This is a genomic window from Bowmanella yangjiangensis (assembly GCF_018531185.1).
GTDB classification, from domain to species: Bacteria; Pseudomonadota; Gammaproteobacteria; order Enterobacterales; family Alteromonadaceae; genus Bowmanella; species Bowmanella yangjiangensis.
In genome coordinates this window covers 1784083-2014768 of the sequence record NZ_JAHDJU010000001.1, presented here as the reverse complement: position 1 = coordinate 2014768, position 230686 = coordinate 1784083, and the positions used below count along the sequence as shown (strand labels likewise).

Here is a 230686-nt window from a genome sequence, read left to right as displayed (position 1 = left end):
TCGGTATCAAGCCCACCGAAAGTCTCGAAGCTTTGGCGAACCTGGGCATTACCCTGATGTTATTTACCATCGGCTTAAAACTTAACGTTAAAGACTTACTTAAACGAGAAGTGTGGCTGGGCACCGGTGTGCATATGTTGGTGTGGTCAGGTTTTTTGGCCAGTTTCGCTATGCTACTGGCAAGCATTTCGCTGGCTTATTTTGCGGTATTAGACTGGCAGACAGCAGCATTACTAGGATTTGCGTTAAGTTTTTCCAGTACGGTATGTATTGTGAAGTTGCTCGAAGAAGCTGGCGAAATGAAAACCCGCCATGGCAAACTCGCTATTGGTGTACTGGTTATGCAGGATATCCTGGCCGTGCTATTTTTGGTGCTCGCCACCGGCAAAACACCCTCAATTTATGCCCTCGGCTTATTGGGTTTATTCCTCGTCAAGCCACTACTTAAACGCATAGTGCAATTATCCGGTCACGGTGAGTTGCTGCCCTTAACCGGTTTTTTCCTGGCCTTGGGGGGCTATGAACTATTTAACCTGGTTGGTATCAAGGGCGATTTAGGTGCGCTAGTGATGGGCATTTTGATGAGTAATCATGTTAAAGCCTCAGAAATGAATAAGGCACTGATGAGCTTTAAGGATTTGTTCCTGATTGGCTTCTTCCTGTCTATTGGCTTTACCGCCCTGCCCGATTTACAAATGGTTGGTCTGGCACTGCTTCTCTGCTTGTTGCTGCCAATCAAATTTATCATGTTCTTTTTCCTGTTTACCGGCCTGCGCCTGCGGGGGCGAACGGCGTATCTAGCAGGCCTGGCGCTCAGCAATTTCAGTGAATTTGGCCTCATTGTAGTGGCGCTTTGTGTGGATGCAGCCTGGATGAGTAAAGAATGGTTGGTGATCCTGGCGCTGGCCGTGTCCTTCTCCTTTATTCTGACCAGCGTTATTTATCGTTATTCACATGCTGGCTACAGCCGCTATCAACAACTGATTAAACGTTATGAAAAATCCCGACGCCTGGCGGAAGACATCTATCAGCAACCCCAGCATGCCAAAGTATTGGTTGTTGGTATGGGACGGGTTGGTAAGGGCGCATTTTTGGCGCTGCGTGATGTGCTGGGAAATCAGGTATGGGGTATGGATGCGGACCGTGATCGGATTGAACGGCAAAAAGGTCTGAATCTGCAGGTTATCTTAGGTGACGGTGAAGACGCGGATTTGTGGGACAACATGGACTTATCCAGTATTGAACTTATCTTACTGGCTCTTCCTTCCACGGAAGATATACGTCATATCCATGATCAACTGCGTAAGGCCGGTTATAAAGCGCAACTGGCAGCCATCGCCCGTTACGAGGACGAAAGATTAGAACTGTTGCACTATGGCATTGATCATGTATTTAACTTCTACACTGAGGCTGGTACAGGCTTTGCTGAAGAAAGCTTAATATTGCTGGGCAAGCAGGCGTGAGTTGCAATGCCAACTCACTGTTGTCTACAGCCTGGTAATAAATGCCCAGCTTTGAGTTACCTTTTTCTCGTTGGCGTCCTGGAGTTGTAACACCAGGCGCCACTGCATCTGAGGTTCGCTGCAACTTCCTAAAAAGCTGACTGCACGAACTGTTTGCCCCTCTGCCTGCTCAACAATGACAGGTATTTTACCCATATACATGTTGATACCTTCTATATAACCGCTTAGCAGACGGCTGCCTTCAGGCAACTGCAGTGTTATCGCTAGCGGTTCTTCAATGGGGACAGGACGAGGAAAAACGCTGATTTGGCCGACACGCCCGGCAATTTCAAAACGGCAGTCACTATGGTGCAACTCACATGTGCCATTTTGTGGTGTAACTGCCTCAGGCTGATTCAACCAATAAGCACCTAGTAATATACCGGACAAGGCCGCGCCACTAAGTATCAGGTTGAGATAATTCTGTTTTAACACCTTGACCTCGTCCAAACACGAAGGGCGGCAAGTTTGAATCATTGACCAGGATCAATCAAGCGGTGTTTAGGCTATCTTTTAAGGCCCAAAAACCTTATTATTCCCGCTCGAAGGCCCGCCAAATATAAGTTGTGGATCAAACCTTTATAGGAATCTTTGAGACAGAACTTTTACTGGCGGTTTCGGGTTTTTTACCTAATGTTTAACGGGTAATAAAACATACCAACAGCAGCGGAAGAACCAAGACGATGAGTGAAACCAGTCGAGCACATCCCGAATACAATTATAAAGTAGTGCGACAATTCGCCGTCATGACGGTGATTTGGGGAATTGTCGGCATGACCGTGGGCGTATTAATCGCCTCTCAACTAATCTGGCCAGAGATGAATTTTAATACTCCCTGGCTAACCTACTCGCGATTAAGACCACTGCATACCAATGCAGTAATCTTCGCATTTGGTGGCTGCGCATTGTTCGCCACTTCTTACTATGTCGTACAACGCACCTGCCAGGTGAAGTTGTTTAGTGACAAATTAGCCTCTTTCACCTTCTGGGGTTGGCAAGCCGTGATCGTTGCGGCCGCAATCAGCCTGCCGCTGGGTTTGACTTCTTCCAAGGAATACGCGGAATTGGAGTGGCCCATCGACATTCTGATTACCTTGGTGTGGGTGGCATATGCGATTAACTTCTTCGGCACCTTGGTGATTCGTAAGACCTCGCATATATACGTAGCAAACTGGTTCTTCGGTGCATTTATTCTGACCGTTGCAATCCTGCACATCGCCAACAGTATGGCTGTGCCGGTATCCTTCACCAAGTCATATAGCCTGTATGCTGGTGCGGTGGATGCTATGGTGCAATGGTGGTATGGACATAACGCAGTAGGTTTCTTCCTGACCGCGGGCTTCCTGGGGATGATGTATTACTTCGTACCTAAGCAGGCTGGCCGTCCGGTGTATTCATACCGTTTGTCTGTTGTGCACTTCTGGGCACTGATCTCCCTATATATCTGGGCTGGCCCGCACCACTTGCACTACACTGCCCTGCCTGACTGGGCGCAGTCTGTTGGTATGGTAATGTCAGTGATCCTGTTTGTTCCCAGCTGGGGCGGTATGATCAACGGTATCATGACCCTGTCCGGCGCGTGGCACAAACTGCGAACTGACCCCGTCTTGCGTTTCCTGATCGTTTCTCTGTCTTTCTATGGCATGTCAACCTTCGAAGGTCCGATGATGGCTATTAAGACGGTAAACGCCCTGTCTCACTACACTGACTGGACTGTAGGTCACGTACACTCAGGTGCTTTGGGTTGGGTTGCGATGGTATCCATTGGCTCTATCTATCACTTGATTCCGATTTTGTTCGGTCAACCTAAGATGTACTCAACCAAATTGGTTAACGTGCATTTCTGGCTGGCAACTATCGGCGTAGTGCTTTACATCGTAGCTATGTGGATCTCTGGTGTTATGCAAGGTCTGATGTGGCGTGCAGTGAACACAGACGGAACGCTAACCTATACCTTCATTGAGAGTATTGAAGCTTCCAAGCCATTCTACTTTGTTCGTTTCCTGGGTGGTGTATTCGTTGTCGCGGGTATGCTGATTATGGCCTACAACTGCTATCGCACCATTAAGGCGCCTAAAGGCAGTCTGCAAGCTGAAGCACAACCAGCATAAGGAAACGCAGTATTATGAAAAACGTACATGAGTTAGTAGAAAAAAATACCGGCCTGATGGTGGTTATGATTCTGATCGTAATCAGCTTCGGTGCCCTGGTTGAAATCAGCCCGTTGATGTTCCAGCGTCAGACCACAGAGCCAGTAGAAGGTCTTAAGCCTTACACTGCACTGCAGTTGGAAGGACGTGACATCTACATCCGTGAAGGTTGTGTTGGTTGTCATAGCCAGATGATTCGTCCATTCCGTTCAGAAACCGAGCGCTATGGTCACTACTCTGTTGCGGGTGAAACCGTGTGGGAACACCCCTTCCTGTGGGGCTCAAAGCGTACCGGTCCTGACTTGGCGCGCGTTGGCGGACGATACAGTGACGAATGGCACCGTGTTCACCTGATGGACCCACGTGCTGTGGTACCAGAGTCCAACATGCCCGCTTTCCCGTGGCTGGCGGAAAACACTCTGGACGGTGAGCTCACCGCTAAGAAAATGGAAGTCTTCCGCGATTTTGGCGTGCCTTACACAGATGAAGATATTGCTGGTGCTCAGGCTGCCGTAAAAGGCAAGACCGAAATGGAAGCCTTGATTGCTTACCTGCAATCGTTAGGCACGGCACTGAAATAACATGGACCAGATAACCGTCAATATCATCTGGACTTTGGCCATATTAGTTATATTTATTGCCATTGTGCTGTGGGCCTACAGTAAACGTGCCCAAAAAGGCTTCGAAGAGGCGGCAAACCTGGTGTTTGACGACGACAAGCCATCAGCCGAGGCAAACAAAAAGCGGGAGTCATCTAACAATGAGTAGCTTTTGGAGTATCTGGATCTCCGTCATTACTTTGGGGTCCATTCTGGGGTGTTTCCTTTTACTGCGCTGGTGCCTTAAAAATAAGACCGGTGTAAAAGAAGGTGACGAAATGCACCACGAGTTTGACGGTATTGTTGAAATCAACAACCCGTTACCTCGCTGGTGGACCATTATGTTCTATGCCACCATCATCTGGGGCTTTGTCTACCTGGCACTGTACCCTGGTTTAGGTAACTTTAAAGGCCTGTTGGGCTGGGAAAGTTCGAACCAGGATATTCGTAGCCTGGCTGAGTCAAAAGCAGCCCATGAGGAAGATTTGGCTAATGGCAGCCTGAACGAGTACAGCCGAGCTGTCGCGGCGGCAGAAGAGCGCTTCGGCCCCATCTTTGCAGCTTACGCTCAGCGTAGCGTTGAAGATTTGGCTACCGATCAGGAAGCCCTGAAAGTTGGCCAGCGTTTGTTCCTGCAAAACTGTTCACAGTGCCATGGTTCAGATGCCCGCGGCCAGCGTGGCTTCCCGAATCTGACCGATAATGACTGGTTGTATGGCGGCAGCCCTGCGCAGATCAAAGAAACCATTGTGCAAGGTCGCCATGCTGCGATGCCTGCCTGGGGTGATTCTTTGGGTGAGCAAGGTGTGAAGGAAGTCGTAGCATATGCCCTTTCTTTAAGTGGTCGTAAGGTTGACCCTGTGCTAGCAGATGCCGGTCAGGCTAAGTACGCTATGTGTGCTGCCTGTCACGGTCAGGATGGTAAAGGCAATTACGCTTTTGGTGCGCCTAACCTGACTGACGACATTTGGTTGTATGGTGGTACCGAAATGGCTGTTACTGAGACAGTAATGCATGGCCGTAACGGTGTGATGCCTGCCTGGAAAGACATTCTGGGCGAGAACAAGATCCACCTGGTCACTGCTTATGTCTACAGCTTGTCCCATGACAAGTAAGCTCCGCCTTATTATCTAAGCTAAGCCCCGCTATTGCGGGGCTTTTTTGTATTTTAAAGGCAGATCTTTTTAATCCTGGCAGGTAAAATGCCGCTTTTATTGACCTGGCGCATGAAGGTTCAATGAACCCTAAGTAGAATGCCCGCGTGAATTTGTAACTAATCCAACCAACTAGAGACGTTATGAGTCAAACCCCTCCCCCTTGGTATAAACAGTTTTGGCCATGGTTTTTAATTGCCATCCCCGTTACTTCAATAATCCTTAGCACAAAGATGCTGATGTTGGCGCTTGGCGGCAACGACAGCATGGTAATAGATGACTATTACAAGGAAGGTAAAGGTATCAATATGAATCTGGATAAAATCCAGCATGCCAGAGATCTGGGTATTGATATTCGCTTGCAGTTCAGTGATAAGAGCGTTCAGTTGGAATTTGCTGCGGGTAAACCAGAATCTGGCGCGGCTCTAACCATGTACTTCCAGCATCCGACGCTGGCTGATAAGGACTTTCAGTTACTGCTAACTCAGAATGCCTCTGGGGTGTTCAGCGGCGCGCTGACAGAGCCTATGCAGGGTAAGTGGAAAGTCACATTAGAGCCATTTGATAAGAGCTGGCGCGTATACCAGGATATTGGTTTACCACAATCTTCTCCCATTGTTTTTCGTCCTTAATTAAATAGGTAACGTCATTGATCTGTTTTCATTGTCACCAAGAGGTAACGGAACAAGGGCGTTACCAAGCGTTAGTCTTAGGCGAACAACAAGCAATGTGTTGCCCTGGTTGCCAGGCTGTTGCAGAGGCAATCGTTGCCAATGGTCTGGAAGATTATTATAAGTTTCGCACCGAGCCTGCTGAGCGGGCAGATGGGATGCAGTCTGACATCCTTGAGAAGCTGAAACTTTTCGACCAACCAGAATTGCAGGAAGAATTTGTTCTGGTCAAAGGCAAGGACAGTCAGGTTCAGCTAAGCCTTGATGGCATCAGTTGCGCGGCTTGTGCCTGGCTTATTGAGAAGAAGCTGGCCAAACTGCCTGGCATTAAACAAATTGCGGTTAATGTGAGTGCCAGACGTGCACTGGTAAGCTGGTACCCAGATCAACTTGCTTTGAGTGGTATCCTGGCCGCCATTGAAAACATTGGTTATCACGCACAGCCCTTCCACCCCAAACAGCAGGAAGAGCAATTTAAAAAGACCGAACAATCCTACTTAAAACGTATTGGTCTGTCTGGTTTGATGACCATGCAAGTGATGATGATCGCCATCGCCTTATACTTTGGTTTGTTTGGCAATCTGGATGATGACATTCGCCAGTTTATGCATTGGGTGAGCCTGACCCTATCGGTACCGGTAGTATTGTATTCCGGCGCTATCTTTTACCAAGGGGCATGGCGTGCACTGCGCTCTGGTTCGGTAAATATGGATGTACCCATATCTGTGGCTATTTGGGCCCTGTTTATTGCCAGCGCCAAGGCCACTATCATCGCCGAGGGCGAAGTTTTCTTCGAATCGGTCTGTATGTTTATTTTTCTGCTGCTTATCAGCCGATTCCTCGAGCATAAGTCCAGACACAAAGCCGCCCAGATTTCGGCGAACATGAGTAAGTACATTCCCGTCACCGCCACCCTGCTTGAAAATGGGCAAGCCACGGACATACTGGCAAAACTGCTTAGGGTAGACCAACTAGTATTAGTCAAAGCCGGCGAAACCATTCCCGTGGATGGCGTGGTGATTGAGGGCAGCAGCCACGTCGATGAATCCATGTTGACCGGCGAGTTTGAACCGGTAAACAAAAAAGCCGGTGACGAAGTATTTGGCGGCGCGCTAAATCAAAGCGGTAGTTTAACCATTAAAGTGTTAAGGCCACTTAAAGAAGCCATGGTCAGCCAAATCCTGCGTTTACAAGACGAAGCCTTGCTCAATAAGCCAGCCATAGCCCAATTGGCAGACAGAATTTCCAGCTATTTTGTAGTGGCTGTGTTGGTTGTATCTGCCCTGACCTTTTGGTACTGGCACGCTCAGGGTAATGTGGACGCCTTCTGGATCACAGCCTCAGTGCTGGTAGCCACCTGCCCCTGTGCATTAGGTTTGGCCACACCTTCTGCTTTAACCTGCGCGATGGCAAGACTTAACCGGCAAGGTATCTTGCTCAAGCGGGCCGATTTGCTTGAGTCTCTCACTGGGATCAATATGCTGGCTTTTGATAAAACGGGCACACTGACCGAAGGAAAATTCAGCATTCAGCAAGTGGTGAATCTGTCGACCTTGCCTGAACATCAAGTTCTTGAGATTGCCGCGGCACTAGAAAAGCATTCAGAGCATCCGTTAGCTAAAGCTTTCAATGCTTATCAGGTAGAGCCTGCCACTCAGGTCGAGATTATCGCCGGATTAGGGCTCTGCGGAGACGTCAACGGCGTACATTATCAGTTAGGCAGTTCGCACCTGATTAAACATGAGATTCCTACAGCCTTACAGGAATGCAATGTGTTATTGGCTGACAAGCAGCAAGTATTAGCGGGATTCGTGCTAACTGACCAAGTACGAAGTGATGCCCTGAACATGCTTAGTGACCTGAAAGGATATGAGCGCTGTATTATTAGTGGTGACAGTCAGCACAATGTTGAAAAGATTGCCGCACAGCTGCAGATAACCAAGATGTACAGTCAGTGTCGACCGGAACAGAAACTAAAAACGGTGAAAACCCTGCAAGAACAGGGGCACCAAGTGTTAATGGTCGGAGATGGCATCAATGACACACCGGTCTTGGCAGCCGCCCAGGTATCAGTTGCCGTTGGTGGAGCGACAGACTTAGCAAAAAATGCCGCCGATATTATATTGATCAACCCGACCCTGACGTTGCTGCCAGAATTGTTCAAAATGGCTCAGCGCACCAAGCAGAAGATTATGCAAAACATGGGGTGGGCCTTAGGATACAATGTATTGGTGCTGCCTCTTGCGGTATCTGGCTATCTGACCCCCTGGTTGGGCGTGATAGGCATGTCGCTTAGCTCAATTATCGTAGTGGCCAATTCGGTGCGACTACTCAAAGCGGAGTCATAATGGGCATTCTGTATATCCTAATTCCTCTGGCCATTGTGATTGTGACTGTGGCTATCCTGATTTTCTTTTGGGCAGTAAAAGCCGGTCAGTTTGAAGATCTGGAACGTCAGGGACACAATATTTTGTTCGACGACGACAAAGAACAGAAAAATAAGGCAAATCAGTCGCGTGACTGAACTAAATCTACTGTCAGCCTTATTGTTGGGATTGGCTGGTAGCGTTCATTGTGTCGCCATGTGCGGTGGAATTGTTGGGGCGTTAAGCTTTTCCATTCCGCCTAAAAAACGCCCGCTTCCCTACGAACTTGGCTATCACTTCGGCCGTTTATTTAGTTATACCTGCGCAGGGGCCATCACTGGTGGACTCGGGATGCTTTTTTCCCATCAAGTCGCAGGGGGCATTCATTTACTGACAACTCTCAGTGCGCTTTTTTTGTTGGCCATGGCTTTGTATATTGGGAATTGGTGGCGTGGTTTGTCATGGTTGGAAAAACAAGGTGCCCGATTATGGAAACCATTGGCGCCTTTATCTAAGCGCTTTATTCCATTTAAACACCCTGTCGCTGCTATCCCCTACGGTATGATTTGGGGCTGGCTACCCTGTGGCTTGGTATACTCTACTCTCACCTGGAGCATGGCCAGTGGCTCCTCTTTAACCGGCGCCCTGACCATGTTCACCTTTGGGCTTGGAACATTACCTGCTCTTTTAACACTTGGGCGCTTCAGTCAACACATAAGACCACTTTTGAATCATCCGCGTAGCCGGCTGGTAATTTCCATTGTTCTCGCGGCATTTGCGGCTTGGTTGCTCCTATCGCCATTGATTATCAAAGCTATAGGCTAACCCGCCGTAAATTCGAATTCGCTTTAACCAAGTGCAAAAAATGCTAAGCTAGCAGCCTGTTTGCATGTTAAGCCGTGTCTACTATGAATCAACACCGCGAATGTACTATTAGTTGTCAAAATTGCAGTATTAGTCAGCTCTGTCTGCCCTTTACCCTGAACGACAACGAACTGGATAAATTGGACAACATTATTCAGCGTAAACGCCCCTTTCAGAAGAACGAGCGTTTGTTTCAATCAGGGGACAAGCTGAATAGCTTGTATGCTGTGCGTTCCGGATCATTTAAAAGCTTTGTTTTGGCGCCTGACGGTGAAGAACAAATAACAGCCTTTCACCTGCCTGGTGACATTATCGGTTTTGATGCAATTCATCACCAAGTGCACAAGAGTTTTGCCCAAGCGTTAGAAACTTCTATGGTCTGTGAAATCCCCTTCCAAACTATGGAAGTATTGTCAGGGGATCTGCCGCGCTTGCGTCAGCAAGTGATGCGTCTGATGAGCCACGAAATTCAGGCGGATCAGGATATGTTTATGTTGCTGAATAAGCGCACTGCTAATCAGCGGTTGGCACATTTCCTCGCGCATTTGGGGGAGCGATACCATGATCGTGGTTTCTCCGGTAGTCAGTTTAGACTGAGCATGACCCGCGCTGAAATTGGCAATTATCTGGGGCTAACCGTAGAAACCATCAGCCGCCTGCTAACCAAGTTCCAGAAACAAGGCTTAATTCAGGTGGATGGAAAATTCATTACCTTGGTTGACCCTAAGCAGTTAAGAGAACACCAGGAAAATGCACAGTTGTCGGTTAACAGTTAGATAGACTGGCTTTGATCTGGCACAAAGGGTAATAAGGTTAGCTAAACTAGACTTAAGCTAGTCGGAGTAAATGCGAAGAGGCAATGATGAACTACAAAAAATTGTTGGTAGTGATTGACCCAACCACCGAGCAGCAAAAAGCCCTAAAGCGAGCTCTGCTAATTGCGGAGAAAACTGGGGCCAGCATTACGGCCTTTTTGTCTATTTACGATTTCTCGTACGAAATGACCACAATGTTATCGGTTGACGAGCGTGAAACCATGCGCCAGGCCGTGGTGGACGACAGAACCGAATGGCTGACCGAATTACTCAGTAAACAAGTCAATAATGCCGCTCTGGCGTTAGATGCCAAGGTGGTGTGGCACAACAGACCTTTCGAAAGCATTATTTATGAGACCATTGAGCATGGCTATGACCTGATAGTTAAAGGCACTCATGAGCATGGTGGTCTTAAATCGGTCATATTCACCCCAACCGACTGGCATTTGATGCGCAAAGCACCCGTACCTGTGCTTTTGGTGAAAGAACATGCCTGGCCTGAGCAAGGTCAGATTATTGCGGCGGTTAATGTGGGTACAGCAGATGAAGAGCATAGTTCGCTGAACCAGAAAGTGACCCATACCGCATTGGCTTTTGCCCGCACACTCAATGGCCAGGTCAACCTGGTTAATTCCTACCCCGGTACGCCAGTGAATATTGCCATCGAAATACCAGAGTTTGATCCGGGCAGTTTTAATGAATCGGTGCGCAATCATCACACCGAGGCGATGAAGACCTTCGCCAGCAATCATGGTATTGCGCCCCAGCACTGCTTCGTAAAAGAAGGCTTGCCTGAGGATGTGATACCCACAGTTGCTGCTGACGTAGATGCAGAATTAGTGGTTATTGGCACTGTTGGTCGTCATGGTATATCTGCAGCGTTGATAGGCAATACCGCTGAGCATGTTATCGATATGCTCGATTGTGATGTATTGGCGGTTAAACCTGACGGTTTTATCAGTCCGTTACAAAAATGAAGATAGTAAGGGCCGCCAGTTTGGCGGCTTTTTTTACCCTGATTATTCAGACCCACCGCTAAGCTATTCCCTCCTCCAGACACAGAAAATATGTAACTTGTGGTCAAGCTAGGTATAATCCCGCCCTCATTGCAGAGGTGGCCTATGACCCGATTAGACGAACTGAGCGCAAAGCAAAAATACAGCTTCAACAAACTCCAAAAACGCTTGCGGCGCTGTGCCGGAAAAGCCATTGACGATTTCAATATGATTGAAGATGGCGACAAAGTGATGGTGTGCCTGTCTGGCGGTAAAGATAGCTATGCAATGTTGGATATTTTGCGTTACTTACAAAAAGTGGCGCCCATTCATTTTGATCTGGTAGCAGTAAACCTGGATCAGAAGCAGCCAGGCTTTCCTGCGCATGTATTGCCTGAGTATCTGGACAGCCAAGGCGTTGACTACAAGATAGTCAATGAAGATACCTACAGCATAGTGAAAGAGAAGATCCCAGAAGGTAAAACTACCTGCTCACTGTGTTCTAGGTTACGTCGCGGTATTCTTTATCGTACGGCGACCGAGTTGGGGGCAACTAAAATTGCGCTCGGCCATCATCGCGATGACATGCTGGAAACCCTGTTTCTGAATATGTTTTATGGTGGCAAATTGAAATCTATGCCGCCGAAGTTGGTAAGTGACGACGGCAAACAAATGGTGATCAGGCCATTGGCTTACTGTGCAGAAAAGGATCTAACACGCTATGCCGATATGATGGTCTTCCCCATCATTCCCTGTAATTTATGTGGTTCGCAGGAAAATCTGCAGCGCAAGGTCATTAAGCAAATGCTGCAGCAGTGGGACAAACAACATCCGGGCCGCATTGAAAACATGGCTCGCGCGCTGCAAAGTGTTACGCCTTCGCATCTAGCCGATCCTAACCTGTTTGATTTTGTCGGTCTTAAAACTCAGGATAAGCCTTATGAAGGCGGGGATATTGGCTTTGACGAGCCTGAAATAGAACTTCAGCGCAATAGGGATGAAGAGCAGTTAGTACAGATTGTACAGTTGAACTGATTTGGTTGGGGAGGATCCCCTCCCCGACGCTTGTCTACTTAGTAATTGCTGTGATGCGATAAGGTTTGGTTGGAAACTCAATTCGCTGAGATTTATTCAGCCACTGCTCATCCAGGCTTAGCTCCCCATTTTCTATACGAAGAGACGGCTCAAGCATACCGCCGACACGCACCGAACCTTCAGTCTGTGGAGGAAAATGCAACACAATTCCTTTGACTGAGGGCATCATAAAAGACAAGAAGCTGCCCATACTGTCAAAAAACTCTGTGTATTGTTCGTTGACCGCCTTTAATTCAGACAGATCATAGCTGGATTTCAAATACGCAGGCTTAGTTTCAAGCTGAACCGACATATCACACTGATTGACCGGCTCGCGGAGTTCAAAACGGGCCACTGCCTTAGCCAGACTCAAGGCTTTCTCGGATGGCACGGTAAAGCGCTGTTCTGGCGTTATTTCAATAGCAATATCTTGTTTTTGGGTATGCAGATAAGCCGACTCAAGATGACACATCTGTTTGGTTTGATGGTGCATAAACCCAAAGGCAAACTGCAAGGCGGACAACTCGTCCTTGTCCAGCTTACGGGTATGGCTATATAGGGTGGAATAATCCAGTTCCAAAGGCTCAGCTAACGCAGGCAATGTAGCGGATATGGCCAGCAGGCCAGCAATCATTACTCTCATGAAGTTAAATATTTCCTGTTTGTGCGAATCATATGCAGTAATTCATCGATGTAATCTTGACCACGCTCTGAGTAACTCATCAACCCCTCAACCAGATATTCAGCGGTGACAGATTGCTGATTACGGCGCAAACTGGCGCGGATCCCGCGCAGCTCGCTGTAAGCATAATGGCTATTAATGTTAGCCAGATAAGCCTTAACGGCGTGCGACAAATCCTTGAATTTTGCTACTTCGTGACCGGCATCGTCATCCCGTTGTTTCGGCACAAAACCACAACCTTTACGAAAGCACCACATGCCAAAAAAATTAAACCCCTGCCTGGCAAAACGCGACGTCCCCCAGGCGGATTCATTGGCGGCCTGAACTAAGACTAGCTCGACAGGAACAATATCTACGCGACGCAACAAACGATTAATGCCATCAACATCATGGGGCAAAGCGTCCAACTTATAACTTTGGCTGAGTTTTGTTAGCTTGTTCTTTTGATAGCGGCTCAGAGGCTGCCCATCGATCATTTTCTGACGTATTGCCTGCAATAAGTTGCGATCATTGAGAATGATTTGATTGTGATATTCCACCGCCGGGCGAAGATAGTCGAAAAATGCCTGTTTTTTTTCATCCACATTAGTGTAGAGATCAAAATCAGGTACAGGCTGATGCAATTGTTCGGGGGCAGGAATAAGGGCTTCAGGCTCGCGCTGTAAAAAAGGGTAAAGCAACGCAAAGCTCACAAGGGCAAAAAACACGCCTTGTATTAGCTTACCTTTATCAGGCATGAAAGATCGATTCGCCATTTTGAGATGCTCCATCTTGTCCCGTCAAGCGGACAGCAACGCCGAATATATCCCTGTATAGCACGCCTTTCATGTTGTAGTAAAAAGGTCCAACCCAAATAAATGCAATGCCGAAGGTGGCAATAACTAATACAAACAGCAATGCAAAAAGCAAATAAAGCAAGACAAACTGTTGCCACTTAAAGCTGACAACGCGAATCGACACAAAAATTGCGCGCATCGGCGTCAGGCCTTTCTCTACAACTAACGGCAAGGTAAAACTGCAAGCAATCATTAAGAATAAGCCGGGCACAATAAATAACAGTAAGCCCAACTCTACTAACAAGCTAACCAGCAATGCACTTAGTGAGAGGATCAAGGCCTTGGGCAAGAAATGAAACAAATGCGAGGGACGGGATTGCCCTCCTACCGCATGATTGATGCCCATCATCATCAGTCCGGTGATCAGAGGAGCCGTTAACAAGGTCAGCAGAATTTCTGTCATCAACTGAACATTTGGCGCCATTAAATCCAGACCTTTAAATTGCGCTAAGTTAGCCAGTATCAACACTGCCAGTAAGGCCAAAGAAAACACCAGCAACATGGCCTGTACCATGACCCACTTGGTTTTCTGTGTTAGCGCCCAAGCTTCATTTATCAAGCCTTTAAGATCCAGGGCAAAATCGCCAGCCATGGCCTTTTGCAGGCTACCCCCAAGTATCAGTGTTTTCTTGTCTTCCAAGCGTCTTAACCTTTAATTCAGAAAAACCTGGCTATGATACCAGTTGTTCGCATGTTGGGGCGAAGGGCTTCGAAGAATCATCGCCTGTTTGTACGAATTTTCATCACTCAAAAGCGCAACAAGCATTGTTTAGCCAGCCACCACCAAACGCACAGCCAGCAAAATCAACAAGATGCCCATTATGCGATCAAACCAGTAGCCTTTACTTTGCAAAAAGGTTCTGACCGCACCGGAGCCCAAGAGGAAGGACAACGCCACAAACCACAGACCAGTGGCTATCGCCAGATACAGGCCATAAACCAGCTTAACTTGCAGAGGTGTCGTCACAGAGATAACCACAGCGAAAAGAGATAAGAAAAACAGGGTGGCTTTGGGATTCAATCCATTGGTAATAAAGCCAATAACAAAAGCCTTTTTATCTGACAAGTGACCTGACTTTGCCTGTGCTTCAGCAGCTTTCCCGCTGTGGCTTGTCATTGCCCTTATACCTATATAGGCAAGATAGGCAGCAGCCGCATAACTAAGCGCAGTGAATAACCAGGGAGTGGTTTGGATTAGTAGACCAATACCAAGTAAGGAATAAGCAACGTGCAAGAGAATGGCGAGGCCTATGCCGACACTGGTGAATATAGCGGTACGTCTGCCGTAGCTAACACTATGTTTTAAAACTATCGCGAAATCTGGCCCTGGACTGGCTACTGCGAGTAAATGCACAGTGGCGATGGTGATGAACTCCAACCAATAAGGTTGTAACTGCTCTAACATGGTATATCGCTCTTACATTTGGCCGGCCAATAATGCTGACACATAGTCTGGTACTAACTGCGTTGCTCTTCCCTGACGCTTCTCAGCGAACCGACTGGGACTGGATTCTAAATTCAGTTCAACGGTGTGCGCCCCGGCGTGAATTGCTTCTTCTACAAAGCCTGCTGCGGGGTAAACATTACCTGAGGTACCAATGGAAATAAAAAGATCAGCGTTCCAAATAGCATCCATTATTTGTTCCATAAACAACGGCATCTCACCAAACCATACTATATGTGGGCGCAAGGGTTGGGCCGGTCGGCAGCAGCTACAGCGATCATCACCATTAAAGGTGCGATGCATGTCAACTATTTGCTGACTATGAGTACACCTGGCTTTCAACAGTTCGCCATGCATGGCTAGTAGATTTTGACTGCCAGCCTGCTGATGAAGATTATCAACATTCTGAGTAATTAGTAAAAACTGGCCCTTACAGCTTTTTTCCAGGTTAACTAAAGCATGGTGAGCCGCGTTGGGTAACACATCACCCGTTAACAACTGTTGACGTCTGGCATTATAAAACGCGTAGACTAACTCAGGATTTGCCGCGAATGCTTCTGGGGTGGCGACGTCTTCTACCCGATGGTTTTCCCATAAGCCATCATTATCGCGAAATGTCTTTAAACCGGACTCAGCGGAAATCCCAGCGCCGGTAAGGACGACAATATTTTTGTACTTCATACTGCGTGACGTTGTGTTGACTCTCTGACCACCAATTCCGGTTCAAAGTGCTGGTGTACTGTCTCTACTTTGCCTTTTCCAGCACGCTGCAACATGATTTGTGATATCAGTAGGCTGGCCGCCTTCTTGGCTATCAGGTTGGTAGGTTGGGCGGCAGTGGTTAACTTTGGCCAGGTCTGACGTGAGAACGGGCTGTCTTCGAATCCGGCAATAGATAACTGTTCAGGAACCGACACATTAGATAAGCGGGAAGCAAATAGCGCACCGGCTGCAATTTCATCGTTACAGGCGAAAATGGCGGTTGGCGGTTTATCCAGCGCTAATAAATGTTTCGCGCCTTTAACCCCTGATTCAAAGGAGTACTGTCCGTCATATATGTAATCAGGCACAATCTGAATTCCCGCGTCTTCGAGGGCGGCTCGATAACCGTTAAGGCGCTCGTCGGTGGAACGGTGTCCTTTGTCACCGCTGATAAATGCAATATCACGGTGGCCCAGCTCAAGCAAATGTTTGGTAATTTGATACGCCGCCTCATGGTCATGAACAAAAATACAAGGGGTGGCCTCGGGTTTATGTCCTGAGCCAGAGATAATGCGCACAAATTGAATGTCCATTTCAGCCAGTGTGCTCATGACCTCTGGCATTTCCGACAAGGGCGGTGAAATGACCAAGCCAGCTAACTGTGATTTGGTCACCATGTTTTTTAGTTCTTCGCATATTGTCGGTGAACTAGCATTACAAGGGTGAATGATCAGCTCGTAGCCCTTGTCACGACACTCGGCCAGAATACCATTCTGCATATCAATGACGTAATAGGCATTCGGGTTATCGTATACATAGCCCATAGTGTAAGAGCGAGTACCGGCCAAATTCCTGGCGGCTAGATTCGGCTCATATTTCAACTCGCGAATGGCAGCCGAAACCTTTTCCACCGTATCTGCGCGAACAGACGCTTCCTTGTTAATAACTCTGGAAACCGTTTTTATTGATACGCCGGCCAATTGGGCGACATCTTTAATTGTTGATTTCATTTGGTTTCTCTCGGCTCGATTGGCCGTTAGTAAACATGATGTATGCAATAAATGCCAGTGCTTTGCTGCCCTTATATAGGGATCTCTCGCACCGTTGCCCCAAATTACTAAATAGTTAACTTAAGATAACTACCTTATTACTTTTTTTTCTAATGAATTTCACAATATAAATGATTTATCACGTCGCCTGCCTGCCCGTCACTTTGTATTTACATTGAGAAGCCCCCACTTGTAACCACATTGTAAAAAACTGGTTGCTATGCTCAAAATTCTCATGTAGCTTTAGTTGATGACAACGCTGTCATCCGGTTGTAACAGCGATTGTCATTTTAAATAAAAACAAATGACAACGTTGTCATTTATACAATTCAGCTTCATGAGAGGGCATCATGACATCAACCAAACTCAATAAGATCACGCAAGGGCTTAAGCTGGCTCTGGTCGTGGGCGCTACTATCAGTTCTCAGCAACTGATCGCGCAGGAAGCCACCGCAGGCGCGGATGAAAATCTGGAAGTTATTCAGGTTAAAGGACTTAAAGCATCAAGTGTTGCATCTATCAATGCAAAACGCTTTGCCGGTTCTCAGCTTGACGGAATCAGTGCAACAGACATCGGTAAACTACCTGACGTGACAATTTCAGACTCACTTCAGCGTATTTCTGGTGTACAGATTGAACGTGTAGCTGGTGAGGGCGGTCCTGTTCAGATTCGTGGTTTGCCTCAAATTGATACCACCTTTAACGGTGAAGTCTTCTTGAGCGCTACTACTATCGATTCATCAGGCGCAGATTTTAGTGACCTTCCTTCTCAGTTGTTCTCTGGCGTTGACGTTTACAAGTCAAGCGAATCCAAATTGAGTGGCGCGGGCATCTCTGGTTCCATCAACCTGAAGAGCAGACGTCCATTTGATATGGAAGAAGGTTACACCTTTAACGTCGGTGCTGAAGCTTCCAGAGGTTCAATTACTAAAGAAACTGACCCGCTTTTGAATGGTTTGGTTGCCTATAACAACGGCAAGTTTGGCGTGCTGTTTTCTGCAGTCAAGTCAGACTCTAACCTGGCTACTGACTACAATGGTTACTTCGATACATCAGAAAATGGTGGTATCGGTGCTACCAATAACAACTATACTTGGGGTGCAAACGGTTCTGGCGAATCACGTCGTCACGTAGTACCTCAAGGTTTCTCTGCCTTTAATAAGACTGAGCAGCGCAAGCGTACTGCTTTCCAGTTATCAGCACAGGCAGATCTGGGTGAAGGCTTCGAATTAACATTTGATGCGTTCTATACAGACCAGGACCGTTTCAATAACCGTAGCGGTTTCTCGCACAACAACCGTTGGTACACCTTTAACGATTACGCTTACGCAACAAGCGATGGCTGGACTGGCGACACCTTTACTGATGCTGACGGCAATACCTGGGAAGGTGTCAACAAGTACGACCTGAAATCCTGGCGTATGCAATCATTTACCCAGGTAAACAACAACTACGAAACATCCGAAAACTACAGCTTAGATCTGAAATATGATCACGGCGGTGCGTTAACCGGTAACTTCCGTATGACCCAAGCCAAAGCCACTGCCAGCATGCGCCATGGTTATGGTGAAGGCGATATCATGAGTATCGATAAGGGCTCTTTGGTAACCGGCCCAGGTCAGTTTGCGCCAGCAGAATACTGTGTAAACGGTGAAGATATTGTTGGTTCAGCAGGTGGCTGTTATGCCTATTTCTCTCCTGGTGGTATTCAGGATAGTTTTATCCTTACTGTTGACCAGTCTGGTGAGCATCCAAACTTCAGCGGCTTTGACCAAATGGTTAATGGTGGTCAGGGCGTAATGTCCGTTGCTGATTACATGAAGTCCATTGATTCTTACCATATCGGTGCGTTCTCTTCTGAGGGCAACACGGATAAAGAAGGTGAAATTGATACCTACAGCACCAAGTGGAACTACAAGCTGGAGAATGATTTCATCACCAGTATTGATGTCGGTGCACGCTTCATGCAGCGTTCTGTTGACGTAGATACCTTTGACTACATGTCTACCTACGGTGGTGGTTGTGATATCGCACAATGGAAGGCGGTTGACCAATATTACAGCACAACTGGTAACTTCGACTGTACCGGCGTACAAGGTACCGGTGAGTACCTGACCGCAGAAGGCGTTGGCCTTGACGGTACCGTTCACGGTCAGGCTGGTGATTGGGTACCTTACACCCTATTGCCACCGACTCGTCTGGATCACCATACCACAGTATCCTGGCAGACCAACTTTGGTAATGTCGGCGGTATCCCAGGTGTTTGGGTAATCGACCCAAGCAACTTCAAGGATCCAAAGGCTTACCATGAGCGTGTATTCGGCAACGTAGTGCGTGTTGAAAAGCCTGGTGACTCTTATGATGTAGAACTGGAAGAAGTCAGCTACTTCGTTCAGGGTAACTTCGCATTTGGTGATTTCACCGGTAACTTGGGTATGAAGGTTGTTGAAACCGACCTGTTTGTACGTCAAAACGTGACTGGTCCTTCCCTGCCGCACAGTGGTACTGCAGCTGACGAAGGCGACGAAGTGTATGAGCGTAGCTACACCGATTACCTGCCCTCTTTCAACTTAGCTTATGCTGCTACTGATGATGTGATTTTGCGTGCAGCTTGGGCGAAGAACATGCAGGCCTTGAATCTGTCTGCATGGGGCGGCGGTAAGACTGTTGGTAAGACCATCGACGGTAGCTGTGACTGCTTGCGTGTAAGAAACGGTACTCTGACTGGTAACCCTAGCCTGAATCCATGGCGCTCGGAGAACCTGTCTTTCAGTGCTGAATGGTATGCAGGTTCTGCGTCAATGGCTTATGCGTCACTGTTCAAGATTGATATCGAGAGCTTCACGCAAGGCGGTACAGTGATGATCGATGAGCCGGATGATGACGGTGTACGTCGTGGTCCATGGCCTTTCTCTACTCAGGTTCAAGGTAACGGTGGTTACGTAAGAGGTATGGAACTGGGTGGTAAGCTTGCCATGAGCGACATCACTGATGCAGACTTCCTGTCAAACTTCGGCTTGGATGTTAACTATACTTACAGTGACAGTAAACAGGATGATAAAGGTGTAACCGGCGAAGATCTGCCATTCATTGGTATGTCTAAGAACACTTACAACCTGGTATTGTGGTACGAGCAAGAAGAGTTCTCCGTGCGTTTAGCTTATAACTCACGTAGTCCTCGCTTGGTTACTGCAGGTAACGCAGGTACAGGTGGTCAAGCGCTTTATCAAGATGATTATGCGCAGTTAGACTTCAACGCAACGTACAACTTCAATGAAAACATCAGCTTCTATGTGAACGGTGCAAACCTGACTGAAGAGTTCCAGCAAACTTACTTGGAATTCCCAGACCAGAAAGCGTTCCAGAACGTTTATGAAGCACGTTGGACCATTGGTACACGTATGACCTTCTAATTGGAAAGTCAGTAAAAAAGCCGCCCTTAGTGGCGGCTTTTTTTATACACTCCCCCATGAATATAATGTCAGCTGGCAGAGTCTTGGATAGTCTAGATGAAAGTAACTCAACCCTTCATTCAAAAGATCGTTATTGTTGGTGGTGGCACCGCTGGTTGGATGGCGGCCGCAACGTTGGGAAACATTTTTAAAGATTCAAAAGATGTTGAAATTGAGCTCGTAGAATCTGATGAAATCGGCATCATCGGCGTAGGTGAAGCTACCATTCCTCCCCTGATCACCATATTGGAAAAGCTGGGCATTGACCTAGTGGATTTTATCCAGAATACCCAAGCTACTTTTAAACTGGGTATTGAATTTGCTGACTGGAAAGCTTTACAACACAGTTACTTCCATCCATTTGGGACCTTGGGTGCGTCTATTGATGGGCATGATTTTTACCAATGTTGGTTTAGAACCACACAGACGGACAATACCAGCGAACTTATGGATCATTCGCCGGAAGCCCAGTTAGCAAAGCTAAATCGTTTTTTTGTCCCACACCAGTGCATCAATACCCCGTTAGCAAAAACAAAGTTTGCTTTGCATCTGGACTCCGCACTTGCAGGTCAATATCTTCGCCGCTTTGCTGAAGAGCGCGGAGTTAAACGAACTGTGGGTACAGTGGAGCATGCTATCAGCCCAAACAAACAAATTATTAGTCACATTACATTAAGTGACGGTCGTAAAATTTCTGCTGACTTTTTTATCGATTGTACTGGCTTTAAAGGGGTACTGATTGAGCAAAGCTTGAATGCAGGCTACGAAGATTGGTCTGATTTTCTGCCATGCAACAAAGCCGTCACGGTTCAAACAGAAAACACTGATACGATAAGACCTTATACGCTGGCAACGGCAAGAGAAGCTGGCTGGACCTGGAATATCCCCCTTCAACATAGAACCGGTAATGGCTATGTTTACTGCGATAAATTTATCAGTGATGAACAGGCGATGGATACACTTTTTGGTTGTATTGAGGGTAAGCCCATCAATCAACCTCGAGTGATCCCCTTCTCCACCGGTTTGCGCAAACAACCATGGAAAGGAAACTGCCTGTCTTTGGGACTGGCACAGGGATTTTTGGAGCCACTGGAATCAACCGCCATTCACTTGGTATCACGGTCACTACAATTATTTGTTCGTATGTTTCCGACCAAAACGCCTAATGGTCTGTTAATTGATGAGTTTAATCGAAGACTTAAGCAGGATTACGAAGAGATAAGGGATTTTCTGATTTTGCACTATTGCACAACAGAGCGCACTGATACTGAATTTTGGCGCTGGTGTCAGCAGATGCCGTTACCAGAATCCTTAAAGAATAAAATTGATTTTTTCTCCTTGTCAGGGGGCATCATTCCCAGTGTGGAAGAGCTATTCCAACCGACCAGTTGGTATTCGGTATTTGACGGTATGGGAGTGCGCCCACAATGCGCTAATCCGACGGTCAATGCGTTGGATGCAGATAAACTGGCCTTGAGTTTGCGCGCCGGCAGTAATGCTATTCGCGATGCCGCGTTAAAACAGCCAGAACATAAGCATTTTATTCGTGAGTATTGTCAGGCTGAAGCGCCAGACAAGTTGATGTAAGCAGGTATCATATGAATCAAACTCACCATGTCAGAACAATAGCTATTGTTGGTGGCGGGACTGCTGGTTGGATGGCAGCCGCTGCATTTAGTCAGCATTTTAAAAACATGGGCGTGTCTATTACGCTGGTTGAATCATCTCAGATAGGTACAGTTGGTGTTGGGGAGGCGACTATCCCGACCTTGAGGCGCTTTTATCAAAAGCTGGGATTCAGCGATCTAGATGTTTTAAAGGCATCAGCGGGCACTTGTAAGCTGGGAATTGAGTTTAGGGATTGGTACCAAGAAGGCACTGCATTTATTCACCCCTTTGGGCTTTTTGGTCTAGGTACAAAAGAGGTACCTTTTCACAATTATTGGCTACGGGCGAAGCAAGCAGGCGAAGTACCGCCCTTAGAAAAGTTCTCGCTGGGCGTACAGCTAGCTACCCATGATAAGTTTACGTTGCCTGCCGCCAAGCCGAATAACCAGCTTGAGATCTTTGACTGGGCACTGCATTTCGATGCCGCCTTATTTGCTAAATTGATGCGCCAGTACGCTCAAGAGCATGGTGTACAACTTATTGATAAAGAAATAACGCTGGTTAATTTGGATGAAAATAAATCGCGTATTGATTCAGTGCAGTTTGACGATAATTCGACGTTGGCGGCCGATCTCTTTATCGATTGCTCTGGATTTACGTCTCTACTGTTAGGCCAGGCCCTGGGCGTTGGTTATCAGGATTGGAGTGAATGGCTTCTATGCGATAGTGCTGTGGCCGTACAAAGTGAAATTGTTGGACAACCGCCATCTCGCACATTAGCCACCGCCAGGGATGCCGGTTGGCAGTGGACAATTCCACTTCAGCATCGCCAGGGTAATGGGTACGTTTATTGTAGTCGTTTTATTGACTCAGAGAGTGCCAAACAAACCCTTATAGACAACATAGAAGGCAAACTTCTACACGAACCCCGACGGTTTAATTTCGTACCAGGTAGACGTGCTAAAGCCTGGCAAGGCAACTGTATTGCCATAGGGCTGTCATCAGGCTTTTTAGAGCCATTGGAGTCCACCAGTATTGCACTGGTTGAAACTGCCATTGAAAAAGTGCTACTGACTTTCCGTACAAAGGAGTTCAACGACGACGATGTGCAGCGCTTTAATGAAGTAACGGCATTGGAATATGAACGCGTGCGAGACTTCATTATCTTGCATTACAAAGCCAATCAACGGACTGGCTTACCTTTGTGGGATTTCTGTCGGAATATGGCGTTGCCTGATATGTTGCGGGATAAGCTCGACAGATATCTTTCAACTGGAGAAGTCATTACCTATCCCTGGGAAATATTCGGTCGCGATAGCTGGTTGGCCATTTTTAACGGGTTTAAATTGTACCCACAGCGCTATCACGCAAGGGCAGACAATATGCCGATGGATTATTTACGAGAACACCTTAGCTTCATGCAGAAGCAGGTGGCCGGTTGGGTCGACAACGCACCGTCGCATGGCGAGTTTCTTAAGACCTATTGTCAGTATGATGGATAGTAAAAAGGGAAGTTCTCACTTCCCTTTTATACTCATAAGGCACTATTCGCTCTCTTTGGGCGGCACTGCTTTGCAATGTCTGTCAATGAAAGCCTGATGGCTTATTACCTGAGAGGCAGCGCCCTGAATAGAGTTTTTCATTTGCTGTAAGTTTTTTATCAGCATTTCTGAACTAGCGACTGTCGCCCTAATATCGACGCTATCTGGGACTACGCCAAAAGCGTTGTACATGGTCAACCAACTAGATGGCTCAAAAGATTCAGTTTCATGCTCAATTAAATGGCCACAACTCTGATACAAGCCAAGCTTATGCTTCAAACTGTCTGGAATATCGGCGTTGCGACATTGCAACCAAAACGGTGAGTCATCGCGCTCTGAGAGCTTGTAATGCAAAATCAGGAAATCACGAATATGTTCCATCTCGCTATTGTGAAGACGGTTAACCTCAGCAATATTGAATTGGTTAAACGAAGCATCGGGAAAGAACGTAAGTAACTTCGCTATGGCCGTTTGAATCAAAGAAATACTGGTAGATTCCAATGGCTCTAAAAAGCCTGACGCCAGCCCCAACGCGAAGCAGTTTTTATTCCAGATGTTTTTACGTCGGCCCGGCGTAAAACGGAAATGTCGTGGTGCATTGATTACCCGGCCCTCAATATTAGCAAGCAACAATTGCTCTGCGTCGTCATTTGACTCAAAGCGACTGGCATAGATATAACCATTGCCCATTCTGTGCTGCAAAGGAATACGCCATTGCCAGCCATTTTCTCTTGCAATGGAACGAGTATAGGGCGTTGGCTCGCCAACCAGCTCACTTTGAACAGCCACTGCGGCGTCACAAAAAAGCCACTGACTCCAATCTTCATACCCTGTATTTAGTGCCTGCTCAATCAGTAATCCTTTGAAGCCAGTGCAGTCGATAAAAAATTGTCCTTCAATTATCTGTCCATCTTTAAGCTGCAGAGATTGAATGAAGCCATCCTCAGGATTTAAATTTACTTCCTCGACCTCGCCATCAATCCACTTAACTCCCAGCTTCATACTGAAAGTTTTTAAATATGCAGCATATAGACTGGCATCAAAATGATAGGCATAGGAGTAGTCAGCTAGTGGTGATGGCGGATTGGGATGAGGCTGAGCAAACTTATTCTGTCTGGCTAGTTGTATTGGAAAACTGTAATCCGTGAGATCAAGCTGTGTCCCTTGGGTATTCAGATGGTGTATATAGTGATGAAAAGCAACATGTTGCATTTCCATACCGTAATCTGCGAAGGGATGAAAAAACGTCCCACCTACCCTGTTCCAGTTTTCAAATTGGATCCCCAATTTAAAACTAGCCTGTGTCGCCTTAATTAGTTCAACTTCATCAATACCCAAGTTTCGGTTGAAATCAACAATACCGGGTATCGTTGCCTCTCCCACTCCCACGGTACCAATTTGGGATGATTCAACTAAGGTTATAGTCGCCTGTCTACCTTCAAAGAACTTGGCTAGGCTGGCTGCCGCCATCCAGCCAGCAGTGCCGCCACCGACGATCACTATGTTTTTAATATTATTCATACTTACACAATTGATTAGTTCTGTTGGAATACCCGGACTGCTAATCCGGGCCATGATATACAACTGTATAGTTGATGAAATCCGGCCACGTGAGCCGGACCAATAAATGTAGGGTTAAAAGCAAGTTTCACTAAACAAATGAATATGGCAAACACTGCGTTTAATTCTCTGTAGCATCTAATTTACCGCAAAGCTGGCGTTTCTTCTGTTCCATGTGCCACCAAGTAGAAAAATGTGATCAACCCTTTCTATCTCAGTTAACATACAGTGACAGCGCTGTCATTGTAAAGTGTAAACACGGGCCTAAGCACCATACCTTTGATTTAACACAACTACATGCTTTCTGCGATGTATGCCTTCATTCCTCTTACCAGATCTTGATTGCGCGCACCCAGGGCAAGTTTGTGTGCCTCTTCTAAATGAGGCATCGGGTCTTTACCGCCAAAAACATAGTGTTCATATAGCGCTTTCCAAGCTTCCTTTTCTCGTTGGGGTAATCGACCTATAGCAAGAATGCCATGCAGCATGGAAGCAAAGGGTACCGCATTCCTTTCAGCCAATTCACGCCACCAGAAATTTACTAGCATATTAACCGGCGCTAAGGATTGCACGGCGTGCCACCAAAGACTTGGAATATATATAGCGTCACCGGCTGCAAGCTCGGCCGTTTTAGCACTTGCCAGCGCATCTTTGAATTTTGGATAGCGGGTAAAGTCCGGATTAGCTAAGTCAACCATGCTGATGGACTGTCCGGCCGGGTTGAAGTCTAGGGGGCCAATATATAGGTTGCTCACTTGTTCGGGGGGAATAAGGTAAACCTACGCTTACCTTTGACAACACAGGCCAGATTGTCAGGCTCATCGTAATGAGCGGCGATGGATACCCGATTTCCCAACCAGATCTTTTGCTGTGCCTGTGATTCATCAAATCCCTGCATGTCGCTTGTATAAAACAGCCGACCTCTGTCTTCTGCTCGCCCTCTCATTAAAGTTACTATAGCTTTCGAGTTGGCTAATCCCTGCAAATAAATTAATAGATCAGTGTTATTCGTCCCCACTGAAGGCCAATGGGATACCAAATTTCTAATCACTAATGGTCGTTCCCGACCTTCGAGTAACAACCTAAGACAGCTTATGGTTGAACTTTCCATAGTTTCAATACTATCCATTGTTTCCTTTTCCCTGAGCTAGGCTGATGACATTTGCCTCCATCAGACCTAAAAATCAAATTCCATTAAAATTCATTGTCTATTAGCTAGTCGCACCTGGAATCCAAACAAAACATTTGCAAGACAATACATCTTTGTTAACATAAATGACAGCGTTGTCATAAACAAAAAATATACAGCCTGAGTCGGGTTGAATAGCAACATAAAGGATTGTCTCTTGTCTGGATTTAAACTATCTCAAATTGCCATTGGTCTCTCTATGCTTGGTGGAATTGCAACCGCACAAGCATCCACGTTGAACCAAGCACAGCTAAACAATCTTGCTCAAGATCTGCATGTTAGTTACCAGGTTATTGACAATGTGAATGCTCAAGGTTGCGATAATAAAATTGGCGGCGGTAAGTGCTTTGATGCCCGCATTAGTTTGAAGGCGTCACAAGATTTCTCCTCAGCAAACTGGCAGCTTTACTTTAGCCATACGACCCCTATTCAAAAGGATAGCAGTGAGCTATTTGATATCACCCATGTCAATGGTGACTTGCATATCATCAAGCCTTCAGCTGCATTCAACGGTTTCAAAGCCGGTCAGGTTTACGATATTCCTTTTAAAGGCACTTTCTGGCACGCATCGGCTTCCGATCAGATGCCCAACTACTTTGTGGTAGCCGATGGCTTAAAACCAGCCATTATTGAAAGCACCAGGGAAGTCAAAGACCAGGATAGTCAGCTTACCTACAATCAACATGTGGCTCCGCTTAGCAAACCTGAGCAGTATCGACGTAGCCAGGAGGATAGCTTGCCCTTGGCTGACGCCCAGTGGCTTTACAGCCATTATGAGGATATCAATTCTGCTCAGTCTCCTGCGCACGCCGCAAGGATTATCCCTGCCATCAGTGCCGTACAATTAGACGGTGCAAGTGTTGACCTAAGCGGTGGTATCGCGGTTAAGCAATCCGACGTCATTGCGCATGCATTAGAATATCTTGATGCTCGTGGTATTACCGTTAATCAAAATGGTGTTGCGGTTAGTTTTGTCGATGATCAAAGTCTTGCTACCGATGCTTACCATCTTAAGGTTAGCGACAAGGGTATTCAGGTGACCTCAGCCAGTGGCAGCGGCCGCTATTACGCCTTAATCACCCTGGCTACCCTGGCACAGGATGCTAAGGTTCCCAGTGGCCAATATCAGGATCAGCCCAGATACCCGTTCCGCGGAATGCACCTTGATGTCTCACGCAACTTCCACAGTAAGGACATGGTACTGAGACTGTTGGACCAAATGGCCAGCGTTAAGCTTAACAAATTGCATTTCCACCTGGCAGATGATGAAGGCTGGCGCTTGGAAATTCCTGGGTTACCAGAGCTTACGGAGATCGGCGCCTATCGCTGTTACGACCCAACAGAAACACAGTGTCTGCAGCCCCAATTAGGTGCGGGACCTAACCGGGATGCACCGGGTAATGGCTATTACAGTGTGGCCGATTACCAGGAAATATTGGCTTATGCTAAAGCTCGTCATATCGAAGTCATTCCTTCATTAGATATGCCCGGCCATTCCCGCGCCGCAACTCGCTCCATGATGGCCAGATACAATAAATTTATGCAGCAGGAAAAGCCTGAACTGGCCAATGAATATTTACTCACCGACTTACAAGACACCACAGTCTATTCATCGGTGCAGTTTTACAATGACAACACTATCAACCCCTGCTTGCCTTCTTCTTATCGCTTCGTCAGCAAGGTGCTGAATGAAATTAACAAGATGCATCAGGACGCAGGAATGCCTCTCAATCGCTACCATATTGGTGCCGATGAGACCGCAGGTGCGTGGAAAGAGTCCCCGGCCTGTGCTGATATCATCGCTGAAAACAATATGGATGATCCTGAGCAGTTAACGGCCTATTTCGTAGAAAAGGTGACCAAGATTGTTAATGCCATGGGGATCACCGCAGGCGCCTGGAGCGATGGCTTAAGCCATGTTGAGCAGGAAAAACTGGCACCACGTATTCAAGCTAACATATGGGATGCGCTGTTCTGGCAAGGTCACAACCGCGCGCAGGATTTCGCTAACCGCGGCTGGGACGTGGTGCTGTCCATTCCTGACGCCTTATATTTTGACTTTCCTTATGCACTGGATCCGCTAGAGCCAGGTTATTACTGGGCCTCACGCAATACCGACAGCTTTAAGGTGTTCCGTTTTATGCCGGATAACTTACCTGCCCATGCAGAGTTTTGGCCAAATCGAATGGGTACCCCTTTCACTGCCAAAGACGACTCACCTCTCAAACCTGGTGCCAGTTTCTTAGGCATGCAAGGACAGCTTTGGAGTGAAACGGTAAGAGACGACAATCGTACCGAATTTATGATTTATCCGCGCCTGCATGCCATGGCCGAACGCGCATGGCACAAAGCAGATTGGGAATTGGCCTATGAAGCAGGACGAGAGTACGGCCCCGCTACTGATTACTTTGGTAGCGCACAGGAAACCGGCTTACGCAAGGATTGGGCTGGCTTCAGTCAGGCATTGGTAAGCAAATACCTTCCGGCGATGGTCGACAAAGTGATGTTCCGGTTGCCCCCTCCGGGTGCCAAAGTGGTTGAGGGAACTTTGTATGCCAATACCTTGTGGCCGGGGTTACAAATTGAGTATCGCCAAGTTAACGGTGTGTGGACGGTCTATCAAGGGCCGGTCAAAGTTCAGGGTAAAGTGGAACTGCGCTCTCGCTTACCAGGTATGCAACGCAGTAGTCGCATCACACTGGTGAATTAAAGATGAAAAAACTTTACCAAATGATTACAAAACAAAATGACAACGCTGTCATTTCTTTGATAGGCTACGGTTTCGCTGGTCAACCTGTAATGGGCATGACCTGTTCCGATTTGTTAGAAGGTAATGTGTAAATGAAGAGGCTGGAAAATCTCTACCTCGGTATTGACGGTGGTGGCAGTAAATGCAAAGTGCTGCTAACAGATGAACAGGGACAGGCACTCGGTACAGGTATCTCTGGTCCGGCCAACCCAAATCAGGGGCTGGACTTAGCCATTAATTCCATTATGGATGCCACTGAACAAGCCCTGCATGCGGCAGGCCTAGCTTCAAGTACGGTTGACCAACTTATTGTAGGCGCAGGATTGGCCGGTGTTAACCTGCCCAAATATCGCGTGATGCTGGAGCAGTGGGACCACCCTTTTGCTCAGTTCCACATTACCACCGACTTGCAAATAGCTTGCATGGGGGCGCATAACGGCATGGATGGAGCTGTTATTATCGCCGGTACCGGTTCAATAGGTATGGTTAATGTTAACGGCCATACCCACGAATTTGGCGGCTACGGGTTTAGTGTCGGCGATCAAGGTAGCGGCGCCTGGATGGGCATTACCGCTATCAAGCAGACCTTGCAAGCCCTGGATGGCTTGTTACCAAATAGTGAACTATCACAGCGCGTATTAGATTTCACCCAATGCAAAAATGCCCAAGAGTTGGCACAGCAAATGGCGAATCTTAAGCCATCCGCTTATGCCAAGCTGGCGCCATTGGTTATTGAACAGGCCGCGGTTAAAGACACCCTGGCGCTGGATATCGTATTAAACGGGGCGGATTACATCAGCCGTTTAGCGCGAAAACTGTTAACCTACAACCCGCCCAGATTGTCGATGATCGGCGGTCTGGCACCACGCATCCAACCTTGGCTGGACGAAGATGTTCGCGAACGGGTCGAGCCCGCCAAGCAGCCTCCGGAAAACGGAGCAATTTTATTTGCCCAACAACAAGCCTTAGTAAGTGAGAAAGCTTAATGTCAACCAGTATCATGGCTCAAGAAGCCGCTGAAACCCCCAATCGAGTCAGAAGCCAGTTAGTGGATAACCAGGAGGCTTGCTATCAGCTAGGTCAACGTATCCGCTTGTTTGATCCTGCCTTTGTGTTGATGGTGGGACGTGGTTCATCAGATCACGCGGGCGTGTTTGCCAAATACCTGATTGAAATCGAAACAGGTACACCTGTTACCGCTTCCGCCCCCTCTGTGGCTAGTGTTTACGGTAAAGAACTGAAGCTTAAGCAAGCCCTGGTCATTGTTATTTCTCAGTCTGGCCGTAGCCCGGATATCCTGGCCCAGGCTAAAGCAGCCAAAAATGCCGGTGGTTTGGTGGTGGCTTTAGTTAATGACACCACCTCTCCTCTGGCTGAGCTGGTCGATTTCGTGTTGCCTTTAAATGCTGGTGCAGAAAAAGCCGTGGCAGCAACCAAGAGCTATTTGTGTACTCTGAGTGCCTTGTTGCAAATGGTGGCCTACTGGAAGCAGGATAAAGAGTTGATTGCCGCGCTGGAGCAACTGCCAGACGCCCTGCAACAAGCCATCGAAGCGCCTGTTCAGTTGACTGTGGATTTTGTCCGTGACCTGAAACACTGCGTTGTATTGGGTCGTGGTTTTGGTTACGCCATCGCACGTGAATTGGCACTGAAACTGAAAGAAGTATGCAGCGTGCATGCTGAAGCCTTCTCCAGTGCCGAATTCCTGCATGGTCCAGTCACTTTGGTACAGAAGAAACTGGCCGTGGTTGACCTGACTATTGAAGATGAGTCGGTAGAAGCCCACCGTCAACAAATCGAAGAAGTAGGTCGTCGCGGCGCCGTACTGTGCCATATGAACCAAACATCTAAGGATGTCCACCCTCGCCTGGCCCCATTAACCTTACTGCAACGTTTCTATTTAGATGTTGAACAGGTAGCCCAAGAATTGGGTTACGACCCGGACTCACCTGTTGGTCTGAATAAAGTAACGCAAACATTGTAAGAAGGGATATTCATGGCGGTAAGTTACTTAAGCAAATTATTTTTCGATGGTGAGCAGTTGCATCAGGATGCCTGTGTCACAGTAGAAAATGGCAAAGTGGTTTCGCTTGCTCCGCAGGCTGGGGCCGAAACTGTCGAAGTGGACGGCCTGCTGGCCCCCGGCTTTGTGGATGTGCAGGTTAATGGCGGTGGCGGTGTGTTATTTAACACCGACCAATCTGTTCAGGGCCTGACCACTATGTTGAAAGCCCATGCCCGCTTTGGTACTACCGCTATGTTACCTACGCTGATTACCGACGGCTTGGACATAATCCGTCGTGCCGCAGACGGCATGGCCGAAACGATTGCCGCCAATACGCCAGGCATTCATGGTATTCACTTTGAAGGCCCCCACCTGAGTAAACCTAAAAAGGGTATACACAGGGAGCAGTTTATCCGCCCTATCACTGATGCAGAACTTGAACAGTTTTGCCGCAATGATCTGGGTAAAGTGCTGGTCACCCTGGCACCGGAGAATGTGCCTGCAGACATTATCCGTGAACTGGTTCAACGTGGTGTTAAGGTCTGTTTGGGTCATTCCAATGCAGATGTAGATACCACCTTGGCGGCCATAGAAGCCGGTGCGGATGGATTTACCCACCTGTTTAACGCTATGTCAGCCATGACCAGTCGTGAACCAGGTATGGTAGGCGCCGCTTTGGCCAGCGACAGTTACTGTGGATTAATTCTGGATCACTACCACGTACATGCCATCAGTGCTAAAGCGGCCATTAAAGCTAAAGGTATTGAGCGCATTATGTTGGTTACTGACGCCATGGCGCATGTGGGTGCCGAGATGAATGAGTTGCCATTTTTTGACACCACCATTCGCCGCGACGGTGACATGCTGACCATACCCGGCGGCACTCTTGCAGGATCGGCATTGGATATGGCCAGTGCGGTACGTAATTGCCATCGTGATCTGGGCTTTACCATTAGCGACAGCATTCTGATGGCCTCATTGACGCCAGCTCGTTACCTTGGACTTGATAACAAAATTGGTAAGTTGCTCCCAGGTTACCAGGCAGATATGGTACTGCTGGATGAAAACCAGCATGTAAAACAAAACTGGATTGGCGGTCAGGCAATGCTCTGAGCCGCCGGCATCAACAAGTGTGCCGGTGCTTCGGCCTGGCGTTAATCAAAGTGAGAATAAGATGGATACCACAATGAGTAGCCGCGACCTGACCAAAAGCAATGCCATTCCCATGGCCATTGTCGCTGGTCTTTTCTTTATATTGGGCTTTGCAACCTGGCTAAACGGCTCGTTAATGCCGTATTTAAAACAAATTTTTGACCTGACTCCCTTTCAAGCAGCGTTAATTCTGGGCAACTTTTATATTGCCGTTACCTTTACAGCCATTCCCTCAGCCTGGGTTATTCGCAAGGTTGGTTATAAGAACGGCATGGCGCTGGCCATCGGCGGCATGTTATTAGCTGCCCTGCTATACATCCCGGCTGCTGAAACCCAAACCTTCGGCCTGTTCCTGTTTGCCCAGCTATGTATGGGTATTGCCCAAACGCTTCTGCAAACTGCAGTCAACCCCTATGTGGTGCGTTTAGGCCCTGAAGAGTCTGCCGCGGTGCGAGTCAGTATCATGGGTATTCTGAATAAGAGTGCCGGTGTCGTCGCCCCGCTGGTGTTCAGCGCGCTGATTGCCGCTCAATTTACCGGCCTGGTTGGTAAAGAACTGACCGCCGAAGAAGTCACCATGATGGCTGACAGCTTGATTCTGCCTTATCTGGGTATGGCTGCCTTCTTTGGTGTCATTGCCCTGGCTGTTAAGTTCTCCCCTATTCCAGAGCTGGAAGATGGTGATGAAGAGACTGGCGAACAAGGCACAGTAAAAGAAGCACTGCGCCACCCTCATCTGGTTCTGGGTGTGCTGTCGCTGTTTTTCTACGTCGCAGCCGAAGTTATTGCGGCTGATACTATCGGTGCCTACGCACTGTCTTTAGGGGTAGAAAACTACAGTGTCATGACCTCCTACACTATGGTGTGCATGGTGGTGGGTTATGTACTTGGGATCATCCTGATCCCACGGGTTATTTCCCAGCAAAAAGCACTAACCTTCTCGGCCGTACTGGGTATTCTGCTGTCTCTGACCATAGTATTTGGTAGTGCTGAATCAACTGCTCTTGCCGATGCCTTGCTGGTACCTTTTGGTGGTGCGCAGCTACCAAATTCCTTGTTGCTTATTGCTGTGCTGGGTTTGGCCAATGCCATTGTGTGGCCAGCCGTGTGGCCTATGGCACTATCAGGCTTAGGCAAGCTGACTAGCGTTGCATCTGGTTTACTGGTTATGGGTATTGCCGGAGGCGCTTTCGGCCCTATGTTCTGGGGTCTGCTGAGCGGCTCAGGTGATGCAGCCGGTCAGCAGTTTGGCTACATCGTACTCGTACCTTGCTATCTGTTTATTCTGTACTTCGCGGTAGCCGGTCACAAAAAACGTAGCTGGTAAGCAATTCAAATCAAAAGAGCGCGCTCTATATGGCGCGCTTTTTTGTATCAATGTTAAGAGGTGATTCAATGAAACGAGAATTGAGTCTGGATATTTTCAGGGGACTTACCCTGGCCGCCATGATTTTGGTCAATACCCCAGGAAGCTGGTCACATGTTTATGCGCCACTATTACATGCTAGTTGGCACGGCCTAACACCAACCGATCTCATTTTTCCATTCTTTTTGTTTATCGTCGGCGCGGCCATGTTTCATTCCATGGGACGCATTCCTAAGGGCCAAATCCCCTGGGTTAAGATCATTAAACGTACCTTGTTAATGTTCATAATTGGCTTTGCACTGAACATCTATCCCTTTACCGGCGACCCTGAAAACTGGCGCGTTATGGGGGTATTGCAACGCATTGCCCTTTGTTACTTTGTCGGCGCGCTGATTATCTTAAGCCTCAATACCCGCGGCATATGGCTGGCCAGCGCTGGCATATTGATTGGTTATTGGTTGCTTATGCAAATTAATGCCGATCCCTGGTCGCTGGAGCACAACCTGGTTCGCCAACTGGATATGGCAATTATTGGCGCTAACCACCTGTATCAGGGCTTTGGAATGGCTTTTGATCCAGAGGGGTTGCTAAGCTGCCTTCCTGCAACAGTGACGTTGTTGGCCGGTTACCTTACTTCCAGCATGTTATCCGGTTGTTCCACCAATCAGACTAAGATTAAGAACTTGCTCACCTGGGCCGCCATTGCCCTGCTAGCCGGTTTGTTGTGGCATCCTTTACAGCCCATCAATAAAGCCCTGTGGACGGGTTCGTACGTATTAGTAACAGCCGCATTTGCCTGGCTAACCCTGGCACTGATTGTGTACTGCCACGATATCCGCCAGTGGCAGAAAGGATTTCATTGGGCACAGGTTTACGGCAGCAACCCGCTGTTTATCTATGTGTTGTCCTGGTTATATGCCGCAACTCTTGGTCAGGTTATTCGCTTTGAAGTAGACGGCAAGACCATCAGTGCCTATCAGTGGACTTTCGAGTTTTTTAGCGGCTTTATGTCGCAGAAGAACGCATCCTTGCTGTTCGCCTTGATTGCGGTGGGCTTGCTTTACCTGCTGTCTGCCTGGCTGTATAAGCGAAAAATCTTTATCAAACTCTAATTTTTCAATTTACGCCCTGTCATCAGGGCGTTTTTTATTTCACATCCATTTCACGTATTCGGTCTTAAAGTGCGCCTAACTATTTAAGGAGTAGAGATATGCGTCACTTGGTAAAACGTGGAATGATAGTGTTGGTTGCTGGGCTAATTGTCTTAACCGTCATTTGGTACAGTTTTTTTAGATTGTCTCCCTATAACCTCACTGAACAACAGCGTCAGCAAGCATTTTTGCTAAACAACCCAACAGCCGTTTCATTAGAGATGCAACCTATTTCCACCACCGCCTGGGAATTCACCTATATCTCTTTTGATGGTGCGAAGGTGAATGGGCAGTTGCACTATCCTTCTGACCCTGCCGAGCTTACCGGCAAAATACCGGTAATGGTTGGTGTCCATGCCATGGGCAGAAGTCAGATTCGTTGGTGGCAAGATAGCTTCAATGGAAAACCATCCTTAACCCAAGTACATAAGCTAACTCGTATGGCGCTTGAAAAAGGTTATGCCGTTATCGCGATTGATGCCCGGGAACATGGTCAACGTAAAAATCCAGACTATCTTCTTAACGACATCATGTCTGATCTGCATATCTGGGGCGAACGACAAGGTTATGAAGCCATGATCCACGATACGGTTGTGGATCACAGAATGCTGCTTAATTGGATTAGTGCTCAACCGCAATTCGATACACAGCAAGTAAATGTCGCCGGTTACAGTATGGGTGCACAGGTCAGCTTGCTTTTAGCCGCAGTGGATAAACGCGTAAACAAAGTGTTGGCCATAGTCCCGCCCCATATAGACGATAAAACAGCCTTGGTATCTCCGCTGCAATGGCTCAGTGGCCTGAAAGATAATGCGGTTACCCTGATAAGTGCAGATAACGATGAATACGCCAGTCAGGACGACAACCAACGATTATTCGACCTTATCCCTTCAACGTCTAAACAGCACATTCGCCTAAATGCCGGGCATATTCTGCCAGAAGATTACCCCGAGCAGTTGCAGCACTGGTTTTAATCGCCTTCCAGCCACAAAGACAGCGTACCTGCCATGCCATTTCACAGCACTTTCACATACTGGCTGGAATGCTAAGCGTACTAACAAACAGGAGTATTCTTATGAAACCAATACATTTTGCCTTAATGATTTTAGGTTTGCTGCTGAGCAGCGGACTCTATGCTAAACCGCGGGTACTGATGGTGGTAAGCAGCCATGGTGAAATAAACGCCGCAGATGAAATTATCCAGCCTGGTTTTGAATTTGATGAGCTAGCTAAAGTCTATCTTGTATTTACTAGTCATGGTCTTGATGTTGATATCGCCAGTCCGGCAGGTGGCCAGCCGGTTGCAGATAAGTACGACCCAGGCAAAGCGTACAATCAGTCATTTTTAGCCGATCCTAAGGCCAAAACCCTGTTGACCCACAGTTTGAAGTTGGCCGAGCTAGACGCCCAAGATTATCAGGCCGTATTTATCGTGGGTGGTAAAGGACCGATGTTCGATTTGTGGCAGGATAGTAGCTTGCAAGGTCTGATCAGGGATATCTGGGAGAACAACGGAGTGGTTTCTGCCGTTTGCCATGGCCCGGCAGCGTTGGTTGATGTGAAGCTCTCGGATGGCAGCTACCTGGTTGCGGGTAGAAAGGTCAATGGTTTCACCAATCAGGAAGAGGCGGCATTTGGCAAAAAGTGGAAAAAAGACTTCGCCTTTTTGCTGGAAGATAAGTTAAAAGAGCGCGGCGCCTCCTTTGAACGCTCAGCCTTAATGTTGAGCCATGTCAGCGAAGACGACCGTTTAATCACAGGGCAAAACCCCTTCTCCACCGTCGATACCGCATTAGCCGTAGTGACCAAACTGGGTCTGGACATCAAGGTGGCGCCCAACTACACCGACGATAACAGTATTAGGCTGGTGCATGAGATTTTGCAGGGTAAGCTCTATAGCACAGAGCAACTGGCGCAAAATACTCAAGTGCAAGTAGAGCTGATCGGCATGTACGGTTATTATCTTGCCCTATTTGGTGAGCAGGAAAATGACAAGCACAACGCCATCCGAATTATGGAACTGGTGGGCCCGATAATGCAGCATCCGGTACTCGTTATGCAGCTTGCCAAAGAGTACCAGGCATTAGGTAAACACCAGGCTGCTCGCGACAGCTTGCAGGCATTTTTACAAAGCCATCCTGACGCAACCAAAGTACAAGAACTATTGGACCAACTGACATCCAAGCCGGTTGTCAGGTAGCGCCTTCACTTTAGGATACCGCCCTTGAAAATACTGATCGTGGAAGACAACCAGGATATTGCGGCCAATATCGCCGAATACCTGGCGGTGGAGAGCTGGCAACTGGACTTTGCCCACAACGGTCAGTTGGGGCTGCAACTTGCCCTTGAGCATTACTATGATTTGTTGATTCTGGATCTTATGCTGCCAGGTCTGGATGGCTGGCAGCTATGCTCTGAGCTCCGCCGTCAGGCCACTCGGCATATTCCAATCTTGATGTTAACCGCCAGAGACAGCCTGAGCGATAAGGTCAAAGGTTTTGAACTGGGTGCAGATGATTATCTGACTAAACCTTTCGCACTTGAGGAGCTTAAAATGCGTTGTCTGGCTCTGGCCAGACGCCATGAATCCAATCAAGCCCATCAACTCATCTTAGGTCCATTACTGATTGATAAGCGCTCCCAGCAAGTGTGGCGCCAGGGGCAGTTAATCGCGCTTAATCCTATTCCTTATCAAATTTTGCTAATCCTTGCCCAGGCGCACCCCAGAGTCGTCACCCGCAGCGAGCTGATTGAACGGATTTGGCAAGATGAGCCAACAGACTCTGATGCACTGCGCTCCCACATTTATCAATTACGTCAACGGCTGGATAAACCCTTCGAGCAACCGCTCTTGCACACCCAACACCAAATTGGTTTTAGCCTGGAGATCCCGCATGCAGCGGCATAGTGTAAAGTACCGTCTTCTGTTCAGCATCGGGCTTGTCACTTGTCTGACGGCTCTGCTGTTTGGCGTTGTCAGCTTTCTTTTTGCTTACCATGTCGAGGATAAATTTTTTGAACGGGTCCTGGATGATGAAGCGATGCGCTTAAACCAGCGCCCTGGGGCAGAGCCTCATCTACCCTTTATTACCTTATATTCTGATGCCCAGCAGCTGCCCAAAGCATTGCAATTGATTTTGCGAGCAGAGCCCGAGCGCAAAGAAATTGGTCTGGATGATGGCCGTCACTTTCACCTCAAGCAGTTAGATGATGGGCGCTTATTGCTTGCCGAAGTCAGCGATTATCTGGTTGTCAGAAGCATAAAGGGCGAAATGCTGACGTTTTTGCTGCTGTGCCTGTCGCTGGTGCTGGTGTTGTCAATTTCACTGGCCTTGTCTATTGCCAATAGATTACTCAAACCCCTATCCCGTCTGACCCAGACGATAGAAAATACCACAGAAGCAGGCTTACCAAAGGGCTTTGCCAACGCCTACCCCAATAACGAAATCGGCATAATGGCGCATGCATTGGATGCGCAAATGCAGCGAATCAATGCATTTATCCAGCGTGAGCAACAGTTTACCCGTGATATAAGCCATGAACTACGCACGCCGTTGACGGTTTTTGATGGCGCACTGACGTTGTTAAAAGAAACCGCCTTGCAACCAAGACAACAAGAACTGCTTAATCGCCTGGAAGACAATAAAATCAGGATGCAACAATGCCTAGCTGGGTTATTGGCGCTCGCCAGGGAAGAAAATCTGCAATATCAGAATGTACGACTGCAAAATGCACTGGAACACGCCTTACTCCCCTATCTTGACGCATTGGCTCAAGAAAGGCTGAGCCTGAAGATTGACCACAAATTTGAGGTCAGCATTCCCCCCGTTGTGTTAGACATTATTCTGTCAAACCTGATAAACAATGCCATCTCTCATGGTCACGGTGCTTTGGTAATTCATCAGGAGGATCAGAGCCTGTCTATTTTTAATCAGGGGCCGGCCATCAGCGGGGAGTTACAGCCCAACTTATTCGAACCAGGAATAAAGGGTGAGCAAAGCCAGGGCTTAGGTCTTGGTCTGTCTATCGTTAAGCGACTATGTGATCACTATCAGATCGCAATAAGCTGCCAATCTGACCATGAGGGTACCTGTTTTCGCCTGACCTTTGCCACCTTAACCGTCTGACATAAAGTGCGTGAAGCTTCACCTTTTCGCTGCTTTTTATTAAGCTGTGAAAAAGCTTCGTAAGGATAGAAAGTGCTGGATCTGGACACCACCACCCCTTTGATTTCATTGGGTATTTCCCTGGCAATTGGACTGCTTATCGGCGTAGAACGCGGTTGGCGTTTTCGCTTGCAAGCGGAAGGAACCAGAGTGGCAGGGCTGCGCACTTTCGGCCTTACCGGCATGCTCGGCGGTTGTGCCGGGCTGCTGAGTGATATTCTTGGCATGTCCGCTTTTGCGGTTATATTTATCGGCTTTGCTCTGGCTGTCAGTTTAGCCTATTGGGCTAGACGGGACGATAATCGCGACGCCAGCGTCACCAGTCTGGTCACCCTGCTGCTAACCTTGGTGCTGGGCGCGCTTGCTACGCTAAAAATGACCGAGTTAGCCGTATCTGCGGCCATAGTAACGGCGCTTCTGCTGCGCTATAAAGAGCTGTTACATGCCTGGTTAAAGCGATTGGAAGAGCGGGAACTGCAAGCCGTACTGCAGTTGTTACTCATTTCGCTGGTGTTACTGCCGGTGCTACCCAATCAGGGATACGGCCCCTGGCAGGTACTCAATCCTTATGAAATCTGGTTGATGGTGGTGCTGATAGCAGGCATCTCTTTTGTCGGCTACATCAGTATCAAGTTAGCCGGTGCCGATAAAGGCATTTTACTCACAGCGGTCACCACGGGGCTGGCGTCTTCAACCGCCCTCACCCTCAACTATTCAAGACTTAGCCAGAAACAGCCGTTGTTACAGGGGGCATTGGCGGTAGGCATACTATTGGCCTGCTGCACTATGTTTCCAAGGGTGCTTTTAGTGGCCTCCTTGATTAACCCTTCACTGTTCAGTCAACTTATATTACCCATAGCGGCCATGACCTTGGTCACCTTGTCTTTTGCACTGATCTTTTGGTTTAAGCGCAACCTCACGCCCCAGGCTGCCATCGAACATCTGGTCAATCCGCTGGAGCTCAAGTCCGCCATCGGCTTTGGTGTACTGCTAACTACCATCTTGCTGGTTGGCCGAGCGCTTACCGAATATTTTGGCGATAGCGGCATTTACTTGCTCGCCGTAGTTTCCGGTATTGCCGACGTAGATCCAGTAAACCTGACCTTATCCCGGATGAGTGTGGAGCAGATCCCGCTGTCTTCTGCGGTAACAGGTATTGTCCTCGCATGCAGCACCAATACCCTGGTTAAAGCCGGCATGAGCGTGTCGATTGCTGGTCAAGGTATGTTGTGGCGGGTGTTTATTCCTCTGCTTAGTGCCGCATTGGTTGGGCTGGGATTGTCGTTTTGGCAGGCCTAGCGGCTAAGGCACAGTGCCGCCACAGTACTTACAGAATTTAGCGTCATCATCGTGACCTTCTGCACCGCAATGTCTGCAAGCAAAGCGCGTAACATCGCGTCGATATTCCCTTGCTAATTCGGCACTGTATATGCCAGTAGGCACTGCAATAATGGCATAGCCGAGAATCATCACCATGGATGCCAGCATCTGTCCAAGCGGTGTTTGCGGTGAGATATCGCCATATCCTACCGTGGTTAAGGTCACCACCGCCCAGTACATGGATTGTGGAATGCTGGTAAAGCCATGTTCCGGTCCTTCAATCAGGTACATGGCAGCGCCAAAAATCACCACAAATACGCACACGGTATACAGAAATACCGCAATTTTAGCGCGGCTATTGCGCATCGCCCGGATCAAAGCATGTGCTTCCCCCAGGTATTCTCCCAATTTGAAAATTCTGAAGACGCGTAGCACCCTTAAACCGCGCACAACCAATAACGTCTGTGCACCGGTGAAAAACAGCGCTAGGAAGCTGGGTAAGATGGAAATTAAGTCCACAATACCAAAAAAACTGGTGGCATAACGAAGGGGCCGTCTGACACAAATCAAACGCAACAGATATTCAATGCTGAACAAGATGGTGAAAAACCACTCGGCGGCAAAAAGCCAAGTCTTGTAGTTAAGATTAATGGCTGCAACGCTGTCCAGCATCACCACCAGAATGCTGGCTGCTATTGCCAGGATCAGTGCAATATCAAACCATTTGCCAGCAGGTGTTTCCGCTTCGAAGATAATTTCATGCAGCGATTCACGCCAGGGAGCCAGGGGATCGCCCTGCATGTATTTTTTGACCGGCTTCACTCTGGTGGCATGATGTTTATTGTCTGGCTGCGGCATATCTGTCCTTATCAAACAACCACTTGGATACAACTCGGTGGTCTTTTACAAGCTTGACTGATTGGCTTGGCTTTGCAAAGTAAAAAGCGCCCGTAGGCGCTTTTTTAACGTGGCTGGCTAGGTCAGCGCTGTCGGTTTCGCTGACTATCTTTTCCCTTAGCATCTGTCGCTTGCGCTTTGCCCTTGTGCTTTTTCCACTTGGGTTGTGGTGGCAAACCGGTATGTTTGGTCAGTGCATGCTGGCCACCCTTAGCCGGTTTCTGCTTACGCTCATCGCCTGACTCTGGCGGAACCAAATGCTGAGGACCGCGACCAATAAGGTCTTCCCTGCCCATTTTCTTCAGCGCTTCACGAATTTGCGCAAAGTTCTTAGGGTCGTGATAGCGCAGCATGGCTTTGTGCAGACGTCGATGAATTTCACCTTTGGCCGAAAATACGGCTTCTGAATCCTTACTGACTTTTTTCAGCGAGTTCACACCACTGTGGTACATGGTCGTGGCACTGGCCATGGGTGAGGGATAGAAGTTCTGCACCTGGTCCAATCTGAAGCGGTTTTCCTTTAGCCAAATTGCCAGGGCCAGCATGTCTTCGTCAGTAGTACCCGGATGTGAAGCAATAAAATACGGGATCAAATATTGCTTTTTACCTGCTTCAGCAGAGTATTTATCAAACAACTCTTTAAAACGGTAATAGCTTCCCATGCCCGGCTTCATCATCTTTGACAGAGGACCGTCTTCGGTGTGCTCAGGGGCAATTTTCAGATAGCCTCCCACATGATGAAGGGCCAGCTCTTTCACATACTCCGGATCTTCTACCGCCAGATCGTAACGCACCCCGGAGGCAATCAGGATTTTCTTAATGCCCTTGAGGTTGCGCGCCCGTCGGTACAGATTAATGGTCGGCGCATGGTTAGTATCCATATGCGCGCAGATTGATGGATATACGCAAGACGGACGGCGGCAGGTTGCTTCGGCTTTGGGACTCTTACAACGCAATCTGTACATGTTGGCCGTGGGGCCGCCAAGATCGGAAATAATCCCGGTAAACCCAGGTACTCTGTCGCGGATTTCTTCGATTTCTCGAATAATAGAGTCTTCCGAACGGCTTTGAATGATCCGTCCTTCATGCTCAGTAATGGAGCAGAATGAACAACCACCGTAACAACCGCGCATGATATTGATAGAGAAACGGATCATGTCGTAGGCAGGAATTTTCGCATCGCCGTAAACCGGGTGTGGAACACGCTGGTAAGGCAGGTCAAATACCGCATCCATTTCTTCGGTTTCCAGCGGCATGGCAGGTGGATTGATCCAAATGTGCCGGTCACCATGGCGCTGCAGCAAGGCCCGCGCACAGCCGGGGTTAACCTCCTGATGCAGTACTCTGGACGCATGGGCATATAAGGACTTGTTGTCACGCACCACTTCAAAGGCCGGTAACTTAACGTATACCTTTTCCCAGGGCTTACGGCGGTTATCCGGCTGAATCACAATGGGCTTGGCCTCAACCTGCTGAATCACCACACCATCGTCGGTCACTTTTGCACTGGACTTTTGTGAATCACACTCAGGCTCCACCTGGTAAGGGCTGGGAATTGGGTCAATCTTTCCTGGTGTATCCAGATGGGTAGAGTCTACGCCCTGCCACTCAGGCAAGGCCTGCTTAACGATAATGGCCGTGCCTCGGACATCCTGTATATCGGCAATATTTTCACCGGCGGCCAAACGGTGCGTTACCTCAATTAAGGGGCGTTCAGCATTGCCGTACATCAGTAAATCGGCTTTGGCATCAAACAAAATGCTGCGGCGGACTTTTTCAGACCAGTAATCATAATGAGCAATACGACGCAGGCTGGCTTCAATGCCACCAATGATGATCGGCACATCTTTATACGCTTCGCGACAGCGCTGTGAATAGACGGTCACTGCCCGGTCTGGGCGTTTTCCGCCGACATTACCTGGCGTATAGGCATCATCATGGCGCAGCTTTTTATCCGCGGTATAGCGGTTAATCATCGAGTCCATGTTACCGGCCGTGACACCGAAATACAGATTCGGCTTACCCAGCGCCATAAAGGGCTCTTTGCTGGTCCAGTCCGGCTGCGCAATAATACCGACACGAAAACCATGTGACTCCAGCACCCTGCCAATGACCGCCATGCCAAAACTAGGGTGATCCACATAGGCATCCCCGGTAACCAGAATGATGTCGCAGCTATCCCAGCCAAGTTCATCCATTTCGGCCCGGCTCATGGGCAAAAACGGCGCAGTGCCATAGCAATGCGCCCAATATTTGGGGTAAGAGAACAGTGAACGTTCGGCTTTAATGGTGGCTTGAACTGACAAAGGGCACTACCGGTTGGAAAAAAGCGCGGCATTATACCGCAATTCACACAGTAAACTGTGGAATATTTAACCAATCAGGCTTTGTCTACTCTGATTCTTTTTGCTTCTCTGAGTCAGAACTTGGCAAGTCTTGAAGTGCCTCGGCCAAACTGGCGTAGAAGGCAATGACACCCGGTATAGGTTTAACCCCTGCTTTTGCTAAGGCGCGCAGCGGTTGGAATTGCAGGTCAGCAATCCATATCTGGGTGTTTTTGCGCTGGCACTGACTGATTAGTTTGTTCAATGCAGCTAGGCCCCCGGCATCCAATAAGGTGACGCCGTCCATATACAAAACAAAACCCTGACGGTCTTCGCATAAGGTTGACAATTCACCGAAGATCCGGTCTGCTGCAGCAAAAAACAGCGGCCCATTGATTTTAAATACCGACCAGCCTTGGGGAAGCGATTTGCCTATCAAGCGCTTGCTTTGGGTGATGTCGGTGATTTTGGTCATCTCAGCTATGTCTTTCACAAACAGCATGGCGGCCAACAAGATGCCGGCCGTAATAGCGATGACCATATCCAGTGCCACCGTCAGTAAGAAACAGGTCAGAAACACCCAAATATCCGTTCTCGGCGCGGTTCTAAGTAAGTGAACCGCCTTGTGTGCTTCACTCATATTCCAGGCAACCACTAACAACAGTGCGGCCATTGCTGACATGGGAACAAATGCCAGAATATCGCTAAACAGCATTAGCGCCGCTAATACCGTCAAGGCATGTAGCATGGCCGACATGGGAGAAACACCTCCCGCGCGCACGTTGGCAGCCGAACGAGCCAGTGCTGCAGTGGCGGTAATACCGCCAAAAAAGGGTACGACCAAGTTACCTATCCCCTGCCCCAGAAGCTCACTGTTTGCGCTGTGTCGCTGTCCAGTCATACCATCCAACACGACAGCGCACAGCAGCGACTCTATTGCCCCAAGCATGGCAATTGCAAAAGCCGCTGGGAGGAGATCTTTAACAAGTTGCCAGCTCAATGTCAGTCCGGGCTGCCCTTCTTCTACATACATCCAGGGCCACTGAAATGCAGGTAGTACCGAAGGGATCCCCATTCCCTGGCTGCCATCAGCCAAAATATACGAAAAACGGCTACCAATGGTATCTACCTCAAACCCTGCCTGAACCAATCCCCACGCGAGCAGACTGGCGGCGAGAAGTGCCGGAAGATGCCCTGGCACAGGGAGCCGCAAACGAGGCCATAGCAACATAATAAGTAAAGTCGTCGCGGCAACCGCCAGGCTCGGCCAATGTAAATCCGGCAAAGCCAAAATAAGCTGCGGTACTTTATACAGGAATTGGTCAGAGAGCTGCGCTATAGGTAAGCCAAAGACATCTTTTATCTGCAATATCGCTATAACCAGGGCGATTCCACAGGTAAAGCCAAGTACCACTGACTCTGGAATGTACTCGATAAATCGCCCCAACCTGAGCAAGGCCATCATGATCAGAATGAGCCCAGCACCCAACGTGGCAACGAGCAGTCCGGCTATACCGTATTGGCTGGTAATGGGAAAAAGTAAGACCACAAAGGCCGCCGTGGGACCTGAAATGCTAAGCCTTGAACCGCCACTTAAGGCAATCACAAAACCGGCAATAATTGCGGTATATAGTCCATGCTGAGGGGCAACTCCGCTGGCAATGGCAAGCGCCATGGCTAAAGGTATTGCAATAATGCCGACACTTATCCCAGCAAACAGGTCCTGTCGAAATTGCTCCTTGCCGTATTCACCGCTTAGACAGGTTTCCCGAAAGGCATGCCCGATACGTAATGAAAACAAGTGCGAACGGTGTGACACAACGGCTCCTAAGTTGGCTAACGAATGAAAACCTTTCTTTTGCTAGGGTAATGCTTTATCCAAACTTTTAATCACGACCATAGTCTGATGGTCGGTAGGCTCTGCGAAAATGCGAAAGCCTAAGGTTTTGCACAGTGTCAGCATGCCGGTATTGTCTGCCAGTACCAGTCCCCGCATTTGTGTCAACCCCCGGTTTGCGGCTATAGCCATCAGTTGCCTAAGCAAATAACGTCCAATGCCCTTTCGCTGCCAGGCATCGGCTATCGCAATGGCAAACTCACAGCTTTTCTGATCCGGTAATACGGCAAACCTTGCCACCGCAATTTCTTGCTCATGTTCTTGTTTCACCAGCCCTATAATAGCCACTTCTTGCTCAGGGTCAGGATGCGTGAATTGATAAAGCATAGAGGATGAGCACTCTTTGATATTGCCCATAAAACGAAAATGCTTACTTTGGTTTGAGAGGTGGTGAATAAAATCTCGCTCTAACATTACATCGTCAGGCCCAATGGGACGAAATTCAACCACCTGGCCATCGGCCAGGACTAAGCGGGAATACAGCAATGTCTGTTCATCTACAACCACCATCTCGACTCCACAGGGCTCCTTCACCCATCTTGTTCGATAAGCCCCTATTTATACAAGGGTTATTCGATGGTTAGGCATAAATATTCCGCCAATGGTTTGCCTCAAAGGCGAAATAACATCTACTGTTAATCAAAAAAGGAGTGAGCCTGGATGAATAAACGTTTTATTAGTGCCGCGGAGTTATTACAGGATTCTTTCAGGCTCGCCGCCAAAATATATGACAGCGGTCTGCGGCCACACTTTATCGTTGGTATCTGGCGAGGTGGCGCACCCATTGGTATTGCAGTTCAGGAGTTTTTTGATTTTAAGGGTGTTGAGACAGACCATATTTCTGTGCGCACATCATCATACCAACGCATAGGTGAACAAAGTAAGGAAATTCGCGTACACGGACTGCATTATCTGATCGAAAATGCCAATGCCGAAGACAGCCTGCTGATTGTCGACGATGTGTTTGATTCAGGGCGCAGTGTCGAAGCGTTACTGGCCCAGATCCGCAAACTGTCCCGCCGCAATGTGCCCCATGATATTCGTATCGCTTGTCCCTGGTATAAGCCAGCGAACAACAAAACCAACCTGGTACCTGACTTTCACGTGCATGAAAGCCATGAATGGCTGGTGTTTCCTCATGAAATCAGCGGGCTAAGCCCTCAAGAGCTCGCCGAAGGAAAATCTGATCTACTTGATATTCAGCACTTGTTAGTCCCCTAAGCAGCCTACATCCATAGTTGCAGGCACAAAAAAGGCCGACTTATGTCGGCCTTTTAACAAAACTAGCGCTTAGATACCGTGTTTCTCACCCAGATACAACCAGGTATCCACTACAGTGTCGGGGTTCAGCGAAACGCTATCAATACCCTGCTCTACCAGCCAGGCTGCTAAGTCTTCGTGATCTGATGGTCCCTGACCACAAATGCCTACGTATTTACCGCGCGCCTTGGCGGCTTTAATAGCCATTGCCAGCAACACCTTAACCGCTTCATTACGCTCATCAAACAGATGGGCAATCAAGCCTGAGTCTCTGTCCAGACCCAAAGTCAACTGTGTCAGGTCATTCGAGCCAATGGAGAATCCATCAAAGATATCCAGGAACTGATCGGCCAGCAACGCATTGGACGGCAGCTCACACATCATTATCACGCGTAGCCCGTTTTCACCTTGCTTCAAACCACGCTCGGCCAGTAGCCCAACAACTTTACGTCCTTCTTCCAGTGTGCGTACAAAAGGAATCATGACTTCAACATTGGTAAAGTCCATGTCATTACGTACGCGTTTGATGGCTTCACATTCCAGTGCGAAACATTCACGGAAATCTTCAGACACATAACGGCTGGCACCACGGAAGCCCAACATGGGGTTTTCTTCGTGTGGCTCGTACTGGAAGCCGCCCACTAGGTTAAAGTACTCGTTCGATTTAAAGTCTGACATACGAACGATGACTTTCTCTGGCGCAAAAGCTGCAGCTATGGTGGAAATACCTTCGACCAGCTTTTGAATGTAAAACTCACGAGGCGACTCATAGCCGGCCATCATCTCATCAATCTCGGCTTTCACTTCGTCCGGCTGCCCGGCATAGTTAAGCAGCGCTTTGGGGTGCACACCAATCATGCGATTGATGATAAATTCCAGGCGCGCCAGACCCACGCCAGCGTGTGGCAGGCGACCGAAATCAAAGGCGCGGTCCGGGTTGCCCACGTTCATCATAATCTTCAGCGGCAGGTCAGGCATGGCATCGATACGAGAAGTGACGACATCGAAGTCCAGCACATCACCGTAGATATAACCGGTATCGCCCTCGGCACAAGATACCGTGACCTTGTCACCGGTTTGAATGCTGTCTGTGGCATCACCACAACCTACTACAGCCGGGATCCCCAATTCACGCGCAATGATGGCAGCGTGACAGGTACGACCGCCACGGTTGGTCACAATGGCTGAGGCTTTTTTCATGATCGGCTCCCAATCCGGGTCCGTCATGTCTGTCACCAGCACATCGCCGGGCTGGATCTTGTCCATTTCATCAATGGAACTCAGTACTTTCGCCACACCGTTGCCAATCTTATGACCGATGGCACGACCTTCACAGACGATCTTGGCTTTGCCTTTCAGGTGAAAACGTTCGATAGTTTGCGCATCTTCACGGCTGCGTACTGTCTCAGGGCGAGCCTGAACTATGTAAAGCTTACCGTCGGTACCGTCTTTGGCCCATTCAATATCCATGGGACGCTGATAGTGTTTCTCAATGATCTGCGCCTGCTTGGCCAGCTCCATCACTTCGCTGTCCGACAGCGAGAAGCGGTGGCTGTCAGTAGCATCCACATCGACGATTTCAACCTGCTTGCCATGGCCTACATCCGCAGAGTAGATCATCTTCTTCAGCTTACTGCCGAGATTGCGGCGCACCACGGCGGGTTTGCCTTTGTTGAGCGTCGGCTTGTGTACGTAGAATTCATCAGGGTTTACCGCACCCTGCACCACCATTTCACCTAAGCCGTAAGAAGAGGTAATAAATACCACGTCTTCAAAACCAGACTCGGTATCGATAGTGAACATCACGCCGGATGAGGCGCAATCCGAGCGCACCATGCGCTGGATTCCAGCAGACAGTGCCACACCTTTGTGGTCGTAACCCTGGTGCACACGATAAGAGATAGCGCGGTCATTAAATAAGGAGGCAAAAACATGCTTGATGGCGGTCATCACCGCATCCAGGCCTTTGACGTTCAGGAAAGTTTCCTGTTGTCCGGCAAACGAGGCATCGGGCATATCTTCGGCTGTCGCAGAAGAACGAACGGCGAATGATGCTTCACCACCAGCTTCCTGCTGGAGTTGTGCGTAAGCATCTTTAATGGCCACTTCCAATTCTGATTGGAATGGCGTGTCAATAATCCACTGACGAATTTCACTACCGGTCCGGGCCAGGGCGTTAACATCGTCAACATCCAGTACATCCAGCGCATCATGGATACGCGTATTAAGACCACTTTGCTCCAGAAATTCGTTAAAGGCTTCTGCCGTTGTGGCAAAACCACCAGGAACCATCACACCGGCATTGGCCAGATTGGAAATCATCTCACCCAGAGATGCATTTTTTCCCCCAACCTTTTCCACATCATGCATGCCTAACTGCTGATACCACAAAACGTATTTCTGCACCGCGAATGCCTCCGAATTAGCATGTTTTTCAAATCGCCCCAATCCCTTAAGTAATTTGGGCTGCTGGCTTTTTTCGCTGAGGATTTTAGAATGTCGGTAATAAAAAAGTAAAACTTTATTTATTTTCGTAATTAAATTACGACATTGTTAAGGAGTTGTTGTGCGCACCGCATTTTATATTTCTGATGGCACCGCCATTACCTCAGAGGTGTTCGGCCATGCCTTATTGTCTCTATTCCCCGTAGAATTCAACCATATCACCATTCCTTTCGTAGAAACGGCGGAACAAGCGGAAAAGGTTAATGACAAAATTGCCAAGAAATTTAAGGAAACAGGCGAACGACCTTTGGTGTTTTATACCATCGTCAATTTGGATGTCAGGGAAATCATTTCCAATTCGGTCGGTATAAATTACAACTTTCTCGACCAATTTGTGGCGCCCTTGGAAAAAATTCTGGGTATTCCTGCTAAGCCGGAAAAACACCGCACCCACAGTATTCATGAAAAAACCTATGACATTCGCATTGAAGCGGTAAATTACGCGCTGGCAAACGATGATGGAGCAAATCTGGATAATTATGGTGAAGCCGATATTATCCTGGTTGGCGTATCACGCTCAGGCAAAACCCCGACGAGTCTGTACCTGGCTTTGCAATACGGTATTAAGGCGGCGAACTACCCTTTCACTGAAGAAGACATGGGCGACATGTTAAGGCTGCCTGCCAGGCTCAGACATTTCAAAAGCAAGCTGTTTGGTTTGACCATCGCCCCCGAACGTTTGCATCAGATTCGTTCTGAGCGCCGCGCCAACAGCCGTTATGCATCAATGCGCCAATGCCGGATGGAACTACGGGAAGTAGAAAACCTGTACCGCCGGGAATCTATTCCTTTTTTGAACAGTACCAAGTTTTCAGTAGAGGAAATTTCGGCCAAGATCCTGGCCGAAACGGGATTGCAGCGTAAGAAGTACTGATGGAAGTATTACCCGGACTACACAGAAGTCAGCCCGGGTAATGGCATTGTCAGATATCCTTTTTCAGGTAATCCGCAACCAAAAACGCCAGTTCCAAGACCTGATCGGCATTTAAACGCGGATCGCACTGGGTTTGGTAACACTGACCCAGGTCTGCTTCGCCAATTCCATAGGCTCCGCCCACACATTCGGTAACGTGCTGGCCGGTCATTTCCAGGTGAATACCACCAGCATGGGTACCTTCCGCCTGATGGGCTTGGAAGAAATGCTGGATCTCACGCAAAATGTCATCAAAGTTACGGGTCTTATAACCGCTGGAGGCTTTGACTGTGTTGCCGTGCATGGGATCTGAACTCCAGACCACCTGACGGCCTTCCTGTTTCACCCTACGCAGCAATGTCGGCAACTTATCACCCAGATTATTCGCCCCCATACGGGTAATCAGGGTCAAGCGACCGGCTTCGTTTTGCGGGTTTAACGCGTCAATTAAACGAATCAGTTCGTCTTCCTGTATAGACGGTCCAACCTTTACCCCGATCGGGTTATGAATACCGCGGAAAAACTCCACATGAGCATGATCCAACTGACGGGTGCGCTCACCAATCCACAGCATATGCGCCGAACAGTTATACCATTTACCGGTCAACGTATCGTTGCGTGTCAGAGCCTGCTCGTAGTTCAGCAATAAGGCTTCATGCGAGGTGAACAGCGACGTCTCATGTAATTCGCGGTGATTGGCGGCATTGATACCAATAGTCTCCATAAAAGACAGGGCATCTTGAATACGCTTGGCCACGTCCTGATAGCGTTCTTTCAGAGGGTTATTTTCCACGAACGCCATATTCCAACGATTTACCTGATGTAAATCTGCCAGACCGCCCTGCGCAAAGGCGCGAAGCAGGTTCAGGGTTGCCGCGGAGCGATGATAAGCCTCAATCATACGCTCAGGATTGGGCTGACGGGACGCCTCGGTAAATTCAAAGCTGTTGATAATATCGCCACGGTAGCTAGGTAGCGACACGCCATCTATGGTTTCAAGATTGTCTGAGCGAGGTTTGGCATACTGTCCTGCCATCCGGGCAACTTTAGTTACCGGACAGCGGCCAGCAAAGGTCAGCACTATGGCCATCTGCAAGATAACCTTAAAGGTATCGCGGATTTTAGGCGCATTGAATTCATCAAAAGACTCAGCGCAGTCACCACCTTGCAGTAAAAAGCCATTTCCTTTGGCAACCTCACCCAACTGTCTAAACAACTCACGCGTCTCAGCTGCAAATACCAGCGGCGGGTATTTGGCCAGGCGTTTCTCTGCATCTTCTAGCTGTTGTTTATTTTCATAGATGGGCTGCTGCAAAATGGGCAGTTGGCGCCAGCTATCGGGTTGCCATTGTGTCACTGATTTTCCTTCTTTCGGTTAGAACTGCAGGGGCGACATTGCGCCTGCTTTGTCACCCCGAAACTTACGGTTTCTGAAAGAAAATTTCAATGGGCAATTATTGGCAAACCCATAAACCACGCTGCAAACAAAAGATTGCTGATTTATTGGGCAATTTGACCCCAGGATTCGCGGAAAACGGCGTTGATTTGCCAGAAGCGGCGGGTTAGTAGTCCAAATAAGTCTGAATTAGTTTATTTTGTTCTGAGTCGAAGGCGATGCGTACCCTGCATTGAAATACACTTTCCAGTGTTTCTTGCTGTAACACATCCTCTGTTAGTCCGTCAGCAACCAGCTGCTGTGACGACATCAGCCAAACCCGGTGAGCATACATTTGCGCCAGATTAAGCTGATGATGGCTTACCACCACCATGTTGCCGTGCGTTGCCAACAGGTTAAGGAGCTGACAGAGCTTATGCTGATGGGCAAAATCCAGTCCCTGCACGGGCTCATCTAATAGAATCAAGGCATTCCCCTGCTCTATGGCAGTCCATATCTGCATCAGACTGCGACATAGCTGCACCCGACGCCGTTCACCACCGGATAGATGGTTAAGTGGTCTGGATAAGAAGTCAGTTATCTCCAGAGCATGCTCCAGCTCAGGTGGGATCTTCGGGCGCTGACTGTAAAACGACAAACTTTCCTGCACCGACAGAGCAAAGGCGCTATGCAGTTGTTGCTCCATTAATGTTCGGCAATGGGCAAGCTCAACCAGGCTATAGTCCTGCAGTTTCTTACCATTCAACTGCACATCACCGCTATTTGGCGTAAGTAAACCGGCCAGAACCGACAACAAACTGGACTTACCCGCACCATTAGGTCCGAGAATGTGCACCACCTCGCCAGCTGCCAGGTTAAGGCTGATATTCTGGAGTCGACCATGCAACTGAATGTGTTTCGCCGCTAACATACTAGGTCCTTGCCAACCGTACTACCGAGTACAGGAACACCGGCCCGCCCAAGGTCGCGGTTAACATAGACACAGGCACCACAACGCCTCCAAACCCATTGGAGATAGCCACAACTACCAACAATAAAATGGCGCCGAGTAAGGCTGAAGCAGGTAAAACGAATTGATTGTCGTGTCCAAACAGGTTTCTGAGCAAGTGTGGCACTAACAAACCGATAAAAGCGATTGAACCGGCCAGCGACACGGCAATACCAACCAAAAGCGCACAGGCCAGTAACATGCGAGGGTAATAACGGGCAACATTCAGTCCCCTCAATTGGGCTGCCTGGTTGCCAAAGTAGAGCCAATTCAAAGGTTGGCCTTGACGCAACACGTAGATAAGCAGGGCAACCACTAAAGGCGCGGCAAAGCTTACCAGCTTGAGATCGGCCTGATGCAAACTACCCAATAACCAAAAGGTTAAATTGCGCAGTGATTGGGCGTCGGCAAGGAAATATAACCAGGCAATCACCCCGCCGCTTAATGTCGATATGGCAATACCGGCCAGAATCACACCGGCCCCGGACTCCAGCCCCAAACGTTTGGCGATAGCATAAATAAGTAAGGTTGAGAGCAAGGCCCCGATAAAACTGAACAGAGGTAAGCCATAGGCAGCCAGACCGGTCAGTGTTGCGCCACCAGCAAGGAGGTAAATAGCAGCAAAAAGACTGGCTCCGCTGGTAATGCCGATAAGGCCCGGATCAGCCAACGGATTACGCAGCATCACCTGTAAAATAGCTGAACTGGCAGCCAGGCAAGCGCCGACCAGAATAGCGCTCCCGACTAAAGGAACGCGCAAATGAAGCAGTATCCGTCGGTCAACCGCTGAAGACCACTGCAAACCCTGCATGGCCGTCCACGCTGCTAAACCAAGTAAAACGACAATCAGAGCGGCGATAAACCAGGCGTGCTTCCTTAGCAAGGCAGTTGCTTCACTTTTCGAAGCAATACCGCACAGCCTTGCTCAATCAAGTCCAGCACCAGTTCAAATCCCTGACGACCACCATAATAAGGGTCTGGCACTTCAGACTCGTCGTGATCCGCGTATTCCAGAAACAAACTTACCTTATGCTGGTATTCAGGTGGGCACATGGCTAGTAAGTCCCGAAGATTCTTACTGTCCATCGCCAATACCAAATCAAATCTTTCGAAGTCATCCACTAATACGGGGCGCGAGCGCTGCCCCTTAAAGCTATAACCTCGCGCTTGCCCTGCATCCATACTTCGTTGATCTGGCGAACTGCCTTTGTGGTAACCCGCGGTGCCTGCTGAGTCTACAAACACATCAACACCTTGCTCAAAAGCCATAGTATGAAATACAGCATGTGCAGTGGGAGAGCGGCACAGGTTACCAAGACAAACGAACAGAACAGAAGGAGTACGCGGGTTCATAACAAAAAAATGGCCACAAAAAAGTGGCCATTAGTCTGTCAGATTTGCAGGTTCAGTCAACTATTGCCGCCATTAACGACCTTGTTGCAGTGCCTGAATACGTTTTTCCAGCGGTGGGTGGCTCAAAAATAGTTCAGCCATTGCTGACTTACCACGTATACCAAAGGCCATCAGGTTACCGTCTAGTTTTGACTCTTGGCTGTATTTCAAACGTTGCAGGGCGGCAATCATTTTATTGCGACCAACCAGCGACGCCGAACCAGCATCAGCGCGATACTCTCTATAGCGGCTGAAGCCCATCACAATAATGCTGGCCAGAATACCAAACACGATCTCCAATACAAAGACGATGGCAAAATAAGCCAGACCACCTAAGCCCCCCTCGCTGTTGTTGCTGCGAGTGGCATTGTCAATAATGTTGGCTATCACCCGTGCCAGGAAAATAACAAAGGTGTTCAACACGCCCTGGAGCAAGGTCATGGTTACCATATCGCCGTTCGCGATGTGGGCGACTTCGTGTGCCAGTACCGCCTCTACCTCATCTTGTTGCATGTTTTCCAGCAAGCCGGTAGACACTGCAACCAATGCATTATTGCGATTGGCGCCGGTAGCAAAAGCATTCATATCTGGTGAATGATAGATAGCCACCTCGGGCATACCTATACCTGATTGCTTCGCCAGGCGAGCAATAGTTTCAACCAACCACTGCTCTGTATGGTTAGCTGGACGCTCAATGACATGCGCCCCCACTGACCGTTTGGCAATCCATTTAGACATCAACAGTGAAATAAACGCCCCACCAAAGCCGAATATACTGGCAAACACCAGCAAACCGCCCATGCCGCGAGGGTCGATATTAAGGAAACTGAATACCAGGTTCATCACAATGCTCAACACCAGCACCACAGCCAGGTTGGTAGCGACAAACAACAGCACACGTTTCATAGCGTCTCCAATAAAGTTATCTCGCCCTTATTTTGTGGGCTAAAACAGATTTTTCAATCATTCAAAGTGTGTATATTTGTGTACTGGAAGTTTGGGGGCTTGAATTAAGACAAAACAAAAAGGCTAAGCAGGAGGCTCCGCTTTTTGTAGTTCTTATCAGCACAGACAGATTATCTTATACTGGCGGCTCCCTACTTTAAGAACGAAAATCGATGAAAGTTTTGATGCTCAGTAGTTCCAGAGAAGGCCAGTATGGCTATCTGGAAACCGCCCGCTCCACAATTTTGAACCACCTTGCCGGTATTGATGAACTGTTGTTCGTGCCCTTCGCTGGCGTCACATTGGGGTGGGACGAATATGTTGAAAAAGTCCAGGCCGCCCTGCCAGAAATCAAAGTTACCGGCATTCATCAGACCAGCAATGCCAAGCAGGCTGTAGAATCTGCACAAGCCATAGCCGTAGGTGGCGGTAACACCTTTAATCTACTCACCGAGCTTTATAAACAGGATATGCTGGAACTGATTCGCGCCAAGGTAACTCAAGGGCTGCCCTACATTGGCTGGAGCGCGGGTTCTAACATATGTGGTTACAGTATTCGCACCACCAATGATATGCCGATTATTGAGCCCCCCTCTTTTAACGCTTTGCAGTTAGTGCCGTTTCAAATTAATCCTCACTATACTGACTATCAACCGCCCGGCCATAACGGCGAAACCCGCGCTCAGCGCCTGGCTGAGTTTATGGTGCTAAACCCAGTTATGCCGATAGTCGCCATTCGTGAAGGCAGTGCATTGTTGAGAGTGGATAATCAACTGACCTTGGTAGGTCCACACTCTGGTATCCTATTCTTGGGCGGAGAGCAGCAAGACATTGCATCCGGGCAGGATCTGTCACATCTACTATAGGAGTTGTCCCCATGAAAGTAGTTGAGGTGATGCACCCGCTGGTCAAGCATAAGATTGGCCTGATCAGGGATGCCGGTATCAGCACCCGTGAATTTCGTACTCTGGCTAGAGAAATTGGCAGTTTGCTCACTTACGAGGCAACTGCCGATCTACCGACCGAAAAAACCCATATCCAATGCTGGAGTGGCGAGATTGAGATCGACCAGATCCAGGGTAAGAAAGTCACCATTGTGCCTATTCTAAGAGCTGGCCTGGGCATGATGGATGGCGTGCTGGAGCTTATCCCCAATGCCAGAATTAGTGTGGTCGGCATGTATCGCAACGAAGAAACCCTGCAACCGGTGCCATACTTTCAAAAACTGACCGCCGATTTAGATCAGCGTTTGGCTATTATCGTGGATCCCATGCTCGCCACGGGCGGCTCTATGATCGCCACTGTTGATTTGTTGAAAGCCAACGGCTGCAAACATATCAAGGCGCTGGTGTTGGTGGCTGCACCAGAAGGCATAAATGCGCTAGCAAAGGCCCATCCTGATGTTGAGCTTTTTACCGCTTCTATAGACCAAAAACTCAATGAACAGGGCTATATTCTGCCTGGGCTGGGTGATGCTGGCGATAAGCTGTTTGGCACTAAGTAATATTGTTAGAAGCCCCTTAGCGGGGCTTTGCTTTTACTGACAACGTAAGCCTAAATGTGGCCATGGGCGTGTCCCCATGTAGAGACGGGCAAGTGACCCTGACACTCACAGTGCGATTGATCCGTTGTCCGGAGGCGATAGATTCATCAAGCATCTGATCAATCAAGGCGCCATCTTCACTGACAAAATGCACCCTCGCCTCGGGGCGCATTAGAAATTCCCCTTGCACATCCTTAAAAGCGAAATTGGCGTTAACACCGCGGGCTTTAGCCTTGTGAAAGACCAAAAATGCGCCGGCCAGGTCAGCCCCAATAGCCAGCGCACCGAAATACACGCTGCCCAGATGGTTTTTAGTTCTCCAGGTGTGCGGAATACTCACTTCCAGCGCCTGTCCATCCATGCGCTCAATACGTGGGGAGCAAAAGCCAATTAAGGGAATATAACGCCAGGCAAACAGCTTTAACCCCCAATTGGCTTTAGTTAGTAATTTCATGTCATTTCTTACAGTACAGCAAATAATCGCTGCAGATTACCACTGGTTAGACCAGATGACCAAGTAAGAAATTTATATGATTGGGGTGAGATCCAGATACTGCGAAGCCATCTCCGTATCTGACAATCTGGGAATACAACCTAATAATGGTGCATCCAGGTGTGCCTGCAAAAAGGCCTGATTCTCTTCCAGTAGCGGCATATTGGTTTCAACCTGATTAGCTACCCAACCAGCCAATTCCAAACCGTCATGGCGAATGGCTTCTGCTGTCAGCAAGGCATGGTTTAAGCAACCAAGTCGCATACCCACCACCAGAATGACAGGCATCTTTTGCTGCTTTACATAGTCAGACATAAACTGCCCCTGACCCAAAGGTAAACGCCAGCCACCGGCACCTTCTACCAGCAGCACATCGGGCTGTAATGCTTGGAGCTGCTGTTGCGTGTCAGCAAGTCTAGCAAGCTCAATATTTACCCCGGTCTGAGCCGCCGCCAAATGCGGTGCGATTGGCTGAGCAAAAGCGTAGGGGTTTACCAATGCGTACTCGATGTTGAATGTGGATGCAGCCTGCAGGGTTAAGGCATCTTCATTGCGAAGCCCTTGTTCGGTCAATTCACAGCCGGACGCAACGGGCTTATAGGCCGCTGTTTTCAAACGTCGGTTTTTTAACTGTGTGAGCATTGCGCGCGATACAAAGGTTTTTCCGACCTCGGTATCCGTACCTGTTACAAAGAAGCACTTCACTTTTGTATCTCCAAAAAAGCCACCTGGTAACTAATAGGCAGTTGACCATTTATGGCAAATTCATTTTGGTAGTATCTGTCCAAATCGGCCAGGGTTTGACGTGATAGCCGGGTCTTAGCCCCATTAAGGACCACGCCTGCGCCGATATCCTTTATGGAATGCAGTGCCTCATGCAGATTGTTATGCCAGGTCTGGTAAAGCTTCTCTTCAATAGTGCAAAAAAGCCCGGCTTTATGAGCACTCTCAAGCAGATGTTGCGATGAACAGAATCGATTAGCATGGGCAGGCTCACCAATCGCCTGCCAACCTTGATGCAATTCCTTAAGCGAACCATCCACCATAATAGTTAACAGCCCCTTGGCACCGGGTTTCAGCACCCGAGCTAATTCCTTAAAAACCTGGGTAAGCGGTAGACACCACTGCAGTGCCATACTGGAAAATACGCCGTCCAGACTGTTATCGGCCAAAGGCAATTGTTCTGCATCAGCAACCACAAAATGCGCACTGTTAGCATGGGCTTGAGCGGCGAATCTTGCCATGCCCTCGGCCAGGTCCATGCCTATCACCTGCTCACAACGCCTTGCCAATAACTGAGTAATGCGCCCGGTTCCACAGCCAATATCTAGCACCAGTCCCTGCGTGTCAGGCATGGCATTTACTGCATCCACACCGATATGCCACTGCACATCCGCTAGCCTGTCATAGCGTATGGCTGCTTGGCTAAACTGTCTGGCAATGCGCTGCTTTAACTGTATTTGAGGCTCAGGCATCATCACCCATCCCTCGAGCTAATGCATCTAGTAGTGCCTGTATATCCGCCTTGGTATGTGAGGCACAGATGGTCACGCGTAACCTTGAGCTCCCCTGCGGCACCGTAGGTGGACGAATCGCTGTCACCCAAATACCTTGTGCTTTGAGCTTTTGGCAGAGCGTCAGGCTGTGCTGTGCATCACCTATTAACAGCGGCTGGATAGCCGTTTGAGAATCCATCAGGGGTAGCGCTAATTGCCTTGCTTTTTCGCGGAATAACTGAATATTTTCCTTTAGTTTTTCCCGCCGCCATGGCTGTTTTTGTAACAGTTTCAAACTCGTTAACGTGATAGCGGCCAGTAAAGGCGACATGGCAGTGCTGTATATGTAATGACGAGCGAAGTTAACCAGATAGGCGTAAATATCCTCTGACACCGCCAAAAATGCCCCTGACGTGCCAATGGCTTTACCAAAGGTGGCCATCAGTAAGGGCAATTGGGCTGGTTCCAGTATCGAGCCCGCGCCTAAGCCCAAATTACCGTTCACTCCAAATCCATGGGCATCATCAATATACAACATGGCTTGATGTTGTTGGCACAGAGCGCTGATCTCTAGCAAAGGTGCAGCATCACCATCCATGCTGAAAACCCCTTCACTGATTACCAGCTTATCCCCGGCTGCACTTGCCAGCAGACCGGCAAGATGGCGCATATCATTATGGCGAAATCGCTGCAGTTTGGCTTTGCTGGCCAATGCCCCGTCAAGCATAGAGGCATGGCTCAGCTTGTCAGCCAGAATATGGCCGCCATGGCTCATCAGCGTTTGAATCAGCGCCTGATTGGCAGCAAACCCACTGTTGAACAGCAATACACGGTCACGACCTAAATGTTCCGCAAGGTGTGCTTCCAGTTTGGCATGGGCCTGACTATGGCCGGTTACCAAAGGTGACGCCCCGCTTCCCGCTGCCCAGTCAGGCGCTGCCTGCGCAGCCGCTAGCTTAAGGTCGTCGCTATGCGCCATGCCAAGATAATCATTACTGGAAAAATTCAGGTAAGGCTGGCCGTCCACCAACAGCGTGCGGCCATCAACTTGTTCAATAATTTGGCGCTGGCGCAACAAACTGGCAGCGCGCCGCGCCGCCAGCTCTGAGGCAATGAACTCAAAGGCCATGGTTTATAAACTGGCGTCGTAAAACAGCTCTTCGCTTTGCTGCGCCTTGACGGCATCACGTAGCACCGCTTCATGGGCTTCATCGGAAAACTGTCGAGTGCGCTCGGTATTGATACCCAGCTTTCTGAACAACTTCACATCGGCATGAGTTTCCGGATTGGAGGTTGTCAGCAGCTTACACCCGTAAAAAATAGAGTTGGCACCCGCCATAAAGCATAAGGCCTGCATTTGTTCGTTCATGGCTTCTCGCCCAGCCGACAAACGCACATGGCTCTTGGGCATCATAATACGGGCCACGGCAATAGTGCGGATAAACTCAAACTGGTCGAGATCGTCCACTTCATCCAGCGGCGTACCTTGCACTTTAACTAACATGTTGATTGGCACGCTCTCAGGGTGCTGCGGTAGATTAGCCAGTTGCACCAGCAAACCAGCCCTGTCGTTATCGCTTTCCCCCATCCCCACAATCCCGCCTGAACACACGTTCATACCTGCAGCACGCACATTCTCTAAGGTGTTTAAACGATCCTGGTATGTACGGGTACTGATGATCTCACCGTAAAATTCCGGTGAGGTATCGAGATTGTGATTATAGTAATCTAGGCCTGCGTCTTTAAGCATCATGGCCTGCTCGCGGGACAGCATCCCTAGCGTCATACAGGTTTCCATGCCGAGCTTTTTCACACCCTTGACCATTTCAATCACATAAGGCATGTCTTTGTCTTTGGGATTACGCCAGGCCGCGCCCATACAAAAACGCGTGGAGCCTACAGCTTTCGCTTCCTTAGCTCGCTCCAGTACCTTTTCCACTTCCATCAGACGCTCTTTTTCAAGACCTGTGTCGTAACGGGCACTCTGTGGGCAATACTTGCAATCTTCCGGACATGCACCGGTTTTAATCGACAGCAAGGTACTGACCTGAACTTCATTAGGGTTAAAATGCTGGCGGTGTGTAACCTGCGCCTGAAACAACAGATCATTAAAGGGCATAGCGAACAAATCGCGCACTTGTTTAACCGTCCAATCATGACGGATAGCAGCAGAGGCCTGCATGGGGATTCCTTTACACTGGGATTTAGCTTGAGTAGTCTATGCGCGGCGCCCAACTTGTCAACCGCTAGTATTTTTCAGGCTTTACAACTGAGCATTATTTAACCATGGATATCGAATTTGATCGTCAGCATATCTGGCATCCCTACACGTCCGCTCTTAATCCACTGCCTTGTTATGGGGTGCAACGCACTGAAGGTGTGCATATCCACCTGGAAAGTGGCGAGGCGTTAATCGACGGTATGTCGTCCTGGTGGTCTACTATCCATGGCTACAACCACCCTGCTTTGACCCAGGCTGCTCATGCACAGATTGCGCAAATGCCACATGTCATGTTTGGTGGTTTGACCCATGAACCCGCCATAAACTTATGTAAAGCCTTGCTGGACATAGCGCCACAAGGACTCAACCGGGTATTCCTGGCAGACTCAGGTTCGGTAGCGGTTGAGGTAGCCATGAAAATGGCCCTGCAATACTGGGCCTGTCAGGGTAACCAGAGTAAACATAAGTTTGTGACACTCAGAAACGGTTACCATGGTGACACCTTCAATGCCATGTCCGTATGCGATCCCGTTACCGGCATGCATAGTTTATTTAAGCAGGTGTTATCACAGCAACACTTTGCTCCCGCACCACAAACTCGTTTCGACCAGCTTTGGAACGAAGATGATGTGCAGCCACTGGCCGAGCTGTTGGAACGTCATCATCACGAAGTTGCCGCCCTGATTCTTGAGCCTGTCGTACAAGGAGCCGGGGGGATGCGTATTTACCATGCTAATTATCTGCGTCGTGCCCGTCAGCTTTGTGATCAGTACAATGTGCTATTAATTGCCGACGAAATTGCCACCGGCTTTGGCCGTACCGGTAAACTGTTTGCCTGCGAACATGCGGATATCAGTCCGGATATTCTGTGTGTGGGTAAAGCCCTGACCGGCGGCATGATGACGTTAGCTGCGACGCTCTGCAGTGAGGATGTGGCGGTTGGTGTTTGTCAGGGCCAGCCAGGGGTTTTTATGCATGGTCCTACTTTTATGGGTAATCCGCTGGCCTGTGCGGTGGCCAATGCCAGCTTATCCATTTTGCAGCAAGGACACTGGCAGTCTCAGGTCGCAAGCATAGAAGCGCAGCTAAAAGCGCAGTTGTTACCCTTGAACAAACTCGCTTCGGTTGCGGATACCCGGGTTCTTGGGGCCATTGGTGTGGTGGAATGTAAAGCGCCAGTGGATGTAGCCTCCTTCCAGCGCCGCTGCATCAGCCGCGGGATTTGGGTGCGCCCATTCGGCAAGTTGGTATATATCATGCCGCCTTACATTATTAATGAAGCACAGCTCAGTCAGTTAGTGGAAGGCATCACCTTTGCCCTAATGGATTAAGCAAGAGTTAACCTGCAAACGCCAGCAACCAAACAAGGCTGCTGGCAGAAAGCAGCGCCAATAACATCAGATTTAACCACAGACCATCATTGCGCCGCCGGGAGCGGCGCCCACGCACCAACAAGGCAACCAAACTAAGTAGCACAGTGACGACCAGCGTCAATAACAACCACCCAGTTAGTGAATGATGCCAACCCTGCTCGGTGTTGATACCTAGCGCCTGCATAAAACCTGTTTGTAACTCCGGCCTGGCATAGTGAAACAGCAGCATGGCTGCAACAAACAACAACCAACCGACAATACTGCCGGCAATCAAACTGCGAAACAGCCAATCCTGTTCAGGCGGCAAGCGTCTGCGTTCAATTCCGGATTTTCGCTGCGAGAATGTCGGCATAAAGGATTTTTCTTGAGTCTGGCTGTCAGCCAAGTAAGATTACACACCCCGTCCGGGACGCACGATTTTAGATCGTTGCCATCCTGGCGCTTTTTGCGCACCAAGTGCCGGGGATTCCCCTGTAAACAATACTGTAGAGCATATATGAGATCCGTGCATGGATCGTCTGGAGAGGTTAGATGGCACACACCCCCGTGGTAGAAATTCTCAAAGGTAAGCATCAGGTTGGTGCTGACGTTGTTGTCAAAGGCTGGGTTCGCACCCGTCGCGACTCAAAAGCAGGTTTATCCTTCATTGCCGTGCATGATGGCAGCTGCTTCGACGCTGTGCAGGTTATTGCACTGAATAACCTTGAGAATTACAACGATGTGCTGAAACTGACTGCCGGTTGCTCGGTCGCCGTAACAGGCTCTCTTAAGGCTTCTGAAGGTCAAGGCCAGGCGCTGGAAATTAATGCCACGGCTATCGAGGTTGTGGGCTGGGTAGAAAACCCGGACACCTATCCTATGGCGGCTAAGCGCCACAGTATCGAATTTTTACGTGAACACGCCCATCTTCGTCCTCGCACTAATGTGATTGGCGCGGTTGCCCGTGTGCGTAACTGCTTGTCTCAAGCTATTCACCGTTTCTTCCACGAGCAAGGTTATCTTTGGGTAAGCACTCCTATTGTGACAGCCAGTGATACCGAAGGTGCAGGTGAAATGTTCCGGGTATCTACTCTGGATATGCTTAACGTCCCCAAAACCGATAAGGGCGAGGTGGATTTCAGCCAGGATTTCTTCGGTAAAGAGGCCTTCCTGACCGTTTCTGGCCAGTTAAATGGCGAAACCTATGCATGTGCACTGTCAAAAATTTACACCTTTGGCCCTACTTTCCGTGCAGAGAATTCCAACACCAGCCGTCACCTGGCTGAGTTTTGGATGATTGAACCGGAAGTGGCCTTTGCAGATCTGAGTGACATTGCCCAATTAGCAGAAGATTTACTCAAGTATGTTTTCAAGGCAGTTTTGCAAGAGCGTGGCGATGATATGGCCTTCTTTGCTGATCGTATCAATAAAGATGCCATCAGCCGTCTTGAGAAAGTCATCAGCCAGGATTTCGTACGCATGGATTACACCGATGCTATCGAGATCCTGAAAAACTCCGGAAAAGCCTTTGAATTCCCGGTTGAGTGGGGTGTGGATCTTTCCTCTGAGCATGAGCGTTACCTAGCCGAGGAACATGTCGGCGCGCCTATCATCATGCAAAACTACCCCAAAGATATTAAAGCCTTTTACATGCGCGCCAACGACGACGGTAAAACAGTGGCGGCTATGGATGTACTGGCCCCTGGCATTGGTGAAATCATTGGTGGCTCACAACGTGAAGAGCGTTTAGATGTGTTCGATCAACGCCTGGATGAAATGGGCCTGAGCAAAGAAGATTACAGTTGGTACAGAGATTTGCGCCGTTATGGTTCAGTGCCACACTCAGGCTTCGGTTTGGGCTTCGAGCGCCTGGTCGCCTATGTAACAGGCATGCAGAACGTTCGAGATGTTATTCCCTTCCCTCGCACACCGGGAAATGCCAGCTACTAAGTAGCAAAAAAACGGGCCAAATGGCCCGTTTTTATTTTAAAGCGTCATCAAGTTCAGTGACCGGAAATTCGTTGGCAAAGGCTTTTAATTGCTCGGCATCCAACTGCTCGGAAGTAAAACTCAGAATGCCCCCACTTCGTAGCGACACCTGCAAAACTTGTTTGCCGGACTCTTGCATCACCATCGCATTGCGGCGCTGAATACGCAGCGCTTGTCCCTGCCCGCTTTGCAATCCTAATTGGCTGAATACACTTAACGCGCCGACCAATCCCCCGGCAGCGCCCCCAGCCAGACTGACATTCACCTTAAGCTGATCTTTTTGGTAGTCCCGTTCCAGGCTGGTAAAGCCAAAGGCCTGCTGATGGCTAATATTGCCTCCGGTAAAACCAGCAATCTCATCTTTAAACAGTGCCGCCACCGCATTGTTCCGCTCCTGTTCCAACAGGGTAACACACCAGCGCGCTTCCTCCAGCGCACCGTCTAGATCGCCTTTTGAATACAATTTGCCAGCCAGTTCACAACTGTCCTTAGGAGATTCCTCGGCTGCCAAACTGTGATTTCCCCACAATAACGGCAGCAATAACCAGGCTTTGTTCATCACATCATCCTTATTGTTTAGCTGCCGGTTAAATCTGACAGCAGCTTATTCGTTCCAGAATTCAAAATAATCGGCGCTGGACTTGGGTTTACGCGGCAATGCCTCTGCTTGCGGAGTACCCAGGTACAAGAACCCAACTATCTCGTCCTGCTCTTGTAAAGCAAAGGCCTTCTTGACTTCATCATTTTGCGCATAACTGCCGGTACGCCAAATACCATTAAAGCCTTGTGCCAACGCCGCCATTTGCATGGAATGCACTGCACAGGCTGTCGATGCCACCTGCTCCACCCAAGGTACTTTGGGGTTGTCCTGATATTTGGCGATGGCGACGATCACCATAGGCGCTCTGAGCGGCAACTGTGGCGCCCTTTCTATATCTTTCTCTGACATATCAGAGGCAATGGCCGCCTGTTCTAATATTTCACCCAGGCGGTTCAATCCTAGTCCCTGACACACCACAAAGCGCCATGGCGTCAAGGCAGCATGATCAGGCGCGCGCAAAGCGGCCTGCATAATGTTCTCCAGAATTTCACCAGCAGGGGCCGGCTCTTGCAATCTGGGTTGAGAGGTACGATTTAATAACAGCTCTAATGCGTGCATAACAAGTTTGAAAGGATGGACTCTGGCGCTAAATTAGAAAAGGATTAGCCAATTTACAAGGGGCGCTATGCGAAAAAATATCCCAAACACGACGAATGAAGGCAACGCAGAGCAAAAAGGCGCCTTCCATCGTTTGTTTATCAAACAGCAGGCTAAAATAAACGCAAAGCCCACTACAACAAGACTGCTAAAAACCTTCGCCGAGGAGGATTACCAGCGTATTGCTCAACTCATCCAGCTTTGGCTGAATGAGTCGCCACGCAAATAACCCCGAAAAGCAAGGATCAGATAGTTGAAGCTAGTTCTGCTCCCTGGCGTATTGCCCGCTTAGCATCTAGCTCTGCCGCCACATCCGCACCACCGATAAGGTGCACTATTATGCCAGACTGCTCAAGTGCCTGTTGCAAGGCTCGTTGAGGCTCCTGCCCTGCGCAAATAATCACGGTATCCACAGCTAGGCAGCGGGATTTACCTTCGATGTCGATATGCAGTCCATTATCATCAATACGCTGGTAGTTTACCCCAGGCAGCATCTGAACTTTTTTATTAAGTAGTGATGCCCGGTGGATCCACCCTGTGGTTGGCCCAAGTCCTTTGCCTACTTTAGTTGGCTTACGTTGCAGCAAGTACACTTCACGATTTGGCATATGAGATATAGGCGTGGTCAGGGCGCCCCTGGCGGAATACTGCTTATCTATGCCCCAGGACTGTAACCACTGCAAAGGCTGAGTGGTTAATGAGGGTTGCTCCAACAGGTATTCAGCGACATCGAAGCCTATGCCTCCAGCACCAATGATCGCCACTTTTTGCCCAACCGCCTTGTGGTCTCGCAGCACATCGAGATAGCTAAGTACCTTGTCATGCTCTATACCCGGAATATTTAACTGTCGGGGTATGATACCGGTCGCCAATATCACCTCGTTGAATTGCCCTTGGCGTAAGAACTCTGCATCTACTTCCGTGGTGAGATGCAAGTTCACCCCGGCTTTATGCAGCCTTACTGAGAAGTATCGCAAGGTTTCATAAAACTCTTCCTTACCCGGTATTTGCTTGGCGTAGTTAAATTGTCCGCCTATCTCTGCGGCTCTATCAAATAAATGCACTTCATGGCCACGTTCGGCGGCATAGCAACTGAACGCCAAACCGGCTGGGCCTGCCCCAACCACGGCCAACTTCTTCTTGTGATGAGTCAAAGGGAAATTTAACTCTGTCTCATAACCAGCACGGGGATTAACTAAGCAACTGGCACGTTTTTTCTTAAATACATGGTCAAGGCAAGCCTGGTTACAGGCTATGCAGGTATTAATTTCGTCTGCCCGCTGTTGATCAGCTTTATTAACGAATTCGGCATCGGCTAAAAATGGCCGAGCCATAGACACCATATCGGCATGTCCTTCAGCCAGTACCTGTTCCGCAACCTGCGGATCGTTAATGCGGTTACTGGTTATCAGCGGCACCGACAATTCTTGTTTCATACGCTGGGTGATCCAGGTGAAAGCCGCTCTGGGAACCATAGTGCCAATAGTGGGTACCCTAGCCTCATGCCAGCCAATGCCGGTATTAATGATGGTAACACCGGCTTCTTCCAACAGCTTGCCAAGAGCCACAACTTCCTGCCATTCGCTGCCACCTTCGACCAGATCTAACATGGAGAGGCGGAAAATAATGATAAATTCAGCGCCCACTTTGGCTTTTACCGCTTTTACTATCTCAATAGCGAAACGCGCCCTGTTTTCAAAGCTCCCTCCCCACTCGTCGTCTCGCTGATTAGTGCGGGGGCACAAGAATTGGTTAATCAGATAACCTTCCGACCCCATGATCTCCACACCATCGTAGCCAGCCAACTTGGCCATGGCTGCACAGTTGGCATAATCCTTAATGGTGCTGCGGATCCCCCGACCTGACATGGCGCGCGGTTTAAATGGATTGATTGGCGCTTTAATCGCCGACGGCGCTACATTAATGGGGTGATAGCCATAGCGTCCGGTATGCAGGATCTGCATACAAATCTTGCCGCCATGTTGATGTACCGCTTGGGTTATAACTTGATGCTTCTTAGCATGAGCGCTATTGGTCATGCGAGATGCGAAGGGAAACACCCAGCCCTGCCTATTTGGGCTAATACCCCCAGTGACTATTAGACCTACACCGCCAGCGGCGCGCTCAGCATAAAAAGCAGCCAGTTTTTCTATGCCACCTTTTTCTTCCTCTAAACCTAAATGCATAGAGCCCATTAATACGCGGTTTTTCAGACTGGTGAATCCCAAATCAAGTGGGCTGAGCAAGTGCGGATACAGAGGATGTTTATTCATATTATTCTCAACTGGTCTAATCTGTTGTGAGTCTACCGCAATATTAACAAAGAATTCACCTGCTAATAGTACAGCAACGGGTAAACCGCTCGATAATTCAGGTCCAACCTATCCAAAAGCCCGAATTAACTGCAATCCCTGTAAGGGATCATAAAAAATTACATTTGCAGTTTCTTGTTATGCCCGACATTGGATAGGATAGACATATCGTAATAGTAATGTGCAGTAGTTATGGCAACTCAAAAAGGTATGTTCCGCACCCTCGCTGGAGGGGTGTGGTCGGTATTGAATTTTTCGCGAAAGCTGTTTTTCAATCTGATATTCATTTTTATTCTGGTGGCGGTGATCATCGCTATCGCCTCAGAGGAAGGTAAAGTCGAGGTGCCAAAAGATTCGGCACTGGTATTAAACCTCAACGGCAGACTGGTGATCGAAAAAACCGCTGTCGATCCTTTTGCTAAGTTTATGCAGGAAGCCTTCGAAGAGAAGGAAGAAAATCCGGAAGTATTGCTGCGTGACGTGCTGTTTGCTATCGACAACGCCAAGCACGACCGCCGAATCAAAGCCCTGGTGTTGGATCTGCATGGCTTACAACAAGGTGGCCTGGACAAGTTGCAGCAAGTGGGTGATGCGCTGGATAGCTTCAAAGAGAGCGAAAAGCCCATTTACGCTATCGGTGATTATTTCAGCCAGGATCAATACTACCTGGCAGCCCATGCAGATCATCTGTATATGAATCCCATGGGTTGGATGATTCTTGATGGTTACGGCCGTTATCGCCTGTACTTCAAATCCATGCTGGAAAAACTCAAGGCAACCACCCATGTATTCAGGGTTGGCACCTTTAAATCAGCCATTGAGCCTTTTATCCGTGACGACATGTCTGACGCTGCCAAGCAAGCTAACCAAGCCTGGTTGGATGCCCTGTGGAGCCAGTACAAGGCAGATGTGGCCGCCGCCAGAGGCATGGACATTGCCAATTTCGATGAGAAACTGGATAGCTTCCTGGCTAAGTTCTCCAAAGTTGGCGGTGATTTCGCCCAATATGCGGTAGACAACAATTGGGTAGATGGTTTGCGCAACCGCGAAGAAGTTCGCAGCGAGTTGACTGCTCTGGTAGGTGAAGATAAATCTGCTCGAGGCTACAAACACATCAACTTTAAACAGTATCTGCAAGTCATCAATGGTCCTTACCTGCCAGTGCATAAAGATACCGACCATGTAGGCATAGTAGTCGCCAGCGGTACTATTTTAAACGGCACGCAAAAGGCCGGCACCATTGGTGGTGACAGTACGGCGGCATTGCTGCGTAAAGCGCGTTTGGATGATACCGTCAAAGCCGTTGTGCTCTACGTCGACTCGCCGGGTGGCAGTGCGTTTGCCTCTGAGGTGATTCGTCAGGAAGTAGAGAATATCAAAGCCGCTGGCAAACCCCTGGTAGTCTCTATGAGCACCTACGCGGCTTCAGGTGGTTACTGGATTTCAGCCGGCGCCGATGAGATTTGGGCGGCCCCTAGCACTATTACCGGCTCTATTGGTATCTTTGGTATGTTTATGACCTATGAAAATACCTTGGATTACCTGGGCGTGCACGCCGATGGTGTAGGTACTACCGAGTTTGCCGGAATGAGCCCGGTTCGAGCACTGGATCCAAGGATCGGCGAAGTGATTCAGCGCAATATTGAACATGGCTATAACCAGTTTATTGAACTGGTTGCCAATGAGCGTGAAATGGATAAAGCCGCGGTTGACAGCATTGCCCAGGGCCGTGTCTGGATTGGTCAGACTGCGTTGGAATTGGGTTTGGTGGATAAACTCGGTTATTTAGATGATGCCATTAGTGCGGCCGCTGAGCGAGCGGGACTGGATCAATACGATACCAAGTATGTTCAGCGTGATCTGAGCCCCAAAGAGCAATTCTGGAACGAGTTCTTCGGTGTAGCGTCGGTATGGTTCGGTGAAGCACTGAAGAGTCAAAGTGACGGCGAGTTAATGGGATTGGTTAAGCAGTTAGTGGCTGAATTTGATGTGTTTGCCAAATTCAACGACCCACGCGGTGCTTATGCATTCTGCCTGCCCTGCGAACTCTGATAAGCTCAACTGAGTTTAAAGGCACCCAATTGGGTGCCTTTATTTTTTGCTCATCCGAAACCCCTTCTCTGCTCTAACAAGCGATAAATATCGTTATGAAGCGCTAATCTTCTGGTAGAGACTTAACCTTAACGCCCTCTTATTCGAATGTGCAGTTAAGCCATATATCTCCCAGCTATAGCAGAAACGAACAACCACCGGGCCGTAGCAGAGACATAGGGATCGACATTAGGCACCACTGCACCAGGGGAAACCAGGATTTATCCCATTAGACATGCCCTTTTTATTCTGGCAAAAAAAAAGCCCCGGAAACCAGGGCTTTTGATTGGTGTTAAGCGCGAGGCTTGTTGAAGGCTTTAGAGAAAAACAAACTGTTCATAAAGAGCTTTTCTGTCCCATAAAAATAGGCACGGAAATTTGGATTATCGGTAAACAGGATAACCGACCCTTTACCCTTGCGCTCTGCCACCAACATCGCCTTACCTGCCAGTTGCTGCTGGTTTTCAGGTGAGGCAAAACCACTTAACAAGGGCTTATCCGCTATTTTCACTACGGTCGCAAAGGGATTTTTCGGTGGTTCAAACGCGAGCAATGTATTGCGCTGACTGGCAATGTCTCGACTTTGATAGCCAAATCCCAATGGATGGGTGATATCCAGGTCGCCGGCCATAATCGCGCCGCCAATGATATCCTGCGCTTCCGCATTCTCTTTATTGGCATAATCAATACGCGGGGCACTGGCTAACGTACCTTTGCTGAATTTAATCGGGTTCAAATCCAGAAGCTTCTGGCCAGCCCACTTGGCGCCGTCACGGATCCCCACCACAGTGCCGCCGTCTTTCACCCAACCGTCAATCTTTTGCACGGTTTTATCTGCCAGATCAGCATAGCTTCCGCCTACCATAATTAAATGGCTGTAATCTTTAAGATTCACCCAGGACAATTTATCTTTATGCAGCAATACCACCGGCATCTGCATACGCTTATCCAGTAAGTGCCACACTTCACCTGCGTCGTATTGAGAAATGCCCTCGCCAATAACCAGCAATACCTTTGGCTGGTCAAGTTCAAGCATCAGATTGCTGCCCAGATCCATACCCACACTGGCTGTATAAGAGGTCCCCACAGCATAAACAGGCACAGCATCTTCTTTGGCAATTTGGCTCATCAAACTATGCAGTTCATCGGGTTTTGCTCCGCCCTGCCAGCCAACCGACATCACAATACTGCCGCGGCCCAAGGTCACTTTCCCTTTATCCGAATCTGTGGTGAAAGGTTCAGTGGTTACACGCGGGCGATAGCCTGCTTTAAGCAAACGGTACAAGGCACGCGGTGCATAGTAGTGGCTCCAGTCAAAGGCATAAGCCACATCGGCTTTAGCCGGTGCGTTCTGGCTGGGGAAAGCTGGCAACACGCTGTCACCGGCCTTGTAGGAACGACTGCTTAGTGCCGCATATTCGACACCAAAGGCCAATGGCATAGTCCAGCCTGAAACATCATAGAATGTGTTGTTCTCAAAGCTGGTGATACGCTCAAACATGCCTTTGATCATACGGTAGGTAGGTTGGTCTGTTTCCACCACAAAGGCATTGCTGGCAGAAAAAACCTGGCCATCTACTTTGACATCACGTGCCAGACGCTTTACTTCAATCTGGTTACGATGCAAAAGTTCCAGGAAGTGGAAGGCCCGCGCTTCATCACCAGGCACAGAGAATACATAGGCTTTAGTCTTATCATCCTGTGCCAATGCTTTGGTGGCATCGGCAAACTTTCGCTGGAAACTCAGCAATGACTCACGCTTTGCCGCCGCACTATCCAGCAATGAAATACCCACGCGATACTGGGTACGGATGTTGTCTCTGAATGACAACAAACCACGCGGAGTATCCAGTAAACCTGAAGTGCTGGATTGCTCAAACAGGATGCCTAAACTACCGTACAAATGTGGATAGGTGGCACCTTTGCCTATATAGAAGTTGTCGTACGACTCTTCATTGAAGTACAAGCGAGCTTCGCTATCCATGAAATCACGGGGTCCTTGCACCACATCGCTGAGTAGCGCCATGGCATCCTGACCGATCAAAGGAAATACCCTATCAGGGGCACCAGGGTGGAAATAATAAGACTTATGCGAATGCATTTCGTGGAAGTCAGCCACCATATTGGGGCGCCACTGATGGAATTTAGCGACCCAACCTACCGGCTCAGGATGCTGCTGTAGCATCCACTGACGGTTCAAATCAAACCAGTAGTGATTAGTACGTCCTGATGGCCAAGGCTCGCCATGTAAGGCATTCACGCCGTCTGTTACCGGCACTTCTGCACCAAAGGTCCAGTTCCACGCGGATTCTCGGCTGTTGCCATCCGGGTTAAAGCTGGCCGTAAGCAGGATCACGCTGTCTTTTAGAATCCGTTCTATCTGTGCACCATTGGCGGCGGCCAGATGATAGGCCACCGGCATTGCAGAATCAGTTGAGCTAACCTCTCCCCCATGCACGCCATAATTGACCCAGCTTACCACCGGCATGTCCTGACTGATGGCCTGCTTGCCACCGGCCTTCTGCAAAGCCAGGTGAGCACTGCGGATCTGTTCAAGACGCGCCAGATTCTCAGGGCTACTGATAGTTAGCGTCACAATTGGGCGTTTTTCATGACTGTGGGCAATGACCTCGTACTGAATACGATCTGACTTTTCAGCCAACAGCTTGAGATAAGCCACCATTAAGTCATTACGTGCCATCCTTTCACCCAATGGGTGGCCCAGAAACGCTTCCGGTGTAGGAATATCCGGATTGAATCCAACATCCTGCGGATAAAAGGCTTGTGTGTCCCGGACGTCTGCCTGTACTGACAGACAAAATACCGAGCCAGCCACCATCAAGCCCACTTTCAGGGCATGGGGAAGGGTTCTCATCAACATGTGTTTGTAGCTCAACTTCTATTATGGTTTTTTACGTAGGGCCTGGCCGGCAAGCTCACCGGTCAGTTTTCCTTCTTCGATGGCGGCGACGCCGTTAACAAACAGCCACTGCACGCCTTCGCTCAACACCTCTGGATGCATATAGTCAGCGCGCGGCGCATACTTATTTGCATCAAATAACACTAGGTCTGCGGCATAACCTGCTTGTAGCTTACCGCGGTTATCCAGGCCAAAAATGTCAGCGGTCTTACTGCTGCTGCGCAGAACAAACTCACCCAGTGTCAGTAGCGGTTTGTTCTGAACAAAATCCTGATACTTTTTAGGGAAAGACGCATACTTGCGCGGATGCCCAGGGCTACCGTCGGAAGATGTCACCACCCAATCCTGCTGAACCAAAGCTTCGATATCCTGCTCAGACATATTGAAGCTTGCCACTCTGGCATTGCCTGCCAAGATGATTTGCAATGCCGCATCAATAGGATCAACGCCTCTTTCGGTTGCTACTTGTGCCAGGGTTTTACCCCGTAACTCACCGGATGTAGGGTCACTAATCAGTAAGGAATCTGCACCACCCCGGCGACGCAAGTTGTCTTGCATCTCTACCTTGATACCGGGCAATTGCGCGGGATCCTTCAGCCTTGCATGGTACTCTTCTTCAGTTCCCGCCAATGCCCAGCGTGGCATCAGTGCACCGGCAACACTGGTACCAGAGGCCTTCCAGGGATATTGATCCGCCGTAACATGCAAACCTTTAGCATGGGCGTCGTCCACCATCTTAATGATGGTCTGACTTTCCCCCCATACATCAACACCTAATGCTTTTAGATGCGCCAGATGCACAGGGATCTCTGCGTCCCGGGCAATATCCAAGACTTCCTGTACCGCCGCTATCAGGCCAATATGGTAGCTGCTTTCGTCACGAATGTGGCTGTCGTACACCCCGCCAAATTGGGCAGCCACCTTAGCCAGCGCCACCACCTCGGCCGTATCAGCGTAATTACCTGGTACATAGTAGAGCCCGGTTGAAAGACCCAATGCACCTTCATGCATGGCTTTTTCAACCAAGGCCTTCATTTGTTCAAGCTCTGCAGCACTGGCTTTACGATTCTCCCGGCCCATCACTTCTGAGCGCACAGCACCATGTCCCACATACAAGGCCACATTGCTGCCAATACCTTGTTTTTCGTACAAATCAAAAGTGGCACCGACTTCAACATCGCCGCCACCATCGTTACCACAAAATACCGTTGTCACGCCCTGGGTCAGATAGTTGGCATTGAGGTTAGGTTGACCTTTGTCAAAGTCATTACAGGCATGGGTGTGAGGATCTATAAACCCTGGTGCCACGACCAAATTATTGGCATCAATATGCTTTGCCACGCGCAGATTTTTGGGGGCTTCGGGCAGTACATCGACAATCTTGCCGTCTTTAACCAGGATTACACCCGCCATGGGCTGGGTTCCATTACCGGTATAAATTTGTTGACTGCTTATTAGATAATCAGCACTTTGTTCGGGGCTACCGGAACACCCTGCTAACAAGCCCGCAGCCAGCAACGCACCCATTAACGGACTTAAACGTGAAAATTCATTGCTCATTGGCTTACTCCTGAAAAAACAAAGGGCGATAACTCGCCCTTTTTTAAGATAATTCGCTCAACTTAGAAGAAGTTGGCCTGCAGTGATACGTAGAAGTATCGACCTTCTGAACTGTGTAAGCTGGCATCATAACCATAAGTCTCGTCAGCCAAAGGTGGCTCACGATCAAACAGGTTACGCACACCTACGCGCAGACGCATGCCATCCATCGCGCCTTCATCGAAGCTGTACTGACCGTACAGGCTCACGGTATTCCAAGAAGATACATGCCAGAAATCACCGGTCTCATCATGCACTGCGCTGGTGTCGTAATAGTCACCAACATACTTGGCATGCAAACCTGCACCCCAGTTGTCGTAACGCCAGGTCACGGTACCAGACGCCTGCCACTCAGGACGACCATCCATTTGAATCATGTCACCGACATCATCCAGAGTGATGCCCAGTGCCGCCAGCTTGGCAGACTCTTCATCAACGCTCTGGTAGGATTTCAGCAACTTGGCACCGTTAAGTTTAAAGTCAAAGTCGCCGAAAGACGTACGATTCAGTTTGTAGTAAATACCCAGATCCAAACCTTCGGTAGTGCGAGAGTCGAGGTTTTCAAACAAACCATAGATGTCCATCATATCGCCCACAGCTTCCAGGCCAGAACCTGCGAAGAAAGCAATATCATCAGCAGTTGGCGCTGAACGAATGACGTTTGGATTGCTGGAGCCATTCATACGATACAGGTAATCCAAGTCGGCGATGTTCTGGAAAGAACGAATACCAACTAAGTCTTCCTGTTCAATACGCCAGAAATCAGTGGTCAGGGTTAGGTTGTCAACAAATGCCGGGGTATACACCATACCAAAACCGTAGTTGTAATCCTTCTCTGGTTTCAGATCGGGGTTACCCAAACGGATGTTCTCGATACTGTCGGTGCCGCTACAAGCACTCAAGTTAGCAATATCGCCCTTGTTAACACTGGCCTGACAACGGTAGTAGTCAATAGGATAGTTAACACGGTTGGTACGGGCTGTATGCAGCTGTTCCAGGTTAGGTGCGCGGAAACCTTCTGCATAAGATGCACGAATTTGTACACTTTGCGCCGGGTACCATGACAACACTGCCTTGGGCTTAAATACACTGCCAACATCATTGTAACGCTCGTAACGACCAGCCAGCTGGAAATCCAGTTTTTCAACCAAAGGAATATCCATCTCAGGGCTGATTAACGGACCGGCTAATTCAACGAAGGCTGAGAATACATTACGTGAACCGTCTGCATCTGGCTGGCCACTTGACCCCATTACGTCGGTTTCATACACAGTACCCGTTACGGCATCAGTATAGACAGTGGTACCGTCCAAACGGTCATCATAGTCGTTTTCAAAGCTCTCATAACGCCACTCGGTACCAAAGGCAACACCGACATTACCAGCAGGCAGACTGAACAAGTTGGGGTTAGACAGTTTGTAGTCAACCAAGGCCAACTCGGTTTCACCGACACGGCTGATATTAACCAGGAAAGGATCGATGCTGGCCTGGCTGTTACAAGTTGCGCCACAGAACGGGTTGTATGCGCTGGCGTCAGCGCGGTTCACCGCTTGTTGGAACTTAGTCAGACTGGTACGGTTGTAAGTGGTATCGTCGGTCTTTGCTGCGGAGTAAAGTACCGCACTGTCCCAATCCCAGTTACCAAAGTTACCACGTGCACCGGCCAAGCCTCTGTAGGTGGTATTGACGACGTTGATTTGACGTACACCAGCATCCACTACGCGGTAAGCGTCCATTTTGACATCCAGGCCTTCGGCAGGAATATCAAATCCGGCTACACGGTTTACACCAGATCCAAGTGGGTTCCAGTAAGCGTCTTTGGAGATCGTCACAGGTGCAGACGTCAGGGTCGCAGTCTCACCACGTTGTGAATTAGATTCAGCCCAGTAGTAGCTCAGCTCACCATAAAGCTCTGTGCCACTGTCCATTTCATGATTGATGAACAAGAATGCATTGGCACGCTCGGTTTCTGGCAACAAGGTACGGCTGCCGTTGGTATTGTAATATTGATCAGAACCTACTGAACCACTATCAATACACAGACCGTTGGCCAATACGCACTTCTGATTGCTGTCTGAGCCATCTACAGGTTCAATGTGGAAACGACCCGCACCTGTGGTCAGTCCGCTCACACCCTGGCTAGCATCAAAACGTCCCCAAGGGGTTGTGCTAGAGGTATTACGGAAGTTAGTGTCACCTTCCCAATCGCTACCTTCCAGGAAAGGACGCAGGTCAGAATTGGCCGAATATGGCAACTCAGACGCCATCACTTCGCTGGCTTTGTAGTAGTTCATGGACAAGGTCAGATTGGTTGACTGGTCATTCAGGAACCAACCACCCAACATATTCATATTCAGTTTGGAACGACTGATGTTCTCTGCATCGCCGTACTGTACGTCAAAGCGATAACCGTCGAAGTCGCTGCGCATTTCGCTGTTTACTACACCAGCAACGGCATCAGAACCATAAATTGCCGCCGCACCGTCGTGCAATACTTCAACGCGACGAATGCCCATAACAGGGATAGCATTCATGTTCACTGTAGTGACCGGTACAGAGTTTTCAGTCTGCGAGCCTGGGTGTTGAACCAGACGACGACCATTTAGCAATACCAGGGTATTACCGGTACCTATACTGCGCAGGTTGATAGAGGCTACGTCACCACGAGACGCATAGACGCCGCTGACCACGTCGTTACCATTGAAGTTAACGTTGCCGTTAGAAGGAATCGCAGCAAACAAATCCGCACCCGAGGTGGCGGCAATAGCATCAATATCTTTCTGATCCATTAGTGAAACAGGTAATGCACCAGTTACGTTCAGGCCTTTAATGCTTGAACCTACCACTATTACCTTTTCTAAATCCTGCTCTTGCTCTTTTTGCAGCTTAGCAGCAGTACTCTCCGTGTTCTGAACTTGTGCGCCAGCGACTTCGGTGCGTTCTACACCAGTAGTCTGCTGAGCGACTGCCGCGCTGCTCCCTAGCGCGGTAAGAATACACAGAGCCAATGGGCTCAGGTTACACTTGTTGCTGTTGGATGTTTTCATGACTATCCCCATTTGAGTTTGGCCGCCACTGTCGGACCTTATTGTTGTGGTGCTTACACAATCCTGAATATATTGTCTAAGTGCAATTAAAAGAAAATCGACATCTCATAACCTGGAGTTATGCAAATTTGGCGTGGTGCCGGACTATGCCACAGCTTAAGTAAACCAGCTACTTGACGCGCTAAAGTGACAACTAATCAAGTTAAATGCACATCAATATATGCAGAAATACGGGTAGTATTTGCAAATCCCATAACCCTGGTTTATGGGGCTAAGTAGTTTCGTTACAGTATGTCGCTGGGAGTTAGTGGTAGCCTGCCACCTCTTGCGGTGACCGGGTTTTCTTTTCGAGGGTATTAAGCATGCGGCTACGACATATAGAAGTATTTCACTCGGTATACACCACCGGCTCCATTACGGGTGCCGCCAAGCTGCTATTTGTCTCACAACCTTCCGTTAGTAAAGTGTTGGCCCATGCAGAGATGCAGCTGGGTTTTCAGCTGTTCCATCGTAATAAAGGACAACTAATCCCGACCCCAGAAGCAGACATGCTGTTTACCGAAGTGGATAAAACCTACCGGCAGCTGCGCTCTATTCGCAAGATGTCGGAAAATATCAAACGTAACGACTTCGGACAAATTAACTTGTCGTTCACGCCTGCACTGGGCTTTGATGTGGTACCGAAGGCATTAGCTAAGTTTCGAGAAGAGCACCCTAATATTCGCTTTGATCTGGAAACCACCCACAACGATCAGGCTCTGCAAGCCCTGACCGAACATCGCTGCGACCTGGCGCTTCTTTACTCTTCTCCGCCCATGCCTGGTGTCACCAAAATAGAATGCGGTGAAGGGGAAATCGTTATCCTGTACCCCAAAGCGCAATTTCCTGATGAGCCTAAAGTGCTGAGCCCCGAACAACTGGCTAAAACAGAGTTAATCGGCATCTGGGATAGCGGCCCACTGGGTGAACTGGCGTATGACCGTCTAACCAATGACGGTGTGCAAGTGCAAAGCAATCTGCAGGTCACATCCTACTATGTTGCCGCACGCATGGTGGCGCAGGGACTGGGCTGCTGTACCATAGACAAGTTTACCGCGCTGGGTAATTTATCAGATAAAGTCGGCATGGCCTCCTTTGCCCCGCCTCTGACTTTTAAGATCAATGGCCTGTACCTGGATAATCGTCCACTGTCCAAGGTAACTGAAGCATTTTTGAAATACCTCAAATCGGAAATTTCCGCTTAAGACACATAAGGCCGGCATGCATTGTCGGCCTTTTCTGGCTCATCGCTGAGCAACAGCGTATACTTGCGGCAAATTTGTCACCGGATCACATCATTGCTTTTTTCCGACCTGCCCCTTGATCACAGATTACAAAACACGCTGCAACTGAAAGGTTTTAACCAGGCCACTGAAATCCAGGCTAAGGCTGTGCCCCACGCGCTGCTTGGCAAAGACCTGATCGTGTCATCCAAGACAGGTTCAGGAAAGACCCTAGCTTACCTGGTGCCGGCTATTCAGCGAGTGTTGAGAACCAAGCCGCTGTCGAAAAAAGATCCTCGGGTATTGATCCTGGCGCCAACCCGCGAACTGGCCAAGCAGGTATTTTTACAACTGCGTACCCTGCTGGATGGCCCAAGTGCCAATGTGGCCTTGATTTTAGGTGGCGAAAATTTTAATGACCAAGTAAAAGCGCTAAAACGCCATCCACAATTTATCGTAGGTACAGCCGGTCGCGTAGCCGATCACCTAACGGACAAATCGCTGTTCCTTAATGGTCTTGAACTTCTGATTTTGGATGAAGCAGATCGCATGCTGGACTTGGGCTTTGCCCCACAACTAAAACATATTCATGCCAAGGCCGACCATCGTAAGCGCCAGACCATGATGTTCTCCGCTACTCTGGATAACGCCGAACTGCATTATCTGACCCAGACATTGCTTAAAGCCCCGCAGCGTATCAGCCTGGGTAGTGCTGGTGAGCAACACGCTGATATAGAGCAGCGTTTTATTCTGGCTGACCATATTGAGCATAAAGAAGCGTTACTTAAGACCCTGTTGGAAAAGCAGGACTATCGGCAGGCTATCTTGTTTACCGCTACCCGTGCTGACACGGAGCGACTGGCAAGCTTGCTCAAGGATTGGGGACTGACCAGCATTGCCCTATCCGGCGAACTCAGTCAGTCCCAACGCAGCAATATCATGAATGAATTTGCCCGGGGACATCATCAGATTCTGGTCACCACAGATGTAGCGTCGCGGGGTCTTGATCTGCTTAAAGTTTCATTGGTTGTGAACTTTGATATGCCAAAGCTGCCAGAAGAGTACGTACACCGTATCGGCCGAACAGGTCGAGCCGGGAATAAAGGCAATGCGGTCTCACTGGTTGGCCCTAAGGATTGGCAAAGCTTCGTAGCAGTTCGAGCACTGCTGGAGCAAAGTATTGAATTTGAGGTCATAGAAGGTCTGGCGGGTAAATTTAAGGGGCTTCGCCCGCCCCGACCAGCCAAACAGAGCAAAGGGCCGTCCTCATCAGGTCAGGGTGACAATGTATGGCAACAAGCCAAGCCCAAGAAAAAGCGGGTTAATACAATGTCTGGGGTTGAGATTGGTGACAAAGTATTAGTTCGTAAAAAGCCTCGGGTTGCACTAGAAGAAGAGCTCGACGCGGACCAGGATGAGATCATGCACGAACCGCCATTTACAGGGGATGAACCCCAGGATTAAATGGCCGTTTACTTAGCCAAGAGACATAGTTGGCCGCTAACCGGCAAGGAAGCTTGATAATAATGAATGAACTGACGCCACTCAGTACCGAAGAATTAATGGATATGTTTGAGCGAGTTGATGACCGCCAGTGCACAGAGCGGGCGCTGGCCATCTATGCTGAGCTGAATAGACGCAGTATGCTGTCTGCAGCAGCGCTGGAAGCCCGCTATGGGAATGAAACCACAAGTTGGTGGTCCGTGCTTTGGCAGCTTCCTCTCAAGGTACTGTTTTTTCCACTGGGATCCACCCAAGGTTTTTCTTTGCTGGACGCCAAAAGCAAAGTCATGCGGTTAGCCGCAAAACACCACCAAACTTCACAGTAAGCGCACAGTAATAAGCGAGCCCGACGCTGTTGATGAGGGTTGTATATCAACCGACACGTTACGTTGATAGTGACTGGCAGCCCCAACGATCAGACCATGTGCAAGTGCTTCGAGATGACGTGCCGACTCATACAACAAAACAATCTTTTGCTCATCGCGTTCTATGACAGTAAATCGTGGCGGATTAGCCTGAGCATAGAGAGACATGACGTCCCGGTGAATTTCAATATCCAGGCAAGCTAGCAGATCAAACAGATGCTCCTTACTCCACAGCAGGCTTTCATGACTCTGCTTGAGTACATCGAACAAATACACACCGAAATCGTAAAGCAGGGTCTGAACTGGCCGGTTTGTCATTTTTGATAAAGTGACGACCAGAGACTGTAACTCTTCAAATGCATAGTAGCCAACGGCGGTGTAAGCCCCGCCCCCTTGCGGTGCGGCGGTCTCAAGGAAGCGCTCAACCTGAATTTCAGGAAGGCGCTCCTCAATCATATCTACAAAACTGGTAAAGATAATGCCTAGCACACTTCACTCCATCAACCTTGAAGTCTCAGGTGATTGGAAAGAGACTCCCTTAGCTTTGCTGACTCTGTTCTACTGCTTTTGGCTGAACATCTTCACCATAGCCGAAGGTGACCGCCAATACCAACACAATAGCGGCGGCCAACATGAGTTTGGCTAAAAGTGGCAGGCAGAATCTGAACCACAAGTGATAAGGCACGCCGGCCATACCGATAATGCCCATCAATACCGCGTTGGTTGGAATGATCATATTCGAGAAGCCGTCACCAAACTGATAAGCCAGTACCGCCACCTGACGTGTTACGCCAATTAAATCGCCAACCGGTGCCATCAAGGGCATAGTTACATACGCTTGCCCGCTTCCAGAGGGAATAAACAGATTCAGAATAGTCTGGATGATCAACATACCCACTGAGGCCAACTCAGCCCCTAGGTAAGACAACGGCAATGACATACCGTAGACCAGTGAATGCAAGATCTGGCCGTCTTCCAATATCAGGGCTATGCCCCTTGCGACCCCAATCAACATGGCCGTAGTCGCCAGATCTTTAACCCCTTCGATAAAACGATCTGCAGCTACATCCACCTCAATCTTGCCCACCACAGTAGTGAACATACCCCAAGCGATAAATACACCACCCAGTTCGTACAAATACCAACCTTTAGTCGCAATACCCCACACCGCCGTTACCAGAGCAGCAACGAAGCCAAGTAAAATCAACTGATGGCGGCCGTTTAGCTTAGGGTAATCTCCTTGAACCGAGCCACTTAAGGGACAGGGCAAATCGCGGGTTAAAGATTGGTTAGGATCCGCCAGCACCTTCTTGCCATAAGACCAGACATGGTGGAATCCGATAAGCACAAATGGCACAAAAATCGCCAGTCGCCATTCGAGTCCGGAGTACACAGGAACACCGGCAATTTGCTGGGCAATTAACACGGTAAAAGGGTTAAATGCTGATACGCCATAGCCAATGCCGTAACCGGCCACAATCATGCCCACAGCCGTCATAGCATCCAAGCGCATGGCTTTGCATAAAGCCACCAGAATCAACACAAAAGGAATGTATTCGCCTGCCGTACCTATAGCACCAGATGCCATGGCAAAACAAAACACCACCATAAATATCAGCAGGTTGGGCTTATGGCCGAAACGTTCCAGCATGCGCCCTATCAGCGCATCAATAGTACCGGTGGCCCTTGCGATGGACAGCACACCGCCGACAATAAATACGAAGAAAATGACGTCCTGCGCGGCAGCTAAGGCACGGGGAATCGCAGTTAGAAAATCCCATGGAGTGAGGTAACTGCGTCCTTCGCTTAGGGTAAAGGTACCAGGTACCACCATTTGCCTGCCGTTTTCAGCAGTTACGGTATCGAAGAAGCCTTGCGGCACAATCCAGGTCGCAATAAAAGCAACCAGCATCATCCCCAGCAGCAGTATCAGCGTATGAGGAACTTTGAATCCTTGTTTCATTTGTCGTTATGTGCTTATTTTAATGTGGGGCGAGTCTACGCAAACTCGGCATTAACGGCAATTCAAAGCACAGGGAAACCGCTTATATCCGCTTAAATCTTAAGCGCAACAAGCACAGGGAGAGTCGCATCATGTACCAGCACTATTTATTATTGCTCTTGTTCCTGGGCGTTTTTTCTTCGGGCTTATCTGCGTCAACCCAATTAATTTACCCTCAACCAGCCCAGGAAAGTGATTCAGATTATCCCCAAGTATTGCTTGCTAAAGCACTGCAAACAGCAGGTTTAGATTACCAGTTCATCCCTTCACAAGACCCGATTGTGCAGAGCCGGGCTTTGCGGCAATTGGAAGCCAACGATGGGATTGATGTGGTCTGGACCATGACCAGCATAGAGCGCGAGAAACATTTACTGCCGGTAAGAATACCTATATTCAAAGGGCTGTATGGATGGCGTTTGTTGATGATCAAGCCTGCATCACAAACAAAACTGAACCAAATTGATACTGTATCAGCCCTTGCCACCATACCGCTATTGCAAGGACAAGGCTGGCCGGATACATACGTATTGCAAGCTAACGGCCTGAGGGTATCGGGTACGCCACAGACTCAGGATTTGTTCGATATGCTGCTTAGAGACCGAGGGATTGCCTTTCCACGCTCTATCCTTGAGATTTGGACCGAACAAGAAAACTATCAAAGTGATCTGGTGGTGGAAAAGCAACTAGCCCTGTTTTATCCCACCGCCATGTACTTCTTTTTCCGACCAACAGATACAAAGCTTGCCGCTGGGATAGAATCAGGCTTAAAGCAGATGCTGGCAAACGGCGAATTCGATCGTTTGTTTACGGCCTATCATCAACAGGCCATCGATAAGGCCAGACTGTTCGAGCGAAAAGTGTTACCGCTGTGGAACCCCCTGTTGCCACAACTCACCCCACTAGAGCAGGAGCGCTACTGGTATCGTCCTTAATCCAAATCAGGTTAAGCGCAGGCCTTCAGTGTGAGCGACCGCCTTTTAACCCAATGCATTCCTGTAACTGCTGTGCAGACATACCTAACTTAAGCTTACCCTGCTCTACCTGATGAACCAGCGTCACAATAACCTGATTCACCTTACAATCCAGCCCTAAGCTAAGCGCTTGTTCTATTACCGCTCCGTTGAGATAAGCAATTTCTGAATCCTTACCCTGTTTCAGATCCCACCACATTGAAGTGCGCACGCCCGGATCTATCTCCAGCATTGCCGATGCAACACGCAAAAATAACCAGTTAGGTAAACGAAGAACAAACGGCAACCACCGCGCTGGCACCTTGGTTAGCTTGGGCAGCCGTAGCTGCCTGGCTTTACAAACTGACAGCAACTCATCCATAAGTGCCGCCAATATTAGCCGATACCCCTGCTCTTCCAGCATGGATTTTACCGGTACATCGGCCAGTGCATTAACCGCGTTGCCAAGGTTTAACTGCAATTTCGCCCACTGCAGGGCCAGCATGTCCTCGGCACTCCCTGTTGGCATCAGGGCGCAGTCTAGCAAAGTAACCAGTTCGCCTATCTCATCTTTCTCGGACAGACATTCCAGCGTGAGCTGCCCTTCGGAACCCCGATGCAGGCAACCAGGCGCAGACTCCACCACGTTGAAAGGAACAATCACCCTTCGTACCTGATTGTGAGGATAAATGGCTTTGACCAGGGACTCACTTCCCACGCCATTCTGGCAACAAAAAATCTTTGTCTGCGGGCCAATTAACGGCTGAGCATCCATTGCTGCCTGCGCAAGTTGAGTGCTTTTCACCGTTAACCAAAGCACATCGCAGGGTTTAACATCAGCGCGCCAGTCGCTACCAAGTAGCCGGGGATGTAAGGGCCCTGCCTGATGACCTTGATAGTCACTGAGTCTCAACCCTTGCTGCCAGCGCTCGCGCGCTGAATCACGCACAACCAAGCTAACGCTCTGTGAGCGATGAGCGAGTACGCCGCCCAGATAACCCCCAATTAATCCTGCACCAAACACCACATGCTGCATGCCAGTCACTCTTTTATATACCTCAATGAATCATAGAGACTTTCCAGATGTCAGGGCAAGCATAAGGAATTTGGCTGAGCAAATTTAAAGCATGTCATTTCCCCCTTGGCATTGTTAACATGGGCAAAAATCGCGAAAATGTTCCGATTAACCTATTCAAAACAACAATAAAGTTTTCAAGGAAAACAACATGCAAGCCAGAGGGGAATTTGAGGTCAGGGTCCAGTCTCTACCTAGCTACACACAAGGTAAAGAAGGTGTAAGCCTGGGCAGAATGTCCATCGATAAGATCTTTAGTGGCGATCTGGAGGGGAAGAGTAAAGGCGAAATGCTCAGTGCCAAGAATACCGATAAGAGCTCTGCCGGTTATGTGGCCATTGAACAGATTAGTGGCACCCTGGGTGGGCGCGAAGGAAGTTTTGTGATGCAGCATTACGGCACCATGCAAGGCGCCAACCAACATCTGGTGCTGGAAGTGCTGCCCCATTCAGCTACAGGTGAATTGCAAGGCCTAACAGGTCGCATGCTAATCAACATAACATCAGGACGGCATAGCTATGTATTTGACTACCGCCTTCCCGACACTGACGCCGAGATAACCTACCCCGAGTAACACAGTCTTAGCGTTACTTTGCTTGTATGCAGGTTGCACCAGTGCGCTGTCATAAATTACGCAAAAGTGCTTGAGGCTGGCATTAACGGCGTTTTCAGGCGCTTAGGTTCTACCGATACGAAAAAGCTTAGGTAAGGTATTTTTGACGTTACGCGTTACGGATGATTTGGCTTTTAACCCTAACGGCTAGCGACCTATTTCTCACAATAAGGTTGTATTGAATTAAAAGATTATTCTCTTAGAAAGACAGCAAATACCGCAGATGGGTTAGTTGGACATAAGCCCTACTTGCCAATAGAGACAGCGCAGAAACCAGTGTCACGCAAGTGAGACATCAACAGATTAACTGCGCCGCAAGTCGCTATTAAAATCAGGCTTTTTTCAGGTACTCTGCCACCAGCACAATCCTCACGCCATTAACCCGTCCTTCCACATGTTTAGGGTTGTCTGTGAGACTGATGCCACGCACCGCTGTGCCACGTTTAGCGGTAAAACCCCCGCCTTTCACGTCCAGGTCTTTAATCAATACCACGGTATCACCGGCACTTAGCACGGCACCGTTGCTATCCAGGGTCGGTTCCCGATCTGAATCATCGCCTTTTTGCGCCCAGGTGCTGGTTTCTTCGTCAAGATACAGCATATCTAACAAATCCTGTGCCCAGGTTTCAGAGGATAAGCGCTTGAGCATTCGCCAGGCCATCACTTGCACGGCGGGTACTTGGCTCCACATGCTGTCATTCAAACAGCGCCAGTGGTTGGTATCCAATTCAGCGCCCTCAATTTGAGACTTACAAGTCTGACAAACCAGAATATGGTTATCTACCCTGACCTGATCAATAGGCGGCACGGCCACACCTTGTAGATTATCGGTAGCGGCACATAATTCACACTTGGCGCCAGCGCGCTCAGTCAGGGCTTGTTCTATAGACATGTTCATCTCTTGTTGAGTAGCGGGCGCGCATTATGCCACTTTTGGCCACTTTACGCAGCAACGGATGCTACCTAAGCTGTGACTGAGCATGGAGGTAAAATGAGCAAACCGCATTGGGTGTCCTGCGTCGCAGAACCAAGTACAGAGATCCAACTGCCAGACTGGGCAATGCATAGCCTGGAATGGTCAATACCTTATCATAGTGATGAAGACAAAATGGCTCTGGCCGTGGAACTGGCCAGACAAAATGTCCAACGTGGCACTGGTGGCCCTTTTGGCTCGGCCATTTTTGATATGGATAGCGGCCAGCTCCTGTCGGTGGGCGTAAATCAGGTGATGGCAGCCCACAACTCCTGTCTGCATGCTGAGGTGATGGCCATTATGCTGGCAGAGAAACGCCTTAAGTCTTTTTGTTTGTCAGATAATCATGCACGCCGCGAGCTCTTCACCTCCTGTGAACCTTGTGCCATGTGCTTAGGGGCCATATTCTGGAGCGGCGTGAAGCGTCTGGTATGTGCTGCCACAGGTGACGATGCCAGAGCCATTGGTTTTGACGAAGGACCGGTGTTTGCACAAAGCTATGACTATCTTCAAAAAGGCGGTATTCAAGTAGAGCGACAGATACTAAGGTCAGAAGCCCAAGCAGTATTAACCGACTACCTCGCCCGTGGTGGGCCTATTTACAACGGTTAACGAAAAAGGGCCCGACAAAGGCCCTTTTCAATTGGTATGGCTATCAAGCTGGTGCGGAGGAGCGCATCAGGTAATCAAAGGCCCCAAGGCTGGCCGTCGCGCCGCTACCCATAGCAATGATGATTTGCTTGAAAGGTGTTGTAGTGGCATCACCGGCCGCAAACACACCTTTTACCGAGGTTTCGCCATTTGCAGCAGTAATAATTTCACCCCGGGCGGTTAGCTCAACGCCGCTGCCTTTTAGCCATTCGGTATTGGGCACCAGACCGATTTGCACAAAGATACCTGCCAGTTCCAGCTGTTTATCTTCGCCGGATACCCGGTCTTTATAGCTAAGGCCGTTTACACGCTGCCCGTCGCCATTTACGGCCGTGGTCTGCGCATTCAATATAATGTCGATATTGGCCATAGAGCGAGCTTTGCGCACTAGTACTTCATCGGCACGTAGCTTGCTGTCAAATTCCAGTACAGTGACATGCTCTACTATATTAGCCAGGTCAATGGCAGCCTCAATGCCCGAGTTACCGCCACCGATAACCGCAACTTTTTTGCCTTTAAACAACGGGCCGTCACAGTGCGGGCAGTAAGCCACGCCTTTACCTCGGTATTCACGCTCGCCAGGCACATTCATTTCACGCCAGCGTGCACCAGTGGCTAGCACCAAACTCTTGCTTTTCAACACGGCACCGTTTTCCAGAGTAATCTCCAGGATGTCCCCTTCTCGCACATTCACCACGCGCTGGTTGGCCATAATGTCTACGTCATAATCACGCACATGCTCTTCAAGGCTGGCCACCAGTTTAGGGCCTTCGGTTTTCTTAACCGAAATAAAGTTCTCAATGCCGACAGTGTCTGCCACCTGACCACCAAAGCGGTCGGCCACCAGGCCAGTACGAATACCTTTTCGTGCTGCATAGATTGCCGCCGAAGCCCCGGCAGGGCCACCACCGACCACCAACAGATCAAATGCCGCTTTATCTTTTAACGCATCGGCCTGACGCGCAGCGGCATTAGTATCCACTTTAGAGAGGATCTTCTCTAAGTTAATAGCGCCTTGAGAAAAGCTCTCACCATTTAAAAATACACTGGGAACGGCCATCACATTACGTTGGCTGACTTCATCCTGGAAAAGCGCGCCGTCTACCATCACATGGGTGATCTGAGGATTAACTGCCGCCATAAGATTAAGCGCCTGTACCACGCCTGGGCAGGTCTGGCAGCTCAGCGACACGTAAGTTTCAAAGTGCAGTGGACCAGGCAGCGCTTTAATCTGATCTAAAATGGCCTGCTCTTGTTTAATTGGGTGTCCACCGCTATGCAATAGCGCCAATACCAGCGAGGTAAACTCATGGCCCATGGGCAGACCAGCAAAGGTCATGGATGTGCCTGTGTCAGGGCTGGTGACCTGCATAGAGGGTATACGGACAGCGTCGCTAATCTGGCTGTAGCTCACCAGATCGGATAATTCTTCAATGTCCCGCGCCAGCGCCAACAGTTGTTGAGATTTTTCGCTGTCGTCGGTGGCCAAAACCAACTCCACCGGGCGCTTCAGGTTGGCTAAATAGGTTTTTAGTTGGTCTTTTAAATTATTGTCTAACATCTTTACCTCGACAGTCACTGGGCAAAACTATCCTGTCACCGGCATAAGGATGCCCGTGCAGTTCAACATATAGGGAAAGTAAGGGGCCTGATGCAGGCCCCGGGATCAGGGCTTAGATTTTGCCAACCAGATCCAAAGAAGGAGACAGGGTTTCTTCACCTGGCTGCCATTTAGCTGGACATACTTCACCGTCATGGCTGGCAACATATTGTGCAGCTTGTACCTTGCGGAACAATTCAGCAGCGCTACGGCCAATACCCAGGTCATGCACTTCAGCCACTTTGATTTCACCTTCTGGGTTAATCACAAAAGTACCACGCAAGGCCAGACCTTCTTCTTCGATCATCACACCAAAGTTACGGCTAATGCGGCCAGTTGGGTCACCAATCATAGGGAACTTGATTTTCTTGATAGTCTCAGACGCATCGTGCCAGGCTTTGTGCGTGAAGTGTGTATCGGTAGATACTGAGTATACTTCCACACCCAAGGCTTGCAGTCTGTCGTAGTAATCAGCCAGATCACCCAGTTCGGTCGGACATACAAAGGTAAAGTCAGCCGGGTAAAACATCACTACAGCCCACTTGCCTGCCAGATCTTTATCAGAAACAGGTACAAACTCGCCATTGTGGTAAGCAGTAGCATTGAAAGGCAGGATTTTAGTGTTGATAAGTGATTGACTCATTGATGAATTCTCCATTGTTTAAAAAGGTTGCCTTGAAGACGAGGAGAAGTGTAGCCAATGCGATTTAATCTTGATAATTGATTGATTCAATCCAGCAGATTATAAAATTCGATTAGAAGCTTTCTGGGGCACCAGGCCCCAGCTCGCTCATTTCCAGCTTCGTAAGCTGTGGCCTTTAAACGCATAGTAGAGAATAAAACCATAACAAGGGATCAGCAGTAGATAGGCATTTTGACTGCCAAATTCATGATGGGCCAGATAACCGTAAGCCAGGGGCAATAGCGCGCCTCCGGCAATGCCCATAATCAGCAGCGCCGATCCCGTCGCGGTATGTCTGCCAAGCCCTTGCAACGCCAAAGGCCATACTGTGGGCCAGACCAAGGCATTGGCCAGGCCCAGCAGGGCCACATAAAATACCGGGTCAGGCACGGCTGGCACACCCAGCCAGCCCAGCAATAGCGTAGATGCCGCCTGTGATGTTGGGTCTGAGCTCACCACCGCTACACTGAATGCCACACCGGCCACGGCCGATAACTGCAGCCCCTGGGCCTGAGTCAATAAACGCGGAATGGCCACCACACCCAACACATAGCCAAGCATCATAAAGGCCATGGTATAGGAGGTCAGTGCGCCAAAGTGGCTAACACCCAACTGCTGGCCAAACAGACCAATGGTATCCCCGGCTATCACTTCAACACCGACATAGAAAAATAGCGCGATAACCCCCAGAACAAGCTGTGGGTGAGACAATACCTCGCGACGACGCACCTTGTGCCCTTCTCCCCCGCGCAGTTCCTCGCCCGGCTCGGGGAGCGGCGCGAATTTTACCATCAGGGTCAAAAGCAACAGCATGCCTGCCATCCATAAGTAGGGATCAACTAATCGGTGTGCCAGTTTATCCAGTGCCACTTCACGTTCGGCGTCAGATAGTCCGGCCAGGGCATCTGGCGTATAACTGTCCATGCCGGTCAGAATAATGGCGGTAAAAATGATGGGAACAATAAAACCCGCGCCTTTATTTAGCAGGCCCATGACACAGATGCGCATGGCAGCGCTTTGTGGCGGCCCCAGCAACACCAGGTAGGGATTAGACGCGGTTTGCAAGATAGTCAGGCCAGTACCCAGCACAAAAAGTGCAATCAGAAACAAGCCGAACTGCGCACTCAGCGCTGCCGGAATAAAGGCCAGCGCACCTGCAATCATAATACCCAGCCCAGCCACCATGCCGTTTTTGTAACCAATGCGATCCAGTAAGGTCGACATAGGCAAGGCCATCAATACATAGGCAATATAAAAGGCAAAAGTCACCAACAGCGCCTGAAACTCATTTAGCTCACAGACAATGCGTAAGAAGGGAATGAGTGAGCCATTTAACCAGGTCACAAAACCGAACAGGAAAAACAGAATGGATATAATCAGCATGGGCAACCAAATCTGCTGGTTGCCGGTGTTGGACGGTTTATTCATACGCAAATCCTCAGTTAAATGGGCGGCCAGCTAGCCAGTAGCCTTTGACGTTAAGGTCGTCGTCAAGTAGCAGCATATCTGCCCGTTTGCCTATCTCCAGCGAGCCAATTTGTGCACTTAAACCCAAAAATGCCGCTGGACTGGCCGATGCCATTTGCACGGCCTCACTAAGCGGCAGCAGCAAGGTTTGCACCGCATATCGCACTGCCCCCGCCATATCCAATACCGAGCCTGCCAGGGAGCCCGAGGGCGCGGTTAGCTTAGTACCATGGCGCACTACCCGCTCACCATAGAATGCAAAATCGGACTGTGTCGTTCCCACCGGCGGCATGGCATCAGTGACTAACATAATTTTCTCTATGCCCTTAGTGCGAATCGCCAGTTTGGCAGACAACGGGTGGACGTGATGGCCGTCCAGAATCAGGCCGCACCAACTGCGCTCATCGGCCAGCGCCGTCCCTACCATACCGGGTTCGCGTGAGGTCAAGGCCGACATGCCGTTGTACAGATGGGTGAAGCCGCTGGCTCCGGCAGCTAGTGCTGCCTGTACCTGCTGGGCACTGGCATCGGAGTGGCCCAGACAGACCCGTACACCCAGACCAACCAATTGACGAATTTGCTCGGGGCTGACCACTTCTGGCGCCACAGTGATGACCTTTACACCCAGATCCTGACGGGCAAACACCGCCATTTCTGCATCGCTTAGCGCGCGCAAATGCTCGGGTGAATGCACCCCGCGCTTTGCCAGCGACATATGCGGTCCTTCAAAGTGCACGCCGACTATGCCTGGTTCGTTGCCAGCAATAGCTGCCGCAATTGCCTCGGCGGTTTGCTGCATCACTTCGACACTGTCGGTAATTAACGTCGGCAGCATGGCCGTGGTGCCAAACTGCGCGTGCGCAGCAAAGATCTGGCGAATGCCCTCAAGATCCGGGCTATCATTAAGCAACACCCCGCCACCGCCGTTAACTTGAACATCAACAAAACCGGGCACTAGTACGCCCTCGCTTGCAGGTTGCACATGTCCCTCGGCGGGCGGTTGTTGACGGATAGCCTCGATGCATCCATCAACAATATGCAGGTAAACCGAGCTTTGCCAGGTGCTACCAATCAGGGCTTTTTCGGCAGCCAGCCAATAGTTATCTGGGTTCATAGACATTGTCCTTTGACTAGCTCAGCGCCAAGCAGTGCAGCACCGCGCACGCCACTGGATGGGCCGCCCTCGGCAACCCTAACTGGCGCCATGGGGGCATTAGCGAATAAATGTTTTTGGACAGATTCTGGCAGTTGGGTGCGAATTTCATCAATGCTCGACAAACCACCACCTAATACGATGACATCTGGATCCAGGCTTAACATTTGCCCGGCGATCACTGAGCCTAAGGCATCGATAAAACAATCAAAGGTGCTTATTGCCTGTTGTTCACCTTGCCGATAGGCGCTCAGCCACTGATAGGTGTCGTTAGTGAGACCGCCAAAGTGCTGATACAGCCTGCCCAGCCCAGTGCCTGATACAAAAGTTTCCGCACAGCCACTCAGTCCGCAACCACATTGAATAATAGGTAACTGCCAGCGCGCTACCACGGCGGCATGTAAACCCAGGTGACCAAATTCACCGGCCAACTGACTATTTGGGGCGTAAAGTCTTCCATCAACACAAAGACCTCCGCCAAGCCCCGTGCCGATAATCACCCCTAACACCCTTGAGTAGTCCTTCCCTGCACCAAGAACTGCCTCTGAAAGCGCAAAACAACGACAATCGTTTCCCAGCGCCACGGGACGGTTCAAGGTCAGGGTCAAGTCTGCTGCGACAGCCTGACCAGTCAGGCAAGGGACATTGCTGGATAAGGCTAATCCATCTGTACTGACAATACCGGGTAATCCAATGCCCACAGAGCCATTGCATGAAAACTTGCTGTCCGCTGCTTCCACCAGTTCTGCAATCGCATGCAAAAATGCAGGATAATCATCGGTAGGTGTTTCTCGTCGGGTTCGTTCCAAGCACACAAAGCTGGCATCAAATACCGCCAACTCCATTTTGGTTCCGCCGATATCCAAGCCGTAATGCATAATTAGTCCCGAGTAAAAGGGTAAAGCGTGACACCTTGAACGACGCGATTAACCTCACCTGTAGGGCATGGATTATCCGGGCTTATTCCATATTTCAATGCTTTGAAAAAGCCCAGGATCTGGCAATACAAAATGTACGGAAAGCCAAGCCAGGCATCTTCAAGTTCCCGAATTTCTGACATAGGCAGTGGAACACCGATATCTAAGGCCTGAGCATCTTTCTCCAACTCCAGGCGCAGGTCGGTGTCGTAACGGCTGGTATAAGGATTGGCTGAGGGCAGCAATACCACCTGAGTAGCAGGGTTGATTAACGACTTCGGGCCATGCCTGAACCCCAGTGGGGTTTCGTAGAAACTGGGCAGTTGTCCGGCCGTAAGCTCCAGCACCTTAAGCGCGGCTTCTCTGGCAATGGCCTGAAGCGGACCAGCACCGAGGAAAACCAAGCGTTCTACAGCAAGTTCAGCTAATTGGCTAATGGCGCTTACATCCTCACGTAAAATTCCAGAGGATAGTGTGAGCATACGCTCAAACTGTTGTTGGTCAGGTGCAAACAGCATGAGTGTCGATAACATCATACAGGTGAAGCTACTGGTCATAGCAAAGCTTTGATCGTGCGCTTCATCCGGCATTAACAACAGCTGATAACGATTATTTCCCTCACAGGCTTTTGCCAATGCTCCTTGGGCATTACAACTCACCACTAAATGCCAGCATTTGTCCACCAATTGATTGGTAAGTTGCACCGCCGCTTTACTCTCAGGACTATTGCCTGAACGGCCATAAGAGACCAGTAAGGTCGGGACTTCACTTTGCAGATACATGTCCGGGTTACTGAGGATATCAGTGGTACTCACCGCCTCGACCCGCTGCCCTGGGCTTAACGGCATGTACTTTTGCAAATGCGGCTGCAGCGCTTCACCTATGTAAGCAGAGGTGCCAGCCCCTGTCATAATAATCCTAAGCGCAGGCTCCGCCAGGATAGGCGCAAGCCAGCTATCCAACTGCGTTTTACGCTGGGCAAAGATTTCAGATAACACCTGCCACAGCATGGGCTGCTGGCTGATTTCTTTTGCAGTCCAGACGGCGTTTTTTTGCTCAAGCTCTGCGTGGGTAAAGCCGAGATAAACCTGGTCGGTCATAGTACTTCCTACTTAATTCTGGAAATGGCATGCCTGCGCGTAATCATTCAGCACATCAGCAATTTTATGTAACAACAACGCTTCGGGCTCAGCATTTAACTGGCCGCTGCGCACAGCCTGATATTGACAAGGCAAATATTGGCTTAGGAGAGGCAAAGGAATTACCAAGTCAGAAAGGTTGGCAATCAGCTGACTCACCGCGGTTTGCAAATCCGGTTGGCTCCAGTAATAGCGAATTCTGTCACTGTAGCTGAAAAAACGCAGCCAGGGCTGCTGCACGGCATTGGGATAAAACTTCTGCCAGTATTTGGGCTGCTCCTGCATCTGTTCTGCACACTTTTCTCTTAGATTAGAGCGCTTCTCAGGGGCAATTAAGGCATCTTCTATATGAGACAAAGCAAACAGTCCTTCACGCAGGGCAAAAGTCAAGGCCGGCCCCACTTTAAGAATGGCAAAATGGCCTTGGACCAGTTTGCAAAGTGCGCTCTGAGATTGATAATCGGTAGAGTGAGCCTCGTAAACTAATGAAGGCACGGATTCAATGGCCCCGGACAAGTCAGATGCGAGGCCTGCAGCAAAATCGTGCACTTTGCTGTTATCGAACTCCACGCCTGGTTGTACCACGATGGCGACCACTTTGTCCCAAGTAGACTCTTTCAGTCCCCTGCCCGTAAATGCCTCTTTGTGCGCCGTCAGGGTATGCATAACATTGGCAACGGGAGTGGGCGCTAAATGTTCTTCAAGCTCGTCGACGCCCCCCGGCGGCGGCACTTCGGTTCCCACCACATAACAAAGGTCTCGCCCTAACTGAGAAGAAACCTCCTCCGCGACTTGGCATAATCTTGCCGCACGCGAGGCAATAGATTCATCGCTAAGAGCCTTAGGATCGTCCGCACATGGCATGCTGGTATCCAAATGTATCTTCTCAAAACCCGCTTCCACATAGCTTCGAATCAATCCCTCGCACAGCAGCATGGCTTCATCCGCGGGCTTATCTGTCCAGCATACCGGCCCTAAATGATCGCCACCAAAAACCAGCCGCTCCGGACCAAAATCCATCTCATCAGCCATATCTCGAACAAATTTGATGAAATCAGCCGGCTGCATCCCGGTATAGCCACCGAACTGGTTAACCTGATTAGCTGTTGCTTCTACAAGCAACAGAGAGCTGTCCTTTTTGGCCTGCAGTATGGCAGCTTTAAGCACAAGCGGATGTGCGCTGCACACTGAATAGATACCGCACGCTTTCCCACCACGGTTGGCAGCAAAAAGTTCACGGAGAAGATGCATGAAAACCTTCCTCATTTCTGAGTAAAAACCGGCTGCAACAGCCTGTATGCCATTGCAGCACTTAGAAAATTAGCGATAGCCGGTCAGCTGTAACTAACCGGATTAAGAAATATCAGCTTACGATACCCAGTGGCTTGCCATGCTGCCACTGGCCGCGGGTAAAGTCAGGGAAGTCTTTGGAATTACCGCGGTCGGCCACCGACTCTTTCGATAGCGGGAACACTGCCGACCAGGCAGCACCGTCGTAAACATCCTGGTCTAAAGGCACGCCATTACGCAGACAGTAAATCATCCGCCATACCATCAGGAAGTCCATTCCGCCATGGCCGCCGTTACGTTCAGCTTCCTGTCCCATGCGGGTCCAAAGTGGGTGATCGTACTTTTTGTACCATTTCTCCATATCGTAATCCCACTCATGGAAGCTGCCCGACCCGCCCTGCTCTAGCGCTATGCGATTTGGGAAGCCGGCAAATACACCGTTGGTGCCTTGAATCAGGTTGAGTCGCGTATAAGGGCGAGGTGTAGTGGTGTCATGCTGAACCATGATAGTACGGCCCAGGTGAGTCTTTATAATACTGGTATTGATATCGCCAGTAATATAATGCAGTTGATTACGCTCATGATCTGCGGCGAACTCCCGTTTAGCATAAGCAGCACGGCCCAGGGCTGGCGAACTCATGGAGCTCATATACTCAAATTTGTCGCCACGGTTAATGTTCATGTACTGCGCAACCGGGCCTAAACCATGAGTGGGATATAAATTACCATTGGTACGGGTATGGTGATAAGTGCGCCATGAACCTGTCTTACGGTCAATTTCCTTCATCTGCCAGCGCAGTTCGTGGATGTATGCCGCTTCACCATGCAATAAGTCACCAAATACGCCCTGACGTACCATGTTCAGTACCATCAATTCATCGCGACCGTAGCAGACGTTTTCCATCATCATGCAGTTTTTCTGGGTCGCCTCTGAGGTGTCCACCAGATCCCAAAGGTCTTCCATAGTGGTAGCCATAGGCACTTCCACGAACGCATGTTTACCGGCCAACATAGTGTCCTTGGCCATAGGGTGGTGCCAACGCCAGGGCGTAGCAATTATCACTATATCCAAATCATCTCGGGCTAACATGTCCCGATAATGAAAATCATTTTTACCATACACATCCGGGGCCGGACGCCCTTCTTCGACGGCAAGTTTCACCGCACGCGCTGTGACTTCACTGTCAATATCACACACTGCCTTAAGTTCAACACCGTCGATATTGCATAAGTGCCGCACAAAACCAACGCCTCGCTGGCCTACACCGATAATTGCGGCGCGTACAGTTTGCATTGGCGCAACGGTCAGCCCCATAACGCTTTTGCCCAGGGCCTTTGGTGTGTTGGCGCTTTTCCCCGTGCTGCTACAGGCTGCTACCGCGCCTGCTGCTGCTGTGGCAGCGGCAGCTTTAAGAAAAGATCGACGATTAAACTCAGACATAAGTGTTACTCCTATTGATCAGTACGCTCAACGATATGCAGGTTGATGCCTAACTTATCCAACTCTTCAATGTAGTTCTGGGGGATCCCAGAATCGGTAACCAAGGTGTGGATTTCCTTCACCGCACAAATAACGTGAAAGGCCCGCTTGTCAAACTTTGACGAATCAGTCACCACCACCACTTCTTCTGCCATCTCACACATTAAACGATTGAGAATGGCCTCTTTTTCAAAATGCGTGCCTATACCGGTACGGAGGTCAAAGCCATCTACCCCGAGGATGAGCTTACTGAAGTTGTAATTCTGTAAGCTACGCTCAGCGATAGCGCCATAAAATGACATCGACTTTTTACGCAGTGAGCCGCCTGTCATCATGACTTCCACCGATTCAGAGCGGGCAAGCTCAGTGGCGATGTTCAAGCCGTTGGTCATTACCACTAGGTCCTCACGGTCCACCAAACAAGCAGCCACTTCCTGCGTGGTAGTACCTGAATCCAGTAAAATCCGCTCTCCCTCGAGCACCAGATCGGCAACCACCTTCCCCAGGCGACGTTTCAGTTGCGAGTTCTGATGACTTTTTTCCTTAAGTGACAGCTCTCGCCCCAACTGGCTGTTGACCATCGCGCCGCCCCGGCTGCGCACCAATAACTTTTTGCGATCCAGAATACTGAGGTCATTTCGAATCGTGACTTCCGACACATTGAACTGCTCAGCCAGCTCTTTTACCGACACTTTGCCCTGCGCTTGTGTCATGCGCAGAATCTCTTGTTGCCTTTCAATGCTATTGAATGCATCCACCTTGTATCGCTCCTTTCATTTGTGACTCAAGGCAGCAATCTACCATGAGCCAGAAGCTTTCAAAAGAGAACGAAAGTAAATCCTTCTCGTCAATATCAGATGCTGAAAACAACGAAAATTCAGTTAGATAGCTTCCTGCCCTAGGGAAATAGCCGAGCTAACTTGCTATTCATCATGCACAACTTCGAAAGCATTTAAAAGTTTTTTTTCATTTCCACTTGATCAATTAACAAAAAGAGCGTTTTATTTAAACAACGAAAGCCATTCGCAAGTTTCGGAATGCTTCGTTTGATTGAGGTAAATAAATAGTCAATCTAGGGGACAAGACAATAATGAAAACCAGATACAACAAACTTGCGCTGGCACTCGCCACTCTGTTGGGCACCGCCTTGCCAACAGCTGCGCAACAAGCCGATTCGCAGGAGCAGGAAGAAACGCAAGCCAAAGGGCAGGACGTTGAGAAAATTCAGGTAAGAGGATTACGCAGCAGTATTAGCGAGTCGCTGTTTCAAAAACAAAATGCCGATAGCGTAGTCGACCTGATCATTGCCGATGATATTGGTAAATTTCCCGATGAAAACCTTGCTGAAGCCTTGCAAAGAATACCCGGAATTACCATTACCCGTAACGGCGGCGAAGGTCAGAATATACTGGTGCGCGGCTTGGGGGACGGTTATAACATTACCACCCTGAACGGCCGGAAACTGGCATCAGACAACGCAGGCCGTGATTTTAACTACGATACCATCGCCTCTGAACTGGTTAATGTGCTTGAAGTGTATAAGTCTCCTGAAGCCCGGCTTATCGAAGGTGGTATAGGTGCCATAGTGAATATCCAGACACGTAAACCTCTGGATCTGGAAGGTTTCACCTTGCGCGCCTCAACCAAAGGCATCTATGAGTCACGAACCGAAGACATTAACCCTCATGGGTCGTTCATCATAGGTGATAAAAACCAGGACGAAACCTTCGGTATTTTGTTCTCCGGTGCCTACTCAAAGAAAACCCTACGCGAAGACGAATATTCAGCCGGGGGCTTTTTTGACCCGGATGAAGGCTGGGACGAAGACAGCGCCGGCGTCCCGGTTGACGTCAATGGCAATGGGGTAATTGACGCTAATGAAACCTTCGCCTCAAAGATCCCAAGTTATATGTATTTTACCAACGCCCAGGATACCCGCGAACGACTGGGGGCTACCTTAGCCATTCAATGGCGTCCAGGCGATGAATGGGATATCAACTTTGATGCGCTTTACTCCCGTTACAACACCGATGGCCATCGATATCAAATTGGTTTTGTAAACTACGACGAGTCATGGACACCAGGAACACCGGTGTTCACCGATGCCAGTTTTGATGATCAAGGCCGGGTGGTGGCCATGACGCAAACCGGTAATACCATGGTGGAACTGCTCAACCTGACCGAGCCGCGTAAAACCGATACCTATCAGTTGGCTTTCAACAGCAGATGGCAGGCATCAGATGCCCTGACCGTAGTGGCAGACATCGCCACCTCAAAGGCTAAAAACGAAAATGCCGGTGACAACCGTTTTGTGGTCGCCCGCGGTTTTATTGATAGCATTCGTATTGACCACGACACCGGCAATATGCTGCCGGACGTTTCGCTTTCGCCGGGTTTGACAGCGGATCAACCCTATGGTGCGCACTACAGCCGTAATACTGGCGTAGGCGTGGAAGACAAAATTGATGATGCCAAACTCTTTGCCGAATATCGCCTAGATGACAGCATCATCAATAGGATCGAGTTTGGAGCGTCCTACCTGAAGCAATCAAAAACTCGCGATGAATACTCTTCCCGCAATCCCAGCATGTTCAGCCGAGGAGGCTTCTATCTGAACCGTGATGGCTATGCCTTTGATAACAGCTCGGTATTTACCACCGGAGACTTTGAGCTGTTCCGTATCCCGCAATCGGTATTCAGACCTGCCAACTTCGATAACTTCCTGGACGGTGAAAAAAGTAAGACCCCGGATCCTTGGCCAAGTTTTGACTATGATGCCCTGCTTGACTTCTATCGTGGTATCAACGCCGATGCAGCTAATGATTACATCATAGCGTCGAAAAGCAAAGCCGGTAGCTACACCATCGAAGAGGAAGTAAAAACCGCTTATGTACAAGTCTTTCTTGAAGATGAGCTATTTGAACTGCCCTACAAGTTAAACTTGGGTTTACGCGCTTCCCAAACCCAAACCCACTCGATTGGCTCAGTGTATCGCTTGGATCTGATTGAATTGGATGAACAAGGTAAGCCACTTAACAACGGATGGGATACACCGGTCGATGTGAACTACAGCGCTGACTATTCCAACGTCTTACCGAGCATGAACTTCAAACTCAGCCTGACCGATGAATTACTGTTCAGGGTGTCTGCCGCCCAGGTTATCAGTCGTCCCAGCCTAAACGATCTGCGTCCCTGGCGTTCGGTTAACTTTACCTCGCTGGAAAATGGCCTGCCAACCATCAACATGGGTGATCCCGCATCCACACCAGAGGAGGCAAATCAGGCTGATATAACTCTGGAATGGTACTTTGGCGACAGCAGCGCTTTAAGCGGAGGTATCTTCGTTAAAGACATTCAGTCCTTCCTGGAGGATCAGAAAGCCCCCCTCGAAGTAGATGGTATCAGTTATTACGGCAACCGACCTGTTAAGAGCCAGTATGGCGCGAGCATCAAAGGGGTGGAATTGTCCTACCAGCAGTCACTGGAAGAATGGTTACCCGAACCCTTCAATGGACTGGGTATGCAATTTAACTACACCTATGTAGATAGTAGCTACGACGATCCTGCGCGAAAAGAGCAAGGCTTGCCGTTCAGGGGGATGTCTAAAAACTCCTATAACGCGGTACTCTACTATGAACAGTATGGCGTGCAGGCACGTATTGCCTATAACTGGCGCAGCAAATATATGAATGAACCTGAAGCCTGGGGTGGTCCGGAGTGGATCTCTGACTATGGTCAATGGGATGCCAGCTTCAGCTATGACTTCAATGACAACTTCAGTGTATTTGCAGAGGCCAGTAACCTCACCAATGAGCGCTATTGGGCATACACCAAAGTGGAAGACCAAATCAGTTACTTAAGCAGATTTGGCCGGCAAATTGCGGTTGGTGTAAGAGCCAGCTTCTGATCCCCTTGTTGGCCCGCGAAAGCGGGCCTTTTTCACCCGCATATGGACATTACATGAAACTATTGTTAACGGGCGTTTTATTTATTTCTGCTTTGCTAAGTGGCTGTGGAAGTAGCAGCGATGATACTGAGCAACCACTTGAACAACCCAACCCGCTGATCCTGCCTGACAGCCAGGGTATTGAGGTGCCCATCAGCTACAATACCTGGGTTGAATCATCCCCCTCTGATAGCCAAAACTTGGTTGATGACAGCCATCCTGAGACGCTTGATTGGAAAGACAACCAGCAGATTTTGAACAGTTATTTTGCAACCGACCGAAGCGACACTGTGATTCTGGCATTGGAGGCTGACAGTGGCTCCCCACACAAGGTCGCAATTGAAATCGCAGGTAACACCATTCCAGTAACACTAAGCAGCAACATGCTTTATCCATTGCTCGAATTATCTCTACCAGCGGGTTATCACAAAGTGCGTATTCTGAGCAAAGAAACAGCCGGTACTTCAACACCACAGTTGCATAGTTTCAGGCTTTGGCCAGCGAATAGCGCAACCCGAGTGAACTTTCTCGATCACAGCAACCCTTATTGGGGACGGCGAGGTCCCTCAGTGCATCTGAACTATGACACGCCTCAAAATGCCGATATTGAATGGTTTTATTCAGAAATAACCGTGCCCTCCGGTCAGGATATACCAGGCTCGTATTTTATGGCCAATGGCTTTGCCGAAGGTTACTTTGGTATTCAGGTGAACTCTGATGTAGAGCGACGAGTTCTGTTCTCAGTCTGGAGTCCCTTTCAAACCGATGATCCTAGCCAGATCCCAGCCGACCAACGTATACAGCTATTAGCCAAAGGCGATGGTGTTTACACAGGTGAGTTTGGCAATGAAGGCGCCGGTGGACAAAGCTACTTGAAACATTATTGGCGGGCCGACAGTACTTACAGTTTCTTATTACGCGTCAGTCCGAATCAGGACAATAGCACGGATTACAGCGCCTGGTTTAAAGCGGCATCAGAAAGCCAATGGCAGCTTATCGCCAGCTTCAGACGACCGCAAACCTCCACCTATGCCACCCGTTTACATAGTTTTTTAGAAAACTTTCTGACCCAATACGGCGATCAGCCCCGCTCAGCCTGGTATCAGAATCAATGGGTGCGGGATACCAATGAACAGTGGCATGAGCTGACCCAAGCGCGCTTTAGTGTGGATGCTACAGGGCGCGATGAAAATCGTCTGGATTTTCAGGGTGGCAGCACGAATGAGGTTTTCTATCTAAGAAATGGTGGCTTTATTTATCCTCAGACTACACCAGATAGCCGGTTCGCCAGACAGCCATCAGCGCAAGCGCCGTATATCGAACTACCAGCCCTACCTTAAATTCATTGCTTCGCCCGCACTATTGGTGTGGGCGAAGTGATTCATTCAGCCTTGATGGCATTGCTTTTCCCCTGATGCAGCACTAGCATAGGGAACCTATCTAAAAAATAGAAAATTCAGCCATGTACCGGCCCAAAACCACGTTAGAACAATGGCGGATACTGCAAGCGGTTGTTGATTACGGTGGATATGCGCAGGCAGCCGCTAAATTGAACAAGAGCCAGTCTTCGCTAAACCATGCTGTTGCCAAACTGCAGAGCTTGTTGAACGTGCAACTTTTGGAGGTTAAGGGACGCAAAGCCTTCTTAACCGAAGCCGGTGAAGTGATGCTGCGCCGCTCCCGCCACCTTACCCAGGATGTTGAAGAACTGGAAGCGCTGGCGGATAGCATCAATCAGGACTGGGAGCCGGAAATTACCCTGGCTGTCGATTTAGCCTACCCCAGAGCTTTGCTTTACCCAGTGTTGGCGGACTTTTTGCCACAAAGTCGCGGAAGCCGGGTGAAACTATTGGATACCGTATTGACGGGTACCGAAGATGCCATTACCCAAGGATGGGCAGACTTGGTCATTGGCGGCAGTGTGCCCCGTGGCTATTTGGGTGAGGCCATTGGCGAGATATATTTTGAAGCGGTATGCCATCCTTCGCATCCTCTGGCACAGATGCCCTCCCCACTTGATTCCAATGAACTGGTGCATCACTTGCAACTGGTCATTAAGGATACCTCGGCCACCCCGCAGGAAAAACAGGGCTGGCTGAAATCTGAATTACGCTGGACCGTCAGTCAGTTTCAAACCGCTATTGACTTACTCTGTCAGGGTATCGGCTTTTGCTGGCTGCCCTGCCATGAAGTAAGAGATTTAGTTAAGCAAGGTAAGCTGGTTCGTCTGTCCATACGCCATAGCAGTTTTCGTAAACATATTAATTGGTTGGTTTTGCCACGCCCGGATACTTCCGGCCCTGGCACCAGATTGCTTCAGGAACTCATTCTGGCTCACCGCCAATTGAAAGCCCCAGATTCAGGGCAAGACCCGAGGAATAATAATGCAAATGACTAAAGAAGAGCTGGCAAGCTTAATGTCTGATACCGCGCACAATGCGGTACTCACCACTCGTGAAGAATTCGGTATTGAACTTGATCATAGTCCGCAAAGTGTCGCGTTAGTTGACGTGGTTATTCTGAAGTGGCTGGAGAAATATCAGGAATCCGCATTGGAAAACAATATTGTATTCACCGTCTGTAATCTCTATGGTGCCTATGTAGGTGAAATTTTCAGAAAGCTGGTGGGTGGAAGCTGGCACTATGATCAAAGCAATCCAGAAGCCCCTTATATAGTGTTGGAATATGCAGGTCACACCTACGCTTTTGCCGGCATTTGTTATCAACGCTTGGTAAATGACAGCCAGATCAGCGTGAAAAGTTACTTTGATCAAGCTGTGAGCAATAATGTACAGTAGCTGTTATTGGCACCAGCTTGAATAGTCTGTCAGCCATGTTAATCGAGGACGCGTTGGGCTTATCACACTACTGATATGGCGTCAGCGCCACTGCATTTTCCGTCACTAGGTTCCAAGGATAACCGGCAGCAAGGTAGCTGCATGCCCTCTTGTCTTTATCAATACAAGGGGGTGAGTCGCATTGGTTAAATTGGGAGTCTGTCAGTATGAAATCAGTTGTTTGTCTAGCGCCTTCCCAGCTGTCTGAACTCAGTGAAGAGCACATCATTAAGTTATCTGCTCCATTTATTCAAAGTCTTACGCATACAGACACGCTGGAGTCCATGCTAAGCATATTAGCGCGCTGGCTACCTAGCGTAATCCAGGCAGATAGAGCCAGCATCGCCTTGAAAAATAATAGCCAGGAGCTGCTTCTGTGGGCTATCGCAGGAAATCAAGCCATACCAGCAACCACGCCAGTGCCCATAGCAGGTACCATGGTAGGAAAAACCTTTACTGAAAAACAAATTTTAGTGTGCGAAGACCTGAGTACATCCCGCCTTAAAGATTGCCAAAAGCTCTGTGATGGGGGGTTAGGTAGCTGTATGGATGCCCCACTTTTACTGCAGGATAATCGCTGTATTGGCACCTTGAATGTTGCTCACAAACAACCTGGGTTTTACACCAAAGAGAGCGCCGCCATGCTCTATTGCCTGGCTCGCTGGACAGCCTTACACATTAAATTACATTATCTGATTAACTATGGCGAAATAGAGGGTAACTGGCCGGAAAATCTTGAAATAAGAAGCCCCCCGGACAGATTACACTAGCCACAAGACAGCAAAGGTAAGCGGTATTTCAGATCTTTCGCCAGTCTTGTACCATCATTCGTAATGTGCGGCTGCGCAGCCAATACATGAGCATCAGCAGGTCCGCAAGAATAGTGACAGCCAACAACCAGGAAAATGCCCAGTGGCCATGGTTGGCCATATGCACATGCAATAGTAAATCAGCCAACAGGGCCAGCATCACCAAAGGTTTAACCAGCAAAAAGCCCCCGCGCCAATGTTCTCTTAACCAATGGCGCCACAATACCGCAAACATTACCAACAAAGCTGGCACCCCAACCAGCATACTGGCATAAAAATAATGCCGGTCAGGATAGAATAAGGACAACAATAAACCAGTGTCAGGTCGGTAGCTAATCGAAGCGATAAACACCAAAAACGCCCGCATTAACACCAACAGGCTAACAAATACCGGCCAGCTTGGCTTAATGCGCCCCTCATTGTCGTAATGTTTGAGGGGCAATATTGCCCTATGCTGTTTCATCAGATGTAACGGCGCTGCTCAGCCAGATAGCCCAGTAACAAGAAGCTCGAAATGATCACTACACCACGGTACAAACTTGGGATCATGACCAGTAAATCCTTGATAAAGGGTGTCACAAACAAGATAAAAGCACCGTATCCAAAGGCACAAATCAGCACAAACACCAGGGTACGAAGTACAAAATGGTAGGGGCTGAGCATGGCTTTTATTTGCTTGTTGGCCACATCGCCATACACCACCAGAATGGTGGCCACTAAGGTCATGGCAATTTCAGCCAGATAAGGTGACAACCAGCGTGTCACTTGCAACAACATATCCTGCATATTCTTCTCATTCTCGCGGCAAGCTATTAACTGACCGAATAACTTAAACGCTATGCTCGGCAAATAACGCCAGCATCTCTTCTTCGTTCATCACCTTCACACCCAGTTCACTGGCCTTGGCCAGTTTAGAGCCGGCTTTTTCACCCGCCACCAAGCAATGGGTTTTGGCTGACACACTGCCTGCCACTTTAGCCCCAAGACTTTGCAGCTTAGCCTTGGCTTCGTTTCTATCCATGTTGGTCAAAGTACCGGTAATCACAAAGGTCTGGCCATCTAATGGCAGTTCAGATGCATCTTTTACCTCTATCACTGGCCAATTAATCCCCACCTCAATCAGCGCATCAACCACTTGCTGATTGTGCGGTTCGGCGAAGAAATTGACGATATGGGTAGCGACCACTTCTCCCACGTCAGGGACAAGTTGTAACGCCTCCAGGCTGGCCTCTCGCAGCGCAGGCAAGGTTAAAAAGTGCTGCGCCAGGTTGGCTGCCGTGGCCTCGCCCACTTCACGGATCCCAAGGGAGTACAAAAATCTTGGTAGCGTGGTTTGCTTGGCCTGCTCCAGCGCGTTAACCAAATTGGCTGCTGACTTTTCCCCCATGCGCTCCAAAGAGGATAATTTAGCCAGATCTAAGCGGAATAAATCTGCGGGCGTATGGATCCAGTCCATATCCACAAGCTGCTCGATAAGCTTATCGCCCAGGCCATCCACATCCAGTGCCTTTCTTGAGGCAAAATGCTTGAGCGCTTCTTTACGCTGCGCCGCGCAGACCAATCCGCCGGTGCAGCGCGCCACAGCTTCGGATTCGAGTTTTTCAACCTGAGAGTCACAGATAGGACAATGCTCTGGGAACTGAATATCGCGAGCATTGTCGGGGCGTTTCGCCTCAACCACAGACACGACTTGCGGGATAACATCACCAGCGCGGCGAATTACCACGGTATCGCCAATCTTGATGCCCAAACGCTGAATTTCATCCTGATTGTGCAAGGTGGCGTTGGAAACCGTAACCCCACCCACAAACACCGGCTGCAACCTGGCTACCGGCGTAATAGCACCAGTGCGGCCAACCTGAAATTCCACATCCAGCAGCTCAGTCATCTCTTCCTGGGCAGGAAACTTCCAGGCAATCGCCCAGCGCGGCGCTCTTGCCACAAAACCCAGTTCCTGCTGAACGCCAAGGTCGTCAATTTTGATGACCACACCATCAATCTCATAGGCCAGCGCATCGCGTTTTTGCAGAATCTGCTGGTAAAAATCGCTGCAGGCTTGGCTACCATCAACCAACATGACTTCAGGGCATAAGGGGAGCCCCCAGGCTTTTAGCTGCTGCAAACGGCCATAGTGTGTATCGGCCATTTCTTCTACTTCGTCTTCAACCAAGCCCACAGAATAAGCATAAAATGTCAGTGGTCTTGAGGCAGTAATGCGCGAGTCTAACTGGCGTAAACTCCCCGCCGCCGCATTACGCGGATTAGCAAACTGCTTTTTACCCTGCTCAGCCTGCGTCTGATTGAGCTTTTCAAAGCCGTCACGGCGCATAAACACTTCGCCACGCACTTCCAAGCGCGCCGGATAGCCTTTCCCCCTTAACGCCAGCGGCAGATTACCTATGGTTTTGACATTGGCGGTAATATTCTCACCTGTCCGCCCATCACCGCGAGTCGCGCCCCTGACTAACTGGCCATTCTCATACAGTAAACTAACCGCCAAGCCATCCAATTTGGGTTCACAGCAAAAACCTGAGTTTAAGGGTCGCTTTAATCTGTCCTGAGCCCGTTTAACAAAAGCCTGAAACTCCTCGTCATCGAAGGCGTTGTCCAACGACAGCATAGGCACTTCATGGGTCACTTCGCCAAAGGCAGAAACAGGCTCACCACCGACTTTCTGACTAGGTGAGTCTGGGGTAATCAGATCTGGGTGCTGAGTCTCCAGCGCTTTTAGCTCCTGCATTACCCGGTCGTATTCAGCATCGGGTACGCTAGGATCGTCCAGCACATAATATTGGTAGTTGTATTCGTTGAGGGTAGCCCGAAGCTCAGCCAGGCGTTGAGTAACTGAGTTTTGCATTGTCTCTCACCACAGGATCTCAGGAAGCGTTAAGCCAGTGTTATTCACACAGGCGAAGTACACGATAGATGGTGGCCCGCCACCGCAAACCGGTATTGTGCTGTTCTAAAACGCAATACCGGCCAATTGGAAACGAAGCTAGGCTCAGTTCGCTTTTCTAATCATGCGTTTTCTTTCGAACTCGCGAATTTTCTCTACGTATTGCTGCAAACTTTGCTTAGTGAGCACGGCTCTTCGACCGTCCAGCACTTGCGCACCAAACTCATCGGCTAGCTTTCGGGCTGCATTATGCATCATGTTAAACACCTGATGCGGATCACCTTCGATAGGCAGAATCATAAACAGCGACAAGCCTTGGGTAGAAAAGGTTTCCAAATTGTCTACATCAAACACGCCAGGTTTAAACATATTAGCCAGACTAAACAGTACTGGCCCTTTACCATTACTGTTTACATGTCGATGGAAAATATCCTGCTCACCAAACTTAAACCCGAGGGTAAGCAAGGCCGGTAGCAAGCTGGCACCCGAGATAGGTTTGTTATCCGGTGACTTAATATTCAGCACCAAGACTTCCTGATTAACCGGTTTGGCAGGCTGAGCTGGAGCGGTTTCAGGTTTGGGCTCTACGGCGGGTTCATCGTCAAAATCGATGCGCATCTGATCTTCACGCAATTTACTGTTACGCATCTGCGGTTCACGACGCTTTGGCGTGGCATCAGGCTTTTTGCCCATAACCAAATTACGTGCCTGTTCCGCAAAACCAGGCTTGACCGCGGGGGCCTCAACCACAGGTTGCTCGGCATTGAGATTATCTTCAGGCGCTTCTGGAACCCTCACCTGCGGTTCTAGTACGGGCTCTTGTCTGACCGCTTGAGCAGTTGTACTTTGTACAAGGTCTTGATCAATTTTTGCCGAATCTTTGCGTAATAATGAGCTGGGAGGCTCAGGTACAAGGTGCTGATCGCGCGACTCCTCACGCACAGGCTCGGGTTTGTCACAGGCAATCACCACCTCATCAATGACAGGCTCAGGTGCTGGCGCTTGCGGTTCCTGGCTGACAGGTTCTGGTGCCTTCTTCTGGGCACTTTTCACCACCCTGACGGGCCCTAAGCCAAGTTCGTCAAAGTCGTTTAACTGGGGCTCACTGCGCACGGCGTCGGGATCAAAATCCGAATCGCCATCAAACTGAGGTTCAGCTTGCTTACGCGCTTGATAATCTAAAAAAGCGGGTTTGTCCTGGCGTTTCTTGGCATTTTTCTTCCTAACCGTCCATAGACCATGAACTAAGATCCCTGCAATGGCCAGGGCACCAAAAACGAGAAAAGTCAGACGTAATTCTTCCATCTTATCTTTTTATAATTCCGCAAGCGCGACGGCTTCATCCACATCCACCGCTACCATACGTGAAACCCCAGGTTCCGCCATAGTAACACCAGTAAGATGTGTCGCCATTTCCATCGCAATCTTGTTATGGGTGATATAAATAAACTGCACTGTCTTGGACATCTCTGAAACCAGTTTGCAAAAACGTCCCACGTTCGCATCGTCCAAGGGTGCATCCACTTCGTCCAGCAAACAAAAGGGTGCAGGATTCAGCCTAAAAATAGCAAACACCAATGATAAAGCGGTCAGGGCTTTTTCTCCACCGCTAAGCAGATGAATGGTGCTATTTTTCTTGCCGGGTGGCCGCGCCATAATAGTTACGCCAGTTTCGAGTAAATCATCATCGGTAAGTTCCAGGTAGGCAGAACCCCCACCAAAAACTTTAGGAAACAGCATTTTCAGGTCTTCATTAACCTTATCAAAGGTATCCCGAAAGCGACTGCGGGTTTCTTTATCTATCTTGCGGATAGCCCCTTCCAAGGTATCCAAGGCGCCGGTTAGATCCTCATGTTGCTCATCCAGGTGCTGTTTACGTTCGGATTGAATGTCGTACTCTTCCACTGCTGCCAGATTGACAGCACCAAGTCGGGACACCGAAGCCTGCGTTTTATCCAGTTCTTCCTGCCACACTTTCTCATCCGCCGCCTCATCCAGAGTTTCGAGTACAGGCTTAAGAGGTTGGTTCATTTCCTGCAATTGCTCCAGCACCGCATTGGCCCGCACTTTGGCCCCTTCGGCTTCCAATTTCAGGCTTTGCTGAACCTCGCGTAACTGCCCTATCCGCTCCGTAATACCTTGCTGGCCTTTTTGCACCTGTTCAAGTTCGGCCTGGGCATTTTGTAATTGCGCAGATAGGTCAGCTTGCTGATCTTCGAGCAACAGACGCTGAGCTAACAGTTCCTGCAGTTGCTCAGTCTGCTCCTCAAAGGGGGATTGCCAATGCATTTGTTCTTCTATCAGCGCAACTCTTCGCTGTTCGGCGCTTTGCAACGCATGGTTCAGGCGATTTGAATTTTGCTGAGCATGTTGCTGGCGGCTTTGTAAGCCTTGTACCTGCAACGCCATCTGATGCACCTTGCTGCGCAGCTCATCAACCTGAGCACGCTGCACAGACAACTGCCGCTGCAGATCCTCTCGATGCTTTAAGTTGTACTGTTCACTGTCGCTCTGTGAGTCCAGTTGCAATTGCAACTCTTCAAGCTCGGCCGCCAGCGTTTCTTGTTTGATCTTATCTTCATCCAACTGCTCTTCAAGCTGGACAATCTGGCCCTGCAATTTGTGCGTTTGGTTAGCTCGTAGCTCACGCTGCTCTACTAACAGCCGGTGGCGCTGTTCAAGTTCAATACAATCCCGTTCCAATTGACGGTATAAGCGTTGAGCCTGTTCGCTTTGTTCGCGGTGCAAAAGCAGCATTTGCTGTGCTTCGGCCATTTCATTTTCATGCTGCTCTGCGTTTATCAGCAGTGCATTCAACTCGTCTTGCAACTGTTGAATCTGTTTTGCTCTGTCAAGAATACCTTGCTGATTGCTTCTGCTGCCTATACTCACCCAGCCCAGTCCCAACCAATGACCTTGTTTGTTAATCAGGCTACGGCCCTCGGCAAGCCCATCAAGCTGCGACTCAAGCGCGCGGTTTTCATCTGCAATCTGTACCCGTGTCAACCAATCCGGCACCCGCTCACTTTTGATCTTGCTGGCCAGTGTACCCACGGGTTTATCTGTGCTCATGTGCTGCGCCAGCAACCACGCACTGCCGTCAATGTCAGGGTACTTACCGTCTTCGATAACACTAGCCGCGAGCCAGTCCCCCATCACGGTTTCCAGGGCCTTTTCCCATCCTTGCTCAACCTCCAGCCATTGCCAGGCTGATTTGGGTTGTTCAGGCAGCTCAGCTAACCAGGCCTGAACAGCATTATCCCGCCCACCACTACTTTGCTGCATGGCCGTCAATGCAGACAAATTGGCCTGCAAATGTTGTTGCTGCCCAGACAGGGTTAACTGCATCTGTTTGTGTTCTTGCACTTTTACATCAGCGTCATCTTTGGCCTTCTCGGCCTCAGACAGTTGCAGTCCGGCTTGTTCCAAAGCGGCTTTGCTTTCAAGCAAAATCTTCTCTTGTTGTTGTAGCTCTGTATCTTGGTTACTTTCCTGTAACTCAGCCAGCGATTGTTGCATCTCGGCTAAACGCTGCTGTTCTCGTTCATACAAGGTTTGCAACGACTGAATTTGTGTCTGACGGCTTTGTACCTGCTGCTTAAGGGCAAAGATATCTTGTTCCTGGCGTCGCCATGTGTCCTGCTGGTCTTGCCATTGTTGCTCGGCATCATGCAGCACGAGCTGTGCCTGATGTTGCTGCTCGAGCAGAAGTTCCTGCTCGGGTTCTAGCTCACTCAGGCTGGCACTAATAAGCTCCAGGCTTTCCTGTTCCTGCCCGCGTTCTTGTTGCAATTGCTGCAAACTGTGCTGAAGCTGTTCAAGCTCCTGGGCTATTTGCTGTTGTCGCTGGCGAGCATGAATTTGTGTTTGTTCCAACCGGGTAATCTGATTACCCACATGAAAAACCTGCTGCTGTACATCTGCCAATTGCTGTTTGAGATCAGCAACTTTCTCCTGATAATCCGCCATCCCCCGCTCATCACCACGCTGCCTGGCGACGATTTCTTCTATTTCGGTCTCACGCTGTGCAATTGCCTGTTCAAGTTCAGTGATCTGGGACGAGTGTTTAAGCCAGCGCAGCGCAGCTAACTCCGCCTTTAACTTACGTTCCTTAGCCTTGAGTTCTTTGTATCGTTTCGCCGCTGCGGCCTGACGTTGCAACTTTTCCAACTGCTGTCCCAGTTCACCGCGCACATCATTTAACCGCTCCAGATTGTCCCGGCAATGGCGGATACGAGTCTCGGTTTCACGGCGTCGTTCCTTGTATTTGGAGATACCGGCCGCCTCTTCTATAAAGATACGCAGCTCCTGCGGCTTGGACTCAATAAGGCGGGATATCATGCCTTGTTCAATAATGGCGTAACTGCGCGGCCCAAGGCCGGTGCCCAAGAACAGATCCGTTACGTCGCGTCGGCGACATTTAGAGGCATTAAGGAAATAATTCGATTGCCCGTCACGGGTGACCAGGCGCTTGACCGACAATTCATTGTACTTGGCGTACTCACCCTGAATGCGGCCACTACTGTTATCAAAAACCAGTTCAACACTGCATTGGGAAACCGGTTTTCTGGCGGTTGAACCGTTAAAAATAACGTCGGTCATCGCATCGCCACGCAGGTTTTTAGCCGAGCTTTCACCCAGTACCCAGCGCACCGCGTCGATTACATTGGACTTACCACAGCCATTGGGACCCACAATGGCTGTCATATCGTCTGGAAAGGGAATACTGGTAGGATCCACGAAGGATTTGAATCCGGCCAGTTTGATTTTCTTTAAGCGCATGGGTCCTATTATTGTTGTAGCTTCTTAGGCGCGGTTCGACTCTACCAAAACTCAAGATGTGTAACAATTAAGGAATTCTGTCCATTAATCAATTGCGGTAACCTATTTATCTCAAAGATAAAAGCTGCCGGGAGACTCATGCAAGACCAACAGCCCAAAAGCGGTGTCGCTTACTTTTTCCAGGGTTTTCAACTTATCCAGACCAAGGGACTGAAACGTTTTGTTTTTATTCCGCTGATGGTCAATTTGCTGCTGTTTTCCGTGGCATTTTACTTCTTATTGCAACAAATTGATGGTGCCATCCTATGGGTGATGGACTTAGTGCCTGAATGGCTGTCCTGGCTGCGGGACTGGTTAAGCGTGATACTCTGGCCGTTGGCCGTGGTTATTATTCTGGTCACCTTTTCCTTTATTTTTTCCAGTATCGCCAACTGGCTTGCCGCCCCTTTTAACGGGTTACTGGCAGAACGTGTAGAACAGCATTTAACCGGTCAGCGTTTTGATGACGGTGGATTCACGGCAATTCTTAAAGACGTACCACGCACTCTGGGCCGGGAATGGACTAAGCTGGTTTACTACATACCTCGCGCCCTTGGCTTTTTGATTATCTTCTTTTTGCTGCCAGTTTTTGGTCAAGTTATCTGGTTTTTGTTTACGGCCTGGATGATGGCCATTCAATATTGCGACTACCCTTTTGACAATCACAAGGTACCTTTTCCAGTGATGCGTGCACAGTTGAGTGACAAAAAGGGTACGGCATTTTCTTTTGGTCTGGCTGTCACGTTATTTGCCATGGTGCCCATTGTTAACTTTTTAGTGATGCCGGTGGCCATTTGCGGCGCGACCGCCATGTGGGTAGATAAATTCCGCCCTCAGTCAGCCAGCCTGCGCGGCCAGTAAGCGTTCAAATTCAGCGGCTGGCAAGGGCTTGCTGAAATGATACCCCTGCATCACGTGACAACCATTTTCCTGCAGGAACGTCACTTGCTCCTGACGTTCCACCCCTTGTGCCACCACACCGATTCCCAGGGTCTTAGATAGTTGGATAATCGCTTTAATAATAAGGCGGTCACCAGGTTCATCTTCCATATTGGACATATATGAGCGATCAATTTTCAGGGTTTCTACCGGCAGAATATTGAGCTGGCGCAACGACGAGTAACCGCTGCCGAAGTCATCCAGAGCAATACTGAATCCGGCTGTTTTCACCCAGGCCAAACGCTCCAACAAGTATTGTCCGTTGTCCATCAGGGAGCTCTCTGTGATTTCGGTTTTAACCGATCCCGGTGCTAAACCTGACTCTTTAAGCAGTTCCGACATCTGTTCGATATTCTGGTAATCACAAAACTGGTGCCCGGATATATTGACTGACACTTGAATTTGCCTGTCATACATCTGTTTCCAGAGACCGATATGCGCGATCGCCTGCCCCAGCACTTGCAAGAAAACCTCTTGAATCAACCCCGAGCGCTCAGCGACCGATATAAACTCGGTGGCTGGAATGATTCCTCTCGAGGTATGCCGCCAACGCGCCAGACATTCAACACCGACAAACTGTCCGGTCAGACTATCAACCTGCGGCTGGTAATAAGGAATAAACTCGCCGCGTTTGAGGCCTTCACGGATTTGCTGTTCGACCTGTTTGTAATGGACCAATTCCTGATTGAGATCTTCGCAAAAAAATACAAAAGATGACTCTGGCGATTTTTTGGCTCGGTACATAGCAATATCGGCCTGATGCAATAGCTCGGCCGCCTGCTCAGTATTTTGTGGAAACAGGCTAATACCAATGCTTGCCCCCACCTCAACAGCCTGACCTCTGATGAGGAATGGTTTCTCCAGGCATTGAATAATTTTCTCTGCGACTCGGGATACAGACTCTGGGCCACTGGCATGACTCACTAATACCACAAATTCATCGCCTCCGAGGCGAGCCACAGTGTCACTAGTGCGCAGTACGGCGCTGAAACGCTCGGCTACCATGCGCAGTAACATATCGCCTGCCTCGTGCCCCATACTATCGTTTACCTGTTTAAATCTGTCCAAATCGAGAAACATCAGACCAAAACTCCCTCCCTCACGGCGGCATTGGTTGATTTGGTGTGGGATCAACTGCATCAGCAAGGCACGATTGGGCAGCCCGGTTAATTCATCCTGGTAGGCCAGTGTCCGAAGTTGGTGTAGGGAGCCAGTATGACTACCGGCATCTGAATACACACCAACGAAATAACAAGGCCGCCGGTATTCATCCAAAATAGCACTAAGACGAACCTGGCAGAGAAAATCTTGCCCCTGCTTATTTCTATCCCACAGCTCACCACTCCAGAACCCTTTTTCCATCAGTTGTAGGGTTATATTCAAAAAGAAATCGTCATCATGCTTGCCTGAACGTAGTAAGCGGATATCTTGGCTGACCAATTCGTTCACCGTATAGCCGGATAAATCACAAAATGCTCTATTGGCATACGCTATTTTCTGGTGTTTATCAGTTATTACGACAGCCTCATTGGAGGAATCAAATACCTGTTCATACAACTGCAATTGCACATTGGCACTAGGACCAAATTGGTCCTGAAAACGCAGACTGACATGCAAAATGTCCTCGTCCTCATCGACAAGCCGGGTAAAGTGACATTGCGCTTCCAACCATTCACCGTTGAGAGCAAGCCACTGACAGTTGCAACTTCCTTGCCCAGCATCAAGACAAGCCGCGAAATGCATCTGAGTGTTGTCTTCAGCTGACCGACAAAGGGAACTAAGCGGCATTTGTTGTAATAGCAAATCATTCTGATAGCCCAAAACATCCAGCAAGGCTTGATTTGAAGCTAGCAGTTGCCCTTGCCTAAGCAACAGCATAGGTTCACCAGAACGTTGCATAAATTGCTGGAAGCTGCGGTAGAAAGAAGAATGGTCGTGCATGATGAGTCACTACGCTTTTATTCAGTACTGCAGGACTACCCTGCACTGATGCTGTCCCAAAGCATCATTATCACAGGGCGCATCCCGACGCCCATGATGAAACCGCTTAAATCACCATATCTTGATCGGACAAGAGAACTGGAACAACCTAACCACGCCCCACGTCCATTTTCAAAGACTACATCATTCGTGCGGATTTTGCAGATGCATCCTTTACAAGAACAATCATCAGAGAAATCAGCCAAACTGGCGTATCCACTGACCATCTAAAAGTAGACTGCTGTTTCATTCAAAGTACAAGGCAAAGCTGACATACTGTTTATCCCCCTTCTTGCAATGGAGATAGCAATGGCAAATTTAACCCTGGTTATTGGCAACAAGAATTACTCTTCCTGGTCCCTTCGCCCCTGGTTGCTGATGCGAATGCACGATATCGCCTTTGATGAAGTGCAAGTTCCGCTTTATCAAGCACACAGCAAACAGGATTTATTAGCCCGTTCGCCAGCTGGTTTAGTGCCGATTCTTTATCATCAGGATTTGGTTGTTTGGGATTCACTGGCCATCATGGAATATCTGGCCGAACTCTTCCCGGCTATTCACGCCTGGCCTCAGGATCAAAAAGCCAGGGCCAGAGCCCGTAGCCTAAGCGCTGAAATGCATAGCGGATTTTCAACATTGCGCCAGCAGATGCCAATGAACTGCCGGCGAGAGCATGTACATATAGATATTACCAGTAGCCTTGAACAAGACATCACGCGCATACAAGACATCTGGGAAAATTGCCTTCATGACCAACCGGGGCCGTTTTTGTTTGGTGAGTTTGGTATTGTGGACGCGATGTTCGCCCCAGTGGTTACCCGCTTTAAGACTTATGGCGTGACGTTAAGAAACGCTCGTCTGCGCCGTTATCAGGAACAAGTACTATCATTACACCCGCTGCGTCAATGGTATGAAGATGCCAAGCAGGAAAGCGAAGTCATCACCGAATCAGAGCGTTGAATATCCTCCTTGAGCAGATAAATTTTTTGAGCCAATCTGAATTGCACAGTAAATAATCAGATTTTACGTAAATCTTTGTTGCTCTTATGAGTTGTTTGCCTCACACTAGAGTTGAACTAGGTAGCAAGCAATGGTTGCTTGCTGCACGACATCGGGCGATTCTGGCTGTTGGCTCCCTTGATGGCGTAGATACTTAACAGCCGTGAGAAAACTTGCAATGAAACTATATGTTGGAAACTTGTCATATCAAATGACAGACGCTGATTTGGAAGCAGCATTCGCTGCGTTCGGTGCCGTTAGCTCCGCCAAAATCATCACAGACCGTGAAACCAATCGCTCTAAAGGCTTTGGTTTTGTCGAGTTCGAAAATCGTGCTGAGGCTGAAGCTGCCATCGAGAGTCTGAACGGTAAAGAAGTTTCCGGTCGTGCTCTGGTTGTTAACGAAGCTCGTCCACCTAAGCCAAGAACTGGTGGTCACTCTAACAGCCGTGGTCGCTTCTAATTATAAGAAGTGACAATCAGAGAACATTCTCTGATATTGCGCTGAAATTAAGCCCCTGCAAATGGGGCTTTTTTATTATTTGTGTTCTTCAATCCCCCTCTTTACAAGTTAGTGCTCTCATCCTTGTTTCAGTAAAGCAATAAGGCATGTGACCTAAGAAGCGCTACACTCTTTGTTGATAGTGACACCAGTCTGCCAAGCTTGGGCTCTCATAGTACATATGCCCGGCAGTTATCAATATATTCCGTGTTGATGGGTGAATTTTTACTCATCTCTGGTATAGATGTTAGGTACGCCTATGCGTCATGTAATTTAATTACAAACAACAAGGAGCATTTGTCATGAGTTTCAAGAAGCAATATCTGAAGTCTAAACCCGTTTGTAAGGTGACCTTCAAATTGTCCAAACAGGAAGCCCAGCATGCCCAAAGCGTACGTTTGCTGGGAGATTTCAATGCATGGGATAGCGCCGCAACGCCCATGAAGAAATTGAAAAATGGGGACTTTACTGCCACATTGGAGCTGCCAAAGGACAGTCAATACCAGTTTCGTTATTTGCTTGATGACAAAGTTTGGGAGAATGACTGGGATGCAGATACCTATGTTCCTTCACCTCTCAGCCTGGAGGATAACTCCGTTATCGCTGTATAGCCCTCCTTTCGGCGTAAGGGCTTTGCCTTAGAGCCCTTACGCCATAATGCTTAGGGGAATATCTAAGATGTTCCGCCGTTCTTATATAACCGACCGTTCTAAGTCAAAGTTTCGACAAGCGATACGAATCAGGTTATTGTAATAAAATTACAAAAACTAACGGGACATCCCGAAATCAGCAACACGTTGGAGGACCTCATGTCAGCGCCAATCGATCATCAATTGATGGATACAGTAAGGGAGCTTGGTAGCATCTTAGGCGAAACCATTGAAGCTCAGTTGGGTAAAGATTGGTTAGACAGGATTGAGACCATAAGAAAGCACGGCCGCAGTGCATCACAAGGGGATGAAAAGGCGGGTCAGGAACTTCAGGCATTATTTGCCGATTTGGATGACGCCGACCTGCTTACCGTAGGTAGAGCTTTCGCTCAATTTTTAAACCTGGCCAATATTGCCGAGCAGGAGTTTAATAGCTCACAACCTTCGGAAGATCCCCTGGATCAGCTAAGTGACAAGCTAAAGCAAAACAATCTGGCAGGTAAAACCTTCCAGCAAGCACTGTCACAACTTCGCATCGATCTGGTATTGACGGCACACCCTACGGAAGTCACACGCCGTACTCTGATCCATAAATACAGCGAACTGGCCCATTGTTTGGCCACCATACACGGCTACAACCTGACGAGTACCGAGCGAGCCCAGCTACTTAAGCGTATTTCTGCACTTATCTGCCAAGCCTGGCATACCGAAGAGATCCGTTCGGTCAGACCAACACCAGTTGATGAGGCACAATGGGGATTCTCAGTGATTGAAAATTCACTCTGGGATGCCGTGCCCCAGTTTCTGCGTGAAATGGATGATAAATTTCGCAGTCAATTTGACCAGGCCATGCCGCTTGACGCCTGTCCGGTCAGATTTTCCTCTTGGATGGGTGGAGATCGCGATGGCAACCCATTTGTCACCGCCAAAGTAACAGAGCAGGTCTTGCTGCTGGCCAGAAAGCGCGCTGCGCGATTGTTCTTCAATGATGTTAATCGCCTGCAGGTGGAACTTTCCATGAGCGTTGGTACAGACGAGCTGATGAAAGCAGCTGAGCAGGATCGCGAGCCTTATCGCAAAATTCTGCGTACCTTGCGTGACAGACTGGAAGAAACCCATGACGGCATTGATGATTATTTACATGGCCGCAATGCAAACCCACAACGATGGATAGCATCTCAGGAAGAGCTACTTAATCCCCTGCTACTTTGCTATCACTCGCTTTGTGAAACAGGCTTAAAGAGCATTGCCGACGCAGAGCTTCTGGATACTATACGCCGAGCGCACTGCTTTGGTATTCACTTGCTTAAGCTGGATGTCAGACAACATTCGGAGCGTCATGGTCAGGTACTAAGCGAGCTGACCCGTTATCTGGGTATAGGTGATTATCTTAGTTGGAGCGAAGAGGACAAACAGTCGTTCCTGCTGCGTGAATTAGCCTCGCGCCGTCCACTTCTACCCAGAAAGTGGCAACCCAGTCAGGATGTTCAAGAGGTGTTGGATACCTGCTCAGTAATCGCCTCACAGAGCCAGGATGGTTTTGGTATCTATATTATCTCTATGGCCAGCCAGCCATCAGACGTGTTGGCAGTACAGTTGTTGTTGCAAGAAGCTGGTATTAACTGGCCTATGCCGGTTGCCCCGCTGTTTGAAACCCTGGATGACCTGAATAACGCAGCAGACGTCACCACCAAGCTGCTGGATATTGACTGGTACAGAGGCTATATCCAGGGACGTCAGTACGTGATGATTGGTTATTCTGATTCTGCCAAGGATGCAGGCGCGCTGGCCGCAGGCTGGGGGCAATATCAATCACAAGAGAAGCTGGTTGCCCTGGCCGATAGTCGTGGTATCGAGTTGACCCTATTCCATGGTCGGGGGGGAACCATAGGTCGCGGCGGGTTACCGGCGCATGCTGCAATTCTTTCCCAGCCGCCAGGCTCACTGAAAGGCGGTTTCCGGGTAACGGAACAAGGGGAAACCATCCGCTACAAGTTTGGCATGTCGGCACTAGCTAATCGCAGCCTGAAACTTTACGCCAGCGCCATACTTGAAGCCATTTTGCTGCCTCCACCGGCTCCTAAAGCCGAGTGGCGCAGTTTAATGAATGAAATGGCCTCCCGTGGCTGCGATAACTATCGGCAGGTGGTGCGCCAGGATGTCAACTTCGTTCCCTATTTCAGAGCCGCGACACCGGAAGAGGAACTAGGCAAATTACCCTTAGGTAGCCGTCCTTCTAAACGCAAGCCAGATGGCGGAGTAGAAAGCTTACGAGCTATTCCCTGGATTTTTGCCTGGGCACAGAACCGCCTGGTTTTGCCGTCCTGGCTGGGTGTTATGAAAGCGGTAGACCATGCGCTTGATGGCGATAAGAAACAAGTGGTGCTGGAAGAGATGATCAATGACTGGCCATTCTTCAAGACCCGTTTATCCATGCTCGACATGGTGTTTGCTAAAGCAGACCCTCGTATCAGTGCCGAGTACGATAAACGCCTAGTTCCAGAGTCACTGCAATACTTTGGCGAAGCCCTGCGAGAAGAGCTGGCACAAAGCCAAGCGATGATCTTCAAGCTAATGAAACAAAGCAGTGCGCTGGAGCAGGATCCGCAAGGGCGTGAATCAATGCAGATCCGGGCGGCTTATCTAGAGCCTTTGCATCTGCTGCAGATTGAGCTGTTAGACAGGGTGCGTAAATCTGAGCTGGATAACCCAATCCTGGAACGCGCCATGATGGTAGCCATTGCAGGTATAGCTGTTGGTATGCGCAATACAGGCTAAATACCTTTGCAGGCCGGTCTTGCCGGCCTGCTATCTTGCCATCGCCTACAGCAACTAAATCAGTTAGACTCAGCGACGATTTTATTCACCTTTCCGTGAAAGCGACTTTTATCATGCTGTATGTTTTTGCTATTTTGGCATTTTCTTTGTTGGGGTTACTTACTTTTCATCCGCGCTTTCATGTGATTCATGAAAAATTCCAAGCGGGAGTCAGTTTTTATCTTACCCTGATAGCAACTTTTGTGGGTGTATTGCTGGCTATTGCCATTTCTAACTACGAAAGTCAGATAAAAGAACAACAGGATTTAATTAAATTACTTAATGCAGCATCTGCCAGTGTAAAAACCAGCCACGAATACACCCAGGAATTACATACTTATGCGCTGTCTTTGGGCAAAGACGAGCAACAGAACTTTTTTCAGAATAATCCGCCGCCTTATCCTGAATTCATAGATGCGTTGTTATATCAAAGTTTAGTCAGCAAAAATTTGTCAGAAAGTACGCTGACCGATATGAATGAATTACAAATTAACTTAAAGAAAAGCCGGGATTTCCTGCAAATCCCGCTTTATCTGACCTTATTGGAACTAACATTGGGGGTCATCGACATTGAAGTGCAATATCAGCAAGGGAAGATTGATGATGAACAACTCTCTGTTGGTTTGCAAAAGTTGGCGGCAGAAGCACTAAAAACACAACAAGCAGCCCCTAAACTCCCCGAATAATAAGCGCTGATAAATACATACCCAACCCAAACACCAAATGTGTAATTAGGCTTTTTCCCCTGGCCTTCCACGGGGCTGGAGCATTAGACGCCATGAATCCCATCCCCAGCGCAGGTTGCATAATAAAGTAGGGAATTAGCACAGTGAGCGCGCCAAAAAGTAGCGCAGAAACCAGTGACATCTGTGTGATCCCTTTTATACAAAGCAGCCACACAAAGGCAAACAGTACACCGATAAGATAATGCGCCGCCCACCCCACCAAACATTCAGCGTCACGAGCTTCTGCTTTGCCAATCGCAGTATGAGTAAAACGACCTTCTGGCATATGGCATAGCCACCGTCCCACCATACAAAAATTCAAAGAAGCAATATTCATCGCACGTTTGAGAAAAAACGCCCAGATATCCATCACCGCAGTCGCTCCAACACCGATGATAATTGCATCCAACAGCAAATCCGTTTTCATAGCTCTTCCCTATTAGTTAACTAATGCATCTTGACGTATTACTAAAGCCACTAATCGTCGCACCAAGGGAGTAACCAAAATAATAGTGGGAAACGCCACACTGAATGCAAACAACCAAGCCTTTAGCCACAGCACCAAAATGGCCTCCACCAATCCCATGTTAAACAAGGTGATCACTAGCGACATAATGCCGGACATCAGCAACGCCATAAAAAATGAGAAAACATAAGGGCTGTATTTGGCATGTATCATTCTTTTCTCCTCAAGCACTATTGGTCTAAAAAATCCCCAGCAATCTAGGTGGATTGATCTTAAGATAGTTTCATAAGTTAAAATACAAGCACATTTCAAATATATACTTCCATTTTTGCAATTATGTTAGATGACCTGCAGCTATTTATACATATCGTACAGAAAGGGGGACTGTCTGGAGCAGCCAGCTACCTCAACCTTCCGCCAGCAACTGTCACCCGACGTCTGCAGAAACTGGAACAGCAGCTTGGTTGTAAGTTACTACATCGCTCAGCGCGCCAATGCGTGTTAAGTCAGGAAGGGGAAATCTATTATCAAGCCTATGCGGATCTGGTTGAGCAGTTTGAGCAAACTCAGCGCCAACTTAGCGAAGCACACCAACACTTGCACGGGAAGCTAAAGGTCTTGGCTCCCATTAATATTTCCCATGGATATCTGCGTCCCATGTGGCTGGGCTTCTGCCGAGACTATCCGCAGATTCAACTCGAATTGGTGCTTGCCAATCAGCGCGAAGATCTAATTAAGAGTAAGGCAGATTTAGCCATTCGTGTCGGCCCACAACCCGATTCGACCCTTTATCAACTTAAACTGGGGGAAATAGACAAACTTCTGGTGGCTTCACCAGCTTACCTGCAGCAAGCCGGTAAGCCCGAGCATCCAACGCAATTAAAAGAACATCGGTTAATTGGCACAACACTTTGGACCAAGTGGCTGCTAATCAATAAGCAAAATGAACAGACGCTTGAGCTCTTCCCTCGCTTTCAATCCTTGTTTAATGACACCGCCATGATGAAACAGCTAGCCTGTGATGGACAAGGGATCAGTATGCTGCCGTTAACAGAGGTACAGCAGGAACTGCAGCGAGGGGAGCTCCAACAAGTTTTACCGGATTGGCAAGGAGACAAACGTGAAATTTATCTGGTGTGGCCAAGTGGTCGCCTACTGAATGAAAAAGCCAAATGTCTGCGCGACTACCTGCGGCATTTCATTCAAAGCAACCCCACAACCCTAGTGCATTCAAACTAACATCCCGGCCTTAGCAGCCGGGATCCAAGATCTTGATAGGTTACTTACAATCTTCATTGAAGCACAAAACGAATACCGTGAATGTTGCCGCGGCTCACACTAAAGCCGTTGTCACCCTGATGATATTCGACAATCAGGCTACCATCCCGTAACAGACCTTCTTTATCTTTGGCCAATTGCAGTTTTGCCGGAGGCTCCTGATGACCTGGCCAGGTTGAGATCATAGTGACTTCGGCGCTCTTAGTGTCAATAGGCTTTATCTTGTAGATCACATCCAGCTCTTTAGAGTAATAATCGCCAGCAGGCGGTATATCACCAGGCTGTGGCGCAGGCAGGTTTTTATGACTTCGTTTACTTTCATCTGAGCGTTCGCCTGCCTTGTTTCCCAGCAGGTCGGCCAGCGCATACATCTTATCCGCCGGTTTACCATCACTGCGATTACACAACACAATAAAACTGTAGCCACTGTCCAGCAAACGGCCGTAAGCAGACTTAAAGGTGGATGAGGCGCCGGTGTGCTGCATCCATTCGCGCCCTTTCTGAAAACCGAATTTTACCCCGCCACCATAAATCAAACCATGTTGCTCGCGCACCACCTGACCATCATTAAATGTCGCTGGTTCTTGCATTGCCTGTCGGGTCGCATCGGTCCACACCTTGTGTCCCTGAGCAATGTCGTATTCATATTTAGCCAGATCACTTAGCGAGGTAATCAACCCTCCGGAACCACTAAAAGCTGGGAAATCATTCTGCTGAGTAAAGCGACCATCGTCATTAAGATACCCATTTACCGTAAACCCATCAGGGATAGGTGCGGCGGCAAAAAAACTATTGTGCATGCCCAATGGGGCTAGAATGGTATCCCGCATGTAATCCTGAAAAGGCAACCCAGATACCCGTTCGATGATGCCGGCCAATAATAGATAACCGCCATTGGAATAGGCATATTGGCTACCGGGGGTAAAGTCGGTGGCTTGCTGACGCATCATTAAATCTAAGGCAGTTTGCAAATTAGTTTTGCTTAGAACAGGAACACCAGCAAGGCGCACTAATCCCAGCGCATCACGGACACCTGAGGTATGGTGGATAAGCATGCTAATAGTGATGGGTTTGCTATAAGTTGGGAAAGCAGGAAAATATTGCTGAACAGTATCATTAAGCTTAAGTTTCCCCTGCTCCACCAATTTCATAATGCCCAGTACGGTGAACTGCTTTGAAAGCGACGCGGCATAAAAGCGCGAGTTCTGGTCTAATGCTCTGCCTGTGGTTAAATCTGCCAGGCCGCTGGCTGTTTGGTAAATCAGCTCCCCTTGTCTGAACACCCCCGCGCTACAACCCGGCTCTGAAACCCATTGCGTGACATTCAAGATCTCATCAACTTTGTTTTTCTGTACCTCAGAGAGGTCCGCATTAGCGCTAGCTGATGTAAGCCCACAAAGAATTGCTGCAAGGGGAAGGTATAAGCGTGGCATAGAGGCACTCCGTAAGGGCTGAAAATTCTCACCAAGAGTAAAAAGGTTTGTGTGGTACTTACAATAAAAAAAGCTTGTTAGCTAATACCTTGAAGTTATCCGATGACAAAGCAAACACTTTCCTTTTCGGGCTTAGGAAAGTGTCAACCTCATTTAGGACGGGTCACAGACAATAAAAAAGCCGGTTTACACCGGCTTTTTTAATACGTTAGGCACTTATCAGGCGACTGATTTTGCCTTTGTGGAAGACACATTTTTGCCTTCCAGCTCGCCTGGTGCAAAGCTATCGACACTTAATGCCTCTTTGCGCAATGCATCTGTTCGCTTGAGCTGTTCAGCTTCATGCTCAGAGATAACCCCTTCTTTCAGCGCCAAGGCTAAGGTAGTTGCGAAAGGAAGCTTACGCGGAATTACTTTCTGTTTCTGTGCCTTGAGGATCTTCTTCTCAATTGGCACGACTTCGTGCATAGCGATAAAGGCGTTTTCCACCATACCTACCGGATCATCTGTTCTTTCACCGATATAGCACAAGTGGGTTAAACGGTCGCGCATCACACCGGGCTGCATCAAGCTGTCGCTAACCTTCTGTGTAATCTCATCATGCGGCATGCGGTAATTGATACCCCAAGGGAAAACGACTCGTTTCAACAGCACCGCCACAACCCGGCTGGGGAAGTTTTGGAAGAAGCCATCAAACGCCACACCAATACGATGCAGACAACGCTGCAGCGCGTAGTGAACAAATGCCAGGTCAGCTACCTGACGGCCATCTGACTCATAACGACGTAATACCGCAGAGGCAATATACAACTGGCTGAGTACGTCACCCAATCGAGCAGAAATCATCTCTTTACGCTTGAGATCGCCCCCCAGGATTAACATGGAGAAGTCTGCGCAAAGGGCCAAACCTTTAGACATGCGAGACAGCTGCTGGTAATACTCACCTGTTTCACCCGATACTGGCGCACGATTGAAAACACCGGCAGTCAAGCCTTGCCACAGTGAACCGAAGAAGTTACCCGTGGCAAACGCAACATGTTTAACCAGCAGTTGGTCAAAGTCTTTCAGACCTTGTTCGGCATCAGGATTGGCTGCTGCTTCCATTTCATCAAATACATAAGGATGACAACGGGTGGCCCCCTGGCCAAAGATCATCAGGTTGCGGGTAAGGATATTTGCCCCTTCCACTGTAATAGCCACAGGTGTACCAAAATATTGGTGAGCCAGATAGTTTTTAGGCCCTAGCTGCACACCTTTACCCGCATGAATATCCATGGCGTCGTTGATCACTTCGCGAGACATCTCGGTCATATGATATTTGGCAATGGCAGTCACAACAGAAGGGCTCTCACCCAGGTCTATAGCACCTGCAGTCATGGTACGCATGGCTTCCAGGGTATAAGTCAGGCCACCGATTCGGCCCATGGCCTCCTGAATACCTTCAAACTTGCCGATAGACAGACCAAACTGCTTACGCACAGCGGCATACGCACCTGTGGTCCGCGCAGATAAGTGACCGTTTGCAGTTGCTAGTGCCGGCAGTGAAATACCCCGTCCTGCAGACAAACACTCCACCAGCATACGCCAGCCGCGTCCGGCATAGTCTGGCCCACCAATAATCCAATCCAGCGGTATAAATACGTCTTCACCGCTTGTCGTACCATTCATAAAGGCCATCGCCACAGGGAAGTGACGGTCGCCAACATTTACGCCAGGGTGAGACGTGGGAATAAGTGCACAGGTAATACCCAGGTCTTTCTTATCACCGAGCAAACCATCCGGATCGTACATTTTAAACGCAAGGCCAAGCACAGTGGCAACCGGGGCTAATGTGATATAACGCTTATCCCAGCTCAGTTTAAGGCCCAAGACTTCCTGCCCGTCATGCATGCCTTTGCACACAATACCGGTATCTGGAATGGCACCTGCGTCTGAACCCGCTTCAGGACCAGTCAGGGCAAAGCAGGGAATATCCGTACCATCTGCCAAGCGTGGCAACCAATAATCTTTTTGCGCTTCTGTACCGTAATGCATCAGAAGCTCACCGGGGCCCAAAGAGTTAGGTACCATAACGGTTACCGCCACACTCAATGACCGGGTTGAGATACGAGACACTATGGTTGAGTTGGCAATAGCCGAGAACTCTTTACCCCCAAAAGATTTAGGAATGATCATCGCAAAGAAGCCTTCTTTACGCAGATATTCCCAGACTTCCTTAGGCAGGTCTTTGTCTTCGTGGACGATTTTATAGTCATCCAGCATTTTCAGCAGGGTTTCAACCTGATTATCAAGAAACGCCTGCTCTTCTTCATTCAATGCCGGTTTGGCATAGCCATGTAGTTTGTTCCAGTCGGGTTTACCACGGAACAACTCCCCTTCCCACCAGATAGAGCCCGCTTCCATGGCCTCACGTTCAGTGCTGGACATGGGGGGCAGAATTTTCTTAAAGATCTGGAAAACCGGTTTGGTTATCAGGTTACGCCTGATATCTGTCACGCCAAGTACAATGGCGAGTACAACCAGTAAAATCAGTAAAATAGACATGACTGCACCTTCTATTAAGCAATATCCAATAATGGATTAACGGACGTTTCAGCAACCTGAGCTCCCACCCCCGCAGAGATGTAAGGCATCAGCCGGGCAATGATGCCCTGCACCGTAACGTCTTGATGATAATCAGCCAGGGCAATCTCACTGAGCGCTTTACTTGATGCCATGGTGAACACAAAAGTGCCGATAGCAAAATGTAAACGCCAGAAAATTTCCGCCGGTGATAACTGTGGAACGGCCAGGTGAACGGCGTGAACGAAACGCCTTAACACCTCGCCATAATGAAACGTGATATATTTTCTCAGGTGTCCCTGCGACTCCGAATAACCGCGCCCAAGCAACCTGACAAAGATAGCTGTGCCATCCGGACGAACCTGACTAAGACTGAGCAAAGGCTCAACTAAGCAGGAGAAAACCTGGCCAACATCAGGATTTGGATGCTTGTGCAGCAAACGACTTAACTCGTCGTCCACCGCAGGCATAAATACCGATAGGTAACGCTGTAGCACTTCCTGGATCAGTTGTTTTTTAGACCCAAAGTGATAGTTCACTGAGGCCAGATTAACCTTAGCTTCACTGGTGATTGTTCGTAAGGAGGTGTCACCGAAGCCATGCTCGGAGAACAGGGTTTCCGCGGCATCCAGAATCTGGATTTTGGTATCTGCACTCATAGTAAACAACCAATTCAAACGATAGTTTGAAATGTATGTTTAAATCGGCACAAATTCAAGTAAATGTTGTTCCTCGCTTTATATCCCTTTGCCGAATACCCCATGAATTCATGGATTGAACATTCCATTGAACTTCTATTAATAAGCCGGGTCATACCCTATGAATGTTGTTTCCTCTCTCCCTGGGCCCGATTTCGCTAGCGCATTAGAAATTGGGTCTTTTTTTGTCTGCTGTAATCCGCGGTTATTATTCCATCAATTGGTTTATTCATCCCTACTGGCCACTTATACTGGCTTTTCCTAAAGCCGAATCTGTTTATTTGGATTCCTGCTCTGGGCTTAATAAAAGCAATAGCTAACAATAAAAGGACCTACCCGCATGCCTCGCACCAAACGCAGATTAACCTTGACCATGCTAGGAATGGCAGCCATTTTGGCTGGCTGTCAGCAAGACTCTAAAGCTGAACATCCATCCCCAGCTACCGAACAACAGAAAATTCCCAGTGCCAACGATGCCAAAGCTTTTATTCAGGCTGCACAAACAGAAATAGAAAAGTTACAGCTACCAGCTTCACAGGCAGCCTGGGCCTATGCAACTTATATCAATCAAGATACTGCTGCCGTTTCTGCTTATCTGAGCGAAAAACTTTCAGTTCGTACAGCAGAGCTCGCCAAAGAGGCGGCTCAGTTTAATCATGTAGAAGTCGATGCCGATACGCGCCGCCAGTTAAATTTACTATTAAATTCCTTTGTCCTGGCGCCTCCTTCCCAGGCAGATAAATCTGAGCGTCTGGCACAGATCTCCTCTGAGCTGGATGGTATGTATGGTAAAGGCAAGTACTGCCGCAAAAACGGCGAGTGTTGGGACCTTGGGCAATTGACCGCCAAAATGGCCAGAAGCAGAGACAACGAGTTGTTGCTTGAAGTATGGAATGGCTGGCGCCAGATATCCGTGCCTATGAAGCCCTTGTATGAGGAAATGGTCAGTCTGGCCAATGAGGGCGCCAAACAACTGGGCTTTGCAGATACCAGTGAACTTTGGCGCGGCAAGTACGATATGCCTGCCGATGAGTTTGCCACGGAACTGGACAGAACCTGGAATCAGGTCAAGCCATTCTATGAAGCCCTGCATTGCCATGTGCGGGCTAAATTAGGCGATTACTATGGCACTGATGTCGTCGCGCAGGACAAACCCATTCCCGCGCACCTGTTAGGCAATATGTGGGCACAAAGCTGGGGCAATATATACGAACTGGTCAAGCCTGAACGCAAGATGGAGGTGCCAGACGTCACCAAAGCTTTAAAAGCGCATGACTATGACGAACTTAAAATGGTTAAACAAGCAGAAGCCTTCTTTACCTCTTTGGGCTTTGAACCCCTTCCTGAGACATTTTGGCAGCGCTCGCAGTTTGTTCAGCCCAAAGACCGAGATGTAATTTGTCATGCGTCGGCCTGGGATATCGACGATCAGGATGATCTGCGCATTAAAATGTGTATTCAGAAAACCGGTGAAGAATTTAATGTTATTCACCATGAACTGGGGCATAACTTCTATCAACGTGCCTACAAAAATCAGCCCCTGCTCTATCGTGGTTCGGCCAATGATGGCTTCCATGAAGCAATTGGTGACACCATAGCTCTGTCCATTACACCTAAGTATTTAAAACAAATTGGCCTGATTGACGAGATACCTGATGAATCCAATGATTTAGGTATGTTGATGCAGGTTGCACTGGATAAAATTGCTTTTGTACCTTTTGGCCTGATGGTTGACCAATGGCGCTGGAAGGTATTTTCCGGCGAAATTAAGCCTCAGGATTACAATAAAGCCTGGTGGGAACTGCGCGAAAAATATCAAGGCGTTATGGCGCCGCTAGCCCGTGAAGAGAATGCATTTGACCCTGGGGCTAAATACCATGTTCCTGGCAATACCCCCTATACCCGTTATTTCCTGGCGCATATTCTGCAATTCCAGTTCCACAAAGCCTTGTGTGAGATCGCTCAGGACCAAGGTCCTGTGCATCGCTGCTCAATTTATGCCAGTAAAGAAGCCGGTAAAGCGCTGAATGATATGCTGGAAATGGGTATGAGTAAGCCTTGGCAGGACGCGCTGGAGAAGTTGACTGGCTCCAGGCAGTTGGATGCCACCGCGATTCTGGACTATTTTGCCCCCTTAAAGACCTGGCTCGATGAGCAGAACCAGGGACGTCAATGTGGCTGGTAAGTAAGTTCAGGCATAGCACCCGTGTCTGAACGGGGTTGGCTATGCCTTTTGCTTTAGCGACTATTCAGGTTGTTTTGGCGGTATCTTTATGTCCCCCAATACAGCCTGCTTTGGGGATAACTTATTCCAGCGCTCCGTTTGCCAGCGTAACGTCACTATCGCCCCCGTAACAATATTATCTATCTCTTTGCCCGTGCTGATGTCCACCAGTTCATTAAGCCCAGGATTATGGCCAAATAGCCATATATGTTGATGCCCTTCATGCAGGGTTTTCAAGTAGTCAAAAAGTCGCTGTCCACTGGCTTCATAAAGTGCCCAGTCTAAATGCAGTTTGTCCATGGGGATCGCTAGCTGCTTTAGGTAGTAAAGCGCCGTACTATAGGTTCTCACAGCCGGAGAACAACAGATGAGATCAGGGACAAAACACCCAGTCGTTGTGGCCATTAAGGCTGCGTCACGATAACCCCGGCGGTTAAGTGGCCGAAACATATCGGTAATCTCGTACTTCCAACTGGATTTTGCATGACGAAATAGGCTGACTTGCTTCATAAGGAGTCGATATGAACAGGCTATATGGGCAACTCTATCCTGCTGTGAGCACTTTGCAAGAAAAGAAAAAGCCCTCACTTGGAGGGCTTTAAGACAAATCAGAATCTCGCTCTTAGGGTGACTCCAAAGGTGCGGGGCTGATTGGTACGGTAGGCCAACCTAGCACGCCCACCACGCTCGCGATCAAATGACAAGTTGGCATTTTCATCCGTTACGTTATTGATGTACAACACGGCCTCCCAAGTGTCGTATACCAGTCCGGCACTTAAGTTCAGGGTGTTGTAAGCGTCCAGCTCCAGATCCAAGGCCGTTACGTCTGTGCCACTGGCGCCGCCAAAAGGTAATCCGGAAACAAAATTACCGGCACCTTCTACCTGGTCGCTGGGCTGGGTAATTCTATCCCCTATGTACTGGAACGAAGCAGACACATAAGTATCGTTAGCGCCCAGCAATGGCGAGTCAAAATCATAGGTACCTGCCAGGGCAAACTGTACTTCTGGCACAGACGCCAAGCGGTTGCCCTCTTCGACCCCCCCTAAAACATTGCCGTCTCCGTCCCTTACCGTACTATCAAACTCTGCCTGTACGAAGCTACCCGATAAGGTGACAAACAGGTTATCGGTGGCTCTTCGCGTCAACTCATATTCAAGACCAACGGTATGGGCTTCGGGTACGTTAAACGAAATTCTCGATGAGCAAGAACCGGCATCCAGGGTAACCTGAAGGTCACTGATGTCGGTGTAGAACAGCGCCATATTAGCTCCCCAACGCTTGGCGCTGGCTTTCATACCCACTTCATAGTTGACCAGTTTCTCGTCATCATAATTCTGAAAGCTACCAAAGGTTTGCAGGTCTGAGCCTTGGCATAGGGTCTCATTGAGTGGATCATTCACCCCCCCAAGTCTGAAGCCCTGGGATATCTGGGCATTCAGATTAACCGTTTCATTTAGCTCATAGTTAGCAATGAAGCGTGAAGTAAAACCATCGGATGACGTGGAATCAACTTGATCATCACCATTTGCAAATAAACCGCCCGTGGTGAAACGCCGCTCTTCTTCATAGTCATAGAAGCGGCTGCCGAACACCAGGTTAAGCTTGTCATTAACGTCATACGTCAATTCACCGAATACCGACTTCTGATTCAAATCGTAAGGTAGATCCGCATTATAGGGAGAGTTCAAAGGAAAGCCGTTAGCAACGGCCGCCGATGTCCCTGCCCCAAGCACCGCATCAGTGAACGCATCATAGCCTGGGGTTGGCAAACGTTGGCTGTATTGGCGCTGAGTATCCGAATAAAACACCCCGACCAACCACTGCAGCGCCGAGTCAGTATTGGAACTAAAGCGCAGCTCTACCGTATCTTGTTCAACCTGGGTTCGGTCACGCAGGTTTGACGGTAACAGCACCGCAGCATCGGGGAATCCTAAATCCACACTAACACTGCCGGTCAAGGCACTGGCATCACGACTGACCATGATGTCTCTGTCCGTATAGCTGTATACAAAGGTCATATCCGCGCTACCCAGTTCCCACTCGGCAGTCACATCAGCAATTAGCGTTTCATCTTTGAAACCTTCATCCAACAGCAAATACTGTTCACGCTCACCTATTTGAATTGCAGGACGGGTGGTGGTGTAGGGATTGGCGAACATGTTGAAGACTTCCTGGCGGTTAAAGCCATCAACGTCAATTTCCTGGTAGACCACCCTTGGCGTAATCGTCAGCTTATCTGTTGCCCACCAGGTCAAGGCCAAACGGCCGCCGGTGCGGCTGCCGCCATTGACATCATTCTTACGGCTACCGTTTTCGCCTAGCGCATCAATAAAACCGGCATATTCGGTGGTATAAACAACCGCACGCATGGCCAACTTATCATCAACTAAAGGCACATTCACCATACCTTTAATATGCCCGCCGGTATCACCGTCTGTCACACTGTTTAAATTAAGTTCCAGACTTCCAGCCAATTCATCTGCTTCTGGCTGGTTGGTGATGTAACGAATGGTGCCACCAATGGAGCCCGAACCAAACAGGGTACCTTGCGGGCCACGCAGTGTTTCAACCCGGTTAAGATCATACAGATCCAAATCAGGGGTAAACAGGGAAAGCGAAATGACGCTTTCATCCAGGTACACGCCGACCTGCTCTTTTACCCCTGGTTGATCTCGAACTATCTGTCCGGCAGAGACACCACGAATAGCAACCTGGCTTTGCCCAGGACCGAGGTTTTGAATAGACAAGCCCGCCACATTGCGTGACAACTCTTCCAGATTGGTTGCCCCCGCTCTTTCAATGTCGGCTTGTGATTGTGCGTTAATGGAAAAGGGTACTTCCTGCAAGGTAGAAGCACGTTTGGTGGCGGTGACCATTATCACCTCCACGTCGTTTTCTTTTTCTTCCTGTGCCGCATTTTGCTGCTGCGCGACAGCCTGCGTACCATGCAAAAATCCGATTAATGAGATACCGAATAAACCCAGCTTTATGGCTTTGTTCAGTGGCTTGAGTTGTGTGTCCATCATGCTTCTCCAAGATAGAATTGTATTTTTTTGGATTGAAGCCCCAATACCTGGCAGAAAACTGTCGAGATTTTGAGCAGATAATTCGTCATAACAACAACTTATGACGTTTCGGGGATGGAATTAAAGCTAGATGACAACTGGCAACTTTGCCAATTGTCATCTAGTAAATTGCGAGAAAAATAAGATTTAGTTAAATGCTACTGGGCAAAAAAGGTTGCCACAGTCCATAGCAGTGCAGCGGCGGTGGCTGCCAGACCAGCAGGGAATAACTGAGATTTAACATGATCCATCAGGTCACAGCCTGTGGTCATGGCACTTAAAATAGTCGAATCCGATATCGGCGAACACTGGTCGCCATACACACTGCCGTTGAGTACCGTGGCAAAACAAATGGCCATATACAGCTCAGGATTCGCCAGTTGCTGGTCCTGGGCAATCACCCACGCCAGCGGCATCGCCAAGGGGAAAGCAATAGCGTAGGTTCCCCAACTGGTGCCGGTAGAAAAGGCAATGACCATAGTGATGAGCTGCAAAATCACGGGTAGCGCCCAAAACGGCACACTCTCACCGAGCAGGTCCACCATATACAGGCCACCACCAATATATTTACTGATACCGCCAATGGTTATCGCCAGCATCAACACAATAGACGCGACCACCACAGACTTTAACCCATCGCCAAAACCATCCAGCAATTGCTCCAGGGTCATACCTTTAAATAACGCAATAGAAGCCGCCAATATTAGCGCCGTACCAAAGGCCCAGTTAACTTTGGGTGTACCTAGTACCACAAAAGTCCCTACCGCAATGCAGAGCAGCACCACTAAAGGCACAACGAATTCCCAGATACTGGCCTTGTAATGTTCCGGAACTTTAACCTTATGCAGCTCTCCGCTGCTCATCGGCCGGGCTGTCGGCGCGTCCAACTGACCGGTTTTGGCCGCTCTTTGGTGTGCGTTACGTAATCTTCGTCCTGAAAAGGTAAAGATATTCAAACTCATCAACAAAGTACCAAAAACCGCCAGGATGGCATAAAAACTAAATGGAATGCTGTCGAAGAAAAAAGCAATGCGATCCGCTTCGGTGGCCAAAAATGCCACACCTGGTACAAAAATAAAGGCTTGAACGTAGGCTGGCCAAGCATTAAATGCCATGACCGCGGCGATGGGAGATGCAGTAGAGTCTACGACATAGCTCAGCTCTTCGTGGCTGACCCCAGCCTTGTCAGCAATAGGTCTGACAGTGGTACCAACCAATACCGTACTGATAGTGCCGCCCTGAAAGAAAATCACCCCTAACAGCCAGGTGACCAGCTTGGCAGAGCGCGGTCCGCGAACAAAATGGCGGGTCATCGTCTGAGCAAAGGCCTGGGCTGCGCCAGTCTTCGCCCAGATCCCGGTTAAGCCACCCAATAGCCACAAGTACAAAATCAAAATCCCGGCCGCACTGGGTGTGGCAAGACTGGGGATCAACACCTTATCAGTAATATCAAACTGACCAATCATAAAGGCGCCGGTGACTATCCCAGCCAGCAAGGCCACTATGGGCTCGCGACAAATCAGGCACAACGCGATAGTCACAAATGCCGGTAGCAAAGACCACAAACCGTAGTGGAAGTCGGCCTGGAGCATCATCACCTGGCCGTCTTCTTTCATAACCCATTGTTTCTTTAACTCAGGCTCTCCCTGAATCTTGTCTAGGTTTGCCTGACGAAGTGGCGAATCCTGATAAGCAACGACCTGGTCTACCGGCAACACATCGCCTTTATTGCGATACATAAGCCGTCCGCTGTCATCACTGAAGGTTTCGTACAGGTAACTTTGTTCCTTCCATACCGGTTGCTGATAGTGATGTGCCAGTAATGCTGCCGCCAAAGCCAACAGCAAAAAGCCCCAGGTCACAGAATTTCGAGTCAACACTGCTACTCCCGCCAAAATAAAAGAGTGAAAGCTAACATCTTTATAACAGTGAAGGCGAGCGCTTAAGTTTTTCCAGCCCATGCCTTTTTGTTATTGATATCCCCCTTGCCGCTATGGGGCTTAACCGTTAGGCTGATGCACCGGATCAACTGGCGGGACAGCCATGCACGACCATCACCATCATCACCACCACGGCCATAACGGTCAACAAAATATGGCGGTGGCATTTTTCCTCAACCTTGGCTTTGCCATCATAGAATTTATTGGCGGCATGCTAACCAACAGCACCGCCATCATGGCCGATGCCGTGCATGACCTGGGCGATGCGCTGTCCATTGGTTTTGCCTGGGGCATGGGACGTTACTCTGAACGCCCGGCCGACAACCGCTTTACTTATGGATTTAGGCGTCTTTCACTGCTATCTGCTCTGCTTAATGGCATGGTACTTATTGGCGGCACAGCCTGGGTGCTGTATCAATCTATTCCGCGCTTGTGGGACCCACAGATGCCGCATACATCAGGCATGCTAGGTTTAGCGATTTTAGGTATTGCGGTAAACGGTTATGCAGCCTGGCGTATGCAAGGTGGCAAGACCTTAAACGAGAAAGTGCTTAACTGGCATCTGCTGGAAGATATGTTGGGTTGGGTGGCGGTCCTGATCGTTAGTATAGTGATGATGATTGTGGAGCTGCCGATACTCGACCCATTACTGGCCATCTGTTTCAGCCTGTTTATTTTATTCAATGTACTGCGCCATACCGCCAGCAGCGTCGGGTTGTTCTTGCAGCGTAGCCCTGATATCCAAATGCAACAGGAAGTTGAGCAGGCTCTATTATCAATTCCTGATGTTACCGATATTCATCACTTACATTTCTGGTCGCTGGATGGCGAAAAGCATGTATTGACTGTGCATCTGGTCAGTGCCCAGATGCTGTCTGCGCAGCAGTATCAGGCGTTAAAGCTGGCCGTGAATGAACGCTTGCAACCTTTTGAACTGGCACACACCACCATTGAAATAGAACATCCAGAAGAAAACTGCCGTGACGCCAAACCAGAGAAAGAGCACGACCACTGCGGACATGCTCATTAACGACGGCTTCTCTTTTTAGTGAGAACGTCTTCAAGTCAGGAGCTAACAATAAAAAACGGCGCCAAAGGGCGCCGCTTTTTTACGAACCGCACTTAAGCCAGTTGTTTGCTCAGGTACTCTTCATAAGGCCCTTGGAAATCAACAATACCATCGGCCTTGATATCCAAAACACGGGTTGCCAGTGAAGATACAAATTCACGGTCGTGTGACACAAAAATCAGCGTACCTTCAAAGTGCTCCAATGCCAGGTTTAAGGCTTCAATAGACTCCATATCCAAGTGGTTGGTCGGCTCGTCCATCACCAGTATATTAGGTCGCTGATTGATCAGCTTACCGAATAACATACGACCTTTTTCACCACCAGAGAGAGATTTCACTGACTTTTTAATATCATCCTGAGAGAACAACATACGACCCAATAAGCCGCGCACCGTTTGCTCATCATCACCGGGGTTTTTCCACTGGCTCATCCAGTCGAACAGCGTCATATCTTCAGCAAAATCCTCACTATGATCCTGCGCATAGTAACCAATGCTGGCATTTTCCGACCATTTCACTAAGCCAGTTTTGGTTGGCAGTTCACCAATCAGGGTTTTCAGGAAGGTGGTTTTACCTATACCGTTGGCACCGATCACCGCCACCTTTTCACCGACTTCCAGAATCATACTGAATTGTTTAAACAACAGTTCGTCATAACCGTTGCCAATATTTTCCAGCTCCAAGGCATTGCGGAACAGTTTCTTCTGTTGGGTAAAACGAATAAAAGGGCTAACCCGGCTGGAAGCCTTAATTTCATGCAGCTCAATTTTCTCAATTTGCTTAGCTCTTGAGGTGGCCTGCTTAGCTTTTGAGGCGTTAGCTGAGAAGCGGCTCACGAAGGTTTGCAGCTCGGCAATCTGGGCTTTCTTCTTGGCATTTTCATTGACCAGCAATTCGCGCGCCTGGGTGGCCGCGGTCATATACTCATCGTAATTCCCCGGATACAGACGCAGTTCTCCGTAATCCAGGTCAGCCATGTGCGTACACACCTTGTTCAGGAAGTGACGGTCGTGGGAAATAATGATCATGGTGGCGTTGCTTTGCGCCAGGGTTTCTTCCAACCAGCGAATGGAGTTGATATCCAGGTTGTTGGTCGGTTCGTCGAGCAGCATGATTTCGGGATCGGCAAACAACACCTGCGCCAACAACACCCGAAGCTTCCAGCCTGGTGCCACTTCACTCATCAGGCCAAAATGTTGTTCAACTGGGATATCCAGTGCCAACAATAATTCGCCAGCACGGGACTCGGCGGTATAACCATCCATTTCGGCAAACTGCGTTTCCAACTCGGCAACTAACATACCGTCTTCTTCGCTCATTTCCGGCAAGGAATAGATGCGATCCCGTTCTTTCTTCACTTCCCATAATTCTTTGTGGCCCATGATGACGGTGTCAATAACGCTGAATTGCTCGAACGCGAACTGGTCCTGTCCCAATACCCCTACCCTGGTATTAGGTTCACGCATCACATTTCCGGAAGAGGGTTCCAACTTGCCAGCCAGGATTTTCATAAAAGTGGATTTTCCACAGCCGTTGGCACCAATCAGCCCGTAGCGGTTACCTCCTCCAAACTTAATGGAAATATTTTCAAAAAGCGGCTTAGCACCGAACTGCATAGTGATATTGGCGGTAGCAATCATAGGAACCTGTACAAGCGAATAAGTTAGAAGGTTGGCCGACATAGCGGACAAAAAAGCGGCGCAGTTTAGCCCAATTTGCCAAGAAAGTATGCTGATTTAGGGTGTCACCCCAAAATTTATTTTCTTGTAATGAAATTTATGCAAAATCAACAAGTTGCTTCTACATTTTATTAACAATAAGAACAGCCATATGGAAAGAGCTGTCAAACACCAAGGGGAAGCCATATGCAGATACCGCTATCTGAGTCTGGACAAGCCAGTCTTAAGGAAACCTTAAGCAATGCGCAATATGCTCAAGCCATAAGTTGCGTACCCAATAAAGAATCCATGCCTGAGTTATCCGTAGTTGTCCCGGTAAAAAACGAACAAGATAATATTCAACCGCTTATCAAGGAAATACAGCAAAGCCTGCAAGGGCTAGTTTCCTACGAAATTATTTATGTGGATGATGGCAGCGACGACCATTCCTTTGCGGTATTGGAGCGCTTGCAAAAAGCCGGCGACGTCCCGCTACGTATTCTCAGAAACCCACAAAGTTGTGGGCAAAGCACTGCGGTTCATTTAGGTGTGAGCCACGCCGCTGGCAGACTGATTGCCACGCTGGATGGTGACGGGCAGAATGACCCAGCCGACATTCCAGCCATGCTGGAAATTGCTAAATCCTTGGCAGACAAGCCGGACTTTTTAATTGCCGGTTATCGTAAAAACCGCCACGACAGTAAATGGAAGCTCTTTCAAAGCCGTATTGCGAATAAGATCCGTGCCTCGCTGCTGGGTGACAACACACCAGACACGGGTTGTGGCCTGAAGCTATTCCCTCGCCACACTTTCCTCAAACTACCTTATTTTGATCATATGCACCGTTTTCTGCCCGCCTTGGTTCAACGTAGCGGCGGCATAGTTAAAATTTCCGTAGTAAACCACCGTGCAAGAATGGCTGGCGTGTCTAAGTACGGGATGCTCAACCGTGCCTGGGTAGGCCTGGTGGATATATTTGGTGTGATGTGGTTACAGCGACGTAACCGAATGACTGCACAGTGCACGGAGTATCGGCATGATCAGTCCGGCGCCTAAGTCATTCGCACGTAGTCTGTTTCCAGCGTTAGCCTGGCTGGGTGCACTGCTTATAATTGGTTGGTTTGTGGGTAAGACTCAATGGCTGGCAGATTGGCAGCCAGAGCGTTTCGGTCAGTACCTGACAGGTAACACATTACATGATGGTGCTGTATTTGTTGGGATGTTCGCATTGCTTAGCGCAGTGGGTCTTCCCAGACAGCTCCCCGCTTTTATCGGTGGCTACTATTTTGGGGTGTTCAGTGGGTTAATATTATCGACCCTGGCGGTTACCCTGGGGGCTAGTCTTACCCTGCTGACAGTTAGGCTGATGGGCAATCATTTGGCCTTTCTCAAACAACGCCTGCCGGGCAAACGACTGCGTGATTTTCTCTCACACAATACCCTGCAGGCAACGGTGGCGGTGCGACTGTTTCCGGTTGGAAATAATCTGGCGGTCAACCTGCTGGCAGGTCTGATTCGCTTACCTGTTATTGCTTTTCTGGCTGGCTCCTTTATTGGTTACTTACCTCAGATGCTGGTTTTTGCCTTATCTGGTGCCGGGCTTAAATTCAATGCACACTTACAAATGGTGCTTGGCGCCATTTTACTGATTGTGTCCAGTGCCATAGGTCTCTGGTTGTATCGTCGCAGTCGCCTAAGCCAACAAACAGGGACTGAACAGGACGTTCACGCCCATGTTTAGTGCGTTATTTTCAGGCAAGAACGCTAAATTGATACTGGCCTTGTTGGCTATCTTGGTCATTTTTTCAGGCCTGGGACTCAGAGCCCCCTGGCCCGCTGATGAACCAAGATTTGCTCAGGTTGCCATTGAAATGGTGGACTCAGGTCAGTGGTTTTTCCCCATGCGCGGCGGCGAGCTCTACCCGGACAAACCTCCGGTATTTATGTGGAGTATTGCGTTTTTTTATTGGTTGTTAGGCAGCATCAAGCTAGCCTTTTTGTTGCCATCGGCCCTATGCGGATTACTGACACTCTACTTGGTCTACGATCTGGGTAAACGCTTATGGAATGAGCAGACCGGTATATTAGCCGCGGCACTTCTGCTGATGAGTTTTCAGTTTGTGCTGCAAGCGAAAACCGCTCAAATAGATGCCATGGTATGCGCCTGGATCACCCTTGGCTGCTATGGGCTATTGCGACATATTTATTGTAAAGACGGCTGGCATTGGTATTACCTTGGCTTCGCCGCTATGGGCCTGGGTGTTATCACCAAGGGGGTTGGCTTTTTACCGCTATTGATGCTCCTGCCCTTTTTCCTGGCCCGTCACTTTCGACCGGCAGCCGATGACATTCAAGGCGGTTGGCGCTGGTGGGCAGGCCCGCTGGCCATGCTGGCGGTTATCGCACTGTGGTTTGTACCCATGCTTATTCTGGTGGCAAATAGCAACGATGCCGCCTTTGAATTGTACCGGGATAACATTCTGCTTAAACAGACGGCCAAGCGCTATGCAGATTCGTGGCATCATATCAAGCCATTCTGGTACTACCTGACCTCGGTCATTCCCCTCTTCTGGTTGCCGCTTAGCTTACTCTTACCTTGGTTGCTCCCCAAATGGTGGCGCGCAATCAAAGCCGGTGACAGACGTATTATTCTGCCTTTGGGTTGGGTAATACTGGTCTTAGTATTTTTCAGTCTGAGTCCGGGCAAACGCGGGGTTTATATTCTGCCGGCCTTGCCTATGCTGACGCTGATTAGCGCGCCATTTTTACATGACGTTTTACAACGCCGCTGGCCAGCCCGCCTAATAAATGGTGTAGTTGCCCTGCTTGGGTCGCTGCTGTTGATCATGGCCATCGCCGGTCTTCTGGGCGTTGAAAAAATACAAAGTCTGGTAGATGACTACCCTATTCAACCCTGGTGGTTCCTACTTAGTCTGGGAGTCATAGGCCTGCTTGGTGGATTATTTGTGCGAGACCAGGGTAAAAGTTGGCTGGTGTTTATCCTGCCCTTCTGGCTACTCTATAGCACCTGGGGTTACGCGTTACTAGGCCCGGTGAAAACCCCACAACAGGTACTGAGTAATTTACAACATCACGAGCCCAATCCAGTACCTCTGGTGATCATTGGACTAAAAGAACAGTTTCTGCTGTTTGCGCCTTACCCCCTCGGCCATTTTGGCTACCACACACCAATACGTCTGCAAGCGCAAGCGGCCTGGCAATGGTTAGCAGAACATCCAGACGGCAAGGTTTTAGTTGCACGTCAGTCGGGACTCAACTGCCTTAACTTTGATAAGGGCATCGACCTGGGTTTTGCCCATCGCGAAGACTGGCTATTGTTAGATAACTCCGCGAGACAGCCTGACTGCCTTGTGGAAAACCCCGCCCTGCCGGTCTTTTACGCTGCCAAACCTTAGTTTGGCAGCCAGGCTAATTCTCGTATCCCTTTCTTCAGGGTACTGCTACTGAGTACCCTTGTTTCACCCCTGCAAATTTCAATCTAACTCCCTGCCAAAAAGGAATTTTATTAACCATGCTGAAAATGCTTTGAAAAAATCTTGGCGTCTTCAGACTTTCTTAAGACTCAGGGAATAGGCTAAGGGTTAGCAGTATTCTTCAAGGAAATGCCATGCACCCAAGATTGCCCTATTACCAGGCGTTGCCTCTTGGTTTGACCTGCCTTTTAGGGTCAGCATCCATCATGGCATGTGAGCAACCCGCCGAGATTGAACTGAATATTCATACAATTTTTGATGAAAGTGAGCCAGATACCACCTGGCTTCACAAGCTAGCCAACAACCTGCACATTGATACCCAAAAAGCCACTTTGGAAAACGAGCTGGCTTTTTTATCTCCCTGCGAAGCTGACCCACAAAAGCTCTACGAAGTAGAGCGGCACTTACGTAGCCGAAATTATTTACGCGACGCTAAGGTTCAGTTGGTTAAAGACGCTCGTCACACAGCGCCACGGATTCAAATTGACACCTGGGATACCTGGTCACTGATGCCGATTATGGACTTTGGCCGCAAAGGCGGGAAAAACCATTTTGAGGTGGGCTTAAAAGACCGCAATCTGTTGGGTTTAGGTGTTGATGCCGAACTTGCCTACTTTTCCGATCCACAGCGTTCAGGCTATAAGCTGGATACCGAATTCCCGTTATTTATGGGTCACAACAGCAGTGCCCGGGTGCGGCTGATTGACAGCCCAGATGGGTATCAGCGTAGCGTCTTTTTCGACAAGCCTTTGGTCAGCGTTGACAGTGACTTTGGTGGTAGTGTCGGTTTTAACCGGGAAGATCGCGTCGATACCCTGTTCCACAACAGCCAGGACGAACTGCTGTTCCGGCACCAAATTGACTACCAAACCCTAAATATGGGCTGGAAACTCGGTAACTGGGATGACCATCACCTGCGCGTATTGGCGGGCTGGACCAAAGATGAACACAGATTCAGCGAGCCTCAATCAGATTATCTGCCTGCTGACCGTATCTTCAACTATCCCTGGGTTGGCATGGAATGGCTGGAAGACGACTTTGTCACCATGCGCAACCTGCACCTGATAGAAGAAAAAGAAGACATTAATCTGGGCTGGCATTTGCAAGCCAATCTTGGTCACAACCTGGCATCCGGTCCACAACAAGGCGCCTGGCTTTGGAACCTGTCCGCCAGCAAAGGGCTAGCCTGGAACGCCAACACTTTGCTGCTTGCCCGGCTACAAGCTGGCGGGTTTGCTGGCGGCGAACAAGACCACAGCTCCATGACTGGCCGCTTTGGCGGCGAGCTTATCCATCGCATCAACCAGCGCTTTGCCTGGTATGCGAGCGCCGCCTGGCAGTTCTCCGACAATCCCACCCTGGATAACCCGGTGAACCTCGGAGGTGATACGGGTCTGCGCGGATACCCGCTGCAGTACCAGTATGGTGAGCAAACCTTACTGGTCAGCACCGAACTTCGTTACTACCCCAGAATTAACCTCTTCAAGCTATTTGAATTGGGCGGCGCGGTGTTTTACGACGCGGGTAAAAGTTTTGGTGACACCCCGCGTGCCAATGAAGAAACCGGGTTATTGCAAAGCGCCGGGATAGGTGCCCGTCTGTATTCCACCCACTCAAGTGATCGTCAGGTCATTCATATTGATCTCGTTCACCCCTTTTCAGACCAGGAAGACGTAAGCGGCCTGGAATTTCGTGTAGAGGTAAAACATGCATTCTAAGCAAATGGAAGGCACTCAGGACAGTATAAATACCGAGGTTGAACATCCGCATCTGATTAAAGCCCAGGGTATGACCCGGCTGATAAGAGCAGGGCTTAATTCCTATCGTGCAATTTGCTGGCTGTGCAAACACGAAGCCGCGTTTCGACAGGAGATGTTGTTACTGGCCATACTGTTACCTGCGCCTCTGCTATTGGATTTACCACTGGGGGTGCGCCTTGCCATGATCATCAGCCTATTGCTGATCCCTCTGGTAGAGATTCTCAACACGGCCATCGAAGCCGTGGTCGACCGCATTGGCCCGCAGTTTCACCCTTTATCTGGACTTGCCAAAGATCTCGGTTCTGCGGCCGTGCTGCTCAGCATGCTGATTGCCTCCCTGGTGTGGGGCTTGTCTTTGTACGACTACTGGGCATAAGGACGCAACATGTTAGGTTTTGTAAAACTCAAGCCATGGCAATGCCAAATACTGCTGGTGTTATTTTTATTACTCAGCGCCAATGCCAGTTTTTTCACCCAGCTAACGACACTCTACCCGGTGAATCAACATTGGGGCTTTGTGCTCTCAGTGGCCTTGCTGCTGGGCGTTGTGTTGCTGTTGATGGTGCAACTCTTCAGCCTGCTGCTAACACCTCGCTGGCTGTATCCGATCATCCTACTGATAGCTGCCATTACCGGGTATTTCACTGACGAGCTGGGCATAGTATTTGACCGGGTGATGCTCACCAATGTACTACAAACCAATCCAGGGGAAGCAGGCGATCTGTTAAGCACCGGACTGTTTTGGCGCATAGTACTGCTGACTTTAGTTCCCAGTGTGTTGTTTTGGTCACTTAATCGCCAGGGGCTAAAACGTCCTGGTATTAAGGCATCACTTGCGACCCTGTCCGCCACCTTTGCTTTGACCATACTGAGCATGTTGCCCTTTACCGACCAGTACGCCAGCTTCTTTCGAGAGCATAAAAGCGTTCGCTACAATGCTATCCCTATTTTCCCTATTTACTCGGCCATCGACCTTGGTGCCCGTCACTTAAAGGGTAAAGTGCCCGATCAATTAGTCGAACTCACAGGCGATACGGTAAACCCCAAACCCACCGGCCATTCGGAGCTGATGATAGTGGTGGTTGGCGAAACGGCGCGTGCCGATCATTTTTCCCTGAATGGCTACGAGCGACAAACCAACCCACTGTTGGCTGAGCAGGCCAACTTGCTCAGCTACGCCAATGTTAGTTCGTGCGGCACGTCTACCGCGGTTTCTGTACCTTGTATGTTTTCATTCAGTGACCGTGACTCTTTTGATTTAGACAGCGCCAAATACACGGAAAATGTGTTGGATGTACTGCACAAAGCCAAGGTCAATGTGCTGTGGCGGGATAACAACTCGGATTCTAAAGGGGTAGCAACCCGCCTGCCCTATGAAGATTATCACTCAGCAGAGGTTAACCCGGCATGTGGTGACACTGAGTGTCGGGATGTGGGTATGTTGGCGGGGCTGCAGAAATACATCGACCAGCAACAGGGCGATATTCTGATTGTATTGCATCAGATGGGCAGCCATGGACCGGCCTATTACAAACGCTATCCAGCTGAGTTTGAACGTTTTGTTCCTGCATGCAAAAGCAAGGAGCTATCCGAATGTTCAGAGCAGGAAATTATCAATGCTTACGACAACAGCATTTTGTACACCGATTATTTTCTGAATGAAGTTATCGAGCTTTTAAAGCGCAATACACCCAAGTATGAAACCGCCATGTTGTATATGAGCGACCATGGTGAGTCCTTAGGAGAAAACGGCCTTTACCTGCACGGCATGCCCTATTTTCTGGCACCCAAAGCGCAAACCCATGTGCCTTTTTTAGTTTGGGTGGGTGAGAGCTCCGATATCCTGCTGGAGCCTTCTCGTCGCCTTACACATGAAGCCTTTAGCCATGACGATTTTAGTTGTAGTTTGCTGCAGTCTTTTGAAATTGACAGCCATATCGCAGGCGATACCCCTTGTGTTCCGTATTTTGTCTACCGCGATGAATAAGTTGTTTTTACGGCATCTGATCCTGACCGCGGCCCTGCTGGTCGTGACTGTGACAATATTCAGCCTGACCCCGCTGGATATGTTAGTGCAAAACACCTTGTATAACGGCAGTACCCATCAGTGGCTTATGGATAAACAAGAGCCCTGGGCCAGATTATTCTTCTACGACGGAATTAAAGCAGCACTCTTTGTGCTCTTTATGTTGCTATCGAGCACGCTACTGCTGAGTCGCTTTAAACCATCGCTCAAACCACTTCGAGCGGGTTTAGTGATAGTTATACTGTCGATGATACTCGTCCCCTCCGCGGTTAGCATGCTAAAAGCCACTACCAATATGGCCTGCCCGGTAAATCTGGTGCAATACGGCGGTAAAGTGGAACATGTTTCTCTGTTTGCCTCTTATCCTGCGGATAAACAGCCAAGCAGAGCACAGAAATGTTTTCCAGCCGGTCATGCCAGTGGCGGCTTTGCCCTGCTCTCACTGATTTTCTTGATGCCTTCCGCCAGAACTCGCCAATTGGCCTTGGTGGGAACCCTTTCACTGAGCTGGCTGATGGGGGGCTACAAAATGGCCATTGGCGACCATTTCCTAAGTCATACGCTAATCTCCATGCTACTGGCATGGATGATAATTTGTACCTTGGCCTGGCAGGTATACCGACACTATGATGCTCCGCGAGATTTGCTGGAATTCTTTGCACGTCCTCGTCTTCCAGGTGATATCGCATTGACACCAGTCCCCCAACTGGTTACATCCTCCATTGACTTATCCCCTGAAAAAGCCGAACAATAGTGACATAACCCTACAATTAAAAAGGAATAATGAGATGTCTTCCCAACATAACACCTATCATCCCATCAGCATTGCCATGCATTGGCTTATGCTATTGCTGATTGTGGCCGTATACGCTTGCATTGAATTGAGAGAGATTTATCCCAAAGGCAGTGATCCTCGTGAAGCCCTCAAACAGTGGCATTTTATGTTGGGGTTACTGGTGGGAATGCTGGTTCTGATCCGCATTTACTTTCGTCTGACCACCCGTGCTCCGGCTATCGAACCGGCGCCATCGGCACTGCAGACTAAACTTGCAGGCGTCATGCATGGGTTACTGTATTTGCTGATGCTAGGGTTACCTGTAGCAGGCTGGCTTATCTTAAGTGCCGCTGGTAAAAGCATCCCTTTTTTCGGATTAACGCTTCCCCCGCTAGTGGCAGAAAACCGCGAACTCGCTGGCATGGTCAAAGAATGGCATGAAACTATTGGACAGGCCGGCTACTTTTTGATCGGCTTACACGCCTTATTAGCGCTTTGGCATCATTACGGCAAAAAGGACAATACTCTGTTGCGCATGTTGCCGGGGAAAAAATAAATCAATAAGCCGGCTGTTTTACGGCAGCCGGTTTCCCCTTTGCATCTAAAGACTCAGATAATGTGCAACGATATCCAGACTGGATAAAATCCCCACCACCTCCTCATCGCCCACTACAGCCAAATGGTGGAGCTGATGGTCAAGCATTAAGCGACAAGCCTGACGTATTTCTGCATCCTCTGAAATTGTCAGCAAGGGTTGAGTGGCCAGTTGTTCAACAGCAATATTTCCTGTGCCATTTACCTTGAGCAGGTCTCTACTGGTGATCAGCCCGACTGGCGCCGCGCTCGTATCTACTACCAGCAAGCTACTTATCTTGGCGTTAAGCATTTGTTGGCGTGCAGTTTCCAATGAATCGGATGCTTTAACGTACCTGATGACGGCATGTAAAGGTAAGTCGCCGACTCGCATAACAAACTCCATTTGTGGTTAGAATTCATACTCCAGTACAAATCTTAGCGTATGATCCTTCACCACACCGCTCACTTCTGAGATAAAGCCCAATTCCCATTTTAACTGACGCTGACCGTCAAATCGTTGCACCCCCATCAGTGCGGGGCCTAAACCAACAAAATCTTCGCCCACAAACAATTCAATAGAAGGTTGAACCTGGGGTTTCCAGCGAAACCTGTACTGCATACGAAACTCGGTTTCAAATTCATCATGTAGCGCCTTACCCCATTCGTACACCAGAAACCAGTTCATGGTCAGGCTATTACGTCCAAATTCCTTTTCCATCACCAGTCCAGAAGTGGCCTCCCAGGCATCTTGTTTGTGTTGTTTTTCCAACTCAAACACTAGTCCCCAATCTGCCCAGTATTTACCTTGGTCGGTAAGCATCCAGCGGCTTTCAAGTTCGTAGGCCTGCAAACCAAAATTATCGTCTCTGTCTCGTTCACCGACAATGTAAGCCTCCATGGTCACGTACTCTGACAACGAATGGCCATACCCAATACGCTGCGCCAGTACATTACGATCATCATTCTGACGCGACATAAAGCGCCACTCCAATCGCTGTTCATCAGGCAAAACGTTAGGATGGTAGACCTTGTCAACCACGTAGCCATCGGCTTGGGCCAGACAGCAAACCAGCAACGAAGCCGCTGCTAAAAATTGATTTTTCATACTTCCCCCTTTGCGGCCAGAGGCGAGCGGGACAGGTGAACATGCCGGTAAAGCCAGCTAAAGGGCAGTACGACGGCTAACAAATAAATACTCAGTTGCAGCAAACCGGGCGCGGCTTCATATCCCATCAAGGAATTCAGCAAATGCCCAAGTTCAGAATTGTCCGCAATCCAATTGCTGGTATCCCAGATAGGCGTCATGGGTGGGAGCAAATCCACCTGGGTCAGAAGGTTAAGGGCGTAACTTAGTTGACCAGCCCCCCACATCAGCATCAGTAAAGCACCAGGCAACATATACCCTGCTGCCAACCACTGACGACAAAGAATATGCAACAACACCGCCACACTCATGCATACAGCCCCCCCCAGAATCGTCCCCATAATCAGGGCCAACGGCGTTTGCTCATGGGTCCAATAACTAAAGAAATACACCAGGAAGTTGGCACCATCCATAGCTAGAACCAAAGCAACTATCGCAATCGCTGACCAGCGCCAGCCGCGTCGTCTATAACTAAACTGGCAATACAAACTGAGCAGCAGCAACAGGAACGTAGCGACCTGACCGCTGAACATGAAAACCTCAACCCCGGCGCCATCAAGAAGCTCACTGAGATTGTCCACCGCATGCGTTAAGCCCAGGCTGCCAAATAACCCCAGTACCAGCGCCCACCATAACCAACTGATTTGCCGGTGCGAGTGATTTGCCACGGCTAATAACATGCTGATTAAAACAAACACCGGCAGGGCATCGCGTAAAAACAGGATCACGGAATTAATCAGCATTTCCGCCCTCCTGCCGAACAGCCACCACCTGTCCACGTGCGGTATTGGGATTAAACTCACCAAAAAAATCATACACACCAGGTTTTAGCGGCCCAATGTACACTGTCGCCTTACGATTGGGGAAAATCACTTTTTCGCGGTTAAGGTCAAAACTGTCAAATTCCTCCGGGGTGTCGTCCTGGTTATGGATCACCAGCTTTACTTTGCGCCCGGCGGGCACCTCCAACCTGGCCGGATAAAACAAATGTTCCTTAAGCACCAGCTCAAACTCATCTATCTCGGCCTGGCAGGGCAAACCAAACAACAGCAGCAGGCCAAGGGTAAGACGTCCTTTAGTCATGCTTACCTCTCGTTTCGGTAAACTGCACCTGCACAGATAATCCGCCCAGCTTTGCTGAACGTTGCAACTGAATATGGGCACCGTATAAGTCGACAATATGTTTCACAATGGCTAATCCCAGGCCACAACCCGTGGTACCAGACTGGTGACGATCGCCACCAACCCGATAAAAGCGTTCAAACACCCGCTCATACTCAGATTCTGGCAAACCAGGGCCGGAGTCTTCCACACAAAGCAAAATACCCTCACCACGCTGTTCGACACTCACCTCGATCTGACTGCCTACCGGGCTATATTTACTGGCATTGGACACCAGATTCTGCACCAGCACATTTAATGAAAAGGCATCACCACGCATCGGCGTGGCTTTGCCAGAGAGGCCAATCTGTTGTTGTTTGGCATGAAGCTGAGGATACAGGTTAGCAATACATTGTTGGCAAAGTTGGTAAAGGTCAACCTCAAGCCAATTCACGCTGAAATGCTCGGGGTTGGTGCGGTTTAGTAGCAAAATCTGATCGACCACATGCCCCATACGCTCAACGCCATCCGTAAGTTGAGCAAGATTAGTGGATTTACTTCCCAGCTCCTGAGCCAGGTTATGGCAATTGATTTTCAGCACACTTAAGGGCGTGCGCAGTTCATGAGCGGCATCCGAGGCAAAGCGCCGCTCCCTCGCAAAGGCGCTATCTAATCGAACCAGCAAACGATTTATAGTTTTGAGTACTGGCTGCAGCTCTGTCGGTGGTTGATTCAGTTCAACCGGGCTGAGGTCGTCGGCCTTTTTTTGTTTTAACGCATCAGACAAGCCCACCAGAGGCCTCAAACCTTGTTTTACCGCCAGAGAAATCAACAACGCCAACAGAGGCAAACTGAATACCAACGGCTGCACTGCCGCCAACACTAATTCATCGGCCAAATCGTAGCGATGGCTTAACGGCTGCGCCAACATAAGCCAGTGTTGCGAATCAGGATAATATCGCGCCAGTGTACGCCAACGCTGACCGGAAAAGTTTTCATCGCGAAAGCCCTGCTCAAAGACTGTCATCGGCGATTTAGGACTGTTAAAGGAATACAGCAGCAACTCGTTGTTGTGCCAAATCTGCAGAATCATTTCTGATTCTTTGTGCAATTGCCCCACCTGCATTGTCAACTGCATCGTCTCGAGCGTATCTGCCACCGCCACCAATTGGCTGTCGAACAAACTGGTAGCTCGTTCCATACTGCCCCGGTAGCCTTTGATTGCAGCAAAAAACAGCACCAAGGTAATAACCGAGAGCAGTATCAATACGAGATAGCGGCGAATGGAGCTCATTTGTTTACGGTATAACCCACACCCCGGATGGTCTGAATAAAGCCAGCGGGTAATTTTTTACGCAAATGATGAACATGCACTTCAACAGCATTACTTGCCACTTCATCCCCCCACTCATACAAATGGCTTTCCAGCTGTTCACGGGATTGAATACGGCCAGCATTTTCAATCAGGGCTTTAGCCAGCATATACTCGCGGCGAGATAACGCCAGAGGCTGCTGTTCAACCAACACCTTATGTGCCAAGGTATCCAGGGTTACCGTGCCAATAGTGATACAGCTATCATCAGATGTTCCTAATCGTCTGGCGATAACCCGAATCCGGGCCAGTAATTCCGGCACATCGAAAGGCTTGGCAAGGTAATCGTCAGCGCCCAAATCCAAGCCCTTAATCTTATCTGCTGTACTGTCTCTAGCCGTCAATACCAGTATTGGTATACCCAGTCGCTGTTGCCTGGCTTGCTTGAGGATTTCGATACCATCCATATCCGGTAAACCTAAATCCAGAATAGCCATATCAGCCTGTCGAGCCAGCAAAGCGGACAGTCCCTGACGGCCGCTGCTAAGATGATCAACGGCAAAACCTTCACTGCGTAGCGCCTGAATTAAGCCCGCAGCCAGTTGCATATCGTCTTCGATCAGTAAAAGTCTCATTGTTCCAACAGTTTACTATTTATTTTTGCCAGCATGGTTGAGGCCTGGCGTAAATTCAAGGAATACAAGGGATCATCATTATCAGGTGAGGCATTAATGGCCGTCTGCAGATGCTTTTTGGCCGTTTGCGCTTGTCCTTTTTCCAGGTGATAACGGGCAGCGGCAAGGTGATTTGCAGCGCTGTCTGGCCCAACTTCCAAAGCTTCATCAATCAGCTTTTTCGCCTTGTGTGCATCACCAAAAGATAACGGCCAAGGTGGTGTTTCAAGATACAGCAGCGCTAACTCAGATAATGCTTCACCATTAGCAACGTAGGCATCTAAATGTGCTGCGCGGGTCAATGCATCCCTGGCGGAACGCGCCGCTCTAAGCTGAGCCAATCCGCCTGACTGGCGAGCCAGTTCATGACTGATGCGACCTAACACCAACCAATTAACCGCACAATCCCCGCATTGGTGAGTATAGCGCTCGGCTTCTTGCTGCAGCCTTATCAAGACTCGCTGCGTTTGCTCGCCATCGGTTCCGTCCATCGAATCAGCCAATTGTGTCAGAAGTGGGGTTGCCAGTTGCTGCGCCTGGGCTGGTACAACTAATTGCCACACCAGGCACATGAACAGTCCCGTTATCCACTTATTCATCGCAATCATCCTGGTTTATTCAATCTGCTGCGACTTTAAAACACTTCCCTTAACAGAATATTAAGTTAAGACGGGCTGCGCACCTTGCATACGCTTTTCCTGCGCCATGGCCTGAACGAGCCCCTGATAAAGCGCCACGGCATCATCCAGGGCTTCATCCAGAATCATTAACGAATAACGTACCTGTAGATTAATTGTTTGCCCTGATGCTGTTTCAAACGCGCTTTGAATCAGGCTGGATATCAAACTTTCCATATGTTCTTTGGCACGGATCTCATCAATATCGTTAAGGCAGACTAAGAATTCCTGACTTCCCATACGCCCTATCACATCGCCAACCCGGCAAGCCTGACGCAGTTTGTCTGCAACCTGTCGCAGCACTTTCTCAACACTTCCCGGGCCATTACTCAGGTTAATACCGTCCAGGCCATCAATCTCAATTAAACTTATGGCATGGACACGCAATACAGATGGCCGAGTAAATCCTTTCAGCTTATCCATCGCCGCACCTCCGGTCAGCAATCCGGTGTGCTGATCCCGCTGCCGCTCTACCCTGCGGCGCCGATAAAACAGCCAGGCCAGCAGCCCAAGCAGTGCAGCCACTACCGACAATGCGGCGACCAAACGCATGGTTGCCACGGCTTCTTTCTTCTTGATCTGTTCAAGGCTAGACTCCAAGGCCACAATGTCGGACAACATTTGCGCGACACCAAGGATCTTGGAAGATGACTGCTGAGTTTCAAATAGGCGTTGACTGACTTGGTCGTAACGCTTGAATGCAGCATAGGCAGCATCAGACTGTCCCAGCACGTGATAGCTATTAACCAGCAAACGTAAATACGCCAAATCTTCCGACTGCTGGTAAGGCCTCTGTGGCACCTCCAGTGCAATGTAGTCGCGCAAACAGCGCAGATCTAAATCCACCAGACAAGCCTCTGCCTGCATTCTGCGGTAAATAGTGTCCATGTCTGGGTGTGATAAATCAGGCAGAAATACCGCCCAACGCGCCAGGCTGTCTTTGAGCAGCTGCTGATTACCCTGATAAAAAGCATAGCCCGCTTGCGCCTGCTGTACCCAGGCATTACTCAACGCAGTATTCACCTGACTGTTTTGTTTAATCAGCTCGGAAAGTGCCTGATTGGCTTGTTCTAAACGACCACTATGAAGATAAGCATTGATGGCATTAAACAGCGGCATTAACAGGGTCTCTCCCTGGTATACACCCTGAGACATTTGATAAGACTTAATGTACTGATCGCCCGCCAGTTCATGCTGGCCAATTAGCGCGTACAAATTGCCTATGTTATTGAAAATATCCGATCTTACAGCTTGATCTTCTGCTGCCGAATAACGCTCCAGCAAGGCATAGAGTTTGGCTAGGCTTTTGTCGATATGTTGCTCGTCAATATCACAAGTAGAGGTCAACTCTAATTGCGCGCCCAGTAAAATTGATTGAGAGTCCACTCTCAGTGCTTCTTGCTCGGCGGCACGATAATAATCACAGCGCTGCTGTGAGTGGCTGCCACTGGTCACGATACCGGCTAAATATAAGGCGTAGGCTAAATTTTCTGACCCTTCGGTTGGCGGAGGCTCATCCAGCATCTGCCCCAAGAGCTCTGAAGCTTCTTCCAGCTTCCCACCACAGGCCAGGTATTGCGCTTTGCGCACCTGCAAATAAAACAGTTTGGAACGAGGTAAACTGTTATATGACAGATGTTCTTCAATTTGTGCTGCTTGCTCATCGGTAGGACATTCGTAATTATCCGCCTGCAAAGAGCGAACTAGCCCGTCTGCTGTCGACGCTGCGTGTAGGGTTCCACTCCAGGCAAGTGTCACACTGCCCAGTAAACAGATTAAGCGCAAAGCTCCCTTAGTCATTCAATAACGTGCCGGTTACAGCAATACGTGCCCCATTGTAGCCAGACTATTTGGAGAATAGAAGCAAGTACCTGATAGATTGGCATTTATTAACAACGATTTGTCTTTTAAGCGTTGAGTTTTCAACGTCTGCGGGCCATTAGAGTGCGAAAGCCTGGACTTTATCCCCTGCACTTGGACGATAAATAGCAACGCAGCCCTACTTCGCGAGCGGCGCAGACTTATTTAGACTGAGTTTGCATTGAAAAAGGTCACCCACTCTAGTTATCACGGCGATGCGAAGGCCACTCTTGTTCGGATTCAGCGGACGACTGTTGCCACTGGTCACCAATAAGGGGATCTGGCTCATCATCGTCTATGACCACAGGAGGCTCAACCACGGGTTTAGGATCCCGATGTTGAAAAAACACCGAGGCCAAACATCCGGCCACAGCACCAAAGAAGTGGTATTCAAAGGATATTTGCGGCTCTGTGGGAAAAATGCTCATCACCATACCGCCGTAAAGGAAGAAACCGACCATCATCAGCGCCACAGACAGTTTGTCGCGGCGGATAATGGCGGATATCAGCAAGTAAAAAAACACGCCGTGGATCACGCCACTTGCCCCCACATGGGGTGCATGCCTGGCAAATAACCACACGCCGACACCTGAAAGCAGCCAAATAAGCAATAAGGCCGGCTTCCATGAGCGTGGATAGCCATAGAGAAACAATGTCCCTAGCACCAACACAGGCAAGCTATTGCTAAATAGATGTATATAGGAGGCATGCAAAAATGGCGCAGTAACAATACCCGTCAGCCCGACTGCACTCCCCGGAACTAAGGCCAATGCGCTGAGATCTAAAGCAAAAAACGTCTCCGCCAGTTTCACCCACCACAGTAGACAAAGTGACAAGCAGGCTATCAGCATAGCCCGCCCCAGACTGGCCGGTTTGGTATGCGGCATCGAAGGCTCCACAATATCGCTATTGGTGTAAATATGAGGCTCGAATAAAGAGTTTAAATGCCGCAATAGCAAAAATTACCGGATAGCGCCTATTTACCGAAGAAATCGGCCGTCGAAAGTCGGTTTACTTGGCATAATGATGGCTAAGAATTTAGCGCCCAATCCTGACGAAGTAATCCATACAAGGCAGAGTCAGATTTGTGCCCATTAACAATCCAGCGCTGACGCAGATGTCCTTCCTGCTCAAAACCTAATCGCAGTAAGGCTTTGGCAGAGCCGGTATTATCTGGATCAATTTCCGCTTCAATACGGTTTAACGCCATCTGCTTAAAAGCAAATTCAAGCAACGCTCGACCGGCTTCCTGAATATACCCTTTACCCCAAAAAGGAACACCTAAACCAAAGCCAATTTCCGCTCGCTGCGAGCTCTGAACGATTTGCCATAACAGGCATTTCCCCATCAAGGTATGGTTGTGCTTGTCCACAATAGCAAAAACGTATTGTTCATCGACCAACATGCCTTGGTGGGCTGCGGCGATGTAATTTTGCGCATCACTGATAACCGACCAAGGAGGCGTATGCCAATACGTCATTACCTGAGGGTCAGAAAAAATGGCAAACAAGGCATCAGCATCCGAATCCTCGAGATTTCTTAATATCAGTCGCTCTGTTTCCAATACGGGTAACGCTTGCATAATGGCACTCCTTGTAATGTTGCAAGCCTTGCTCAATGAGGCCTAAGTCGTTTATTTCAATCCAGGTAGGATTATTAAATATTTATGACCCCATTGTTCTAACAACAAAAACTGCTAGGTTGGCTGATTATGGCGAAAAACCACACAGGGCGGCCTGTGATAACCCAGAGATGGGGACGTCCATGAATCTTGAAAATCTGGCCCAAATGCTAGGGTCATTCACGCGCTTAAGCAGACTTGAGGCTAATTGGCGAGGTAAGGACTACTTTGTAGGTGATATCGCTGGCCAATACAGCGTCCTGAAACATGCGCTGCATAAAGCCCAGTTTGATCCTCGTCAGGATAGGTTATTTTGTACAGGTAACTTGATAGATCCAGGCATCGAAAGCCGCGAAGTACTGAATTTATTAATGCAACCCTGGTTCTTCTCGGTGCTAGGCGCACATGAACTTATGTTGCTGGACGCATTACAACGCGGACATTATCTGCACTGGTATATGGCGGGAGGCCAATGGGCTTTTAATCAAAACCTTGAGCTCAAATGCGATTTGGTCGACATCCCTCCTCTCTTACAAACACTTCCTATCGCCTACATTATTGAGCAAAGAAAATACCCACCGGTAGGTCTGGTAAGCGCAGCCCCCTTAAAACACTTTAGCGAAGAAGGCTTTATCCAAGCGAGTTTAGTTCAGTTACTGGACTGCCTTATTGGGTGCGATATAGCCAACAAAAAACGTCGCTACTATAACGAACTCGATTTCGTCATCCAGGGCGGCGAGGCGGCCCGAAAAAGCTGGGCAAAAGGTAATATCATCGGAATCAATCTCGGAGCAGCGCTAATGCCACAACGAGGTGGCCTGACGTTATTCAAACGAAAGAAACTACGTAAAATTATCGACCAGCAGTTGCCTTATAAGGCATTTTAGGAGCCCGGCAAAACAAAGCTATATCTGCTCAAACCCGGGTTTTTAAACAAGCTGTATGAGCGAAAATCCACAGTTTGCCAGGCTTTAGGATCCAACAAAGGCGCCAGTTCCTTAATATTGTCTTTATGCATCAAGTGCATATCAAATATTGCCTCACCACTTTTTACATATGCGGGCAATCTGCCATGCAAATGATCATACGCCATCACAAGTGCCCAGGCACCTATCATAAAGTGCCCACCAACACTGGCGGTCACCTGGCCAGATTTAATCGCATCAACAATTTCAGGGATCCAATCAAACCCACCGATGCAATAAGTCAGCCCCTTTCTGGTTAAAGGTTCAACCGCCTCTGCTACGCCGAGCGCCATCCAATCAGACGCTGACCAGATAACACTTGTATCGGGATAGCGTCCCAGCAGTGCTTTGGTTTGCTGAAATGCCAGTGGCCGTTGCCATTTGGCATTGACCACCTGATGTACAAAAAATGGCGGTCTTTGATCAACCACCTCCACCAGGCCAGTTTGACGCTGCAGCGCTTCCTGACCATGCAAGCCATTCACTCCAACCACACCAGGACGCCCAGCTTGTGCATATTCCTGGCATGCACTGAGCAAATAGCTGCTTAATAGTTCGCTCGCCGCCACATTGTCAAAGGCAACCTCGGCAATCCAGTTGGGATAACGTTGGCCAGGCAGGCCCACATCTTCGGCCTCATGATTAAGCAACAGATGTTCAAGACTGATAACGCTGACCTTGGGGTAACGTTTCAAAAGCTCGAACAACGCTTTGCCGGAGCCGGAATACACTTGCACTAAAAGATAGTCGGGTTGGTCACTGGCTAAGCGTTTCTCCAACTCAGCATGCTGATAAATTCGATGCGCATCACCATAGACAACCGTTAATTCCATGCCAAGGTTCTGGGCTGCCAAGCGGGTAAAAAGCTCAACCCGGCTGAAAAAGGGATCATCAGGAGTAGAGGGTGATACAAACATCACAGAGGTCGCCTGCGCGGCGAAACTCAGTAGCCAGCAACATACGAGTAACTCAAGGTGCTTAAGCATTCTGAATGCTCCAACGGCTTGGTTATTTGAGTATAGTCAGGCCTTTTGTCGGGTGGGCAACATCCATCGAAAAAGTCCAATAAACAGGTCAAATAAACCCGCCAACAATATGCCGCAACACAATCCCCAGATGATGGCGGTGGCATTTAATGGCACCCGATAATCGTAGGCAGCCCTGACTTCACTGAATAATTCAGGATCGGGTTGAACCAGCGCATAATAGCCACGTTGCAGGGCGTTAGTACTAAGCTGACCGAGCATTCTCTCTAGATATTCAACCCGTTGCAGCAATTCCAAAATATTGTTTCCTCCATCGCGCACCGCAGCATCCTGATTTTGCTGATAACGCTCAATTAACGCATGGATATCGCCGTTGGTATGCAATCTGGCATCTTGCATAAAAGGCGCGACACTGCGTCTGGCCTCGGCTAAATGAGCCGCTAAGGTATTCTCATATTGCTGGATAAATCCAGGTGCTTGCACACCAATCAGCAGTGCCGCCATAAACAGCAACAAACGCAGATATTCAACCAGTTTATTGACTAAGGCAGAAAGCATACTTTCCTCACAAACGAATCAGGGCCAACGTAATACCCAGTATCGCCCCGGCCAATAACACCAGAAAGGTCATCGCCATGCCCACAACACGTAACCTGAGGTTACGTCTGGGCATAGCTGCAGCATGCACAATACGCCCCACCAACAAGGTTATGCCCAGACCATGAATTAACCATGGGCTTAAATGCTGCTGCTCCAACATAAACATCATCAATAGCGCCAGAGGCAAATACTCCAGCGCATTAGCATGGGCTCTGATGGCAAGTTGCAGGTCTTTGTGCCCACCGTCACCAACAGCCACCTGATGTAATCGACGCAGTCTGATAACTTGCACTGACAACCACAGTACCAGTAACAGTGACCAACCGGCATAAAACAAACTAATCACAAGAAACATCTCCCATTCAGCAGGTTCTCAGCCGATTTAACAGAAAATACACATTTCCTTACAACCCCTATATCAACTTTCTGCCACAACCCCTCGACTTACACATCGATTGTTCAGTTACCCAGGGGAAAATACCATGAGCATAACCGATACCAGCGGTCAGGACGTGTTGCTGGCGCCCAAAGCCAGCCGCAAGAAAACTTACCTTATCATCACCGGCTTATTACTCGCCAGTGCCACGCTTCTACTGTTTCCAACCTTAAATCAGTGGTCCAGCGCACAAGCATCCGTTCCAATGCAACGCCTTCGCTTGGCAGATGTTGTGCAAGGGGACTTTGTTCGCGACTTATCAGTTCAAGCACAAGTGGTGGCTGCCGTGAGTCCGCGCTTATATAGCCCGGCACAAGGCACCATCAGTTTTAGTGTGGATGCCGGTGCCCAGGTTGAAAAAGGCCAGGAACTGGCGAGTATTGACAGCCCGGAGTTAACCAACGAACTCAAACAGGAAGAATCCAGTTTACAGAAGCAGAAAATGGAACTGGATAGAAAACGAATTCAGGCCAAAATTCAGCACCTCGAAAACCAAAAGTCTGTTGACATGGCCAATGTCTCACTGGTGGCAGCTGAACGGGAAAAGCGTCGGGCAGACAAGGCCTATGCCAGTGCGACTATCAGTCAGATTGACTTTGAAAAAGCCCAGGACGAACTGGAAAACGCCCGCCTGGTTCATCAGCATGCTGTGCAAGATGCCAAACTCGACGAAGAAAGCCTGGCCTTTGAAATTCGCTCGCAGCAACTGCAAGTAGATCGCCAACAATTACTGGTCGCCGACCTGCAACGTAAGGTCGATGAACTAACCCTGCGCTCACCGGTAAAGGGTATTGTCGGTAACCTGGCCGTACAAGATAAAAATCAGGTGACCCGCCACCAGGCCATTTTATCTGTGGTGGACCTCAGTCAATTCGAGCTGGAAGTCTCAATACCGGAAAGCTATGCAGACGATCTCGCCATTGGCATGGATGCTCAAGTCAATTTCAATGGCGAAACGCACCCCGCCACCCTGGTTACTCTCTCCCCTGAGATTGAGAACAATCAAGTGACCGGACGGGTGCGTTTTGCCGCCTCCACGCCTAAAGGGCTGCGTCAGAATCAGCGCCTGACCACCAGAATCCTGATGGAGAACAAAACCAATGTTCTGATGGTCCAGCGCGGCCAGTTTCTGGAAAGTGGCAACGGCACTATTGCCTACGTAGTGCGCGATGGTATGGCCAAACGCCAACGCATAGAAACCGGTGCCCGCAGTTTATCCAATGTGGAAATTCTGGCAGGCCTGCAAGCAGGCGACACCATCATTGTTTCAGGTACCGAGCAATTTGACGGCGCCGAGTGGATCCAAATCACCAACTAGCAAGCACGGCCATTTGCTTGGCTACGCACAAATAAAAAAAGGAAATCTATTATGTTGAACATGCAGAACGTGACCAAAATATTCCGTACCGATCTGGTAGAAACCCACGCCCTGAGCGACTTCAATCTGCACGTTAAAGAAGGTGAGTTTGTGACCGTCACTGGCCCGTCTGGCTCAGGGAAAACTACCTTTTTAAACATTGCTGGCTTACTTGAGAGCTTTGATGATGGTGTATACGACTTAGATGGTGAGAATGTTCGTCATCTCAACGACACCCAACGCAGTCGCCTGCGCAATGAGAAAATTGGCTTTATCTTCCAAAGCTTCAATTTGATCCCTGACCTGGACTTATTCGATAACGTCGATGTACCGCTGCGTTATCGGGGCTTTAACAGCAGTGAACGAAAACGTCGCATTGAGCGCTGCCTGGAATTAGTGGGCCTGGCAAACCGTATGAAACACCTACCAGCCCAGCTATCCGGTGGCCAACAACAGCGGGTTGCGATTGCCCGTGCGCTGGCCGGCGAGCCGAGATTTTTACTGGCGGATGAACCCACCGGAAACCTTGATAGCAAGATGGCGCACAGCGTGATGCAGCTACTCAAAGATATCAATGATGAAGGCACCACTATTGTCATGGTGACTCACGACCCTTCTCTGGCACGGGAAGCCAAGCGCAATATCTTTGTCAAAGACGGCAAGGTCAGTGACGTCACGCACATTTCGGCCAGCGCGCCGGAGCAGATTGCCAGCATCAGCGCATCGGGAGCCTGCCATGTTTAACTACTATCTGCGGCTGGCGCTGCTTAGCATACGTCGAAATCCGATTCTTAGTGTACTTATGGTGGCCGCCATCGCCTTGGGCATTGGTGCTAGCATGACGACTATCACGGTGAACTATCTGATGTCTGCCAACCCTATTCCACAAAAAAGCGAGCAGCTTTATTACGTTCAGGTGGACAGCTGGGACCCGAACGAACCAGCTGAAGAGCCCAATGAGCCACCGGACCAGTTGACATGGACAGACGCCAACAACTTATACGCCGCACAAAAGGCTGAGCGCCAAGTAATTATGGCTACCACGGCAGCAGTAGTAGAGCCGCCAAGCCAGGATGCCAAGCCCTTTAACGCTTATATTCGACTGACCACAAACGAGTTTTTCCCGATGTTTGACGTGCCCTTTTTGTATGGCGGACATTGGCAGGCCAGCGCCGATAAAGGCCGTGAGCAAGTGGTGGTACTAAGCCGAAAAAGCAATGATAAGATTTTTGGCGGTGAAAACTCAGTTGGTCGCAGTTTGAGACTCGCCGGACGCCAGTTCACCGTGGTGGGTGTATTAGAAAGCTGGTACCCAGCCCCCAAGTTCTACGATGTTGGCACAGGCGCGTTTGAAGAACCTGAAGACCTGTATATCCCGTTTTTGCTCAAAGAAGAACTTCAACTACCCAACGGTGGTAACACCAACTGCTGGAAAACCCCGGAAGATGACAGCTTTGCAGGTTTTCTCCGTTCTGAATGCATCAACTATCAGATGTGGGTGGAGTTGCCCGACGAACAGGACAAACAAGCTTATCTGGCATTTTTGAATAACTATGCCAATGAACAGAAAGCCTTGGGGCGCTTTCCCCGGCCATTGAACAATCGTCTGTCCGATGTAATGCAATGGATGGAAAACCGCCAGGTTGTCACCGATGACGCCAGGGTCATGCTATGGCTAAGTCTGATGTTCCTGGTGGTATGTCTGCTCAATACCGTGGGACTGTTGTTAGCCAAGTTCAGTGGCAAGTCTGCTGAGATTGGCTTACGCCGAGCCATAGGAGCCTCTCGCCAAGCGCTGTTTTATCAACACTTGGTAGAAACGGCGTGTATAGGCCTGACCGGCGGTATTGCCGGATTGGCTTTGGCTTATCTGGGCTTACTTGGGATCGGCAGTTTATATGGCAGCTTTGCCAATAACCTCACTAGCCTGGACATCAACATGGTTCTGCTGGCTTTATTGCTATCCCTGATAAGCAGCATTGCCGCCGGACTATATCCGACCTGGCGTGCCTGCAGTATTGCACCAGCAAGCCAATTGAAAAGCCAGTAAGGAGAGCATCATGTTACATCTTTCTCGTTGGGAAATTGGCCCCATTTTTCGCGCCATGACACGCAATAAAGCAGGTGCGGTACTTATTGCTCTGCAGGTGGCGGTAACCATGTGCATTATCGTCAATGCCGTGCATATCCTAATGGAACGTACCGCGCAAATGGCGCGCGACAGCGGAATTGACGAAGCCAATAGCTTCTATCTTTCCAGTACCGGCTTTGCCGACGATTTTAACGATCAGGTGGTGATCCAGACAGACTTAGATGCAATACGCGCCCTGCCCGGTGTGATTGACGCAATGCAGATAAATGCTATTCCCATTAGCGGCGGCGGCTGGTCGGTGGGTCTGCAAACCCAGCCTGGGGCCGAATTTGAGGGTGTAGGTACTGCAGTCTATATGGTGGATGATCATGTGCTTAACACCCTGGACCTTGAACTCATTGCCGGTGAAGCGTTTCAGCCCAGTGATATACGTTGGCGCCAACGCTCTCAGCGGGATTGGCCAGCGGAAATCATCATCACCAGAGCCCTGGCAGAGAACCTGTTTCCTGAACAGCCCTATCAAGATACCGTAGGCAAAACCTTATACATCAATGATGACGAAGCTGTTATTGTCAAAGGCATTATCGATAAGCTTCAAGCCCCTTGGGTGGGCTGGGAAAGGCTGGAAAATGCCATGTTGTCCCCAGAGCAGACTCTGTTCAGCTCGAGTATGTACTTTGTCCGTACGGAGCCAGGAAGGTTGAACGAGCTGATGCCAGCGGTCGAACAAATGCTGGCCGACAGCAACAAAGGACGGGTTGTACGGGGATTACGCAGTATGCAGGAAACGCGGGATCGCACCTATCGTCGTGATCAGGCCATGATAAAAATCCTCACCACAGTCATGATCACCCTAACCCTAGTAACAGCCTTGGGTATAGTGGGACTGGCTAGCTTTAACGTTAATCGCCGCCGCAAACAAATAGGCACACGCCGTGCGCTGGGTGCCAGCCAAGTATCGGTATTACGTTACTTTATGCTGGAGAACTTTTTGATTAGTTCAATTGGCGTGATTTTGGGTGCAGTACTGACAGTTGGACTTAACATTTATCTGGTGCAGAGTTTGGGTTTGACCAAACTGCACTGGTGGCTGATTCCAGTTGGCATGCTGACCCTTTGGCTGGTCGGCCAGTTGGCCGTTTTGGGGCCGGCCCGCCGCGCAGCAGCAACCTCTCCCGCTATTGCCACCCGGACTGTGTAACTTTTATCGTAACCAGGTTGATTTTTAACCACTTGCGGACAAGGCTTAAGATGAACTCACATCGACGCCTTGTCTGCAAGGAGGCAACGTGCAATTCATTGCAAATTTGTCCATTAGAAACAAGCTGTTGTTGTTGTCCTTACCTACACTACTGCTCGCCCTTACCTTTTTGCTGCTAGATGTAAAGCAGAACTGGTCAATCCACAACAGTACCAATAAGCTGGTCAACGACCTGGAGTTTGTCGCATTGAGCAGTAATTTAGTGCATGAGCTGCAAAAAGAACGAGGTACCAGTGCCGGTTATATCGGTGCCAAAGGCCAACTCTTTGCCCAGCAGCTACAAGCACAATACCAGGCAACAGATAAGCAAAAGCAACGCTGGCAGCAGAACCTCAACAACTTTGAGCAACAAGCCACTGCAGACAGTATTGCGCGGGTTGGCAAACTCACAGATCAGCTGGGGGCGCCCTTGCAACAAATGCGTGACCAAGTGCGCGCATTACAAGCTAGTGCTGCGCAAGCGGTTTCTTTTTACACCCAGATTAATGAACAAGTGTTGGCATTAACCGCCCTACTCGCTCATGACCAGCAAGATGTCAGATTAACCCGTCTGATTATGGCTTATTACAATCTGCTTAGCGCTAAAGAAAAGGCAGGAATTGAACGGGCCGTGCTCAGCAATACTTTTGCTGCTGATGGCTTTCAGGGCGACAACTTTCAGCGATTCTTAGCGCTGATGACTCAACAACAGAGCTACCTTGATAGCTTTCAGCGGTTCGCCGACCCACATCAGCGCCTTTTGTTTGAGCAGTATTTACAAGACCCTAGTGTGAAGCAGGTGGAAGCGTTTAGACAACAAGCACTCAGTAAATGGCAGCAAGGCAATTTTGCCGTCAATGCCTCCGATTGGTTTGCCACCGCTACTCAGCGAATTGAAAAACTTAAAGCAGTGGAAGATGTTTTCAGTCAGGATATTCAGCTATTAGCCCAGGAAAAGCGGCAAAGGGCTTACCAATGGCTAGTCTTTGTGTCCATCCTGACTCTGGCCGTGATTATTATTCTGGTGGGCTTGAGTGCCCTGCTATCGAACCTGATTAATAAACAACTGAAAGCCATCGCGGCCATTACCGGCGCGGTGGCAAATCAGCATGATCTGAGTGTACGTACCGATGTTGTTTCCAATGACGATCTCGGCCAGGTTGCGCAGCAAATAAACAGTATTCTCGACGTATTTGCCGATTCTATGCGACAGATTACCCAAACCAGCGACGCACTTAACCAAGCCGTAGATCAAGGCCACAGCAACATTGGACAATGTAGCGCCAATCTGAGTAATACCCGCAGCGAGTCAGAGCAAGTTGCTACGGCCGCCGAGCAGATGTCAGCTGCTATCAGCCAGGTAGCCGCCAGTACGACCTCTACGGCTGACCTGGCCAATAGCGTCAGTGAAAAAACCCGTCAGAGTGAAAGCCTAGTTCAGCGCAATAACACTGAAGTGCAGAGCCTTGCTAAAGAGATCAACGGCATGGGCCAAATCATGGATGAACTGAACAATAGCAGCGACAATATTACCAATGTAATCGAAGTCATTCAGGCCATCGCTGAGCAAACCAACTTACTGGCGTTAAATGCGGCTATTGAAGCGGCCAGGGCTGGCGATCAAGGACGGGGCTTTGCTGTCGTTGCCGATGAAGTGCGTCAACTGGCACAAAAGACGCAGGATTCAACCAACCAGATCCAAGGTATTATTCAAGACTTTCAGGGGCGCATTCGTCATGCCTTTGAAAGTATCAAACAAAGCTGTGAACGCACTGAAAGTGTCACCCGTATCGCCTCGGAAGTGCATAGTTCCTTGTCGGATATGGAAAAAGGTATCAGCGAAATGAACGGCCTGATTCAACAAATTGCCACGGCAGCAGAGCAACAAGTCATGACGGTCAATGAAATCAACCAGGCCATTCACCGAATTCACGGTGAGACCAGCCAAAATGCCAACAGCGTAGCAGCGCTTGAAAAAGTCTCAGAACAGCAAAGCAAGCTGTCTTTAGGGCTCAAGAGGATCGCAGCCAGTTACCGGTTAGAAAGCAAGGAAAATTCGCTCAAAGCAAACCGCAACCTAGTGCTAACAGAAGCTGTGAATGCGGGTGGCTAACCACCCGCATTCACCATGGACAGATATTAATCAAACTGCCCGACTTGGTAAGAGCCTACGTCAGCCCCCAAACCAACGCAGAGTCGGTTCCAGCCGTTTATGGCATTAATGGCTAAGGTCAAATCAGTCATTTGCTTGTCGGTAAAGTGCCGCTTTACCCGCTCAAAGCAATCTTCCGTTACGCTGACCTGACTGAGCCTGGTCAGTACCTCACACCATTCCAGCGCAGCGCGCTCTTGCTGGGTGTACATGGGAGACTCCTGCCAGGCATTGAGCAAATAGAGCCGTTGTTCTGTTTCTCCCATGGCCCTGGCGTCTTTACTATGCATATCCAGGCAAAACGCACAGTTGTTTATCTGTGATACCCGCATTTTTACCAGTTCGAGTAAGCTTTTAGGCAAACCTTCCGGGGTATCAGCTAACTTGCTGATATAGTTTTCCAGCCCCATCATGGCCTGAATGGCGCCGGGTGCACTTTGATAAAAATTAACTCTGAATGACATAAGGTGGCTCCTTGGGTTGTTATTGCTGACCTGTAGAGTACCCACTGTCGTTTTGGCAAAATTGTATAAACTCGACTTGGCAGCATCGATAGTGCCACTGGCGATTGAAAACCTGGTTCAGTACACTAGAGCAGCAGCTTAGCGTCTGATCCTAAAGTGCCGGATTTGAACAGAATCCATACTTACATGCTTATTACGCCCTAAATCCAATCCGTTACTGGTGATTGATTATGCATAACCTGGCCCATATGGGCTTTAGCTTACATTCCCCATGTCCTTTGTTGGCAGAACACATCAACTGCTATTGGACGATCAAGGCGGCACATTGTGATCTTTTGCAACGTGCTGAGTTTATGCATCCTGAAGGCGGTAGCGGAATTGTCTTTAACTTTGCCGACCCGATGCAATTTAATCACAACTGGCTAACCGGCCATTGTCTGGTTAATGGTCCCACAAGAAGAACGACTCGCTTAACCTTGTTTGGCAAAGTTGACGCCTTAGGGGTTCGTTTTAAACCAGGAAAAGGCATGGCGTTATTTGCCATGCCGCTTGCCCAGGTTGTGGATACGCAAGCAGATGTTAGTGACATTCTGCCAAACTTCCCCGGTCAGGAACTGGCTGAGCGTATGGCCCCCCTTGATACCCCCGCACGTATTCAACTGTTGGAACAACAATTATTGCGCCTGTTATCACTGGATTTAGGTGAACAGCATTGCTTTGAAAACGCGGTAAGCCGCATTCAGTTGGCCTGTGGACAACAACCTATCCAGCATATATTTCAGGATATGGGTATAGGCCAGCGTCAGTTAGAACGCCAGTTTGGCCGCTGGTTGGGCATGTCCCCCAAGCAATACAGCAAACTTCAGCGTATTAGTCTGGCCAGAGATTTACTCAAAAACGCACAAGATAATCAATCGTTGACCGATTTAGCCTTGCAGGCTGGATACTACGATCAAGCGCATTTTATTCACGAGTTCAAGCAAGTGGTAGGGATAACACCTGGTCAATACCTGAAAAGAAAGCAAGCAATGTGATCATTTAATAGAACCGCCGACGAGCACTAATACAACCGGCATCGTCGGCAATTCCCGTTGAGAAAAGCCTTGTCCGTGAGAGGGCACCCAGAACAGCCTTTCCTGCAACCCGGTTTGATGGGCCTCCCCATCTTTTTCCTAGTTGTTTGGATGATCAAACAGACCATCCTCATTCCCCGCCTGAAATTGCCTGGCATTAAGTGAGGTTCTTGGTAAACAAGGCTTATGCTGCACCTTGCCCATCTGCCGGTTCAAACGAGTTAACCTTAATTCTTGTAAGTTCAGTCTTAAGCACTAAAAATCGTGATTTACGGCCCCTTAAGGTAAGGGGTTTTCGAGAAATATCAGGAATATTGCAGACCGATAAAAGCTTGTCCCATCATGGGACAAGCTTTAGGTAAACCCGGTATCAGACGAAAACCGGGTTTAAGGCTATTTACAGACGGCCACGTACACCGAAGGTCCAACGACGCTCGTAGACGTTTTGTGTCACGATGTTGTCTTCCCACTGTGCATAGATATTCTCGAATTCCTCAGTAATGTTGCTACCTTGCAGGTAGATACTGACGTTGTCGGTAATATCGTAGCTGGCAGACATATCCACATACAGTGTGTCATCTGCCCAAATCGGCAATACACCCTCGCCTATTCCAAAGCCCAGACTATCCAGTCTGTCGCTGCGATAGTTCGCCGCGATACGGAATTGCAGGCCATCACGGTCATACCACAAGATAGCGTTAGCTGAGCGCTCTGAGTTATCCTGAATAGGTAGATCAGCGCCATACACATCAACGTTGGCACTATCACTTGGTGCATAGGTCAGGTTAACTGTTGTACCAAAACCACCTAATACACCAGGCAGGAAGTCAAACGCCTGATGGTAAGCCAATTCAATACCATCAATGCTGCCACCTTCACCGTTGATCTCGGTATTTACCGGCACTTCACGGCGTACAACACCGTCAATATCAGGTAGCGCCATCATGACCTGACCGCGTTCAATAAAGGATTCAATATCCATTTTGAACAGGCCAACACTGACCAGGCTTGACGCATCAAAGTACCATTCTGCAGACAGGTTGTAATTGCTTGCACGCCATGGCTCTAGATCCGGGTTACCATTACGACTACCGTTAATTGCAACCAGCAAGTCCGGGCTCACGCCCAATTCGGCAGCCAGCACATCCCCTGCACGGGTACGACCCACACTGATACCACCAGACAACTGGCTCATGTTCAGGCTGGTCATGGTTTTGCCATAAGCCGCACGGATCAGGAAGTCGTCGGTAATGTTGAAGGTGATATTGGCCGCTGGCAGGAAGTCTGAGTAGCTACGTTCCAGCACCTCGTAACCCGCAGTATTCGCCGCGGTACAAAGTGAACAAGGACGTCCGTCACCGATAATGTACTGACCAATATCCAAAGAGGTCTTGATGTACTTACCGCCGACATTGGCCTTATAAGGAATGCCTGCTAGTTCGCCATCAAAGTTAGCCTGCAGGTAAGCGGTTTGCGTTACTTCTTCAATATCGAAAGAACGCGACGGTCTGGACAGGCGTTTGTTACCTGGATACAGCGCGTTTTGGAAAGCAAAAGGATCATCCAGTGCTTTGGGGTTGATCATGTAGAAGCTGTCGCCACTGGCAGGACCAAAACCATCCACTTTATGTACCCAGCCATCCGGCAGATCAGTAAAGAAGTTGGTGTTACCTATGGTCAGGTCGCCTTGTGAAACATTCACTGTGCCATCGCCATTGGTGTCGCCCAACGCTGCACTAGAGTCTTTCCACATAACATCGGCGGTAAACTGCCCGCCGGTCATAGGTGCAACCAGGATATAAGTGTCACGCTCTACATCACGTTTGCCCCAACGCAGACCAAACTCGATGTTGGACAGGTGATCACCTTCAAACTCATAGGTTCCGTCTGCACGCAATACATCCAGTGTCGCCTCTTCATCGAAGTTATTCTCAGAGTAGGTAGAAACCAGATTATATTTGCTCACGTCAGAGCCAAAGCCCTGATCATAACCCAGAGTGATGTACTTACCGGTACGGTCAAAGTCGACCTTGATAGGATCCGGACCGTATCCATTAGGGTTCACTGGGGTGGCAACACCGGTACTGTTGGTAAATGCCGCGTGCTGCGCACCGCTGGTCAGGTAAGAGTGAGCAACGTTTTCAGTATGCGAACGCTCGGCATCGCCGCGCAGATAACGTACTGAGCCGCTGAACGGACCTTCACCCTGATAATTCAGTTGCAAATTGATATTGGTAGATTCGCGGTCGTTGGTCAGACTCTCGGAATAAGAACTTACCCGACGCACCAACAACTCAGCCTGGTTTACCGTATAGATACTGCCGCCCAAAGGCCCTGGTGCACGCTCGATAAAATTATCGGAGTATGCCCAGATGTTGCCTCGCGCGTTATCGATCATCAAACCTTGCTGACGATCCGCATCATCCATATTGGTGTAGAAAACGTCCGCTAAGAATTCCAGATTATCACTAACTGAGGCCTGGAAACTGGCACTAAGACCCAAGCGATCACGTTCAGTTTGTCTATCCATCATGCCGTGGAAACGCTGGCTCAGATAACTGTCGTTATTGTCACCGTCGCCATTGAAATCACGTTTGTCGCCGGTATGCTCACCTTGCAAGTCGAAAGACGTCAAGATTGTACCGTAGCGATAGTTGGCTAGCGTGTTGGTGTCATAGGAAGCGGTAAACATCACGCCCATGTCATCACCACGATAACCGGCAAATGCCACTAGTTTGTGGTCGTTTTCTTTGGACAGGCTGCCGCGGGTTGCTTCCACTACGCCATTTAAGGTTAGCCCTTGCTCTAAATTGAAGGGACGTAGGGTTTGCAGATTCAATGTACCGGAAATACCACCAGCCAGCATATTGGCCGTTGGTGATTTATGCACAGAAATGGCTGACACCAAAGGTGCCGGAATATCGCTAAAGTCCGGCTGCACTGTGGTAATTGAACCAGCACTTAGCAACTGCTCACCGTTCAACAAGGTAGTAACCTGCGGCATACCACGTACGTTAACCGTTGAACCTTCACCGGCAGAGCGACGAATCTGCACCCCGGGTATACGCTGCAGCGTATCAGAGATAGTGACGTCCGGCAGTTTACCGATATCTTCAGCCGTTATGGCATCCGTCACACCATCACTAAAACGCTTTTCATTCAAATTGCGCTTATGGCTGGCGGCGATACCGCGAACCTCCAGCACTTCCACATCGTCTGCAGCCACTTCCTGCGCCATTGCAACGGGTGCTGCAATGCCACTAAGGATGAGGGTAACGTTGGCTGCGACCAAGTGACGTTTAAACCGTTGAGGTTTCATTATATGTCTCCTGTTTCTTGTTATTGCTCACGTCTTGGGTTGACAAAATCATTGATGATGATTAACTTTGTCTCGCTTGTTACTTTTTACCAATACATTTCACATTAACGGGTATTTTTTAACACTCATATCAATACAAATGCAATGGTTATTTTTTAATGGCTTTATTCGGGCAAGATATGGGCTTAACAATTTACCGAGGATACAACCATGACACTGAGTAGTAATAAGGTGGTCACATTCAGTAAAGGCCAGGGCGATGCCGAGCTTTTGCAGCAAGGATGGAGCCTGCTGGAAGAGGACGTTAGCTTACCGGTTGCAGTGCTAAGCCGTAGCGCCTTACAAAACAACCTGTCATGGATGAAAAACTATGCACAGCAAACCGGTGTGCGCTTAGCCCCGCATGGCAAAACCAGCATGGCACCGGCGTTATTTGCCATGCAAATTGAAGCTGGTAGCTGGGCTATGAGTCTGGCCACTGCCCCACAAGTGGTTGCAGCAGCCAGAAGCGGTATTAAACGCATATTGATGGCCAATCAGTTGGTCGGTAAACGCAATATGCAGCTGATTGCCGAGCAAATTCGAAGCGGGTTGGAATTTTTCTGCTTTGTGGACTCCATTGCTAATGCTGATGCCTTAAGTACCTTCTTCTCTGCACAAAATCTGCAGTTAAATCTGTTATTGGAGATTGGGGTTCCTCAGGGACGCTGCGGTGTACGAAGCATCGAGCAGGCCAATGCACTTTGCGAACAGATTAACGCACTCCCGGCATTAGATTTACGCGGGATCGCTTTTTACGAGGGTGTTATTCACGGCCCAGATGCACCGGCCCGCATTAGTGAGTTTGTGAGCGGGATCCGCACGCTTGCTCTCAATTGGCGAGAACAGAAACGCTTTGCCGAGGGCGAGATCATTCTGACCGGTGCGGGCTCTGCCTGGTATGACATAGTAGCAGAACAGATGGATCCCATTAACCTGCCCGATAATGTGGCCGTGGTTATCCGCCCAGGCTGTTATTTGATCCACGATACCGGTATCTATCAGGATGCACAGGCCGAGGTGAAAGCCAGAAGCCGAATGGCCTGCGATATCAAAGGTGACCTGATCAGCAGTTTGCAGGTTTGGGCATATGTGCAGTCTATACCCGAGCCGGGCATGGCGGTAATTGGCCTGGGTAAGCGAGATGCGGCCTTTGATGCCGGCTTGCCGACACCGGTTTTACACCATCGTCCGGGGGATACCTCACCAAGCGCCGTACCCTCGCATTGGAAGCTCACCCGTATCATGGATCAGCATGCCATGCTGCAGGTTAATCCGGAAGATGAGCTAACGGTTGGCGATATCTTGTGTTTTTCCACTTCACATCCCTGTCTAACCATGGATAAATGGCGTTATCTGGGAATTGTCGATGACGATTACTGCGTCCGGCAATTAATCGAAACCTGTTTCTAACGCCATTGGGGAGAACAGATTGGATATCGTATCTCGTATTAACAGCCGCCTTGCCCACCTTCGTCCGTCCGAACAGAAGGTGGCGCGTTTTATTCTTGATGACCTGACGTTCGCGGCCAGCGCACCTATTAATGAGCTGGCAGACAAAGCCGGTGTCAGCCATGCCAGTATTACGCGCCTGGCCAGAGCACTGGAATGCACTAACGTACGTCAATTGAAGATGTTGCTGGCCCAATCTGCAGCAGTCGGTGAGCGATTTATCAGCAACAAGCCGGTTGAACGCCAGGATATACCCGCCATTTACCAGGCTATTCACGAAATCCTGGACCTCAATGCCGGACTCATTTCTGACAGCGATTTGCAATCTGCCAGTCAGGTGGTTACTCAAGCCGACCATGTGCTGATATTTGGTGTTGGCGGCGGCAGTACCGTGATGGCACAGGAATGTCATAACCGCCTGTTTCGTTTGGAAGTAAAAAGCAACGCCTACTCAGACCCTATGTTGATGCGGATGACCGCCTCTACGGTGAACAAAGATGATGTGTTGATCTGTTTATCACTCTCAGGTGTTAGCCCAGATGTGCAATCTGCCGCGCAGATAGGCCAGGAATATGGCGCGCACGTGGTAGCTATCTGTCCGGATGGGCCGCTAGCCAAAGTTGCCGACGTACACTTGCCCATCCAAACCCGTGAGGCCGATTACATTTTTAACCCCAGCGCGTCCCGTTACGTCATGCTGGCTGCCATCGATATGTTAGCCAGTGAAGTGGCGGTGAAAAACCAACGCAAGTCCCGCGAGAAGCTGCGGCGCTTAAAACACCACCTTGATGAGCACCGCAAAGGCTCAGAACGATTACCACTCGGAGACTAAATTGTCGCACGCTACGGATTTATTGATACTTAACGCCTGTCTGTATGACGGCACCCCGACCCCGTCGTTACAACAGGATGTTGCAATCCGTGGCGATAAAATCGAGGCAATCGGCGACTTGAAGGGCTATACAGCCAAACAGGTCGTTGATGCATCAGGTATGGCTCTGGCACCAGGCTTTATTGATGTTCACACCCATGATGACATCGAGCTAATACGCAATCCTTCTATGCTGAGTAAACTCAGTCAGGGTATTACCACCGTTATCGTAGGTAATTGCGGTATTAGCGCTTCTCCAGTGGCGGTCACCGAAACCGTGCCAGACCCGTTAAACCTGCTGGGCAGAGCCGATGAATTTCGTTTTCCAACCTTAAGTGCATATAAAGAAGCATTTGAGCAAGCTCAGCCCGCGCTAAATGTCGCCGTACTGGTAGGCCATACCGCCCTGCGCGCACAGGTCATGGACAGGCTAGACCGCCCTGCCACCAAAACAGAGATCGACACCATGCGCGCTATGCTGGTGGGGGCACTTGAGCAAGGCGCCAAGGGCCTGAGCACAGGTTTGGCTTATCAAAGCGCCTTTCACGCGCCAGCTGAAGAGATTGATGCACTAAGTGCCGTGCTGGCCGAGTACGATGCCCTGTACACCACACATTTACGTACTGAGTTTGATGGCATCATTGACGCCCTGGACGAAGCCTTTGCCACCGGCCAAAAAGCCAAAGTACCGGTGGTTATTTCCCACTTGAAATGTGCTGGCAAGGCCAATTGGGGGCGCTCAGCTGAAGTGCTGGCACATTTACAGTCAGCACAGCAGCATCAGCATGTTGGCTGCGATTGTTACCCTTATAGCGCCAGTTCCAGCACCCTGGATTTAGGCCAGGTCACCACAGATTTTGAAATTTTTATCACCTGGTCGGATCCTCATCCGGATATGGCCGGGCAGACCCTGCAAGCCATTGCCGATAACTGGCAATGTTCAATGCTGGAAGCCGCCGAGAAGCTGCAACCGGCAGGTGCGGTTTACCACGGCATGGATGAACAGGACGTCCAGCGCATTGTCAGTTTCCCTACCAGCATGATCGGATCTGACGGCCTGCCCTGCGATCCCAGTCCACATCCCAGGTTATGGGGTAGCTTCCCCAGAGTGCTTGGCCACTATGCCAGGGACAAAGGCTTGATGCCCATGGAATTGGCTGTACATAAAATGACCGGCTTGTCCGCGCAGGAATTTATGTTGCACGGACGGGGTTTGGTTAAGCCGGGTTTTCAGGCTGATTTAGTGTTATTTGACCCACTAAAAGTCAAAGACAACGCCAGCTTTATCCAGCCCAAACAGGCAGCCGATGGCATTCTCAAGGTGTGGGTGAATGGACAGCTTAGCTATGAAAACACACAGAATCCTTCACTGACCGGCAATCGGGCCGGACAGTTTCTTCAACACACAGGTAAACAGCAATGACAATCAAACGTTTTGGAATTAATGGCGGTGTAGGTACAGGCGGACAACATCTGCCTTTTTCGCGGGCAGTCGAAGCCGGCGGCTGGCTTTATGTATCAGGCCAAACTCCGATGCGTGATGGTGAAGTAGTGGAAGGCGGTATTATCGAACAAAGCCGTATCGCCATTGAAAACTGCCTGGAAATTATGCAGGAAGCCGGATATGGCTTACAAGACGTCGTGCATGTGAAGGTAATTCTGACAGATGCCCGCTATTTCCAGTCATTTAACAAAGTTTTCAAAGAAGTTTTCGGTGAGCATCCACCCGCCCGTATTTGTGCGGTCGCTGATCTGGTGGTGGACTGTAAGGTTGAAGTCGACGTCACTTGTTATAAGGGCGCCTAACTCCCCTACATCTCCGTTTTTCCGGCGGCTGGCATAGCCGCCATTTCCCAGAGGTATATCAACAATGCAAACCACCTTTATCCTGGCCTTCGGCCTTTATCTGCTCGGCATGATTGCGCTTGGCTGGTATGTATCCAGAAAGGGCAATAGTGGTGAAGACTTCCTGCTTGGTGGCCGTAGTTTGCCCCTGTTGTTAACCCTGGGAACGACAGTGGCAACCATGGTCGGCACTGGCAGCTCAATGGGCGCGGTAGGCTTTGCTTATCAAAATGGCTGGGCAGGCACCCTCTACGGTATCGGCGGTGCCATTGGTATTTTGCTGCTGGCTTGGTGGTTTGCACCGGTCAGAAATCTGCGCTTTATGACGATGAGCGAGGAGCTGGCTTACTATGTGGGCGCTAATCCACTAATTAAAAATCTTATTGCGCTGGTGATCTTTATCGCCAGTATCGGCTGGCTGGGTGCCCATATTATTGGCGGTGGCATGTACTTATCCTGGCTCACCGGTATCGACATTCAATGGGCCAAAGTACTGATCGCCCTAAGTTTTGCTATTTATGTCGTGATCGGAGGCTATACCGCGGTCGTCTGGACTGATTCCATCCAGGCCCTGATTCTGTTTACCGGCTTTATTCTGATGGCCGCGTTTTCACTTCACCATGTTGGTGGATGGGATGCCATGCTGGCCGCGCAGCCGGCCGAAAATGTTTCCTGGTTTGCGGTGGATAAAACCGGCGTGTTACCGGCCATTTCATTGTCACTGGCAATTCTGGTTGGCATCTTAGCCACGCCGTCTTTCAGACAACGAATTTATTCCGGTAATGACGTAGGCTCGATACGCCGATCTTTTGTTTACTCCGGTTTACTGTATCTGATGTTTTCCTGCATCCCGGCCATTATCGGTATGACGGCTTATGCCACAGTCTCCGACCTGGATAATCCATCCTTCGCCTTTCCTCATATCGCCCTGCATTTAATGCCCATGGGATTAGGGGTGTTGATTATTATTGCCGGTATCTCGGCAACACTGTCTAGTGCTAGTTCTGACGCCATCGCCGCAGTGAGCGTGGTACTGCGTGATTTATATGTACTGGTCACAGGCAAAATGCCAGAAGCAGCGAAAGTGGTACTGCTATCGCGTATTTCACTGGTTATAACCATCAGCCTGGCATTAGGCTTTGCGCTGACCTCAAATGACATCATTGCTTATATCACCAAAATGATCGCCATTTTAATGTCCGGAATGTGCGTATGTGGTCTGCTTGGGCGTTTCTGGCCCCGCTATAACTGGCAAGGCGCACTGGCGACCTTAGTGGCAGGCATGGGCACAGCGCTGTATGTGAGCCTGACCCCACAAATCAACAGTCTGTTTGGCAACCCTGTATTGCCCTCACTGACGGCAGCGCTGTTGGCCGGCGTACTGATGACCTTGGTGACACCCCGTTGCACCATCAGCCGCGAACAAGCGCTGGCCATGCTGGATGCAGAGCGTCAAAAAATGGAAAGCCGTCCTACCACCCAGAATGTCGCCGGGCAGGAGGCCTAAGCATGCGCATTGTACTGTTTGGCGAATGCATGCTGGAGCATAGCGACTCGGGAGAATTTCGTTTTGGCGGTGATACGCTCAATACAGCGTTGTACTTAAGCAGAATGCTCCCCCCCGGTAAGGTGCAAGTGCGCTACGCTACCGGGTTAGGAACTGATGCAGATAGTGATGCACTGATTGAAGCCTGGCAGCATGAAGGCCTGGATACCTCCTTGGTATTAAGGCTTGCTGACAAGCTTCCCGGTCGATATCAGATTCATCTCAGTACAGATGGACAACGTCGCTTTGAATACTGGCGGGATGACAGCGCAGCCAAACATTATCTACGCGACGCGGGTAATCCCCTGCTGGACACCCTAAAACATCAAGGCTGCGACTATTTCTACCTAAGTGGTATCAGTCTGGCTATTTTGTCCTCCTCACACCGTCAGATGCTGTTGGATGCCATGGCGCGCTTTAGCCAAGAAGGCGGAAAAGTTATTTTCGACAATAACTACCGGCCAATTTTGTGGCAGCAAAATCCCATGCCTTGGTATCAAAAAGTCATGCAAATGGCGTATCTGGTGTTACTTACTGACGAGGATGAATACGCCTTATACGGCGGCGATGATCCTGATTCCATTCTCACCCGCTGCCAAAACTGGGGCATACCTAACGTCCTGATAAAACGTGGCAGTCAGCCCTGTCTTATACGAACACGCCGCGAGCTTACCCAAGTCTCAGGGCTTAAGGTTGAAAAGGTGGTGGATACCAGTGCCGCCGGTGATTCCTTTGCCGCTGGGTTTCTGGCCAGTTGGCTTTGCGGAGAGCCAACAGATGTGGCAGCCAAAACCGGTCATGCACTGGCCGCACGGGTCATACAGTATCCCGGTGCCATTGTTCCCCGCAGCGCGATGCTCGATTTGATGCCGATTAAGGAGTAATTCATGAAAAAAACGCTGTTATTCACCTCATTGATGTGCGCGGGACTCAGCATGTCTGCTCTTGCCGCTGCACCGGCATTAATGCCCTACCCGGCTAAGCTGAGCCAGCAGCAAGGGTATTTCAGCCTGCCTGCAACTATAGGTTTTTCAGTTTCTCAGATGGGAGATGCCCGCTTAGCCTTGTTAAAACAACAACTGCAGCAAAGTCTGAACACACAGCTTGTCGATAACAACCACGCCGCTTCCCTGCAAATCCATGTCAAGCAAAGTGCAAACGCCGACTATCCAGCCTTGGGTGACGATGAGTCATATAGCCTAAAGATAAATTCGCAAGGAATTCGCATTGATGCGGCAACCGAGCTTGGCGCTTTACGCGCAGCGCAAACCCTTCGTCAGTTGGCATTCGAACACCAGGGCAAGCTGCCTTTTGTTAGCATAGAGGACAGCCCTCGATTTCCCTGGCGCGGCCTGATGATCGATAGCGCCCGGCATTTCATGCCATTAGATGCGATTTATCGCCAATTGGATGGTATGGCGTCAGCCAAGCTGAATGTGTTCCACTGGCACCTGACCGATGATCAAGGCTGGCGACTTGAGTCAAAGACCTATCCAAAACTGCAAGAATTAGCATCCGATGGTCTGTATTACACTCAGGACGATATCCGCAAGGTGGTAGACTATGCCCGCCAGTTGGGCATTCGCGTAGTTCCTGAATTTGATGTTCCAGGACATGCGAGCGCCATAGCAACCGCATACCCGGAACTGATCAGTCAGCCAGGCCCCTATCAGTTAGAGCGACACTGGGGAGTATTTGAGCCCTTGCTCGATCCCAGTAATCCCAAGGTGTATGCCTTTATCGATGCCATGGTAGGTGAAATTGCGTCACTATTTCCCGATCCTTATCTGCATATTGGCGGCGATGAGATTAACCCCAAACAGTGGCAGCAAAGCGAAAGCGTTGCTGCCTATATGACCGAACATAAGCTGGCTGATCATCATGAGTTACACACGCACTTCAATGCAAAAGTGCAGAAGATTCTCGCCCGTCACGGCAAGAAAATGATGGGCTGGGATGAAATTTTCCATCCAGACTTGCCTAAAGACATCATGATCCAATCCTGGCAAGGACTGGATTCTTTAGCACAAACAGCCATGGCTGGTTACCAGGGCTTGTTGTCCACTGGCTTTTATATCGACCAGCCGCAAAAAACAGCCTATCACTACCGAAACGAGCCAATACCAGCCAATGATTTTGTGGTGCCGAAAATCAGTAATGATACCCAGTGGCAGCAATGGCAATTTGAAATGCCCCGCTTAAAAGGCAGTGCGGTCAAAGGCGAATTTGTTATTTTTACTCAGGCAGATGGTAGCCGCCAGGGCTATATACAGGTTAATAAACAACAAACCCGGATGCTGAATGACATTGAAACCTTGGGAAGTTTGACCCGTTTCTGGCTAGATACCTGGATGGGGCCAATGCAGTTTGAAGTCAGCCTGAATAGCACTGAAAACATTGATGGTCGTATTTTGATAGGTAACAGTCCTTATACCGTCAGGGGCAAGCAGCTAGGTTCAGGCCAAGGTAACAACAACGCCCCACAAGTAGTGAAGCCTACCTACTTCGAACCGCAGTCCGCCGACAACATTCTTGGTGGTGAAGCCACTATTTGGAGTGAGATTATCACCGGCGATAACCTTGATTTACGTATCTGGCCGCGCCTGTATGCCATTGCCGAACGTTTCTGGTCAGCTAAAACACTCACGGATAAAGATGAGATGTATCGTCGCCTGGCGGTTATGCATGAATATGGTACTAAGGTCGGTCTGGCTTATGCTGATCAGCAGCAGGCCGGTTTTGCGTCATTGGTTAGCAAAGGCACAGATTTATCCCCTCTGTACACCTTGGCTGAAATTGTCGAACAGGCGCAGTATTACACCCGTCATCATATTAAGTTCCAGGCCGATGCCTATCACCATGGTGAAAGGCTGGACCGTTTTGTGGATTTTCTACCCGCAGAAAGCCTGGCGTTAGTGGCATTGGATAGCACTATCAGCCAGATTAAGCCGACTGATAAGACTGCACTAACAAAGGTAGATGAGACCTTATCGACCTGGCAGCAACAACTTCCGGCTATGCGCGAGCTGGTCAATGCCAACAGTGAGTTACTGCCTCTGGCACCCGTTGTGGCTGACATTGAACAAACCTTACAACTTAGCCGCCAGTTGGTTGCAAATTGTCGCAACAAGGCAATTAGTCAAGCTGAGGGGGAGACACTGAGAAACCAGCTGTGGCAGCTCGCCGAGGTCAGACAGGAAATGGTGATTGGCCTTGCCTATAGCGCAGAGCGTTTGCTGGAGCGTTGCAGCAACTGAGCATAAAGGGGGCATATGCCCCCTTATTTATTCGGGTTGTTGCTGGTAATGCAATTCCCGAATCTGATTGAAAGCCCCGCTTTCCACTCCTTGACGAATGACTTCCTCGAACTTGTCCTTTAGGTGAAGCAGTCGGGAATTAGCACTGATTGTCACATAATAATCGTTGTAATGTGTAGGCTGATACTTGGCTTTCACCACTTCCCCACTCAGGCCCATTTTCTCAAGTAGCGGTAAGGTGCTTTCCTGATAGTGGATAAAGGTATCTATACGGCCCTTCATCAATAACTGGATCTTCTGAGAAAGGGTTGAAACGCCGACTAAAGCAAAGTCCTGCTTGCGCTCAAAGTTATCGAAATACTTGGCATAGATGGTCACGCCAATCTTCATATTGCCCAAATCGTCTATAGTAGACAGCTTCTTTTGATCTTTTTTACGCACAAAATAGGTATGGCGAAGCTGCTCGTAACTCGGGCGCAGATAAATAATTTCATCTTGCTTGTCACTATCACGGGTCACCCCAACCATCACGTCGATATCGCCGTTTTTAAGCGCCATCAATCTACGGGCAAACGGCATAGGGTTAATTTCCAACTCCATATCCATTTGCTTGGCAATATAGTCCAGATATTTGGTATGTAAGCCGTCAACAAACTCCGGAGAAACGGAAGAGCGGAGGATTTCTTTAGCACTTACCTGCATGCTGATGCAAACGAGCAGTACCGTAAATATCGAGATAAAACGCATAAAATACCTAGCAGTCGCGGACTAATTGTCTTCTGGTCTGAGTTGTGGGCAACGCATCATACCATTCACATTCTTCGTTGTACGTAAAAGTTTAATGACTCCAATACACTAGCGCATCCGCGCTTATCCGTTGCGCGGCCTTGTAACGACTATGTAACCGAAACCCCACATTTCTCATGCTTTATTAATGTAAGCAAACATGTCGTCAACGCGCAGAGACTGGTCTTGTCGCCAACCGTTCTTACTGAAAAAATGCTGCGCCCTTATATTGTCTGCACTCACATAGGCCAGCCAATTCTGCTGCTGGGTATGCTGAATAAGCAATTCCAGCGCTCTTCCTCCCAGGCCCTGCCCGCGAAACATCGGGTTTACCGCAATATCGGTAACAATGTGCGGCTTCTCGGCTCTTTTTGCCCACACCACACCTATGCTAGCCATAGGTTCAGCGCCAGCAAACACACTGTATTGCTTGCCACCGGTGTCAGATAAAACGAAGGCTAACCAAGCCTCATCAAGCGGCCCCAACTCGTCATTCAGTAAAGGGTCTAAGTACCAACTTTGCAGCCAGGCGAAATCTTGTGCAATAAACTCCCTGAGAAACAAACTTTGCATCAAACATCCTTATATCAACGCAAATTACCGCAAAGATATTATGCCTGGTTAAAACAGGGAAACCTTATCAGTTTGTAGCCACAAAGGGTGCCGAGGAAAAAAAGGGGCGATATTCGCCCCTGTCATTTTACGCTCTTTGCACTATCAGCCTTGCCCGATACACCAACTGATAGAGGGCCGGTAGCACCAACAAGGTAAGCAAAGTTGAGCTGAGAATACCGCCAATCACCACAGTCGCGAGGGGCCGCTGCACTTCTGCCCCGGTGCCCGTGTTAAGGGCCATAGGCACAAACCCCAAGCTCGCCACCAATGCCGTCATCAGTACGGGCCGCAGTCGCTGACTGGCTCCCTGCCAAATGGCGTCCTGCAAGGACTTGCCTTCTTCCCTCAGTTGCCTAATAAAAGACAGCATCACTACACCGTTAAGCACCGCCACGCCGGATAAGGCAATAAACCCCACCGCCGCCGAAATTGACAGCGGCATCCCCCGTAAGCTTAATGCCAGGATCCCCCCAGTCAGCGCCAGCGGTACACCACTGAAAACAATCAGAGCATCACGCAGCGAACCAAATGCACTGAAAAGTAAGCCTAAGATCAACAACAAGGTCATGGGAACGACCAGGCTTAGACGCTGACTAGCCGATTGAAGCTGTTCAAAGGTGCCACCGTATTCCAACCAGTAACCCGGTGCCAGCCCCAGCTGGTTTTGCATCAGCGCTCGGGTTTGTGCGATAAAGCCAGCCAAGTCACGCCCCTCGACATTGGCGGTGACGACCACATTGCGCTTACCGTTTTGCCGATTCACCTGATTAGGCGCGCTGACCAATTCAATATCCGCCACCTCCCCCAGCGGCACATAGGCAAGGTCAGAATTCTGGCTGTTATTCAAGGTCACCGGGAGTTGCGACAAGTACTGCGGATCCTGCCCCCAGTCATTCTCCATCCTGACCAGCAGTTTAAAGCGACGGTCTCCCTCATAAATAAGGCCGGTTTGTACACCGCCGATAGCAACCGCAACTGCCTGCTGGATGTCTGCCACTGTTAAACCCAGCAATGCCATATGCTCTCGTTGCGGAACTACCGACAAAGTTGGCAAACCCGCGAGCTGCTCTAGCCTTACGTCTGTTGCCCCGGGCACGGTTTTTAACAGCGCCTCAGCCCGCTCACCGCTGGCTTTAAGTACCTCAAGATCATCGCCATAGATACGCAGCGCCATATCAGCACGCACTCCTGCAATGAGTTCGTTGAAACGCATTTCAATAGGCTGTGTGAACTCGTAATTATTGCCGGGCACGTCTTCTACCCGCTCTCGAATCTTCTCGACCAGTTCGGCTTTAGACAAACCGGGGTCAGGCCACTCGGATTTATCCTTGAGCATAATAAAAGTGTCGGCCACATTGGGGGGCATAGGGTCACTGGCAATATCCGGCGTACCTATTTTGGAGAATACCTCGCGCACCTCGGCAAGCTCCCCCACCGCCTGCTCCAGTTGCAACTGCATGGTCACGGACTGGTCCATGCCTGTACCGGGGATCCTAAGTGCATGCATAGCAATATCCCCCTCATCCAGTTGCGGCAAAAACTCCGCTCCCATGCGACTGGCCAGCCAGACGCTGGACACTAACATCAGCAATGCCAGGATAACCAGTTTTAAGGGGTGTTTGAGCGACAGCGACAACAAGGGCAGATAGAGCTTGCGAGCACCGCGCATCAGCGGGTTCTCCTTCTCCACAATCTTACCGCGTGCAAAGATGGCAATAGCCGCCGGCACAAAGGTCATGGCAAATAAGAGCGCGCCCAGTAACGCAGCCACCACAGTAAACGCCATGGGATGGAACATCTTGCCCTCCACTCCACTTAAGGCAAAGATGGGCAAATACACCAGCATAATGATCAGCACCCCAAATACCGCCGGGTTGAACACTTCTTTGGTGCTGTGAAACACTTCACTCAGCCTTTCTTCGAGGGTCAGCAAACGGCCAGCCCGGTGCTGGGCCAGTCCCAGCCGACGCAAGGCGTTTTCCACCACAATCACTGCGCCATCGACAATAATGCCAAAATCGATGGCCCCTAGGCTCATCAGGTTGCCCGAAACCCGATTGGCAGCCATGCCACTGATGGCAAACAGCATACTCAGGGGGATAACCAGGGCGGTAATCAATGCCGCAGTAACATTTCCCAGTAAAAGAAAGAGTACGACAATCACCAGCACCGCCCCTTCGAACAGATTCTTCTGTACGGTTTGTATGGTTTTCTCCACTAAGCTGGTGCGATCATAAACCGCCTCGACATGCACGCCTTGGGGCAGACTTTGCTGCACCTCCGTCAATTTAGCGGCCACTCTTTTGGCGACTACCCGACTGTTTTCCCCCAGTAGCATCATGGCGGTGCCTAACACCGCTTCCTGGCCGTTGTGACTGGCAGCACCGCTGCGTAACTCCCGGCCAAGCTGCACTGTGGCTATATCACGGATACGTACCGGCGCATCGTCGCGTTTTGCCACCACCAGGGCTTCAATATCAGCGATGCTGCTAAGCTGCCCAGGCGAGCGCACCAGGTACTGCTCACCTAAACGCTCTATATAGCCCGCGCCACTGTTAATATTGTTGCGCTCCAAAGCGGCAATCACGTCGGCCACGCCCAGTTTGAAGGCCAACAGCTTGCCGGGTATGGGCGCCACTTGAAACTGACGTTCAAAACCGCCAATACTGTTGATCTCGGTGATACCAGGAATATTCAGTAACTGCGGACGGATAACCCAATCCTGCAAGGTGCGCAAATCTTCAGCGTTGTACGGCTGGCCATCTGCTCTTTTCGCGTCAGGGCTGGCGCTGACCACATAAGTGAAAATCTCGCCCAAGCCGCTGGCAATAGGTCCAAGGGCGGCTTCAACACCAGCGGGTAACTCGCCACCGACGGCTTGCAAACGCTCGCCGACTTGCTGTCTGGCCCAGTAGATATCCGTACCTTCGTTGAACACAACTGTTACTTGGGAAAGACCATAGCGCGACAATGAGCGGGTATACTCCAAACTCGGGATGCCCGCCATGGCATTTTCGATCAGATAGGTGATGCGCTGCTCCACTTCCAGCGGGGTATAGCCGTCTACCTTGGTATTGATCTGAACCTGAACATTAGTAATATCCGGCACCGCATCAATAGGCAGGCGCAAGCTGTTGTAGATTCCGACTGCAGCAATTAACAAGGTCAGCGCCATCACTAGCCAACGGCGAGCTATGGCAAATTGAATAATTTGATTAACCATAATTCACCTCAATGTGCATGACTGGCGCCGGCTTTAAGCACATCGGCTTTCAGCACAAAACTATTGGCTGTAACATACTGCATACCCGCCGACAGCCCAGACAGAACCTCAACCCATTGGTTATCGCTCAGCCCCAACTCAACTGGCCTGGCCTCAAAGGTGTTGCCCACCTGCACAAATACCACTGACCGTTCACCTAACTGCTGGATCGCCTGCCGCTCAATTCTTACTGGTGCTTGACGCTGCTCGGTAATTACATCCGCTTTGACATGCATACCAGGGCGCCAATGGCCGTCAGCGTTATCAATCAGCAAGCGCGCTCGGGCAATATGCCCGGCTGACATCATGGGGGCGATATAAAACACCTCTCCTTCGGCCTGCAGATGCTGATGAAGATCCTTCACCAACGCGCGCTGTCCTATTCTCAAACGTTCGATATTTTCCGGAAAAGCGGAAAGCTCGACCCACACCTTGGAGAGATCCGCGACTTCCATTAGCACCTGATTGCCAGCCAGTTCGCCAGCATTAGCAAATTGCTCTGTTACCACCCCATTAGCCGGACTATTCACGCTATAGCTTTTCAAGGTTTGGCTATTTCGCACCCGCATCAGTGGCTGACCAAGTTTGACCTGCTCCCCCACTTGCACCAGCAACGCTTCAACCACACCAGGATAGGGCGCCATCAAGGAAAAACGTCGATCTATGGTGGGGGTAATAACCCCAAACAACTTATCTTTGCTACTGATATCCCCTGGCCCCGCCACTGCAGTACCAATCTTGGCCAGCTTAATTGCCCGGTCTGACAGTTCAGTTCTGCCTTCAGGGCTGTCGTAATGCCATGTATAGACTTTGCCTTGATAACCGGCCTCGATGTCTACTTCAAAAGAATGAGGTTCAGTGACCTCTTGGCGACTAACAAGATACGGCCCTTCGTGCTCAAAGCTAAGAGACTGAATCTCCCCGCCTAACCTATGCAACTGCACCTGTAGAGATAGTCCTAGTGGACTAATTAGCTGGCCGTTTACATAGGGATACACACGCATCTCTGCTGGTAAACCCGCTTCATAAATCACCACCTCAAGGGCCAACTCGCCTTGCTCCAGCCAGCGCCCCCCCTGTGGCCCGGTGTCTGGTTCAACATGCTTTTCGACACCATGATCCGGCGAAGCAACAACAGAAAGTGTTAAGGCGCTCGCCAGCAACACAGTGACTATCAAACTACGTAAAATATGTTTCATCACTCGATTCCTTAAGCTTCAATCAGGGGCTGGCCGGTTAAACGCTGCATATTCAGCAGGGTTTCAAACACGGCAAAGTGCGCCTCTATTAATTGGCGCTGGGCGTTAAACAAGACCTCTTGGGCATCCAGCAATTGCAGCACAGAAATCTGGCCATGCTGGTAACCTGCGCGGGTGCTGACAAGTAACTTTTGAGCCTGCGGCAAGAGCTGACGGTCAAGCTGGCTGACTCGCTCTCTGGCTCGTCGTTCCTGATGCCCCAGTGCCTTGACCTGGCTACGCAGTGCCTGGCGTAGCTGTGCCTGGGCAAAGCTCACACCGTCGAGTCTAGCGCGGGCTGCGTCAATATTGCCCTGATTGGGATTGTTCAGGTTAAGAGGCATGGAGAGACCTAACACTAATGCACCATCAGACCCGCTGCGACTGTATCTGAGTCCCGCATCAAGGGTGACATCAGCCTTGCCATTGGCTTGCGCTAATCGAAGACTCGTCTGTTCAAGAGCATATTGCTGCTGAAGTAATAAGAGCTCGGGCGCATCATTAACGGCCTGCTCCAATCTCAGTAACGATGGACTGGCTGGTAGTACCCGGATATCGCCCTGCAGCGCGTCAAAGTCGGGAGATTGCAGCCATTGCTGACTTAGCTGGTAGCGAGCATTGTGAAACTCGCTGTCAAAACCTTGCTGCTCCAGTTCAACTTCGGCCAACCGGTATGCCATGCGAGACACATCAGCATCAGACACCGCCCCAGCGGCTGCGCGCACACGGATGATGTTGAGTGACTCTGTGATTTTTTGGATACGCTGATGATTCCACTCTCGTAGCTGCTGCCAGTTAAGAACCTGATAGAAGCGTTTGGTGGTTTCAGCCAATACGCGCAGACGATCCCATTCGTACTCTGCATTTTGTTGTTGCAGTGCCCGATCCTGCACATTCACGCGCATCTGACGCTTGTCGCCCAATTCAATTAATTGGCTAAAGGACAGGGTGATATCGGCATTATCTATGCCCTTGTTCTGCCCACTGCCGAGCACGTTTTCCACCTCTAGATTCAGATTAGGATTAGGTCGTAACCCAGCTTGCAGGCGCTGTGCTTCCAGTTCCCTCAGTTGATAAGGGTACTGCGATAAGGTTGGGTTAAAGGCTAAGGTTCTCTCTAATGCCTGTGCCAGCGACAAGGGCTGATTGGCCTGCACACCCAAGGCTGACAATCCGCCAAGGCATAGCACAGCAAGCCTTGCCGCAACGCTGCGGAAAAACTCAATATTCATAAATTGTTCTCTTAAATCAATAAATTACTTGGGTTAAACACCCGCTTATATGTGATTCAGAGATAATAATTGGGAGGAGGAACCGGAGGTTGGTAAAACAAATTCAGGTAGTGTCTTGCCGGTTGAGCAGCATTGACACTTAGACAAGGAGGAAACTGGAAGTCGGCACCATAGCCACTATGGCAGGACAAATGCACATGTAATTGATGCTGATGATCCGGACCTGAATCGCCCTGATTATCCAAATGATAGTCGGGTGCTTCCATATGGCTTAAGTGAGAATAGCCGGGATGATCAGGATCCGGCACATGAAAAGGTGACGCCACACAACTAAAAAAACTGTGTGTCATAAGCAATAGCAGTGCGTAAATAACCTGCTTGGCTCTCATCCTTGTTCAACTCACCTTAGTGCAGCAACGTGTTTGCGGCTTATTATCGGCGGCTACTTGCCGGGCATCCCGAATAATACGCAAAGCTGAAAAAATTATAATCAGGGCAATCAGCGTACCAATGACCCAATCAGGCCAGGCTGCGCCTAACCAACTTACCAAAGCAGCAGATAGCAATACGCCTGCATTTGCCAGCATATCATTGCGTGAACACACCCAACTGGCACGTATGTTAATGTCACCACTTCGGTACTGATACAGCATGGCAAAACACAGCACATTCACCAGCAGCGCCATTAATGCAACAACATACATAGTTTGCGTGTCGGGGGTCGCACCAAGCCAGATATTTTTTACCACATCCAACAGCACCAAACCACCCAAAAGCAATTGCAGGCCACCACTTAGTAAGGCAACTTTGGCTTTGGTATTGATGGCCCGCCCAACCGCATACAAGCTTGCGCCGTATACCAGGGCATCAGCCAGCATATCCAACGAGTCTGCCATTAAGCCGCTGGAATGGGCCCACCATCCGGCCACAAACTCAACCCCAAACATCATAGCGTTGAGCACTAAGACCGCCCACAGCAGTTTACGTTGTTGGATGTCCTTAGCCTCAGGTGCGCAGCAGCCGGCCATGTCGGGTCCTTGGTAGTTAATAGGAATGCATGTAACCTAGAATAAAGTTTCCAGCAACTGGAAGGTCAAGGTGAAAATTAATCAATTAGCAAAACAGGCTGACGTGCCAGCCAAAACCATTCGCTACTATGAGGAAATTGGTCTACTTAAACCGGCAGAACGGGCCGATAACGGCTATCGCATTTACCGGGATGCTGATGTGCACACCCTGTTGTTTATTCGGCGTTGCCGTGACTTGCAGATTTCTCTGGAAGATATCAAAACGATGATAGCCGCTCAGGCCGACGATAGCGCCCCCTGTGCAAATGTGGATAACATTATCAAACAGCAACTTGAACGCGTCAGGGTAGCGCGCGATGAACTCAATAAACTGGAGCAAAGCCTGACAATGTTGGCCAATAGCTGTAAGCGTAACAAGGTCAGTGAGTGCGGGATCCTGCATAAATTAACAGGCGATTAGTCGGGCCAAGACTTAAGGTTATGTAGCTATCTTGTACTTCATCAACTTACAACACTCGTCAACCGCTGCACTGTTTGTAATATCTACGATACAAGGCTTAGATTGCCCCACATTTTGAGTTGCCAGGATCCTGGCTCTGGTTGCCTCAGCAATATCCAAGGCCAACACATCTTCCAGACATTTCTTAGGCACATAAAGGGTGGCTTGCATAAAGCCTTTCCAGGCAGACATCCAGACTATTGTGCGGCGTTTGAACTGAACTTTGCATAACCATGCGCCGCCATCTGGGTAATATCGCCAGTTCACCGATAACGCAAGTTGCTCAAAACGCTTTAGCAGCATCAAATATGCTTGGTAGGAGCTGTCACCGAGAATTCCAGCCAACACCGTTTCGCTTGGGAAGACTTGCTGGTCAGCTAACTCAATCTTGTTGATGGTCTCCATCTAAACTTATGTATGTCCTTCAATGTACAGGCTTAATGGTGATTAAATGAGTGAAATAAAGGCAGAGCAATGCGCTCTGCCTTATGCGCAACTTAGTCTTCGTTGCTGGAGAATACACAGTGTTTAGCGAAATCTGTGGCTTCGTTTGTAGTCCAGTCGCCCTTCGGTTTCTCTTTCATATCTTCACACCAGGCTTTGCTACCCACTTCGGGGGCACAAGCGGTCAACAAAGCGCAGCAAGCCAACAATAATCCTATTTTTTTCATGGTTTTCTCCAACAACTGGGCTGCCCGGCAGACCCAATAAACACGTCAAATTGGTAAAATAAAAACTTACCAGAGAATTCTGATGGCCGATTACTCGACCACCTCAATGGTAACAGAAATTAAACCCGAGTCTGTATCACCAATTTTGCTAAAGGCGCTGCGTGACAAATCAATCACCCGGCCCTTTATAAAAGGGCCTCTGTCATTAATTTTAACCACCACACTTTGCTGATTTTTTATGTTGGTTACCTTTACTCTGGTACCAAACGGCAAAGTACGATGAGCGGCAGTGCTAGACATTTGATTGAATCGCTCACCACTGGCGGTTGTGCGAAATTGGTATTTCATCGCATAGTAAGAGGCAAGCCCCGATTCTTTGATGCCGACTAATTGAGCCGGACTGTTAGCAGGGATAGTTGTACAACCAACTGCGAGTAGCGCAGCTAGTGGGGTAACTACGCGCTTAAAAAAACAAATTAAGTGCTGCATAATTTAAAGAGACAGGGCAAGCCCGGCAGGTTGCCCTGGCATTATTTAACTACCCTTACGTTCTTTTGCGGCCTTGTCCTTCATCATTTTCTTGCTGTCCTTTTCATGTTTTTTGGCGATCTTGGCAGCATCCTTACGCTCTTTATGCATTTTGTCCCTGGACTCGCGAGACTGCTCTTCGTTGGCTTTCCGTGCCTCGCGCATATCTTTATCCTGCGCTTTAGCGTGCTCGGCTTTCATAGCCTCACCTTGCTCACGAGCCTGCTCGGCCTTCTCCTGACCAAACTCACTAGCCTGCTTACCTTGCTCTTGCTTCATTTTAGCCAGTTCGCGTTTTTGTTCCGCCACTTGTTTAGGATCGTCCTTATCCTGAGCTACTGCCTGTACCGAGATAGACAAAGGCAATATTGCCGCTATCAAAACAGAATATATGGATTTTTTCATCAGTGAACTCCTGGTTGACCTTGGGGCTAGTTCCCCCCGATGCTCGGGTCGCAATGTGCATCCCGAATGAATAAAGTGTGGTGCCAAACAGCCCCACTGACAACCGTCTCCAATTGAAGACAAACGGTAAAAAACAGACCGTTTTACGCTAGTAACACCACATAAACCCTCTTTTTCACCTATTGGGTCACCAAACGCCTATCAACAGCAGCATAATTAATTCATCTATTCATTGCCCGATTAAAGACTGTCGGGAATTGGCAACAGAGAATGTCAGCCGTTGACATTGTCGCATTTATTCAATATTGAGCGTCTAAAAGACTGCATCATAAGAAAAAACAAGGAGAAACAGATGATCTTCAGATACACCATACTTTATGTAGAGAATGTGGCCGACACCCTGGCCTTTTATCAACAAGCGCTTGGCCTGGAAACTGGCTTTTTACATGAAAGTGGTGATTACGGTGAGCTGGTCACGGGTGAAACCAAATTAGCTTTCTCGTCGCATCATTTAATGCAAAGCTTGGGTAAGCACCCGCAACATCCCAATCCAGAGCGGCCAGTATTTGAAATTGCATTCGAGACTGATGATGTGGCCGGTGCGCTGCAAAAAGCCAAACTGGCAGGCGCCAAAATTGTGCAGGATGTAAGGGAAGAGCCCTGGGGTCAAACCACCGCCTATATCCTGGATATTAATGGCTATCTGGTGGAGATTTGCTCTTCGGTCCAGTTACCCAGCCCCGAGTGAGTCAACAGTGCCAGTCTGTCTGGCGCTTGTTGCAAGCGCCTTGGCGTCATACCAAACCAACGGCTGAAATCCCGGGTCATATGCGCCTGATCGCTATAGCCCAAATCGGCCGAGATGGCGGATAGCGACTGACATTTTGTCAGAGCCAGCGCGGCCCTTCTAGCGCGGCCAAGCTGCCGCCAGTATTCTGGCGCAGGCAATCGCTTTGCAGCAAAGCGTCGTTGCAAAGTCCGCTCACTGACACCGGCCTGTGCTGCCACCGCTTTCACGCTTTTACCTTCCAGTGCCAGTGCATCAATAATTTGCAGCATTTCCCAATCGGGCAAGAGCAAAGATGACACTCTGGCGTCTTGTAACACTTCATTTTTATCTAAGCAGCAAGCACGGAGCGCCTCTAACTCGGCTAAATCAGGCAACAAACCCGGACGAAATCGAAAGCCACAAAACTGTTGTCCAGGCAACAGCTTAACGTCACGCGGCTGCCAATCCCAATCGCTGAATAAGACCTGCTCCACCCTACCTTCTCGGCGGACAATAATCAGATCCCGGCAGCCATCCGGCATAATCTCTGCCGCTATCGGCTTGCTAACGTCGAATGACCATTTGCTGAATAGCATTGTCGTACCTAAATCATCTCATTCGGGTAATGTCGCATAGTATGTAAATGGTGAAAAGTCATGGCGGGAGTAAATGCCATTCACAGGGAGAACCAAAGTCTGCTTGGGTCGCACGAGGAGTGATGAATTTAGAGCGCTACAGGCAGAATGTCGCCAATCTGCTTAAAATGGATACTTAAGCGAGGACTTGAAATTTATCTTACTGCTTGATTTTAAATGGTGCCCGGGGCCGGACTTGAACCGGCACGGCGTTACCGCCGAGGGATTTTAAATCCCTTGTGTCTACCAATTTCACCACCCGGGCATCGGGAGGATTTTTTAAACTTGCGAGCCAGTTTTGGCTTGTGGAACTGCCGTTGACAGTTTCCTTGTGGTCGCTAATGGCTCCTGCCTAACGCAACACTTGTGCTTCCTGCACTTCGTCTACCCATCTCACCACCCCGGCATCGGGTGTCGACCTTTACAGGTCCTATATTCACTCAGCCACATTTCAGAGCAATGTCTACTGGTAAAACAACGTTAACACGTTGAGGAGATGGAGGCGGAACCCGGAGTCGAACCGAGATACACGGATTTGCAATCCGCTGCATAGCCATTCTGCCATTCCGCCAATTTGGAGCGGGAAACGAGACTCGAACTCGCGACCCCAACCTTGGCAAGGTTGTGCTCTACCAACTGAGCTATTCCCGCTTATTTCCTGCAGTTGTTCTGTTTATAACCCCTGCCGCTTGGCTTGCCAAACGTGGGCTGAATTCTACAGTCACCGCCTTGGCTGTCAACCACAAAAATGTCATTTTTGTGTCGACTGCCGAAATTTTGACTTAAACGTCCTATTTTCCAACAGTCACTCAGCGCTGAGGTATTTCCATGCGGCTTTCAGATAGATACACATAGACCAAACCGACAGCACAGTGGCAATAATCAGGAGGATTTTACCTAAGGTCACCCAGTAAATGGGGAAACCCATAAAATATTCCAATTCTGACAATAATCCGATCAACGCCAGCATCTGTGCCATGGTTTTAGCTTTGCCAATAAAGGACACCTGCACCGAATCACGCTTACCTGACTCGGCCATCCATTCGCGCAGTGCCGAAACAAAGATTTCCCGTGACATCAGCAGCACAGCGGAAACGGTAATCCAGGCAGAATCATAGCTATGAGCAATCATGATCAGCGCAGCACCCACAATCAGCTTATCGGCAACCGGATCTAAAAAAGCCCCAAAGGCAGTGGATTGTTGTAAGCGGCGAGCCAGATAACCGTCAAACCAGTCGGTAATAGCGGCAAACCAGAAAATAAAAGCGGCGGCTTGGTGCGCCCATTTCCAGTCCAGGAAATACACGATGACAAACACCGGGATCAACAACACGCGAAGAGAGGTGAGAATATTGGGGATGGTCCACATACTGCTTGTCACAATTCTGTCATTTGAGATCTGCTGGCGGACATCTTACACCAATTCCTTCCTACAAATGCAGGTGTTCATGGATAATCAGCGCAAGTTCTTCACTAATTCCCGGCACTTTGGCTAATTCTTCAACACTGGCAGCCAATACTTCCTGCATACCGCCCATATATTTAAGCAGGCTTTGCCGACGTTTGGCCCCTACGCCTGGAATACTTTCCAGCTTAGATTGGGTTTTGACCTTCTGACGACGTGCCCTGTGACCGGTAATGGCAAAGCGGTGAGCTTCATCGCGAATATGCTGAATTAAGTGCAGTGCCGACGAATCTGCCTGCATGGGAATAGTGGCATGGCTACCGGCCAGAATCAGGGTTTCCAGACCAGGTTTGCGGCTGGTGCCTTTGGCAACCCCAATCAGCATGGGCATTTTCGCGTGCGGCCAGTTCTCAAAACAGGCTTCGGCCTGGGCAAGCTGGCCCTTTCCGCCATCGATAAACAAAATATCAGGGATTTTACTCTGGTCGGTAATTTTGCTGTAACGGCGCCTAAGTGCCTGATCCATAGCAGCGTAGTCGTCCCCAGGCGTTATTCCTTCGATATTGTAGCGACGGTAGTCACTTTTAAACGGCCCTTCGCGATTAAACACTACGCAGGACGCTACGGTTTGCTGGCCCGACGTATGACTGATATCGAAACATTCCATGCGTTGAATCGGGGTATCCAGATCTAATACCTGCTCCAGTTCCAGATAGCGGGCAAATACCGATTTCTGACTGCTTTGCTGTGCTTCCAATGCCGTTTCGGCATTAGTATTAGCCAGTTTCAGGTAACGGCGTTTTTCTTCCCTGGCGCCCTGGAAAAACTGTACTTTACGGCCAGCCTGACGGCTTAACAGCTCTTCAATGGCCTCAGCATCGTCAAGGACCATCGGCAACACTATCTGGCGGGGAATAGATTTATTACCAGCCAGGTAATACTGCAACAAGAAAGATTGAAAGACTTCCTGCGGACTGACATCAGCCGGCACTTTAGGAAAATAGCTCTTACTGCCCAGCAGTTTGTTATCGCGAATAAAAAAGCCCTGAATGCTGGCAATACCATTGCGATAGGCAAAACCAAACACGTCCATTTCCGGCTGATCGCCGCTAACCCATTGCTGTTCCTGCACTTTACGTAAGGCTGATATCTGGTCGCGGAATCTGGCGGCGGCCTCAAATTTCAACTCTTCACTGGCCTGCTCCATTTTCTTGACCAAGGCATCAATGACCTCGGCGTTTTTCCCTTTGAGGAACAATCTGGCCAGTTGCACTTGCTGTTCATACTCAACATCGCTGACCAGTCCCTGTACACAAGGGCCAGCGCAGCGCTTAAGCTGGTATTGTAAACAAGGTCGGGTGCGTGCTTTGTATTCCCCGTCTTCGCACTGACGTACCGGAAACAGTTTTTGCATAGTACGCAAGCTTTCACGTACCGCCCAGGCACTGGGATAAGGGCCAAAGTACTCGCCTTTGGGTTTGCGACCACCGCGATGTATGGTCAATCGCGGGTGCTGGTGTTCGGTTAGCAGAATGTAGGGGTAGCTCTTATCGTCTCGAAGCAGCACGTTGTAACGAGGCCGATACTTTTTAATGTAGTTATTTTCAAGAATGAAGGCTTCGGTTTCGGTATGGGTTACCGTCACATCCATATGTTGAATTTGTTTAACCAGCGACTGGGTTTTTATGCTGTCCAGGTTAGTGCGAAAGTAGCTCGATACCCGCTTTTTAAGGTTCTTCGCCTTACCGACATAAATCACCTCACCTTTGAGGTTATACATACGATAAACTCCAGGCGCCCCGGTCAGATTTTTTAAAAATGCCTTATGGTCAAAGGCTGTAACGCTCTCGGCTGGCTGTTCGCTCATAGCAACAATGGGGATATGGCAACAACAGCAGGATTATTACTAACCCTGCACACTTGACTAGATAACATCAGCACAATCGCAATCAAATTTGCTCAGGGCTGATGAGTTTATGGCGAAGGGCCAGGTGGGTTAACTCAACATCGCCGGTTACACCGAGTTTTTCAAACATACGGTAACGATAGGTATTGACGGTTTTGGCACTGATGCTGAGGCGAGTGGCAATATCAGGTACTTTCTCGCCTTTGGTCAGCATAATCATGATCTGCAACTCACGTTCCGACAATTCGCGGAAAGGATCAGACTGATGCGTATCAATTTTGCCCAGCGCAATCTGACGGGCAATATCCGAGGCAATGTATTTTTGCCCTGCATGGACCTGGAAAATCGCCTGGATCATTTCTTTAGGCTCGGCGTCTTTGGTCACAAAACCCCAGGCGCCCACCTGCATCACTTTGGCTGGAATTGGATTTTCCTTGTACATAGACAGGAAAATCACTTTGATATCGGGATTATGACGAAGAATTTTCTTAGTTGCTTCAAGGCCACCTATGCCTGGCATGTTCATGTCCATCATGACCACGTCAGGATGCTGGGTACGGCAAAACTTGACCGCCTCTTCCCCGCTATCGGCCTCGCCAATTACTTCAAAGGACTTCTCGGAGTCCAAAATCAATTTGATACCCGTACGTACCAAATCATGGTCGTCAACCAGAAAAATTTTTATCAAAGGAATAGCTCCAGGCTTTCTTGTTGTTTTGAGCTTATTGGTTCCCTCACCTGAAGTTCGTGTACTCTGCGCTACTTTCAAACATCAGGCATCCAGTTTGGCCTATCATACTCCAATCGTTAGTGATGCACATCAGCAAAAATCGCTATGGCCCATAATATTCGCAGAGGCCGCCAGCCTAGCGATATAAATGTGTACTTAACCGGTTCCAACCTCGAATCACGTCATCTCGCCCCTGCCCGGTATTGATAGCCTGACAAATTGCTACCTGACAACGTATTTGCCAGCGATCATAACAACCGGCCACTGCAGTCAGAGGCCCGGCTTTACCGCCGCAGCGACAGGCGATGGCTTTCACACAGCCCGGCTCTGCCACTTCGGTTGTACTCTTTTCAACTTTTGCCATTAGTGGCATCACCTCTACACAAACCAGGCATAAGAGAATTTTAAGAACGCCGTACGACGATCCGCCCGTAAACTGTTGAGCACATCGTTTTTACTGGCACTTTCTGAATAGCCCAGATAGAACACCGTTTGCGGATTCACTTCATAAGAGTAAAGCAGCTGCGAAGCCAGCCCCGTTTCCTGCCGATACAAGCCGTCGGCGCGTCCTGCCGCGAAATGGGCCAGGCCCTGCTCAGTATCATCAAATATCATGCTCAAGCGCAGCGCTGAATGACTGGAAAACTGGTATGTCAAACGCACATCAGTAATGCTGGCATCCAACACACGATTACTCTGAAAATCAAGCCGGGTGTATTCATTACGCACGTGGAATTGCAGATTGTGGGTAAAGGCGACTTTGGCTTCAGATTCCACATACAACAAGTCAGACAAACGGTTGTTGTATAAATCCAGGCCATCACCTTTTTCTACGAACACACTGAGATAAGCGTTGGACAAGGGGCTGACTTCGGCAAAAAAGATCAAGCCTTTCTCTTCAAACCTGTCACTGTTTCCACCCACGGCTAACGATTGGCCATTAAAACGAAGGCCCGCCCGGTCACGAGCATAGAACCCGAATTCGAAAGCACTGTCCCATAAGCTATCCAGGCCAACGGTGCCTTCCCACTCTTTTTCTATCAGTTCACCAGCCTGGTTATGAGTGATATCCCAGTCAGTGTAAAAATTCAGGGCACTCCACCAAGTTTCCTGTTCAGGGTAAAAGCTGTAACCGCCGCCAACCAAGCTTCGTTGCCAGTCAGATTTCGTCATAAAGCCCAGGTCTGCACGAAAATCTTCATCAATGTCTTCATGCCTGACAAATACACTGCCATTTTGAAAACTGTGTTCGTAGTGAAGATACCAGGCATTGCCAGCCTGATTGGCAGCACTGGCACGCTCTGCGGCCTCCCCCCACAGATAATCAGGCAGATAATCCGGGTTATCGGTATCTGAACGGGCAAAGGCAACCGTCAGATTATCCTGATCGGTAAAACGAATATTGGCATCGGTGGCGGCCACTGTATTCTGATAATCATCGGCCGAGCGCCAGGTCGTCATCGCCCCTAAGGTAACCTGCTTGTTCAAACGCTGGCTGTATCTGGCGGCCAGGTTCTTACTTTTGATGTCCAGGGTTGCCGCCGCCGAGCCTAAGTTACCAGGTATAATCATGGAGGTGGTGTCGTCATCCGCCATAAACAGACCGAAAGTATGCTCCCCTACCCGCCCTGTGGCTTTAGCTCCAACTGAAGGCGCCGCCAGGTTACGGGTATGCACCAAATCCCAGGGCGCAGAAAAATAATCAGCATTTTCGGTAAAAAACGGCCGTTTCTCTTCGAAAAACAAACTGAAAGATTCATTTACCGACAACTGGGCTGCATCCGCCTCAACCTGTGAAAAGTCCGGGTTCAGTGTTGCATTTAAGGTAATGTCTTCACTGATGGCCCATTTGACATCCAGACTGGCTTCATTTTGATTTTCGTGCTGCCAGTCTCCCTGGCTATACCTATCACGGCTCTCGTCACGCCCTGCGACCATGGCTGGGGCCAAAATCAGTTTCTGTGTAGATCGTGCGTTGGCAAAGCCGGTATACAAAGGCATTTGACAAACCCAGCACTCATTGGCATGGCTGATATCCACACTGGAAATACGTCTGTCTACATCCCGCGGCCAAAAACGCACAAATTCCATCGCCCATTGTTTTGGGCCTTCACTATTGGGGAAATTCATGATGTAGAAGGGTATGGCCATTTCAACGCGATAGCCCTGCTCAGTAATCTTACCTACTGCTTGCCAATGGCCATCCCACGCAGAAGACTCATTGCCGGTTACGGCGTTCTCCACCGAGTCGAGCTGACTCCCCAGGGGATTAGCAAAAAACTGATAAGCCAGTTGGTGATTACCGTAGGTGTCTATTTTCACCCCAACAATATCGTCTCCCCAGATATTGTCTCGCTTACGGTAGGCGGCTCGAATTTGGTCCGGATGGGGATCACGAGCATCAAAGGCTAAATATAAATACTCGCCGTCTTCATAAACCCTAACGGTAGTTTCAACGTCGGCAATCCCCTGATCTGACGGGCGGGTAATATGATGGATAGATATCGGCTGGATTTGCTGCCAGATAGCTTCATCAAAGTCACCATCGACTTCAACCGGTTGACCATGATAAGCAATATTGTCATTGGCGGCGGCGTTTAGACTGGCAAATCCTAGTAGTGCCACAGTGCTGTATAATTTCATCTTGTTGTTAACCTTGCTGCCGTGCTTCTTTGGCCGGCTATTTATGCTGGGCTTTAGCCCATTCCCTGAAAGTGAGCCCGATATAATCAGGGATTTACCTTCAGCACGCAAGGTTTGAACATATGGCGACCGGCCCCAAAGCCGGTCGCAACAGAAGATTAAAGGCTATCAGCCCAGCGCAGTAGTTTGGCTTCCAGCACTGGCATGGGCATGGCACCATCAATCAACACCTGAGTGTGGAATTTGCGAACATCAAAGCGTTCCCCTAACCGGGTAGCTAACTTCTCACGCAACTGCCGAATAGCACGCTGGCCAACTTTGTAGGAAAGCGCCTGACCTGGAATAGCGATGTATCTTTCGACTTCCGCCTCAATATCAGCGTCACCCATGGATGAATTGTCATGCATAAAGGCAATCGCCTGTTCGCGGGTCCAGCCTTTTGCATGTAAGCCGGTATCGACCACCAGACGCATGGCCCTTAATTGCTCATCGGATAGTCGCCCGTACCACATGTAAGGGTCAGTAAAGAGGCCCAGTTCCTTGCCCAGACTCTCAGCATAAAGTGCCCAGCCTTCGGCAAATACGGTGTAAAACTCGTACTTACGAAAATCCGGTAAAGCGTCAACTTCTTGCTGGATGGCAATTTGAAAATGATGTCCTGGGGCAGCTTCATGAATACTTAGTGTTTCCACCAAATACTTTGGCTGAGACTTTAGATCGTGGGTATTAATGTAAAATATGCCAGGTCTGGAGCCATCAGGTGCTGGCTGCTGATAGCTAGCCCCTGCCGATGATGCGGCCCGGTAAGCTTCAACCGCTTTGACCTCATAATCGGCCTTAGGAAACACCTCAAACAACGCTGGCAGGCGGCGGTTAATATCGGCTTTCACCTGCTCATAAGCCTGAATCAGCGCTTGTTCGCTACTAAAGAAAAACTGCGGGTCAGTTTTCAGACATTCAAAAAACGCGGCTAAATTCCCCTTAAAGCCAACGGTTTCGCGCACCTTGTCCATCTCACTACGGATCCTGGCAACTTCCGCTAAACCATACTCATGAATCTCCTCAGCGGTCAGTGGTAGGGTGGTATTGACCGCAATCATATGCTCATACCACGCCTTGCCATCAGGCAATGCCGCCAAGCCTACAGAGTCACGTCCAGCGGGCAGATACTCATTAAATATAAAATCATAAGTACGCTGATAGACCGGCACGATAACTTGCATAATCATATGCTCGTAATCGGCTTTCAGTCTGGCTTTTTGTTCTTCACTCAGCTGAGCATTATCAGCTAACAGATTGACAGGGCCGTAGAAAACGCTGTCTTGTGGCTGACTGACAATATGCGCTTGCAACTGCGGCAACACTTTAACAATCAAGCTTTTGGGCAGTACTATGCCCTTTTGCATACCTTCACGCATGGCGGCAATGGCGCTATCCATGTAAGCAGCAAAGCCATCCGTTCGCTTGATAAAGTTGTTGTAGTCCTGCTCAGTGTGAAAAGGTTGCGCGCTGCCTCCTGAACCCAACATGGGATAGAAATTCTGCACGCCCCACATCTGATTGAAGGGGATTAAGTGGGAAGGAAAAGCCAGGCCATCCACCGCTTGCTGACGGGCATAGACAAAAATCTCATAATTCAATCTGTCCTGTCCGGTCAGTTTACTGCTGTCAATAGCTAGTGCCTCTGCCAGGTACCGTCGTTCAAAAGCCGCAACTTCCGCTAAGCTCTCGCTACTGATAGGGGCACTAAACTTATCGTTATAGTCCATTACCCCCACAAAAGTGGCGGAAAGCGGATTTATCACCAGGCTCTCGGCAAAGTACCGTTCAACTAATTCAGTGACTTTATGGGCGTCAGATTCTGCCTTTGTCTGACTGACGGCAGCAGCGTTAGCTACTGTTGACTGGGTGTTCTGACTGGTATGGCAACCTGCCAATAATAAAGCCACGGAAGCCGCCACAATGGATAAGCGCATAAAGAAGACCTGTGATTAATGAAGATGCGAGGCAGGTATTCAATCACAGCTTGCGATCTTTACACCATGAAAATCCACCAATCACTGTATTTCACGATGACCCGTATCCGGAATACTTTAATTATTCTGCTGTTGTTTGTGGCCTGTAGGGTGAAGCGCTAGAATAGCGCAAAACAGAAAAACAGCCCTACGTCATGAAAAAACATATCTACGTGGCCTATACCGGCGGCACTATAGGCATGCGCCCTTCCAGCAAAGGATACGTTTGTGTACCTGGTTTCTTATCTGAAACCCTAAGCAAAATGCCGGAATTTCACCGTGATGAAATGCCGCAGTTTACTATTCACGAATACGATCAGCTGATGGACTCGTCTGATATGTCTCCCTTGGATTGGCAACATATCGCCGATGATATTCAGTCCAATTACGACAGCTACGACGGTTTTATTATTCTGCATGGTACTGACACTATGGCTTATACCGCCTCGGCACTGTCGTTTATGCTGGAAAATCTGACCAAACCCGTGATTGTTACTGGATCGCAGATACCGCTTGCGGAAATTCGCAGTGACGGACAGGAAAATTTGCTCAATGCGCTTTATCTGGCTGCCAACTATCCCGTCCATGAGGTCTGCCTGTTTTTTAGCAACCAATTGCTGCGAGGTAATCGTAGTCGCAAAATTCACGCCGATGGATTTAATGCCTTCGCCTCCCCCAACTTTCCACCTTTAATGGAAGCAGGCATTAATATCGACGTGCTGGAAGGCCAGGTTAAACCTGTTATACAACAATCGTTGAAGGTGAGCCCGGTAAGTCCTCAGCCAATTGGTGTAGTGACTTTATACCCAGGCATAAGCAGTGAAGTAATACGAAATACCCTGCAACAGCCGGTAAATGCCTTAATCTTGCTAAGCTATGGTGTTGGCAATGCACCGCAAAATCCGGCGCTATTGGAACAGTTGGAACTGGCCAAGCAAAAAGGCATTATTGTGCTGAATTGCACCCAGTGCTTGCGCGGCAAAGTTAATATGGCTGGCTACGCCACTGGCAATGCCCTGGCACAAGTTGGGGTGGTATCCGGCGGCGATATGACGCTTGAGGCTGCCCTAGCCAAGTTGCATTATTTGTTGAGTAAAGGATTGCCGGTGGAAGAAACCCGCAGCTTGTTAACCGAAAACCTGCGCGGCGAACTCAGCGATTAAAGCAGATTGACAAATCGGGCACCGGTCGCCTTTGCCAGGACATCCGGTGCCAGTTCTATTTCTAAACCACGTCGGCCACCACTCACATACATGCTAAGTAATTCCTGAGCAGAGCTATGTATAAAAGTCACTAAAGGCCTTTTTTGTCCAATGGGACTCACCCCACCTAGCACATAACCACTGCTGCGCTGCACTTTGTCCGGCTTGGCCATGTCAGCTTTTTTACAAGCGGCCGCTTTTGCCAAGCATTTTAAGTTCAACTTCTCATCCACAGGAATGATAGCAACAAGTAACTCGCCTTTGTCTGTCTCAGCCACTAGTGTTTTAAACACTCTATGCGCATTCACTCCAAGTTTTTCCGCCGCTTCCAATCCGTAGGAAGGAGCGTCTGGAGCATGTTCATATTGATGCAGCTTGAAATCAGCCTGAGCTTTTTGTAGTGCGAGTACCGCAGGAGTCATAACAATTCCTTGTATTTATTGCCCGGCTTGCCGGGCTGCGCTTATCTGTGAAAATCACCTGAACGTTCAGGCTGGTAAATCACTTCGTCAATATGTACCGTCACGGCTTTGCCGCCCGGTGCTGGCCACTGGATTTCATCACCTTCAGATAGTCCCAGCATAGCGCTACCAATTGGCGCCAGTATGGAAACCTTATCCCCCGAACTGTCCATGTCCTTTGGATATACCAAGGTTTTACAGAACGACTCACCGCTTGATACCACCTTAAAGCGTACGGTTGAATTCATCGTTACCACGCAAGGTGGAATGTCACGATTATCCATATTCTCCGCTCTGTCCAACTCATGCAGCAGTACTTCTTTGCCTGGAAAGTCCTTATCAGACAAAGAATCAAGCAACGTTTCCAATCTGTCAGCATCCTGATTGGATACAATAATTCTGGGTTGTGTTGTCATGCTATCCTCATTTCGTCAACGTCCTGTTTTGATGTTTCTCGCACACAGGACATAGTCAAAAAAAAGCCCCGTCATTTGACGGGGCTCATTACGATTACGTCAAATACATTAGTCGTGCGGTACAAACAGTCGCTGCAAACGCACCAACTGTTCTTGTTCAGAAGCGGCAACCGGCCCCTGACCAATCCACTTAATCAGCAATTTTTGCAAATCCAAGGATTCGCCCTGCTCAAGTTTGTTTGTCATCATTTCCAACTGTGTTTCGCGACGCATTTCTGCTTCTTCCTGCGGAGATTCCACGCCCGCTAATAATTCCATTTTTAACAGAATTCTAGCTCGACTCTCTCGCTCTTCCGTTTGAGCAAATGCTTGACGCCAAACGCCAGGTAATTGCTCAACCCTTGCAGGTAGCGGCTCTTCTTGCCACTGCGACAAAATGTCAAGCAACAGAGCAAACTGCGCCTGCTTGGCATCTTGCCGAAGTGCTTTGGCCTTATCAGCGATCTGGTTTTCCAGTTTCTGCCAGTCGCGCATCTTGCTCTGTGTAGTACGCGCATCAAGTTCACTGACTAAGTCGGTCAGTTGCTGCCGCGTTGCACTCTGCAGGGCCTGCAACTGTGTTTGCTCAGAGGCTTCTCTCAAGGCAAGTGCAGCCTTGTCTAACAACGCATCAATCTGGCCGATAACGGCATTATTGGCCTGACGTTGTTGTTGCTGGGCCTCATTGCGTCTGGCAAATAATGCATCGTTAGCCGCCCTGAATGCTGACCAAAGCTGACGATCCACCTTAGCACGCCCTCGCCCAATCCTCTTCCAGCTTTCCTGCGCCTGTTTAGCCAAGTTAATAGCCTCAAGGGTATCTTCGGCATCCAGCAAACTCTGCACTTTTTCTACCAGACGCTGCTTTTGTGCCTCATTATCCTGATACCATTCAAGCAGTTTAGCCTTCACTGGCGCACAACGGTCGCGAAACTCTTGGTTCAGTTCTGCAACCCGTCGGTAGTCTATTTCACCTATATCACGCCACTGCTTTTCCAGCCATTGCTGCTGTCTGGCTAACTCTTCCATACTGATATCGGCTTGTGCCAATTCAGTTAGTTGACTCAATACCGCCAGCTTGGCCTGTAAATTTTGCTCCCGGACTTGTTCTGCCTGGGCATAGTATTCACGGACGGGTATAAAGGCCATCTCACATGCCTGATCAAAGGCCTGATTCAACTCGCTGTCTTCATCACTTTCCAGTTTACCCAAACTGTTCCATTGACTGCGCAATTGCTTAACCTTTTCGGCCTGCTCTTTGATTGGCAAAGGCGCATCCAGCAAGCTACGAATCTCATTAAGCAATGCTGGCTTGCGCGGCTGGGCAATATAAACCTGCCATTCCTTAAGATTCTCTATTTGCGCCTGAACTTGTTCACTCAATCGTTGCAAAGCTTGCATTTCCTGTTCAGGCAACGCCTGAATATTCTCCTGCAAGCGCTGATACAAAGACAGTGCGGCGTTGAACTTGCCAGCTTCAATCATATCCTGCACTTTATGCAGGCCACCCCGGACCTTATTCACTTGTGCCTTGGCTTGTTGACGAAGTTCACTGATGGCGTTCTGCCACGCTTTATCCAGCACTTGCCACTGCTTATGCAGGGCAAGAGGCCACAGGTCGCCATGGGGCTTTTTCAATTCTCTGTATGCACCACGTGCTTCTTGCCACGCCTGCTGGGCGCCCCCCAATTCAGCCAAACTATCTGGCAAAGCAACACCTTGGATACTGTCCAGTAAGGTACGCGCACCTTCAATTGCCTGTTGCAAGGCTGGTAGTTTGTCCAGCGCAATTTGTATCTGGGCAAAGCGATTATGTAGAGATTCTATTGCTTGATCGGCCGGTAACCCTTGCAAGGCCTTACGATGCATCTCTATTTGTTCCAACAAAGTGCATCTTGCTTGCTCAGACAGCTGTTCGATGTTTTGTTGGTTAGTCACATCGTTCAGCCACTGCTGGGCTTGTTGCTTAATCTGACTTGCCAGTTCAGTGGCTTTACGCTCAGATTCTGCCAGTTGCCAGCCGTGCTTGGCCGCCTCGGCACGAGCACGTACCTTTTCGGTCAAATCCTGGAACTTACTTAGAATCTCTTCACGAATAGCTTGCGGCAACGCTGTCAACTTTTCCTGCTGACTTTCAAACTGGGCTGACAATTGCTCCAATTGCTCACAAAGTAGCGGATATTCCTGGCAATCCTTTAGTGCCAATAGCTTGGCCAGTACCAATCTAAGCTCCCGCTCTAGCTGCTGCTTATCCAATTGCTCCTGACTGAGCTTATCCAGCTTCTGTCTGGCGAGTTCGACAATCTGTGGATCTTTATGCTTTCGCAGCATACGTTGCAGACACTCGGGCTCTTGCTCTTGCTCAGCCAGCGCCAAACGCAAGCTGGCATCATTCGTCTCGAACATCACGCGCTGACGTAAAGTCGATTTATCAATCTTGGCTAACACAGCCTGGCTTAACACCGGCTCATCATGCTGCCAGCGTTGCAGCAGTAATTTTTCCAAGAGTGCGTGATTCGCGCATTCTTGCACAAAAGTGTGTCGCTGCTTATCGGTCAGGCTATCGGCCTGATCGTCTAGTAAAATACCTTCTACCCGCTGCTGAGCACGTTTATGGATGCGTTCCTGACGCTCAGTTTGCGCCAGCTTCCACCACAGAGCAAAGCTGTTTAACTTATCCAGCGCAGCGAGCCTGACAGCGATACTTTCGTCATTAAATGCCATCTCGTGCAGCGCAGTTTTATGCTCCGGGTTGCCTGGGTCTAGGGATGCCACAGCCTGTTGTCTGACATTGGCATCGGAATGCTGGTGTTTGGGACGAAACAGATTTTTAAATATCATCTGCTTTAAACCTGGCAATAGAGGGCTGAAACTGCTGCTTTAGCTCTTGTTTGGATTTATGCACTATGCTGCCGTCTGCGCCGACCGTCATATGTTCGTCGGACTTAAGCACCGTGGCTTGATAGAGCATAACTGCTTGCATACTGCTATCACGCTGCCCTTCACTTAACGGGGTGCCATCTGGCCATTTACCGGTTTCAACCGCCTGACGCAGTCTTTCGTAGACGTCAGGAGTCATGGCATTGACCATTTGCTGGATATCCATCATCAATCAAACTTCTTCATAAAAATCAAACGAACACGATTGATTACGTACCAGACGAAACCAATCACCGAGCAACTCATGGCAATATTGTATTGTAGCTGCCCATGCCAGAGGCAAATTGGGCTGCTGTTATTAATCAAATTAAAAGACAGTTTGCAAGCATATTCCGTGGAGGGACCGTCCCCCCAATACAAAATGGCAAAGCCAGCGATAAACATAATCATAGCTATCATGGATTGCGTCTGAATAGACTGCGCTCTTTTGAATTTGTTAAAGCGCTGCTTACGCAAGATATCATCTTCCGTTGCCGCCCCTACGGCAAAACCGCAATGTTGGCAGGACTTGGCCTTATCGGAAATTTTCTTGTTACAGGACGGGCAGTTTGTCAGCGCCATATTCCCTCCAATTCATCTCAGTTACTGCAGACATCGACCACCAATATTCCCTGCCAGGTCGCTTATTCAAAAATGCCAACAGGAGCTTTGTAACTCCGGCATACCGTCCATCCGTGGACATCGCCGGTGAAGGCTCCCTGCAACCCCGGCATACCGTCCATCCATGGACATAAAACAAGCGCGGCTTGTGCCGCGCTTTTCATTTGTTATCAGGCTTGATCTTTATTCGCCTGTTTTTCCTTGAAATCGCGCCAGTACTCATTCACTGTCTGCTTCATTTCCTTATGGAGCACCATGATACCGAACAGGTTCGGCAGGGTCATCACCACAATGGCTACCGCCGCCAGATTCCAGACCAAGGTAGTGTCAGAGAATGAGGCCCAGAAAAAGCCTGCCACATAAAATACCCTATACGGCATAACTGAGCGGGGCCCCAACAAATAGGTCATAGCTCGGTCGCCGTAATAGGACCAGGCGATCGCCGTAGAAAAGGCGAACAGCAACAGACCAATAGACACTATGTACTGGCCGTAGTCACCAAAGAAACCGCGGGTAAAGGCTACCGTAGTTAACTGCGCGGAATGCACCAAAGATTTGCCGGACACCAGGATATTGTCCTTAAGCAGTCGACCATCTTTTACATTCAAGGTACCTGTAAACAAATCTTCCTTGGCATCAACACTGAAGACAACATCTTCTGCTACTGAGCGAGAGTTGATGATAGTGAAGTTGCGGCTGATCGCTTTACCTGAAACAACTTCAATCTTACCGTTATAGGGCTCGATATTATGGCCTTTCTCATTGTTCAGATATAAGAACAGTTGATGACGGTCATCGTCATTCTGATCCGAATACTGACCGGCCAGAATCTTCATATCAGCGCGCTCAAACTCGTTATCGAATTTTTCTTTCCATACACCGGAGGACAAGATAACGAGGCCTGTCAGGGTACAGATAATAATGGTATCGATAAAAGGTTCGAGGATAGACACCATACCTTCAGATACAGGTTCATCCGCCTTGGCTGCAGCGTGGGCAATAGGGGCTGAACCTTGACCCGCTTCGTTAGAAAACAAGCCACGGTTAACACCACGGTTAAAAGCATAGGCAATAGTCGCGCCCAGGAAACCACCGGCAGCAGCAGAGCCGGTAAAGGCATCTGAAATGACCGATGCGAAGGCAGGGCCGATGTTTTCAACGTTGTACAAAATTACCGCCAGTGCACCAATAACGTAAAGCACTGACATAAAAGGCACGACCTTAGAGGTTACTTTAGCGATACGTTGAATACCGCCCAAAATAACCAGTGCCAGCAACACGGCCAGTACACCACCGGTTAACATTGGCTCTAAGCCAAAGGTTGCCTGCATGCCCTGAGCAATATTATTGATTTGGGGAAGGTTACCTGTACCGAAAGAACTGATTACAGTGGCAATGGCGAAGGCAATAGCCAACCACTTCATATTAAGACGGCGGTCCATGTAATACATGGGGCCACCGGCCATAGTGCCGTCTTCGGTTTTCACCCGATACTTATGTGAAAGCGTTACTTCGACAAACTTGGTGGTCATGCCTAAAAAGGCGGTTGCCCACATCCAGAATAGTGCCGCAGGGCCACCAAGGAAGATAGCAAAAGCCACCCCGCCGATGTTACCCGTACCCACAGTGCCCGATAATGCCGTTGTCAGAGCCTGAAAGTGAGTTGTATCACCAGGGGCCCCTTTTCTATCCAGCTTACCGCTGACCACCAACCAGGCATGTTTAAAATATCGGATTTGCGGAAAACCCAGATAGATAGTGAAAAACAGGCCTACGCCTAAGAGTACATAAGGAAACCAGGCGGCACTTCCGAGCATGCCGTCCAGTGAGAGTAAGAACTGATTGAAGGATTCCAACGCTTTCCCCTTTGTTATCGTTATAGAGTTAGAGGCAGATAACCACCTGTTGCAACCAGTGGAGTATGCATTCAAAACTACGCCACTTTGCGGTCTAGCCGCTTATTATTTTTTTGGGAACTATCCCTTCCCAATTAAATGCCGGGCGTCCAGTCCCGGCATATCGTCTCAGTTAAAGCTGATTTAATACAGCGCGCACGGCGATTAACACATCTTTACCCAGCTGTTTGCTGCGTTCCGGCGACCAACCATAAGCCGCGCAAGGCAACTCAGCATTGTCTTTAAACGGCATTTCCAAGGTATAGGCCAAGCAGTGAAAATCGTTGCCAATGGCATTGGAACCGACTGTCAGATTCGCTTCGCCAGGATTGTCCTTGGCATAGCCGTAAGTGTCCTGGAATTCTGGCGTAGCCGTCAACAACGCTTGCTTGAAGGTGCTTTCCAACTGTGCAATTTTATCGCTGTAATTAGGAATACCTTCGCCACCCGCGACAAAGTTATAGGGCAATGCTTCATCACCGTGCACATCTAAAAACATATCCACACCGGTTTGTTGCATCTTGTTTCGGACGTAATAAACCTCAGGGCTGTTTTCTAAAGAAGGATGTGCCCATTCACGATTAAGGTTGATGCCTTTAGCATTAGTACGTAAATGTCCACGCACTGAACCATCGGGGTTCATATTCGGCACAATGTAAAATACGGCTTGGTCCAATAATTGTCTGGACAGACCATCATCTTCATTTAGTAATCGTTCAAGCAATCCTTCGACCAGCCACTCGGCCATGCTTTCTCCCGGATGCTGACGAGCAACTATCCAAATGGCTTTCTTGCCTGGTTCCGCATGTCCCACAGTAAGCAGCGACATATCACGGCCGTCTAGTGTTTCACCAAGGTGGCTTAACTCACAGTCGAAAGAGGTTTGTGCCCAGGCAAGCAAATCCAAATGACGTTCATAAGAATAAGGAGCGAAATAGGCATAATAGGTAGTGGCATATTCAGGTGTGTGGTCAATAGTTAGCGTATCGCCGTCAAACTGACAATCCACCCTAAACCACTCCTGACGGTCATAAGACGCAACCGCCTGATATCCTTTCCATCCGTCAGGATAGGCAGATTTGGCTAAATCACCGATATGCAGCTTATGATTCACCATAGGCTGGCTTTCTAAGCGAAAGTGAAACCACTGATAAAAGTCAGATTGATGATCTTTATTGATTCTTAATTGAATGTCATCCGGGCTGTCAGCCCGAACAACCTGGATATTACCGCTATCAAAATTGCAGCTTATTCTCATTGTAAATATGACGTTAGGTGAATGACGGCGCTAATCTAACATAAAGTACAACAATTCTCACAAACTAAAAGCCCTCTGTTTTGCCAATCAACCCAAGCCACATGGCCCTTTCAGCCTTAGCGGCAGATTTGAAATCTAAGTCGCAAATAGTTAGCAATTGAAATGTCGTCGTTGCATCGCTTCACTTCTTTTGAGCCGAAAGGTTAATCACAAAGCCAGCGCTTTTCTGACTTTCAGTCCCATGCTGGTGCTATAGCCCATATCACTAGCAACCACCCGCTGATTGGCATCCAGCAAGTAATAAGTGGGGTAACCTAACACTCTAAATTGCTGTTTAAGTCCTTCATGGCCTATCAACACATCCCCAGCCACTTCGTTGTCTCTGACGAATTCACTGACATCCTCAAGTGAGGCATAGTCCATAGCCACCCGCCGAATCACCAGCTCATCACTTTCCAGCGCCTCCAGATTACCGATACTGGCGGCACAAATGGAACACCAGGGGGCGAAAAAGTATACCAGTGTTGGCTTACCCTCTTCCGTTAATGGGCTGCTACCGCCGGATAACAAAGGTAAATGTGTGTCAGGTACTTGATTACCCGTCTCTAACAAGTTTCGGGTTTGCCATTGATACAAAGCTCCCAAGGCAACGAGCAAGACCAACCAACGTAACGCCGAAGACAGATGTCTATTCATATATCCAGATAACTTCCTTTTTTAATGCACCTTACCAAAGCACTAGGTTTAAAAAAGCAGAATCAGACAGGTCGCTAAATTTATTCGACCGGACATAAAAAAACCGATGCCATGGCATCGGTTTTTCTAAATTTGGCTAATTTACAGCCGGTCGGTACAGGTCAGGCCGCGCCCAAACCAGTTTGGTGCCATGCTACCATTCTCGTTATTGGCTTCTTCGGCAGAGTAATCTAATGTGTAGCGCTGATCTTCAGCATCTTCGCTGCGCGCTGATTCACTATTAACCTGAATAACCACTGACGTCCAAGGGGCTCTGTCCTTGGGATAGCGATACTCCAAAGTAGCACGGCCATTTTCGTCGGTAACATTGTTGTTATCAGCAAACTTCAACGTACCAATAATGCCAGGAGTCAGGAAGTTGTCATTATTAGTGTCTTCACCTGCATCCAATACACCATCGGCATTTTTATCTTCGTTATCACAAACAGCCGTCACTATTGGCTCCCACACTTCCAATATTGCATTCCACTGCCAGTAGCCTTTTGAATATGTTCCACCCAGGCTAAGTGGCAAAGGCATAACTGATGCAGTTAGTCGAACATCTTTGGCCGGGGCACCATTTGAAGTACTAACAAATACCGCAAACTCTTTCATATAACTGGTGTTGTCGCCTTCTGGCACCACAATAAAGTTACCCGTGCCTATAGTGATATCAAAAGCCCTGGCACCCACGGTCAAGTCAGTAAATGAAGTCACTGATGGTGTATCTGCAACCGTGGCGGTCACTCTTACCGCTTCATTGCTGGATACGGCTTCTGAGGTAAATACAGTCGTAGCAACACCGCGGCTATCTGTTACGCTCGAATTGGGTGACAACTTACCTGAAGAGGTGTCATCAACCGTAAAGTTAACTTGTTTACCTTTAACCAGGTTACCGTCAGGATCACGAACCAAGGCAGTAATTGTCGCCGTTTGTCCATCCGGACCAACCACATCAGGGGTTGCATCAACAATAATGCTGTGGGCAACAGTGGCTACAAATTCAACCTCTGCTCTGGCTGTAACAACATTGCCATTGTTGTCGCGACCTTCGGCAGAAATAGCCGATACACCGGCATTGCTTGAACGAATAGTTACCGATGCCTGGCCCGAGCTGTTTGTAGTCACCGAGCTATTGTTAAACTGGCCACGAGAAGCATTGAAAGTGACAGTGCCTCCCTGATAAGCAATACCATTTTTGCTCCAGTTAATCGTGATAATGGAATCGGTATTAATAGGGATCTGCTTAACACTGGTGTTCGGGAGGCCTTGGAAGGCAAAGTTATCTTGCTGCACATTCACCACGAAACTGGCCTGGGCATTTAATGCCGATGCAGTAATTGTATCCTGCCCTGAAGCACTCGCCCGATAACGCACCAGAATCTGACCATTACCGTCGGTTTTCAGGTTAGTAGTGTCTCCGACAAAGGTTCCGTTACTGGCAGCCAGACTGACTGCAGCATTATTTATGCCCTTACCATCCGAGTCGGTCACGGTAATTGCAAATTCAGCTTCGTCATTCACAATGACCGAAGACGGGCCATTGATTCTGACACTGGTACCTACGACCTTAACCAGCAAGATTTGTTCTTTATTACCCGCCCTGGCTTTGACTTCAATCTCACGGTTTTCCGCTTCATTTAAAGTAGTCAGAGTTTTACGAGCGGTTCCATCATCAGCGGTTGTGGCGGTCCCAGTGCTTAGCTGGCCTGATGAAGCTGAAAACTGAACGTCAACGCCTTCCAGTAAAGCGTTTGATGCATCTTGTACCAATGCAATCAATTCAATTTCATCTGAGCCTGAAGAAGGTAATTGCGTAGAGCTGGCAAAAAGACTTAGTTTGGCAATCTCTACTGTTGATGAGTTGCCATCGCCAGCTGAATCAAAGGATAAGGTTGCTTCGGTATTGTCAGTTAGTCTGGCTGCAAGCACCACACTGCCTTTTTTACCACCGGCCAATACTTGCACCTCGGCGACACCATCGCTATTAGTGGTATCACTGCCCTTCGACAAACTGGCCACTTCACCATCGGCCAGGGTAAAGGTAACGGTTACACCCGACTGTGCACTGCCATCTTTTGTGACTTTAGCAAGCACGGTCCAGGGTGTTGATGCTGACAACTCACCGTTGACATGATCCACGGCACCGCCCTGCTCATCAACAACAGAGAAACTAATACTATATGAACTGGGGATTGGATTACCGCCCCCGTCGTTGCTCAATGAACCGCCGCCGCCGCAGGCAACGAGCATTAGGCTCAGCAAATAGATGGCTGCGACTTTAAGGGTTGACCTCATTCTTTTCTCCCTAACCTCTGATTGTCTTTGGAATAAGCTGTTTAGCTGATTTCGATGTTTTTTAAGTTCAGCTTATCCGGCAAAATTGTTAGTCTTAGCCGCTTATAACTATAACGACTTGGACATCTATGGCCTCTACTGCAACTAAGTACAGTCTTACCACCAGAATCTTCCTAGGCATGTTAGCCGGTATCCTCATAGGAGGCCTGCTTCGAGCCCTGTTTGATGATAGCGGAGATTTCACCTTCCGGGTATTAGGGCTGGAGATTTCTACGTATACGCTTCTGGTGGAAGGTATATTTAATATCATAGGTAAAATCTTTATCGCCAGCTTACAAATGTTGGTGGTTCCGCTGGTTTTTGTATCACTGGTTTGTGGTACCTGCAACCTTTCAGACCCAAGCAAGCTGGGGCGTCTGGGCGGAAAATCAATTTTACTCTATTTGTTTACCACAGCATTGGCGATCACAATAGCCGTTTCTTTTGCGTTAATTGTGTCACCAGGTGAAGGTATAAACCTGGATACCAACACAAGCTTTACTGCCAAAGAAGCTCCCTCTTTGTCTGACGTTATCATCAATATGTTCCCCACTAACCCGATCAATGCCATGGCACAGGGAAACATGTTGCAAATTATTGTCTTCTCGGTGTTATTTGGTGTTGCCATGGCCATGTCAGGCAGTGCCGGTAAGCGGCTTGGCGATTTGTTCGAAGATTTAAACAAAGTCGTTATGCGCCTGGTGACCATTCTAATGAACTTAGCACCTTACGGCGTGTTGGCTCTGATGGCCAAACTGTTTGCCACTATTGGATTTGACACTTTCACCAGTTTACTGAAGTACTTCTTCCTTGTCCTAGGTGTGCTGCTGATACATGCATTTGTATCCTACCCACTGTTGCTTAAGTTACTGGCCGGTCTAAATCCTTTATTTATGATCCGGAAAATGCGTGACGCCGTGCTATTTGCTTTTAGTACCGCAAGCAGCAGTGCCACTTTGCCGGTTACTTTAGAAACGGCGCGCAATAAGTTAGGCGTTAAAAATACCGTGGCTTCTTTTACCGTGCCTTTAGGCGCCACTATTAATATGGATGGCACTGCCATTATGCAGGGTGTTGCCACAGTATTTATTGCGCAGGTTTACGGGGTGGATCTGTCTGTATCTGATTACCTGATGGTTATCCTTACAGCCACGCTCGCTTCTGTTGGTACTGCTGGCGTGCCTGGTGTTGGTCTGATCATGCTAGCCATGGTGTTGCAGCAAGTCGGTTTGCCGGTAGAAGGCATTGCCCTGATCATAGGTGTTGACCGTTTGCTGGACATGACTCGAACCGCCGTAAATGTCACGGGTGACTGTACGGTAGCTTGTATTGTGGCAAAGAGCGAAGGTGAACTGGATCTTGATACCTATAACGATCCCAATGCTGGCGCTCGTGAAGAGAATGTCGATTTTGAGCACTTCGACAAAAATAAATAGATACTCTTAAGACAAAAAAACCGCGGTAATCCGCGGTTTTTTTATGTCCATGGATGGACGGTATGCTGATGTGGTAGGGAACACTCATCAGCGATGTCCATGGATGGACGGCATGCTGATGTGGTAGGGAACACTCATCAGCGATGTCCATGGATGGACGGTATGCTGAGGTGGTAAGGAACACTCGTCAGCGATGTCCATGGAAGAACGGCCAGAAATGTTGCCTTGGCTTTATCCAGCTCCCTCCTCTGCATGTTTAAAACCACCCTACGCTAGAACTCCCGACCAAAGGCACCAACAAGCATTGCATCCAACAGATATGAACGCATTCCATAGCAGGGATGTATGATCTTTATTAACAGAGTAAACACTAGCGTCTTATATCAACGACCAGCTCGATTCAATTCGAACAATGCTTTGTGGTAAAAGTTAAAGCACTTGATGTTATGCCACCTCAGCAGAGCGCTGGGGCGGCATAATGTATAAAAAGAAGGAGTTTTATAAAGGGTGCTGGGACTTTTGCCAGAGCTTGCCTATAGTGGACTCCAGTGCAATCCCTGCGCTCTTACCCAACTTTTCCATCAGATTTTTCTTTTGCGTGTATTTTACCTGGAATATCTTTTTATCCTGATTGGCTTTGAGCAATAGATCATCAGAGGTCTGTAACTCATCAACCAGCTTCAGTTCCAAAGCTTGCGTGCCATACCAGTACTCACCCGTGGCCACTTTATCCAGGTCAAGTTCTGTGCGGTGCTCCTGCACAAAGGCTTTAAATAGCTTATGCACTTCTTCCAGTTCTTCTCGAAACTTTTGACGACCTTCATCATTGTTTTCTCCGAATACTGTCAGGGTGCGCTTAAACTGCCCGGCGGTATGTTGCTCCCAGTCAATATCGTGCTTTTTCAATAGTTTATTAAAGTTGGGAAGCTGGGCAATGACGCCAATAGAACCAATGATGGCGAATTTAGACGCAACCACCCGATCGGCGACGCACGCCATCATATAACCACCACTGGCCGCTACCTTATCCACAGAGACGGTCAGCTTGATATTGGCATCCCTTAAACGCTGCAATTGTGATGCTGCCAGACCATAACCATGTACTACACCGCCACCACTTTCCAGGCGCACCAAAACCTCATCTTCTGGCTTGGCAATACATAATATTGCCGTGATTTCTTCGCGCAGAGCATCGACTTCATGTGCATCCATAGAGCCCTTGAAGTCCACTACAAACAAGTTGGCCTTGTGAGTATCTTCAGCCTCTTTGGATTTTTTCTGCTCTGCTTTCTTTTGCTTTTTGTCTGCTTTTTCCTGCTTCTTCCATTCTTCCTTGCTCAGAATTAACTGACTGGCATGCAGTTTCAGCTCGTCCAAACGCTCGGATATCGAGTTTATTTCTAACTCGCCTTTAGCTGCCTTCTGACGACTGGCCAAGCCAATGACGCCACCGACGGCTAATAGCAGCGCAACAACCAGTGTTATCGCTTTAGCCGCAAACAGTCCGTATTCGTAAAGAAATTCCAAAATCTATTACTCCCATGATTTTCATACCCACTCTATGTGGGGGCAATCTACATAAAAATAAAGCCAGGTCAAAGACCTGGCTTTATTAACTGCATGCAGCTTTTTTTACTGAGCTATCACGCTGGTATCAGTGATATTAATCAACATCCCCTTGGATGCCATAAAGGTCGCCAGTTGCTTCTGCATTTCGGTAGTTGCCGCCAAACTTGGACCTGGGTCCAGCAGCGAACTATGGCTTCCTTCCGCAAACTGAACTAAACCACTACCTTGCGTATCTGACACTACCGCTGGCCATAATCCCATCAACTTGGCCAAAGGCTCTGTACCGGCAAGAGGTAAAGTGGTTTTGTTTGGAATCACCTGATCAGGTTTACTCACTTCACCATTAACTTGGTTACCACCCACCACTTCAATCATATGTACTGGAGTGCTAGCAGCTAATGCCATGGCATAGTTGTTAGGATCACCAGCATCGATTAACGTTTGAGCTGCGAATGTAAAACTCGCAAAAGTAGCGTTTGCACTGGCTAGTTGTTCAGCAGTCAGTTGAGATTCAAACAACGGATAAAATGCGGTCAACAGTTCAGGGGTTACCGAAGGAATTCCATTTGCCTGCATATACTGCTGTAAAGCGGCCTGGAATTCAGGTGATGCCTGTGCCATTAAGGAACCCTTAATCAACGGAGAGAAAGATGCTGACTCCATAAGGAAACCACCTACCCCACCGCCGGGATTGGCCAACGTGGCAGCTTCAATCTTATACATGCCATCGAAAGCAGCCAGAGGTTCCCCAAAACTTGTGTTGGCTAGGGCTACTGCTCCCGTCCCTGTAATAGCTCCCAAAGAATGGCCAACAAAAGACACCTGAGTGCCATCCAACAAGGTAGTACTGCCGTTAGACAGATCCACATCAGCATTCAGACCTAGGCGTAAGCCGAGAATATCAGCAACGCTTTGACGCATATTGTCTCTTGCAGTAAGTAAGCTAGCCAAATTCAGATAATCTGTAGGGCTGCCACCGGTTCCACTGCTGGCATTAACCACTTTGCCATCAATAACGAAACCACGACTACCATGTAACGGATGATCAATAGCCACCGTAGCAAAACCAGCTAAAGACAATGCGCCTGTCGCTGCAAGCATATCTTCTTTCTTAGAAGTAATACCGTGTTGCAGTATCACTACCGGCCAGCCAGCGGCAGGCTTACTGATCGCCGGTTGCCCTAATTGCGCATTGATAATATTGGCATAATTTGGATCAGGCACAGTGACCTGAACCGCCAATGTTTCCTTGCCATAGCTCTTAGGGATAGGGCTGACTTTCGTTAAGTGACGCGGATCGTCAAAGGCGATAACACCAGCAGTTTTCAGATCCAGATCGAACAGCTGCCCTTGCGAGAGAGCCTGGCACTGAGCATTGTAAGGCCCCGTCAATCCAGCTGCTACGACATTTCCAACAGCAGTAGCTCCCATGCTTTTCAGCATGGCACCGTTAGTACAGGCAGCCCGCCACCAGTCAGTAGTCGGTGCCGTTTTGCTCAGATAATAATCAAGCTGGATCGAACCTTGTTTCAACCCTGCAGCGCAGTATGCTCCCAACTTGGCAAACACTTGTTGCGCAGTTCCTGCAGTAACAGGATCCGCGCTTTGCAGCCCAGCCACTAAACCCTGACAGGTATTCAGGCCGAGTGCACCTAACTGTGCCCACATTTGTGCCCCAAGGGCAGTAGGCGCAAGAACAGAGTACGCATCAGGTGCTGGCGCACTGCCAATTTGAATCACCGGCAAATACTGTGCTGCAGCCGCTTGTGGCGTCATGCCGGCACCGACGGCCTGAGCAAACTGAGCAATTTGCATGGATTTTACGGTTGATAGCACCTTACCGGCGGATTGTGTTGAGAAATAGGCGGCGTAAGAAACATCCCCCCGATCCAAACCTTCACCGCCAAGCAGAGTCATAAAGAAATTCAGAATGTTCTGTAGCTGCTTCTGTGCGTCTGAACCTAATGGTGCAGTGTTGGGATCCTGAGAAGCCAACTCCCAACTGGAAGAACCTTTCACAGGGCGACCATCGCTATCTTTAAGGTCGTCGGTAACAACCAACATATAGCCCTGCCCAGGTTTAAAAGGTTTCAACGGAATAACCTGAACGGATTGAACTGGACCACTTTGGCCAGCCGGCATTTGTGCGATGTAGTCAACACCCCACACCAATTCATCACCTAATACACAAGGCAATCCTGGCGCAGCCACCTCGGCGGCAATAGCCTGACATAGTGGCTCTTGCCCTTCTAATGCCTGCTTCGATTCAAACAGGCGGATAGAACTGGCACTAACACTTGATGCATCAAGGCTGACTCCACTTGGTACATTGATATCAATTTTAAATGGATGCTGGGTTGACCAACCATCCAAAGCCGTCAATGCCGATTGTGGGTCCGCAGGATTAAAATCAGCATCACTGGCGGTATTAATCGTAAAGTCAAAGAAACCCAAACTGGTATCTGGGATCATTAACAAATCATTGGGTACGTTTAGCTTGGAGGCGGCCGGATCGAACACTATCCTTGCAAAGGGTTTGGCAGGGGCCTTGTCGGCATCAGACTGGATGTCGCTTAACGACTCACCGCCTCCACATCCAGACAGCCCCATTACAGAGGCTACTGCAGCGCTGATTACTAATTTTTTCATTGTGTCTCCCCAAAACCTGTTTTTTGTTCTTGTTCCACCATCCGACCGGATTTTTCCTTGTCGGCACTAGGGTAAAAAAAGGGCCTTTTGCTCGTAATTTAGCCGGTCAAAGCCAGGATTTCATTGCGTTATCCCAACAAGTATGACCAGTTAACGTTAATGCAATATTATTGACTTTGCTAGCCATTTGCAAAGTTTTGTTAATCGTTTGTGACAGCTGGATGTTCGGGTATTTTTCTCATACAGCAACTTAATTAAATGCTAGAATCCGCCGGTTTTCATGTATTTGGACCGTTATTTTATGCAGCAATATGATACAGCTGAAGAAGCCCTGCAGGGCAAAGTGATCCTGGTTACCGGAGCCGGTGACGGTATTGGGAAAGTTGCCGCACTCTCCTATGCAAAGGCCGGAGCCACGGTCATTTTGTTGGGTCGTACAGTAAGTAAACTTGAAGCGGTTTACGATGAAATTGTTGAGGCTGGCTGTCCAGAGCCCGCCATTGTCCCACTTGATCTCAATGGTGCGACATCTACCCACTACCAGCAGTTTGCGCAAACTATTGTTGAGCAATTCGGCAAGCTGGATGGGGTATTGCATAATGCCAGCTTATTGGGCTATTTAAGGCCGTTTGCCCAAATAGAAGAAAAAGAATGGCAGGATATTATGCAGGTTAACCTCACCAGCCAATTCCTGTTAACCCAAGCCTTGTTGCCTGTGTTGAAACTCGCGCCATGTGCGTCGGTTGTATTCACGTCATCCGGTGTCGGCAGGACAGGTAGAGCCTACTGGGGGGCCTACGCTGTATCCAAATTTGCCACCGAAGGCATGATGCAGGTACTGGCAGATGAGTATGCTAACTCCCCTATCCGCTTTAACTGCATTAATCCCGGTGCAACCCGCACAAAAATGCGTGCCAAGGCTTATCCAGGTGAGAAACCAGAATCCTTGAAAACACCAGAAGATATTATGCCGTTATATGTGTATCTGATGGCAGATAACAGCAAAGGTGTGAACGGCCAGAGTATTGACGCTCAGCCCAAATAAACAGGCCTCAAGCAAAAAAGCAGTGATGGCAAAACCATCACTGCTTTTTTTATTCTATATTGCGACTTATTCCTGGCTTTCGATTTTGGCCCAGGTATCACGCAAACCCACGGTACGGTTAAAGACCAATTTGTCGGCACGCTTGTCTTTGCAGAAATAACCTAAGCGCTCAAACTGCAGTGCTTTACCTGGTTCGGCGTTGACCAAACTGGGCTCAAGCACCCCCTGCACCACTGTCATCGACTCAGGGTTGATGCTATCAGTGAAGCTTTCTTCTGCGGCCGGATTCGGCACTTTGAACAAGCGGTCGTACAAACGCACTTCAGCAGGTACACCATGACTAGCCGACACCCAATGGATAACCCCTTTAGCCTTGCGACCATCGGCAGGATCCTTGCCTAAGGTATCCGCATCATAGGTACAATAAAGTGTGGTGATATTACCTTGGTCGTCTTTCTCAGCCCGCTCGGCTTTGAGGAAATAGGCATTACGCAAGCGCACTTCTTTACCTAACACCAATCGTTTGAACTTCTTGTTGGCTTCTTCACGGAAGTCTTCACGCTCAATGTAGATTTCACGGGTAAAGGGCAGCTCACGGGTGCCCATGCTGTCATCTGACGGATGGTTAGGGGCACTGAGCATTTCCACCTGATCAGCTGGGTAGTTCTCAATCACGACTTTCAGGGGGTCCAGAACGGCCATAGCACGCGCGGCATTTTGGTTCAGGTCATCGCGGATACAGGCTTCCAGCATGCCCATTTCCACCATGTTATCCATTTTGGTGACACCAATACGTTTGCAAAACTCGCGAATAGACGCAGGTGTATAACCACGGCGACGCAAACCGGCAATGGTTGGCATACGCGGGTCGTCCCAGCCCTCTACATGTTGCTCTTCAACCAACTGGATCAACTTACGCTTGGAAAGCACCGTATATTCCAGATTCAGACGAGAGAACTCGTACTGACGGGGGTGACATTCAATACTGATATTATCTAGTACCCAGTCGTATAAACGGCGGTTGTCCTGGAATTCCAGTGTACACAGAGAATGCGTAATACCTTCGATAGCATCCGAAATACAGTGAGTAAAATCGTACATGGGATACACACACCATTTGTCACCCGTCTGATGGTGATGGGCAAACTTAACCCGGTAAATCACCGGATCGCGCATGCACATAAATGGTGACGCCATATCAATTTTAGCCCGTAATACGCAATGCCCTTCCGGGTATTCACCCGCGGTCATCTTGGCAAAGTGGTTGAGGTTTTCTTCGACTGTCGTATCACGGTATGGACTGTTTTTGCCAGGTTCTTTTAAGGTGCCACGCAACTCACGCATTGCTTCCTGACTGGAAAATTCCACATAGGCCAAGCCTTTTTCAATCAGTTCCACGGCATAGCCGTGTAAACGGTCGAAATAATCAGAGGAATAGCACACTTCGCCATCCCAGGAGAAACCGAGCCAGCTTACGTCGTCTTTAATGGAATTAACGTAATCAATGTTCTCTTTCTCGGGGTTAGTGTCATCAAATCGCAGATTACATTGCCCTTGATAATCTTGGGCCAGACCGAAGTTCAAACAAATGGATTTAGCATGGCCAATGTGCAGATAGCCATTGGGCTCAGGCGGGAAACGTGTATGCACATGGTTGTGGACACCTTCAGCCAGATCCTTATCAATGATTTGACGAATAAAATTGGTCGGACGAATGTCGGTCTCGGCCATTACTACCCCTGTCGTAATTAGGTTTATCAAGAAGCCGCTAGTATACCAGTTTGTTTTGGGAATACAGCAAGCATATACAAGGCTTCCCTTCAATCTCGGCAACAAAAAGTAACCTCTATTGATTACTTTACCAAAAGTAACTAAATTAGATTACATAGAGATAAGTAACCCCAGGAGGTTACATGAAGAAAAAGCCTATTTATGCTGTACTGACCGGCGATATCGTAGCATCGGGCCAAATTCCCAGTGCCGACTATGATGCGTTGCTATATAGCCTTGATCAAACACTGCGCTATCTGTGTCAAGAACATGCAGGGCAATACAATATTTATCGTGGTGATGCCTTTCAACTGCTTTTAGAGAACCCGCAGAGCTGGGCGGCCAGCGCGATTTTACTAAGGCTCGCCATGCTGAGCCAGCAACAGGATTGCCGACTTAGCATAGGTATAGGTTCACTGAGTAATCCTCGTCCGGATGTTAAAAGCGCCACGGGCGAGGCCTTTACCCTATCCGGTACAGGGCTGGACAATCTTCCCCAAGGGCAAAGGATGTGTGCTCGCAGCCCGGACCAGGACTTCAACTGGCATATTTCAGTTAACCTACGTCAAACAGACGCTCTGCTTTCACAACTCACAGTCCGCCAAAGCCAAGCCTTACAGGAATATCTGACCATAAAGGACAAAAACCACCGAGCCGTTGCCAAGCGCCTGCACACGTCCAGGGTAAATGCGACAAAGTTGCTTAACCAGGCTCACTATGATCTACTGATGCAGGTTATTCTCTACTGCGAACAATTGACCGACAGGTATTTTCATGGATGAACTACTCCTCTTGCTTGGTTTGCTGATTGCCCATGTGCTGGGTGATTTCTTTATGCATCCCAAAAGCTGGATTGACGACCGACTTGTTCATCACCATCGCTCTACCAAGCTACGTTGGCATGCTTTAGTACACAGCTTACTGACCTGGGTGGTACTTTTTAGCTGGGACTGGGCATTTGGCTGGGGACCAACATTCTGGCAGCCAATCTGGTTAGCTTTACTCGTCGGAATCAGCCATTACCTTATTGATTTGGCAAAATCTTTTTGTGCGCCTTATGCCCGTTACTTTTTGCTGGATCAGTGTCTGCACTTGATCGTGCTGATTGCTGTTACCATGCAACTGTCACCACACTTGCCATGGTTGGCTTTGCTGTGGTCCTGGCTATGGGATCCTGTACACCTGGTGATCGTACTGGCCTATCTACTTATCATGCGTCCCAGTTCAGTGCTGATTGCGCTGCTACTTAGAAAATGGGCGATAAACATTAATGAGGGTAGTCTTCCCAACGCTGGGCATGCCATTGGCGTGCTGGAGCGCACCCTGATTCTGACTTTCGTGATAATGGGGCAATTTTCCGGAGTCGGCTTTTTAATTGCCGCTAAATCCGTTTTCCGTTTTGGTGATCTCACTCGTCAAAAGGACCGGAGATTGACGGAGTACGTCATGCTAGGAACCCTGCTTAGCGTAACAATCAGTTTATTTTTAGGCTTAACCGCATTAAAAATTAGCCGAACATTGAGCGGGATGTCCGGGGCTTAACGATTAACTTGGCTCGAGAGCAGCCCCGAAGGTCGTCGATGAACAACAAGTAACTCTATTACGCCCAGCCTTTTTGCTCTCATACAATGCCGCATCAGCAGATGCCAACAGCGTTTCGAGACTGACATTTTCATCTCGCTCGGCAAAGCTAACGCCAATACTGGTTGTTACCTGCAGCGGTATGTTACCCGCCAATTCCACAGGCTGACTGGCCACCACAGCGCAGATACGCTCAGCAACCGCCTTTGCTGCAATAGGCTGGCAGTCGGTCAACAACACGGCAAACTCTTCGCCCCCCATACGCCCCAGGTAATCACTGGGCCTTAAACATTGCTGAATACGCATGGCCATGGTTTGCAAAGTTTGATCGCCTGCCGCATGGCCGTATTGGTCATTAATTTGTTTAAAATGGTCCAAGTCGACCATCATCACAGCATGCGCACACTGGTTTTCCTTTAAGCTTCTCGATGCTTCCAGACAAAATGCTGCCCGACTTCTGATGCCAGTTAAGGCATCGTAATTACTTAGATAACGTAACTGTTCCATCAGCTCGTTTCTATTGCGGGTAAGCACCGCCAACATGATCGGTGCAACCGCAACCACTGCAGCTCCAAGGCGAATAGAAAACAGTGCAGCATCATCGACACCAGCAATAATGTGATGATACTTGCTATCAGATAAAATCAATAACGCCAGCAAACTACATATCAGTGTCAATACAGATGTGGAAAATACTGAATATGTAAGAGCGCACCACAGCAAGGCCAACACAGGAAAAGCCACCGCTCCCGGTCCACCTATCATAAACATTGCAAAACATGAGATGCCGACCGCCAGGGCTGGCATCCAGTCATAACGACGACTACCCCATAGCGCGAAGGAAAAAGAGCGAATCTGTTGTAATGATGCAGACAGGAAAATAGGGAGTATGGCGACATAATTAACCACTTCTGTGACCCACCAAAAGGTGAAGCCATTAAGCATACTGCCACGAAAGAAATAAGGATTAGCCAGGCTCCCCACTAAACCCGCAGCCACACCACCCACCGCAGACGCCAGCATGATATACAGTATGGAGTGAGGATGTCGGAGGTTCAGCATGTCATCGGATAATCGGCTAAGCAGCCAATAAGCCGCTGCCACACTCAGCAAATTTGCACCGTTTAGAATCAGCGCAATAAATAACCCACTGCCCGTTATAAGATCAGCCAAAACAAACGCTGAAGCGCTGGCCAGCCATCCATAGGGATTAGCAACCTGAGGTACACGCAGCAACATCCCCAGCATCAACGCATTGGCTGGCCAAACACTGGCCAAAAGCCCTACAGGACGCGTCCATATCCCAAACAAACAACCGGCAAAAACCAACACGAACAGAATAATGGTAAGACGTAGACTTAAAAATTCAGTTCGAGAAATAGACCTACTCACATTCAGAAAAAAACTCAGCCCCTTGCATGAGAATAAGCGTTTTAGTCAGAGTTTTCCATTACAAGACCGTCATCAAAAGTGAAAAAACCAGGTGCAAAAAACAAATTGAACTCAGCCTTATCAAGGCTGTTACTCACTAAGTAAATACTGTGCCAAAGCCTGATAAGCCGCTAGCGATACCGGATCATTAGCCGCATTGCCCGCTACCGGATGACTGGCAAACCGGGCAATGACCATTTCCGCTTTAGGGTCAATATATAACGCCTGCCCATGTACGCCCCGGGCCATAAAAGCACCGTGAGCATTGTGGGTTACCCACCACATATTTCGATAGCTCCAGCCTTTTAACAATTCATAACCTGCAGCGGCAAAATCTGTTTGACTTGCACCTTTGCGAATATCAGCAATCACAGACTTTGGCAGTATTTGCCGGCCATTGAAATAACCATCATTTCTGATCATTTCACCAAAGCGGGCCAAATCTCGCAAACCCAGATTCAATCCACCGCCGGCAAAGGGGGTGCCTATGGAGTCCACAGACATATAGGCATCTTGTTCCACCCCGAGCTTTTGCCAGATTCGCTCAGACAATAACTGCGCCACATTCCTTCCTGCCACCCTTGCGATTATCCAGCCCAAAACATCGGTATTAGCGGTGCGATAATGGAAGGCTTCACCATGCTCACCTTCGGCAACCACGGTTTTTAGGAAGTCGTAGTAGGAACGAGGTCCCTGATAATCTGCTGGCTTGGGCAGCGGATTCCCCGCCGCTGCATGGGCCCACACTTCGGCGTTAGGATCCGCATAATCTTCGCTGAAACGGATACCCGTGGTCATATCCATAACCTGCCTGACCGTCGCAGAGCCGAATGCAGACGCCGCAAGTTCCGGCACATATTCAGAAACCTTTCGTTCCGGTATTAGTTTCCCTTCAGCCACCAGTAACGCTGCCAGCGTCCCAACGAAGGTTTTAGTCACAGACATCGCGGCATGCTGCCCCTGTGGCGTTAACACACCGAAATAACGCTCATACACCAGGTTACCTTTATGCATGACCACTATGCCGTCGGTGTAGTTTTCCAGCAGCGATGCCTGCCAGGTCATAGAAGAAGCGCGACCAATAGGCTTAAAGTGCACATCATCCAGATCATCTCGCAATGTAACCTTAAGTGGAGAGGGGGTGCCAATCCCCCTGGAGACATTGACGGTAGGCATCAGTTGCCGGAAGTTCGCAACGCTCCAACGCATTTGCGGAAAACGAAAGTAACTGCCATCTTCGAATCGAAGAATCTTGTCCGCAGGCGGCGGAGACCCAACCATCCACCCCAACTTAGCAGGATCACTTTGTCGTGCATCTGGAATGTCTGAAGAAGTTTGCGCTGTTGCTTGGCTAGTAAACAACACAACAAGCCCAAGTGACATTGTCCTCAAACACAATAGCTTCTTCATTACGCCTCCGGCACCTTGGGGTGGCTTTAAACCAAAACCAGCAAAACAGATATAATCAGTAGCACTATCCAAGCAGGATGCTTACCTTTGGTAGAGATCAACCAAAATATTGATGAAACCAAAAAAGTCAGGCTAAGCATCCTAGCGATAATGAGCATAGGGGCTATGCGCGTATCAGCGAAGGCCAAACACAGCAGCGCAGCTCCCATTCCCCAACCGAGCACCGAGACTAAATGCCAGGAGGCCCATAACGAGCGAAACTGTCTGATACTCAAAAACTGCTTTACTTCATCAGACTTGATTGCGTTTAGATTAAAGCGACGAAAAATCAACACTTCGCCCAATATGCTATGTGCAGCACCGAGCAATAGTGTAAGAATACCGGCAGTCACTAGATAGCTATTCATAATTATCCTTTTTCTTTCCAATCTTCCCTGCGACATTTTAGTTTTAGTCACCAAGCTGCAAAAAGACGCCCTGCTAAGGGTTAAATTAACAGAGCGCTAGGTGCTTTCACATTCAAACAGTAATCAGTATAAAGTCATGAGCTATAAGGCCTCATAGACAGTTTTGCCCTCTTTTATGGTTTGCAACACCTTAATATCCATAATTGATTGCGGGTTTACCGTCAGCGGGTTGTTGTCCAAAATTACAAAATCGGCAAGTTTACCTTTGACCAGCGAGCCTTTGCTGTCTTCTTCAAAGTACTGCCAGGCGGCCCATTCTGTAACAGCCTTCAGTGCAATGTATGGAGTGACTCGTTGATCTGCGCCAATGACATCTCCACTTCGACTGGTTCGATTCACTGTAGTGTGAATAATCATTATGGCACTAGGCAAAGCAACCGGCGCATCATGGTGTTCAGTGAACTTCATGCCTCGGCGAAGGGCCGACTCCGTTGGACTGATATGATAAGCCCGCTCTTTACCCAAGGTTTCGTCGCGATGCCAGTCCCCCCAATAGTATGTATGCATAGAAAAAAATGACGGCACGATCATAAGTTCCTGCATTCTATCCAACTGATCTTCACGTACTGTTTGAGAGTGAACCATGACAGTACGTCTGTCTCCCTTGCCAAACTTATCCTGCGCCTCTGCCACAGCCTCGATGAGTGCATCTGAGGCCGCATCCCCATTACAATGGGTCAGAAGCTGCCAATCATTTTTAAATGCCATATCTACTAGGCTTTGGCGTTCAGACGCTTCAGGAATTGCCGGATACCCACTGTAAGAATTGTCCATGCCGCTGGGTGGCACTAAATAAGGTTCGCTTAACCAGGCAGTTTTACCTTGAGGAGAGCCATCAAAACTCAACTTCACCCCGGCGATACGGAAGTGGTTATTGTAAGCAGACTCGGTGCCAACTTCTTCCATATAAGCCGTTTCAGCCTGCAAATCAGGATAAACAGCCACATCAATCATCAACTTATTTTCATTCGCCAATGCTTGCCAGGTTAGCGCTGCATCTTTACTTGCCCTACCTTCTTGCGCTGTGGTGAAACCAAATTCTTTGTATGCATCAACACCAGCTAGTGCAACTTGTTTGTTTGCATCAGCATCCAGTGTCCCCAGAATCTTAAAGATAGGACCAAAAAATGCCATTTCCTCCAGCACACCGTTAGGTGTAACGCCATCTTCTTCACGACGAATCACACCACCTGCCGGATCCTTACTGTCGGCAGTAAAACCCGCAAGCTCAAGACCTTTATGATTCATGGTTGCAAGGTGACCCGACTGGTGAATAATTACCACAGGTAACTCAGTGGAGACTGCGTCCAATTCAGAAGCGGTAGGATGACGCTTTTCCTGCAGTTGAGAGTCATCGTAGCCAAACCCTACAATCCAACCCAACTTTTCAATTGACGCGCTGTTCTCCCCTTTCCATTTGTTTAGCAATGAAATAAGACTGGCAACATCAGCGCCCTCACCGTCAGGCGGTGGAAGTAGATTGGCCGAAAGCTTCTGGATCCCGGTATTGAATATATGACCGTGGGCATCGATAAAGCCAGGTAGCATCGTCCTACCCGCCAAATCGATACGATGCTTGGCCGTTGCGATATTGTCAGCCTCACTCAACTTGCCAACGAAGAGAATTCTTCCATCCTTAACCAATACAGCCTCAGCGTATTGAGGTATATCCCCGTCCATAGTCAAAATGGCACCACCAAAGTAAATGGCGTCAGCTTCCTGTGTTTTACTTACATTTTTGCCGCAACCGACCACCAGAAACCCAATGGCAACAAAGATCAAAGTTCTATAACTGAAATATCTCATTAAATATGCTCCCTCATAAAATCCCAAACAGATACTGCAGCCCTATGTGCGCATAGCTTCTCAATATAGTTCACATTGGCAGGCTCGTTATCCCTATGTTTTTAAAATAGTTAGACATTTTGACGCTTTAGAAATCAGTAAAAAGTTCGCTAAGTTCACATACCTTGCGAATCCCCCCTTCCCGACATTGCCAACTAAAATGATCGTCTTTAAAACGCGGGAAGATATGCAGGTGATAATGATCAAGCTCGTTAAAAAAGCCGTTATTTTGGATAAATGAAATGCCATCTGGCGCAAACTTTTGTTCAAGCCGGATATATAACTGCTTGGCAACCGACTGGATTTCTTCCAGCACATCGGCAGGTAAATCAATAAAGGAGGCATAAGGCTGCACGGGTGCGATAAGCAGATGCCCTGGGTTAATGGGATCATGGTCTGCAAAAGCGATAACACTAGCCGACTCATAAACAATAACGGCATCGACCTGCCGGGCAACTATCTGTTCAACCACAGTCATACACATATTCTCCCTGAAATAGCAGTTTTTGAGCATACCTACCTATGCCAACACAATGAATCAGAAAAACACTCAGTAACTAAAATCAAACTGTCTGGCCAAGGTATCCGCCTTAACAAAAAAGCCGCCTGCATAACAGGCGGCTTCAGACACAAACAAAATAACTCGAAAGTAATGGGGCTCAGTACACTTCGTGTTCTTCTGCCCTTATCGCCACATTCTACGGATAATGTCTTGTTTACCCGCATCATAGCGATGCACAAAAGCCATTAATATATGACCCGCGACAAAAGCAAACAATGTCCAACCCAGCAAGCCATGCCAGTTGTTGCCCAACTCAAGCATCCACTTGATCTTCTCACCTTCAAAGCCAGGCATTACTGTGATGCCAAAGGCTTCAAATGTTCTGCCTGAACCGTATTGACGAAGCAAGGCAAACAGGGGCACGACAAATAGGAAGGCATACAATGCGATATGTCCCAACCTGGCTAGTAAATTTACCGCGGCTGGACGGCTGGACATATGCATAACAGCCCACACAATGCGAATTACCATAAACACAAAAATCAGTAAGCCCACAGGTTTGTGGGTCGGCCACATAAACTGTTCAATGGCACTATCTTCCATAAAAAAACGCGCAGCTGAACTACCGCACTGCCACACTATCAACAGCGCCATTCCCCAATGCAATAACCTGGAAATAGCACCATAGCGGGTTTGGTTATCTCTCAACATCTAAAAGCTTCTCCTTAAACAAACCACGCTATTTTACCGGCTGAATGCACCAAACGGCATGACTCTTATCCTCGCGAACAAGGCATTAGACGCAAAAGATGACAATCAGCCCCGCTCAGTAAGTAAGGAAAAACTGTTTATGGTTCAATAAGTAAAAGGAAACACGCAGGTAGCACAGCTTGACGTCAACTATCTTTATCCAGGAAGCGGATTGCGTTTGAATACCCTAAGGCATAGTCGCTCGAATCTCAGCGCATCAGTCAGGCTACTGGACCAACTGACAGCTATTTACCAGTTGCTGACGGTTAACGCCAAAAGAAGCGGAAAACGTGAACATTTTGGCGCAGCCAGTGAGCGATTTTCCGATGAATTAACTTGTTATAACTCACTTTCGCCCAACGAAAAGTTAGATTGAACTTTTTTGACTATGTACTTGTTTTTTGAATCAATATTCTGATATTCAAAGCTATCGCTTGTTAATCCTATGATATTGTAAGCATCGTAATTATATGGGTCGCTTGGGTCAGACGGGTAAAACTGACCATTATCGATTGCCCCACGATACATCGAAAAATAGATATCTCCAGCAACTCCCCAATGACCGGCTTCAGAAAATTTTTGAGTAGTGCCATCAATTTTAGTGATCAAAAAGTCAATTTTGTATGTTCCATCTGTCGAACGTTCGATAGTCCACTGTTTACGCCCACCTTCTTTGGTCGGTAGGTCTCCATACCACTTTCCAAGCATCATTGTACGCTGCTCTACTTTAGTTTTTGGTAGAATAGGCTTAGCCTCCGTAACCAAATTACTCCCATTTTTGGGCACAACAGAACAACCAGCCAGCAAAATAAAAACCAAAATTATTGATAAATTTTTCATGACACTCCTTGTGAGTTATAACGCTTTGAACAGCGGAAAACGGGAGCGCAGCGAGTGGTTTTCCGATGACTTAATTTGTTATAACCCATTTTTTCGCCGAAGCCTAAGCCAATTGAAAAGCTCGTAGAGAGCTAAAAGTGAAAAGGTAACAAGAATAACGCTACCCATTTCTAATAGCTCGGGTCTACCACATGCGCCGCTAGGCTCGGCAATGCCTTCCATGAAAAGGACATACATAAAAATCGGTATGTAGCCCAGAGAAACTCCAATTAAAGCAGGCACCCAAAGCCGCGACTTCTGACTGAAATATCGAAATGATAACGCGAACAAAAACAGTAAAATCCCCCCCCCACACATTTCCAGCAAAGGCGAGTTTATGCTCGTCGCTTAATCCTGTTGGCGGAACAAAACAAGCATCACAATCACTTACGAATAGGATTAGAAAAACCGAAAGTAAAATTCTCAAGCTAACGTCCCTGGTGGGTTATAACGCCTTGCTAAGGGACTGGCCAAGCTCAACTTGGGCAGTACCGCGGAGCCCGCCTTGACTGACGGAGTTTGCTTGAGCAACTTGTTAAATGTTGACATTACCAAAGCCGCTTTTTGTCTTTTTTGTAGCACTTGTATGCCAGAAATAAGAATGACAGTAATGCTATGAATGCAGCCTTGTCATATTTATGAGCAAACTTTTGGGCTACGACTTCTTGAAACCCTTTAGCGGGCCCGTGCAATTCGAAGTTTGCCACCATGTAGTGGCCTAGAAGATTTATTCCTACAAAAAACACAACGCCCAGAATCATGGCCCACTGAGTCCTTTTGGATATAGCTAGTACATATAGAAATTCAATAAGCCAGTTTGGCACGTGTTTCCCTTTGCATATATTTAACGCTTGCTACAGGGACAAATGGGAGCTTTTTGGCCAGCGAGCATTTGTCCCTGCCTGTTTGCACTTGTTAGCATTCAATCGCACTTGATTTCAGCCTTCTTCCAAGGGTGATCGAATGTGATCCCAGCAGTACCGACAGCCACAGAATCATTTTCACCCACTTTAGAAGACAATTCGGTAAATCCACTTGGGCATAATTCGTTTGCGCGTCTATCCCAGTATGCGTTCACGGTTTCCCTAGAAGTCGTACCATTTCCTAAGTACTCGAGGTAATAATGCCCCTCGCTTAGCTTTTGGTCTTTGTAACCGCCAGACCACGTGTGAGCTTGATAACCAGTTGCACAAGCAGTAAGAAGAGTAGTTACAAAAATAGCGACGACGTGTCTCATAACACCTCCATGTCCAAAATTGAATGCTAACGCTTTGAACAGCGAAAAACGCGAGCGCAGCGAGTGGTTTTCCGATGATTTAACTTGTTATATGCCATGACCAATAGATGCTCACTTAGCTAATAATGCTTGAACAATTGCTTTGAAATTCATTACATAAAACAATATGACAAGAAAAATAGAAGAAACCAAGAAAAACGACTTGGCATAACTAAATGACCAGCCAAAGGTAACAAATAGCAGACCACAAAGAACTGCTAGGGCTATGACCGTATAAATTGGATACAGAAGTAGATATTGAGTGAGCAACTTACGTTTTGTTAGCACTTTTCGATAGAACCATATTTTTGCAATTTTTGACTACAGAAGTGAACGTAAATTTCACAACATTACTTCGGTGGTAGTTATCCTTTAGCATATAACGAATGATATGGACTCCCCCTTTCCCGGCGTTATGCCACGCTTATATGGCAATCATTGAGGAGAACTGTCCATGTCTGATTTCAACTATATTTATGGCATTGATTTAGCCAAAGTGAGTTTCAGTATCCACGGCGAAGACTGCCAGCGCAAGGCTGGAGTGTCTTAACTTCCCTGTTGGATATGACACGTGGTCCCTTGCGCGCTAGTCACTTTTACAACAGGCGTCCTGCCTGTTGCCCTGCGGGCCAGCTAAAGCTGTTCAATCTGGTTCCAGACCAGATTGTCTTTGCTGTGAAGAAACGAGACCAAAGACAAAATCTTAGGGAAAGATTTTGGACAGCGTCATGCTGGTCCGAAGGAAAAGCCACAGGGATGTGGCTTTCAAAGCGCGCCCCTGACGCCACACTGCGCCCAAACCGGGCTGATTAAATACCTATCGCCTCTACTTACTCCCTGTTCTTATCAGCCCAATTCTCATCCCTTATAATCGTCAGATATTTACCTTGCATCCTGTTTAGGCGTGGCTTTTAAAGGGGACTACTTAAAGCGGCTTGAGCTGCATAGGGAGATGTTTCAACAACTCTGACCCTTTGACCCTTTGACCCTTTGACCCTTTGACCCCGTATGGTGTAACCCTCAGCACCCAGATCAGCTGATTAATTTCATCACCAATGTTTTGGCTACATGTCCCTACCATTAACATGCTGACTATTAAGTTCTCTTGGTTCCACCCCTGACAAGCAATTGACATTTATTGCCACTGTCTGCGTTCCATCTGGCATCTTACCGTAGGCAAAACTCTCAACTCCGCAGGTTTTACAAAAGAGATGGCGAATAGCTTTATTATTGAATAGGTATTCGGTTAACCCCTCTTCTCCGGACTTTAAAGTAAAGTTGTCCGTTGATGTAAATGCCAATACAAACCCCATCCGCTGACAGCGGGAACAATTACAGGTGATGGTGTTCTCCAGATCCACATCGACTTCATAGCTAATGGCCCCGCACTGACAACCACCATCGTAATGTGCTAGTTTCATGATTTAGTCTCCTTATTATTAACAGCCTGTACTAACGGCCTTCGCCCTGAGTTCCTTGCCACCAATTTGACTATCTGGATACAGAAAACCTATAAGCTTCTTCAATTAACGGCTGTATATGTTTAAGCTCATCGAGATTGCTAATTTTCGCCACATGGGTGACCTGATTGCCGTCATCCACAACTTTGATAAAAAGTGGATTTTCAACCGTGCGACCGAGATGAATGGCCACACGCACAGCCACCTTCATAATGGACAGATCCACAAAGATTCGCGAGCTTCTAAAAAGTACGTATCTGTCCCTGGCGACTATCTCAATCTTACCCAGTTGCTTAGCAAAGGCTTCAATGGCATGGTACACCTCAACCACAGACTGTGGCCTGTTCCGAATCACTTCATCCCGGCTGCCAGTTCCACAGGTATGCCTTTGATTTATCCGCGTAAATTCTCTATCGCAAGCAGGACATTGCCACATTGTTTACACTCCTTTGGATGGTAACAAACACCAGCCCCCCTCTTTGACTGGGTGCCAGATTGAGTGAACAAGGATGCAAATATCCTTGCCATCAATCAATGATTTAAATGGCTAAGACCGCATTGGCAAGGCAGAAATTTCTTAACTCCCTTTTCTTATATGACACACCTTCCATGGTGCGCCAGTCCCATTCAGGCGTCCTGCCTGTAGCCTTGCAGGCCAGCTAAAGCTGTTCAAGCTGGTTCCTAACCGCCCCACGAATGGAAATTAAATATGTTTCACCACAAAGGACGCGAAGAGCACGAAGGACAAGGCTGATTTCCTACCCTTCGTGTTCTTCTGTTCTTCGTGGTTGAGAAATAATTACTTTTCGATGCAGGGGATCGAAGCGGCTCGGGCCGCTTAGGGGAAAACCTTTGGCTCAGTTGGCCACATCAATAAAACTGACTGTTCCTACCAACGCCTAAAAGCAGAATGAAAGCTCCCAAAATTGGCACTTATTGCCTGCCAAAGAAAGCTGATTGTCATATTAAATACCATGCTAGAAAACGAGGAGAAATGGCCTGAAAATATCGCTTAATTTATTGACTTGGGACCACAGGAACTTGTTATACATAAAGTTCTCGTAATGCTGAGTTGTCTTTTTTAATGAATAGTTCAAGTGCTTTACTGGCATTTTCCTTGCTGAATGACTGGTTAAACAAACTTACAGTGCCCTGCTTTTTAGAAAGGCCAAACCAAGCGCCTACCTCTCCAGGAAAATGGTATTCAGAATACAAAAACATAGATTGTCTGTCCCCACCAGCAGACACCCAAATGAATTCTTTATCAACTTCT

The 230686-nt window shown here is 48.9% G+C and carries 197 protein-coding genes, 3 tRNA genes and 1 pseudogene (2 of these 201 running past the window's edge); 83 read left to right on the top strand and 118 right to left on the bottom strand.

The features are described from left to right. A protein-coding gene (locus KJY73_RS08980) for a cation:proton antiporter domain-containing protein (protein ID WP_214342970.1) crosses the window boundary here: on the top strand, positions 1-1463 show its 3' portion. Its footprint begins 109 nt before the window's first position; only the last 1463 of its 1572 coding nucleotides appear in the window; its start codon lies beyond the left edge, outside the window; its stop codon occupies positions 1461-1463. 24 nt (positions 1464-1487) lie between these two features. On the opposite strand, the gene KJY73_RS08975 is transcribed toward KJY73_RS08980, so the two are convergent. After that, entirely contained in the window at positions 1488-1937 is a 450-nt protein-coding gene (locus KJY73_RS08975) for a hypothetical protein (RefSeq protein ID WP_214342968.1), read from the bottom strand. A gap of 248 nt (positions 1938-2185) precedes the next feature. On the opposite strand from KJY73_RS08975, the gene ccoN reads away from it, so the two are divergent. The 11 genes from ccoN to ttcA all read left to right on the top strand — a co-directional run bounded on the left by ccoN (position 2186) and on the right by ttcA (position 12151). After that, positions 2186-3613, top strand: a complete 1428-nt coding sequence (gene ccoN / locus KJY73_RS08970; protein ID WP_214342965.1) for a cytochrome-c oxidase, cbb3-type subunit I — start codon at positions 2186-2188, stop codon at positions 3611-3613. Between the two features lie 14 nt (positions 3614-3627). Next, complete coding sequence (ccoO, locus tag KJY73_RS08965; protein ID WP_206594473.1) at positions 3628-4233, top strand: cytochrome-c oxidase, cbb3-type subunit II; 606 nt, start codon at positions 3628-3630, stop codon at positions 4231-4233. Position 4234: 1 nt separating this feature from the next. After that, positions 4235-4420 carry a cbb3-type cytochrome oxidase subunit 3 gene (locus KJY73_RS08960; RefSeq protein ID WP_188694520.1) on the top strand — a complete coding sequence of 62 codons (186 nt, stop codon included), beginning with the start codon at positions 4235-4237 and terminating at the stop codon, positions 4418-4420. Continuing rightward, entirely contained in the window at positions 4413-5366 is a 954-nt protein-coding gene (gene ccoP, locus KJY73_RS08955) for a cytochrome-c oxidase, cbb3-type subunit III (RefSeq protein WP_214342963.1), read from the top strand. Before KJY73_RS08960 ends, ccoP begins: the two co-directional genes overlap by 8 nt. A gap of 182 nt (positions 5367-5548) precedes the next feature. Beyond that, positions 5549-6037, top strand: coding sequence for a FixH family protein (locus KJY73_RS08950; RefSeq protein WP_214342962.1), 489 nt, complete (start codon positions 5549-5551; stop codon positions 6035-6037). 17 nt (positions 6038-6054) lie between these two features. Continuing rightward, on the top strand, positions 6055-8424 hold the full coding sequence (locus KJY73_RS08945; RefSeq protein WP_232848435.1) for a heavy metal translocating P-type ATPase: 2370 nt from the start codon (positions 6055-6057) through the stop codon (positions 8422-8424). Next, positions 8424-8600 (top strand): cbb3-type cytochrome oxidase assembly protein CcoS, encoded by a 177-nt coding sequence (ccoS, locus tag KJY73_RS08940; protein WP_206594476.1) that lies wholly within the window; start codon positions 8424-8426, stop codon positions 8598-8600. Before KJY73_RS08945 ends, ccoS begins: the two co-directional genes overlap by 1 nt. Next, entirely contained in the window at positions 8593-9267 is a 675-nt protein-coding gene (locus tag KJY73_RS08935) for a sulfite exporter TauE/SafE family protein (protein WP_214343336.1), read from the top strand. Before ccoS ends, KJY73_RS08935 begins: the two co-directional genes overlap by 8 nt. A gap of 83 nt (positions 9268-9350) precedes the next feature. Further along, on the top strand, positions 9351-10082 hold the full coding sequence (gene fnr, locus KJY73_RS08930) for a fumarate/nitrate reduction transcriptional regulator Fnr (protein ID WP_214342960.1): 732 nt from the start codon (positions 9351-9353) through the stop codon (positions 10080-10082). An 83-nt stretch (positions 10083-10165) separates the two neighbouring features. After that, the gene (gene uspE / locus KJY73_RS08925) at positions 10166-11098 is read left to right on the top strand and encodes a universal stress protein UspE (protein WP_206594479.1); all 933 of its coding nucleotides are present in this window, start codon (positions 10166-10168) and stop codon (positions 11096-11098) included. Positions 11099-11242: 144 nt separating this feature from the next. Then, positions 11243-12151: a tRNA 2-thiocytidine(32) synthetase TtcA gene (ttcA, locus tag KJY73_RS08920; protein WP_214342958.1), complete on the top strand. Its 909-nt coding sequence runs from the start codon at positions 11243-11245 to the stop codon at positions 12149-12151. Positions 12152-12185: 34 nt separating this feature from the next. Here the strand turns inward: ttcA and KJY73_RS08915 are convergent, their stop codons facing one another. The 6 genes from KJY73_RS08915 to KJY73_RS08890 all read right to left on the bottom strand — a co-directional run bounded on the left by KJY73_RS08915 (position 12186) and on the right by KJY73_RS08890 (position 16912). Next, the gene (locus KJY73_RS08915; RefSeq protein ID WP_214342956.1) at positions 12186-12833 is read right to left on the bottom strand and encodes a DUF2987 domain-containing protein; all 648 of its coding nucleotides are present in this window, start codon (positions 12831-12833) and stop codon (positions 12186-12188) included. After that, positions 12830-13627, bottom strand: coding sequence for a glucosaminidase domain-containing protein (locus tag KJY73_RS08910; RefSeq protein WP_232848433.1), 798 nt, complete (start codon positions 13625-13627; stop codon positions 12830-12832). Before KJY73_RS08910 ends, KJY73_RS08915 begins: the two co-directional genes overlap by 4 nt. Beyond that, entirely contained in the window at positions 13602-14348 is a 747-nt protein-coding gene (locus KJY73_RS08905) for a hypothetical protein (protein ID WP_214342954.1), read from the bottom strand. Before KJY73_RS08905 ends, KJY73_RS08910 begins: the two co-directional genes overlap by 26 nt. A 129-nt stretch (positions 14349-14477) precedes the next feature. Next, positions 14478-15113, bottom strand: coding sequence for a LysE family translocator (locus KJY73_RS08900; RefSeq protein ID WP_214342952.1), 636 nt, complete (start codon positions 15111-15113; stop codon positions 14478-14480). A gap of 12 nt (positions 15114-15125) precedes the next feature. Beyond that, positions 15126-15833 (bottom strand): Sir2 family NAD+-dependent deacetylase, encoded by a 708-nt coding sequence (gene cobB, locus KJY73_RS08895; RefSeq protein WP_214342950.1) that lies wholly within the window; start codon positions 15831-15833, stop codon positions 15126-15128. Beyond that, positions 15830-16912 carry a LacI family DNA-binding transcriptional regulator gene (locus tag KJY73_RS08890; protein WP_269813731.1) on the bottom strand — a complete coding sequence of 361 codons (1083 nt, stop codon included), beginning with the start codon at positions 16910-16912 and terminating at the stop codon, positions 15830-15832. The genes cobB and KJY73_RS08890 overlap by 4 nt, the downstream gene beginning before the upstream one ends. A gap of 341 nt (positions 16913-17253) precedes the next feature. Between KJY73_RS08890 and KJY73_RS08885 the strand changes: the two genes are divergently transcribed. The 3 genes from KJY73_RS08885 to KJY73_RS08875 all read left to right on the top strand — a co-directional run bounded on the left by KJY73_RS08885 (position 17254) and on the right by KJY73_RS08875 (position 23465). Continuing rightward, a complete protein-coding gene (locus KJY73_RS08885) occupies positions 17254-20316 on the top strand; it encodes a TonB-dependent receptor (protein WP_214342946.1) in 3063 nt (1020 codons plus the stop codon). 96 nt (positions 20317-20412) lie between these two features. Beyond that, on the top strand, positions 20413-21942 hold the full coding sequence (locus tag KJY73_RS08880; protein WP_214342944.1) for a tryptophan halogenase family protein: 1530 nt from the start codon (positions 20413-20415) through the stop codon (positions 21940-21942). 11 nt (positions 21943-21953) lie between these two features. After that, positions 21954-23465 carry a tryptophan halogenase family protein gene (locus tag KJY73_RS08875; RefSeq protein ID WP_214342942.1) on the top strand — a complete coding sequence of 504 codons (1512 nt, stop codon included), beginning with the start codon at positions 21954-21956 and terminating at the stop codon, positions 23463-23465. Positions 23466-23507: 42 nt separating this feature from the next. On the opposite strand, the gene KJY73_RS08870 is transcribed toward KJY73_RS08875, so the two are convergent. Continuing rightward, positions 23508-25025 carry a tryptophan halogenase family protein gene (locus tag KJY73_RS08870; protein ID WP_214342940.1) on the bottom strand — a complete coding sequence of 506 codons (1518 nt, stop codon included), beginning with the start codon at positions 25023-25025 and terminating at the stop codon, positions 23508-23510. 332 nt (positions 25026-25357) lie between these two features. Continuing rightward, positions 25358-25962: pseudogene (locus tag KJY73_RS08865) on the bottom strand (cupin-like domain-containing protein). 448 nt (positions 25963-26410) lie between these two features. Here KJY73_RS08865 and KJY73_RS08855 point away from each other — a divergent pair. The 11 genes from KJY73_RS08855 (at position 26411) to KJY73_RS08805 (ending at position 40141) form a co-directional block, all read left to right on the top strand. After that, complete coding sequence (locus tag KJY73_RS08855) at positions 26411-28963, top strand: family 20 glycosylhydrolase (RefSeq protein ID WP_214342934.1); 2553 nt, start codon at positions 26411-26413, stop codon at positions 28961-28963. Between the two features lie 131 nt (positions 28964-29094). Next, on the top strand, positions 29095-29988 hold the full coding sequence (nagK, locus tag KJY73_RS08850; RefSeq protein WP_232848432.1) for an N-acetylglucosamine kinase: 894 nt from the start codon (positions 29095-29097) through the stop codon (positions 29986-29988). Continuing rightward, the gene (nagB-II, locus tag KJY73_RS08845) at positions 29988-30986 is read left to right on the top strand and encodes a glucosamine-6-phosphate deaminase NagB-II (protein ID WP_206594491.1); all 999 of its coding nucleotides are present in this window, start codon (positions 29988-29990) and stop codon (positions 30984-30986) included. The genes nagK and nagB-II overlap by 1 nt, the downstream gene beginning before the upstream one ends. A 12-nt stretch (positions 30987-30998) precedes the next feature. Continuing rightward, on the top strand, positions 30999-32120 hold the full coding sequence (gene nagA / locus KJY73_RS08840) for an N-acetylglucosamine-6-phosphate deacetylase (protein ID WP_214342933.1): 1122 nt from the start codon (positions 30999-31001) through the stop codon (positions 32118-32120). A gap of 73 nt (positions 32121-32193) precedes the next feature. After that, positions 32194-33486, top strand: coding sequence for an N-acetylglucosamine MFS transporter NagP (nagP, locus tag KJY73_RS08835; protein ID WP_232848431.1), 1293 nt, complete (start codon positions 32194-32196; stop codon positions 33484-33486). A gap of 68 nt (positions 33487-33554) precedes the next feature. Next, complete coding sequence (locus KJY73_RS08830; RefSeq protein WP_214342921.1) at positions 33555-34637, top strand: acyltransferase family protein; 1083 nt, start codon at positions 33555-33557, stop codon at positions 34635-34637. A gap of 98 nt (positions 34638-34735) precedes the next feature. Next, positions 34736-35650, top strand: coding sequence for an alpha/beta hydrolase family protein (locus KJY73_RS08825; RefSeq protein WP_214342919.1), 915 nt, complete (start codon positions 34736-34738; stop codon positions 35648-35650). A 101-nt stretch (positions 35651-35751) separates the two neighbouring features. Beyond that, entirely contained in the window at positions 35752-36876 is a 1125-nt protein-coding gene (locus KJY73_RS08820; protein ID WP_214342917.1) for a type 1 glutamine amidotransferase domain-containing protein, read from the top strand. Between the two features lie 24 nt (positions 36877-36900). Next, positions 36901-37584 (top strand): response regulator transcription factor, encoded by a 684-nt coding sequence (locus KJY73_RS08815; protein WP_214342914.1) that lies wholly within the window; start codon positions 36901-36903, stop codon positions 37582-37584. Next, positions 37571-38803: a sensor histidine kinase gene (locus KJY73_RS08810; protein WP_214342911.1), complete on the top strand. Its 1233-nt coding sequence runs from the start codon at positions 37571-37573 to the stop codon at positions 38801-38803. The genes KJY73_RS08815 and KJY73_RS08810 overlap by 14 nt, the downstream gene beginning before the upstream one ends. Positions 38804-38875: 72 nt before the next feature. Next, on the top strand, positions 38876-40141 hold the full coding sequence (locus KJY73_RS08805) for an MgtC/SapB family protein (protein ID WP_332874170.1): 1266 nt from the start codon (positions 38876-38878) through the stop codon (positions 40139-40141). A 3-nt stretch (positions 40142-40144) separates the two neighbouring features. Here the strand turns inward: KJY73_RS08805 and KJY73_RS08800 are convergent, their stop codons facing one another. The 4 genes from KJY73_RS08800 to KJY73_RS08785 all read right to left on the bottom strand — a co-directional run bounded on the left by KJY73_RS08800 (position 40145) and on the right by KJY73_RS08785 (position 45790). Then, entirely contained in the window at positions 40145-41020 is an 876-nt protein-coding gene (locus tag KJY73_RS08800) for an ion transporter (RefSeq protein WP_332874169.1), read from the bottom strand. A 122-nt stretch (positions 41021-41142) separates the two neighbouring features. Further along, complete coding sequence (locus tag KJY73_RS08795; RefSeq protein ID WP_232848554.1) at positions 41143-43257, bottom strand: YgiQ family radical SAM protein; 2115 nt, start codon at positions 43255-43257, stop codon at positions 41143-41145. 193 nt (positions 43258-43450) lie between these two features. Then, positions 43451-45202 carry a C4-dicarboxylic acid transporter DauA gene (gene dauA, locus KJY73_RS08790; protein ID WP_214342909.1) on the bottom strand — a complete coding sequence of 584 codons (1752 nt, stop codon included), beginning with the start codon at positions 45200-45202 and terminating at the stop codon, positions 43451-43453. A gap of 42 nt (positions 45203-45244) precedes the next feature. After that, on the bottom strand, positions 45245-45790 hold the full coding sequence (locus KJY73_RS08785) for a GNAT family N-acetyltransferase (protein ID WP_214342907.1): 546 nt from the start codon (positions 45788-45790) through the stop codon (positions 45245-45247). A gap of 150 nt (positions 45791-45940) precedes the next feature. On the opposite strand from KJY73_RS08785, the gene KJY73_RS08780 reads away from it, so the two are divergent. Continuing rightward, on the top strand, positions 45941-46501 hold the full coding sequence (locus KJY73_RS08780) for a phosphoribosyltransferase (protein WP_214342905.1): 561 nt from the start codon (positions 45941-45943) through the stop codon (positions 46499-46501). Positions 46502-46570: 69 nt separating this feature from the next. Here the strand turns inward: KJY73_RS08780 and ppsA are convergent, their stop codons facing one another. Then, positions 46571-48946 carry a phosphoenolpyruvate synthase gene (gene ppsA / locus KJY73_RS08775; protein ID WP_214342903.1) on the bottom strand — a complete coding sequence of 792 codons (2376 nt, stop codon included), beginning with the start codon at positions 48944-48946 and terminating at the stop codon, positions 46571-46573. A gap of 160 nt (positions 48947-49106) precedes the next feature. Between ppsA and ppsR the strand changes: the two genes are divergently transcribed. Next, entirely contained in the window at positions 49107-49919 is an 813-nt protein-coding gene (gene ppsR, locus KJY73_RS08770) for a posphoenolpyruvate synthetase regulatory kinase/phosphorylase PpsR (RefSeq protein WP_206594500.1), read from the top strand. Between the two features lie 49 nt (positions 49920-49968). On the opposite strand, the gene KJY73_RS08765 is transcribed toward ppsR, so the two are convergent. The 5 genes from KJY73_RS08765 to htpX all read right to left on the bottom strand — a co-directional run bounded on the left by KJY73_RS08765 (position 49969) and on the right by htpX (position 54640). Beyond that, complete coding sequence (locus tag KJY73_RS08765) at positions 49969-51315, bottom strand: class II 3-deoxy-7-phosphoheptulonate synthase (protein WP_206594501.1); 1347 nt, start codon at positions 51313-51315, stop codon at positions 49969-49971. 205 nt (positions 51316-51520) lie between these two features. Further along, entirely contained in the window at positions 51521-52264 is a 744-nt protein-coding gene (locus tag KJY73_RS08760; RefSeq protein WP_214342901.1) for an ATP-binding cassette domain-containing protein, read from the bottom strand. Between the two features lies 1 nt (position 52265). Continuing rightward, the gene (locus KJY73_RS08755; protein ID WP_232848430.1) at positions 52266-53225 is read right to left on the bottom strand and encodes a FecCD family ABC transporter permease; all 960 of its coding nucleotides are present in this window, start codon (positions 53223-53225) and stop codon (positions 52266-52268) included. Further along, positions 53219-53695 carry a low molecular weight protein-tyrosine-phosphatase gene (locus tag KJY73_RS08750; RefSeq protein ID WP_214342899.1) on the bottom strand — a complete coding sequence of 159 codons (477 nt, stop codon included), beginning with the start codon at positions 53693-53695 and terminating at the stop codon, positions 53219-53221. The genes KJY73_RS08755 and KJY73_RS08750 overlap by 7 nt, the downstream gene beginning before the upstream one ends. 72 nt (positions 53696-53767) lie before the next feature. Next, positions 53768-54640 carry a protease HtpX gene (gene htpX, locus KJY73_RS08745; RefSeq protein ID WP_214342896.1) on the bottom strand — a complete coding sequence of 291 codons (873 nt, stop codon included), beginning with the start codon at positions 54638-54640 and terminating at the stop codon, positions 53768-53770. Between the two features lie 212 nt (positions 54641-54852). Between htpX and pepE the strand changes: the two genes are divergently transcribed. Then, positions 54853-55545, top strand: a complete 693-nt coding sequence (gene pepE / locus KJY73_RS08740; protein ID WP_214342893.1) for a dipeptidase PepE — start codon at positions 54853-54855, stop codon at positions 55543-55545. An 11-nt stretch (positions 55546-55556) separates the two neighbouring features. Further along, complete coding sequence (upp, locus tag KJY73_RS08735; RefSeq protein WP_214342890.1) at positions 55557-56183, top strand: uracil phosphoribosyltransferase; 627 nt, start codon at positions 55557-55559, stop codon at positions 56181-56183. Positions 56184-56199: 16 nt separating this feature from the next. On the opposite strand, the gene KJY73_RS08730 is transcribed toward upp, so the two are convergent. The 5 genes from KJY73_RS08730 to bioB all read right to left on the bottom strand — a co-directional run bounded on the left by KJY73_RS08730 (position 56200) and on the right by bioB (position 60393). After that, positions 56200-56676 (bottom strand): DUF4442 domain-containing protein, encoded by a 477-nt coding sequence (locus KJY73_RS08730; RefSeq protein ID WP_214342887.1) that lies wholly within the window; start codon positions 56674-56676, stop codon positions 56200-56202. A gap of 72 nt (positions 56677-56748) precedes the next feature. Then, positions 56749-57420: a dethiobiotin synthase gene (gene bioD, locus KJY73_RS08725; RefSeq protein ID WP_214342873.1), complete on the bottom strand. Its 672-nt coding sequence runs from the start codon at positions 57418-57420 to the stop codon at positions 56749-56751. Beyond that, positions 57417-58193, bottom strand: coding sequence for a methyltransferase domain-containing protein (locus KJY73_RS08720; RefSeq protein ID WP_214342870.1), 777 nt, complete (start codon positions 58191-58193; stop codon positions 57417-57419). Before KJY73_RS08720 ends, bioD begins: the two co-directional genes overlap by 4 nt. Continuing rightward, positions 58183-59340: an 8-amino-7-oxononanoate synthase gene (bioF, locus tag KJY73_RS08715; protein ID WP_214342868.1), complete on the bottom strand. Its 1158-nt coding sequence runs from the start codon at positions 59338-59340 to the stop codon at positions 58183-58185. Before bioF ends, KJY73_RS08720 begins: the two co-directional genes overlap by 11 nt. A 3-nt stretch (positions 59341-59343) precedes the next feature. Next, positions 59344-60393 carry a biotin synthase BioB gene (gene bioB, locus KJY73_RS08710; protein WP_214342866.1) on the bottom strand — a complete coding sequence of 350 codons (1050 nt, stop codon included), beginning with the start codon at positions 60391-60393 and terminating at the stop codon, positions 59344-59346. Positions 60394-60497: 104 nt separating this feature from the next. Here bioB and bioA point away from each other — a divergent pair, with 104 nt between their 5' ends. Beyond that, a complete protein-coding gene (gene bioA / locus KJY73_RS08705; protein WP_214342863.1) occupies positions 60498-61763 on the top strand; it encodes an adenosylmethionine--8-amino-7-oxononanoate transaminase in 1266 nt (421 codons plus the stop codon). Positions 61764-61770: 7 nt separating this feature from the next. Here the strand turns inward: bioA and KJY73_RS08700 are convergent, their stop codons facing one another. Further along, positions 61771-62157, bottom strand: a complete 387-nt coding sequence (locus KJY73_RS08700; protein ID WP_214342860.1) for a hypothetical protein — start codon at positions 62155-62157, stop codon at positions 61771-61773. A 179-nt stretch (positions 62158-62336) separates the two neighbouring features. Here KJY73_RS08700 and asnS point away from each other — a divergent pair, with 179 nt between their 5' ends. Then, positions 62337-63734, top strand: coding sequence for an asparagine--tRNA ligase (asnS, locus tag KJY73_RS08695; protein ID WP_206594515.1), 1398 nt, complete (start codon positions 62337-62339; stop codon positions 63732-63734). Between the two features lie 31 nt (positions 63735-63765). Here asnS and KJY73_RS08690 read toward each other — a convergent pair whose 3' ends face one another. Together KJY73_RS08690 and KJY73_RS08685 are read right to left on the bottom strand one after the other, a co-directional pair. Then, positions 63766-64332 carry a hypothetical protein gene (locus tag KJY73_RS08690; RefSeq protein WP_214342857.1) on the bottom strand — a complete coding sequence of 189 codons (567 nt, stop codon included), beginning with the start codon at positions 64330-64332 and terminating at the stop codon, positions 63766-63768. Between the two features lie 45 nt (positions 64333-64377). Further along, positions 64378-64932, bottom strand: a complete 555-nt coding sequence (locus KJY73_RS08685) for an NAD(P)H nitroreductase (RefSeq protein WP_206594517.1) — start codon at positions 64930-64932, stop codon at positions 64378-64380. A gap of 67 nt (positions 64933-64999) precedes the next feature. On the opposite strand from KJY73_RS08685, the gene KJY73_RS08680 reads away from it, so the two are divergent. Then, a complete protein-coding gene (locus KJY73_RS08680) occupies positions 65000-65200 on the top strand; it encodes a hypothetical protein (protein WP_214342854.1) in 201 nt (66 codons plus the stop codon). Between the two features lie 16 nt (positions 65201-65216). Here the strand turns inward: KJY73_RS08680 and KJY73_RS08675 are convergent, their stop codons facing one another. Next, positions 65217-67244, bottom strand: a complete 2028-nt coding sequence (locus tag KJY73_RS08675; RefSeq protein ID WP_214342851.1) for an NADPH-dependent 2,4-dienoyl-CoA reductase — start codon at positions 67242-67244, stop codon at positions 65217-65219. A gap of 231 nt (positions 67245-67475) precedes the next feature. Here KJY73_RS08675 and sppA point away from each other — a divergent pair, with 231 nt between their 5' ends. Then, positions 67476-69335, top strand: a complete 1860-nt coding sequence (gene sppA / locus KJY73_RS08670) for a signal peptide peptidase SppA (protein WP_214342848.1) — start codon at positions 67476-67478, stop codon at positions 69333-69335. A gap of 331 nt (positions 69336-69666) precedes the next feature. On the opposite strand, the gene KJY73_RS08665 is transcribed toward sppA, so the two are convergent. From KJY73_RS08665 to KJY73_RS08655, 3 genes are all read right to left on the bottom strand, one after another. Then, positions 69667-72255 carry a M14 family zinc carboxypeptidase gene (locus KJY73_RS08665; protein WP_214342845.1) on the bottom strand — a complete coding sequence of 863 codons (2589 nt, stop codon included), beginning with the start codon at positions 72253-72255 and terminating at the stop codon, positions 69667-69669. Between the two features lie 21 nt (positions 72256-72276). After that, positions 72277-73854, bottom strand: coding sequence for an N-acyl-D-amino-acid deacylase family protein (locus KJY73_RS08660; RefSeq protein WP_214342842.1), 1578 nt, complete (start codon positions 73852-73854; stop codon positions 72277-72279). Positions 73855-73916: 62 nt separating this feature from the next. Continuing rightward, positions 73917-76940, bottom strand: coding sequence for a TonB-dependent receptor domain-containing protein (locus tag KJY73_RS08655; RefSeq protein ID WP_214342839.1), 3024 nt, complete (start codon positions 76938-76940; stop codon positions 73917-73919). Positions 76941-77302: 362 nt separating this feature from the next. On the opposite strand from KJY73_RS08655, the gene KJY73_RS08650 reads away from it, so the two are divergent. From KJY73_RS08650 to KJY73_RS08640, 3 genes are all read left to right on the top strand, one after another. After that, positions 77303-78184 carry a LysR family transcriptional regulator gene (locus KJY73_RS08650; RefSeq protein ID WP_214342836.1) on the top strand — a complete coding sequence of 294 codons (882 nt, stop codon included), beginning with the start codon at positions 77303-77305 and terminating at the stop codon, positions 78182-78184. A gap of 93 nt (positions 78185-78277) precedes the next feature. Continuing rightward, positions 78278-79666 (top strand): DEAD/DEAH box helicase, encoded by a 1389-nt coding sequence (locus tag KJY73_RS08645; protein WP_214342833.1) that lies wholly within the window; start codon positions 78278-78280, stop codon positions 79664-79666. Between the two features lie 62 nt (positions 79667-79728). Then, positions 79729-80031 (top strand): hypothetical protein, encoded by a 303-nt coding sequence (locus KJY73_RS08640; protein WP_214342830.1) that lies wholly within the window; start codon positions 79729-79731, stop codon positions 80029-80031. Here the strand turns inward: KJY73_RS08640 and KJY73_RS08635 are convergent. Continuing rightward, positions 80023-80559 (bottom strand): heme NO-binding domain-containing protein, encoded by a 537-nt coding sequence (locus KJY73_RS08635; protein ID WP_214342827.1) that lies wholly within the window; start codon positions 80557-80559, stop codon positions 80023-80025. The genes KJY73_RS08640 and KJY73_RS08635 overlap by 9 nt on opposite strands. A gap of 49 nt (positions 80560-80608) precedes the next feature. Continuing rightward, positions 80609-82033, bottom strand: a complete 1425-nt coding sequence (locus KJY73_RS08630) for a YfcC family protein (protein WP_214342812.1) — start codon at positions 82031-82033, stop codon at positions 80609-80611. Between the two features lie 131 nt (positions 82034-82164). On the opposite strand from KJY73_RS08630, the gene KJY73_RS08625 reads away from it, so the two are divergent. Next, positions 82165-83004: a type 2 periplasmic-binding domain-containing protein gene (locus KJY73_RS08625; protein WP_214342809.1), complete on the top strand. Its 840-nt coding sequence runs from the start codon at positions 82165-82167 to the stop codon at positions 83002-83004. Between the two features lie 25 nt (positions 83005-83029). On the opposite strand, the gene KJY73_RS08620 is transcribed toward KJY73_RS08625, so the two are convergent. Then, the gene (locus KJY73_RS08620) at positions 83030-84058 is read right to left on the bottom strand and encodes a 2-dehydropantoate 2-reductase (protein ID WP_214342805.1); all 1029 of its coding nucleotides are present in this window, start codon (positions 84056-84058) and stop codon (positions 83030-83032) included. A gap of 190 nt (positions 84059-84248) precedes the next feature. Between KJY73_RS08620 and KJY73_RS08615 the strand changes: the two genes are divergently transcribed. Further along, positions 84249-84671, top strand: a complete 423-nt coding sequence (locus KJY73_RS08615; protein WP_214342802.1) for a DUF3224 domain-containing protein — start codon at positions 84249-84251, stop codon at positions 84669-84671. A gap of 370 nt (positions 84672-85041) precedes the next feature. On the opposite strand, the gene KJY73_RS08610 is transcribed toward KJY73_RS08615, so the two are convergent. After that, complete coding sequence (locus KJY73_RS08610; protein ID WP_214342799.1) at positions 85042-85602, bottom strand: PhnA domain-containing protein; 561 nt, start codon at positions 85600-85602, stop codon at positions 85042-85044. A gap of 99 nt (positions 85603-85701) precedes the next feature. Here KJY73_RS08610 and KJY73_RS08605 point away from each other — a divergent pair, with 99 nt between their 5' ends. Continuing rightward, complete coding sequence (locus tag KJY73_RS08605) at positions 85702-86295, top strand: nucleoside deaminase (protein WP_232848429.1); 594 nt, start codon at positions 85702-85704, stop codon at positions 86293-86295. 43 nt (positions 86296-86338) lie between these two features. Here the strand turns inward: KJY73_RS08605 and ahpF are convergent, their stop codons facing one another. The 9 genes from ahpF to agaR all read right to left on the bottom strand — a co-directional run bounded on the left by ahpF (position 86339) and on the right by agaR (position 96820). Then, complete coding sequence (gene ahpF / locus KJY73_RS08600) at positions 86339-87895, bottom strand: alkyl hydroperoxide reductase subunit F (RefSeq protein ID WP_214342796.1); 1557 nt, start codon at positions 87893-87895, stop codon at positions 86339-86341. Between the two features lie 112 nt (positions 87896-88007). Then, positions 88008-88577 carry an alkyl hydroperoxide reductase subunit C gene (gene ahpC / locus KJY73_RS08595; RefSeq protein WP_206594533.1) on the bottom strand — a complete coding sequence of 190 codons (570 nt, stop codon included), beginning with the start codon at positions 88575-88577 and terminating at the stop codon, positions 88008-88010. Positions 88578-88724: 147 nt separating this feature from the next. Further along, positions 88725-90044 carry a sugar MFS transporter gene (locus KJY73_RS08590; protein ID WP_214342793.1) on the bottom strand — a complete coding sequence of 440 codons (1320 nt, stop codon included), beginning with the start codon at positions 90042-90044 and terminating at the stop codon, positions 88725-88727. A gap of 10 nt (positions 90045-90054) precedes the next feature. Then, positions 90055-91197, bottom strand: a complete 1143-nt coding sequence (gene nagA, locus KJY73_RS08585) for an N-acetylglucosamine-6-phosphate deacetylase (protein WP_214342791.1) — start codon at positions 91195-91197, stop codon at positions 90055-90057. After that, positions 91194-92114 (bottom strand): ROK family protein, encoded by a 921-nt coding sequence (locus tag KJY73_RS08580; RefSeq protein ID WP_214342788.1) that lies wholly within the window; start codon positions 92112-92114, stop codon positions 91194-91196. Before KJY73_RS08580 ends, nagA (KJY73_RS08585) begins: the two co-directional genes overlap by 4 nt. A 2-nt stretch (positions 92115-92116) precedes the next feature. Next, the gene (locus tag KJY73_RS08575) at positions 92117-93253 is read right to left on the bottom strand and encodes an SIS domain-containing protein (protein ID WP_214342785.1); all 1137 of its coding nucleotides are present in this window, start codon (positions 93251-93253) and stop codon (positions 92117-92119) included. Positions 93254-93265: 12 nt separating this feature from the next. Continuing rightward, a complete protein-coding gene (locus KJY73_RS08570; RefSeq protein WP_214342782.1) occupies positions 93266-94543 on the bottom strand; it encodes a D-tagatose-bisphosphate aldolase, class II, non-catalytic subunit in 1278 nt (425 codons plus the stop codon). A gap of 112 nt (positions 94544-94655) precedes the next feature. After that, positions 94656-96023 carry a Gfo/Idh/MocA family protein gene (locus KJY73_RS08565; RefSeq protein WP_214342779.1) on the bottom strand — a complete coding sequence of 456 codons (1368 nt, stop codon included), beginning with the start codon at positions 96021-96023 and terminating at the stop codon, positions 94656-94658. An 11-nt stretch (positions 96024-96034) separates the two neighbouring features. After that, a complete protein-coding gene (gene agaR / locus KJY73_RS08560) occupies positions 96035-96820 on the bottom strand; it encodes a transcriptional repressor AgaR (RefSeq protein WP_214342776.1) in 786 nt (261 codons plus the stop codon). Positions 96821-97152: 332 nt separating this feature from the next. Between agaR and KJY73_RS08555 the strand changes: the two genes are divergently transcribed. From KJY73_RS08555 to KJY73_RS08535, 5 genes are all read left to right on the top strand, one after another. Continuing rightward, positions 97153-99969 (top strand): TonB-dependent receptor, encoded by a 2817-nt coding sequence (locus KJY73_RS08555; protein WP_214342773.1) that lies wholly within the window; start codon positions 97153-97155, stop codon positions 99967-99969. A gap of 53 nt (positions 99970-100022) precedes the next feature. Further along, entirely contained in the window at positions 100023-101348 is a 1326-nt protein-coding gene (locus tag KJY73_RS08550) for a DUF3472 domain-containing protein (protein ID WP_214342771.1), read from the top strand. Between the two features lie 122 nt (positions 101349-101470). Beyond that, on the top strand, positions 101471-102406 hold the full coding sequence (locus KJY73_RS08545; protein ID WP_214342768.1) for a LysR family transcriptional regulator: 936 nt from the start codon (positions 101471-101473) through the stop codon (positions 102404-102406). Further along, on the top strand, positions 102393-102806 hold the full coding sequence (locus KJY73_RS08540; protein ID WP_214342753.1) for a hypothetical protein: 414 nt from the start codon (positions 102393-102395) through the stop codon (positions 102804-102806). The genes KJY73_RS08545 and KJY73_RS08540 overlap by 14 nt, the downstream gene beginning before the upstream one ends. A gap of 206 nt (positions 102807-103012) precedes the next feature. After that, positions 103013-103615 (top strand): GAF domain-containing protein, encoded by a 603-nt coding sequence (locus KJY73_RS08535; protein WP_214342750.1) that lies wholly within the window; start codon positions 103013-103015, stop codon positions 103613-103615. 28 nt (positions 103616-103643) lie between these two features. Here KJY73_RS08535 and KJY73_RS08530 read toward each other — a convergent pair whose 3' ends face one another. The 5 genes from KJY73_RS08530 to smc all read right to left on the bottom strand — a co-directional run bounded on the left by KJY73_RS08530 (position 103644) and on the right by smc (position 111332). After that, positions 103644-104117, bottom strand: a complete 474-nt coding sequence (locus tag KJY73_RS08530) for a DUF2919 family protein (RefSeq protein WP_214342748.1) — start codon at positions 104115-104117, stop codon at positions 103644-103646. Then, a complete protein-coding gene (locus tag KJY73_RS08525) occupies positions 104117-104440 on the bottom strand; it encodes a DUF3392 domain-containing protein (RefSeq protein WP_214342745.1) in 324 nt (107 codons plus the stop codon). The genes KJY73_RS08530 and KJY73_RS08525 overlap by 1 nt, the downstream gene beginning before the upstream one ends. A 43-nt stretch (positions 104441-104483) precedes the next feature. Then, the gene (gene ligA, locus KJY73_RS08520; RefSeq protein WP_214342742.1) at positions 104484-106511 is read right to left on the bottom strand and encodes an NAD-dependent DNA ligase LigA; all 2028 of its coding nucleotides are present in this window, start codon (positions 106509-106511) and stop codon (positions 104484-104486) included. Between the two features lie 144 nt (positions 106512-106655). Beyond that, positions 106656-107855, bottom strand: a complete 1200-nt coding sequence (gene zipA, locus KJY73_RS08515; RefSeq protein WP_214342727.1) for a cell division protein ZipA — start codon at positions 107853-107855, stop codon at positions 106656-106658. Between the two features lie 9 nt (positions 107856-107864). After that, positions 107865-111332: a chromosome segregation protein SMC gene (gene smc / locus KJY73_RS08510; protein WP_214342724.1), complete on the bottom strand. Its 3468-nt coding sequence runs from the start codon at positions 111330-111332 to the stop codon at positions 107865-107867. Positions 111333-111470: 138 nt separating this feature from the next. On the opposite strand from smc, the gene cysZ reads away from it, so the two are divergent. Then, entirely contained in the window at positions 111471-112232 is a 762-nt protein-coding gene (gene cysZ / locus KJY73_RS08505) for a sulfate transporter CysZ (protein ID WP_214342722.1), read from the top strand. Here cysZ and KJY73_RS08500 read toward each other — a convergent pair. Further along, positions 112209-114251 (bottom strand): EAL domain-containing protein, encoded by a 2043-nt coding sequence (locus KJY73_RS08500; protein ID WP_214342719.1) that lies wholly within the window; start codon positions 114249-114251, stop codon positions 112209-112211. The two genes, cysZ and KJY73_RS08500, sit on opposite strands and share 24 nt — an antisense overlap. Before the next feature lie 348 nt (positions 114252-114599). On the opposite strand from KJY73_RS08500, the gene KJY73_RS08495 reads away from it, so the two are divergent. The 5 genes from KJY73_RS08495 (at position 114600) to KJY73_RS08475 (ending at position 119944) form a co-directional block, all read left to right on the top strand. Beyond that, positions 114600-115250 (top strand): glutathione S-transferase family protein, encoded by a 651-nt coding sequence (locus tag KJY73_RS08495; RefSeq protein ID WP_214342716.1) that lies wholly within the window; start codon positions 114600-114602, stop codon positions 115248-115250. 217 nt (positions 115251-115467) lie between these two features. Then, a complete protein-coding gene (locus tag KJY73_RS08490; RefSeq protein WP_102795213.1) occupies positions 115468-115752 on the top strand; it encodes an RNA recognition motif domain-containing protein in 285 nt (94 codons plus the stop codon). 341 nt (positions 115753-116093) lie between these two features. Beyond that, positions 116094-116402, top strand: coding sequence for an isoamylase early set domain-containing protein (locus KJY73_RS08485; protein ID WP_214342713.1), 309 nt, complete (start codon positions 116094-116096; stop codon positions 116400-116402). Positions 116403-116600: 198 nt separating this feature from the next. Continuing rightward, complete coding sequence (ppc, locus tag KJY73_RS08480) at positions 116601-119219, top strand: phosphoenolpyruvate carboxylase (protein WP_214342710.1); 2619 nt, start codon at positions 116601-116603, stop codon at positions 119217-119219. A gap of 113 nt (positions 119220-119332) precedes the next feature. Further along, a complete protein-coding gene (locus KJY73_RS08475; protein WP_214342707.1) occupies positions 119333-119944 on the top strand; it encodes a hypothetical protein in 612 nt (203 codons plus the stop codon). On the opposite strand, the gene KJY73_RS08470 is transcribed toward KJY73_RS08475, so the two are convergent. Both KJY73_RS08470 and KJY73_RS08465 read right to left on the bottom strand, forming a co-directional pair. Then, positions 119928-120410, bottom strand: coding sequence for a DUF2938 domain-containing protein (locus KJY73_RS08470; RefSeq protein WP_214342704.1), 483 nt, complete (start codon positions 120408-120410; stop codon positions 119928-119930). The genes KJY73_RS08475 and KJY73_RS08470 overlap by 17 nt on opposite strands. A 12-nt stretch (positions 120411-120422) precedes the next feature. After that, a complete protein-coding gene (locus KJY73_RS08465) occupies positions 120423-120662 on the bottom strand; it encodes a DUF2798 domain-containing protein (RefSeq protein WP_214342701.1) in 240 nt (79 codons plus the stop codon). 123 nt (positions 120663-120785) lie between these two features. Here KJY73_RS08465 and KJY73_RS08460 point away from each other — a divergent pair, with 123 nt between their 5' ends. Further along, positions 120786-121688, top strand: a complete 903-nt coding sequence (locus tag KJY73_RS08460) for a LysR family transcriptional regulator (RefSeq protein ID WP_214342698.1) — start codon at positions 120786-120788, stop codon at positions 121686-121688. A 53-nt stretch (positions 121689-121741) separates the two neighbouring features. On the opposite strand, the gene KJY73_RS08455 is transcribed toward KJY73_RS08460, so the two are convergent. The 3 genes from KJY73_RS08455 to KJY73_RS08445 all read right to left on the bottom strand — a co-directional run bounded on the left by KJY73_RS08455 (position 121742) and on the right by KJY73_RS08445 (position 126381). Next, entirely contained in the window at positions 121742-123160 is a 1419-nt protein-coding gene (locus KJY73_RS08455) for a serine hydrolase domain-containing protein (protein WP_214342696.1), read from the bottom strand. Between the two features lie 219 nt (positions 123161-123379). Continuing rightward, complete coding sequence (locus KJY73_RS08450; RefSeq protein WP_214342693.1) at positions 123380-125704, bottom strand: acyl-CoA dehydrogenase; 2325 nt, start codon at positions 125702-125704, stop codon at positions 123380-123382. 14 nt (positions 125705-125718) lie between these two features. Beyond that, complete coding sequence (locus KJY73_RS08445; protein ID WP_214342690.1) at positions 125719-126381, bottom strand: TetR/AcrR family transcriptional regulator; 663 nt, start codon at positions 126379-126381, stop codon at positions 125719-125721. Positions 126382-126760: 379 nt separating this feature from the next. Between KJY73_RS08445 and KJY73_RS08440 the strand changes: the two genes are divergently transcribed. Further along, positions 126761-128605, top strand: coding sequence for a M2 family metallopeptidase (locus tag KJY73_RS08440; RefSeq protein ID WP_214342688.1), 1845 nt, complete (start codon positions 126761-126763; stop codon positions 128603-128605). Positions 128606-128665: 60 nt separating this feature from the next. On the opposite strand, the gene KJY73_RS08435 is transcribed toward KJY73_RS08440, so the two are convergent. The 3 genes from KJY73_RS08435 to KJY73_RS08425 form a co-directional block, all read right to left on the bottom strand. Beyond that, complete coding sequence (locus KJY73_RS08435) at positions 128666-129154, bottom strand: SixA phosphatase family protein (RefSeq protein ID WP_214342686.1); 489 nt, start codon at positions 129152-129154, stop codon at positions 128666-128668. A gap of 98 nt (positions 129155-129252) precedes the next feature. Then, positions 129253-131673: a TonB-dependent receptor gene (locus tag KJY73_RS08430; protein ID WP_408611356.1), complete on the bottom strand. Its 2421-nt coding sequence runs from the start codon at positions 131671-131673 to the stop codon at positions 129253-129255. Between the two features lie 197 nt (positions 131674-131870). Then, positions 131871-133592, bottom strand: coding sequence for a Na+/H+ antiporter NhaC family protein (locus tag KJY73_RS08425; protein WP_332874168.1), 1722 nt, complete (start codon positions 133590-133592; stop codon positions 131871-131873). 163 nt (positions 133593-133755) lie between these two features. Between KJY73_RS08425 and KJY73_RS08420 the strand changes: the two genes are divergently transcribed. Then, positions 133756-134682: a cation diffusion facilitator family transporter gene (locus KJY73_RS08420; protein WP_214342682.1), complete on the top strand. Its 927-nt coding sequence runs from the start codon at positions 133756-133758 to the stop codon at positions 134680-134682. A gap of 92 nt (positions 134683-134774) precedes the next feature. Here the strand turns inward: KJY73_RS08420 and KJY73_RS08415 are convergent, their stop codons facing one another. Continuing rightward, positions 134775-136361, bottom strand: a complete 1587-nt coding sequence (locus KJY73_RS08415; protein WP_214342680.1) for an ABC-F family ATPase — start codon at positions 136359-136361, stop codon at positions 134775-134777. A 327-nt stretch (positions 136362-136688) separates the two neighbouring features. Between KJY73_RS08415 and KJY73_RS08410 the strand changes: the two genes are divergently transcribed. The 8 genes from KJY73_RS08410 to KJY73_RS08375 all read left to right on the top strand — a co-directional run bounded on the left by KJY73_RS08410 (position 136689) and on the right by KJY73_RS08375 (position 144990). Continuing rightward, positions 136689-137435 (top strand): glycosyltransferase family 2 protein, encoded by a 747-nt coding sequence (locus KJY73_RS08410; RefSeq protein ID WP_214343323.1) that lies wholly within the window; start codon positions 136689-136691, stop codon positions 137433-137435. Further along, entirely contained in the window at positions 137416-138120 is a 705-nt protein-coding gene (locus tag KJY73_RS08405) for a TVP38/TMEM64 family protein (protein WP_214342677.1), read from the top strand. Before KJY73_RS08410 ends, KJY73_RS08405 begins: the two co-directional genes overlap by 20 nt. After that, entirely contained in the window at positions 138113-139795 is a 1683-nt protein-coding gene (locus KJY73_RS08400; RefSeq protein ID WP_214342675.1) for an ArnT family glycosyltransferase, read from the top strand. The genes KJY73_RS08405 and KJY73_RS08400 overlap by 8 nt, the downstream gene beginning before the upstream one ends. Before the next feature lie 212 nt (positions 139796-140007). Further along, the gene (locus KJY73_RS08395; RefSeq protein WP_214342673.1) at positions 140008-141591 is read left to right on the top strand and encodes a ShlB/FhaC/HecB family hemolysin secretion/activation protein; all 1584 of its coding nucleotides are present in this window, start codon (positions 140008-140010) and stop codon (positions 141589-141591) included. Continuing rightward, positions 141581-142009, top strand: coding sequence for a diacylglycerol kinase (locus KJY73_RS08390; RefSeq protein WP_232848428.1), 429 nt, complete (start codon positions 141581-141583; stop codon positions 142007-142009). The genes KJY73_RS08395 and KJY73_RS08390 overlap by 11 nt, the downstream gene beginning before the upstream one ends. A gap of 9 nt (positions 142010-142018) precedes the next feature. Further along, positions 142019-143620, top strand: coding sequence for a phosphoethanolamine transferase (locus KJY73_RS08385; protein WP_214342672.1), 1602 nt, complete (start codon positions 142019-142021; stop codon positions 143618-143620). Beyond that, positions 143589-144413 (top strand): phosphatase PAP2 family protein, encoded by an 825-nt coding sequence (locus KJY73_RS21755; RefSeq protein ID WP_214342670.1) that lies wholly within the window; start codon positions 143589-143591, stop codon positions 144411-144413. Before KJY73_RS08385 ends, KJY73_RS21755 begins: the two co-directional genes overlap by 32 nt. Positions 144414-144447: 34 nt before the next feature. Further along, positions 144448-144990, top strand: a complete 543-nt coding sequence (locus tag KJY73_RS08375; RefSeq protein ID WP_214342668.1) for a cytochrome b — start codon at positions 144448-144450, stop codon at positions 144988-144990. A 45-nt stretch (positions 144991-145035) separates the two neighbouring features. On the opposite strand, the gene KJY73_RS08370 is transcribed toward KJY73_RS08375, so the two are convergent. The 10 genes from KJY73_RS08370 to KJY73_RS08325 all read right to left on the bottom strand — a co-directional run bounded on the left by KJY73_RS08370 (position 145036) and on the right by KJY73_RS08325 (position 153360). Then, the gene (locus KJY73_RS08370) at positions 145036-145401 is read right to left on the bottom strand and encodes a CBS domain-containing protein (protein ID WP_214342665.1); all 366 of its coding nucleotides are present in this window, start codon (positions 145399-145401) and stop codon (positions 145036-145038) included. An 18-nt stretch (positions 145402-145419) separates the two neighbouring features. Next, positions 145420-146115, bottom strand: a complete 696-nt coding sequence (locus tag KJY73_RS08365) for a hypothetical protein (protein WP_214342662.1) — start codon at positions 146113-146115, stop codon at positions 145420-145422. Beyond that, positions 146112-146897 (bottom strand): hypothetical protein, encoded by a 786-nt coding sequence (locus tag KJY73_RS08360; protein ID WP_214342660.1) that lies wholly within the window; start codon positions 146895-146897, stop codon positions 146112-146114. The genes KJY73_RS08365 and KJY73_RS08360 overlap by 4 nt, the downstream gene beginning before the upstream one ends. Continuing rightward, positions 146887-147237, bottom strand: coding sequence for a cupredoxin domain-containing protein (locus tag KJY73_RS08355; RefSeq protein WP_206595576.1), 351 nt, complete (start codon positions 147235-147237; stop codon positions 146887-146889). The genes KJY73_RS08360 and KJY73_RS08355 overlap by 11 nt, the downstream gene beginning before the upstream one ends. Continuing rightward, positions 147230-148549, bottom strand: a complete 1320-nt coding sequence (locus KJY73_RS08350) for a sensor histidine kinase (protein ID WP_214342658.1) — start codon at positions 148547-148549, stop codon at positions 147230-147232. The genes KJY73_RS08355 and KJY73_RS08350 overlap by 8 nt, the downstream gene beginning before the upstream one ends. Beyond that, positions 148546-149202 carry a response regulator gene (locus tag KJY73_RS08345; RefSeq protein ID WP_214342656.1) on the bottom strand — a complete coding sequence of 219 codons (657 nt, stop codon included), beginning with the start codon at positions 149200-149202 and terminating at the stop codon, positions 148546-148548. The genes KJY73_RS08350 and KJY73_RS08345 overlap by 4 nt, the downstream gene beginning before the upstream one ends. After that, on the bottom strand, positions 149199-149840 hold the full coding sequence (locus tag KJY73_RS08340; RefSeq protein ID WP_214342654.1) for a tetratricopeptide repeat protein: 642 nt from the start codon (positions 149838-149840) through the stop codon (positions 149199-149201). Before KJY73_RS08340 ends, KJY73_RS08345 begins: the two co-directional genes overlap by 4 nt. A gap of 60 nt (positions 149841-149900) precedes the next feature. Beyond that, complete coding sequence (locus KJY73_RS08335; protein ID WP_214342652.1) at positions 149901-151718, bottom strand: diguanylate cyclase domain-containing protein; 1818 nt, start codon at positions 151716-151718, stop codon at positions 149901-149903. Positions 151719-151978: 260 nt separating this feature from the next. Then, positions 151979-152665 carry a rhomboid family intramembrane serine protease gene (locus KJY73_RS08330; protein WP_214342640.1) on the bottom strand — a complete coding sequence of 229 codons (687 nt, stop codon included), beginning with the start codon at positions 152663-152665 and terminating at the stop codon, positions 151979-151981. 143 nt (positions 152666-152808) lie between these two features. Then, positions 152809-153360 (bottom strand): GNAT family N-acetyltransferase, encoded by a 552-nt coding sequence (locus tag KJY73_RS08325; protein ID WP_214342638.1) that lies wholly within the window; start codon positions 153358-153360, stop codon positions 152809-152811. Between the two features lie 182 nt (positions 153361-153542). Here KJY73_RS08325 and KJY73_RS08320 point away from each other — a divergent pair, with 182 nt between their 5' ends. Beyond that, on the top strand, positions 153543-154286 hold the full coding sequence (locus KJY73_RS08320; RefSeq protein WP_214342636.1) for a metallophosphoesterase: 744 nt from the start codon (positions 153543-153545) through the stop codon (positions 154284-154286). On the opposite strand, the gene KJY73_RS08315 is transcribed toward KJY73_RS08320, so the two are convergent. The 3 genes from KJY73_RS08315 to KJY73_RS08305 are packed head-to-tail and all read right to left on the bottom strand — an operon-like array spanning position 154283 to position 156296. Beyond that, the gene (locus KJY73_RS08315) at positions 154283-155350 is read right to left on the bottom strand and encodes an ABC transporter substrate-binding protein (protein WP_214342634.1); all 1068 of its coding nucleotides are present in this window, start codon (positions 155348-155350) and stop codon (positions 154283-154285) included. The genes KJY73_RS08320 and KJY73_RS08315 overlap by 4 nt on opposite strands. 36 nt (positions 155351-155386) lie before the next feature. Further along, positions 155387-155908 (bottom strand): DUF2937 family protein, encoded by a 522-nt coding sequence (locus KJY73_RS08310; protein ID WP_214342632.1) that lies wholly within the window; start codon positions 155906-155908, stop codon positions 155387-155389. A gap of 7 nt (positions 155909-155915) precedes the next feature. Then, positions 155916-156296 carry an MAPEG family protein gene (locus tag KJY73_RS08305; RefSeq protein ID WP_214342629.1) on the bottom strand — a complete coding sequence of 127 codons (381 nt, stop codon included), beginning with the start codon at positions 156294-156296 and terminating at the stop codon, positions 155916-155918. Positions 156297-156432: 136 nt separating this feature from the next. On the opposite strand from KJY73_RS08305, the gene KJY73_RS08300 reads away from it, so the two are divergent. The 5 genes from KJY73_RS08300 to KJY73_RS08280 all read left to right on the top strand — a co-directional run bounded on the left by KJY73_RS08300 (position 156433) and on the right by KJY73_RS08280 (position 163188). Then, entirely contained in the window at positions 156433-157704 is a 1272-nt protein-coding gene (locus KJY73_RS08300; RefSeq protein WP_214342626.1) for an efflux RND transporter periplasmic adaptor subunit, read from the top strand. Positions 157705-157755: 51 nt separating this feature from the next. Then, positions 157756-158487, top strand: coding sequence for an ABC transporter ATP-binding protein (locus KJY73_RS08295; protein ID WP_214342624.1), 732 nt, complete (start codon positions 157756-157758; stop codon positions 158485-158487). Then, entirely contained in the window at positions 158480-159793 is a 1314-nt protein-coding gene (locus KJY73_RS08290) for an ABC transporter permease (protein ID WP_214342622.1), read from the top strand. The genes KJY73_RS08295 and KJY73_RS08290 overlap by 8 nt, the downstream gene beginning before the upstream one ends. A gap of 10 nt (positions 159794-159803) precedes the next feature. Next, positions 159804-161036, top strand: coding sequence for an ABC transporter permease (locus KJY73_RS08285; protein ID WP_214342619.1), 1233 nt, complete (start codon positions 159804-159806; stop codon positions 161034-161036). 88 nt (positions 161037-161124) lie between these two features. Next, positions 161125-163188, top strand: a complete 2064-nt coding sequence (locus tag KJY73_RS08280; protein WP_214342616.1) for a methyl-accepting chemotaxis protein — start codon at positions 161125-161127, stop codon at positions 163186-163188. 26 nt (positions 163189-163214) lie between these two features. Here the strand turns inward: KJY73_RS08280 and KJY73_RS08275 are convergent, their stop codons facing one another. Continuing rightward, entirely contained in the window at positions 163215-163691 is a 477-nt protein-coding gene (locus KJY73_RS08275; protein WP_214342601.1) for a carboxymuconolactone decarboxylase family protein, read from the bottom strand. Between the two features lie 230 nt (positions 163692-163921). Between KJY73_RS08275 and KJY73_RS08270 the strand changes: the two genes are divergently transcribed. Then, entirely contained in the window at positions 163922-164725 is an 804-nt protein-coding gene (locus KJY73_RS08270; protein WP_214342598.1) for an AraC family transcriptional regulator, read from the top strand. Positions 164726-165161: 436 nt separating this feature from the next. Here the strand turns inward: KJY73_RS08270 and KJY73_RS08265 are convergent, their stop codons facing one another. Then, entirely contained in the window at positions 165162-168083 is a 2922-nt protein-coding gene (locus KJY73_RS08265; RefSeq protein ID WP_214342596.1) for a TonB-dependent receptor, read from the bottom strand. Between the two features lie 210 nt (positions 168084-168293). On the opposite strand from KJY73_RS08265, the gene KJY73_RS08260 reads away from it, so the two are divergent. The 7 genes from KJY73_RS08260 to KJY73_RS08230 all read left to right on the top strand — a co-directional run bounded on the left by KJY73_RS08260 (position 168294) and on the right by KJY73_RS08230 (position 177093). Beyond that, positions 168294-169535 carry an amino acid deaminase gene (locus KJY73_RS08260; RefSeq protein WP_214342594.1) on the top strand — a complete coding sequence of 414 codons (1242 nt, stop codon included), beginning with the start codon at positions 168294-168296 and terminating at the stop codon, positions 169533-169535. A gap of 19 nt (positions 169536-169554) precedes the next feature. Further along, entirely contained in the window at positions 169555-170406 is an 852-nt protein-coding gene (locus tag KJY73_RS08255; protein ID WP_214342591.1) for a MurR/RpiR family transcriptional regulator, read from the top strand. Position 170407: 1 nt separating this feature from the next. Then, positions 170408-171868, top strand: a complete 1461-nt coding sequence (locus KJY73_RS08250) for an N-acyl-D-amino-acid deacylase family protein (protein WP_232848427.1) — start codon at positions 170408-170410, stop codon at positions 171866-171868. Continuing rightward, positions 171865-172251: a RidA family protein gene (locus tag KJY73_RS08245; RefSeq protein WP_206595540.1), complete on the top strand. Its 387-nt coding sequence runs from the start codon at positions 171865-171867 to the stop codon at positions 172249-172251. The genes KJY73_RS08250 and KJY73_RS08245 overlap by 4 nt, the downstream gene beginning before the upstream one ends. A 64-nt stretch (positions 172252-172315) precedes the next feature. Further along, complete coding sequence (locus KJY73_RS08240) at positions 172316-173797, top strand: sodium:solute symporter family protein (protein ID WP_214342585.1); 1482 nt, start codon at positions 172316-172318, stop codon at positions 173795-173797. A gap of 2 nt (positions 173798-173799) precedes the next feature. Further along, a complete protein-coding gene (locus KJY73_RS08235; protein WP_214342582.1) occupies positions 173800-174720 on the top strand; it encodes a sugar kinase in 921 nt (306 codons plus the stop codon). 3 nt (positions 174721-174723) lie between these two features. Further along, positions 174724-177093 (top strand): family 20 glycosylhydrolase, encoded by a 2370-nt coding sequence (locus KJY73_RS08230; RefSeq protein WP_214342579.1) that lies wholly within the window; start codon positions 174724-174726, stop codon positions 177091-177093. A 27-nt stretch (positions 177094-177120) separates the two neighbouring features. On the opposite strand, the gene KJY73_RS08225 is transcribed toward KJY73_RS08230, so the two are convergent. From KJY73_RS08225 to KJY73_RS08195, 7 genes are all read right to left on the bottom strand, one after another. Beyond that, on the bottom strand, positions 177121-177840 hold the full coding sequence (locus KJY73_RS08225; protein WP_214342576.1) for a substrate-binding periplasmic protein: 720 nt from the start codon (positions 177838-177840) through the stop codon (positions 177121-177123). Positions 177841-178014: 174 nt separating this feature from the next. Continuing rightward, on the bottom strand, positions 178015-178452 hold the full coding sequence (locus KJY73_RS08220; protein ID WP_214342573.1) for a GNAT family N-acetyltransferase: 438 nt from the start codon (positions 178450-178452) through the stop codon (positions 178015-178017). 127 nt (positions 178453-178579) lie between these two features. Continuing rightward, a complete protein-coding gene (locus KJY73_RS08215) occupies positions 178580-181717 on the bottom strand; it encodes an efflux RND transporter permease subunit (protein ID WP_214342570.1) in 3138 nt (1045 codons plus the stop codon). Between the two features lie 8 nt (positions 181718-181725). Then, on the bottom strand, positions 181726-182955 hold the full coding sequence (locus KJY73_RS08210) for an efflux RND transporter periplasmic adaptor subunit (protein WP_214342567.1): 1230 nt from the start codon (positions 182953-182955) through the stop codon (positions 181726-181728). 11 nt (positions 182956-182966) lie between these two features. After that, entirely contained in the window at positions 182967-184226 is a 1260-nt protein-coding gene (locus tag KJY73_RS08205) for a TolC family protein (protein WP_214342564.1), read from the bottom strand. Between the two features lie 56 nt (positions 184227-184282). Continuing rightward, positions 184283-184615, bottom strand: coding sequence for a hypothetical protein (locus tag KJY73_RS08200; RefSeq protein WP_214342561.1), 333 nt, complete (start codon positions 184613-184615; stop codon positions 184283-184285). 6 nt (positions 184616-184621) lie between these two features. Next, positions 184622-185254, bottom strand: a complete 633-nt coding sequence (locus KJY73_RS08195; RefSeq protein ID WP_214342559.1) for a cation transporter — start codon at positions 185252-185254, stop codon at positions 184622-184624. Positions 185255-185324: 70 nt separating this feature from the next. Here KJY73_RS08195 and KJY73_RS08190 point away from each other — a divergent pair, with 70 nt between their 5' ends. Beyond that, positions 185325-185714, top strand: a complete 390-nt coding sequence (locus tag KJY73_RS08190) for a MerR family transcriptional regulator (protein WP_214342556.1) — start codon at positions 185325-185327, stop codon at positions 185712-185714. A gap of 18 nt (positions 185715-185732) precedes the next feature. Here the strand turns inward: KJY73_RS08190 and KJY73_RS08185 are convergent, their stop codons facing one another. The 4 genes from KJY73_RS08185 to KJY73_RS08170 all read right to left on the bottom strand — a co-directional run bounded on the left by KJY73_RS08185 (position 185733) and on the right by KJY73_RS08170 (position 187357). Continuing rightward, complete coding sequence (locus KJY73_RS08185; RefSeq protein ID WP_214342553.1) at positions 185733-186158, bottom strand: DUF3788 family protein; 426 nt, start codon at positions 186156-186158, stop codon at positions 185733-185735. Between the two features lie 92 nt (positions 186159-186250). Next, positions 186251-186424 (bottom strand): DUF3012 domain-containing protein, encoded by a 174-nt coding sequence (locus tag KJY73_RS08180; RefSeq protein WP_206595522.1) that lies wholly within the window; start codon positions 186422-186424, stop codon positions 186251-186253. Positions 186425-186514: 90 nt separating this feature from the next. Further along, positions 186515-186913, bottom strand: coding sequence for a septal ring lytic transglycosylase RlpA family protein (locus KJY73_RS08175; protein WP_214342550.1), 399 nt, complete (start codon positions 186911-186913; stop codon positions 186515-186517). Positions 186914-186958: 45 nt separating this feature from the next. Continuing rightward, positions 186959-187357 carry a hypothetical protein gene (locus KJY73_RS08170; protein WP_214342548.1) on the bottom strand — a complete coding sequence of 133 codons (399 nt, stop codon included), beginning with the start codon at positions 187355-187357 and terminating at the stop codon, positions 186959-186961. Between the two features lie 352 nt (positions 187358-187709). Here KJY73_RS08170 and KJY73_RS08165 point away from each other — a divergent pair, with 352 nt between their 5' ends. Then, entirely contained in the window at positions 187710-188105 is a 396-nt protein-coding gene (locus KJY73_RS08165; RefSeq protein WP_214342545.1) for a VOC family protein, read from the top strand. On the opposite strand, the gene KJY73_RS08160 is transcribed toward KJY73_RS08165, so the two are convergent. The 10 genes from KJY73_RS08160 to KJY73_RS08115 form a co-directional block, all read right to left on the bottom strand. Further along, positions 188057-188722: a helix-turn-helix domain-containing protein gene (locus KJY73_RS08160; protein ID WP_214342542.1), complete on the bottom strand. Its 666-nt coding sequence runs from the start codon at positions 188720-188722 to the stop codon at positions 188057-188059. The genes KJY73_RS08165 and KJY73_RS08160 overlap by 49 nt on opposite strands. Before the next feature lie 217 nt (positions 188723-188939). Further along, positions 188940-189026, bottom strand: a tRNA-Leu gene (locus KJY73_RS08155). A 232-nt stretch (positions 189027-189258) separates the two neighbouring features. After that, positions 189259-189332, bottom strand: a tRNA-Cys gene (locus KJY73_RS08150). Between the two features lie 4 nt (positions 189333-189336). Continuing rightward, a tRNA-Gly gene (locus KJY73_RS08145) sits at positions 189337-189412 on the bottom strand. Positions 189413-189566: 154 nt separating this feature from the next. Next, the gene (gene pgsA / locus KJY73_RS08140; RefSeq protein ID WP_214343321.1) at positions 189567-190130 is read right to left on the bottom strand and encodes a CDP-diacylglycerol--glycerol-3-phosphate 3-phosphatidyltransferase; all 564 of its coding nucleotides are present in this window, start codon (positions 190128-190130) and stop codon (positions 189567-189569) included. A 61-nt stretch (positions 190131-190191) separates the two neighbouring features. After that, positions 190192-192033, bottom strand: a complete 1842-nt coding sequence (uvrC, locus tag KJY73_RS08135) for an excinuclease ABC subunit UvrC (RefSeq protein WP_214342528.1) — start codon at positions 192031-192033, stop codon at positions 190192-190194. An 82-nt stretch (positions 192034-192115) separates the two neighbouring features. Next, the gene (gene uvrY, locus KJY73_RS08130) at positions 192116-192760 is read right to left on the bottom strand and encodes a UvrY/SirA/GacA family response regulator transcription factor (RefSeq protein ID WP_206595517.1); all 645 of its coding nucleotides are present in this window, start codon (positions 192758-192760) and stop codon (positions 192116-192118) included. Positions 192761-192938: 178 nt separating this feature from the next. Then, positions 192939-193166: a hypothetical protein gene (locus KJY73_RS08125; RefSeq protein WP_214342527.1), complete on the bottom strand. Its 228-nt coding sequence runs from the start codon at positions 193164-193166 to the stop codon at positions 192939-192941. A 14-nt stretch (positions 193167-193180) separates the two neighbouring features. Continuing rightward, positions 193181-195445 (bottom strand): carbohydrate binding family 9 domain-containing protein, encoded by a 2265-nt coding sequence (locus KJY73_RS08120; protein WP_214342525.1) that lies wholly within the window; start codon positions 195443-195445, stop codon positions 193181-193183. A 158-nt stretch (positions 195446-195603) separates the two neighbouring features. Then, on the bottom strand, positions 195604-197421 hold the full coding sequence (locus tag KJY73_RS08115) for a DUF885 domain-containing protein (RefSeq protein ID WP_214342523.1): 1818 nt from the start codon (positions 197419-197421) through the stop codon (positions 195604-195606). Between the two features lie 194 nt (positions 197422-197615). On the opposite strand from KJY73_RS08115, the gene ansA reads away from it, so the two are divergent. After that, a complete protein-coding gene (ansA, locus tag KJY73_RS08110) occupies positions 197616-198623 on the top strand; it encodes an asparaginase (protein WP_214342521.1) in 1008 nt (335 codons plus the stop codon). On the opposite strand, the gene ybaK is transcribed toward ansA, so the two are convergent. The 9 genes from ybaK to KJY73_RS08065 all read right to left on the bottom strand — a co-directional run bounded on the left by ybaK (position 198620) and on the right by KJY73_RS08065 (position 209304). Next, entirely contained in the window at positions 198620-199084 is a 465-nt protein-coding gene (ybaK, locus tag KJY73_RS08105) for a Cys-tRNA(Pro) deacylase (protein ID WP_214342519.1), read from the bottom strand. The two genes, ansA and ybaK, sit on opposite strands and share 4 nt — an antisense overlap. A 41-nt stretch (positions 199085-199125) precedes the next feature. After that, positions 199126-199539 carry a nucleoside diphosphate kinase regulator gene (gene rnk / locus KJY73_RS08100; protein WP_214342516.1) on the bottom strand — a complete coding sequence of 138 codons (414 nt, stop codon included), beginning with the start codon at positions 199537-199539 and terminating at the stop codon, positions 199126-199128. 108 nt (positions 199540-199647) lie between these two features. Beyond that, a complete protein-coding gene (locus KJY73_RS08095) occupies positions 199648-202419 on the bottom strand; it encodes a DUF349 domain-containing protein (RefSeq protein ID WP_214342505.1) in 2772 nt (923 codons plus the stop codon). Further along, entirely contained in the window at positions 202409-202684 is a 276-nt protein-coding gene (locus tag KJY73_RS08090) for a YeaC family protein (RefSeq protein ID WP_214343320.1), read from the bottom strand. The genes KJY73_RS08095 and KJY73_RS08090 overlap by 11 nt, the downstream gene beginning before the upstream one ends. Positions 202685-202686: 2 nt before the next feature. Further along, complete coding sequence (locus KJY73_RS08085; protein WP_214342502.1) at positions 202687-203079, bottom strand: zinc-ribbon domain-containing protein; 393 nt, start codon at positions 203077-203079, stop codon at positions 202687-202689. A 209-nt stretch (positions 203080-203288) separates the two neighbouring features. Continuing rightward, positions 203289-204935, bottom strand: coding sequence for an alanine/glycine:cation symporter family protein (locus tag KJY73_RS08080; protein WP_456298611.1), 1647 nt, complete (start codon positions 204933-204935; stop codon positions 203289-203291). A gap of 211 nt (positions 204936-205146) precedes the next feature. Beyond that, positions 205147-206271, bottom strand: coding sequence for a M14 family metallopeptidase (locus tag KJY73_RS08075; protein ID WP_206595508.1), 1125 nt, complete (start codon positions 206269-206271; stop codon positions 205147-205149). A 207-nt stretch (positions 206272-206478) separates the two neighbouring features. After that, a complete protein-coding gene (locus KJY73_RS08070; protein WP_214342496.1) occupies positions 206479-206967 on the bottom strand; it encodes a TlpA family protein disulfide reductase in 489 nt (162 codons plus the stop codon). Positions 206968-207108: 141 nt separating this feature from the next. Beyond that, the gene (locus KJY73_RS08065) at positions 207109-209304 is read right to left on the bottom strand and encodes an Ig-like domain-containing protein (RefSeq protein ID WP_214342494.1); all 2196 of its coding nucleotides are present in this window, start codon (positions 209302-209304) and stop codon (positions 207109-207111) included. Positions 209305-209432: 128 nt separating this feature from the next. Here KJY73_RS08065 and KJY73_RS08060 point away from each other — a divergent pair, with 128 nt between their 5' ends. Then, on the top strand, positions 209433-210779 hold the full coding sequence (locus KJY73_RS08060) for a dicarboxylate/amino acid:cation symporter (protein ID WP_214342491.1): 1347 nt from the start codon (positions 209433-209435) through the stop codon (positions 210777-210779). Between the two features lie 498 nt (positions 210780-211277). On the opposite strand, the gene sohB is transcribed toward KJY73_RS08060, so the two are convergent. Continuing rightward, the gene (gene sohB / locus KJY73_RS08055) at positions 211278-212306 is read right to left on the bottom strand and encodes a protease SohB (protein ID WP_214342488.1); all 1029 of its coding nucleotides are present in this window, start codon (positions 212304-212306) and stop codon (positions 211278-211280) included. A gap of 105 nt (positions 212307-212411) precedes the next feature. Next, complete coding sequence (locus tag KJY73_RS08050) at positions 212412-214997, bottom strand: VolA/Pla-1 family phospholipase (RefSeq protein ID WP_214342485.1); 2586 nt, start codon at positions 214995-214997, stop codon at positions 212412-212414. 301 nt (positions 214998-215298) lie between these two features. Here KJY73_RS08050 and KJY73_RS08045 point away from each other — a divergent pair, with 301 nt between their 5' ends. Next, complete coding sequence (locus KJY73_RS08045) at positions 215299-216042, top strand: YciK family oxidoreductase (protein ID WP_206595502.1); 744 nt, start codon at positions 215299-215301, stop codon at positions 216040-216042. Positions 216043-216108: 66 nt separating this feature from the next. Here KJY73_RS08045 and glnS read toward each other — a convergent pair whose 3' ends face one another. Next, the gene (glnS, locus tag KJY73_RS08040; RefSeq protein WP_214342482.1) at positions 216109-217773 is read right to left on the bottom strand and encodes a glutamine--tRNA ligase; all 1665 of its coding nucleotides are present in this window, start codon (positions 217771-217773) and stop codon (positions 216109-216111) included. Positions 217774-217955: 182 nt separating this feature from the next. Here glnS and KJY73_RS08035 point away from each other — a divergent pair, with 182 nt between their 5' ends. Beyond that, positions 217956-218594, top strand: coding sequence for a hypothetical protein (locus tag KJY73_RS08035; protein ID WP_214342479.1), 639 nt, complete (start codon positions 217956-217958; stop codon positions 218592-218594). Beyond that, complete coding sequence (locus tag KJY73_RS08030; protein ID WP_214342476.1) at positions 218587-219354, top strand: DUF3307 domain-containing protein; 768 nt, start codon at positions 218587-218589, stop codon at positions 219352-219354. The genes KJY73_RS08035 and KJY73_RS08030 overlap by 8 nt, the downstream gene beginning before the upstream one ends. A gap of 3 nt (positions 219355-219357) precedes the next feature. Here the strand turns inward: KJY73_RS08030 and KJY73_RS08025 are convergent, their stop codons facing one another. From KJY73_RS08025 to KJY73_RS07975, 11 genes are all read right to left on the bottom strand, one after another. Beyond that, the gene (locus tag KJY73_RS08025; protein WP_214342474.1) at positions 219358-220671 is read right to left on the bottom strand and encodes a GGDEF domain-containing protein; all 1314 of its coding nucleotides are present in this window, start codon (positions 220669-220671) and stop codon (positions 219358-219360) included. A gap of 243 nt (positions 220672-220914) precedes the next feature. Beyond that, a complete protein-coding gene (locus tag KJY73_RS08020) occupies positions 220915-222234 on the bottom strand; it encodes a serine hydrolase domain-containing protein (protein ID WP_214342466.1) in 1320 nt (439 codons plus the stop codon). 26 nt (positions 222235-222260) lie between these two features. Beyond that, positions 222261-222641 (bottom strand): hypothetical protein, encoded by a 381-nt coding sequence (locus KJY73_RS08015; protein ID WP_214342463.1) that lies wholly within the window; start codon positions 222639-222641, stop codon positions 222261-222263. Between the two features lie 141 nt (positions 222642-222782). After that, complete coding sequence (locus KJY73_RS08010) at positions 222783-224507, bottom strand: amidohydrolase (RefSeq protein WP_214342460.1); 1725 nt, start codon at positions 224505-224507, stop codon at positions 222783-222785. A 127-nt stretch (positions 224508-224634) separates the two neighbouring features. Then, positions 224635-225024, bottom strand: a complete 390-nt coding sequence (locus tag KJY73_RS08005; RefSeq protein WP_214342457.1) for an HIT family protein — start codon at positions 225022-225024, stop codon at positions 224635-224637. 207 nt (positions 225025-225231) lie between these two features. Then, positions 225232-225759 (bottom strand): cytochrome b, encoded by a 528-nt coding sequence (locus KJY73_RS08000; protein ID WP_214342455.1) that lies wholly within the window; start codon positions 225757-225759, stop codon positions 225232-225234. Positions 225760-226137: 378 nt separating this feature from the next. Continuing rightward, positions 226138-226638 (bottom strand): hypothetical protein, encoded by a 501-nt coding sequence (locus tag KJY73_RS07995; RefSeq protein ID WP_214342453.1) that lies wholly within the window; start codon positions 226636-226638, stop codon positions 226138-226140. A 961-nt stretch (positions 226639-227599) separates the two neighbouring features. After that, positions 227600-227914, bottom strand: a complete 315-nt coding sequence (locus KJY73_RS07990; protein ID WP_214342451.1) for a CC0125/CC1285 family lipoprotein — start codon at positions 227912-227914, stop codon at positions 227600-227602. 1103 nt (positions 227915-229017) lie between these two features. After that, complete coding sequence (locus KJY73_RS07985; RefSeq protein WP_214342448.1) at positions 229018-229374, bottom strand: GFA family protein; 357 nt, start codon at positions 229372-229374, stop codon at positions 229018-229020. 70 nt (positions 229375-229444) lie between these two features. Then, on the bottom strand, positions 229445-229849 hold the full coding sequence (locus KJY73_RS07980) for a DUF5655 domain-containing protein (RefSeq protein WP_232848426.1): 405 nt from the start codon (positions 229847-229849) through the stop codon (positions 229445-229447). Between the two features lie 608 nt (positions 229850-230457). After that, on the bottom strand, positions 230458-230686 hold the 3' portion of the coding sequence (locus KJY73_RS07975) for a hypothetical protein (protein WP_214342442.1). It continues 167 nt past the right edge of the window; 229 of the gene's 396 nt are visible here — the last part of the coding sequence; its start codon lies beyond the right edge, outside the window — the gene reads right to left on this strand; it ends in the stop codon at positions 230458-230460.

Bases quoted from the DNA above. Each gene is read 5' to 3' on its own strand.
- KJY73_RS08910 (WP_232848433.1), bottom strand. From the start codon at position 13,627: ATGGCGAATCGATCTTTCATGCCTGATAAAGGTAAGCTAATACAAGGC.
- KJY73_RS08555 (WP_214342773.1), top strand. From the start codon at position 97,153: ATGAAAACCAGATACAACAAACTTGCGCTGGCACTCGCCACTCTGTTG.
- KJY73_RS08690 (WP_214342857.1), bottom strand. From the start codon at position 64,332: ATGAACAAAGCCTGGTTATTGCTGCCGTTATTGTGGGGAAATCACAGT.
- KJY73_RS08295 (WP_214342624.1), top strand. From the start codon at position 157,756: ATGTTGAACATGCAGAACGTGACCAAAATATTCCGTACCGATCTGGTA.
- KJY73_RS08180 (WP_206595522.1), bottom strand. From the start codon at position 186,424: ATGAAAAAAATAGGATTATTGTTGGCTTGCTGCGCTTTGTTGACCGCT.
- KJY73_RS08375 (WP_214342668.1), top strand. From the start codon at position 144,448: ATGTCTTCCCAACATAACACCTATCATCCCATCAGCATTGCCATGCAT.
- KJY73_RS08570 (WP_214342782.1), bottom strand. From the start codon at position 94,543: ATGCATCTTCTCCGTGAACTTTTTGCTGCCAACCGTGGTGGGAAAGCG.
- KJY73_RS08780 (WP_214342905.1), top strand. From the start codon at position 45,941: ATGAATAAACGTTTTATTAGTGCCGCGGAGTTATTACAGGATTCTTTC.
- KJY73_RS08015 (WP_214342463.1), bottom strand. From the start codon at position 222,641: ATGAATAGCTATCTAGTGACTGCCGGTATTCTTACACTATTGCTCGGT.
- nagK (WP_232848432.1), top strand. From the start codon at position 29,095: ATGAAGAGGCTGGAAAATCTCTACCTCGGTATTGACGGTGGTGGCAGT.
- KJY73_RS08235 (WP_214342582.1), top strand. From the start codon at position 173,800: ATGCGCATTGTACTGTTTGGCGAATGCATGCTGGAGCATAGCGACTCG.
- KJY73_RS07985 (WP_214342448.1), bottom strand. From the start codon at position 229,374: ATGAAACTAGCACATTACGATGGTGGTTGTCAGTGCGGGGCCATTAGC.
- KJY73_RS08035 (WP_214342479.1), top strand. From the start codon at position 217,956: ATGAAGAAAAAGCCTATTTATGCTGTACTGACCGGCGATATCGTAGCA.
- KJY73_RS08615 (WP_214342802.1), top strand. From the start codon at position 84,249: ATGCAAGCCAGAGGGGAATTTGAGGTCAGGGTCCAGTCTCTACCTAGC.
- KJY73_RS08215 (WP_214342570.1), bottom strand. From the start codon at position 181,717: ATGGTTAATCAAATTATTCAATTTGCCATAGCTCGCCGTTGGCTAGTG.
- KJY73_RS08625 (WP_214342809.1), top strand. From the start codon at position 82,165: ATGTACCAGCACTATTTATTATTGCTCTTGTTCCTGGGCGTTTTTTCT.
- KJY73_RS08350 (WP_214342658.1), bottom strand. From the start codon at position 148,549: ATGAGCTCCATTCGCCGCTATCTCGTATTGATACTGCTCTCGGTTATT.
- KJY73_RS08420 (WP_214342682.1), top strand. From the start codon at position 133,756: ATGCACGACCATCACCATCATCACCACCACGGCCATAACGGTCAACAA.
- KJY73_RS08260 (WP_214342594.1), top strand. From the start codon at position 168,294: ATGACACTGAGTAGTAATAAGGTGGTCACATTCAGTAAAGGCCAGGGC.
- ligA (WP_214342742.1), bottom strand. From the start codon at position 106,511: ATGCAAAACTCAGTTACTCAACGCCTGGCTGAGCTTCGGGCTACCCTC.
- KJY73_RS08460 (WP_214342698.1), top strand. From the start codon at position 120,786: ATGTTAGATGACCTGCAGCTATTTATACATATCGTACAGAAAGGGGGA.
- asnS (WP_206594515.1), top strand. From the start codon at position 62,337: ATGGCACACACCCCCGTGGTAGAAATTCTCAAAGGTAAGCATCAGGTT.
- KJY73_RS08465 (WP_214342701.1), bottom strand. From the start codon at position 120,662: ATGATACATGCCAAATACAGCCCTTATGTTTTCTCATTTTTTATGGCG.
- KJY73_RS08580 (WP_214342788.1), bottom strand. From the start codon at position 92,114: ATGCATTACGGCTTGGATATCGGCGGAACCAAAATGGAGTTGGCGGTA.
- KJY73_RS08020 (WP_214342466.1), bottom strand. From the start codon at position 222,234: ATGAAGAAGCTATTGTGTTTGAGGACAATGTCACTTGGGCTTGTTGTG.
- KJY73_RS08195 (WP_214342559.1), bottom strand. From the start codon at position 185,254: ATGGCCGGCTGCTGCGCACCTGAGGCTAAGGACATCCAACAACGTAAA.
- KJY73_RS08225 (WP_214342576.1), bottom strand. From the start codon at position 177,840: ATGCGTTTTATCTCGATATTTACGGTACTGCTCGTTTGCATCAGCATG.
- rnk (WP_214342516.1), bottom strand. From the start codon at position 199,539: ATGACAACACAACCCAGAATTATTGTATCCAATCAGGATGCTGACAGA.
- KJY73_RS08000 (WP_214342455.1), bottom strand. From the start codon at position 225,759: ATGTTGAGAGATAACCAAACCCGCTATGGTGCTATTTCCAGGTTATTG.
- KJY73_RS08820 (WP_214342917.1), top strand. From the start codon at position 35,752: ATGAAACCAATACATTTTGCCTTAATGATTTTAGGTTTGCTGCTGAGC.
- KJY73_RS08045 (WP_206595502.1), top strand. From the start codon at position 215,299: ATGCAGCAATATGATACAGCTGAAGAAGCCCTGCAGGGCAAAGTGATC.
- KJY73_RS08550 (WP_214342771.1), top strand. From the start codon at position 100,023: ATGAAACTATTGTTAACGGGCGTTTTATTTATTTCTGCTTTGCTAAGT.
- KJY73_RS08535 (WP_214342750.1), top strand. From the start codon at position 103,013: ATGAAATCAGTTGTTTGTCTAGCGCCTTCCCAGCTGTCTGAACTCAGT.
- KJY73_RS08785 (WP_214342907.1), bottom strand. From the start codon at position 45,790: ATGGTGGTTGTAGATGAACAGACATTGCTGTATTCCCGCTTAGTCCTG.
- KJY73_RS08685 (WP_206594517.1), bottom strand. From the start codon at position 64,932: ATGCACGCATTAGAGCTGTTATTAAATCGTACCTCTCAACCCAGATTG.
- KJY73_RS08210 (WP_214342567.1), bottom strand. From the start codon at position 182,955: ATGAAACATATTTTACGTAGTTTGATAGTCACTGTGTTGCTGGCGAGC.
- KJY73_RS08245 (WP_206595540.1), top strand. From the start codon at position 171,865: ATGACAATCAAACGTTTTGGAATTAATGGCGGTGTAGGTACAGGCGGA.
- KJY73_RS08525 (WP_214342745.1), bottom strand. From the start codon at position 104,440: ATGCAGGATATGTTGTTGCAAGTGACACGCTGGTTGTCACCTTATCTG.
- KJY73_RS08090 (WP_214343320.1), bottom strand. From the start codon at position 202,684: ATGGATATCCAGCAAATGGTCAATGCCATGACTCCTGACGTCTACGAA.
- KJY73_RS08355 (WP_206595576.1), bottom strand. From the start codon at position 147,237: ATGACTAAAGGACGTCTTACCCTTGGCCTGCTGCTGTTGTTTGGTTTG.
- nagA (WP_214342791.1), bottom strand. From the start codon at position 91,197: ATGAACCCAGATAACTATTGGCTGGCTGCCGAAAAAGCCCTGATTGGT.
- KJY73_RS08730 (WP_214342887.1), bottom strand. From the start codon at position 56,676: ATGAAATTACTAACTAAAGCCAATTGGGGGTTAAAGCTGTTTGCCTGG.
- pepE (WP_214342893.1), top strand. From the start codon at position 54,853: ATGAAAGTTTTGATGCTCAGTAGTTCCAGAGAAGGCCAGTATGGCTAT.
- ccoS (WP_206594476.1), top strand. From the start codon at position 8,424: ATGGGCATTCTGTATATCCTAATTCCTCTGGCCATTGTGATTGTGACT.
- KJY73_RS08390 (WP_232848428.1), top strand. From the start codon at position 141,581: ATGCATTCTAAGCAAATGGAAGGCACTCAGGACAGTATAAATACCGAG.
- bioA (WP_214342863.1), top strand. From the start codon at position 60,498: ATGGATATCGAATTTGATCGTCAGCATATCTGGCATCCCTACACGTCC.
- KJY73_RS08950 (WP_214342962.1), top strand. From the start codon at position 5,549: ATGAGTCAAACCCCTCCCCCTTGGTATAAACAGTTTTGGCCATGGTTT.
- KJY73_RS08590 (WP_214342793.1), bottom strand. From the start codon at position 90,044: ATGAATAAACCGTCCAACACCGGCAACCAGCAGATTTGGTTGCCCATG.
- pgsA (WP_214343321.1), bottom strand. From the start codon at position 190,130: ATGTGGACCATCCCCAATATTCTCACCTCTCTTCGCGTGTTGTTGATC.
- KJY73_RS08330 (WP_214342640.1), bottom strand. From the start codon at position 152,665: ATGCCGCATACCAAACCGGCCAGTCTGGGGCGGGCTATGCTGATAGCC.
- KJY73_RS08655 (WP_214342839.1), bottom strand. From the start codon at position 76,940: ATGAAAACATCCAACAGCAACAAGTGTAACCTGAGCCCATTGGCTCTG.
- KJY73_RS08360 (WP_214342660.1), bottom strand. From the start codon at position 146,897: ATGCTGATTAATTCCGTGATCCTGTTTTTACGCGATGCCCTGCCGGTG.
- KJY73_RS08385 (WP_214342672.1), top strand. From the start codon at position 142,019: ATGTTAGGTTTTGTAAAACTCAAGCCATGGCAATGCCAAATACTGCTG.
- KJY73_RS08810 (WP_214342911.1), top strand. From the start codon at position 37,571: ATGCAGCGGCATAGTGTAAAGTACCGTCTTCTGTTCAGCATCGGGCTT.
- KJY73_RS08565 (WP_214342779.1), bottom strand. From the start codon at position 96,023: ATGTCTGAGTTTAATCGTCGATCTTTTCTTAAAGCTGCCGCTGCCACA.
- KJY73_RS08610 (WP_214342799.1), bottom strand. From the start codon at position 85,602: ATGTCTATAGAACAAGCCCTGACTGAGCGCGCTGGCGCCAAGTGTGAA.
- KJY73_RS08115 (WP_214342523.1), bottom strand. From the start codon at position 197,421: ATGCGCTTATCCATTGTGGCGGCTTCCGTGGCTTTATTATTGGCAGGT.
- KJY73_RS08230 (WP_214342579.1), top strand. From the start codon at position 174,724: ATGAAAAAAACGCTGTTATTCACCTCATTGATGTGCGCGGGACTCAGC.
- KJY73_RS08875 (WP_214342942.1), top strand. From the start codon at position 21,954: ATGAATCAAACTCACCATGTCAGAACAATAGCTATTGTTGGTGGCGGG.
- KJY73_RS08315 (WP_214342634.1), bottom strand. From the start codon at position 155,350: ATGCTTAAGCACCTTGAGTTACTCGTATGTTGCTGGCTACTGAGTTTC.
- KJY73_RS08395 (WP_214342673.1), top strand. From the start codon at position 140,008: ATGCACCCAAGATTGCCCTATTACCAGGCGTTGCCTCTTGGTTTGACC.
- ansA (WP_214342521.1), top strand. From the start codon at position 197,616: ATGAAAAAACATATCTACGTGGCCTATACCGGCGGCACTATAGGCATG.
- bioF (WP_214342868.1), bottom strand. From the start codon at position 59,340: ATGGCCTTTGAGTTCATTGCCTCAGAGCTGGCGGCGCGGCGCGCTGCC.
- uspE (WP_206594479.1), top strand. From the start codon at position 10,166: ATGATGAACTACAAAAAATTGTTGGTAGTGATTGACCCAACCACCGAG.
- KJY73_RS08030 (WP_214342476.1), top strand. From the start codon at position 218,587: ATGGATGAACTACTCCTCTTGCTTGGTTTGCTGATTGCCCATGTGCTG.
- KJY73_RS08010 (WP_214342460.1), bottom strand. From the start codon at position 224,507: ATGAGATATTTCAGTTATAGAACTTTGATCTTTGTTGCCATTGGGTTT.
- KJY73_RS08065 (WP_214342494.1), bottom strand. From the start codon at position 209,304: ATGAGGTCAACCCTTAAAGTCGCAGCCATCTATTTGCTGAGCCTAATG.
- KJY73_RS08455 (WP_214342696.1), bottom strand. From the start codon at position 123,160: ATGCCACGCTTATACCTTCCCCTTGCAGCAATTCTTTGTGGGCTTACA.
- KJY73_RS08475 (WP_214342707.1), top strand. From the start codon at position 119,333: ATGCTGTATGTTTTTGCTATTTTGGCATTTTCTTTGTTGGGGTTACTT.
- KJY73_RS08575 (WP_214342785.1), bottom strand. From the start codon at position 93,253: ATGACCGACCAGGTTTATCTCGGCTTTACCCACGCAGAGCTTGAGCAA.
- KJY73_RS08415 (WP_214342680.1), bottom strand. From the start codon at position 136,361: ATGATTGCTACCGCCAATATCACTATGCAGTTCGGTGCTAAGCCGCTT.
- KJY73_RS08720 (WP_214342870.1), bottom strand. From the start codon at position 58,193: ATGATGCCTGAGCCTCAAATACAGTTAAAGCAGCGCATTGCCAGACAG.
- KJY73_RS08070 (WP_214342496.1), bottom strand. From the start codon at position 206,967: ATGAATAGACATCTGTCTTCGGCGTTACGTTGGTTGGTCTTGCTCGTT.
- ahpC (WP_206594533.1), bottom strand. From the start codon at position 88,577: ATGAGTCAATCACTTATCAACACTAAAATCCTGCCTTTCAATGCTACT.
- KJY73_RS08700 (WP_214342860.1), bottom strand. From the start codon at position 62,157: ATGCCGACATTCTCGCAGCGAAAATCCGGAATTGAACGCAGACGCTTG.
- glnS (WP_214342482.1), bottom strand. From the start codon at position 217,773: ATGGCCGAGACCGACATTCGTCCGACCAATTTTATTCGTCAAATCATT.
- KJY73_RS08540 (WP_214342753.1), top strand. From the start codon at position 102,393: ATGCAAATGACTAAAGAAGAGCTGGCAAGCTTAATGTCTGATACCGCG.
- KJY73_RS08800 (WP_332874169.1), bottom strand. From the start codon at position 41,020: ATGCCGCAGCCAGACAATAAACATCATGCCACCAGAGTGAAGCCGGTC.
- KJY73_RS08795 (WP_232848554.1), bottom strand. From the start codon at position 43,257: ATGGATGAACTTGGCTGGGATAGCTGCGACATCATTCTGGTTACCGGG.
- KJY73_RS07995 (WP_214342453.1), bottom strand. From the start codon at position 226,638: ATGAAAAATTTATCAATAATTTTGGTTTTTATTTTGCTGGCTGGTTGT.
- KJY73_RS08335 (WP_214342652.1), bottom strand. From the start codon at position 151,718: ATGACTAAGGGAGCTTTGCGCTTAATCTGTTTACTGGGCAGTGTGACA.
- KJY73_RS08340 (WP_214342654.1), bottom strand. From the start codon at position 149,840: ATGAATAAGTGGATAACGGGACTGTTCATGTGCCTGGTGTGGCAATTA.
- ccoN (WP_214342965.1), top strand. From the start codon at position 2,186: ATGAGTGAAACCAGTCGAGCACATCCCGAATACAATTATAAAGTAGTG.
- KJY73_RS08440 (WP_214342688.1), top strand. From the start codon at position 126,761: ATGCCTCGCACCAAACGCAGATTAACCTTGACCATGCTAGGAATGGCA.
- ppc (WP_214342710.1), top strand. From the start codon at position 116,601: ATGTCAGCGCCAATCGATCATCAATTGATGGATACAGTAAGGGAGCTT.
- KJY73_RS08490 (WP_102795213.1), top strand. From the start codon at position 115,468: ATGAAACTATATGTTGGAAACTTGTCATATCAAATGACAGACGCTGAT.
- KJY73_RS08185 (WP_214342553.1), bottom strand. From the start codon at position 186,158: ATGGAGACCATCAACAAGATTGAGTTAGCTGACCAGCAAGTCTTCCCA.
- ahpF (WP_214342796.1), bottom strand. From the start codon at position 87,895: ATGTTAGACAATAATTTAAAAGACCAACTAAAAACCTATTTAGCCAAC.
- KJY73_RS08310 (WP_214342632.1), bottom strand. From the start codon at position 155,908: ATGCTTTCTGCCTTAGTCAATAAACTGGTTGAATATCTGCGTTTGTTG.
- ccoP (WP_214342963.1), top strand. From the start codon at position 4,413: ATGAGTAGCTTTTGGAGTATCTGGATCTCCGTCATTACTTTGGGGTCC.
- KJY73_RS08175 (WP_214342550.1), bottom strand. From the start codon at position 186,913: ATGCAGCACTTAATTTGTTTTTTTAAGCGCGTAGTTACCCCACTAGCT.
- KJY73_RS08400 (WP_214342675.1), top strand. From the start codon at position 138,113: ATGTTTAGTGCGTTATTTTCAGGCAAGAACGCTAAATTGATACTGGCC.
- KJY73_RS08640 (WP_214342830.1), top strand. From the start codon at position 79,729: ATGAATGAACTGACGCCACTCAGTACCGAAGAATTAATGGATATGTTT.
- KJY73_RS08170 (WP_214342548.1), bottom strand. From the start codon at position 187,357: ATGAAAAAATCCATATATTCTGTTTTGATAGCGGCAATATTGCCTTTG.
- KJY73_RS08205 (WP_214342564.1), bottom strand. From the start codon at position 184,226: ATGAATATTGAGTTTTTCCGCAGCGTTGCGGCAAGGCTTGCTGTGCTA.
- KJY73_RS08825 (WP_214342919.1), top strand. From the start codon at position 34,736: ATGCGTCACTTGGTAAAACGTGGAATGATAGTGTTGGTTGCTGGGCTA.
- KJY73_RS08300 (WP_214342626.1), top strand. From the start codon at position 156,433: ATGAGCATAACCGATACCAGCGGTCAGGACGTGTTGCTGGCGCCCAAA.
- KJY73_RS08885 (WP_214342946.1), top strand. From the start codon at position 17,254: ATGACATCAACCAAACTCAATAAGATCACGCAAGGGCTTAAGCTGGCT.
- nagP (WP_232848431.1), top strand. From the start codon at position 32,194: ATGAGTAGCCGCGACCTGACCAAAAGCAATGCCATTCCCATGGCCATT.
- ybaK (WP_214342519.1), bottom strand. From the start codon at position 199,084: ATGACTCCTGCGGTACTCGCACTACAAAAAGCTCAGGCTGATTTCAAG.
- nagB-II (WP_206594491.1), top strand. From the start codon at position 29,988: ATGTCAACCAGTATCATGGCTCAAGAAGCCGCTGAAACCCCCAATCGA.
- KJY73_RS08405 (WP_214342677.1), top strand. From the start codon at position 137,416: ATGATCAGTCCGGCGCCTAAGTCATTCGCACGTAGTCTGTTTCCAGCG.
- KJY73_RS08495 (WP_214342716.1), top strand. From the start codon at position 114,600: ATGGCAAATTTAACCCTGGTTATTGGCAACAAGAATTACTCTTCCTGG.
- uvrC (WP_214342528.1), bottom strand. From the start codon at position 192,033: ATGAGCGAACAGCCAGCCGAGAGCGTTACAGCCTTTGACCATAAGGCA.
- nagA (WP_214342933.1), top strand. From the start codon at position 30,999: ATGGCGGTAAGTTACTTAAGCAAATTATTTTTCGATGGTGAGCAGTTG.
- KJY73_RS08270 (WP_214342598.1), top strand. From the start codon at position 163,922: ATGCATAACCTGGCCCATATGGGCTTTAGCTTACATTCCCCATGTCCT.
- KJY73_RS08165 (WP_214342545.1), top strand. From the start codon at position 187,710: ATGATCTTCAGATACACCATACTTTATGTAGAGAATGTGGCCGACACC.
- KJY73_RS08650 (WP_214342836.1), top strand. From the start codon at position 77,303: ATGCGGCTACGACATATAGAAGTATTTCACTCGGTATACACCACCGGC.
- KJY73_RS08290 (WP_214342622.1), top strand. From the start codon at position 158,480: ATGTTTAACTACTATCTGCGGCTGGCGCTGCTTAGCATACGTCGAAAT.
- KJY73_RS08410 (WP_214343323.1), top strand. From the start codon at position 136,689: ATGCCTGAGTTATCCGTAGTTGTCCCGGTAAAAAACGAACAAGATAAT.
- KJY73_RS08370 (WP_214342665.1), bottom strand. From the start codon at position 145,401: ATGCGAGTCGGCGACTTACCTTTACATGCCGTCATCAGGTACGTTAAA.
- KJY73_RS08095 (WP_214342505.1), bottom strand. From the start codon at position 202,419: ATGATATTTAAAAATCTGTTTCGTCCCAAACACCAGCATTCCGATGCC.
- ttcA (WP_214342958.1), top strand. From the start codon at position 11,243: ATGACCCGATTAGACGAACTGAGCGCAAAGCAAAAATACAGCTTCAAC.
- KJY73_RS08620 (WP_214342805.1), bottom strand. From the start codon at position 84,058: ATGCAGCATGTGGTGTTTGGTGCAGGATTAATTGGGGGTTATCTGGGC.
- KJY73_RS07990 (WP_214342451.1), bottom strand. From the start codon at position 227,914: ATGAGACACGTCGTCGCTATTTTTGTAACTACTCTTCTTACTGCTTGT.
- KJY73_RS08430 (WP_408611356.1), bottom strand. From the start codon at position 131,673: ATGATGGACACACAACTCAAGCCACTGAACAAAGCCATAAAGCTGGGT.
- KJY73_RS08450 (WP_214342693.1), bottom strand. From the start codon at position 125,704: ATGTCTATTTTACTGATTTTACTGGTTGTACTCGCCATTGTACTTGGC.
- cysZ (WP_214342722.1), top strand. From the start codon at position 111,471: ATGCAAGACCAACAGCCCAAAAGCGGTGTCGCTTACTTTTTCCAGGGT.
- KJY73_RS08060 (WP_214342491.1), top strand. From the start codon at position 209,433: ATGGCCTCTACTGCAACTAAGTACAGTCTTACCACCAGAATCTTCCTA.
- KJY73_RS08750 (WP_214342899.1), bottom strand. From the start codon at position 53,695: ATGAACCCGCGTACTCCTTCTGTTCTGTTCGTTTGTCTTGGTAACCTG.
- KJY73_RS08760 (WP_214342901.1), bottom strand. From the start codon at position 52,264: ATGTTAGCGGCGAAACACATTCAGTTGCATGGTCGACTCCAGAATATC.
- KJY73_RS08435 (WP_214342686.1), bottom strand. From the start codon at position 129,154: ATGAAGCAAGTCAGCCTATTTCGTCATGCAAAATCCAGTTGGAAGTAC.
- KJY73_RS08500 (WP_214342719.1), bottom strand. From the start codon at position 114,251: ATGCACGACCATTCTTCTTTCTACCGCAGCTTCCAGCAATTTATGCAA.
- KJY73_RS08445 (WP_214342690.1), bottom strand. From the start codon at position 126,381: ATGAGTGCAGATACCAAAATCCAGATTCTGGATGCCGCGGAAACCCTG.
- KJY73_RS08365 (WP_214342662.1), bottom strand. From the start codon at position 146,115: ATGAAAAATCAATTTTTAGCAGCGGCTTCGTTGCTGGTTTGCTGTCTG.
- KJY73_RS08485 (WP_214342713.1), top strand. From the start codon at position 116,094: ATGAGTTTCAAGAAGCAATATCTGAAGTCTAAACCCGTTTGTAAGGTG.
- KJY73_RS08675 (WP_214342851.1), bottom strand. From the start codon at position 67,244: ATGAATAAACATCCTCTGTATCCGCACTTGCTCAGCCCACTTGATTTG.
- KJY73_RS08530 (WP_214342748.1), bottom strand. From the start codon at position 104,117: ATGAAACAGCATAGGGCAATATTGCCCCTCAAACATTACGACAATGAG.
- KJY73_RS08085 (WP_214342502.1), bottom strand. From the start codon at position 203,079: ATGGCGCTGACAAACTGCCCGTCCTGTAACAAGAAAATTTCCGATAAG.
- KJY73_RS08680 (WP_214342854.1), top strand. From the start codon at position 65,000: ATGCGAAAAAATATCCCAAACACGACGAATGAAGGCAACGCAGAGCAA.
- KJY73_RS08325 (WP_214342638.1), bottom strand. From the start codon at position 153,360: ATGCAAGCGTTACCCGTATTGGAAACAGAGCGACTGATATTAAGAAAT.
- KJY73_RS08265 (WP_214342596.1), bottom strand. From the start codon at position 168,083: ATGAAACCTCAACGGTTTAAACGTCACTTGGTCGCAGCCAACGTTACC.
- KJY73_RS08240 (WP_214342585.1), top strand. From the start codon at position 172,316: ATGCAAACCACCTTTATCCTGGCCTTCGGCCTTTATCTGCTCGGCATG.
- KJY73_RS07980 (WP_232848426.1), bottom strand. From the start codon at position 229,849: ATGTGGCAATGTCCTGCTTGCGATAGAGAATTTACGCGGATAAATCAA.
- KJY73_RS08220 (WP_214342573.1), bottom strand. From the start codon at position 178,452: ATGCAAAGTTTGTTTCTCAGGGAGTTTATTGCACAAGATTTCGCCTGG.
- KJY73_RS08665 (WP_214342845.1), bottom strand. From the start codon at position 72,255: ATGTTGATGAGAACCCTTCCCCATGCCCTGAAAGTGGGCTTGATGGTG.
- KJY73_RS08545 (WP_214342768.1), top strand. From the start codon at position 101,471: ATGTACCGGCCCAAAACCACGTTAGAACAATGGCGGATACTGCAAGCG.
- htpX (WP_214342896.1), bottom strand. From the start codon at position 54,640: ATGAAACGTGTGCTGTTGTTTGTCGCTACCAACCTGGCTGTGGTGCTG.
- KJY73_RS08605 (WP_232848429.1), top strand. From the start codon at position 85,702: ATGAGCAAACCGCATTGGGTGTCCTGCGTCGCAGAACCAAGTACAGAG.
- ccoO (WP_206594473.1), top strand. From the start codon at position 3,628: ATGAAAAACGTACATGAGTTAGTAGAAAAAAATACCGGCCTGATGGTG.
- KJY73_RS08470 (WP_214342704.1), bottom strand. From the start codon at position 120,410: ATGAAAACGGATTTGCTGTTGGATGCAATTATCATCGGTGTTGGAGCG.
- fnr (WP_214342960.1), top strand. From the start codon at position 9,351: ATGAATCAACACCGCGAATGTACTATTAGTTGTCAAAATTGCAGTATT.
- KJY73_RS08120 (WP_214342525.1), bottom strand. From the start codon at position 195,445: ATGAAATTATACAGCACTGTGGCACTACTAGGATTTGCCAGTCTAAAC.
- KJY73_RS08125 (WP_214342527.1), bottom strand. From the start codon at position 193,166: ATGGCAAAAGTTGAAAAGAGTACAACCGAAGTGGCAGAGCCGGGCTGT.
- KJY73_RS08660 (WP_214342842.1), bottom strand. From the start codon at position 73,854: ATGAGCAATGAATTTTCACGTTTAAGTCCGTTAATGGGTGCGTTGCTG.
- KJY73_RS08960 (WP_188694520.1), top strand. From the start codon at position 4,235: ATGGACCAGATAACCGTCAATATCATCTGGACTTTGGCCATATTAGTT.
- KJY73_RS08005 (WP_214342457.1), bottom strand. From the start codon at position 225,024: ATGACTGTGGTTGAACAGATAGTTGCCCGGCAGGTCGATGCCGTTATT.
- KJY73_RS08630 (WP_214342812.1), bottom strand. From the start codon at position 82,033: ATGAAACAAGGATTCAAAGTTCCTCATACGCTGATACTGCTGCTGGGG.
- upp (WP_214342890.1), top strand. From the start codon at position 55,557: ATGAAAGTAGTTGAGGTGATGCACCCGCTGGTCAAGCATAAGATTGGC.
- bioB (WP_214342866.1), bottom strand. From the start codon at position 60,393: ATGCAGGCCTCTGCTGCTATCCGTCATGATTGGACGGTTAAACAAGTG.
- KJY73_RS08200 (WP_214342561.1), bottom strand. From the start codon at position 184,615: ATGAGAGCCAAGCAGGTTATTTACGCACTGCTATTGCTTATGACACAC.
- cobB (WP_214342950.1), bottom strand. From the start codon at position 15,833: ATGAAGTACAAAAATATTGTCGTCCTTACCGGCGCTGGGATTTCCGCT.
- smc (WP_214342724.1), bottom strand. From the start codon at position 111,332: ATGCGCTTAAAGAAAATCAAACTGGCCGGATTCAAATCCTTCGTGGAT.
- KJY73_RS08870 (WP_214342940.1), bottom strand. From the start codon at position 25,025: ATGAATAATATTAAAAACATAGTGATCGTCGGTGGCGGCACTGCTGGC.
- KJY73_RS08830 (WP_214342921.1), top strand. From the start codon at position 33,555: ATGAAACGAGAATTGAGTCTGGATATTTTCAGGGGACTTACCCTGGCC.
- KJY73_RS08050 (WP_214342485.1), bottom strand. From the start codon at position 214,997: ATGAAAAAATTAGTAATCAGCGCTGCAGTAGCCTCTGTAATGGGGCTG.
- KJY73_RS08160 (WP_214342542.1), bottom strand. From the start codon at position 188,722: ATGCTATTCAGCAAATGGTCATTCGACGTTAGCAAGCCGATAGCGGCA.
- KJY73_RS08915 (WP_214342956.1), bottom strand. From the start codon at position 12,833: ATGAGAGTAATGATTGCTGGCCTGCTGGCCATATCCGCTACATTGCCT.
- KJY73_RS08080 (WP_456298611.1), bottom strand. From the start codon at position 204,935: ATGCTCGGAAGTGCCGCCTGGTTTCCTTATGTACTCTTAGGCGTAGGC.
- sppA (WP_214342848.1), top strand. From the start codon at position 67,476: ATGGCAACTCAAAAAGGTATGTTCCGCACCCTCGCTGGAGGGGTGTGG.
- zipA (WP_214342727.1), bottom strand. From the start codon at position 107,855: ATGGAAGAATTACGTCTGACTTTTCTCGTTTTTGGTGCCCTGGCCATT.
- KJY73_RS08285 (WP_214342619.1), top strand. From the start codon at position 159,804: ATGTTACATCTTTCTCGTTGGGAAATTGGCCCCATTTTTCGCGCCATG.
- KJY73_RS08345 (WP_214342656.1), bottom strand. From the start codon at position 149,202: ATGAGACTTTTACTGATCGAAGACGATATGCAACTGGCTGCGGGCTTA.
- KJY73_RS08900 (WP_214342952.1), bottom strand. From the start codon at position 15,113: ATGTTAGAGCAGTTACAACCTTATTGGTTGGAGTTCATCACCATCGCC.
- KJY73_RS08880 (WP_214342944.1), top strand. From the start codon at position 20,413: ATGAAAGTAACTCAACCCTTCATTCAAAAGATCGTTATTGTTGGTGGT.
- KJY73_RS08075 (WP_206595508.1), bottom strand. From the start codon at position 206,271: ATGAGAATAAGCTGCAATTTTGATAGCGGTAATATCCAGGTTGTTCGG.
- KJY73_RS08275 (WP_214342601.1), bottom strand. From the start codon at position 163,691: ATGTCATTCAGAGTTAATTTTTATCAAAGTGCACCCGGCGCCATTCAG.
- KJY73_RS08320 (WP_214342636.1), top strand. From the start codon at position 153,543: ATGAATCTTGAAAATCTGGCCCAAATGCTAGGGTCATTCACGCGCTTA.